This window comes from Prescottella agglutinans (genome assembly GCF_004011865.1).
In the GTDB taxonomy this organism is placed as follows: Bacteria; Actinomycetota; Actinomycetes; order Mycobacteriales; family Mycobacteriaceae; genus Prescottella; species Prescottella agglutinans.
The window spans coordinates 1-227,120 of the sequence record NZ_RKLP01000003.1 but is presented as its reverse complement, the minus strand read 5'-3'; the positions used below and the strand labels follow the sequence as shown (position 1 = coordinate 227,120).

Annotated in this window: 225 protein-coding genes, 2 pseudogenes and 1 riboswitch (1 of these 228 running past the window's edge); of the genes and pseudogenes, 105 read left to right on the top strand and 122 right to left on the bottom strand. The window is 69.6% G+C overall.

Features of this window, described 5'->3' with window-relative positions; translation table 11 throughout:
- The 8 genes from EGT67_RS07930 to EGT67_RS07895 all read right to left on the bottom strand — a co-directional run.
- Positions 1-1,072 carry the 5' portion of a sensor histidine kinase gene (locus EGT67_RS07930; protein WP_127915521.1) on the bottom strand. The gene continues 134 nt to the left of window position 1, outside the view, so only the first 1,072 of its 1,206 coding nucleotides appear in the window; its start codon is at positions 1,070-1,072; its stop codon lies off the left edge, out of view.
- Between the two features lie 241 nt (positions 1,073-1,313).
- Entirely contained in the window at positions 1,314-2,069 is a 756-nt protein-coding gene (locus EGT67_RS07925; protein ID WP_206612323.1) for a phosphoglyceromutase, read from the bottom strand.
- A 58-nt stretch (positions 2,070-2,127) separates the two neighbouring features.
- A complete protein-coding gene (locus tag EGT67_RS07920; protein ID WP_127915519.1) occupies positions 2,128-2,412 on the bottom strand; it encodes a putative quinol monooxygenase in 285 nt (94 codons plus the stop codon).
- 197 nt (positions 2,413-2,609) lie between these two features.
- On the bottom strand, positions 2,610-2,939 hold the full coding sequence (locus EGT67_RS07915; RefSeq protein ID WP_127915518.1) for a transglycosylase family protein: 330 nt from the start codon (positions 2,937-2,939) through the stop codon (positions 2,610-2,612).
- A 411-nt stretch (positions 2,940-3,350) separates the two neighbouring features.
- A complete protein-coding gene (locus EGT67_RS07910) occupies positions 3,351-3,905 on the bottom strand; it encodes a type III secretion system chaperone family protein (RefSeq protein WP_127915517.1) in 555 nt (184 codons plus the stop codon).
- The gene (mshA, locus tag EGT67_RS07905; protein WP_127915516.1) at positions 3,902-5,242 is read right to left on the bottom strand and encodes a D-inositol-3-phosphate glycosyltransferase; all 1,341 of its coding nucleotides are present in this window, start codon (positions 5,240-5,242) and stop codon (positions 3,902-3,904) included. The genes EGT67_RS07910 and mshA overlap by 4 nt, the downstream gene beginning before the upstream one ends.
- Before the next feature lie 25 nt (positions 5,243-5,267).
- Positions 5,268-6,173, bottom strand: a complete 906-nt coding sequence (locus EGT67_RS07900; RefSeq protein WP_127915515.1) for an alpha/beta fold hydrolase — start codon at positions 6,171-6,173, stop codon at positions 5,268-5,270.
- A gap of 22 nt (positions 6,174-6,195) precedes the next feature.
- Complete coding sequence (locus EGT67_RS07895; protein ID WP_127915514.1) at positions 6,196-7,383, bottom strand: MFS transporter; 1,188 nt, start codon at positions 7,381-7,383, stop codon at positions 6,196-6,198.
- 119 nt (positions 7,384-7,502) lie between these two features.
- Here EGT67_RS07895 and EGT67_RS07890 point away from each other — a divergent pair, with 119 nt between their 5' ends.
- A complete protein-coding gene (locus EGT67_RS07890; protein WP_127915513.1) occupies positions 7,503-8,276 on the top strand; it encodes a PIG-L family deacetylase in 774 nt (257 codons plus the stop codon).
- Between the two features lie 47 nt (positions 8,277-8,323).
- Positions 8,324-9,343: a tocopherol cyclase family protein gene (locus EGT67_RS07885; RefSeq protein WP_127915512.1), complete on the top strand. Its 1,020-nt coding sequence runs from the start codon at positions 8,324-8,326 to the stop codon at positions 9,341-9,343.
- Between the two features lie 32 nt (positions 9,344-9,375).
- Here the strand turns inward: EGT67_RS07885 and EGT67_RS07880 are convergent, their stop codons facing one another.
- Positions 9,376-10,665 (bottom strand): ROK family protein, encoded by a 1,290-nt coding sequence (locus EGT67_RS07880; RefSeq protein ID WP_127915511.1) that lies wholly within the window; start codon positions 10,663-10,665, stop codon positions 9,376-9,378.
- A gap of 324 nt (positions 10,666-10,989) precedes the next feature.
- Between EGT67_RS07880 and EGT67_RS07875 the strand changes: the two genes are divergently transcribed.
- Both EGT67_RS07875 and EGT67_RS07870 read left to right on the top strand, forming a co-directional pair.
- The gene (locus tag EGT67_RS07875; protein WP_127915510.1) at positions 10,990-11,739 is read left to right on the top strand and encodes an SDR family NAD(P)-dependent oxidoreductase; all 750 of its coding nucleotides are present in this window, start codon (positions 10,990-10,992) and stop codon (positions 11,737-11,739) included.
- Between the two features lie 9 nt (positions 11,740-11,748).
- Positions 11,749-12,801: a DUF2804 domain-containing protein gene (locus EGT67_RS07870; RefSeq protein ID WP_127915509.1), complete on the top strand. Its 1,053-nt coding sequence runs from the start codon at positions 11,749-11,751 to the stop codon at positions 12,799-12,801.
- A gap of 10 nt (positions 12,802-12,811) precedes the next feature.
- Here EGT67_RS07870 and EGT67_RS25030 read toward each other — a convergent pair whose 3' ends face one another.
- From EGT67_RS25030 to EGT67_RS07835, 8 genes and pseudogenes are all read right to left on the bottom strand, one after another.
- The gene (locus tag EGT67_RS25030) at positions 12,812-12,976 is read right to left on the bottom strand and encodes a hypothetical protein (protein ID WP_164877500.1); all 165 of its coding nucleotides are present in this window, start codon (positions 12,974-12,976) and stop codon (positions 12,812-12,814) included.
- 12 nt (positions 12,977-12,988) lie between these two features.
- Positions 12,989-13,885 carry a WXG100-like domain-containing protein gene (locus EGT67_RS07865; RefSeq protein WP_127915508.1) on the bottom strand — a complete coding sequence of 299 codons (897 nt, stop codon included), beginning with the start codon at positions 13,883-13,885 and terminating at the stop codon, positions 12,989-12,991.
- Complete coding sequence (locus EGT67_RS07860; protein ID WP_241565936.1) at positions 13,885-14,199, bottom strand: WXG100 family type VII secretion target; 315 nt, start codon at positions 14,197-14,199, stop codon at positions 13,885-13,887. The genes EGT67_RS07865 and EGT67_RS07860 overlap by 1 nt, the downstream gene beginning before the upstream one ends.
- Complete coding sequence (locus tag EGT67_RS07855) at positions 14,192-14,722, bottom strand: YbaB/EbfC family nucleoid-associated protein (protein WP_127915507.1); 531 nt, start codon at positions 14,720-14,722, stop codon at positions 14,192-14,194. The genes EGT67_RS07860 and EGT67_RS07855 overlap by 8 nt, the downstream gene beginning before the upstream one ends.
- A 77-nt stretch (positions 14,723-14,799) precedes the next feature.
- Positions 14,800-15,591, bottom strand: a complete 792-nt coding sequence (locus EGT67_RS07850; protein ID WP_127915506.1) for an ESX secretion-associated protein EspG — start codon at positions 15,589-15,591, stop codon at positions 14,800-14,802.
- 173 nt (positions 15,592-15,764) lie between these two features.
- Positions 15,765-16,576 (bottom strand): annotated as a pseudogene (locus EGT67_RS07845) (alpha/beta fold hydrolase).
- A 101-nt stretch (positions 16,577-16,677) separates the two neighbouring features.
- Positions 16,678-17,865, bottom strand: coding sequence for a L,D-transpeptidase (locus EGT67_RS07840; protein ID WP_127915505.1), 1,188 nt, complete (start codon positions 17,863-17,865; stop codon positions 16,678-16,680).
- 83 nt (positions 17,866-17,948) lie between these two features.
- The gene (locus tag EGT67_RS07835) at positions 17,949-19,043 is read right to left on the bottom strand and encodes a UDP-N-acetylmuramate dehydrogenase (protein ID WP_127915504.1); all 1,095 of its coding nucleotides are present in this window, start codon (positions 19,041-19,043) and stop codon (positions 17,949-17,951) included.
- Between the two features lie 23 nt (positions 19,044-19,066).
- Between EGT67_RS07835 and EGT67_RS07830 the strand changes: the two genes are divergently transcribed.
- Genes EGT67_RS07830 through EGT67_RS07820 form a run of 3 tightly spaced genes read left to right on the top strand, consistent with a single transcriptional unit; the run spans position 19,067 to position 20,901 of the window.
- Positions 19,067-19,567, top strand: coding sequence for a DUF2505 domain-containing protein (locus EGT67_RS07830; RefSeq protein WP_127915503.1), 501 nt, complete (start codon positions 19,067-19,069; stop codon positions 19,565-19,567).
- A gap of 48 nt (positions 19,568-19,615) precedes the next feature.
- On the top strand, positions 19,616-20,116 hold the full coding sequence (locus EGT67_RS07825; RefSeq protein ID WP_127915502.1) for a DUF2505 domain-containing protein: 501 nt from the start codon (positions 19,616-19,618) through the stop codon (positions 20,114-20,116).
- Between the two features lie 5 nt (positions 20,117-20,121).
- Complete coding sequence (locus tag EGT67_RS07820; RefSeq protein ID WP_127915501.1) at positions 20,122-20,901, top strand: class I SAM-dependent methyltransferase; 780 nt, start codon at positions 20,122-20,124, stop codon at positions 20,899-20,901.
- Between the two features lie 8 nt (positions 20,902-20,909).
- Here EGT67_RS07820 and EGT67_RS07815 read toward each other — a convergent pair whose 3' ends face one another.
- Positions 20,910-21,521, bottom strand: coding sequence for a type IV toxin-antitoxin system AbiEi family antitoxin domain-containing protein (locus tag EGT67_RS07815; RefSeq protein ID WP_127915500.1), 612 nt, complete (start codon positions 21,519-21,521; stop codon positions 20,910-20,912).
- A 112-nt stretch (positions 21,522-21,633) separates the two neighbouring features.
- On the opposite strand from EGT67_RS07815, the gene EGT67_RS07810 reads away from it, so the two are divergent.
- Positions 21,634-22,404: an LmeA family phospholipid-binding protein gene (locus EGT67_RS07810; RefSeq protein ID WP_127915499.1), complete on the top strand. Its 771-nt coding sequence runs from the start codon at positions 21,634-21,636 to the stop codon at positions 22,402-22,404.
- 18 nt (positions 22,405-22,422) lie between these two features.
- Here EGT67_RS07810 and deoC read toward each other — a convergent pair whose 3' ends face one another.
- A complete protein-coding gene (gene deoC / locus EGT67_RS07805; RefSeq protein ID WP_127915498.1) occupies positions 22,423-23,103 on the bottom strand; it encodes a deoxyribose-phosphate aldolase in 681 nt (226 codons plus the stop codon).
- A 37-nt stretch (positions 23,104-23,140) separates the two neighbouring features.
- Between deoC and EGT67_RS07800 the strand changes: the two genes are divergently transcribed.
- Complete coding sequence (locus tag EGT67_RS07800) at positions 23,141-23,983, top strand: class I SAM-dependent methyltransferase (protein WP_127915497.1); 843 nt, start codon at positions 23,141-23,143, stop codon at positions 23,981-23,983.
- Between the two features lie 17 nt (positions 23,984-24,000).
- Positions 24,001-24,888: a formyltetrahydrofolate deformylase gene (purU, locus tag EGT67_RS07795; RefSeq protein WP_127915496.1), complete on the top strand. Its 888-nt coding sequence runs from the start codon at positions 24,001-24,003 to the stop codon at positions 24,886-24,888.
- An 18-nt stretch (positions 24,889-24,906) separates the two neighbouring features.
- Here purU and EGT67_RS07790 read toward each other — a convergent pair whose 3' ends face one another.
- The 3 genes from EGT67_RS07790 to EGT67_RS07780 form a co-directional block, all read right to left on the bottom strand.
- The gene (locus EGT67_RS07790; protein WP_127915495.1) at positions 24,907-25,944 is read right to left on the bottom strand and encodes an alpha/beta fold hydrolase; all 1,038 of its coding nucleotides are present in this window, start codon (positions 25,942-25,944) and stop codon (positions 24,907-24,909) included.
- Positions 25,945-25,955: 11 nt separating this feature from the next.
- The gene (locus tag EGT67_RS07785; RefSeq protein ID WP_127915494.1) at positions 25,956-26,717 is read right to left on the bottom strand and encodes a MerR family transcriptional regulator; all 762 of its coding nucleotides are present in this window, start codon (positions 26,715-26,717) and stop codon (positions 25,956-25,958) included.
- A gap of 89 nt (positions 26,718-26,806) precedes the next feature.
- Entirely contained in the window at positions 26,807-27,691 is an 885-nt protein-coding gene (locus EGT67_RS07780) for an AurF N-oxygenase family protein (RefSeq protein WP_241565947.1), read from the bottom strand.
- A gap of 315 nt (positions 27,692-28,006) precedes the next feature.
- Between EGT67_RS07780 and EGT67_RS07775 the strand changes: the two genes are divergently transcribed.
- On the top strand, positions 28,007-28,585 hold the full coding sequence (locus EGT67_RS07775) for a DUF7822 domain-containing protein (RefSeq protein ID WP_127915492.1): 579 nt from the start codon (positions 28,007-28,009) through the stop codon (positions 28,583-28,585).
- Between the two features lie 10 nt (positions 28,586-28,595).
- Here EGT67_RS07775 and EGT67_RS07770 read toward each other — a convergent pair whose 3' ends face one another.
- The 4 genes from EGT67_RS07770 to EGT67_RS07755 all read right to left on the bottom strand — a co-directional run bounded on the left by EGT67_RS07770 (position 28,596) and on the right by EGT67_RS07755 (position 31,625).
- Entirely contained in the window at positions 28,596-28,889 is a 294-nt protein-coding gene (locus EGT67_RS07770) for a DUF2516 family protein (RefSeq protein ID WP_127915491.1), read from the bottom strand.
- Between the two features lie 100 nt (positions 28,890-28,989).
- Positions 28,990-29,835 carry a heparin-binding hemagglutinin gene (locus EGT67_RS07765; protein WP_127915490.1) on the bottom strand — a complete coding sequence of 282 codons (846 nt, stop codon included), beginning with the start codon at positions 29,833-29,835 and terminating at the stop codon, positions 28,990-28,992.
- Positions 29,828-30,310, bottom strand: a complete 483-nt coding sequence (locus tag EGT67_RS07760; RefSeq protein WP_127915489.1) for a helix-turn-helix domain-containing protein — start codon at positions 30,308-30,310, stop codon at positions 29,828-29,830. The genes EGT67_RS07765 and EGT67_RS07760 overlap by 8 nt, the downstream gene beginning before the upstream one ends.
- A gap of 103 nt (positions 30,311-30,413) precedes the next feature.
- Complete coding sequence (locus EGT67_RS07755; RefSeq protein ID WP_164877506.1) at positions 30,414-31,625, bottom strand: DUF445 domain-containing protein; 1,212 nt, start codon at positions 31,623-31,625, stop codon at positions 30,414-30,416.
- Between the two features lie 235 nt (positions 31,626-31,860).
- Between EGT67_RS07755 and EGT67_RS07750 the strand changes: the two genes are divergently transcribed.
- The 4 genes from EGT67_RS07750 (at position 31,861) to EGT67_RS07735 (ending at position 35,364) form a co-directional block, all read left to right on the top strand.
- Positions 31,861-32,604 carry a TetR/AcrR family transcriptional regulator gene (locus tag EGT67_RS07750; RefSeq protein ID WP_127915487.1) on the top strand — a complete coding sequence of 248 codons (744 nt, stop codon included), beginning with the start codon at positions 31,861-31,863 and terminating at the stop codon, positions 32,602-32,604.
- A gap of 61 nt (positions 32,605-32,665) precedes the next feature.
- Positions 32,666-33,013, top strand: coding sequence for a DUF4873 domain-containing protein (locus EGT67_RS07745; RefSeq protein ID WP_127915486.1), 348 nt, complete (start codon positions 32,666-32,668; stop codon positions 33,011-33,013).
- Between the two features lie 74 nt (positions 33,014-33,087).
- Complete coding sequence (locus EGT67_RS07740) at positions 33,088-34,461, top strand: ABC1 kinase family protein (protein ID WP_127915485.1); 1,374 nt, start codon at positions 33,088-33,090, stop codon at positions 34,459-34,461.
- A 39-nt stretch (positions 34,462-34,500) separates the two neighbouring features.
- Positions 34,501-35,364, top strand: coding sequence for a polyphosphate kinase 2 family protein (locus tag EGT67_RS07735; protein WP_241565935.1), 864 nt, complete (start codon positions 34,501-34,503; stop codon positions 35,362-35,364).
- A gap of 25 nt (positions 35,365-35,389) precedes the next feature.
- Here the strand turns inward: EGT67_RS07735 and EGT67_RS07730 are convergent, their stop codons facing one another.
- Both EGT67_RS07730 and EGT67_RS07725 read right to left on the bottom strand, forming a co-directional pair.
- On the bottom strand, positions 35,390-35,611 hold the full coding sequence (locus tag EGT67_RS07730; RefSeq protein ID WP_127915484.1) for a hypothetical protein: 222 nt from the start codon (positions 35,609-35,611) through the stop codon (positions 35,390-35,392).
- A 160-nt stretch (positions 35,612-35,771) separates the two neighbouring features.
- Positions 35,772-36,812 carry an NAD(P)-dependent alcohol dehydrogenase gene (locus EGT67_RS07725; protein WP_127915483.1) on the bottom strand — a complete coding sequence of 347 codons (1,041 nt, stop codon included), beginning with the start codon at positions 36,810-36,812 and terminating at the stop codon, positions 35,772-35,774.
- A gap of 185 nt (positions 36,813-36,997) precedes the next feature.
- Here EGT67_RS07725 and EGT67_RS07720 point away from each other — a divergent pair, with 185 nt between their 5' ends.
- Positions 36,998-38,542 carry an endoglycoceramidase I gene (locus tag EGT67_RS07720; protein WP_127915482.1) on the top strand — a complete coding sequence of 515 codons (1,545 nt, stop codon included), beginning with the start codon at positions 36,998-37,000 and terminating at the stop codon, positions 38,540-38,542.
- Positions 38,543-38,608: 66 nt separating this feature from the next.
- Here EGT67_RS07720 and metE read toward each other — a convergent pair whose 3' ends face one another.
- The 5 genes from metE to EGT67_RS07695 all read right to left on the bottom strand — a co-directional run bounded on the left by metE (position 38,609) and on the right by EGT67_RS07695 (position 45,543).
- Entirely contained in the window at positions 38,609-40,897 is a 2,289-nt protein-coding gene (metE, locus tag EGT67_RS07715; RefSeq protein ID WP_127915481.1) for a 5-methyltetrahydropteroyltriglutamate--homocysteine S-methyltransferase, read from the bottom strand.
- 115 nt (positions 40,898-41,012) lie between these two features.
- On the bottom strand, positions 41,013-41,909 hold the full coding sequence (locus tag EGT67_RS07710) for a 3-hydroxybutyryl-CoA dehydrogenase (protein ID WP_127915480.1): 897 nt from the start codon (positions 41,907-41,909) through the stop codon (positions 41,013-41,015).
- Between the two features lie 90 nt (positions 41,910-41,999).
- Positions 42,000-43,289 (bottom strand): isocitrate lyase, encoded by a 1,290-nt coding sequence (aceA, locus tag EGT67_RS07705; RefSeq protein ID WP_127915479.1) that lies wholly within the window; start codon positions 43,287-43,289, stop codon positions 42,000-42,002.
- Between the two features lie 437 nt (positions 43,290-43,726).
- Positions 43,727-44,584, bottom strand: coding sequence for a hypothetical protein (locus EGT67_RS07700; protein WP_127915478.1), 858 nt, complete (start codon positions 44,582-44,584; stop codon positions 43,727-43,729).
- 320 nt (positions 44,585-44,904) lie between these two features.
- Positions 44,905-45,543, bottom strand: coding sequence for a vWA domain-containing protein (locus EGT67_RS07695; protein WP_206612311.1), 639 nt, complete (start codon positions 45,541-45,543; stop codon positions 44,905-44,907).
- Between the two features lie 164 nt (positions 45,544-45,707).
- On the opposite strand from EGT67_RS07695, the gene ramB reads away from it, so the two are divergent.
- The 7 genes from ramB (at position 45,708) to uca (ending at position 55,738) form a co-directional block, all read left to right on the top strand.
- Complete coding sequence (ramB, locus tag EGT67_RS07690) at positions 45,708-47,117, top strand: acetate metabolism transcriptional regulator RamB (protein ID WP_127915477.1); 1,410 nt, start codon at positions 45,708-45,710, stop codon at positions 47,115-47,117.
- Between the two features lie 208 nt (positions 47,118-47,325).
- Positions 47,326-48,594, top strand: coding sequence for an urea ABC transporter substrate-binding protein (urtA, locus tag EGT67_RS07685; RefSeq protein WP_127915476.1), 1,269 nt, complete (start codon positions 47,326-47,328; stop codon positions 48,592-48,594).
- 36 nt (positions 48,595-48,630) lie between these two features.
- A complete protein-coding gene (gene urtB, locus EGT67_RS07680; RefSeq protein ID WP_127915475.1) occupies positions 48,631-49,515 on the top strand; it encodes an urea ABC transporter permease subunit UrtB in 885 nt (294 codons plus the stop codon).
- On the top strand, positions 49,512-50,603 hold the full coding sequence (urtC, locus tag EGT67_RS07675; RefSeq protein WP_127915474.1) for an urea ABC transporter permease subunit UrtC: 1,092 nt from the start codon (positions 49,512-49,514) through the stop codon (positions 50,601-50,603). The genes urtB and urtC overlap by 4 nt, the downstream gene beginning before the upstream one ends.
- Positions 50,600-51,403 (top strand): urea ABC transporter ATP-binding protein UrtD, encoded by an 804-nt coding sequence (gene urtD, locus EGT67_RS07670; protein ID WP_127915473.1) that lies wholly within the window; start codon positions 50,600-50,602, stop codon positions 51,401-51,403. Before urtC ends, urtD begins: the two co-directional genes overlap by 4 nt.
- Positions 51,404-51,405: 2 nt before the next feature.
- The gene (gene urtE, locus EGT67_RS07665; protein WP_127915472.1) at positions 51,406-52,098 is read left to right on the top strand and encodes an urea ABC transporter ATP-binding subunit UrtE; all 693 of its coding nucleotides are present in this window, start codon (positions 51,406-51,408) and stop codon (positions 52,096-52,098) included.
- A gap of 40 nt (positions 52,099-52,138) precedes the next feature.
- A complete protein-coding gene (gene uca / locus EGT67_RS07660) occupies positions 52,139-55,738 on the top strand; it encodes an urea carboxylase (protein WP_127915471.1) in 3,600 nt (1,199 codons plus the stop codon).
- Here the strand turns inward: uca and EGT67_RS07655 are convergent.
- Positions 55,728-57,374: a class I adenylate-forming enzyme family protein gene (locus EGT67_RS07655; RefSeq protein WP_241565934.1), complete on the bottom strand. Its 1,647-nt coding sequence runs from the start codon at positions 57,372-57,374 to the stop codon at positions 55,728-55,730. The genes uca and EGT67_RS07655 overlap by 11 nt on opposite strands.
- A 132-nt stretch (positions 57,375-57,506) precedes the next feature.
- On the bottom strand, positions 57,507-58,250 hold the full coding sequence (locus tag EGT67_RS07650) for a TetR/AcrR family transcriptional regulator (RefSeq protein WP_127915470.1): 744 nt from the start codon (positions 58,248-58,250) through the stop codon (positions 57,507-57,509).
- A 186-nt stretch (positions 58,251-58,436) separates the two neighbouring features.
- Here EGT67_RS07650 and EGT67_RS07645 point away from each other — a divergent pair, with 186 nt between their 5' ends.
- The 4 genes from EGT67_RS07645 (at position 58,437) to EGT67_RS07630 (ending at position 62,176) form a co-directional block, all read left to right on the top strand.
- Positions 58,437-59,006, top strand: a complete 570-nt coding sequence (locus EGT67_RS07645) for a carboxymuconolactone decarboxylase family protein (RefSeq protein ID WP_127915706.1) — start codon at positions 58,437-58,439, stop codon at positions 59,004-59,006.
- 27 nt (positions 59,007-59,033) lie between these two features.
- On the top strand, positions 59,034-59,735 hold the full coding sequence (locus tag EGT67_RS07640; RefSeq protein ID WP_127915469.1) for a GTP pyrophosphokinase: 702 nt from the start codon (positions 59,034-59,036) through the stop codon (positions 59,733-59,735).
- 240 nt (positions 59,736-59,975) lie between these two features.
- Positions 59,976-60,239, top strand: a complete 264-nt coding sequence (locus EGT67_RS07635) for a DUF1876 domain-containing protein (RefSeq protein ID WP_127915468.1) — start codon at positions 59,976-59,978, stop codon at positions 60,237-60,239.
- 329 nt (positions 60,240-60,568) lie between these two features.
- Positions 60,569-62,176, top strand: coding sequence for an MFS transporter (locus EGT67_RS07630; RefSeq protein WP_127915467.1), 1,608 nt, complete (start codon positions 60,569-60,571; stop codon positions 62,174-62,176).
- 79 nt (positions 62,177-62,255) lie between these two features.
- On the opposite strand, the gene EGT67_RS07625 is transcribed toward EGT67_RS07630, so the two are convergent.
- On the bottom strand, positions 62,256-63,113 hold the full coding sequence (locus tag EGT67_RS07625; protein WP_127915466.1) for an SDR family oxidoreductase: 858 nt from the start codon (positions 63,111-63,113) through the stop codon (positions 62,256-62,258).
- Between the two features lie 118 nt (positions 63,114-63,231).
- Between EGT67_RS07625 and EGT67_RS07620 the strand changes: the two genes are divergently transcribed.
- Both EGT67_RS07620 and EGT67_RS07615 read left to right on the top strand, forming a co-directional pair.
- Positions 63,232-63,621, top strand: a complete 390-nt coding sequence (locus tag EGT67_RS07620; RefSeq protein ID WP_127915465.1) for a winged helix-turn-helix transcriptional regulator — start codon at positions 63,232-63,234, stop codon at positions 63,619-63,621.
- Positions 63,622-63,642: 21 nt separating this feature from the next.
- Positions 63,643-64,527 carry an alpha/beta hydrolase fold domain-containing protein gene (locus EGT67_RS07615; protein WP_127915464.1) on the top strand — a complete coding sequence of 295 codons (885 nt, stop codon included), beginning with the start codon at positions 63,643-63,645 and terminating at the stop codon, positions 64,525-64,527.
- Positions 64,528-64,546: 19 nt separating this feature from the next.
- On the opposite strand, the gene lpdA is transcribed toward EGT67_RS07615, so the two are convergent.
- From lpdA to EGT67_RS07605, 3 genes are all read right to left on the bottom strand, one after another.
- Positions 64,547-65,947 carry a dihydrolipoyl dehydrogenase gene (gene lpdA, locus EGT67_RS07610; RefSeq protein ID WP_127915463.1) on the bottom strand — a complete coding sequence of 467 codons (1,401 nt, stop codon included), beginning with the start codon at positions 65,945-65,947 and terminating at the stop codon, positions 64,547-64,549.
- 151 nt (positions 65,948-66,098) lie between these two features.
- Positions 66,099-66,251 (bottom strand): hypothetical protein, encoded by a 153-nt coding sequence (locus tag EGT67_RS25025; RefSeq protein WP_164877498.1) that lies wholly within the window; start codon positions 66,249-66,251, stop codon positions 66,099-66,101.
- Positions 66,252-66,553: 302 nt separating this feature from the next.
- Complete coding sequence (locus EGT67_RS07605) at positions 66,554-66,808, bottom strand: hypothetical protein (protein ID WP_127915462.1); 255 nt, start codon at positions 66,806-66,808, stop codon at positions 66,554-66,556.
- A 229-nt stretch (positions 66,809-67,037) separates the two neighbouring features.
- Here EGT67_RS07605 and EGT67_RS07600 point away from each other — a divergent pair, with 229 nt between their 5' ends.
- Positions 67,038-69,095, top strand: coding sequence for a prolyl oligopeptidase family serine peptidase (locus EGT67_RS07600; RefSeq protein ID WP_127915461.1), 2,058 nt, complete (start codon positions 67,038-67,040; stop codon positions 69,093-69,095).
- A 65-nt stretch (positions 69,096-69,160) separates the two neighbouring features.
- Positions 69,161-70,210, top strand: a complete 1,050-nt coding sequence (locus tag EGT67_RS07595) for an alpha/beta hydrolase (RefSeq protein ID WP_127915460.1) — start codon at positions 69,161-69,163, stop codon at positions 70,208-70,210.
- A gap of 92 nt (positions 70,211-70,302) precedes the next feature.
- Here EGT67_RS07595 and EGT67_RS25450 read toward each other — a convergent pair whose 3' ends face one another.
- On the bottom strand, positions 70,303-70,425 hold the full coding sequence (locus EGT67_RS25450) for a hypothetical protein (RefSeq protein ID WP_277750145.1): 123 nt from the start codon (positions 70,423-70,425) through the stop codon (positions 70,303-70,305).
- Between the two features lie 127 nt (positions 70,426-70,552).
- Positions 70,553-71,386: an alpha/beta hydrolase family protein gene (locus EGT67_RS07590; RefSeq protein ID WP_127915705.1), complete on the bottom strand. Its 834-nt coding sequence runs from the start codon at positions 71,384-71,386 to the stop codon at positions 70,553-70,555.
- 84 nt (positions 71,387-71,470) lie between these two features.
- On the opposite strand from EGT67_RS07590, the gene EGT67_RS07585 reads away from it, so the two are divergent.
- Both EGT67_RS07585 and EGT67_RS07580 read left to right on the top strand, forming a co-directional pair.
- A complete protein-coding gene (locus EGT67_RS07585) occupies positions 71,471-72,421 on the top strand; it encodes a TIGR03621 family F420-dependent LLM class oxidoreductase (protein WP_127915459.1) in 951 nt (316 codons plus the stop codon).
- Between the two features lie 79 nt (positions 72,422-72,500).
- Positions 72,501-72,701 carry a PspC domain-containing protein gene (locus EGT67_RS07580; protein WP_127915458.1) on the top strand — a complete coding sequence of 67 codons (201 nt, stop codon included), beginning with the start codon at positions 72,501-72,503 and terminating at the stop codon, positions 72,699-72,701.
- An 85-nt stretch (positions 72,702-72,786) separates the two neighbouring features.
- Here EGT67_RS07580 and groL read toward each other — a convergent pair whose 3' ends face one another.
- The 3 genes from groL to EGT67_RS07565 form a co-directional block, all read right to left on the bottom strand.
- Positions 72,787-74,412 carry a chaperonin GroEL gene (gene groL, locus EGT67_RS07575; RefSeq protein ID WP_114718616.1) on the bottom strand — a complete coding sequence of 542 codons (1,626 nt, stop codon included), beginning with the start codon at positions 74,410-74,412 and terminating at the stop codon, positions 72,787-72,789.
- 259 nt (positions 74,413-74,671) lie between these two features.
- Positions 74,672-75,193 (bottom strand): DUF6764 family protein, encoded by a 522-nt coding sequence (locus tag EGT67_RS07570; RefSeq protein WP_127915457.1) that lies wholly within the window; start codon positions 75,191-75,193, stop codon positions 74,672-74,674.
- Positions 75,194-75,303: 110 nt separating this feature from the next.
- Positions 75,304-76,083 (bottom strand): HAD-IIA family hydrolase, encoded by a 780-nt coding sequence (locus EGT67_RS07565; RefSeq protein WP_127915456.1) that lies wholly within the window; start codon positions 76,081-76,083, stop codon positions 75,304-75,306.
- Positions 76,084-76,289: 206 nt separating this feature from the next.
- Between EGT67_RS07565 and EGT67_RS07560 the strand changes: the two genes are divergently transcribed.
- From EGT67_RS07560 to EGT67_RS07550, 3 genes are all read left to right on the top strand, one after another.
- On the top strand, positions 76,290-76,757 hold the full coding sequence (locus EGT67_RS07560) for an SRPBCC family protein (protein WP_127915455.1): 468 nt from the start codon (positions 76,290-76,292) through the stop codon (positions 76,755-76,757).
- Positions 76,758-76,851: 94 nt separating this feature from the next.
- Complete coding sequence (locus EGT67_RS07555) at positions 76,852-77,565, top strand: phosphatidylserine decarboxylase (protein WP_127915454.1); 714 nt, start codon at positions 76,852-76,854, stop codon at positions 77,563-77,565.
- Between the two features lie 47 nt (positions 77,566-77,612).
- Positions 77,613-78,404: a CDP-alcohol phosphatidyltransferase family protein gene (locus EGT67_RS07550; protein WP_127915453.1), complete on the top strand. Its 792-nt coding sequence runs from the start codon at positions 77,613-77,615 to the stop codon at positions 78,402-78,404.
- A gap of 117 nt (positions 78,405-78,521) precedes the next feature.
- Here the strand turns inward: EGT67_RS07550 and EGT67_RS07545 are convergent, their stop codons facing one another.
- Positions 78,522-79,406: an endonuclease domain-containing protein gene (locus EGT67_RS07545; protein WP_127915452.1), complete on the bottom strand. Its 885-nt coding sequence runs from the start codon at positions 79,404-79,406 to the stop codon at positions 78,522-78,524.
- 227 nt (positions 79,407-79,633) lie between these two features.
- On the opposite strand from EGT67_RS07545, the gene EGT67_RS07540 reads away from it, so the two are divergent.
- The 3 genes from EGT67_RS07540 (at position 79,634) to EGT67_RS07530 (ending at position 84,546) form a co-directional block, all read left to right on the top strand.
- Entirely contained in the window at positions 79,634-81,805 is a 2,172-nt protein-coding gene (locus tag EGT67_RS07540; RefSeq protein ID WP_127915451.1) for an AAA family ATPase, read from the top strand.
- 21 nt (positions 81,806-81,826) lie between these two features.
- Positions 81,827-83,140, top strand: coding sequence for a hypothetical protein (locus EGT67_RS07535; protein ID WP_127915450.1), 1,314 nt, complete (start codon positions 81,827-81,829; stop codon positions 83,138-83,140).
- Positions 83,141-83,217: 77 nt separating this feature from the next.
- A complete protein-coding gene (locus EGT67_RS07530) occupies positions 83,218-84,546 on the top strand; it encodes a hypothetical protein (protein ID WP_127915449.1) in 1,329 nt (442 codons plus the stop codon).
- A 58-nt stretch (positions 84,547-84,604) separates the two neighbouring features.
- Here EGT67_RS07530 and EGT67_RS07525 read toward each other — a convergent pair whose 3' ends face one another.
- Positions 84,605-85,027, bottom strand: a complete 423-nt coding sequence (locus EGT67_RS07525) for an NUDIX hydrolase (protein ID WP_127915448.1) — start codon at positions 85,025-85,027, stop codon at positions 84,605-84,607.
- Positions 85,028-85,224: 197 nt separating this feature from the next.
- Between EGT67_RS07525 and EGT67_RS07520 the strand changes: the two genes are divergently transcribed.
- From EGT67_RS07520 to mnhG, 6 genes are read left to right on the top strand one after another with little or no spacing between them, the layout of a single operon-like run.
- Positions 85,225-88,062 (top strand): Na+/H+ antiporter subunit A, encoded by a 2,838-nt coding sequence (locus EGT67_RS07520; protein WP_127915447.1) that lies wholly within the window; start codon positions 85,225-85,227, stop codon positions 88,060-88,062.
- On the top strand, positions 88,059-88,613 hold the full coding sequence (locus EGT67_RS07515) for a Na(+)/H(+) antiporter subunit C (protein WP_127915446.1): 555 nt from the start codon (positions 88,059-88,061) through the stop codon (positions 88,611-88,613). Before EGT67_RS07520 ends, EGT67_RS07515 begins: the two co-directional genes overlap by 4 nt.
- On the top strand, positions 88,610-90,211 hold the full coding sequence (locus EGT67_RS07510) for a Na+/H+ antiporter subunit D (RefSeq protein ID WP_127915445.1): 1,602 nt from the start codon (positions 88,610-88,612) through the stop codon (positions 90,209-90,211). The genes EGT67_RS07515 and EGT67_RS07510 overlap by 4 nt, the downstream gene beginning before the upstream one ends.
- Positions 90,208-90,780, top strand: coding sequence for a Na+/H+ antiporter subunit E (locus EGT67_RS07505; protein ID WP_127915444.1), 573 nt, complete (start codon positions 90,208-90,210; stop codon positions 90,778-90,780). The genes EGT67_RS07510 and EGT67_RS07505 overlap by 4 nt, the downstream gene beginning before the upstream one ends.
- Positions 90,777-91,037, top strand: coding sequence for a monovalent cation/H+ antiporter complex subunit F (locus tag EGT67_RS07500; RefSeq protein WP_114718602.1), 261 nt, complete (start codon positions 90,777-90,779; stop codon positions 91,035-91,037). The genes EGT67_RS07505 and EGT67_RS07500 overlap by 4 nt, the downstream gene beginning before the upstream one ends.
- A complete protein-coding gene (gene mnhG / locus EGT67_RS07495; protein ID WP_127915443.1) occupies positions 91,034-91,375 on the top strand; it encodes a monovalent cation/H(+) antiporter subunit G in 342 nt (113 codons plus the stop codon). Before EGT67_RS07500 ends, mnhG begins: the two co-directional genes overlap by 4 nt.
- 27 nt (positions 91,376-91,402) lie before the next feature.
- Here mnhG and EGT67_RS07490 read toward each other — a convergent pair whose 3' ends face one another.
- The 5 genes from EGT67_RS07490 to EGT67_RS07470 form a co-directional block, all read right to left on the bottom strand.
- A complete protein-coding gene (locus EGT67_RS07490; protein WP_127915442.1) occupies positions 91,403-92,731 on the bottom strand; it encodes a phosphatase PAP2 family protein in 1,329 nt (442 codons plus the stop codon).
- 24 nt (positions 92,732-92,755) lie between these two features.
- A complete protein-coding gene (locus tag EGT67_RS07485) occupies positions 92,756-93,874 on the bottom strand; it encodes a glutamate--cysteine ligase (protein WP_127915441.1) in 1,119 nt (372 codons plus the stop codon).
- A gap of 107 nt (positions 93,875-93,981) precedes the next feature.
- Positions 93,982-94,689: a superoxide dismutase[Cu-Zn] gene (gene sodC / locus EGT67_RS07480; protein WP_127915440.1), complete on the bottom strand. Its 708-nt coding sequence runs from the start codon at positions 94,687-94,689 to the stop codon at positions 93,982-93,984.
- 62 nt (positions 94,690-94,751) lie between these two features.
- Entirely contained in the window at positions 94,752-95,321 is a 570-nt protein-coding gene (locus EGT67_RS07475; RefSeq protein WP_127915439.1) for a LytR C-terminal domain-containing protein, read from the bottom strand.
- Between the two features lie 86 nt (positions 95,322-95,407).
- Positions 95,408-95,734: a DUF3263 domain-containing protein gene (locus EGT67_RS07470; protein ID WP_127915438.1), complete on the bottom strand. Its 327-nt coding sequence runs from the start codon at positions 95,732-95,734 to the stop codon at positions 95,408-95,410.
- A gap of 236 nt (positions 95,735-95,970) precedes the next feature.
- Here EGT67_RS07470 and EGT67_RS07465 point away from each other — a divergent pair, with 236 nt between their 5' ends.
- The 3 genes from EGT67_RS07465 to EGT67_RS07455 are packed head-to-tail and all read left to right on the top strand — an operon-like array spanning position 95,971 to position 97,648.
- Complete coding sequence (locus tag EGT67_RS07465; RefSeq protein ID WP_127915437.1) at positions 95,971-96,576, top strand: peptide deformylase; 606 nt, start codon at positions 95,971-95,973, stop codon at positions 96,574-96,576.
- Positions 96,577-96,587: 11 nt separating this feature from the next.
- A complete protein-coding gene (locus tag EGT67_RS07460) occupies positions 96,588-96,833 on the top strand; it encodes a putative acetyltransferase (RefSeq protein ID WP_127915436.1) in 246 nt (81 codons plus the stop codon).
- A gap of 14 nt (positions 96,834-96,847) precedes the next feature.
- Complete coding sequence (locus EGT67_RS07455; protein ID WP_127915435.1) at positions 96,848-97,648, top strand: exodeoxyribonuclease III; 801 nt, start codon at positions 96,848-96,850, stop codon at positions 97,646-97,648.
- Positions 97,649-97,664: 16 nt separating this feature from the next.
- Here the strand turns inward: EGT67_RS07455 and EGT67_RS07450 are convergent, their stop codons facing one another.
- The 3 genes from EGT67_RS07450 to EGT67_RS07440 form a co-directional block, all read right to left on the bottom strand.
- Positions 97,665-98,009 (bottom strand): GNAT family N-acetyltransferase, encoded by a 345-nt coding sequence (locus EGT67_RS07450; RefSeq protein ID WP_127915434.1) that lies wholly within the window; start codon positions 98,007-98,009, stop codon positions 97,665-97,667.
- 91 nt (positions 98,010-98,100) lie between these two features.
- The gene (locus EGT67_RS07445; RefSeq protein ID WP_127915433.1) at positions 98,101-98,460 is read right to left on the bottom strand and encodes a GNAT family N-acetyltransferase; all 360 of its coding nucleotides are present in this window, start codon (positions 98,458-98,460) and stop codon (positions 98,101-98,103) included.
- 333 nt (positions 98,461-98,793) lie between these two features.
- The gene (locus EGT67_RS07440; protein WP_127915432.1) at positions 98,794-99,312 is read right to left on the bottom strand and encodes a GNAT family N-acetyltransferase; all 519 of its coding nucleotides are present in this window, start codon (positions 99,310-99,312) and stop codon (positions 98,794-98,796) included.
- Between the two features lie 68 nt (positions 99,313-99,380).
- Between EGT67_RS07440 and thiD the strand changes: the two genes are divergently transcribed.
- On the top strand, positions 99,381-100,232 hold the full coding sequence (gene thiD / locus EGT67_RS07435) for a bifunctional hydroxymethylpyrimidine kinase/phosphomethylpyrimidine kinase (protein ID WP_127915431.1): 852 nt from the start codon (positions 99,381-99,383) through the stop codon (positions 100,230-100,232).
- 9 nt (positions 100,233-100,241) lie between these two features.
- Here the strand turns inward: thiD and EGT67_RS07430 are convergent, their stop codons facing one another.
- The 6 genes from EGT67_RS07430 to EGT67_RS07405 form a co-directional block, all read right to left on the bottom strand.
- Positions 100,242-100,427 carry a hypothetical protein gene (locus tag EGT67_RS07430; RefSeq protein ID WP_127915430.1) on the bottom strand — a complete coding sequence of 62 codons (186 nt, stop codon included), beginning with the start codon at positions 100,425-100,427 and terminating at the stop codon, positions 100,242-100,244.
- A gap of 73 nt (positions 100,428-100,500) precedes the next feature.
- Positions 100,501-101,358, bottom strand: a complete 858-nt coding sequence (locus EGT67_RS07425; protein ID WP_127915429.1) for an adenylate/guanylate cyclase domain-containing protein — start codon at positions 101,356-101,358, stop codon at positions 100,501-100,503.
- Between the two features lie 52 nt (positions 101,359-101,410).
- On the bottom strand, positions 101,411-102,868 hold the full coding sequence (locus EGT67_RS07420) for a M20/M25/M40 family metallo-hydrolase (protein ID WP_127915428.1): 1,458 nt from the start codon (positions 102,866-102,868) through the stop codon (positions 101,411-101,413).
- A 103-nt stretch (positions 102,869-102,971) separates the two neighbouring features.
- Positions 102,972-103,724: an ABC transporter permease gene (locus tag EGT67_RS07415; RefSeq protein ID WP_127915427.1), complete on the bottom strand. Its 753-nt coding sequence runs from the start codon at positions 103,722-103,724 to the stop codon at positions 102,972-102,974.
- Positions 103,721-104,677, bottom strand: a complete 957-nt coding sequence (locus tag EGT67_RS07410; protein WP_127915426.1) for an ABC transporter ATP-binding protein — start codon at positions 104,675-104,677, stop codon at positions 103,721-103,723. Before EGT67_RS07410 ends, EGT67_RS07415 begins: the two co-directional genes overlap by 4 nt.
- Before the next feature lie 110 nt (positions 104,678-104,787).
- Positions 104,788-105,321: a pentapeptide repeat-containing protein gene (locus tag EGT67_RS07405; RefSeq protein WP_127915704.1), complete on the bottom strand. Its 534-nt coding sequence runs from the start codon at positions 105,319-105,321 to the stop codon at positions 104,788-104,790.
- Between the two features lie 207 nt (positions 105,322-105,528).
- On the opposite strand from EGT67_RS07405, the gene EGT67_RS07400 reads away from it, so the two are divergent.
- Positions 105,529-105,984, top strand: a complete 456-nt coding sequence (locus EGT67_RS07400; RefSeq protein ID WP_127915425.1) for a hypothetical protein — start codon at positions 105,529-105,531, stop codon at positions 105,982-105,984.
- Positions 105,985-105,999: 15 nt separating this feature from the next.
- On the opposite strand, the gene thiG is transcribed toward EGT67_RS07400, so the two are convergent.
- From thiG to thiO, 3 genes are all read right to left on the bottom strand, one after another.
- Entirely contained in the window at positions 106,000-106,749 is a 750-nt protein-coding gene (gene thiG / locus EGT67_RS07395) for a thiazole synthase (protein WP_013417095.1), read from the bottom strand.
- 1 nt (position 106,750) lies between these two features.
- On the bottom strand, positions 106,751-106,960 hold the full coding sequence (thiS, locus tag EGT67_RS07390; protein WP_127915423.1) for a sulfur carrier protein ThiS: 210 nt from the start codon (positions 106,958-106,960) through the stop codon (positions 106,751-106,753).
- 11 nt (positions 106,961-106,971) lie between these two features.
- Positions 106,972-108,039 (bottom strand): glycine oxidase ThiO, encoded by a 1,068-nt coding sequence (gene thiO, locus EGT67_RS07385; protein ID WP_127915422.1) that lies wholly within the window; start codon positions 108,037-108,039, stop codon positions 106,972-106,974.
- A riboswitch (TPP riboswitch) is annotated at positions 108,039-108,150 on the bottom strand. It overlaps the preceding gene by 1 nt.
- Positions 108,151-108,176: 26 nt before the next feature.
- On the opposite strand from thiO, the gene thiE reads away from it, so the two are divergent.
- The gene (gene thiE, locus EGT67_RS07380; RefSeq protein WP_127915421.1) at positions 108,177-108,869 is read left to right on the top strand and encodes a thiamine phosphate synthase; all 693 of its coding nucleotides are present in this window, start codon (positions 108,177-108,179) and stop codon (positions 108,867-108,869) included.
- 9 nt (positions 108,870-108,878) lie between these two features.
- Here the strand turns inward: thiE and EGT67_RS07375 are convergent, their stop codons facing one another.
- Both EGT67_RS07375 and EGT67_RS07370 read right to left on the bottom strand, forming a co-directional pair.
- Positions 108,879-109,295, bottom strand: coding sequence for a hypothetical protein (locus EGT67_RS07375; RefSeq protein WP_127915420.1), 417 nt, complete (start codon positions 109,293-109,295; stop codon positions 108,879-108,881).
- Positions 109,296-109,321: 26 nt separating this feature from the next.
- Positions 109,322-110,503, bottom strand: a complete 1,182-nt coding sequence (locus EGT67_RS07370; RefSeq protein ID WP_241565932.1) for a glycosyltransferase 87 family protein — start codon at positions 110,501-110,503, stop codon at positions 109,322-109,324.
- 301 nt (positions 110,504-110,804) lie between these two features.
- On the opposite strand from EGT67_RS07370, the gene EGT67_RS07365 reads away from it, so the two are divergent.
- Together EGT67_RS07365 and EGT67_RS07360 are read left to right on the top strand one after the other, a co-directional pair.
- Positions 110,805-111,218 carry a phage holin family protein gene (locus EGT67_RS07365; protein ID WP_127915419.1) on the top strand — a complete coding sequence of 138 codons (414 nt, stop codon included), beginning with the start codon at positions 110,805-110,807 and terminating at the stop codon, positions 111,216-111,218.
- A gap of 133 nt (positions 111,219-111,351) precedes the next feature.
- Positions 111,352-111,762, top strand: coding sequence for a pyridoxamine 5'-phosphate oxidase family protein (locus EGT67_RS07360; protein WP_127915418.1), 411 nt, complete (start codon positions 111,352-111,354; stop codon positions 111,760-111,762).
- A 40-nt stretch (positions 111,763-111,802) separates the two neighbouring features.
- Here EGT67_RS07360 and EGT67_RS07355 read toward each other — a convergent pair whose 3' ends face one another.
- Positions 111,803-112,642, bottom strand: a complete 840-nt coding sequence (locus tag EGT67_RS07355) for an NUDIX hydrolase (protein WP_127915417.1) — start codon at positions 112,640-112,642, stop codon at positions 111,803-111,805.
- A 155-nt stretch (positions 112,643-112,797) separates the two neighbouring features.
- On the opposite strand from EGT67_RS07355, the gene EGT67_RS07350 reads away from it, so the two are divergent.
- From EGT67_RS07350 to EGT67_RS07340, 3 genes are read left to right on the top strand one after another with little or no spacing between them, the layout of a single operon-like run.
- Positions 112,798-114,153, top strand: a complete 1,356-nt coding sequence (locus EGT67_RS07350; protein WP_241565931.1) for a hypothetical protein — start codon at positions 112,798-112,800, stop codon at positions 114,151-114,153.
- An 11-nt stretch (positions 114,154-114,164) separates the two neighbouring features.
- Positions 114,165-115,130, top strand: a complete 966-nt coding sequence (locus tag EGT67_RS07345; RefSeq protein ID WP_127915701.1) for a glutamate ABC transporter substrate-binding protein — start codon at positions 114,165-114,167, stop codon at positions 115,128-115,130.
- A gap of 23 nt (positions 115,131-115,153) precedes the next feature.
- The gene (locus EGT67_RS07340; RefSeq protein WP_127915416.1) at positions 115,154-117,394 is read left to right on the top strand and encodes a serine/threonine-protein kinase; all 2,241 of its coding nucleotides are present in this window, start codon (positions 115,154-115,156) and stop codon (positions 117,392-117,394) included.
- On the opposite strand, the gene EGT67_RS07335 is transcribed toward EGT67_RS07340, so the two are convergent.
- The 4 genes from EGT67_RS07335 to pta all read right to left on the bottom strand — a co-directional run bounded on the left by EGT67_RS07335 (position 117,327) and on the right by pta (position 122,741).
- Positions 117,327-117,620: a hypothetical protein gene (locus tag EGT67_RS07335; protein ID WP_127915415.1), complete on the bottom strand. Its 294-nt coding sequence runs from the start codon at positions 117,618-117,620 to the stop codon at positions 117,327-117,329. The two genes, EGT67_RS07340 and EGT67_RS07335, sit on opposite strands and share 68 nt — an antisense overlap.
- A 1-nt stretch (position 117,621) precedes the next feature.
- Positions 117,622-119,373, bottom strand: coding sequence for an aa3-type cytochrome oxidase subunit I (gene ctaD / locus EGT67_RS07330; protein ID WP_127915414.1), 1,752 nt, complete (start codon positions 119,371-119,373; stop codon positions 117,622-117,624).
- An 84-nt stretch (positions 119,374-119,457) separates the two neighbouring features.
- Positions 119,458-120,648, bottom strand: a complete 1,191-nt coding sequence (locus EGT67_RS07325; RefSeq protein ID WP_127915413.1) for an acetate/propionate family kinase — start codon at positions 120,646-120,648, stop codon at positions 119,458-119,460.
- Entirely contained in the window at positions 120,645-122,741 is a 2,097-nt protein-coding gene (gene pta, locus EGT67_RS07320; protein ID WP_127915412.1) for a phosphate acetyltransferase, read from the bottom strand. Before pta ends, EGT67_RS07325 begins: the two co-directional genes overlap by 4 nt.
- Before the next feature lie 39 nt (positions 122,742-122,780).
- On the opposite strand from pta, the gene EGT67_RS07315 reads away from it, so the two are divergent.
- Positions 122,781-123,290 (top strand): nitroreductase/quinone reductase family protein, encoded by a 510-nt coding sequence (locus EGT67_RS07315; RefSeq protein ID WP_127915411.1) that lies wholly within the window; start codon positions 122,781-122,783, stop codon positions 123,288-123,290.
- A gap of 27 nt (positions 123,291-123,317) precedes the next feature.
- On the opposite strand, the gene EGT67_RS07310 is transcribed toward EGT67_RS07315, so the two are convergent.
- The 4 genes from EGT67_RS07310 to EGT67_RS07295 form a co-directional block, all read right to left on the bottom strand.
- A complete protein-coding gene (locus EGT67_RS07310; RefSeq protein ID WP_127915410.1) occupies positions 123,318-123,920 on the bottom strand; it encodes a suppressor of fused domain protein in 603 nt (200 codons plus the stop codon).
- 38 nt (positions 123,921-123,958) lie between these two features.
- Positions 123,959-124,972, bottom strand: coding sequence for a glucose-6-phosphate dehydrogenase (coenzyme-F420) (gene fgd / locus EGT67_RS07305; RefSeq protein WP_127915409.1), 1,014 nt, complete (start codon positions 124,970-124,972; stop codon positions 123,959-123,961).
- A gap of 75 nt (positions 124,973-125,047) precedes the next feature.
- Positions 125,048-125,548, bottom strand: a complete 501-nt coding sequence (locus EGT67_RS07300; protein WP_127915408.1) for an RDD family protein — start codon at positions 125,546-125,548, stop codon at positions 125,048-125,050.
- A complete protein-coding gene (locus EGT67_RS07295) occupies positions 125,545-126,273 on the bottom strand; it encodes a hypothetical protein (RefSeq protein WP_127915407.1) in 729 nt (242 codons plus the stop codon). Before EGT67_RS07295 ends, EGT67_RS07300 begins: the two co-directional genes overlap by 4 nt.
- Positions 126,274-126,424: 151 nt before the next feature.
- Here EGT67_RS07295 and EGT67_RS07290 point away from each other — a divergent pair, with 151 nt between their 5' ends.
- On the top strand, positions 126,425-127,423 hold the full coding sequence (locus EGT67_RS07290; RefSeq protein WP_127915406.1) for an alpha/beta hydrolase: 999 nt from the start codon (positions 126,425-126,427) through the stop codon (positions 127,421-127,423).
- 64 nt (positions 127,424-127,487) lie between these two features.
- The gene (locus tag EGT67_RS07285; RefSeq protein ID WP_127915700.1) at positions 127,488-128,246 is read left to right on the top strand and encodes an HAD-IIA family hydrolase; all 759 of its coding nucleotides are present in this window, start codon (positions 127,488-127,490) and stop codon (positions 128,244-128,246) included.
- 9 nt (positions 128,247-128,255) lie between these two features.
- Here the strand turns inward: EGT67_RS07285 and EGT67_RS07280 are convergent, their stop codons facing one another.
- Entirely contained in the window at positions 128,256-129,398 is a 1,143-nt protein-coding gene (locus EGT67_RS07280) for a serine hydrolase domain-containing protein (RefSeq protein ID WP_241565930.1), read from the bottom strand.
- Between the two features lie 259 nt (positions 129,399-129,657).
- Between EGT67_RS07280 and EGT67_RS07275 the strand changes: the two genes are divergently transcribed.
- From EGT67_RS07275 to EGT67_RS07265, 3 genes are all read left to right on the top strand, one after another.
- Positions 129,658-131,103 (top strand): MFS transporter, encoded by a 1,446-nt coding sequence (locus tag EGT67_RS07275; RefSeq protein ID WP_127915405.1) that lies wholly within the window; start codon positions 129,658-129,660, stop codon positions 131,101-131,103.
- A 77-nt stretch (positions 131,104-131,180) separates the two neighbouring features.
- Positions 131,181-134,597 carry an ATP-binding protein gene (locus EGT67_RS07270; protein ID WP_127915404.1) on the top strand — a complete coding sequence of 1,139 codons (3,417 nt, stop codon included), beginning with the start codon at positions 131,181-131,183 and terminating at the stop codon, positions 134,595-134,597.
- A 149-nt stretch (positions 134,598-134,746) separates the two neighbouring features.
- Entirely contained in the window at positions 134,747-136,132 is a 1,386-nt protein-coding gene (locus tag EGT67_RS07265) for an FAD-binding oxidoreductase (RefSeq protein ID WP_127915403.1), read from the top strand.
- 34 nt (positions 136,133-136,166) lie between these two features.
- Here the strand turns inward: EGT67_RS07265 and EGT67_RS07260 are convergent, their stop codons facing one another.
- From EGT67_RS07260 to EGT67_RS07245, 4 genes are all read right to left on the bottom strand, one after another.
- Positions 136,167-137,528, bottom strand: a complete 1,362-nt coding sequence (locus EGT67_RS07260) for a bifunctional adenosylcobinamide kinase/adenosylcobinamide-phosphate guanylyltransferase (RefSeq protein WP_206612321.1) — start codon at positions 137,526-137,528, stop codon at positions 136,167-136,169.
- Between the two features lie 22 nt (positions 137,529-137,550).
- Entirely contained in the window at positions 137,551-138,774 is a 1,224-nt protein-coding gene (locus tag EGT67_RS07255) for an O-succinylhomoserine sulfhydrylase (protein WP_127915401.1), read from the bottom strand.
- The gene (locus tag EGT67_RS07250; protein ID WP_127915400.1) at positions 138,771-139,202 is read right to left on the bottom strand and encodes a rhodanese-like domain-containing protein; all 432 of its coding nucleotides are present in this window, start codon (positions 139,200-139,202) and stop codon (positions 138,771-138,773) included. The genes EGT67_RS07255 and EGT67_RS07250 overlap by 4 nt, the downstream gene beginning before the upstream one ends.
- 98 nt (positions 139,203-139,300) lie before the next feature.
- Positions 139,301-139,723 (bottom strand): Rv0361 family membrane protein, encoded by a 423-nt coding sequence (locus EGT67_RS07245; protein WP_127915399.1) that lies wholly within the window; start codon positions 139,721-139,723, stop codon positions 139,301-139,303.
- Positions 139,724-140,035: 312 nt separating this feature from the next.
- On the opposite strand from EGT67_RS07245, the gene EGT67_RS07240 reads away from it, so the two are divergent.
- Both EGT67_RS07240 and EGT67_RS07235 read left to right on the top strand, forming a co-directional pair.
- Positions 140,036-141,400 carry an FAD-dependent oxidoreductase gene (locus EGT67_RS07240; protein ID WP_127915398.1) on the top strand — a complete coding sequence of 455 codons (1,365 nt, stop codon included), beginning with the start codon at positions 140,036-140,038 and terminating at the stop codon, positions 141,398-141,400.
- A gap of 88 nt (positions 141,401-141,488) precedes the next feature.
- A complete protein-coding gene (locus tag EGT67_RS07235; protein WP_127915397.1) occupies positions 141,489-142,232 on the top strand; it encodes an amidohydrolase family protein in 744 nt (247 codons plus the stop codon).
- Positions 142,233-142,236: 4 nt separating this feature from the next.
- Here EGT67_RS07235 and EGT67_RS07230 read toward each other — a convergent pair whose 3' ends face one another.
- Positions 142,237-142,719 (bottom strand): DUF456 domain-containing protein, encoded by a 483-nt coding sequence (locus EGT67_RS07230; RefSeq protein ID WP_127915396.1) that lies wholly within the window; start codon positions 142,717-142,719, stop codon positions 142,237-142,239.
- Between the two features lies 1 nt (position 142,720).
- The gene (gene purT, locus EGT67_RS07225) at positions 142,721-143,935 is read right to left on the bottom strand and encodes a formate-dependent phosphoribosylglycinamide formyltransferase (protein WP_127915395.1); all 1,215 of its coding nucleotides are present in this window, start codon (positions 143,933-143,935) and stop codon (positions 142,721-142,723) included.
- 40 nt (positions 143,936-143,975) lie between these two features.
- On the opposite strand from purT, the gene EGT67_RS07220 reads away from it, so the two are divergent.
- Complete coding sequence (locus tag EGT67_RS07220; protein WP_127915394.1) at positions 143,976-144,401, top strand: hypothetical protein; 426 nt, start codon at positions 143,976-143,978, stop codon at positions 144,399-144,401.
- On the opposite strand, the gene EGT67_RS07215 is transcribed toward EGT67_RS07220, so the two are convergent.
- Positions 144,398-145,114, bottom strand: a complete 717-nt coding sequence (locus tag EGT67_RS07215) for an alpha/beta fold hydrolase (RefSeq protein ID WP_127915393.1) — start codon at positions 145,112-145,114, stop codon at positions 144,398-144,400. The genes EGT67_RS07220 and EGT67_RS07215 overlap by 4 nt on opposite strands.
- A gap of 3 nt (positions 145,115-145,117) precedes the next feature.
- Complete coding sequence (locus tag EGT67_RS07210; RefSeq protein ID WP_127915392.1) at positions 145,118-145,498, bottom strand: VOC family protein; 381 nt, start codon at positions 145,496-145,498, stop codon at positions 145,118-145,120.
- A gap of 126 nt (positions 145,499-145,624) precedes the next feature.
- On the opposite strand from EGT67_RS07210, the gene EGT67_RS07205 reads away from it, so the two are divergent.
- Entirely contained in the window at positions 145,625-146,725 is a 1,101-nt protein-coding gene (locus tag EGT67_RS07205; protein WP_127915391.1) for a CaiB/BaiF CoA transferase family protein, read from the top strand.
- Positions 146,726-146,776: 51 nt separating this feature from the next.
- On the opposite strand, the gene yczR is transcribed toward EGT67_RS07205, so the two are convergent.
- On the bottom strand, positions 146,777-148,249 hold the full coding sequence (yczR, locus tag EGT67_RS07200) for a MocR-like transcription factor YczR (RefSeq protein ID WP_127915390.1): 1,473 nt from the start codon (positions 148,247-148,249) through the stop codon (positions 146,777-146,779).
- A gap of 63 nt (positions 148,250-148,312) precedes the next feature.
- Here yczR and EGT67_RS07195 point away from each other — a divergent pair, with 63 nt between their 5' ends.
- The 6 genes from EGT67_RS07195 (at position 148,313) to EGT67_RS07170 (ending at position 154,722) form a co-directional block, all read left to right on the top strand.
- On the top strand, positions 148,313-148,534 hold the full coding sequence (locus EGT67_RS07195) for a hypothetical protein (RefSeq protein WP_127915389.1): 222 nt from the start codon (positions 148,313-148,315) through the stop codon (positions 148,532-148,534).
- 366 nt (positions 148,535-148,900) lie between these two features.
- Entirely contained in the window at positions 148,901-150,316 is a 1,416-nt protein-coding gene (locus EGT67_RS07190) for an Ig-like domain-containing protein (protein WP_127915388.1), read from the top strand.
- A gap of 41 nt (positions 150,317-150,357) precedes the next feature.
- Positions 150,358-151,527, top strand: coding sequence for an Ig-like domain-containing protein (locus tag EGT67_RS07185; RefSeq protein WP_127915387.1), 1,170 nt, complete (start codon positions 150,358-150,360; stop codon positions 151,525-151,527).
- 78 nt (positions 151,528-151,605) lie between these two features.
- A complete protein-coding gene (locus tag EGT67_RS07180; RefSeq protein WP_127915386.1) occupies positions 151,606-152,871 on the top strand; it encodes a helix-turn-helix transcriptional regulator in 1,266 nt (421 codons plus the stop codon).
- 133 nt (positions 152,872-153,004) lie between these two features.
- Complete coding sequence (locus EGT67_RS07175; protein WP_127915385.1) at positions 153,005-154,093, top strand: S-(hydroxymethyl)mycothiol dehydrogenase; 1,089 nt, start codon at positions 153,005-153,007, stop codon at positions 154,091-154,093.
- Positions 154,090-154,722, top strand: coding sequence for an MBL fold metallo-hydrolase (locus EGT67_RS07170; RefSeq protein WP_127915384.1), 633 nt, complete (start codon positions 154,090-154,092; stop codon positions 154,720-154,722). Before EGT67_RS07175 ends, EGT67_RS07170 begins: the two co-directional genes overlap by 4 nt.
- A gap of 70 nt (positions 154,723-154,792) precedes the next feature.
- Here the strand turns inward: EGT67_RS07170 and EGT67_RS07165 are convergent, their stop codons facing one another.
- Complete coding sequence (locus EGT67_RS07165; RefSeq protein WP_127915383.1) at positions 154,793-155,404, bottom strand: CG0192-related protein; 612 nt, start codon at positions 155,402-155,404, stop codon at positions 154,793-154,795.
- Positions 155,405-155,584: 180 nt separating this feature from the next.
- Here EGT67_RS07165 and glnT point away from each other — a divergent pair, with 180 nt between their 5' ends.
- The 6 genes from glnT to EGT67_RS07135 all read left to right on the top strand — a co-directional run bounded on the left by glnT (position 155,585) and on the right by EGT67_RS07135 (position 162,487).
- On the top strand, positions 155,585-156,958 hold the full coding sequence (glnT, locus tag EGT67_RS07160) for a type III glutamate--ammonia ligase (protein WP_127915382.1): 1,374 nt from the start codon (positions 155,585-155,587) through the stop codon (positions 156,956-156,958).
- Positions 156,959-156,987: 29 nt separating this feature from the next.
- Positions 156,988-157,884 carry a class II glutamine amidotransferase domain-containing protein gene (locus tag EGT67_RS07155; RefSeq protein WP_127915381.1) on the top strand — a complete coding sequence of 299 codons (897 nt, stop codon included), beginning with the start codon at positions 156,988-156,990 and terminating at the stop codon, positions 157,882-157,884.
- Entirely contained in the window at positions 157,872-158,570 is a 699-nt protein-coding gene (locus tag EGT67_RS07150; RefSeq protein ID WP_127915380.1) for a GltB/FmdC/FwdC-like GXGXG domain-containing protein, read from the top strand. The genes EGT67_RS07155 and EGT67_RS07150 overlap by 13 nt, the downstream gene beginning before the upstream one ends.
- A gap of 22 nt (positions 158,571-158,592) precedes the next feature.
- The gene (locus EGT67_RS07145; protein ID WP_127915379.1) at positions 158,593-159,918 is read left to right on the top strand and encodes an FMN-binding glutamate synthase family protein; all 1,326 of its coding nucleotides are present in this window, start codon (positions 158,593-158,595) and stop codon (positions 159,916-159,918) included.
- Positions 159,919-159,967: 49 nt separating this feature from the next.
- The gene (locus EGT67_RS07140) at positions 159,968-160,615 is read left to right on the top strand and encodes a helix-turn-helix domain-containing protein (protein ID WP_127915378.1); all 648 of its coding nucleotides are present in this window, start codon (positions 159,968-159,970) and stop codon (positions 160,613-160,615) included.
- A gap of 306 nt (positions 160,616-160,921) precedes the next feature.
- The gene (locus EGT67_RS07135) at positions 160,922-162,487 is read left to right on the top strand and encodes a TROVE domain-containing protein (protein ID WP_127915377.1); all 1,566 of its coding nucleotides are present in this window, start codon (positions 160,922-160,924) and stop codon (positions 162,485-162,487) included.
- A 97-nt stretch (positions 162,488-162,584) separates the two neighbouring features.
- Here EGT67_RS07135 and EGT67_RS07130 read toward each other — a convergent pair whose 3' ends face one another.
- Entirely contained in the window at positions 162,585-163,949 is a 1,365-nt protein-coding gene (locus EGT67_RS07130; protein ID WP_127915376.1) for an ammonium transporter, read from the bottom strand.
- 193 nt (positions 163,950-164,142) lie between these two features.
- Between EGT67_RS07130 and EGT67_RS07125 the strand changes: the two genes are divergently transcribed.
- The gene (locus tag EGT67_RS07125) at positions 164,143-165,345 is read left to right on the top strand and encodes an NAD(P)/FAD-dependent oxidoreductase (RefSeq protein WP_127915375.1); all 1,203 of its coding nucleotides are present in this window, start codon (positions 164,143-164,145) and stop codon (positions 165,343-165,345) included.
- Positions 165,346-165,420: 75 nt separating this feature from the next.
- Here EGT67_RS07125 and EGT67_RS07120 read toward each other — a convergent pair whose 3' ends face one another.
- A complete protein-coding gene (locus tag EGT67_RS07120) occupies positions 165,421-166,710 on the bottom strand; it encodes an adenylosuccinate synthase (protein ID WP_127915374.1) in 1,290 nt (429 codons plus the stop codon).
- Between the two features lie 299 nt (positions 166,711-167,009).
- Between EGT67_RS07120 and EGT67_RS07115 the strand changes: the two genes are divergently transcribed.
- Positions 167,010-167,684 (top strand): hypothetical protein, encoded by a 675-nt coding sequence (locus EGT67_RS07115; protein WP_127915373.1) that lies wholly within the window; start codon positions 167,010-167,012, stop codon positions 167,682-167,684.
- Between the two features lie 26 nt (positions 167,685-167,710).
- On the top strand, positions 167,711-168,514 hold the full coding sequence (locus EGT67_RS07110) for a site-2 protease family protein (protein ID WP_127915372.1): 804 nt from the start codon (positions 167,711-167,713) through the stop codon (positions 168,512-168,514).
- A 67-nt stretch (positions 168,515-168,581) separates the two neighbouring features.
- Here the strand turns inward: EGT67_RS07110 and EGT67_RS07105 are convergent, their stop codons facing one another.
- The 4 genes from EGT67_RS07105 to EGT67_RS07090 all read right to left on the bottom strand — a co-directional run bounded on the left by EGT67_RS07105 (position 168,582) and on the right by EGT67_RS07090 (position 172,082).
- Complete coding sequence (locus tag EGT67_RS07105; RefSeq protein WP_127915371.1) at positions 168,582-168,887, bottom strand: chorismate mutase; 306 nt, start codon at positions 168,885-168,887, stop codon at positions 168,582-168,584.
- A 93-nt stretch (positions 168,888-168,980) separates the two neighbouring features.
- On the bottom strand, positions 168,981-169,895 hold the full coding sequence (locus EGT67_RS07100) for an aminotransferase class IV (protein ID WP_127915370.1): 915 nt from the start codon (positions 169,893-169,895) through the stop codon (positions 168,981-168,983).
- Positions 169,888-171,015, bottom strand: coding sequence for a VanZ family protein (locus EGT67_RS07095; protein WP_164877496.1), 1,128 nt, complete (start codon positions 171,013-171,015; stop codon positions 169,888-169,890). The genes EGT67_RS07100 and EGT67_RS07095 overlap by 8 nt, the downstream gene beginning before the upstream one ends.
- A gap of 68 nt (positions 171,016-171,083) precedes the next feature.
- Positions 171,084-172,082, bottom strand: coding sequence for a helix-turn-helix transcriptional regulator (locus tag EGT67_RS07090; RefSeq protein WP_127915368.1), 999 nt, complete (start codon positions 172,080-172,082; stop codon positions 171,084-171,086).
- A gap of 62 nt (positions 172,083-172,144) precedes the next feature.
- On the opposite strand from EGT67_RS07090, the gene EGT67_RS07085 reads away from it, so the two are divergent.
- Both EGT67_RS07085 and EGT67_RS07080 read left to right on the top strand, forming a co-directional pair.
- Positions 172,145-172,609 (top strand): pyridoxamine 5'-phosphate oxidase family protein, encoded by a 465-nt coding sequence (locus tag EGT67_RS07085; protein WP_127915367.1) that lies wholly within the window; start codon positions 172,145-172,147, stop codon positions 172,607-172,609.
- Positions 172,606-173,529, top strand: a complete 924-nt coding sequence (locus tag EGT67_RS07080; RefSeq protein ID WP_127915366.1) for an SDR family oxidoreductase — start codon at positions 172,606-172,608, stop codon at positions 173,527-173,529. Before EGT67_RS07085 ends, EGT67_RS07080 begins: the two co-directional genes overlap by 4 nt.
- 20 nt (positions 173,530-173,549) lie before the next feature.
- On the opposite strand, the gene EGT67_RS07075 is transcribed toward EGT67_RS07080, so the two are convergent.
- From EGT67_RS07075 to EGT67_RS07065, 3 genes are read right to left on the bottom strand one after another with little or no spacing between them, the layout of a single operon-like run.
- Positions 173,550-174,476: a cation diffusion facilitator family transporter gene (locus tag EGT67_RS07075; RefSeq protein ID WP_127915365.1), complete on the bottom strand. Its 927-nt coding sequence runs from the start codon at positions 174,474-174,476 to the stop codon at positions 173,550-173,552.
- 59 nt (positions 174,477-174,535) lie between these two features.
- Entirely contained in the window at positions 174,536-175,630 is a 1,095-nt protein-coding gene (locus EGT67_RS07070) for an FUSC family protein (protein WP_206612320.1), read from the bottom strand.
- 37 nt (positions 175,631-175,667) lie between these two features.
- On the bottom strand, positions 175,668-176,084 hold the full coding sequence (locus tag EGT67_RS07065) for a DUF3151 domain-containing protein (protein ID WP_022597808.1): 417 nt from the start codon (positions 176,082-176,084) through the stop codon (positions 175,668-175,670).
- A 92-nt stretch (positions 176,085-176,176) separates the two neighbouring features.
- On the opposite strand from EGT67_RS07065, the gene EGT67_RS07060 reads away from it, so the two are divergent.
- Positions 176,177-176,713, top strand: coding sequence for an Rv0361 family membrane protein (locus EGT67_RS07060; RefSeq protein ID WP_127915364.1), 537 nt, complete (start codon positions 176,177-176,179; stop codon positions 176,711-176,713).
- 106 nt (positions 176,714-176,819) lie between these two features.
- Here the strand turns inward: EGT67_RS07060 and fbaA are convergent, their stop codons facing one another.
- Complete coding sequence (gene fbaA / locus EGT67_RS07055) at positions 176,820-177,857, bottom strand: class II fructose-bisphosphate aldolase (RefSeq protein WP_127915363.1); 1,038 nt, start codon at positions 177,855-177,857, stop codon at positions 176,820-176,822.
- A gap of 166 nt (positions 177,858-178,023) precedes the next feature.
- Here fbaA and EGT67_RS07050 point away from each other — a divergent pair, with 166 nt between their 5' ends.
- Both EGT67_RS07050 and EGT67_RS07045 read left to right on the top strand, forming a co-directional pair.
- Positions 178,024-178,761, top strand: a complete 738-nt coding sequence (locus EGT67_RS07050; RefSeq protein ID WP_241565929.1) for a VTT domain-containing protein — start codon at positions 178,024-178,026, stop codon at positions 178,759-178,761.
- A 2-nt stretch (positions 178,762-178,763) separates the two neighbouring features.
- A complete protein-coding gene (locus EGT67_RS07045) occupies positions 178,764-179,426 on the top strand; it encodes a DedA family protein (RefSeq protein ID WP_127915696.1) in 663 nt (220 codons plus the stop codon).
- A gap of 7 nt (positions 179,427-179,433) precedes the next feature.
- Here the strand turns inward: EGT67_RS07045 and EGT67_RS07040 are convergent, their stop codons facing one another.
- From EGT67_RS07040 to EGT67_RS07020, 5 genes are all read right to left on the bottom strand, one after another.
- Entirely contained in the window at positions 179,434-180,555 is a 1,122-nt protein-coding gene (locus EGT67_RS07040) for a glycoside hydrolase family 76 protein (protein ID WP_127915362.1), read from the bottom strand.
- A 34-nt stretch (positions 180,556-180,589) separates the two neighbouring features.
- Positions 180,590-181,297, bottom strand: coding sequence for a TrmH family RNA methyltransferase (locus EGT67_RS07035; RefSeq protein WP_127915695.1), 708 nt, complete (start codon positions 181,295-181,297; stop codon positions 180,590-180,592).
- Between the two features lie 65 nt (positions 181,298-181,362).
- Positions 181,363-182,202 carry an SDR family oxidoreductase gene (locus EGT67_RS07030; RefSeq protein ID WP_127915361.1) on the bottom strand — a complete coding sequence of 280 codons (840 nt, stop codon included), beginning with the start codon at positions 182,200-182,202 and terminating at the stop codon, positions 181,363-181,365.
- 97 nt (positions 182,203-182,299) lie between these two features.
- On the bottom strand, positions 182,300-183,457 hold the full coding sequence (locus EGT67_RS07025) for a hypothetical protein (RefSeq protein WP_127915360.1): 1,158 nt from the start codon (positions 183,455-183,457) through the stop codon (positions 182,300-182,302).
- Positions 183,457-184,386 (bottom strand): metal-dependent hydrolase, encoded by a 930-nt coding sequence (locus tag EGT67_RS07020; protein ID WP_127915359.1) that lies wholly within the window; start codon positions 184,384-184,386, stop codon positions 183,457-183,459. Before EGT67_RS07020 ends, EGT67_RS07025 begins: the two co-directional genes overlap by 1 nt.
- A gap of 157 nt (positions 184,387-184,543) precedes the next feature.
- Between EGT67_RS07020 and EGT67_RS07015 the strand changes: the two genes are divergently transcribed.
- Positions 184,544-185,179, top strand: coding sequence for a TetR/AcrR family transcriptional regulator (locus EGT67_RS07015; RefSeq protein WP_127915358.1), 636 nt, complete (start codon positions 184,544-184,546; stop codon positions 185,177-185,179).
- Positions 185,180-185,206: 27 nt separating this feature from the next.
- A complete protein-coding gene (locus tag EGT67_RS07010) occupies positions 185,207-185,653 on the top strand; it encodes a hypothetical protein (RefSeq protein ID WP_127915357.1) in 447 nt (148 codons plus the stop codon).
- On the opposite strand, the gene EGT67_RS07005 is transcribed toward EGT67_RS07010, so the two are convergent.
- Complete coding sequence (locus EGT67_RS07005; RefSeq protein WP_127915356.1) at positions 185,650-186,384, bottom strand: lysoplasmalogenase family protein; 735 nt, start codon at positions 186,382-186,384, stop codon at positions 185,650-185,652. The genes EGT67_RS07010 and EGT67_RS07005 overlap by 4 nt on opposite strands.
- A gap of 189 nt (positions 186,385-186,573) precedes the next feature.
- On the opposite strand from EGT67_RS07005, the gene EGT67_RS07000 reads away from it, so the two are divergent.
- Both EGT67_RS07000 and EGT67_RS06995 read left to right on the top strand, forming a co-directional pair.
- Positions 186,574-187,020, top strand: a complete 447-nt coding sequence (locus EGT67_RS07000) for a MarR family winged helix-turn-helix transcriptional regulator (protein ID WP_127915355.1) — start codon at positions 186,574-186,576, stop codon at positions 187,018-187,020.
- Between the two features lie 28 nt (positions 187,021-187,048).
- Positions 187,049-188,293 carry an MFS transporter gene (locus tag EGT67_RS06995; RefSeq protein WP_127915354.1) on the top strand — a complete coding sequence of 415 codons (1,245 nt, stop codon included), beginning with the start codon at positions 187,049-187,051 and terminating at the stop codon, positions 188,291-188,293.
- Between the two features lie 87 nt (positions 188,294-188,380).
- Here EGT67_RS06995 and EGT67_RS06990 read toward each other — a convergent pair whose 3' ends face one another.
- The 4 genes from EGT67_RS06990 to galT form a co-directional block, all read right to left on the bottom strand.
- Positions 188,381-188,935, bottom strand: a complete 555-nt coding sequence (locus EGT67_RS06990) for a nuclear transport factor 2 family protein (RefSeq protein WP_127915353.1) — start codon at positions 188,933-188,935, stop codon at positions 188,381-188,383.
- Positions 188,936-189,052: 117 nt separating this feature from the next.
- Positions 189,053-190,180, bottom strand: coding sequence for a helix-turn-helix domain-containing protein (locus EGT67_RS06985; RefSeq protein WP_127915694.1), 1,128 nt, complete (start codon positions 190,178-190,180; stop codon positions 189,053-189,055).
- A 120-nt stretch (positions 190,181-190,300) separates the two neighbouring features.
- Positions 190,301-191,479, bottom strand: a complete 1,179-nt coding sequence (gene galK, locus EGT67_RS06980; RefSeq protein WP_241565928.1) for a galactokinase — start codon at positions 191,477-191,479, stop codon at positions 190,301-190,303.
- On the bottom strand, positions 191,476-192,591 hold the full coding sequence (galT, locus tag EGT67_RS06975) for a galactose-1-phosphate uridylyltransferase (protein WP_206612309.1): 1,116 nt from the start codon (positions 192,589-192,591) through the stop codon (positions 191,476-191,478). Before galT ends, galK begins: the two co-directional genes overlap by 4 nt.
- Positions 192,592-192,743: 152 nt before the next feature.
- Between galT and EGT67_RS06970 the strand changes: the two genes are divergently transcribed.
- Complete coding sequence (locus EGT67_RS06970) at positions 192,744-193,253, top strand: hypothetical protein (protein ID WP_127915352.1); 510 nt, start codon at positions 192,744-192,746, stop codon at positions 193,251-193,253.
- Positions 193,254-193,338: 85 nt separating this feature from the next.
- On the opposite strand, the gene pyrE is transcribed toward EGT67_RS06970, so the two are convergent.
- The 9 genes from pyrE to EGT67_RS06925 form a co-directional block, all read right to left on the bottom strand.
- Positions 193,339-193,872, bottom strand: coding sequence for an orotate phosphoribosyltransferase (gene pyrE, locus EGT67_RS06965; RefSeq protein WP_127915351.1), 534 nt, complete (start codon positions 193,870-193,872; stop codon positions 193,339-193,341).
- A gap of 92 nt (positions 193,873-193,964) precedes the next feature.
- A complete protein-coding gene (locus EGT67_RS06960; protein WP_241565927.1) occupies positions 193,965-194,498 on the bottom strand; it encodes a LemA family protein in 534 nt (177 codons plus the stop codon).
- A 133-nt stretch (positions 194,499-194,631) separates the two neighbouring features.
- A complete protein-coding gene (locus EGT67_RS06955) occupies positions 194,632-195,327 on the bottom strand; it encodes a type III secretion system chaperone family protein (RefSeq protein WP_127915690.1) in 696 nt (231 codons plus the stop codon).
- 62 nt (positions 195,328-195,389) lie between these two features.
- On the bottom strand, positions 195,390-196,247 hold the full coding sequence (locus EGT67_RS06950; RefSeq protein ID WP_127915350.1) for a DUF5666 domain-containing protein: 858 nt from the start codon (positions 196,245-196,247) through the stop codon (positions 195,390-195,392).
- 144 nt (positions 196,248-196,391) lie between these two features.
- On the bottom strand, positions 196,392-196,976 hold the full coding sequence (locus tag EGT67_RS06945) for an acyl-CoA-like ligand-binding transcription factor (protein ID WP_127915349.1): 585 nt from the start codon (positions 196,974-196,976) through the stop codon (positions 196,392-196,394).
- On the bottom strand, positions 196,960-198,552 hold the full coding sequence (locus tag EGT67_RS06940) for a DHA2 family efflux MFS transporter permease subunit (protein WP_127915348.1): 1,593 nt from the start codon (positions 198,550-198,552) through the stop codon (positions 196,960-196,962). The genes EGT67_RS06945 and EGT67_RS06940 overlap by 17 nt, the downstream gene beginning before the upstream one ends.
- 154 nt (positions 198,553-198,706) lie before the next feature.
- Positions 198,707-199,117 carry an SgcJ/EcaC family oxidoreductase gene (locus tag EGT67_RS06935; RefSeq protein ID WP_127915347.1) on the bottom strand — a complete coding sequence of 137 codons (411 nt, stop codon included), beginning with the start codon at positions 199,115-199,117 and terminating at the stop codon, positions 198,707-198,709.
- 121 nt (positions 199,118-199,238) lie between these two features.
- The gene (locus EGT67_RS06930; protein WP_277750144.1) at positions 199,239-200,207 is read right to left on the bottom strand and encodes an RNA polymerase subunit sigma-70; all 969 of its coding nucleotides are present in this window, start codon (positions 200,205-200,207) and stop codon (positions 199,239-199,241) included.
- Between the two features lie 145 nt (positions 200,208-200,352).
- On the bottom strand, positions 200,353-200,742 hold the full coding sequence (locus tag EGT67_RS06925; protein WP_127915345.1) for an RNA-binding S4 domain-containing protein: 390 nt from the start codon (positions 200,740-200,742) through the stop codon (positions 200,353-200,355).
- Positions 200,743-201,006: 264 nt separating this feature from the next.
- On the opposite strand from EGT67_RS06925, the gene EGT67_RS06920 reads away from it, so the two are divergent.
- The gene (locus EGT67_RS06920; protein ID WP_127915344.1) at positions 201,007-202,629 is read left to right on the top strand and encodes a flavin-containing monooxygenase; all 1,623 of its coding nucleotides are present in this window, start codon (positions 201,007-201,009) and stop codon (positions 202,627-202,629) included.
- 57 nt (positions 202,630-202,686) lie between these two features.
- Here EGT67_RS06920 and EGT67_RS06915 read toward each other — a convergent pair whose 3' ends face one another.
- Both EGT67_RS06915 and clpB read right to left on the bottom strand, forming a co-directional pair.
- Positions 202,687-203,529 (bottom strand): HpcH/HpaI aldolase family protein, encoded by an 843-nt coding sequence (locus tag EGT67_RS06915; RefSeq protein WP_127915343.1) that lies wholly within the window; start codon positions 203,527-203,529, stop codon positions 202,687-202,689.
- Positions 203,530-203,662: 133 nt separating this feature from the next.
- Positions 203,663-206,215, bottom strand: coding sequence for an ATP-dependent chaperone ClpB (gene clpB, locus EGT67_RS06910; RefSeq protein WP_127915342.1), 2,553 nt, complete (start codon positions 206,213-206,215; stop codon positions 203,663-203,665).
- 246 nt (positions 206,216-206,461) lie between these two features.
- Here clpB and EGT67_RS06905 point away from each other — a divergent pair, with 246 nt between their 5' ends.
- From EGT67_RS06905 to EGT67_RS06880, 6 genes are all read left to right on the top strand, one after another.
- Entirely contained in the window at positions 206,462-207,625 is a 1,164-nt protein-coding gene (locus tag EGT67_RS06905; protein ID WP_127915341.1) for an FAD-binding oxidoreductase, read from the top strand.
- Positions 207,626-207,900: 275 nt separating this feature from the next.
- Positions 207,901-209,118 carry an ABC transporter substrate-binding protein gene (locus EGT67_RS06900; RefSeq protein WP_127915340.1) on the top strand — a complete coding sequence of 406 codons (1,218 nt, stop codon included), beginning with the start codon at positions 207,901-207,903 and terminating at the stop codon, positions 209,116-209,118.
- Positions 209,115-209,636 (top strand): nuclear transport factor 2 family protein, encoded by a 522-nt coding sequence (locus tag EGT67_RS06895; RefSeq protein ID WP_241565926.1) that lies wholly within the window; start codon positions 209,115-209,117, stop codon positions 209,634-209,636. The genes EGT67_RS06900 and EGT67_RS06895 overlap by 4 nt, the downstream gene beginning before the upstream one ends.
- 64 nt (positions 209,637-209,700) lie before the next feature.
- A complete protein-coding gene (locus EGT67_RS06890; RefSeq protein WP_127915339.1) occupies positions 209,701-210,555 on the top strand; it encodes an NmrA/HSCARG family protein in 855 nt (284 codons plus the stop codon).
- 35 nt (positions 210,556-210,590) lie between these two features.
- Positions 210,591-211,358, top strand: coding sequence for an FAD-binding oxidoreductase (locus EGT67_RS06885; RefSeq protein WP_127915338.1), 768 nt, complete (start codon positions 210,591-210,593; stop codon positions 211,356-211,358).
- Between the two features lie 125 nt (positions 211,359-211,483).
- Positions 211,484-214,888, top strand: a complete 3,405-nt coding sequence (locus tag EGT67_RS06880) for a serine/threonine-protein kinase (protein ID WP_127915337.1) — start codon at positions 211,484-211,486, stop codon at positions 214,886-214,888.
- Positions 214,889-214,897: 9 nt separating this feature from the next.
- On the opposite strand, the gene EGT67_RS06875 is transcribed toward EGT67_RS06880, so the two are convergent.
- From EGT67_RS06875 to EGT67_RS06860, 4 genes are all read right to left on the bottom strand, one after another.
- Positions 214,898-216,475: an AMP-binding protein gene (locus EGT67_RS06875; RefSeq protein WP_127915336.1), complete on the bottom strand. Its 1,578-nt coding sequence runs from the start codon at positions 216,473-216,475 to the stop codon at positions 214,898-214,900.
- A 263-nt stretch (positions 216,476-216,738) separates the two neighbouring features.
- Positions 216,739-217,563, bottom strand: a complete 825-nt coding sequence (locus EGT67_RS06870; RefSeq protein ID WP_127915335.1) for an SDR family NAD(P)-dependent oxidoreductase — start codon at positions 217,561-217,563, stop codon at positions 216,739-216,741.
- Between the two features lie 8 nt (positions 217,564-217,571).
- Positions 217,572-218,405 (bottom strand): mycofactocin-coupled SDR family oxidoreductase, encoded by an 834-nt coding sequence (locus EGT67_RS06865; RefSeq protein WP_127915334.1) that lies wholly within the window; start codon positions 218,403-218,405, stop codon positions 217,572-217,574.
- A complete protein-coding gene (locus EGT67_RS06860) occupies positions 218,405-219,214 on the bottom strand; it encodes a mycofactocin-coupled SDR family oxidoreductase (RefSeq protein WP_127915333.1) in 810 nt (269 codons plus the stop codon). Before EGT67_RS06860 ends, EGT67_RS06865 begins: the two co-directional genes overlap by 1 nt.
- Positions 219,215-219,470: 256 nt before the next feature.
- On the opposite strand from EGT67_RS06860, the gene EGT67_RS06855 reads away from it, so the two are divergent.
- The 5 genes from EGT67_RS06855 to EGT67_RS06835 all read left to right on the top strand — a co-directional run bounded on the left by EGT67_RS06855 (position 219,471) and on the right by EGT67_RS06835 (position 224,778).
- Complete coding sequence (locus EGT67_RS06855; protein WP_127915332.1) at positions 219,471-220,637, top strand: 3-ketosteroid-9-alpha-monooxygenase, oxygenase component; 1,167 nt, start codon at positions 219,471-219,473, stop codon at positions 220,635-220,637.
- 41 nt (positions 220,638-220,678) lie between these two features.
- A complete protein-coding gene (locus tag EGT67_RS06850) occupies positions 220,679-221,860 on the top strand; it encodes an acyl-CoA dehydrogenase family protein (protein ID WP_127915331.1) in 1,182 nt (393 codons plus the stop codon).
- Between the two features lie 43 nt (positions 221,861-221,903).
- Entirely contained in the window at positions 221,904-222,836 is a 933-nt protein-coding gene (bphC, locus tag EGT67_RS06845; RefSeq protein WP_127915330.1) for a biphenyl-2,3-diol 1,2-dioxygenase, read from the top strand.
- Between the two features lie 198 nt (positions 222,837-223,034).
- Positions 223,035-223,826: an IclR family transcriptional regulator gene (locus EGT67_RS06840; protein WP_127915329.1), complete on the top strand. Its 792-nt coding sequence runs from the start codon at positions 223,035-223,037 to the stop codon at positions 223,824-223,826.
- Between the two features lie 16 nt (positions 223,827-223,842).
- Entirely contained in the window at positions 223,843-224,778 is a 936-nt protein-coding gene (locus EGT67_RS06835) for an alpha/beta hydrolase (RefSeq protein ID WP_241565925.1), read from the top strand.
- A 28-nt stretch (positions 224,779-224,806) separates the two neighbouring features.
- On the opposite strand, the gene EGT67_RS06830 is transcribed toward EGT67_RS06835, so the two are convergent.
- Positions 224,807-225,511, bottom strand: coding sequence for a PadR family transcriptional regulator (locus EGT67_RS06830; RefSeq protein WP_127915328.1), 705 nt, complete (start codon positions 225,509-225,511; stop codon positions 224,807-224,809).
- Positions 225,512-225,661: 150 nt separating this feature from the next.
- On the opposite strand from EGT67_RS06830, the gene EGT67_RS06825 reads away from it, so the two are divergent.
- Entirely contained in the window at positions 225,662-225,913 is a 252-nt protein-coding gene (locus EGT67_RS06825; RefSeq protein WP_127915327.1) for a hypothetical protein, read from the top strand.
- Positions 225,914-225,944: 31 nt separating this feature from the next.
- Here EGT67_RS06825 and EGT67_RS06820 read toward each other — a convergent pair whose 3' ends face one another.
- Complete coding sequence (locus tag EGT67_RS06820) at positions 225,945-226,664, bottom strand: IclR family transcriptional regulator (RefSeq protein ID WP_127915326.1); 720 nt, start codon at positions 226,662-226,664, stop codon at positions 225,945-225,947.
- Between the two features lie 300 nt (positions 226,665-226,964).
- Between EGT67_RS06820 and EGT67_RS25260 the strand changes: the two are divergent.
- Positions 226,965-227,120, top strand: a pseudogene (locus tag EGT67_RS25260) (3-ketosteroid-9-alpha-hydroxylase); the annotation flags it as partial.

Genomic DNA, 227,120 nt, shown 5'->3' with positions numbered 1-227,120 from the left:
GGTCGATGGATCCGTTGTGGTTGGCGGCGACGTGCTTGACGATGGCCAACCCCAGGCCGGTGCCGCCGGTGGCCCGCGAGCGGGCCTTGTCGACCCGGAAGAAGCGCTCGAACACGCGCTCCTGGTCCTCCTTGGCGATGCCGATGCCTCGGTCGGTGACCGCGATGGCGATGTTGTCGCCGCGGACCGTCCGACTCACCGACACCGCGGTTCCCTTGGGCGAGTAAGCGATCGCGTTCTCGACGAGGTTCGACAAGGCGGTCACCAGCAGCGTGCGGTCGCCCATCACCTGCAGCCCGCTCGGGGCGTCCGCGTGGACGGTGATCTCGGCGGCCTCGGCGGCCACCGTGGACCGGCGCAGCGCCTCGGCGACGACGTCGTCGACCTCGACCACGTCGAGGTCGGGCAGCTTTTCGGCGCCCTGCAGCCGCGACAGCGCGATCAGTTCGGTGACCATGTTGCCCAGGCGGGCGGATTCGCTGAGCACGCGCTGACCGAAGTAGCGCACCGAATCGGGGTCGTCGGCGGACTCGAGCAGCGCCTCCGCGAGCAGACCCATCGCCCCTACCGGCGTCTTGAGTTCGTGGCTCACGTTGGCGACGAAGTCGCGGCGGGTGGCCTCCATCCGGACCTGCTCGGAGTCGTCGTCGGCGAACACCACGACGAACCGGCGGTCCTCCTGGCTCAGCAGTCGCACGATGCCGCGCACCGCCATCTTGTCGCGTCCGCGCTGCGACGTGCGCCGGGTGAGGTCCACCTCGACCTGCTCCCCGGTCTCGAACACCTCGGTGGCCGCGACCCACGCCCGGTCGTCGATCATGCGGTTGCGCACCACGCCCAACTCCTCGGCGCGCGGATTGACCAGGACGACGTCGTTGAATTTGTCGACGACGGCGATGCCGCTGTCCGAGGTGCGCACGATCAGGTCGAGGACTTGGGACAGGGTCAGCCCGGCCTGGGACTGCTGGCGTCGGGCCCGGCTGGCGGCCAGTCGGGGGACGAGCACCGCACCGACGATGCAGCCGGCGACAGCGGTCGCGACGGCCAGCAACACGGCCTGAACAACAGTCACACGTGAATCGTACGTTCGACGAACCCCGGCCCGAAGCCGGGTGTGACCGTTTTCCCGCACGTCACAGGCCCGAGAGCTGGAGTTTTCCGCTCGTTTACCGTCCGTTTCCCGACCCCGCGTTTCGCGCACTCACCGCGCCCGAGACGCAGAAAACCCCGCGTTTCGCGCACTTGACGCGGGCCCGCAAGGGCCGTCGTCGCGACAAGTGCGCGAAACGCGGGGCAGAGATCGAGCGCGAAACCTACTTGGCGCCCTGGTTCGCGACGGCGGCGGCACCGGCCGCGGCGGCCGCCGGGTCGAGGTAGGTACCACCGGGGTTCAGCGGCTTGAGGTTCTCGTCCAGGTCGTAACGCAGCGGGATGCCCGTCGGGATGTTCAGGCCCGCGATGTCCTCGTCGGAGATGCCGTCGAGGTGCTTGACCAGCGCGCGCAACGAGTTGCCGTGCGCGGTGACCAGGACGGTCTTGCCGGCCTTCAGGTCGGCCGCGATGGTCTCCTCCCAGTACGGGATGAGCCGCTTGACGACGTCGAGCAGGCACTCGGTCAGCGGGACGTCACCGATGTTCGCGTAGCGCGCGTCCTGGTCCTGGCTGTACTCACTGCCGGCCTCGATGGGCGGCGGCGGGGTGTCGTAGCTGCGACGCCACAGCATGAACTGGTCCTCGCCGAACTCGGCCTTGGTCTGGGCCTTGTTCTTGCCCTGCAGCGCACCGTAGTGACGCTCGTTGAGGCGCCAGTCCCGGACGACCGGGATCCAGTGCCGATCGCACGCGTCGAGCGCGAGGTTCGCGGTGCTGATCGCCCGCCGCAGCAGCGACGTGTAGAGCACGTCCGGGAGCAGGTTGTGCTCGGCGAGCAGTTCACCGGCACGCTTGCCCTCGGCCATGCCCTTGTCGGTCAGGTGCACGTCCACCCAGCCGGTGAACAGATTCAGCGCGTTCCATTCGCTCTCGCCGTGGCGGAGCAGCACAAGTGTTCCGGTACTCATGCCCCCAATCCTGGCATGGCCGACTCGGGCGTCTGCGACAGCCATCGGTGCGCACCCTGCGACTTCGTCACGACAGGCCGACGGTGTGATGCGAGTCCCACTGTTCGATCACCGGGCCGAACTCGTCCAGGAAGGCCCGGACGTGGACCGTGCTGCCGTGATCGTCGAGCGACTGACGAGTGTCCCAGTGCTCGAAGCAGTGGAACAGCCCCGGGTCGTCGAGGTCCCGATAGAACTCGTAGGTGATGCAGCCCGGCTCGGCGAGCGTCGGCTCCACCAGGCCGAGCATCGCGCGGGCCGCGCGCTCGGCGTGCTCGGGCCGGACCCTCACCCGGATGAATGCGGTGTGCATGTCGAGGCGTCCTCTCGTGAACGGACCGGACCGACCGGTCGCCACACCGTACGAAGCACGAGACGGGTGGCGGCAGGGCGTCTCCCACCGATCGGGAGACCCCCGGAGACGACTGAAGGGACCCGCCGTGCGCTCGGAAGCGCTCGAGGGGTCCCTTCAGCTGTCGACGGGGGCTCAGCCCAGCCCGGCCGTCAGGCTCAGAGGTACTGGCCGCACACCGGCCACGCGCCGCGGCCCTGACCGGCCAGCACGTTCTCGGCGACGCGGATCTGCTCCGCGCGGGAGTTCTGGTGGGCCATGCCGGAGCCGCCGTAGGCCTGCCAGGTGCTGGCGGTGAACTGCAGGCCGCCGTAGAAGCCGTTGCCGGTGTTGGCGGCCCAGTTGCCGCTGCTCTCGCACTGCGCGACGGCGTCCCAGTTGCCGGACGCGGCGTTGGCGGTGCCGGCGCTCATCGCGAGCGGCGCGGCGACGAGGGCGGCGGTGGCGGCGACGGTACCGATGGTGCGCTTGACGTTGAACTTTGCCATGTGGGGGGTGGATCCTCTCCGTGTCGGCGACGAGGCGGCCGGCGGACGACGCGAATGTCGATCCGGGCTCTGATGGGCCTCGCCTCTGCCCCTCAAAGGTCTTGCGGTTCCGATCCCGCGGGGCAGATCAGCGGTGGCGGGTCGGTGTCTTTCCGGTCTTGCTCCCGAGGTCTTGCGTCTCGGGCTGGTTACAACCGTAGGAGCCCATCACGGAAAGGTCACGGGTCGATTTTCTGAGACGGCCGTACGCGAAAATGGCCATGAGCAGGTAAAAGTCGCTGTTCAGAGGCGATGAATCGCGGGAAGGTGCCCGCGTCGTTGCATATCCGTTATGTGACCCGGATCACACGATTGGAGTGAACGGCCTCACTAAATCTCGGCCGGATAACGGCGGAACGAGGCCGCGCGACGTCAGCGAGACCCGGTGGGAGGCTCCCACGTCGGGGCGCCGGAACCCTCGTCGGGCCCCTCGACGAGGTGCTTGAACGGCTCCAGATTCGTCAGCGACTCGCCCCGGGAGACGCGCCACGCCCACTCCCGCTTGATGGCGGTCGCGAAACCGAGCTCGAGCAGCACGTTGAAGTCGCCGTCCGCCGCCTCGAGGACCTGCCCCAGGACGCGGTCCAGTTCGTCACCGGTCACCGCGTGCGCGGAGATGCGCCCGACCAGGTAGATGTCACCGATCTTGTCGATCGTGTAGTGCACGCCGTACAGCCTGCGGTTGCGGCGCAACAGGTACTTGTAGACGCCCTCGAAGTTCTCGTCGGGCTTGCGGCACACGAACGCCTCGACCCGGACGCCGTGGTTGCCGACCGTGAGCAGCGTCGAGGTCTTGAGCTTGTATTCACCCGGCAGCTCGACGACGAACTGGTTCTCGCCCCGGCGGCTGTACTCGAGTTCGCGCTCCTTCAGCGCCGCATCGATGACGTCCGCGATGCCGTGCGGGGTCGGATCCGGTTCGCTCATGCGCGCACTCCACTCGTCCGGCGCAGCTTCCACAGCCCACGCGACCTGCGCGGCGAGAACTCGCCGCCCTCCCCCGACATCCGCTGGTACCGCGCGGTCGCGGCCCGGTAGCTGGCGAGCAGCGCGTCCGCGGTGTGCTCCCAGGAGAAGTTCTCGGCGTGGCGGGTCGCCCGGGCGCCCAGCTCGTCGAGCCGATCCGGCGCGGTCACCAGCGACTGCAGCGCCGACGCCCAGTCGTCGATGCGATGCCCCTGCACCAGCAGACCGGTCCGCCCGTCGCTGACGGCCACGCCCAGCCCGCCGACGTCGGCGGCGATCACCGGCGTCCCGCACGCCTGCGCCTCGATCGCGACCAGGCCGAAGGATTCGGAGTAGCTGGGCACCGCGACGAGGTCGGAGGCCCGGTACACGTCGGCCAGCCGGTCCGGCGGCTGCGGCGGCAGGAACGTCACGCTGGCGCGGACGCCGAGCGTGTCGGCGAGTTCGATCAACGAGTCGGGGCGTTCGAGGCCCGTGCCGGACGGTCCGCCGACGACCAGCACGCGCAGCGGCAGCCCGGGTTCGCGCGCGATGACCTCGGCGGCTGCCCGCAGCAGGACGTCGGGGGCCTTGAGCGGCTGGATCCGGCCGACGAACGTCACGATCGTCTCGGACGGGTCCAGGCCGAGTGCGGCCCGGGCCTCGCGCCGGTCACCGGGCCGGTACCGGCCGAGGTCCGCACCCGGCGCCACGACGTCGATCTTGCTCGGCGAGGCGCCGTAGATCGAGGTCAGCTGCGCGGCCTCGTCGGTGGTGTTGGCGGTGAGTCGGTCGGCCTCCGCGACCACCTGCTGCTCACCGATCTGCCGTGCCGCCGGCTCCGGGGTGTCGCCGTCGGCGAGGGACGCGTTCTTCACGGCCGCGAGCGTGTGTGCGGTGTGGACGAGGGGCACACCCCACCGATCCCGGGCAAGCCAGCCGACCTGACCCGACAGCCAGTAGTGCGAGTGCACGAGGTCGTAGTAGCCGGGCTCGTGCCGGACCTCCTCGCGCAGCACCCCCGCCGCGAACGCGCACAGCTGCGTCGGCAACTCGTGCTTATCGAGGCCCTCGTACGGGCCCGCGGCGATGTTGCGGACGCGGACACCCGGCGCGGCCTCCTGGACCACCGGGGTCGCCGACGACGTCGCGCGGGTGAAGATGTCGACCTCCACGCCCCGACGCGCGAGTTGGATCGCCGTCTGCAGCACGTACACGTTCATTCCGCCCGCGTCGCCGGTGCCAGGCTGTGCCAGCGGCGACGTGTGTACGGAGAGAACGGCGACCCGTCGGGGCCCCGCGCTGTGCTTGGGTGTCACGCGTCCATACTGCCCTGTCGCTCGGTCAGGGGGTAACGGAGGCCGACACGCTGCCGCCGACCGGGACCTCACCGCCGACCGCGTCGGCAACCCCGCCCGCACACGCCTTCACGAAGCCACGCACCTCGCCGACGAACCGCTGCGGGTCCTCGACGAACGGCCCGTGCCCGCAGCCCGCCCAGTACGACGCGGTCGCGCTTGGAATGAGGGCGGCGGCGTGCTCACCTGCGGAGACGTCGACGACGGCGTCGGCGGTGCCGTGCAGCACCAGAGCCGGGACGTCGAGGGTGCGCAGCAGGTCGTCGTGGCTCGCGGCCCGGGCGAACAGTGCCCCCCGCACCCGCGGCGGCGTCGACAGGCTGGCCCCGAACAGTGCCTGTGACCACGCGCCCTTGCCGGGTGCGTCGTCGATCGGGCCGGTGAGCGCGGTCCCGAAGCTTCCGAGCGCCGCGATCGCGGTGGCGGGGTCCTCGGCCATCGCGGCGGGGATCGCGGCCCTCATCGCCGAGCCCACCTTGCCGCCGGCCTCGCCGCGGCCGATGCTCGTGATGGCGCCGACGAACACGACGCCGTCGACCGCCGCCGTGCCGTGCGCGGCGAGGTAGTCACAGATCACCAGGCCGCCGTACGACCAGCCAAGCAGCACCGCCCCGGAGGTGACGCCCTCGGCCGTCAGGACCGCATCGACGTCGGCCGCCCAGTTCGCCGGGTCGTCGTAGCCGGACGCCGGGACGTCCGAGTAGCCGTGCCCGCGCAGGTCGACGGCGATCACCCGGTGGTCCTCCGCCAAGTCGGCGAGCACCTCCTCGCCCCAGCAGCGCGACGACTGCGCCCAGCCGTGGATCAGCACGAGCGGGCGCGCGCCCGCGCTCCCCGACGTTCGATAGACGAGTGTGGTGCCGTCGGCACTGATGGTTTCGCGAATCGCCATGCGGCCACCCTAGGTCGCGCCGTCACTCGGCGCGGCGCGCGCGGTACGCGACGTACGCGCCGCCCGCGACGACGAACGCGACGACACCCGCGCACACCGCCACGGCGAATCCCGCACGGGTACCGAAGTGGTCGATCGTTTGACCCGCAACCGCCGACCCCACGGCGACGCCGACGCCGAGGCCGGTGACGGTCCAGGTGATGCCCTCGGTCAGCTTGACGTGCGGGACCACGGACTCGACGAGCGTGGTCGCGACGATCATCGTCGGCGCGACGGTGACGCCGGCGAGCGCGAGGGCCCCGGTGAGGGTGAGGATCGAACTCGCCGCCAGCAGCGGCCACAGCAGGAGCGCGACCGCAGCGGTCGCGAACACCAACTGGCGGCGCAGCGCCGCCCCGGGACGCAGCGCGCCGAACACCACGCCCGCGACGGCCGACGCGCCGGCGAACAGCGCGAGCGCGATCGTCGCGGCGGCGGGGGTGCCGCGGTCGGTGGCGAACGCGATGCTCGTGACGTCGACGGCCCCGAAGATCGTGCCCATCCCGAGCATCACCGCGACCAGCGCCCACATCGCCGGGATCCGGACAACGGATCCGCCGGTGTGCTCGGTCCGATCGAGCACGGCGGGTTCGGTGCCGCGCTGCGCGACCAGCGCGAGGGTGCCGACCACCAGCAGGATCAGCGCCAGCAGCGGACCGGCCTCCGGGAACACCGACACCGACAGGCCGACCGAGATCACGGGTCCGGCGATGAAGCAGACCTCGTCGAGTACGGACTCGAATGCGAACGCCGTGCGCAACTGCGGCTGCCCGCGGTACAGCGCCGTCCAGCGGGCGCGGACCATCGCCCCGATCGTCGGCATGCACCCGGCCGGGATCGCGAGCAGGAACAGCACGAAATCGGGTGCACCGAGTCGTACGCACAGCAGCAGCGCGGCCAGGGCGCACGCGCTCACCGTGGACGCTGCCGGCAGGACCTTGTGCTGTCCGTAGCGGTCGACGGCCCGCGAGACCAGCGGGGTGATGGCGGCGTAAGCGAGCGCGAACACCGCCGACAACGCGCCGGCCAGCCCGTAGTCGCCCCGCAACTGCGACAGCATCGTCACGATGCCGATGCCGACCATCGCGATCGGAAGGCGCGCGACGAAGCCCGCCGCGGAGAACGCCGCGGCGCCGCGGGCGGAGAAGATCTCCCGGTAGGTACCGATCATCGCCGGTCGGCTCCTCACGCGTCCTCGAAGGGGCGCGGATGCCGTCCTCCTGTGCCCGGATGTGCGAACAGTTTCGCACCCTTGCCTCCGGTCGGCCCCGCCGTGTAAGCATTCAGCGCATGAGCGTTCTGGTTTGCTTCCACGCACATCCCGACGACGAGGTGTTCGTGACGGGCGGGGTGATGCGTCAGGCCGCCGACGCCGGCCACCGGGTCGTCGTGGTCACCGCGACGGACGGCGCGCTCGGCGAGGTGCCGGACGGCGTGCTCGCCGACGGCGAGACCCTCGCGCAGCGCCGTCGGCGGGAACTCGAGGCGTCGACGAGCGCGCTGGGCGCGCACCGCGTGGTGATGCTGCACTACGCCGATTCGGGGATGGCCGGGACGCCGGAGAACGCGAATCCGGACGCGTTCTGCAACGCCGACGTCGAGGCCGCCGCGGCGCGGCTCGCGGCGGTCCTGCGCGAGGAGTCGGCCGACGTGCTGACCATCTACGACCCCAACGGCGGGTACGGGCACCCCGATCACGTCCAGGTCCACCACGTCGGGGTGCGTGCGGCGGAACTGGCCGGCACCCCGCACGTGTACGAGGCCGCGCTCAGCCGCGACCACATCCGACGCCTGATGCAGTCCAACCCCGACTGGTCGGAGGACGCCGCGCCGCCGGACCTCGACTCGATCGGGCTGTCGGACGCGGAGATCACCACGGTGGTCGACGTAAGTGCCGCGATCCCCGCCAAGCGGGCCGCGATGTTCGCGCACGAGACGCAGATCGGCGATTTCGGCCCGTTCCTGCAGATGCCCGAGGAGATGTTGCAGGCCGCGTTCGGGCTGGAATGGTTCCGCCGCCGCGGCGCCCCGGACGGACTGACCGAGAGCGCGCTCCCCCTGTAACCGCCAACTGCGTGCGGATTCGCCGGGCCCGGGCTTAGCATCGCGACATGCCCGGCCTCCTCGCCCGCTACCGGCGGACCGGCGCCGACGTGCCGTTCGGCGATCCGCTCGCCGCGCACGGCGTCGCAATGGAGGGCTACTTCTGGCGGTTCACGCAGCGCGACACGGGCCGCGTGCTGATCGCGCTCGCGGGCATCAATCGCGCCGACGACGGCTGCTGGGCCACGCTCGGGCTGGCCGCGCATCCCGGCGGATTCCTGCGCACCACAGCGCATCCGGTGGCGGGCGCCGCCGCCGACCGGCTCGGCGCGTTCGCGGGCGACGCCTTCCGCGGCACCGCGGACCGCCTGCGCGTCGATCTCGGTCCGGGTGCCCGGTTGGACGTGCGGATCACCGATCCGGTGCCGTGGCCGCGCCGCCGCCTGGGCGGTTCGGGCCTGTTCCACCTGGTGCCCGCGCTGAGCCAGTACTGGCACACGTGGCTGCCGGGCGGGCGCGCCCGGGGGTGGGCCGACGTGGACGGCGAGCGGTGGGATCTCGACGGAGCCCAGGTGTACGGCGAGAAGAACTGGGGCAAGGCCGGTTTCCCGGACTCGTGGTGGTGGGGTCAGGCGCACGGCTTCGACGACCCCCGAGTGTGCGTGGCGTTCGCCGGCGGTGATGTCACGGCGGGACCGCTGCGGACCGAGGTCACCTCGGTGGTGGTGGCGCTGCCGGACGGCACCGTGCTGCGCCTGGCCAACCCGATCACCGCCCCGATCCACGCGCAGGTGGGCGACGGGGCCTGGCTGCTCGGGGGCGGCAGCCGACGGTGGTCCGTCGAGATCGAGGGGCACGCCCCGCTGTCCGGCGCGTGCGTCCTGCCGGTGCCGCTGCCGGCGCAGCGCCGGAACGTCCCCGGCGCGTTGCACCACCTCGCCGGGAGGCTGCGCGTCACGGTGCGCCGCAAGGGCCGCTGCGTGTTTTCCGGTGAATCCCGCCTCGCCGGGCTCGAGTGGGGCGGGATCCCGCGGGCACACGACGAACTCCGACGGCGGGAAGCCCGCGGAGGGGGCGGGCAGAACTGACTGCCCGCCCCGACCGCCCCGCCTGGGGGCGGTCACACCCGCACGGTCGCCTTCCGCATGGCCACCAAAGGATTCGAGTACAGCGAGCTGAGCGAGACGACTGCCGCCGCGTGCTCCTGGACCCGGTTGCCGAACCCCGTGATGCGCACGTCCGAACTGCCGGCCCGGGACGCCTTCGACAACGCCTGCCCCACCTGCGGAACGGCCTCGGGGAAGTCGGTGAACGCCTGCCCACCGAGCGTCACCCGGTCGGGGTTGAACAGGTCGCGCAGCATCGCCACGGCACGCCCCAGGATCCGCGCCCGCTCGGCGAGGATGTCCTGCGCCGCAGCCGATCCCGCACGCGCCTCCCGGTACAGCGCGCCGATCGGGGGAAGGGCGTCCCCGGCCGGCAGCACCCCGGCCCGCTGCGCCGCACGCAGCACGCCCCGATCGCTCACCGCGGCCTCGAGGCATCCGGTGGCACCGCAATCGCAGGGCACCGTCGAATCGGTGGGCAGGTGCGCGACGGATCCCGGACCGGCCGCCGGTGTGTGCACCTTCCCGTCGAGTGTCAGTGCGAGCCCGACGGTTTCACGCGCGTAGAAGTACAGGCCGCTGCCCCGAGCCTCCGCGTTCTCGGCGCGCTGCGGGGTGAGCAGCAGTTCGGAGGCGGCCATCGCCTCGACGTGCGCCGCCACCGACACCGGCAGCCCGAATCCGGCGCCGACGACGTCACCGACACGGGCCCCGTCCCACCCGAGACGCGCGTGGTCGACCACCCCGGTATCGGGGTCGACGCGTCCGCCGAGCGCGACGCCCACCCACAGGGGACGCCGCCGGTGCCAGCGGGCCGCGAACCCGCGCGCACTGGCGGTGATCGTCGCGAGCGCGGCCTCCGACGCGCCCCGCGGGGTCGGGATCTCCACCGCACCGAGGACCCGTCCACGCAGGTCGGACGCGATCACGCTGGTGACGATCGCTCCGATGTGGATGCCGACGGTCAGGTGCTGCTCGTGATCGACCTCGAACGGGATGCGCGGACGGCCGATCGCCCCGGACACGGCGAGGTCGGGACGTTCGCGCAGCAACCCGGCGGCCAGCATCGCCGACACGTGGCGGTTGACGGTCGCGATGCTCGCGCCGGATGCCCGGGTGGCATCGTCGCGGTAGATGGGCCCGCTCGCCGCTGCCGCCCGGAACACCGCGGCGGCCGGGCCGTCGGCGATGCCCAGGGTGGGCGGGACGATGCGGGGTCGAGCGGCGGGACGCGTGGGTCTCGCGGTGGAGGTACGGGCGGTCACGGATCTCGTTCGGGGTGCGTGGGGTGCTGTGGTGAGCATGCGATGGTCCTTGCCTCGTCCCACTCGGGGACGGCTGTCGACGCGGTCGGGGACGCGCTGCCGACGGGCGATCAGCTCCGGCGCGACGACCGGGCGATCAGGGTGAAACGGGGTGTGAGCAGCGCAGAATCAGCGGCGAGAGATACGGCAGGGACAACAGAGTTCCCGCGGGTGCGGCAGCCGGGAGCCCAACGCGGCGGTCACATAGGTGACCCGCGGAGCGGAGGTGGCGCCGGACGACATGTCGATCAAGCTAGCATCCGCGCGCCTCGTCGACCCAGCCCGCGCCCCGTCGAGTGGCCGTGTCGGCACTACGATCGGGCCATGAGCCTGTCACCGGACACCCGTGTCGCCGTCGTCACCGGAGCCAGCTCCGGCATCGGGGAAGCCACCGCCCGCACCCTCGCCGCACAGGGATTCCACGTCGTCCTCGGCGCCCGCCGGCTCGACCGCCTCGAGGAGATCGCCGCGGAGATCGGGGGCACGGCGCTCGAGCTGGACGTGACGGACGAGGATTCGGTGGACGCGTTCTGCGCGGTCCTCCCCCGCGTCGACGTGCTCGTCAACAACGCCGGCGGCGCCAAGGGCCTCGCCCCGGTCCTCGAGGCCGACCTCGACGACTGGCGCTGGATGTGGGAGACCAACGTCCTGGGCACCCTGCGGATGACGAAGGCGCTGCTGCCCAAGCTCATCGAGTCCGGCGACGGCCTGATCGTCACGGTCACGTCGGTCGCGGCGTTCACGGCGTACGACAACGGGTCGGGGTACACCTCCGCGAAGCACGCCCAGGCGGTGCTGCACCGCACGCTGCGCGGCGAACTGCTCGGCAAGCCGGTCCGGCTCACCGAGATCGCCCCCGGCGCGGTGGAAACCGAGTTCTCGCTGGTGCGTTTCGAGGGCGACGAGGAGCGGGCCGCCAAGGTCTACGAGGGCATCACTCCCCTCGTCGCACAGGACATCGCCGAGATCGTCGGATTCGTCGCGTCCCGCCCGCCGCACGTGAACCTGGACCAGATCATCGTCAAGCCGCGCGATCAGGCCGATTCCGGACGTTTCCACCGAACCACCGGCTAGCCTCGCGGCATGCAGCATCGATTGCCGCCCGGCGAACTGCTCGACGCGCGCGGCCGCCTCGCGGAGGCCGGTTGGGCGACCGCCGAGGTCCGGCGCTACGACCGCGCGGCGATCGCGGCGCCGTCGTGGCGGGTGAAGGAGTGGGACTACTACTGCGTCCTCACCCCGGACCGCGGGCTGGCGCTGACCGTCGCGGACAACGGCTACATGGGTCTGCTGGGCGTGTCGTGGCTCGACTTCGGTGCGCGCCGCGAGGTCACCGAGAACGTGATGCTGCCGTTCCCGATGGGCCGGATGGGCCTGCCTTCGAGCGCGGATCGCGGCGACGTCGTCGTCGACCACAAGCAGATGCGGATCGCGTTCCGCCACGTCGCCGGCGGCCGTGTCCTGACGGTCGATCACCCGGGGTTCGACGGCGGCCGGGGGCTGCGCGGCGAACTGCACCTCACGCAGCCGGCGACTGCGCCCTCGGGTCGCTGCGCAGGCTCCGCCCCTGACCGCATGGTGATCGCAACGCCGTTCCCGAAGGCGCCCAAGGCGTTCTACTACAACCAGAAGATCAACTGTCTCCCGGCGGGCGGCGAGATCACCGTCGGGACAGACACCTTCGTGTTCGAACCGGAGTCGGCGTTCGGGGTGTTCGACTGGGGTCGTGGCGTGTGGACGTACGACAACGTCTGGTACTGGGGATCGGCGTCGGGCGTCGTCGGCGGTCGGCCGTTCGGCTTCAACATCGGGTACGGGTTCGGGGACACCGCCGCGGCGAGCGAGAACATGGTGTTCGTCGACGGCGTCGCGCACAAGCTCGATCGGGTGACGTTCCAGCTTCCCGAGGGCACCTACGACGGGGCTCCGTGGAAGTTCGGGAGCAACGACGGCCGGTTCGAGATGGTGTTCGAGCCGATCATCGATCGTGCTGCCGCAGTCGATTTCAAGGTCCTGCGGTCCATTCAGCACCAGGTGTTCGGCCGGTTCACCGGGCACGTGGTCCTCGACGACGGCAACCGGGTCGCGGTCACCGACCTCCTCGGGTTCGCCGAGGAGGTCCGCAACCGCTGGTGACCGGGCGGGTTCACCACTCCCGGAAGGTCGGGGCGGGCGCGGGATCGCCGGGCGCCGCCGAGCCGCCTTCCAGTTTCCCCGCGTGCTCCTTGTTCGCCCGACGCACCCGGTACGCCGAGTGCCCCACGAGCGCGACGAACAGCGGCACGCAGGTGAGCAGGACAGCCTGAATCATGCGCAGTCACTCCTAGTTCATGTTGAGCGAACTCGACGGCGGGGCGCTCGGCTCCGGCCGCCGGACGCTGTCGCGCATGCCGTCGACGGCCTCGGTGGCCGCCCCCTTCAGCACGCCCTCCAGCGTCACCTCCTCGCCCTTGGCGGCGTCGCCGGCCGCCGTGCCGATTCCGCCGACGCCGAGGTCGACGGCCAGCCCGGCCGCGGCCCTGCGTCCGGCGTTCTCGATGCCGTCGACGACCAGTCCGCCGGCCCCGCCCTTACCGATCAGCCCACCGACGACGCCCTCGGCCGCGGCGCCGAGGGCCTCCTTCCCCAGCGCGCCGAGGTCGAGACCGGCCCGATTCCCCTCCGCGATCTGCAGCAGCTGGACACCGCCCGCGAGCGCGACCTCCTTGACGACGCCGACGACGACCTCCTCGGCGACACTCCGCAGCAGTTTCATCAGGATCTGCCGGATCGCGAACTGTGTGGCCAACTCGGCGGCCGGGATGGCGGCGGCACTGGTACCGAACGTCGCCACCGCCGTCGCCGCGAGCGCCGCGATCTCCGCGGCGAGAGCGACGAGCGAGCCGATGATCATCAGCTTCGCCTGCTCCACCTCGGCGGCCGTCGCTTCGCAGGCGTCGGCGAGCTGTCGGCACACCTCGGCGAGCTGTTCGACGGCACCGTCTCTGCCACCGACCGCCTGCCAGTGCGTGTCCATCGCGTCGTTCACCGCGCCGACCACCCCTGCGAGGGCCAGTTCCATCGCGGCGCTCCCCTGGGCGCCGATCCCCTCGACGTCGACCGCGGTGACCGCCCACGCATCCGACAGCCGGCGCAGCGATGTCTCGTCGGCCTCGGGCCAGTCCTGTCCCACCACGACGGACGCGACCGTCCGCAGCGGACCCGGTATCTCGATGCCCATCAGCGGCCGCCGCCGAGGGTCCGGGAGAATCCACGGTCCGTCGCCTCGAAAGCGGTTGCGGTATCGCGCAATCCGCCGGCGATTCCGGCGAGGGCGTCGGTGAGGTTCCGCAGTGCGGCCAGGGCCCCGTCGGCGCCGGGAACGTATCCGGACGCGAACGTGGTTCCGGTCGAGTCGGATCCCCAACTCGCGCCCTCGGCATCGAGAACCGTCGCCAGCTGCCGCTGCCGGTCGACGAGGTCGTCGACCGTACGGTCGAACAGCGGTGCCGCCGAACGAACCTGATCCACGTCGATCCGCATCGCATCAGTCACGGTGCGCCTCCCGCATGATCGGCGCCCGCCAGTCGTGCATGTCGTCGCCGTCGGGATCGGACACCTGCGAAGACGTTGTGGACGAGGTGAATTCGGTTGCGACGGTCGGCACGAGGTGCCGCATCGCGGGAGCACCCGGAACGAGGTCGGGCAGGTCCGGGATGCTCGCGGTGAGCGCCGCGACCGGGGCCATGAGGTCCGCGACCTGCGCCCGCACGTCAGCGGTCGCGGCACGCGCGGCCGCGCTGAACGACTCGGCGAGCCGGTCCGGGGTGGTGCGGGTGAAGGCGGTCGGCTCCACCCGTGCCGCCAGGACGGCTCCCGCCGCGTCGACCGTCACCCGTACCAGACCGTCCGGCGATTCGGCCTCCGCCGTGGTGCGCGCGACGGCCCCCTGCGCCGCCGCGAGCGCCTCGGTCTGCGCCTGGAGCCCCTCGAGCATCGTGTCCACCTGCGCGCGCAGTGCGGAGTTGCTGTGCCGGAGTTGCCGGCGCGCTTCCTCCCGAATGCCGTTGTCCGTCATCGATCCCCTCCCGTTCGTCCCCTTCGCTGGAGTAGACGCGACCGGGAGGCGATCGGTTCCATCGAATCGGGTGCCGGTCAGTACGCGCTCTCGCGTGCCCGGACCCCGGCGACGAGCCGCGCGATCTCGGCCGCCAGATGGGTCCCGGGTGCGGGCGTCACCACGACGTCGGTCGTCTCGCGCAGGCAGTAGCGGCCGTCGCCGTCGAAGTCGAGCCAGTGCAGTCCGAGGCCGTCGGTGGTGGGCCGGCTGTCGTAGGCGACGCCGGCGAACGCGGTGATCTCGCCGACCCCGGTGCGCGGCCGGCGCAGCAGGGCCCGGGCCTCGTCCCGGAGGCGGGTGGAACCGGCGGACACGAGGAGCGGACCGGTCCCGGGCTCCAGATCGCTGCGACGGAACCGGATCGCGGGCCGCGATCCGGCGGGCACCACGGGGAGCGCGGCCGCGATCGCGTTCGGTATCTGCGCCGGATCCACGCCGTGTACGAGCACGTCACCGCCGCTGTCGGCGTCGGGTCCGGACAACTGGATCGCGAGCGTCCCGCTGCCTCCGCGGATTCCGGCGTGCATGCGGATCCTGCTGCCGTTCGCACCGCCGGTCAGCCCGAACACCTCGATCCGGATGTCGGGCCCGGCGAGGACCGCGAGGTGGCGGTCGAGCAATTCGGTCATCCGAGCTGACCACGACGCGGCCGCCGCCTGCCGCTGCCGGTCCAGGTCGTCCTCGGTGTCCGCGACCGGGCGGAAGCTCATCGGGTACGGGAGGCGGTCACGCCCGAGCCGAGTCCACAGCACCTGGAACTCGAGGCCGGTGAACCGCCAACTGGCGCCGCTCACCGCCCGCTCACCGGCGGTACCCCGTCGAAGCACACTTCATCCCCCATCACTCCTCCCCCGAGTGCACGACATCGGCCACTGAGAATAGACGCGCCGAACCGGCGAACGGTTCCACCCCAGTCCCCGCGATCCGTCGGCCTGAGCGCCCATTCCTTCGTATTCGACGCGGGATTCCGTGGCCGCGGACGAAGACTGGGCGCGCAGGCTCACAACTCGGACGCGGCCCGTTCGATCACATCCGACACCTGTCCCGGCCGCGACACCAGGACGGCGTGCGACGCGCCGGGGATCTCGGTGATCTGCGCGCCCGCCCGCTGCGCCATGAAGCGCTCCGCCGCCGGCGGGATCACGTGGTCCTGGTCGGGGATCACCGCCCACGTCGGCAGGTTCCGCCACGACGGGTCCTGCGTCGGCTCGAGGTTGGCGACCACCGCGATCGAGCGCTGGTGCGCGAGCATGTCGGCGGCCGTCGCATCCGGGACGTCCTGGCAGAACGTGCCGTGGAAGTAGGCCGAATCGATGTAGCCGTCGAGGTTCTTGCCGACCGGATTGGTCGGGTCGTCGACCACCTTCACCTGCAGCACCGGCGGCAGCAACTGGCTGCCGGGGAACCTGATCGGGTCGAGCGCCGCCTGCGCAGGCTCCCCCTGATCGGGCGCGAACGCGGCGACGTGACCATGCCGACCACGTTGGGTGAGTGCGTGTTGGTGATGACGACACCGCCGTAGGAGTGCCCGACCAGCAGCACCGGGCCCGGGATGTCGGCGAGGGCCTTCTCGATCGCGGCCGAGTCGTAGCCGGGCCCGCGCAGCGGGTTCGACGGCACCACCACGTCGTAGCCGCGGCCGCGCAGTTCGGCGGCGACCGGATCCCAACTGGTGGTGTCGGCGAACGCGCCGTGCACCAGCACGACCGTCGGCATCGGTTGCGCGGCGGCCGGGGACACCCCCACCGAGAACACCGCTGCGAGTGCGAGCACGCACATCGCCGTCAACGTCCGAATCCTGCGCATTCCCATGACGGGCTCCTCGCGTCGGAAGTCCTCGGATCCTCCCACGCAGGCCGGACGCGTCAGTTCCGTTCGGCGCCGACGAGACTCAGCTGTGCTTCAGTCGAGACTCACACGAGCGCCGACATCGACGTCCACGTCGGCCAGTCGATTGCCCAGTCGTAGACGTCCCCGTCGGCGGCCGACAGGTCGATGCGGGTGCCGGTGACCTCCACCGGGTCACCGTAGATCGCGGTGCCGAAGTACTCCTCGGCGTCCGACAGCGACAGGTTGATGCACCCGTTCGTCACGTTCGACGCGCCCTGCACGCCGACGGTCAGGGGGTTGGCGTGGATGAACTCGCCGTTGTTGGAGATGCGGACCGCCCACCGCTCGCGCACGTTCTCGTAGTACGGCGGGTTCGACATCAGGAAGTCCTCGTGCTTCTCGGACACGATGTGGACGCCGCTGCGGGTGACGTTGCGGTTCTCGTTGCCCTCGCCGTAGCTGACCGGGATGTCCATGATCGTGGCGCCGTCGCGGACCACCTGCATCCGGTGGCTCGGGGCGTCGGCCTTGACGATCTGGCTGCGTCCGATCGTGAAGTTCAGCGACACGTCACTCGCGCCGTAGGCGCCGTCGCCGAAGTCGACACCGTACAGCTTGGCCGCGACGTCCACGGTCGTGCCGGGCGCCCAGTAGTTCTGGGGCCGCCAGTGCGCGCGGGCGCCGTTGTCGTCGGGCAGCCACGCCCATGCGCCCGGCGTGGGCGGATTCGTCGTGACCGTCAGGGCCTTCTCGACGGCGGCCTTGTCGGCGATCGGTCCGTCGAACTGCAGGATGATCGGGGCCGCGATGCCGACGACCTGGCCGTCGGCGATGCTGGTGCGCACCGACGTCGTGGTGTCGGGGTCGACGGTGGTGAACGTGCCGGCGATCGGGACGGGCTTGCCGTCGGCGCCGACGGCACTGCCCGACCACGTGTACTTCGTGTCGTAGCCGAGCGGTTCGGTGACGGTGAACGACGTCCGGTCCGGGCTCAGCGCGCCCTGGACCGTCTTGCCGGCGGGGTTGGCCAGCGCGACGTTCTCGAGTGTGCCCTGGCTCACTCGCACCGAGATCGGTTCGACCGGGTTGACGTGCTCGGCACCGGGACCCGGTGTCTGCACCACCTGCGCGACGGGTTCCGCGGCGACGGCCTTGCCGTCACCTGCTCCTCCGGTCGCGATGGTGCAGCCCGCCAGCAGGGACATCCCCAGCAGCGCGGCCACCACCACGAGTAGCCGCGTCCGATTTACCCGAATCCCCTGTTCACGCACGAAAACCACGGTACTCGCAGTGCGACAGTGGCTTTCGTCACACAGCGACGATCCGGGAACGATCAGGGAACGATCGGACCCGCTCAGATCGTGCAGCCGACGGTGACGGGCTCCGGTTCGAGCCGCACCCCGAACACCGCCTCGACGCCGTCGCGGACGGTGCGGGCCAGTTCGACGAGGTCGCCCGTACTCGCCCGACCGCGGTTGGTGAGCGCGAGAGTGTGCTTGGTGGACAAGCGGACCCGGGACTCGTCCCCCGGGTAGCCCTTGCCGAATCCGGCACGCTCGATGAGCCAGCCGGCCGACAGCTTGGTGCCGGTCTCCCCGGGGAACTGCGGGATCCGCACGTCCGCACCGACCTTCGCCCGGATCGCCTCGAGAATCGTGGGCAGGCTCACGTCCGGGACCACCGGATTGGTGAAGAACGACCCCGCGCTCCACGTGTCGTGGTCGTCGGCGTCGAGCACCATGCCCTTGCCGCGGCGCAGGCCGAGGACCACGTCGCGCACCTCCCCGGTGGGCCGTCGCTCCCCTTCTTCGGCGCCGAGGGCGGACGCCAGTTCCCGGTATGCGAGCGGTGCGCTCGAGCCGTCGGGCCGGACGGTCATCTCGACGGCCAGGACCAGTGCGTCGTCGCGGTGCTTGAGGATGCTGGTGCGGTACCCGAGCCCGAGCTCGGACGGCTCCACCCAGCGCACCTCGCCGGTGGTGCGGTCGAGCAGCTGCACCCGACGCAGCAGCGAACCCACCTCGACGCCGTATGCGCCGACGTTCTGCACCGGCGTCGCGCCAGTCGAGCCGGGGATCCCGGACAGGCACTCGAGGCCGCCGAGGCCGGCCGCGACGGTCTTGGCGACGACGTCGTCCCACACGGCACCGGCCTGGGCCAGCACGGTGTCCTCACCGAGCTCGACGCCGGCGTCGGCCACCCGGACGACCACGCCGTCGAAGCCGTCGTCGGAGATCACCAGGTTGGATCCGCCGCCGAGGATCAGCGTCGGCACGCGGGCGTCATCGAGAGCACGGACGACGTCGACGAGGGTCCGGGTGGACGGGCATTCGGCCAGTACCGCGGCGGGGCCGCCGAGCCGCAGGGTCGTCAGGGTCGCCAGCGGCACCTGCTCGGACAACTGCGCACCGGCCTGCTCGAGGCGCCCCCGGATGAGTGGATCCAACACGTGCAAACGGTAGCGTGCCGTCCATGGCCCGACACATCGAGCATTCCGCGCAATACCCCCATCCGGTCGCGACGCTGCACGCCGCGCTCACCGACGAGCGCTACTGGCACGCCCGCCTGCAGGAGGTCGGCGGACCGGGCGCGAAGCTCGACGAGGTGACGCTCGGCGACGGCACGGTCGCCGTCGCGATGACGCAGTCCGTCCCCGCCGAGCACCTGCCGGCGATGGTCACCAAGGTCCGCCCGGGTGACCTGATCATCAAGCGCACCGAATCGTGGGGTCCGCTACACGGCGACCGCGCCGAGGGCACCTTCTCGGCGGAGGTCGAGGGCGCCCCCGGGCAGCTTCGCGGCACCATGACGCTGACCGCCGACGGCGACGGATCGCTGCTGGTCATGGAGGGTGAGGTGGAGGTCAAGCTGCCGCTCATCGGCGGCAAGGTCGAGTCCGTCATCGCCGGGCAGGTCCTCGAACTGCTCGACGCCGAGGAGGACTTCACGGGCCAGTGGACGGCGTCGAAGTAGTCGGCACTTTCGCCAACGGGCGGGCCACCGACCGGTAATCTGCCGGTCATGGCCCGTCGCATCGACTATTCCGCCAGGTTCGACCACCCTGCCGAGAAGGTGTACGCCGCGCTCAGCGACCGGGACTACTGGGAGGCGCGGATGGAGGAGATGCGCAAGTACTCCGAGAACCACGTCGAGACCCTCACTGTCACCGACGACGGCATCGACCTGGTGCTGCACCACGTGCTGCCGCGCAAGGACCTGCCGGAGATCGCGCAGACCGTGCTGAAGAAGGATCTGATCATCACCCGCAGGGAGAAGTACACGCCGTTCGGGGAGCCGGTGACCGGCACCTACGAGGCGTCGATCCCCGCCGGGCCGGGCAGCCTCACCGGGACGATCGAGTTGTTCACCACCGACACCGGGTGCACGCTGCGCACGTCGTCGGAGGCGAAGGTGTTCCTCCCGTTCGTCGGCGGCAAGCTCGAACAGCTGATGCTGGTGAACCTGGTCGACCTGTTCCGGACCGAGGCCGAGGTCACCGCCGCCTGGCTCGCGCAGCAGTAACCGGCGTGCGTGAGGGCAAACCCGACGGCGTCATCACCCGCGGAACCACGGGTATCAATCGGCTGCGCCGCAGCGACCGCTGGCTCGTCCACAGCCCGGTCGTGGCGCGCACGCTGCGCGATGCCCCCGACCCGCTGATCGTCGACCTCGGCTACGGCGCGATGCCGGTCACGACGTACGAGCTGGCCGCCCGCCTCCGCACGGTCCGCCCCGACGTCCGCGTCGTCGGGCTCGAGATCGACCCGGACCGGGTGGTCGAGGGCCGTGACGGTGTCAGCTTCGCGCGCGGCGGGTTCGAGCTCGCCGGCCTGCGCCCCACCCTGATCCGCGCGTTCAACGTCCTGCGGCAGTACCCGGAGGACGCCGTCGACCACGCGTGGGGTCGGCTGCGCGACGGGCTCGCGCCGGGCGGCCTGATCGTCGACGGCACGTGCGACGAACTGGGCCGACGGTGCGCGTGGGTGCTGCTCGATCGCCGCGGACCGCGGTCCCTGACCCTCGCGTGGGACCCGTTCGGCGTGGACCGGCCCAGCGACATCGCCGAACGTCTACCCAAGGCCCTCATCCACCGGAACGTGCCGGGCGAGCGGATCCACGATCTGCTGGTGACCGCCGACCGGGCGTGGGCGACCTCCGCGGGACTGGCCCCGTTCGGTCCGCGGATCCGCTGGCGGGAGGCGCTGCGCCAGCTGGCCGAGCAGGGTGTGCCCGTCGCGCCGCAGCGGCGTCGGATCCGCGATTGCGTGCTGACGGTGCCGTGGAGTTACGTCGAGCCCGGGCGTTAGTCGGGCAGCTACCGGCACGACCCCAGCGCGTGCTCGATGCGCTCGGCCACCTGCTGCGGCCGACCCTCGCACTGGGCGCGCAGCGCCTCGGGGTCGATACGGCCGATCGCGACGCCGTCGCTGACGACCTCGTCGAACAGGTCCTGCGCGATGCCGCCGGACGCGAGGTCCACCGCGGTGCACAGCGGGGTGGTGATGCCGAAGGTTCCGGCCAGTTCGTAGTCCTGGGCGCGGATCTCCCGACGGTGCAGTGCGAGCCGACGGGTGGGCGCGGGGGCGCACTCCGCCGTCGACAGGTGCACGAAACTCGGGTGCAGGTGGCCGAGACCGTGTAGTTCGGCCGCGCTCTGGTGGGACACCACCGCGGCCCCCTCAAACCACGCGCACCACTTGGCGTACTCCTCGAGGTCGCTGCGAGGGAACGCGGCGAGGCGGAACAGATCCCGTTCGATCCGCAACCAGGACCCCTCGGCCAGGCGGCCGCCGATATCCTCGGCAGTGCAACCAAGACGCAGCGCCTGCCCGGTCGTGAAATACCCCGCTTGCCGGAGCGCAAGACGGCGCAGATCCTCTCCCGCCTCCGGAGTCGGTTCGCGCCGCGGATCTGTCCAGCCCGCCATGCAGTCACCCTAGCCCCGCACTGTGCCGCGGATCACACTTTTGGCGCCGAGGTATCCATACCGAGTCCTCATTCACAGAAACCGCTCAGAGTATTGCTGGACAATTCCTGTCATGTCGGCCTCAGTGAACGCACCCCAGAAGCCCACGGCCCCAAAGCCCAAACGGCGCAAGGCACTCGTGATCTCCCTGATCGTGGTCGCGGCACTCGTCGTCGCGGCGATCGGCGGCGAGCTGTTCGTCCGCCAGCGCGCGACCAGCTGCATGGAGTCGCAGTTCCAGAGCCAACTCGGGTCCCAGGTGGACGTCGGCCTCAGCTGGAAGCCGGTCCTGCTGCAGATGACGGGCAAGAGCATTCCCTACGTGACCATCGACAGCGCCGGTGCATCGTTCGGCCCGGCGCAGGGCATGCAGGTCCACGCCCGCGCCAACGATATCGAGGTGAAGGACTCCCCCGACAGCAGCGGCACGATCGGCAGCTCGACGGCCGACGTCACGTGGAAGACCGACGGCATCCTCGCGACCATTCAGTCGCAGACGCTGGGCAACATGGTCACCTCCGTGACCCCCGACCCCGCCGCGGGGACGCTGAAGTTCGCCGTCGGCCCCGCGGGCCTCGCCGATCTGACGGTCCGCCCGACCGTGCAGGACGGGCAGGTCAAGGTCGAGACCGTCGGCGCCGAGATCCTCGGCCTGGGGCTGCCGACCGCACTGGTCGACGGCATCGTGCAGACCCTCACCGACAGCCTGCAGCAGTACCCGCTGGGCATGGCGCCCACGTCGCTGACCGTGACCGACGACGCGATCGAGATGCACCTCGAGGGCGGTCAGTACGTGATGCCGCCGCAGGATCCGAACGCGCAGTCCGGCTGCAGCCTCCTGTAGCCGGAGGCGTCGGAACCGTCAGGACTGGTCCGGGAGCCCGTCGAGGACGGCGCGCGTGCGGGACAGTCCCAGCCGGGTGGCGCCGGCGGCGATCATCGCCAGCGCGTCGTCCGCGGTCCGGATGCCGCCGCTGGCCTTGACGCCGAGGCGCCCGCCCACGGTCTCCGCCATCAATCGCACGGCGTGCACGCTCGCGCCGCCCGCCGGATGGAAGCCGGTGGAGGTCTTGACGAAGTTCGCCCCGGCCCGTGCCGCGGCCCGGCACGTCTCGACGATCGCCTCGTCGCTCAGCGCGGCCGACTCGATGATCACCTTGAGCACTGGCCCCGGGCCGATCGCCTCGCGAACGGTCAGCACGTCGGCGAGCACCGCGTTGTACTCGCCGGCGACCGCGGCGCCGATGTCGATCACCATGTCGACCTCGGCGGCGCCCTGGTCGACCGCGAGCCGCGCCTCGGCGCCCTTGACCAGCGAATGATGCTTGCCCGACGGGAAGCCCACCACGGTCGCGAGCACCGGCCCGTGCGGGTCGTCGATCCGCAGCGGCAGCATCGACGGCGACACGCACACCGCGTACACCCCCAGCTCCCGGGCCTCGGCGACGAGGGTGCGGGCGTCGGCGTCCGAGGCGGCCGGATCGAGCAGCGTGTGGTCGATCATGGCGGCGACGTGGGAACGACTGAGCGCGATGTCGGACATGCCTCGAAGCTTGGCACAGCTCGCTAGCATCGGTCGCATGGCCGACCGGAGCGCCGAGGAGATCGCCGCGACCTTCGACGCGGCAGCCGCCGACTTCGACCGGGTGTCCGCCGACGTGTGGGGCCCGACCGGGCAGTGCCTGGTGTTCCAGGCGGGGCTGCGGCCCGGGGACGCCGTCCTCGACGTCGGCAGCGGGACCGGGGCGTCGGCCCTGCCCGCGGCGGCCGCGGTCGGCCCGACCGGTCTGGTGCACGCGATCGACCTGTCCGACGCGATGCTCGAGCGCGGCCGGGTGAAGGCGTCGGACCGGGCGCTGCTCAACATCGAGTTCGTGTGCGCCGACGCCACCACGTGGGAGGCGCCGAGCACCGTGCCCGACGCCGGCTACGACGCGCTGATCAGCTCGTACGCGGTGTTCTTCCTGCCGGAGATGGACGACGCGTTCGCGCGCCTGCTGACGTTGGTCCGCCCCGGGGGCACCGTCGGGGTGACGGCCTGGCAGCAGACGGCGCTGCGCGAGTACGCGACGACGTACCTCGACGCCCTCGGCCCGTACCTGGCCGAACCGCTGCCGGACCGGACCCACGAGATGGAACCGGCGCAGCGCATCGACACCCCCGACAAGCTGCGCGCGTGGCTCGTCGCGGCCGGTACCGAGGCGGTGGAGGTGCGTGAGCTGCCGATCCTGATCCCGGCGACGGAGGAGTTCTGCTGGAACTTCGTGCTGGGCAGCGGTTTGCGCGCGACCCTGTCGGACCTGGCACCGGACGTCGTCGCGCGGGTCCGGGCCGACTTCATGGGCCTGATCACCGATCGCGGGCTGCACACCGTCGACGCGACGACGCTCGTCGGCACGGCGAGGGTCGTCGGATTTCCGTGACCTGAGAGACTGGGGCCATGAGTTCCGCTGCCTCGACCGACGACCGTCGTTACGTTCTGTCTCTGGGTTGCCCCGACCGCACCGGCATCGTGGCCCGTATTTCCGCGTTCCTCGCCGAGATCGGCGGGTGGATCGTCGAGGCCGCGTACCACGCCGACGCGGACACCGGCTGGTTCTTCACCCGGCAGGCGGTGCGGGCGTCGTCGATCAGCCTGAGCCTCGAGGAGATGCGGGAGCGGTTCGCGGCCGTCGCCGCGGAGCTGGGCCCCGAGACCGAGTGGACGCTCACCGACACCGGCGAGCGCAAGCGGGTCGTGCTGCTCGTCAGCAAGGAAGGCCACTGCCTGCACGACATCCTCGGCCGCGTCGCCGCCGGTGAACTGCAGTGCGAGATCGCCGCCGTCATCGGCAACCACCCGGACCTCGAGCGGGTCACCAAGCGGCACGGCGTCGACTTCCACTACGTCTCGTTCCCGAAGGATCCGGCCGAGCGGGGCCCCGCGTTCGAGCAGGTCCGCAAGCTCGTCGACGCGCACGACCCGCACGCGGTGGTGCTGGCCCGCTTCATGCAGGTCCTGCCGCCCGAGCTGTGCGAGCACTGGGCCGGACGCGCGATCAACATCCACCACAGCTTCCTGCCGTCGTTCGTCGGCGCCCGCCCCTACCACCAGGCGTTCACGCGCGGTGTGAAGCTGATCGGCGCCACCTGCCACTACGTGACCGCGGAACTCGACGCCGGCCCGATCATCGAGCAGGACGTCATCCGGGTCGACCACACCGATCAGGTCGCGGACATGGTCCGGCAGGGCCGGGACATCGAGAAGCTGGTGCTGGCGCGCGGTCTGCGGTGGCACCTGGAGGACCGCGTCCAGGTGCACGGCCGCAAGACCGTCGTCTTCAGCTGAGCCCGGCGCCGCGGCCCGTCAGTTCAGGCCGCGCAGCCGTTCGACCTCGGCGTTGAAGTCGGCGACGGCCTCCACCGACGTCATGTGGCCGATGCCCTTGAGCACGATCAATCGCTCCAGGTTGTCGGCGTCGTCGAGGACCTGCGCGACGCGTCTGGCGTGCGACGGCGGGGTGAGCCGGTCCGCGGTGCCCACCAGCACCGTGGTCGGCACCGTCAGGTTCTTCAGTCCGTCCCTGATGTCGAGGGTGCTCAGCGCCGCGCCCCATCCCCCGCGGGTCCGGGGGTGGCACTCGCTCACGATGCGGCCGCAGAACGCGACCTCGGCGGGCGTCGAACCGGGCGCCAGCGCGATGTACTTGATCGCCCGGGTGGCCATCGGGGACGCGGGCATCGGCATCGCCGAGCCGAGGATCGCCCGGCCCACCGGCACCGGGACCCGCGGAAAGCGCGGCGGTAGTGGGATGACGGTCGTCTCGGCGACCAGGCTGTCGGTGCCGGTGCTGGCCAGCAACACCGAGTGGGCGTAGCGGTCGACCTGCTCGGGGTACTTGCCCGCCCACGCGACGATGCTCATGCCGCCCATGCTGTGCCCGACGATCTCGGCCTTACGTCCGTCGCGCACGGTCGCGGTGATGACGGCGGCCAGGTCGTCGGCCAGGACCTCGGGGCTCAGCGGGGTGGACCCGATCCCGCTGCGGCCGTGTCCGCGCTGGTCGTAGGTGATGACGCGGTACTTCTCGGCGAGCGCGTTGACCTGCGGATTCCAGAAGTCGGCCGAGCACGTCCAGCCGTGGCTGAGCACGATCGCGTCGGCGTCGGGCGGACCGTAGGCCCGCACGTGGAGCTCGGTGCCGTCGGCCGAGACGACCGGGACGATCTCCGGCTCGAGCCCGGGGGTCGCGAACACCGCCGACGCCTCTGCCTGGTCGTCACGCGCCGCCGCGGTCCTCGGCGCCGACCGGCCGCGCGCGACGACCACCGCCGCTGCCGTCGCACCGGCGACACCGATCAACGTCCACAGCCCCTTCCGGGACTTCCGTTCACTCACTGCCACTCCCCTGTTCGCTAGCCGGCGCGCGTCGAGTCAGCCTCGGGCGCAACCTGTTCGAGCTGACTCGCGGCCTTCGCGAGCGCCTTCGAGATCTGTTCCTCCATCGCCTCCGAGAACAGGGCGTGCACCGCGTCGTGCGCGAGCGGACGCACCTGGTTCACCAGGGCCGCGACCTCGGACACCTTCGCCTCGTCGAGCTCGAGCGTCCCGCCCTCGGGGGCGAGGTAGCGGTCGGAGACGAGTTCGACGAATCGGGCGGCGACGTCGCCGAGATCGCGGCGCACCGCCTCGGTCTGCTCGAGGATGTCGGACAACGGCACGCCCGCGTCGACGAGCACCTGCGCGGCCTCCATCAGCCGCGGGTTGGCCACCGAGTAGTCCTTGCCGGCCTTCGCGAGGACCCCGAGCTGCGTGCCGAGGGCGATGTTGGCCTCGGTGGTCTGGTCGCCGAACATGCGGCGCAGCTCCGACATGGTCAGCTTCGCGGCGCGGCGGTACTTCTTCCACCTTCCGCCCGGATCGTCGGTCTCGAGGACGTCGCGCACCTGCAGGCCGTACTGGGCGGCGGTGAGCAGTTCGCTGATCGTGGCGAAGGTGTAACCGCGGTCGAGCATCCGGCCGATCAGGTTGAGCCGCGCGAGATGGGACTCGTTGTACCAACCGGCCCGACCCTCCCGGCGCGGCGGGGGCAGCAGGCCCCGATCCTGGTAGACCCGCACATTCCGCACACTGACGCCGGCCTCGCGCGCGAGGTCGTCGATGCGGTACTCCGTCATGTTCCGCCTTCCCCACTGGAACCGCGACGACGTCGGCGGTTCCGGCGCGGTCGACGGCGTGGGAAATTCTATCGCGGTGAGGGTCGGCACTAGATGATGTGCGCGCGGCGCAGCAGGAGCTTCGACGGTCCGCCGACGAGTCCGCACTCGTCGAGGAACTCGATCGTCTTGCGGGAGGCCTCGCGGATCATCGCGTGATAGTGCCCGTTGGTCTTCGCGGCCCGCTTGGCCTCCTCGACGTCCAGTCCGGCGGCCGCGTAGACCTGCTCGTTCACCAGGCACGTGACGATGAAGTACGCGGACGAGCCGAGGATCAGCCGCTGGTAGGCGAGCTTGCGCCGCGACAGGTTCCACACGCGGCGCACCGTCTCCTCGCGGGCGAACTTGATGTGACGCGCTTCCTCGAGGACATGGATCTTGCTGACGGTCCGGGTGATCGGCTGGACGCGCTCGTCCTTCATGAAGTCACGCTGCATCATGTCGAGGATCTCCTCGGCGAACAGCGTGCCCCCGTACGCGAGGGAGCCGGACGCGGTGGCCTTGAACAGGCGTGCGGCGTTCCGGATCCACTTCTTGGGCCGATACGACGGGATCCCGAACCGCTGCGCCGAGCGCGCGAACATCGTCGAGTGCCGGCACTCGTCGGCGATCTCGTTGAGCGCGAACTGCACGTGCGGGGTGGACGGGTCGTGCGAATAGATGTCGCGCAGCAGCATCTGCATGAGGATCATCTCGAACCAGATGCCGGTGCCGGCGACGCTCGCGGCCTCGTGCTTGGTGAGGGTGATCCGCTGCTCCTCGGTCATCCGATCCCACAACTCGGTGCCGTACAGGCTGCACCACTCGGGGGTCATGCCGTACAGGCCCGCGGGGATCGGGGCCTCCCAGTCGACCTCGACGAGCGGGTCGTACGACTTGCGGGCCGCCGAGGCGAGCAGCCGGGCCGCGGTGTCCTGCCGGTCCCCCACGCGCATATGTCGACCCGTCGGGAGTCCGATGGACTCGCCGGACTTCCCGCGATGCGCGTTCGGATGGGTGATCGACATCGTCAACTCCTGCTCGGCCGGGCGCTCGGGCGAGTCGCGTCCACGCAGGTCACGGCCCGGAAATCGGAGGCAGCTCGGGCCCGTTTCAGGCCCGAATCGACGATAACACTGTCACAATGACCGTTGTCAAGGTTTATCTGTAACTTCGCGTCACGCCACGCGGACGATCGGCAGCCGGGTCGGTCCGGTGGCAGTCTCTTCTCACGACTGGGCCGACCCGCGCGCCCTCGACAGGAGACATTCGTGGCCAACCGCAGCTACCTCTACACGACGTCCTTCGCACCGGACGGAGATGCGCCGCGCACCCCCGCCGACCGCGTCTCGGGGATCTCGGAGTGGCCGTACGCGATTCCACTGGTCTTCCGCATCCTGGTGTCGGCGGACCCGCGGCCCTGCCGATCGCTCATCTGGACCGACCACCCGGACCCGATCGCGATCAGCGCCCGGTGCGCCCCGGGCATCGACCGGCTCGGGCGGTTCCTGGCGCGGATCGATCACCCGAGCCTCGGCTCGTCGGCCGACGACGCCATGACCTTCCTCCGCGAACACACGGAACCCGACGGCTGGTTCGTCCTCGAGTGCGGCGAGATCTTCGACATGGACGACGAACCGCTCGGCGACCAGAACACGCGCACGATCGGGGAGCTCGCCGATATCGACACCGAGATCGAGGCGACACTGGCCGGCCTCGCACCCACGAAGCCGAACTTCTGGCAGAGGATCTTCGGGCCCGCACCGGAGAGCGTCGAGGCGCCCATCCGCGAACTCGGACTGGGTTACTGGTCCGACACCCTCTACTTCGACCTCGGCGACAGGCGGTAGCTGCCGGCAGCTACCAACGCGGGCCGCGCTGGATGTCGTCGACGCGCGGGCGGACGTCGACGAGGTAGACACACACGGCCACCACCGCGATGAGCCCGAGCATGTGGACCGGCCCGAACAGGAAGATCACCAGCAGGGACGCGACCAGGATGCCGAGCCAGATCGGTTTGGTCAGCTTGTCCACGGCGGTGAACGCATCCTTGCGCTGACGCACCGCATGGAAGACCGCGAACACTGCCGCAGCGAGTGCGAGCATCTGCAGCGCGAACAGGATCAGCCCGGTGATGCCGTGAACGTTGAACACGCCTCCATCCTACGAACCCGACCGGCACACGCGCAGGCCCCCGCGCAACGGATTGCGCGGGGGCCGATCCCCGATGGTGGTGCGTGCGATCAGTTCCCGATCAGTTGGTGGCCTTCTTCGCCGGGGCCTTCTTGGCGGCGGGCGCCTTCTTGGCCGCCGCAGCCGTGGTGGTCTTCGCCGGTGCAGCCTTCTTGGCCGGGGCCTTCTTGGCGGCCGGCTTCGGGGCCGGAGCAGCCTTGGGGGCGGCGGCCTCGACACGCTCGGCGGCGGCGGCGGACGTCGACTCGGCGCGCTCACCCGCGGCCTCGACACGGCCGGCGACGGAATCGCCGGTCTCGGACAGCCGCTCGGCGACGTTGTCGCTCGTCTCCGAGAGCACCACGGCGGCCTCGTCGGCGACGTCGCTGATACGGCCGGCGGCGCGCCCGGCGAGCTTCGCGGCCTGCTCGCCAACGGCGCGGGTCTGACGTGCGACGGTGCCGAGCGCCTCCTCGGTCAGCTCGACGGCGTCGCCGAAGGCGGCCTCGGCGCGCTCGATCTGCTCCTCGACGGCGGGCTGCCGGCGGATGCGCTCGACAGCCTCCTCGCCGCGCTCGGCGAGCGCGACGTACAGGTCGGACGCAACCTTGAGGTACGCCTCGGCGACCTTGCGCAGCTCCTCGGAGGTGAACCGCTCGCGCAGCTCGGCGAGCTCCTCGGGAAGCTCGGACGGCAGTGCGGCGAGGCGCTCGCGCAGCTGCTCGACGCCCTCGGACACCTCGCCCGGCAGGTTGGCCCAGCGCTCGCGGGCCTCGTCGAGGCGGCCGGACATGTCGGTGTTCGTGTTCTCGGCGCGCGCCCGCACCTGGGACACGACGTCGGCGACGGCCTGGACGACCAGGTCGCCGGTGCCGACGGCGGCGTAGAACGGCGTCTTCACGTTCTCGATGAATTTCGGATCAGTCATTCTCGGATCTCCTGTCGAGTGGATCTGCGATCTCGTGCTCTTCTTCGTCCGAGCCAGCCATACCCCCCGGGGCCTGAACGGCGGTTTCGGACTGTTGCGGGTCGTTCTCCCGACAGAACGACTCGTAGATCTCGAGCAGCACCTGCTTCTGGCGTTCGGTGATGGCACCGTCGGCCAGCAGGGCATCCCGGACCGGGCTGTGCGGGCGCTTCTCGAGGATCCCGGCCTGCATGTACAGAACCTCGGACGAGACCCGGAGCCCCTTCGCGATCTGCGCGAGGACGTCGGCGGACGGCTTGCGCAGCCCGCGCTCGATCTGGCTCAGGTAGGGATTGCTGACGCCGGCGAGTTGGGCGAGCTGGCGCAATGAGACCTGCGCGGCTTCCCGCTGCGAGCGAATGAAACTGCCGATGTCCTGAGCGGCGCCGGCGACAACGCGTGCCGCACCACTCATGTCGTCGGGCTCGTCGACCATCAGTACTCCCTGTTCCGTATGCAAATCCCACGGTAGAACAGGGTGCTAACTATTGCAAGCACTCTTGTTAGCACGTGACCGGGGGCACCCCGGACCCGACCGGTCAGGCGAACAGCAGCTCCGAGATCGTGTAGATCGCCAGGCCCGCGAGGGCACCGACGACGGTGCCGTTGATGCGGATGAACTGCAGATCCCGGCCCACCTGGAGCTCGATCTTGCGACTCGCCTCCTCGGCGTCCCACCGCTGCACCGTCTCGGTGATGACCGCGGTGATCTCGTCGGTGTAGTTCTCGGCCACGTAGCGCGTTCCGGACAGCAGCCAGCCGTCGACCTTGGCGCGCATCTCGTCGTCGTCGCGCAGGCGCTCGCCGAACGCGACGACGTTCTCGGCGACCTTGCGGCGCAGCGTGCTGTTCGGGTCGTCGACGGATTCCATGATGAGCCGCTTGGCCACCCGCCACGTCGCGGCGGCGAGGCCGGTGATCTCCTCGCGCCCCATGATCTCGGCCTTGATCGACTCGGCCTTCGCGATGGTCGCGGGATCGTTCTGCAGGTCGTCGGCGAAGTCGATCAGGAAGCGGTTGGCGGCGAGGCGCACCTCGTGCTCGGGGTTCGACCGCACCTTCCACGTGAACTCGACGAGTTCGCGATAGATCTTCTCGCCGAGCATCGCGTCGACGAACTTGGGCGACCACGACGGCGAGTCCCGGCTGATGATCCGGTCGATCGTGTCCTGGCTGTTCAGCGCCCATTGGTGCGCACGCTCCGCGAGCAGGTCCAGCAGCGGCAGCTGACGGTTCTCGCGCAGCAGTTCGGCGAGCACCTTGCCGATCGGCGGACCCCAGTCGGGTTCGGCGATCCGCCGGACGATGGTGTTGTCGATGATGGCGGTGATGTCGTCGTCCTTGAGCACCTCGACCACGCCGCGCAGCACCGTCGCGGTCTCCGCGGCCACCCGCTGCGCATGGGCGGGTTCGGCCATCCACGTCCCGACGCGCAGCGGAATCTGCGCGTTCTCGACCTTCGCCGAGACGACGTCGGGGGCGAGGAAGTTGTCGCCGACGAAGCTGCTCAGGCTCTCGCCGAGCTGATCCTTCTTGCGCTTGATGATCGCGGTGTGCGGGATCTTCAGCCCGAGCGGGTGCCGGAACAACGCGGTCACCGCGAACCAGTCGGCCAACGCGCCGACCATGCCGGCCTCCGACGCCGCACGCACGTACCCGACCCACGCGCCGGCGCCGCGGCTCTCCTGCCACCGGCAGAACAGGTAGACGACGGTCGCGAAGACCAGGAACCCGGTCGCGACCGCCTTCATCCGCCGCAGTTCGCGGCGCTTGGTGGCGTCGTCGAAGACACCGGCGAACGCCGAGGGCCCCTCGGACGCCGGAGGCCGTGGCCGGGCCCGGCGCGCGGGCTGCACGGGTGACTGTTCGGACTGCACTGGCTGCACACCCGTCATTGTGCCGAAATCCGTGGTCGGACCGCGGAGATAGACATCACCCCAGCCCCGCGCGCCGATTAAGCTGATCTTCTGGATCAACCCCGAACGGATGTGGCGAACCCCAGTGCCGAAGCAAAGCGCAGATCTGCAGCAGACAACCGAAGAGACGACCGCCAAGAGCGAGAAGCCCGACGGCCGCAAGCGTCGCTGGCGCGAACACAAGATCGCCCGCCGCGAGGAGTTGGTCGACGGCACGATCGCCGCCATCCGCGCCCGGGGCCGCGACATCGGGATGGACGACATCGCGTCGGAGATCGGCGTCTCCAAGACGGTGCTGTACCGGTACTTCACCGACAAGAACGACCTCACGAGCGCGACGATGATGCGCTACGTCGAGACGATCCTGGCTCCGCGCATGTACGAGGCGATTGGCGAAGACCTCGACGAGTACGACCTCACCCGCGTCGCGATCTCCGCGTACGTCGAGACCGTCGCGGCGGATCCCGAGGTGTACCTGTACGTGATGGCGAACAGTTCGGGGCCCAACCGCGACGTGGTCGCCGACTCCGAGCGCATGATCGCCGAACTGCTGGCGACGGTCCTCGGCGAGCGGCTGCGCAGCATGGACATGGACTCCGGCGGCTCGGTGCCGTGGGCGTACGGCGTCGTCGGGGCGGTGCAGTTGGCGACGCACTGGTGGATCTCGAACCAGTCGATGTCGACGGACGACCTCATCGACTACCTCGTGATGATGACGTGGGGCGGCATCTCCGGCATCGCGGCGTCCAACGGTTCGCCATCGCGGTTCAAGTCGGTGCCGCATCCGCTGCGCGAGCAGGCTCCGGAGGACTAGTCCCGAACCGGCACCGCCGTCCACATCTTGTGTAACTTCCGGTAACAAGTATTCTGGCGGTGTGACCGACTTCACCGACGAGCACGACGAACCGACCGGCTACCGGGGGCCCGCCCACGTCACCGTCGGGCAGCACCCCGCGGTGATCGTCGACGTGGAACTGTCCGGCAACTTCGAGCCGATCAGCGGCCGGTTCGTGTGGCGCGGACGGGTCCGGGAGCTCACGCACGCCCTCGGCGGCGGCGTCGACGTCTCCGCGGGCACCGAACTGGCCGTCGCCACCCCGGACGGGTCCGGCGTGGCCCGGGTCAGCGGCACCGACCTGTGGGGCAGTCACATGGTCGACGGGGTAACGCGTCCCCCGTTCCCGATGCGCGACGATCTGGAGAACACCGACGGGCTGCTCTAGTGTGACCCGCGGCATGCAGCCGCAGCCCGACTCACGCCGTAGTCCGTCGTCACCGCCCGCCCCGGAGGTCTTCGTTGGCCGACAACGTCCCCACGTCCCGCCTCGTGCGCGGCTCCAAGCTCGGGCAGGTCGCCGCGGGCCGCGCCATCCGGGACGCCGGCACCCGGATGTCGATGATCGGCCGTTCGGAACAGGTCCGTGCCCGGCTGGCGGAGAAGTCCGCGATCGCCGCGGCCGACCAACTGGTCACCGTCCTGGGCGGCATGAAGGGCGTGGCGATGAAGCTGGGCCAGATGCTGTCGATCCTCGACCTCGACCTGGTCCCCGAGGATCATCGGGAAGAGTTCCAGCGCAAGCTCGCCGCGCTGCGCGACCAGGCCCCGACCGTGCCCTTCGACACGATGCGCGGCGTGATCGAGGCCGACTACGGGCGCCCGCTCGCCGAGGTGTTCGCGGACTTCGACGCCGAGGCCGTCGCGGCCGCGTCGATCGGTCAGGTGTACCGGGCCCGGTTGCACGACGGTCGTGACGTCGCGGTCAAGGTGCAGTATCCGGGGATCGATGCCGCGATCCGGGCCGACTTGAAGAACCTGACGATGTTCCTGAAGATCTGGAAGTCGACGGTTCCCACACTGTCCACCCCCGCACTGCTGAACGAACTGCGGCTGAACTTCGAGGGCGAACTCGAGTACGAGCGCGAGGCCCGCACCCAGCACGAGATCGCGCAACTGTATGCCGGCCACCCGTTCATCGCCGTTCCCGACAGCATCCCCGAGCTCAGCACCCGTCGGGTACTGGTGAGTGAGTTCTTCGGCGGCACCGGGTTCGCCGGGATCCGCGCGCTCCCCCAGGAGGAGCGAAACCGCGTCGGCGAGATCATCTTCCGCTTCTACATCGGGTCGCTGTACCGGTACCACGAGTTCTGCGGGGATCCGCATCCCGGCAACGTGCTGCTGGGCGCCGACGGCCGGGTCGGATTCGTCGACTTCGGCCTGTTCAACCGGATGGACGCCAAGCACGTCGAGTTCGAGAAGCTGTGCCTGCGCGCGGCGACCGAGGAACGCCGCGACGACCTCTACGCACTCATGGTGCGGCGCGGCGTCATCGCCCCCGACTCCGACGTGACCCCCGACGAGTGCCTCCAGTACGTGTACGCCGCCGCCGAGTGGAATCTCGTGGACGAGCGAATCGCGATCACCCCCGAGATGGCGAGCACCGGGTTCCTGCTCGCCATCGACCCGCGGGCGTCGGACTTCTCGGGCATGAAGGGGCAGAACCTCCCGCCCGAGCATCTGTTCTCTCGCCGGGCCGACTTCCTCACCTTCGGCGTCCTGGGCCAGCTCGACGCGAGCGCCAACTGGCACCGCATCGGCCGGGAGTGGGTGTACGGCGAGCCGCCCGCGACCGAACTCGGTGTCGCAGAGGAACACTGGCGACTCGGCCGCTGAATCCTTCCCCGCCCGCGGGCCGTGTGGCACAGTCGGTGCATGGCAGCGGACGGGCACGACAAACTGTGGAAGATGCCGACGGTCGAGGCGCTGCGGGCCGGGCCGCACACCAAGGTCTCGAAGATCGACCCCAAGGCGACGCCCGGCTTCGTCGGCAACAAGGCCGACGGGGAGCGCCTGCTCGAGGAGCGCGGCGCGGTGCTGTCCGCGCTGCAGGAGAAGCTCTACGCAAACGGCCGCTCGGGCGACAAGCGTTCGGTGCTGCTGATCCTGCAGGGCATGGACACCGCCGGTAAGGGCGGCATGGTCCGGCACGTCATCGGGCACGTCGATCCGCAGGGCGTCGACCACGCGGCGTTCGGGGTGCCGACGCCCGAGGAGAAGCGGCACCACTACCTGTGGCGCATCAACAAGGCGCTACCCCGCGGCGGGCAACTCGGTGTCTTCGACCGGTCGCACTACGAGGACGTCCTGGTGGTGCGGGTGCACAACCTGGTGCCGCCGGACGTGTGGAACGGCCGCTACGAGGAGATCAACCAGTTCGAGCGCGAGCTGGTCAACAACGGGACGACCATCGTGAAGGTCGCGATGTTCGTCTCGCTCGACGAGCAGAAGCAGCGGTTGGCGGAGCGACTCGAGCGCCGCGACAAGTTCTGGAAGTACAACCCCGGCGACGTCTCGGAGCGGGCCCTGTGGCCGCAGTACCAGGAGGCGTATCAGGCCATGCTGGACAAGACGTCCACCACGCACGCGCCGTGGTACGTCGTGCCGTGCGATCGCAAGTGGTACAGCCGAATCGCGGTGACGGAGCTGTTGATCGACGCGCTCGAGCAACTCGACCTGGACTGGCCACCGGCCGAGTTCGACATCGAGGTCGAGAAGGAGCGCCTGGCCCGGTCCTGACCTCGACGCCCGGACGGCATCGGCGTCAGAGCATGTGCGGCGTGCTGTGATGCATCTTGTGATCGTGGTGGGTGACGCCCCCGAAGATCGCGGCGGACGACGCGAACGCCGTCAGGGACGCGAGTCCGGCGATCACCGCCCAGCCCGCGAATCCACCGCCGGCGGCCACCAGGAACAACCCCAGCGTGGCGATGCCGACCAGCGCCAACCCGTAACCGGCCCATCCGGCGAAGTCGTTGACGGTCATCTGCGACTCCCTCCTCGAATGCGACGTAGAGGTCCGTGACACGCACGCTACGCCCCACTGACGCGGTGCGCGAGTAACCGACCGGTCGACGCTGCTCCCGACCTGACCCGCCGCCCGCGCGATCGCGTCCGCGGGAGGTCAGTTCGGGGAGCGGGCAGCGTCAGAAGGTGGCGGCGTCGATCACGAAGCGGTAGCGCACGTCGCTGGCGACGACGCGGTCGTAGGCCTCGTTGATCCGGTCGGCGGAGATCAGTTCGATCTCGGCCCCGATCCCGTGCTCGGCACAGAAGTCCAGCATCTCCTGGGTCTGCGGGATCCCGCCGACGAGCGATCCGGCGAGGCTGCGACGGTTCTTGAGCAGCGAGAATCCGCGCACGCTGATCGGGTTCTCGGGCAGGCCGAGTTCCACCAGGGTGCCGTTCACGGCCAGCATCGACAGGTACCGGTCCATGTCGAGGTTGACGGAGACGGTGTTGAGGATCAGGTCGAACTGCCCGCGCAGCGCCTTGAACGTCTCCTTCTCGGCGGTGGCGTAGTAGTGGTCGGCGCCGAAGCGCAGGCCGTCGTCCTTCTTGCTCAGCGACTGGCTCAGCACGGTCACCTCGGCACCCATCGCGTGCGCGATCTTGACGCCGACGTGACCCAGGCCGCCCATCCCGACGATGGCGACCTTCTTGCCGGGGCCGGCGCCCCAGTGCGCGAGCGGCGAGTACAGGGTGATGCCGGCGCACAGCAGCGGTGCCGCGACGTCGAGCGCCAGACCGTCCGGGATGGACAGCACGAAGTCCTCGTCCACGACGATGTGCGTGGAATAGCCACCGGCCGTGCGCTTTCCGTCACGCCCGACGGTGTTGTAGGTGTCGACGACGCCGTTCTCGCAGTACTGCTCCTCGCCGGCCTCGCAACTCGGGCAGGTGCGGCACGAGTCGACGAAGCAGCCGACACCCACCCGGTCCCCTACCGAGTAGCGGGAGACCTCGGCCCCGACCTCGGCGACGATTCCGGCGATCTCGTGGCCGGGCACCACCGGGTACGAGGTGCCACCCCACTCGTTGCGGGCGGTGTGGATGTCGGAGTGACAGATACCCGCGTACTTGATCTCGATGAGCACGTCGCGGGGGCCGACGGCGCGGCGTTCGATGGTGGTCTTCTCGAGGGGACCGTCGGCGGAGTTCGCCGCGTAGGCGGAAGCGGTAAGCATCCCCCATGCCTACCCGGTACTCGGGAACACACGCAACGGACCCCCTGCGACCTGCACGGACGAATCGGACCGTTCCATCCGAAATCGCCCGCACGCTCGATTCGTCCGCCTAGCATCTCCGCAACTGAACACATGTCCACATCTCCATCCGGAAGTTGCTCACACGACGTGAACCGAGGGATCGAATGTGCAAATACCGTGTTGCGTTCGTCGCGGCGATAGCCGCGTTCTCCGTCGCCGCCCTGCCCGCCGCAGCGGCGACGCCACCGCCCGCCCCGATCACCGCCCTGCACGCCGACGGCACCGCACTGATCGACGGCTACGGGCGCACCGTGCTGCTGCACGGCGTCAACAACGTCGACAAGGATGCGCCGTACTTGCCGGCGGGTGAGACCCTGACGCCGCAGGACATCGACATCCTCGTCCGACACGGCTTCAACACCGTCCGCCTCGGGACGTCGTTCGACGCGCTGATGCCCCAGCGTGGACAGCTCGACGAGGCATACCTCGACCGGATCACCGGGGTCGTCGACGCGCTGACCGCCCGCGGCATCCATGTCCTGCTCGACAACCACCAGGACGGCCTCTCGAAACCGTGGGGCGGCAACGGCTTCCCCACGTGGTCCATCGAGTCCCGGCCCCAGGAGTGGGAGCCGAACCCGAGCTTCCCGCTCTTCTATCTGATGCCGAGCATGAACGCCGGCTGGGACGAGGTGTGGAACAACACGCACGGCGCACTCGACTACCTCGGCACCGCCCTCGGCGCACTGGCGGCGCGAGTCGAGGGCAAGCCGGGCGTGATGGGTATCGAGCTCCTGAACGAGCCGTGGCCGGGGTCGCGCTTCCTGTCCTGCTTCCCGAACGGGTGCCCGGACTTCGACCGCACGTACCATGCCGCGATGCAGAAGCTGACGGACGCCGTCCGCGCGCAGAACCCCACGATGCCGGTGTACTGGGAGCCCAACGTCACGTGGAACCAGATGATGCCGTCGAATCTGTTCAACCCGCCTCGGACACCAGCTGTCGCCGGTCCCGACACGGTCTTCGCCCCGCACGACTACTGCATCCCCAGCCAGCTCGCGATCTACCTCGGGTTGCCACAGGAACTGCGCACACTGTGCGGCCCGCAGCAGGACCTGACGTGGTCCAACATCGACGCGATCACCGAGCGCGCGAACATCCCGACGGTGGTCACCGAGTTCGGCGACGGCGATCCGACGGTGCTGAAGAACACGCTCGCCCGAGCGGACGAACGCTTCATCGGCTGGCAGTACTGGCATTTCGGTGCCGGGAACGCCACCGACCCGTTCCTCGGCGACGTGGGACGGCAGCTCGTGCGCACGTATCCACAGGCCACGGCCGGTGAACCCGGGCGGATGCTGTTCGACGCCGACAACGGGGACTTCGCGTACCGCTACACCCCGCGGGCCTCGACGAAGCCGACCGAGATCTTCGTCTCGGATCTGCACTACCCGGACGGCTACGAGGTGCAGGTCGACGGCGGCCAGGTCACCTCGGCCGCGGGCGCGCGGATCGTCACCGTCGTCGCCGACGGCAGCGGCCCGGTCACCGTCAAGATCAACCGTCCGGGCTCGCCGGGCGCCGAGGTGCCGGACGGGCCGATCACCACCGGATCGTCCGGCAGCTCCGAAGGTTCCGGCGGATCGAGCAGTTCCGGCAGCACCGGATCGCTCGGCAGCAGCGGGTCGCTCGGCAGCAGCGGGTCCTAGAACACAGCTCACCGGGATCGGATCCGCAGACGATCCGATCCCGGTGAGCTGCAAGGGTCGACGTGCCTACCCCTGCGCGGCACGCCGCCGTAGTCGCCGGGCCGCCGCGACGAGGTTGCGCAGCGACGGCTCGAGCTGCCAGTAGTGGCGGGTCTTGAGCCCGCCGTCGGGGTTCGCCCACAGCCGGTCGAGGTCCACCGACTCGGCGGCCTCGGTGAGCAGGGCGTCGAGTTCGTCGATGTCGGGGATCCGCGCCGAACGGCTTTCGTACACACCGGGTCCGACGCCGTGCGTGAGCGCCTTCTCCTTGATCGCCTCGAGCACCCAGCCGATCGAGCGGGTCGCGACGATCGCCGTGACGTCGGCGTCGAGTCGCTCGATCGCTTCGACGACCGACCGCTGGCCCGAGTAGGTGAGGTGGGTGTGGATCTGCGTCGCCGGCTTGGCGCCACCCGTCGCGAGCCGGAACGCGTCGACCGCCCAGTCGAGATACTCCTTGCGCCCGGTCTCCCGGAGCGGCAACAGTTCCCGGATGGCCGGCTCGTCGACCTGGATGATCGCGATGCCCGCCGCCTCGAGATCGGCGATCTCGTCGCGGATGGCGAGCGCCAACTGGTCGGCGGTCTCGTGCAGCGGCTGATCCTGACGCACGAACGAGCGCGCCAGCATCGTCACCGGACCGGTGAGCATGCCCTTGACCGGCTTGTCGGTGAGCGACTGCGCGTACGAGATCCACTCGACCGTCATCGGCTTCGGGCGGCGGATGTCGCCGTACAGCACCGGCGGACGGGTACAGCGCGAGCCGTACGCCTGCACCCAGCCGTTGTGGGTGAACGCGTAGCCCTCGAGCAGTTCCGCGAAGTACTGCACCATGTCGTTGCGCTCGTGCTCGCCGTGGACGAACACGTCCAGGCCGATGTCCTCCTGCAACGCGATCGTCTTCGCGATCTCGTCCTGGATCCGCTTGTAGTACTCGTCCCAGTCGAGGCGCCCCTCGCCCAGTTCGTAACGGGCCTGGCGGATCTCGTTCGTCTGAGGGAACGATCCCAGCGTCGTCGCGGGCACGGGCGGCAGGTTCAGTCGCGCCTGCTGCGCGATCCGGCGCTCCTCGTACGGGGCGCGGACGCGGTCCTCGGGCGTGATCGCGTTGACCCGGGAACGGACGTCGTGCTTCTGCTTGAAGTGCACCGACGTCGGCTTCTTGCGCCACCGCTCCGATGGCCCCTCGGTGAGGGCCTTCGCGAGCGAGACCACCTCGCCCACCTTCTGCTTCGCGAACGCGAGACGGTCGGCGACGTCGCCGGGCATGTCGTACTCCATGAGCACGTCGTACGGGACGTGCAGCAGCGAGCACGACGTCGAGACGACCAGATCCGGGGTGACGTCCTTGATCTGGTTGAGGTAGGTGAGCGTGTTGAACCGGTCCACCCGCCACACGTTGCGGCCGTCGACGATGCCCGCGTAGATCCGCTTGCGCCGGATGCCGGGCACCTTCGCCAGTTCCTCGGCGGTGATGCGGCCGTTGACCAGGTCCAGGCCGAGCGCCTCGACGGGGGTAGCGGCGAGGATCGGCAACGCCTCCCCCAGCGACCCGTACGGTCCGGTGACGAGGATGCGCGGCCGCAGCGGCGCGTGCGCGAGATCCTCGTACGCGCGGCCGAGGGCCGCGAGTTCCTGCGGGGCGCGGTCCTCGGTGAAGCACGGCTCGTCCAGCTGGACGCACGTCGCGCCGGCCTTCGCGAGCTGCGCGAACAACTTCTCGTACTCGGGCAGCAGCCGGTCGAGCAGGTCGAGCGTCGCGAAGCCCTCCTCGGTGGATCCGGGCGCGATCTTCGACAGCAGCAGCAGCGAGACCGGGCCGAGGACCACCGGACGCAGTTCGATGCCCATCGCCTTCGCGCGTTCGAACTCGTCGAGCAGTGTCTCCGAATGCAGTTCGAACGTCGAGGTCTCGGACAGCTCGGGCTGACGGTAGTAGTAGTTGGTGCCGAAGAAGCGCACCAGCTCGAGCGGCGGGAAGTCGGGCCGGCCGCGAGCCATCGTGAAGTAGAAGTCGAGCGGGTCGAGTTCGCTCTCGAGCGGGGTGAAGCGCTCGGGGACCGCGCCGAACAGCAGCGCGTTGTCGAGCACGTGGTCGTAGTACGAGAACGTGTTGCCGGGAACCTGGGTCAACCCGGTGGCGGCCAACTCGCTCCAGGTCTGCTCCTGCAGTTCCCGTGCGACGGAGACGAGTTCGGCCTTGCTGCCGGTGCCGTGCCAGTAGGCCTCGAGCGCCCTCTTGAGTTCACGACGGGACCCGATGCGGGGGTATCCGAGGACGCTGGATCCGTACCCGGCGGTGTTTGCGGCGGACATGCGGATCGACCTTTCCCTTCAAGCGCCTCGCGCCCGTGCGCCTTGTCCGCTGCCGAGGGTGCGGAGAAGGCACACGGGCGCCGAGAAGCTGGCTGGTGTTGCCGTAAAGTGCTGTCTAGCTTGCCTTCTTGGTGACACGGCCATTGTCGGCGTATTCGTAGAAGCCGGCACCCGACTTCTTGCCGACGAGCCCTGCCTCGACCATCCGCAGCAGCAGTGGCGGGGCCGAGTACAGCGGCTCCTTGAACTCCTCGTACATCGAGTCGGCGATCGACTTGACGGTGTCAAGTCCCACCAGATCGGTCAGCGCGAGCGGACCCATCGGGTGCGCACATCCGAGCACCATCGCCTTGTCGACGTCTTCCTTGGTGGCGAAGCCGGACTCCACCATGCGGATCGCGGAGAGCAGGTACGGAACGAGCAGCGCGTTGACGACGAAACCGGACCGGTCCGCCGACCGCACGACCTGCTTGCCCAGCAGTTCACTCGCGAAGGCCTCCGCTCGCGCGGACACCGCGGGGCTGGTCTTGAGCGTGGTGACCAGCTCGACGAGCGGGAGGACGGGCACCGGGTTGAAGAAGTGCATGCCGATCACGCGCTCCGGCGCCTTGGTCGCGATGCCCAGCTTCATGATCGGGATCGAGGAGGTGTTCGAGGCGAGCACCGCGTCCGGATCCGTCACGATCGAATCGAGTTCGGTGAAGATCTCGCTCTTGATCTTCTCGTCCTCGACGACGGCCTCCACTACGAGCTGCCGGTCGGCGAAGTCACCGAGGTCGGAGGTGAAGCGCAGCCGCCAGGCGGCCTGCTCCCGCTCGCGTTCGGTGATCTTGCCACTGCTCACTCCGCGATCGAGCGAGCGCAGGATGCGTGAACGCCCTGCCGCCGCGAGTTCGCGGGTCTGCTCGAACACCAGCACGTCGACGTGTGCACGGGCGCACACCTCGGCGATTCCGGAACCCATGATGCCGGCGCCGATCACGCCGACGCGCTGAATCTTTTCGCTGGTCACGTCAGCTCCTTTTCGGAAGTGGAGGTCGGATCCCCGGGAGGGATCAGCGTGGAGGACACCCCGCCGATCCCTCCCGAGGCATCGAGAGGCCTAGTGGAACTGGCCCTCTTCGGTGGAGCCCTTCAGGGCAGCCGTGGAGGTGTTGGGGTCGACGGTGGTGGCGATGCTGTCGAAGTAGCCGGCGCCGACCTCACGCTGGTGCTTGATGGCGGTGAAGCCACGCTCGGCAGCAGCCTTGAACTCGCGCTCCTGCAGGTCGACGAAGGCGGTCATGCCCTCGCGGGCGTAGCCGTGCGCCAGGTCGAACATGCCGTAGTTGAGCGAGTGGAAGCCGGCCAGCGTGATGAACTGGAACTTGAAGCCCATCGCGCCGAGCTCCTTCTGGAACTTCGCGATGGTCGAGTCGTCCAGGTGCGCCTTCCAGTTGAAGGACGGCGAGCAGTTGTACGCCAGCAGCTGGTCCGGGAACTCGCTGCGAACGGACTCGGCGAACTTCTTGGCGACCTCGAGATCCGGAACACCGGTCTCCATCCAGATGAGGTCGGCGTAGGGGGCGTAAGCCTTGGCGCGAGCGATGCAGGGCTCGATGCCGTTCTTGACGCCGTAGAAGCCCTCGGCGGTGCGGGTGCCGTCGAGGAACTCGCGGTCACGCTCGTCGACGTCGGACGTCAGCAGCGTGGCGGCCTCGGCGTCGGTACGGGCGATGACGACCGTGGGGACGTCGGCGACGTCGGCGGCCAGACGCGCGGAGGTCAGGGTGCGGATGTGCTGCTGGGTGGGGATGAGCACCTTGCCACCGAGGTGGCCGCACTTCTTCTCCGACGCGAGCTGGTCCTCCCAGTGCGAACCGGCGACACCGGCCGCGATCATGGCCTTCTGCAGCTCGTAGACGTTGAGCGCGCCACCGAAGCCGGCCTCACCGTCGGCGACGATCGGAGCGAGCCAGTTGTCGACCGAGGTGTCACCCTCGACCTTGGCGATCTCGTCGGCGCGGAGCAGCGCGTTGTTGATGCGACGCACGACCTGCGGAACCGAGTTGGCCGGGTAGAGGCTCTGGTCCGGGTAGGTGTGGCCGGAGAGGTTCGCGTCACCCGCGACCTGCCAGCCGGAGAGGTAGATGGCCTTCAGGCCCGCGCGGACCTGCTGGACGGCCTGGTTGCCGGTGAGCGCACCGAGCGAGTTGATGTAGTCCTCGTTGTTGACGAGATCCCAGAGGATCTCCGAACCGCGACGAGCGAGCGTGGCCTCCTCGACCACGGTGCCCTGGAGCTTGACGACCTGCTCCGCGGTGTAGTTGCGGGTGACGCCCTTCCAGCGGGGGTTGGTGTCCCAATCCTTCTGGATCTCTTCTGCGGTCCGCGGGGTGCCAGTGGTCGACATCGAAAGCTCCACTTCTTCTCTGCTGCTTTGACCGGTACGGATGTACTGCTTCACATCGTTGCCAGGCCGTTCGGATGTACAACCCGACAATGGCACAGCCGAAAACCGTCGTCTACCTGTTGCTAATGCCAACCTTCGCTAGGTTTTCATTTCAATCTGCAAAGCTTGCTAATTTTTGCACAGCCAAGCAGTTGCTTGGGTTACCGATCAGTAGCAACAAAAGTTACCCGCAAGTAGGCCTCTACCTCGGCGTTCGCGTCGGAACCGGACACGGCCGCAGAACGTGAAATGGGACACGTGACGAACGACTCGACCGACCGGGCCCTCACACGCCCGCGCCGGCCCTGTGAGGGCAATCACACGAATCGGACACCGTTCCATACAACGGAACGAACGCAAACGCGGGTTACAGACACCCGCGGGGGCCGATGGGAGCGTTACGCGCCCTGCTGCCGGCCGACGATCGCTACTCGCGCGAAGCCGTACCGCGCGTCGATCGAGTCGGCCGACGACAGGTCGTACGCGTGCGATCCGAACTCCGCGCAGTCGACCACGGCCGAACCGGTGACGATCGGCGACAGCCGCGTGACGTCCCACTGGGTGTGGACGAAGTCCCCGGAACCCCCGCCGCTCGCGACACCGACCGGCGCGACGAGGTCCGTCCGCCACGACTGGCAGGCGAGCCAGTCCGGCGTCAGCTGCACCTGCTCGGACGCGCTTTCGGACAGCTCGACCCGCCCGACGAGTCCCTGGCCCACCCCGTCGACCGGGGGGATCGAGAACCCCATGCCGCCGACGCCGTTCACCAGGCTCAGCTCCGCCTGGGGTAGCTCCGGCAGCGCGAAGGGGTTGCGGTCCTCGTCCACGATCGGGGCACCCACCAGTAGCTCGGACGTGAAGGCGCTCTCGTCCTGCTCTCCGGGCAACAGGCACGAGCAGGACAGTCCGGCGAACAGCCGGCCCTGCGGCACACCGACCTCGTCGGAGTCCGCGGACAGCGGCTCGACGATCCAGACCGCGATACTCGGCCGTTCCGGCACCTCGAACGCTTCCGGCAGCAGCGCACGGCTGAACGTCCGGCTGATGTCGGTCGTGAGAATCAGCCAGCGCGCGGTCACGGAGATCGCGTCGAGGTCCTTGGGCTCGTCGACGAGGGTGCCACCGGCGATGGGCAACCCGACGCCCGCTGTCGCTACTGCGGACTGCTCGCCCGCGTGCTCGGGCGTAGGAGCGGACGGGACGGGCATCGGAGACTGCAGCCCGCTGCGCGGGCGACGCTTCGAGGTGAAGATCATCGTGACCTCTGACGAACCTGGTCGAGTGCCGGCCGATGTCACCGGGACGAGGGGCCGACCGCTGGGAGAGGGACGGACCACGCCCTGTTCAGGGGGGCGAGCATGGCCCGGGAACGTCCGCCCGCCGGCGAGCGCCCACGTCATTTCGCTCGGAACGCGCGGGCCCTCGCTGCGCGCCCCAAACTGCCTCGCAATCAATGCTTTACACAGACGAGCATCGACCGTTGCCCAGCTTTTGCCACCACCACCGAGATGTCAAGACTTGTCACGAAAACGTCATGATCGGTCTGGTCGCCGCTCGGTGTTCCGCCGCGCCGCGATCACTCTCTCGTCACCGCGCGCTGCGCATCGGTGAAGCCGTGGACGGACGTTCCCGCGGCCGCTCGACGCTTCCTGCTCACATAGTCGGAGGTCACCGAGTACGCGGCCTCCACGTACTCGCCCTTTGCGTCGTAGGTGATGGACTTGTCGGCCGCGAACCCCATGTGCCGACCGACGGAGACAGCGTCCATGTTGGCGCCGAGGAACACGTAGTCCCATCCGTAGACCTGTTCCTGGCGGGCGATCGTGTCCTTCACCGCCGCGAGCGTCCACTCGGTGCTCGCGTTCTCGTGACCGTCGGTGACGACGACGACGATCACGTGCCCGGGCCGCTCCGACTCCGGTCGCGCCGCCAACTCCTCCCCGATCTCCGTGGTGAACCGACCGATGCCGTCGAGCAGGGCGGTGCTGCCCCGCGGACGCAGTTCGAGCGGCGGCACCTCCGCGATCGGCAGGGTCGTGTAGACGCGCTCGTACTCGCGGTCGAACTGCGCGAGCGTGACTTCCGCGGTGCCGGGCTGCGCGCGCTGCTCGGCGATGAACGCGTCGAAACCGCCCTCGGTGTCCGACTTGATCGAGTGCATCGAGCCCGAACGGTCCAGCAGAACGGCGATGAGCGTGAGATCCGGATTGGTCATGCAAACTCCAACTCGATTGTGAAGGACGTTCTGCACGAACGCCGCCGACCGGTGGCCGACGTCGAAGTATGCGGAAAGGTACCGACAAGTTCGGATGTACCGTTTCGCGTCGAGTGCTAACGCAATCCTTTGCACGGTTAGCAACACGCTCGTACCCTGACTTCATGTCCAAGACCTTCGTCGGCGCCCGGCTACGACAGCTGCGGACGGAGCGCGGCCTGAGCCAGGCGGCACTGGCCAAGACGCTCGAGATCTCCGCGAGCTACCTCAACCAGATCGAGCACGACGTGCGCCCGCTGACGGTGCCGGTGCTGCTGCGGATCAGCGAGGTGTTCGGGGTCGACACGACGTTCTTCTCGTCGCAGGACGACACCAGGCTGATCGCCGAACTGCGCGAGGTCGCGCTCGACAAGGACATGGGCATCGACGCGGACGCGCAGGAGATCGCGGAGATGGTGTCGTCGCATCCGGGCCTGGCGAAGGCGATGGTCAACATGCACCGCCGCTACCGCAACACCTCCGCACAGCTGGCCGCGGCCACCGAGGACCGGTACAGCGACGGCAGCGGCAGCGGGTCGATCACGATGCCGCACGAGGAGGTTCGCGACTACTTCTACCAGCGGCAGAACTACATCCACGATCTGGACACCGCGGCCGAGGAGCTCACCGCCCGGCTGCGGTTCCACCGCGGCGACATCGCCGAAGGGATCGCACGGCGACTCGAGAACCTGCACGACGTCCAGATCGTGCGCCGCATCGACCTGGGCGAGAACGTGCTGCACCGGTACGACCCCGAGACCCGGGTACTGGAGATCTCGCCCGCACTGTCCGGCGGGCAGCAGGTGTTCAAGTTCGCCACCGAACTCGCCTACCTCGAGTGCGGCGACCTGCTGCGCAAGCTCGTCGACGAGGGCAACTTCACCTCCGACGAGGCCCGCTCGCTGGCGATGCTCGGCCTGGCCAACTACTTCGCGGCGGCGACGGTGCTGCCCTACGGTCAGTTCCACGAGATCGCGGAGGACTTCCGCTACGACATCGAGCGTCTCTCGGCGTTCTATGCGATCAGCTACGAGACGATCTGCCACCGACTCTCGACGCTGCAGCGTCCGAAGCAGCGCGGCGTGCCGTGGTCGTTCGTCCGCGTGGACCGCGCCGGCAACATGTCGAAGCGCCAGTCCGCCACCGGTTTCCACTTCTCGTCCAGCGGCGGCACGTGCCCGCTGTGGAACGTGTACGAGACGTTCGCGTACCCGGGCAAGATCATGACGCAGATCGCGCAGATGCCCGACGGCCGGAACTACCTGTGGGTCGCACGAACCGTGGAGCGCCGCGCGCAACGGTACGGACAGCCGGGCAAGACGTTCGCGATCGGCCTCGGTTGCGAACTGCGGCACGCGCCACGCGTCGTCTACGCCGACGGCCTGGATCTCGGCGGCAGCACCGCCACCCCGATCGGCGCCGGCTGTCGCGTGTGCGAGCGGATGAACTGCCCGCAGCGCGCGTTCCCGCCCCTGGGCAAGGATCTCGACATCAACGAGCACCGCAGTTCGGTGTCGCCCTACACGATTCGCTGATCCACCAGCACCTTTCCCGCTGATCGAGCCTCGTCCGTTGAGGTGATGTGAGCTCCCGTTCACGTGTGCGTAACGCGCGACACGAACTCGTGATCCACAGACATTCCGGCGCAACAACTTCCGCCTACTGTCTCGGATCACGGATACAGCGTCGTATACGTACCTCTCCGCAGCTCAGCGTCATTCCTCTCGACGGAAAGGCTCGTCCATGCCCACGTTCTCGAAGCGTGCCCTCACCGCCCCGGCCGCACTCGCGGCACTCGGCCTGGTCCTCACCGCCTGCGGCAGCAAGGCGTCGGACACCTCGGCTTCCGGTACGACGTCCGCGGCCTCGTGCGTCGACACGTCCGGCGACACCGTCAAGGTCGGCTCGCTCAACTCGCTGTCCGGCACGATGGCGATCAGCGAGGTCACCGTCCGCGATTCGATCGCGCTGGCGGTCGAGGAGATCAACGACGCCGGCGGCGTGCTCGGCAAGAAGATCCAGGTCGTCGCCGAGGACGGCGCCTCCGAGCCGACCGTCTTCGCGGAGAAGGCCGAAAAGCTCATCAGCAGCGACTGTGTCGCAGCAGTTTTCGGCGGATGGACGTCGTCGAGCCGCAAGGCGATGCTGCCGGTGTTCGAGGACAACAATGCGCTGCTGTACTACCCCGTCCAGTACGAGGGCCTCGAGGACTCCCCCAACATCTTCTACACCGGCGCCACGACGAACCAGCAGATCGTGCCCGCGCTGGACTATCTGAAGGAGAAGGGCGTCAAGTCGCTCTACCTGGTGGGCAGCGACTACGTCTTCCCGCAGACCGCCAACCGCATCATCAAGGCGTACGCGGCCGCGAACGGTATCGAGATCAAGGGCGAGGACTACACGCCGCTCGGGTCCACCGACTTCTCCACGATCGTCAACAAGGTCCGCGCCGCCGACGCCGACGCCGTGTTCAACACCCTCAACGGCGACTCCAACGTCGCCTTCTTCCGCGAGTACTCCAACGTGGGACTGAAAGCCACCGACATGCCGGTGATCTCGGTGTCGATCGCCGAGGAGGAGGTGGGCGGCATCGGCGCACAGAACATCGCCGGCCAACTCACCGCGTGGAACTACTACCAGACCGTCGACAGCCCCGAGAACAAGAAGTTCGTCGACGCGTACAAGGCGAAGTACGGCGCGAACAAGCCGACGTCCGACCCGATGGAGGCCGCGTACACGTCGGTGTACCTGTGGAAGAACACCGTGGAGAAGGCGAACTCGTTCGCGGTGACCGACATCCAGGCCGCGGCCGACGGCGTCACCTTCCAGGCCCCCGAGGGCCTGGTGACCATCGACGGCGACAACCACCACATCACCAAGACCGCCCGGATCGGCGAGATCCGCGACGACGGACTGATCTACACCGTGTGGGAGTCCGACGGCCCGATCCAGCCCGACCCGTACCTCGAGAACTACGACTGGGCGAAGGGCCTCGCCGGTTCCGGTAGCTAGCCGTTCGAGCACTACGACGAGGGAGGGCGGGCACCGATGGATGTCGTTGTCGGGCAATTGTTCACCGGTTTGAGTATCGGGTCGATCCTGTTGTTGGCGGCACTGGGCCTGTCGCTGACGTTCGGGCAGATGGGTGTGATCAACATGGCCCACGGCGAGTTCATCATGGCCGGCTCGTACACCGCGTACGTGGTGCAGCAGGTGGTGTCGAGTACGGGTGCGTCGCTGCTGATCTCACTGGTGGCGGGTTTTGTGGTGGGCGGCCTGATGGGCGTCCTGCTCGAGGCCACCCTGATCCGACGGATGTACCACCGGCCACTGGACACGCTGCTGGTGACGTTCGGGGTGGGCCTGGTGCTCCAGCAGTTGGCCCGCGACATCTTCGGTGCCCCCGCCGTCAACGTCGTCGCGCCGTCGTGGCTGTCCGGCGGCGTCGAGATCCTCGGCGCCGTCGTGCCGAAGACCCGCATCTTCATCCTGGTACTGGCGATCGTCGCGGTCGCGGTCCTGTCCTTCGCCCTGGCGAGGACGTCGACGGGCCGCCGCATCCGGGCCGTCGTGCAGAACCGCGATCTCGCCGAGACCAGCGGAATCTCCTCGCGTCGAACCGATGTGACGACCTTCTTCATCGGCTCGGGCCTGGCCGGCGTGGCCGGTGTGGCACTGACGCTGATCGGGTCCACGAGCCCGACCGTCGGGCAGTCCTACCTGATCGACGCGTTCCTCGTGGTCGTCATCGGCGGCCTGGGCCGACTCTCGGGTGCGGTGGTCGCGGCCTTCGCGCTCGGAATCCTCAACTCGTTCATCGAGTACTCGACCACCGCGTCGATCGCGAAGGTGATCGTGTTCGTGCTCATCGTCATCTTCCTCCAGGTCCGCCCGCAGGGACTGTTCGTCGCCAAGACAAGGAGCCTGGTATGACCGTGCTCAGTCGCTACCGGGCGTGGGCGGGATTCGCCGTCGCCTCAGTCGTCCTTCTCGGAGTCGCACCGGCCCTGTTGTCGGACTTCCGACTCAATCTCCTGGCGAAGTTCCTGTGCTTCGCAATCGTCGCGGTCGGCATCGGATTGGCGTGGGGCCGTGGCGGAATGCTCACGCTGGGCCAGGGCGTGTTCTTCGGTCTCGGCGCCTACATCATGGCGATGCACCTCAAGATCGCCGACGCGGAACTCCGCGGCGACGCGGTGCCGGACTTCATGCAGATCGCCGGGATCCGCGAACTCCCCGCCTACTGGACACCGTGCGCGAACCCCGTCACGACCATCGTCGCGATCCTCGTCGTCCCCGCGCTGGTCGCGTTCCTGCTGGGACTCGGCGTGTTCAAGCGCCGGGTCAAGGGCGCCTACTTCGCGATCCTGTCGCAGGCGCTCGCGGCGGCGTTCGCGATCCTGCTGGTCGGCCAGCAGTCGATCGGTGGATCCAACGGCCTCAACCGGTTCCGCACGTTCTTCGGGTTCAACCTCGCCGACCCGGCGAACAAGCGGATGCTCTTCTTCATCGCCGCCGCGGTGCTGCTGCTGGTGGTCGCGGCGACCCGGCAGTTGATGAACTCCCGCTACGGCGAACTGCTGGTCGCGGTGCGCGACCAGGAGGAGCGTGTCCGGTTCCTCGGCTACGATCCCGCCACCGTCAAGGTCGTCGCGTACTCGGTGGCCGCCTTCTTCGCGGGTATCGCGGGCGCCCTCTTCGTACCGATCGTCGGCATCATCTCCCCCGCCGACGTCGGCATCGTCCCCTCCATCGCGTTCCTCATCGGTGTCGCGATCGGCGGTCGCACGACGCTGCTCGGACCGGTGCTCGGGGCCATCGGCGTGGCGTGGGCGCAGACGACGCTGTCGGAGAACTTCCCGTCGGCGTGGACGTACGCACAGGGCCTGCTGTTCATCGTCGTGATCGGGTTCTTCCCCGCCGGCATCGCCGGTGTCGCGAAACTGCTCCGCCGCCGCACCCTCGTCACCCCGCCCGATCCCGACCCGGAACCCGCCCGAGAGATGGAGGTGGCGCGATGAACGGTGTCCACGTGCAACCGGCCCTCGGCGGCAACGCCGGCATGTCGAGCGAGTACCTCGAGATCCGCGACCTGCGCGTCACGTTCGACGGCTTCACTGCAGTCGACGGCGTCGATCTCACACTGTTCCAAGGTGATCTGCGGTTCCTCATCGGCCCCAACGGTGCCGGCAAGACCACACTCGTCGACGCCGTCACCGGCCTGGTCCCCGCGACCGGGTCGGTCACGAAGTCCGGCACGGAGTTGCTGGGGCAGAAGGTTCACAAGATCGCCCGGATGGGCGTGGGCCGCACGTTCCAGACGGCGTCGGTGTTCGAGGAACTGTCGGTGCTGCAGAACCTCGACATCGCGGCAGGTGCGGGCCGGTCCCCGCTCACGCTGCTGCGGCGGCGCAGGACCGTGCTACCGCAGATCGAGGAGGCGCTCGAGACGATCGGGCTCGCACACCTGCGGGACCGGCCCGCCGGGATCCTGGCGCACGGCCAGAAGCAGTGGCTCGAGATCGGCATGCTGCTGGTCCAGGACGCCGACGTGTTGTTGCTCGACGAACCGGTGGCCGGGATGAGCCACGACGAGCGCGAGGAGACCGGAAATCTGTTGCGCCGCATCGGCTCCGAACGCACCGTCGTCGTCGTCGAACACGACATGGACTTCATGCGGGCGTTCGCGACGTCGGTGACGGTCCTGGCCCGCGGAAAGGTGATCGCCGACGGCAGCGTCGAAGAGATCCAGGCCGACCCGACGGTGCAACAGGTGTACCTGGGCACGGCCGCCGCCGCAGACGTACTCGAGGAGAACTGACCATGCTGGAACTCGTCGACATCCACACCGGGTACGGCCGCACCGAGATCATCCACGGCGTCGGCCTGTCCGTGCCCGCCGACGGTGTCGCCGCCGTCATGGGGCACAACGGCGCCGGCAAGACGACGCTGCTGCGTGCCGCCGTCGGGCTGGCGAAGACGACGTCGGGCAGCGTCCTGCTCGACGGGGAGGACGTCACCCGACTGCGTCCCAGCGCACGCGTGGCCCGGGGGCTCGCGTACGTACCACAGGGTCAACAGTCCTTCGGACAGCTCACGTGCCGCGAGAATCTGCAGGTGGTCGCCGACGGCCGCCGCCGCGGCAAGGCCCTGATCGACGAGCAACTCGCCCTGTTCCCGGCCCTCGGGTCACTGCTCGACCGCCGCGCGGGTCTGCTGTCCGGCGGCCAGCGCCAACAACTCGCGATTGCACGGGCGCTCATCACCGAGCCACGGGTGCTCGTGCTCGACGAACCGACGGAGGGGATCCAACCGTCCGTTGTGGCCGAGATCGAGTCCGCGATCGTGGAACTCACCCGACGCGGCGACCTCGGGGTGCTGCTGGTGGAGCAGCACATCGGCTTCGCGCTCCAGGCCGCCGAGCGCTACTACATCCTCGAATCCGGCCGCATCACGTCCTCGGGTTCCGGTGGCGCCGACGCCGAGTCCGTCGTGCGCACCGCCCTCACCATCTGACCGGCCGTCCGACACACCCTCCCATCGAAGGAGACCCTCCGTGTCCACCGCTTTCGACACTGCTTTCGACACCCTCCTCGTCGCCAATCGCGGCGAGATCGCCTGCCGCATCATGCGGTCGGCCCGCGCGCTCGGCCTCAAGACGGTCGCGGTGTACTCCGACGCGGACGCGTCGGCCATGCACGTCGAGATGGCCGACGCCGCCGTCCGGCTCGGCCCCGCGCCGGCGGCCGAGTCGTACCTGTGCACCGAGAAGGTCATCGAGGCCGCCCTCGGGACCGGGGCGGGCGCGATCCACCCGGGATACGGATTCCTCTCCGAGAACGCCGAATTCGCGGCCGCGGCCGAGCACGCGGGGATCGCCTTCGTCGGCCCCACCGCGGCGCAGCTGCGGGTGTTCGGCAACAAGCACACCGCACGCGAGGCCGCGCGGGCGGTGGGCGTGCCCCTGGTCGCCGGCAGCGGCCTGCTGGCATCGGTGGAGGAGGCGTTGGGCGAGGCCGAGCGGATCGGCTACCCGGTGATGCTCAAGGCGGTCGGCGGGGGCGGCGGCATCGGCATGCAGGCGTGCTTCACGCCGGCCGCGCTGCGCTCCGCGTACCGGACGGTGCAACGTCTGGCGGCCGCGAACTTCTCCTCGTCCGGGGTGTTCCTGGAGCGCTTCGTCGCCCGGGCCCGCCACATCGAGGTGCAGGTGTTCGGCGACGGGACCGGCCGCACCGTCAGCCTCGGGACGCGCGACTGCTCGCTGCAGCGTCGCAACCAGAAGGTGGTCGAGGAGGCGCCGGCGACCGGCCTCTCCGACGCGGTCGTCGAGCAGTTGCTCGCCGCCTCGCGGAGTCTGGCGTCGTCGGTGGACTACCGGTCGGCGGGCACCGTCGAGTTCGTGTACGACGTGGACCGCGGCGAGGCGTCGTTCCTCGAGATGAACACTCGTCTGCAGGTGGAGCACCCGGTGACCGAGGAGGTGACCGGTGTCGATCTGGTGGCGTGGATGCTGCGACTGGCGGGCGGGGACGCGTCGATGCTCGACGGCCTGCCCGACTCGGGCCCCGCGGTCACCGGGCACGCCGTCGAGGCGCGCGTGTACGCCGAGGACCCGGGCCGCGACTACCGGCCGAGCGCCGGCACCCTCACCGCCGTGCAGTTCCCGCCGGATGCCCGGGTGGAGACCTGGGTGGACACCGGCACCGAGGTGAGCGCGCACTACGATCCGATGCTCGCGAAGATCGTCACCCGCGGCGCGACCCGGGACGAGGCGCTGGCGAGTCTGGGCGGGGCCCTGGCCGACACCCACCTCTACGGTGTGCAGACCAATCTTCCTCAGCTGCGGCACATCTGCGCACAGCCACTCGCCGAGCACACGACGTCGTCGCTCGCCGACATCCCGGCCACCGGGCCGCGGATCGACGTACTGCGGGCCGGCACCATGACGACGGTGCAGGACCTGCCGGGCCGGATCGGGCTGTGGGAGGTCGGCATTCCCCCGTCCGGGCCGATGGACGACCTGTCGTTCCGGCTCGCCAACACCGCGGTCGGCAATCCCGTCGGCGCGCCCGGACTCGAGTGCACACTGCAGGGTCCGCGGCTGGAGTTCTCGACGCCCACGGTGGTGTGCGTGACCGGTGCCGACGTCCCGGTCACCGTCGACGGTCTCGCCGTTCCGATGTGGGAGCCGATCGAGGTGGCCGCGGGCGGCGTCCTCGACATCGGCTCCCCCGTCGACGCCGGACTGCGCACCTGTCTCGCGGTGCGCGGCGGCCTGGACGTGCCCCTGTTCCACGGCAGCGCTTCGACGTTCACGCTCGGCGGGTTCGGCGGCGTGACCGGCAAGGCCGTCGCGACCGGCGACGTGCTCGGAATACTGCCGGAGACCGAGGCGCAGGGCGATCCCGCGCCCGTCCCCGCCGACGCCCGCCCCGAATTCACCCACACATGGCATCTCGCGGTCGCGGAGGGCCCGCAACCGGCGCCGTCGTACTTCACCGACGCCGACATGACGCAGTTCTACGACACCACCTGGACCACGGCGAGCCACGCCAACCGCACCGGCATCCGCCTCGACGGCCCCAAGCCGACGTGGTCGCGGCCCGACGGTGGCGAAGCCGGACTGCACCCGTCGAACCTGCACGACAACCCGTACAGCGTGGGGGCGCTGAACGTCTCGGGCGACACCCCGATCCTGCTGGGTCCCGACGGCCCGAGTCTGGGCGGGTTCGCCTGCCCGCTCACGGTGGTGAGCGGGCACCGCTGGAAGATGGGCCAGATCCGCCCGGGCGACGCGGTCCGGTTCGTTCCCGTGCCGGACACCGACGCCGACACGCTGCGCCGATCCGACGTCGACCGCGCGAAGGACGTTCCGGCGGTGCGGGTGTCGCGCGGTGACGGCGGCATGCTCGGCAGCGTCGACGCCGGCGGCGACCGGCCGGCGGTGGCGTACCTGCGCGGGGGCGACGACAACATCCTCGTCGAGTACGGGCCGATGGCGCTCGACCTGGGCCTGCGGATGCGGGTGCACGCGCTGTCGGAGGCGCTCGCACAGCTGAAGGTGTCCGGCCTGGTGGACGTGACCCCCGGCGTGCGGTCGCTGCACCTGCACTTCGACCCGGACGTCCTGCCGCAGCGGCGCCTGCTCGGGCTGCTGCAGGAACTCGAGGAGGATCTGCCCGCGACGCACGACCTCGTCGTCCCGAGCCGGACCATCCGCCTGCCGCTGTCGTTCGACGACCCGTCGATCTCCGACGCCCTGGACCGGTATCGCAGCGGCGTGCGCGACACCGCGCCGTGGCTGCCGTCGAACACCGAGTTCATCCGCCGCATCAACGGACTGGGCAGCGTCGACGACGTCCGCGACACCGTGTTCGAGGCCGAGTACCTCGTCCTGGGCCTGGGCGACGTGTATCTCGGTGCTCCGCTGGCGGTTCCGCTCGATCCACGACACCGACTGGTCACCACGAAGTACAACCCGGCGCGCACGTGGACGCCGTCGGACGCGGTGGGCATCGGCGGCAAGTACCTGTGCGTGTACGGAATGGAGTCGCCCGGGGGTTACCAGTTGGTCGGACGCACCGTGCCGATCTGGTCGGGCTACCGACAGCGGCCACCGTTCGAGGCGGGCAAGCCGTGGCTGTTCCGGTTCTTCGACCGGATCGTGTGGGAGCCGGTGACTCCCGAACAACTCGAGGAGGCGCGGGCGGAGTCCCGTGCGGGCCGACTCGGCGTCGACGTCAGCGAGGGCACATTCGCGCTCGCCGACCACCTGCGGTTCCTCGCCGCGAACGCCGCCTCGATCGCGGCGTTCGAGGAACGGCAGACCGCAGCGTTCGAGGCCGAGAAGCAGGCGTGGCACGCGGCCGGCGAGTTCGACCGGACCGAGACCGCGCCCACCCTCGACGTCGAACCCGCGACCCTGGACGTCCCCCCGGGCGCGGTGGTGATCGAGGCGCCCATGGTCGGCAACGTGTGGCGCGTGGAACTCGAACCCGGACAGCGGGTCTCGGCCGGTGATCCCGCGGTGATCCTGGAGGCGATGAAGCTGGAGATGCCGGTCCCCTGCCCCGGGTCGGGGACCGTGCTGCAGGTCCTCGCGGAGCCGGGCGCCAAGGTGGCGCCAGGAACCCCGCTGGCCGTCATCGGCTGAGGCGAACCTCGGCGAGCACCCGGACCGACCCCTTGGCGACCTTCCCACCGGGCGCCAGGGGGAGTTCGTCGACGGTGAGGACGTGTTCCGGGATGTACTCGCGGGTGACGCCCTGCTCGGCGAGCCAAGCCGACAGTTCGGGCGCGGTGAGTTCCGCACCGTCCGCGGTGACGACGACGGCGCACACCTTCTCGCCGAACAGTTCGTCGCGGACGCCGACGACCGCGACCAGCGCGACCGCCGGGTGGGCGCGCACGAACTCCTCGACCTCGACGGCCGAGATGTTCTTGCCACCGCGAATGATGATGTCCGCCTTGCGTCCCACGACACGGACCCGGCCGGCGGCGTCGATCTCGACGATGTCGCCCAGCAACATCCAGCCGTCGTCGGTGCACAGTTCGGCGTTCGCGGCCTCGTCGTCCCAGTAGCCGTGGCACATGAGCGGGCCGTTCACACCGGGCTGACCGCGCCGCTCGTCGCCGACCACCTCGGCGCCGGTGTCGTCGAACACGCGCACACGCATGTTCTCGAGAAGGTGACCGCACGTGCGCAACCGGGTGTCGGGGTCGTCGTCGACGGTGGTGACGCTCACCGCGCCGGTCTCGTTGGACCCGTAGAACTGCAGCACCGCGGCGCCGGTGCGTCCCTCGAACTCGAGGGCCTCCGAGTACGGCACGGCCTCGCCCCCGGTGAACATCGCGCGCAGGGCGGTCAGGTCGGCGGTGCGGGCACGGTCGGACCGCAGCAGCATCTTGAACTGGGTACTGACGCAGTGCAGTACCGTCACCCGCTCGCGCTCGAGCAGGTCGATCATGGTGTCGGTGCTGAACCGGTCGAGCACCACGGTGGGTGCGCCGAGGAACGCGGGCAGGAAGTGCGCGGTCCACAGCCCGAAGCCGAACGGGGCCGGCACCGCGCCGAGGAAGACGTCGTCACCGGTGATGCGTCCGGCGCGGACGGCCACCGACGAGAACGCGATCCACCGGTACTCGGTCTGGGTCACCAGCTTGGGCAGGCCGGTGGTGCCCGACGTGGAATTGAGCATGGACACGTCGCCGATGCCGAAACGTGGACTGGTGGCGTCGAACCGGCGCTCGGTGACGGGTACCGACCGTCCACCCGCGTCCTCGACGGTCACCGATCCACGGTCGTCGACGTAGAGCACGTACGTGGGGCCGTCGTCGCGTGCGCGCAGTTCCGCGACCAGGGCGGCGGTGTCCTCCCCGCGCAGACTCCGCGTGGTGATCAGCGTGCGGGCGCCGGCGCGGCTCATCAGGTGCGCCACTTCCCGCCCACCCGACCGGGATCCGATACCGACGGCGATGCGGCCCGTCCGGTACGCGGCACACAGCGCGGCGTGGAAGATCATCGTGTCCGGCAGGTACAGCGCGACGGCGTCGGGTTCGCTCTCACCCAGCGCGGCCAGCGCGGAGGCGATCCGGTCGGCGGCCGCGTCGTACTCGGCCCACGAGACCCGCGCGTCCGGGGTGACGAACGCCGTCCGGTCGGGCACGGTGAGTGCCCAGTGCCGCACCATCTCGCTGACGCTCAGGTCGGTGAACTTCTCGGGTGCGGTGGCGAAGTCGCCCACCGCGATGTCGAGCGCCCCCGCCGCGGCGCTGCCTCCGATCCCCACAACCGACTCCTGTCTCGCACCGTCCGCCCGTGGCGAACCAAGCAATTGCTTGATTGACCATGTCCTCGCCGGAGTATGCCCCCGGTCACACCTCGAGTCAACGCGGATGCCGGGCGACGGCGGCCACGGCGATCAGCCGTCGCGCGCCTCGCGGAGCGCCCGCAGTTCACGGATCGCCTCCTTGAGTTCGCAGACGTCACGACGCAGCTCGGCGATCTCCGAAACGTCCCCGGCGTCCCCGCTCCCGTCGGTCGGTACCGGTGCGGGCGACGACGCCACCGGGGTCGGTGCCGACCTCACCCGCCCGCCGGTCGCACCGTCGAGGAACACGGCGATCAGGTCGTGACGCAGGCGATCCGCGTCAGCGGCGAGCGTCGCGCGGTTGAAGCGCACGGTGGACCACACCGACTCGCGGAGCATGCGGTGGAACTGCCGGGGATCGAGGTCACCGCGGAACTCGCCCGATGCGACCCCGCCGTCGATCGCGTCGGCCCAGTAGTCGTTGGCGCGGCGCACCGCCTTCTCTATCCGCCCGTCCCCGAACCGAGCCCCGAGCGCGCTCTCGTTCAGATAGATCTCGGTCGCGAAGGGATGGTCGACGGCCGTGTCGATCGAGACCGCGACCATCCGGTCGAGGCGCTGGCGGCCGGATTCCCCCGGAACCAGCGCTGCCTCGTAGCGCTCGTTGAGGTCGTCGACGTAGGCGATCACAATCTCGAAGACGATGGCGTCCTTGGATCCGAAGTAGTGATAGAGGCTGCCGGACAGGATGCCGACCTCGTCGGCGATGTCCCGCACGGTGGTCCCTGCGACACCCTTTTCGCTGAACAACTTCGCGGCGTGGAACAGAATTTCTTCTCGCCGGGTCGATACCACCTGGGGACTCCCCTGCTCGTGCCTGCCGTAAACCGATCCAACGATTGTTCACTGCCGGTCGCAGCTACACGGACTCCCGCTTTCCCCGACAGATCCGACGGGCGATGTTAGCGTCCCTCCTACCGCTCGGTAGCCGAGGGTGGCGCAGTCTCGATGACCGGAACGAACGGATGGGTGGAGTCCGAGTTGACCGCACACGACGAGAAGACCGGAAACGGAACCGAGGCGCGGGTCACGCCGGGACGGTTGAAGGAGCTCGGACCGGTCAACTGGGCCGCGTGGCGGGTGCTGTCGCTCGGCTCCCGCACCAGGGACGCGCAGCTGTTCAGCACCCTGGGACGAACCGGCGGACTGTTCCGCGGCTGGCTCCACTACTCGGGTGTGCTGATGCTGCTGCCCGGCACCAAACTGTCCCGATTCGAGATCGAACTGGTCGTCCTGCGCGTCGCGCACCTGCGCGAGTGCCGGTACGAGATGGAGCACCACGTCCGGCTCGGGCGCCGGGCCGGCGTGACGGCGCAGATCCTCGACCGTGTGCTGACCGGTCCCGATCATCCCGACTGGAGCCCCCGGCACCGGGCCATGATGGCGGCGACGGACCAGTTGGTCAGGACCGACGACATCGACGATGTGACGTGGTCGACACTCGCCGCGCACCTCGACGACCGTCGCCTGGTCGAGTTCTGTCTGCTGGTCACGCAGTACGACGGTCTGGCCACCACGATCGGGACCCTGAGAATCCGGTCCGACTTCTGATCAGGAAGCGGTGGCACACTGGAGGCCGTGGACCCTGAGCAACTTCGAACCGATTTCTCCCGTTTCATGATGTCGTACCGGTTCGGAATCACTCAGCTGCTGACGAAGGTGAACATCCTCAAGGACGAGTTCACGCACATCAACCTCTACAGCCCGATCGAGCACGTGGCCTCCCGACTGAAGTCGCCGGAGAGCATCCTCCGCAAGGCGCACCGCATCGGCTGTCCCCTCACCCTCGACGACGTCAGCGAGCAGATCCTCGACATCGCCGGGGTGCGGATCACGTGCAGCTTCATCTCCGATACCTACCGCATCGCCGAGATGATCACGAGCCAGCCGGACATCGAGGTCCGCGAGGTCGAGGACTACATCGCGAACCCGAAACCGAACGGCTACAAGAGCCTGCACCTGATCGTCGAGGTGCCCGTATACCTCAGCGACCGCGTGCAGCGGGTGCCGATCGAACTCCAGATCCGCACCATCGCAATGGATTTCTGGGCCAGCCTCGAGCACAAGATCTACTACAAGTTCAATCGGGAGGTGCCGGACGAACTGCTGGCCGAGCTCACCGAGGCCGCGGAGACCGCGCACCGACTGGACGTGAAGATGGAGCGACTCAACGACGAGTTCGCCAAGATCAAGGCGCGGCCGGGCGTGGCCGACGACGCACCCGAGGTGACACTCCCCCCGCAACTGCTCGACGCGTTGAGGATGCGGCTGCCGGAGTAGAGCGCGTCCGAACGCCAGGCAAGAATGCAATCGTTTGCGCGACAGCGCTGTCCGGATGCCTCCGAGCACGGGCACCGCAGTCGGCCGATCGTCGAGACGGTTGACCGACCGCGGCCGGATGGGCGTCGTGGAGGCGTGGGGCCGCATGGCCCTACCGCATCGGATCCGGAGGCGGTTGACTTAGTCGTGTACGCCTCGGCGAGGGTACTTCGCCGGGAACGGACGGAGAGGAGCTCGGGCATGGACACGAAGCAGTGGAACGTGGACATCACCATCGACGAGCACGAGAGCCGCACTCGCTCGACGGCACGCCTGCACACCAAGGAAACGACGATGGTCGGGGTCGGACTGGCCCGACGCAACCCCCTGGACCGGAACGTTCCGGGGATCGGTGACGAGCTTGCGACGGCGCGCGCCCTGGCAGACCTGACGCATCAGCTGATCGAAGCAACGGTGGGCGACATCGAGGGCGTCACCCACACACCCGCGCATCTGAGCGAGTAGGCGCCGACGGCTCGCGGTCCGGAGATCGCGTTCCGGCGGATCGATCGAATACCGATGTTGATCAACGGTATTCGATGCACAACACAGAAGTATCGACGACAGGACGGCAGATTCCGTAGCGAAATTCGCTTCCACACCCGAGAGTGACCGACGATCGCGGCCGCAGTTCTGCTTGCTCACACTCCACCGCTGATGACAAGCCCCGGCTCACCCGGTGTGACGATCCCGACGATCCGTACGGAGTCGATTGCCGCTCGGCCCAGCTCGCCGGTAGCGTCTGCGTGTTCGGCCGTGACAGTCGTCCGCGCCCCCGATTCCGTAGGAACTGCATGTCCTCTGACGTCCAGGTGACCGCGCGTCCCGACGCCCCCGCAAACGACAACCCCAATCACGATCGGCGCTGGCTCGTCCTGTGCATCGTCGCGTTGGCTCAGCTGACCGTCGTCCTCGACGGCACCATCGTGAGCATCGCGCTGCCCGACGCCCAGAAGGAACTGGGCATCAGCAACCTGGACCGGCAGTGGGTGGTGACCGCCTACGCGCTGGCGTTCGGCGCGCTGCTGCTGCTGGGCGGCCGCATCGCCGACTTCTGGGGCCGCAAGCGCTCGTTCATGGTCGGCATGGCCGGCTTCGCGGTCGCGTCGGCGGTCGGCGGTTTCGCGCAGACCGGGATGCAGTTGTTCGCCGCGCGCGCCGGGCAGGGTGTGTTCGCGGCCCTGCTCGCCCCGGCCGCGCTCGCGATCCTGACGACCACGTTCGTCGGCGAGAAGGAACGCGCCAAGGCCTTCGCGGTGTTCGGCGCGATCTCCGGCGGCGGCGCCGCGATCGGCCTGCTCCTCGGCGGCGTGCTGACGCAGTACGTCGACTGGCGGTGGTGCCTGCTGGTGAACGTCCCCGTCGCGCTGTTCGCGATCGCGGTGACGCTCCCGATCGTCAAGGAGACCAAGGCCCACGGCGACACCAGCTACGACCTGCCCGGCACCGTCCTGGTCGCCATCGGTCTCGGCTCGCTGGTGTACGGGTTCACCAAGGCCGAACACGGCTGGCTCGAGACCCAGACGCTGCTGTTCATCGGCATCGGCCTCGTCGCCCTCGTCGCGTTCGTGCTCGTGGAGAAGAGGTCCACGAATCCGCTTCTGCCACTCAGCGTTCCGTGGCACCGCGACCGCGGCGCGGCATTCATCGGGTCGGCGCTGGTGGGTTCGGCGCTGCTCGGCGGCACCCTGTACCTGACGTTCTACCTGCAGATCGTCATGGGACTGAGCCCGGTGATGTCGGGTGTCGGCTCGCTGCCGATGGCGTGCTTCATCGTGCTGGCGTCGACCATCGCGGCGCAGCTCACCACCCGCATCGGACCCAAGCCGCTGATGGTCGTCGGCCCGATCCTCGCGGCCGCCGGCCTGTTCCTGCTCACCCAGATCGATGTCGACACCTCCTACTGGACGCACGTGTTCCCCGGCCTGGCGATCTTCGGCTTCGGTCTGGGTCTGCTGATGGTGCCGATGCAGAACCTGGCGCTGCTCGGCGTCCCCAACCACGACGCCGGCGCCGCCAGCGCGCTGGCGAACGCGACGCTGCAGGTCGGCGGCGCGCTGGGCACGGCCTTGTTCACCACGGTGTACGCGTCGGCCAAGGACTCGTTCCAGGCCGACAACCCGGCGCCCACTCCCCCGCCCGGCTTCCCGGCGGAGGCGATCCCCACCGACCTCGCCGACGCGACGCCGCTCACCCCGGAACAGATCGCGGCGATGCCGGCGCCCGCGCAGGACTTCGTCGGCAAGGTCATGGACTGGGTGTTCGGCACCGAGGTGTCCGGCTACGCGCACGCGTTCGGCTGGGCGGGCGCGCTCATCCTCGTGATCAGCCCGCTGGTGATGGTCCTGGTCCGCGCCAAGAAGGGCGATCTGCCGACCGAGGGCGCCGTCGGCATGCACTGATCACCCCTCGGGGAAGCTGAAGGGTCCCTTCGTGCGCTGCCGGCGTGTGAAGGGACCCTTCAGCCGTTCGTGGGAGGAGTCAGAGCGCGGCGCGCAGGACGGTCTCGAGCGGGGTGGACGGGCGTCCGATGAGCCGCTGCAGATCGCCGCTGGTGACGTCGAGGACGCCGGTCGCGACACCGGCGTCGGCGTCCGCGAGAACCGCAGCCACCGGGGCGGGCAGCCCGACGGACTCGAGCACACCCTGGTACTCCTCGACCGGGAGGTTCCGGTACTCGACCGGCTTTCCGGTGACGTCCGAGATCGCCTGGGCCAGCTCGGGATACGACACGTGCTCGTCGCCGCCGAGTTCGTACACCTTGCCGGCCTGGTCCTCGCCGGAGGTGAGGACGGCAGCCGCGGCCTCGGCGTAGTCGGCCCGGGCTGCACCCGCGACGCGGCCGTCACCGGCGCTGCCGACCAGGACACCGCGCGCGGCGGTGCCGGCGAGATCGTTGGTGTAGTTCTCCCAGTACCAGCCGTTGCGGAGCAGTGCGTGGTCGATGCCCGACTCGGCGAGCAGACGCTCGGTGACCTGATGCTCCTGCGCGAGCTGGAGGGTGTTGTTCGGCGCGTCCGGGATGGACGTGTAGGCGACGAAGTCGACGCCGGCCGTCTTCGCAGCCTCGATGATGTTGGTGTGCTGCGGCACCCGCGCGCCCACCTCGCTGCCCGAGATCAGCAGCAACTTGTCGACCCCGGCGAGCGCGTTTTCGAGCGCGGCCCGGTCGGCGTAGTCGGCGGCGCGAACCTGGACCCCACGCGCCGCGAGGTCGGCGGCCTTCTCCGGATTACGGACAACGGCGACGACGTCGGATGCGGGGACACCGCGACGCAGCAGGGCGTCGACGGCGAGGCGACCGAGGTGTCCGGTGGCGCCGGTGACGGCGATGGTCATGGGAACTCCCGAGGTTGAACCTTCAATGCTTCGTTCGCCCTCCATGATGCACTTATTTTTCGTAAGTGCAACCATTTGAGTCAGCACTGATGGTTCCGCAGGTAGTAACCTCGAGTACGTGAGCAGCCCGGACCATCACTTCGACGACCCGACCCTCGAGGCCGACGTCTTCGCCCGCGACTGTCATTCGCGAGGTGCGCTGCTCAACGTCACCGGACGCTGGGGCACGCTCGCGCTGGCGGCACTCGCCGAGGGGCCGTACCGGTTCGGGGCGCTGCGCCGACGGGTGGACGGAGTGAGCGAACGCATGCTGGCGCAGACGCTGCAGCAACTCGAGCGCGACGGTCTGGTGCACCGCGAGGTCCGCGAGACCATCCCGCCGAACGTCGAGTACAGCCTCACCCCGCTCGGCGAGGAGATCGCCGAACGCCTCACCGGCCTGATCGATCTGCTCGAATCGCACATGCCGGACATCACGGAGGCCCAGACTCGGTACGACGCACGCTGACCGAGACGACGGGGGTGGCCGATGCCGAGCCTGACCAGTAGGGCCATGCCGCTGGCGATCGCGCTGCTGGGCCGACGCCGACCGAGCGCCGACGACATCCGCCGGGAGATCGCGGCGCTGCAGGCGAAACCGAAGCCGTTCGCACCGCCGGCGTCATTGGGCCGAACCCTCGACATCGTCGCTACCACCTCGGCGGCGGGCTGGCCGGTGTTCACGGTGACCCCGCGCGGGGCGACGCCGTCGGCGCGCGTGCTGTACCTGCACGGCGGCGCCTACATCCGGGAGATCACCCGGCATCACTGGAAGCTGGTGGGACAGTTGGCATCCGCCGGCGCTGCAGTGACGGTGCCGATCTATCCGGTGGCGCCGCGCGGGACGGCGGCACACGTGGTGGCGGCGTCGGCGGATCTGGCGGAACTGTTGGCCAAGCACGACGAACCGCTGGTGATCGCCGGCGACTCGGCGGGCGGCGGCCTCGCGCTGGCGGTGACCCTCGCCCTACGCGACCGCGGCGCCGACGCGCCCGCGCACACCGCGCTCATCTCGCCGTGGCTGGACGCGACCGGGTCGCACCCGGAGATCCTCGAGATCGCCCCACGTGACCCGTGGCTGCACCCGAGCGGACTCACGGTGGCCGCGGACGCGTACCGCGGGGAGTTGGATCGGGAGCACCCGTGGGTGAGCCCGCTGAACGGCGACCCGACCGGACTCGGCCCGATCACCCTGTTCACCGGCACCCGCGACATCCTCAACGTCGACGCCCACCGCTTCCGGCCGCTGGCGACCGCCGCCGGGGTGCGGCTCGACTTCCACGAGGAACGGGAGATGATCCACGTCTACCCGCTGCTCCCGATCCCGGAAGGCAAGAAAGCCCGCACAATCCTGTGCGGGCTTCTCGCGAACTAGCTCTTCCGGCAGCGGACCGTCAGAAGTTGATCATGTGGCCGGCGAGGCCGTGGATGGCCTCCTGCAGCGCCTCGCTCAGCGTCGGGTGCGTGTGGACGTTGCGCGCCAGCTCGTTGACCGTGAGGTCCCACTTCTGGGCCAGAGTCAGCTCGGGCAGCAGCTCGGAGACGTCGGGGCCGATGAGGTGGCCGCCGAGCAGCTCGCCGTACTTCTTGTCGGCGATCAGCTTGACGAAGCCGTTCGGGTCGTTGAGGCCGTGGGCCTTGCCGTTCGCGGTGAACGGGAAGGTGGCGACCTTGACGTCGTAGCCCTCGGCCTTGGCCTGCGCCTCGGTGAGTCCGAAGCTCGCGACCTGCGGCTGGCAGAACGTGGCGCGCGGCATCATCCGGTAGTCGCCCAGCTCCATGGTCTCGGCGCCACCGATGGTCTCGGCGGCGACGACGCCCTGAGCCTCGGCGACGTGCGCGAGCTGCAGCTTGGCGGTGACGTCACCGATGGCGTAGATGCCGGGGACGTTGGTGCGCATGCGCTCGTCGATCGCGATGGCGCCACGGTCGAGTTCAACGCCGGTGTTCTCCAGGCCGTAGCCCTGCACGCGCGGCGCGAAGCCGACGGACTGGAGGACCTTGTCGACGGTGACCGTCTCGATCTCGCCGGACTTGTTGTCCTTGATGGTGACGGTGACGTCGGAGCCGTTGTCGACGATCGACTGGACCGCGGCACCGGTCTTGATCTTGACGCCGAGCTTCTTGTAGTGCTTGGCGATCTCCTTGGAGACGTCCTCGTCCTCGTTCGGGAGAGCACGGTCCAGGAACTCGACGATGGTGACGTCGACGCCGTAGTTGGAGAGGACGTAGCCGAACTCCATGCCGATGGCGCCGGCACCGACGATGACGATCGAGCCCGGCAGGTCGCGGGTGAGGATCTGCTCCTCGTAGGTGACGACGTTCTGGCTGAGCGAGGTGCCCGGCAGCAGCTTGGTCACCGAACCGGTGGCGATGATGACGTTGTCGAAGGTCACCGTCTCGGTGGCGCCCGAGCTGAGGGCGACCGAGATGGTCTTGGCGTCGACGAACGTGCCGCGGCCGTCGTACTCGTCGATCTTGTTCTTCTTCATCAGGAAGTGCACGCCCTTGACGCGGCCGTCCGCGACCTTGCGGCTGCGGTCGAACGCTGCGCCGAAGTCGAAGGACACGTCTCCCGACATGCCGAACGCCTTCGCTTCCTTGTGGAAGATGTGCGCGAGTTCGGCATTGCGGAGAAGCGCCTTGGAGGGGATGCAGCCCACGTTCAGGCAGACACCGCCCCAGTACTTCTCTTCGATGATGGCGGTCTTGAGGCCCAGCTGTGCCGCGCGGATAGCAGCGACGTACCCACCGGGACCGGCTCCGAGGACAACGACGTCATAGTGTGAGGTCACGAGCGCCTAGCCTAGTCCCGCCGCGATTTCGTGTTCCGGGTTGGTCCCTACTCGAAAGTAAGGTCTAGGCGCCGTCGCGGCGTACTGCGGCGCCCCCTGCACACACCTGCGACCCCAGCCGCGATGCGACTGGGGTCGTAGGTGCGAATGCTCAGCTGAACGAGATGGTGCTCCCGAGGTCCCCGATGGTGCTTCCGCCGAAGACAGAGCCGCGGCTGAGGCTGAGGACGATGTCGAGCAGGCTCGACATGGAACCCGTTGCGGCCCCGGCCATTGAACCGAGGTCGATGGCGTCCAGATTCATAGCAATCGCCTTTCTTTAGCTCTCGCCGAACTTCAGGGTCAGGAGATGTCGGTGACCGAACCGAAGTTCACGACGTTGCCGATGTAGAGGGTGATGAGCGAGATGATCTGATCGAGGTTCACTGCGCTTCCCTACTTTCGTGGTGGTTGTGTGACAGCTAGGGTGACGAACTAGCTGATGTCGGTGACCGAACCGAGGTTCACGACGTTGCCGATGAAGCCAACCAGGGCGGCGATGATGGCATCGAGGTTCATTGTGTTTCCTTACTTTCGTGGTGGTTGTGGGAAAGCTAGTGCGACGAACTAGCTGATGTCGGTGACCGAACCGAGGTTCACGACGTTGCCGATGAAGCCAACCAGGGCGGCGATGATGGCGTCGAGGTTCATTTTCTCTGCCTTTCGAGGGAGATTGAGTGGTGCCTTGTGATTGCTGCGTGATTTCTCGCGCAGCGTGGTCTGGAGTGTGGCCGACCGGGGGACCCCGCTACCCCGGATTCGTCTACTCCCTGTACATCCCAGCCATTTGACGTTCGTTGCGGTGTGACCGTGGTGTGCCACCCCGCTGCCTCCTGGCCGGGAAGCCGGTCGGGTTTATTCGACCGTGATCGAAAGGTAGTCCAGATCACATCGACTTGTCTGCGGTTTCGTTACCAAATCTGGGCGGCTGTCCAGGATGCCGTGAAATTCACCCCGACCCTCACCCTCGAGCGCCCCCCTGGAACCAGCGCAGCGATCGACCGCCGTACGGGCACCGGCGACCTCCACCACGACCGACCACAATGAAGCCATGACGCACACCTCTCCCTCCTCCACGCCGGCCGACGACCCGAACCTGTGGCTCGAGGACGTCACCGGCGACGACGCGCTCACGTGGGTCCGCGAGCACAACGACAAGACGGTCGCGGAGTTCGCCGGAACCACCGAGTTCGAACAGCTCGAGTCGACCATCCGCTCGATCCTCGACACCGACGCGCGCATCCCCTACTCGCGGCGGCGCGGGAAGTACCTCTACAACTTCTGGCGTGACGCCCAGCACGTCCGCGGCCTGTGGCGCCGTACCACGATGGACGAATACCGAAGCGACACAACGGAATGGGAGATCCTCGTCGACGTCGACGAGCTCGCCGAGCGGGAGGGTGAGAACTGGGTGTGGTCCGGCGCGCAGGTGCTGCGTCCCGCGCAGGACCTCGCACTCATCAGCCTCTCCCGCGGCGGAGCGGACGCCGTCGTGGTCCGGGAGTTCGACCTCGAGTCCCTCACGTTCAAGGACTCCGGCGACGGCTTCCGGGTCGAGGAGGCCAAGACCGACATCGGGTGGATCGACTCCGAAAGCGTCTACATCGGAACCGATTTCGGCGACGATACCCTCACCGACTCGGGCTACCCGCGCCTGGCGAAGCGGTGGCGTCGCGGCACCCGACTGGCCGAGGCGGTCACCGTGTTCGAGGGACAGCGGACCGACGTCGCGATCTCCGCGTGGCACGACAACACCCCGGGCTTCGAGCGCAGCTTCGTCGAGCGCGCCGTCGACTTCTACACCTCGCAGCGCTTCGAACTCCGCGGCGACGACAGCCTCGTCCGCATCGACACCCCCGAGGACGCGCGGATCTCCGTCTACCGGGAGTGGCTGCTGGTCCGCCCCCGCTCACCGTGGACGGTCGGCGACACCACCTACCCGGCCGGAGCGCTGCTGGCCGCCCGGTACGACGACTACCTCGCGGGCTCGCGCGAGCTCACCACGCTGTTCGAGCCCGACGAGCACACGTCGCTCGAGCAGTACTCGTGGACGCGGAACCACCTGTTGATGGTGACGCTCTCCGACGTCCAGTCCCACGTGTACGTCGTCACCCCCGGCGAGAACGGCTGGGAGACCCGCCCGCTCGAGGGGCTTCCCGAGCTGACGTCCACCGAGATCATCGACACCGATCCGCGCGAGAGCGACGACTTCTTCCTCAACTCCAGCGGCTACCTCACCCCCGCCACGCTGTTCTCCGGCACGGTCGGGGGCCCGCTCGAGGCGCTCAAGTCCGCGCCGGCGTTCTTCGACACGACCGGCCTTGCGGTCGCGCAGCACTTCGCCGAGTCCGCCGACGGCACCCGCGTCCCGTACTTCGTGGTGCGCCGCAAGGGCGCGCCGGCCGGCCCGACGCTGCTGTACGGCTACGGCGGGTTCGAGAACTCCCTCACCCCCGGCTACAGCGGCATCAACGGCACCGCATGGCTGCAGCGCGGCGGCACCTACGTGGTGGCGAACATCCGCGGCGGCGGCGAGTACGGGCCGCAGTGGCACACCCAGGCCGTGCGCGACGGCCGGCACAAGGTGCACGAGGACTTCGCCGCCGTGGCCCGCGACCTCGTCGAGCGCGGCATCACCACGCGACAGCAGTTGGGCGCGCAGGGCGGCAGCAACGGCGGCCTGCTGATGGGCATCATGCTCACCAAGTACCCGGACCTGTTCGGCGCCATCGTGTGCCAGGTACCGCTGCTCGACATGAAGCGCTACCACCTGCTGCTCGCGGGGGCGTCGTGGATGGCCGAGTACGGCGACCCGGACAACCCCGACGACTGGGCGTTCATCTCGGAGTACTCGCCGTACCAGAATGTTCGCGCCACAGCTGATCTGGATGTGCAGTACCCGCCGATCCTCATCGCCACCTCCACCCGCGACGACCGGGTCCATCCCGGGCACGCCCGCAAGATGACGGCTCGCCTCGAACACGAGGGCCACGCCGTCCACTATTACGAGAACATCGAGGGCGGCCACGGCGGTGCGGCGGACAACGCGCAGGCCGCGTTCAAGTCGGCGCTCACCTACACGTTCCTGTGGGACCAGCTGGCCAGGTGACGTCCGGCGGCCACCTTCCTGGGCTACCATGCGCCGGAATCGAACGACCGGAAGTGAGCTGTCAGATGAGATCCGATGCGACCGCACGCCGTTCACTGCGCAGCCTGGGAATCGGTGCCCTCGCCACCGTCACCGCGGTCGGCGCGCTACTGAGCGTCGCGCCGACCGCGGCGGCCGGGGGCATCCCGAATTCGGCGCAGGGTGCCGCAGCAGTCGCCGCCGACCGGTCCGACGGCGCCTACATCACCCGCGTCGAGAACATCACCGACCGGTGGCTGCGGGTGTTCGTCTACTCCCCCGCGATGGGATCGGTGCAGGAGGTGCAGGTACTGCTCCCCCGCGACACCTCGGCGCCCCGTCCCACGCTCTACATGCTCGACGGCCGCTCCGCATCGCCGGGCATGAGCAACTGGACCACCCAGGGCGGCGCCGTCGAGTTCTTCGAGGACAAGCCGGTCAACGTCGTCATGACCACCGGCGGCCGCGCGAGTTACTTCACCGACTGGAACCGGCCCGACCCGACGCTCGGCAACTACAAGTGGGAGACGTTCCTGACCGAGGAACTACCCCCGTTGATCGACGATCGGTTCGACGGCAACGGAATCCAGTCCATCGCCGGGCTGTCGATGGGCGCCCAGTCGGCGATGATGCTCGCGATGCGCTCACCCGGGCTGTATCGCGGCGTGGCAGCGTACAGCGGGTGCTACCAGACCACCGGCGAGCTGGGCCAGGCGCAGATGAACGTGGTGGTGTCGAGCTACGGCGGCGACATCGAGAACATGTGGGGACCGTTCACCGATCCCCAGTGGGCCGAGCACGACGTCCTCCTGGGCGCCGAGCGTTTGCGTGGCACCACGATGTACATCTCGACGGCCACCGGGCTGCCGGGACCCAACGAGAACATGGGCAACCCCGACCTGATTCCGCTCGTGACACAGGGCGGTCCGATCGAGGCCGTCACCAACTACTGCACCCACCAGCTCGACGACCGGCTGCGGTCACTCGGGATTCCGGCGACCTTCGTCTACAACCCGGTGGGCGTCCACACGTGGACGTACTGGCGCGAGGAACTGCCCAAGTCGTGGCCGACGCTCGCCGCGTCCCTCGGCATCTGACGGGAGCCCAGACCAGAGCCGGACATCGAAAAAGGGGCGGCGACAGTGCAGATGCACCGTCGCCGCCCCTTCGAATGCTACGAGGCGACGCCTCAGCTGAGCGAGCTGAGCGAGCCGGAGTCGGAGGCGCCGGAGCTGGCGGTGCCCAGCGTGTTGAGCGCGTTGACGAGGGACGAAAGAGCGCTGAGGACGGTGAGGATCTCGGAGGAACCCATGGAATACTCCCTGTATTCGGTGTGGTGGAGCGCCCCGAAGCGAAAGCGCCTGCGGCCAATATAACGGTGCGGACACAACCTTGCACCGGATTCGTGATCGATAGCGGGATGAAAGCCAGGGTGAATGTCAGGAGTGGTCGCGGATCCAGTCGGCGATCCGCTCGACCGTGCTGTCGGGTGTCCGAATCCAGCCGTTGTGCCCCAAAACCTCCGGTTGGTGCCACATCGTCACGTCGGAACCGGACAACTTGCCTAAAAGGTTGCTCGCGGCGCTGCGGGGCGCGAGGTCGTCGCCCTCGATCGAGATCGACAGGACCGGAAGCTTCAACCGCCCGATGCGCTCCTCGTAATCGATGTCGGCCCCCGTCGGCTCGATACGCCCGCTTCGGGCGAAACGTGACCAGTCCGAGATCAGCACCCTCGACTGGCGGCCGAAACCGCCCACGTCCAGACGATCCCCGGGCCAGAACCCGGCCACGCTCGCCGTGATCGACATCGCCGTCGAACCCAGCAGCACGCCCGGTGACCGCGGTCCGGGAAACCCCCGGTAGTAGGGCGAACCGGACGCCACCAGGACGAGCCCACCGAGCCGACCCCGGATCCGCGCCGCGTACATCACCCCCAGCTGACCGCCCATGCTGTGCCCCAACAGGAACGGGGTGCTCGCGTCGAACCGCTCGCGCACCACCTCGAACATCGCCGGCAGGTCGACCGACACCAACTCCTGGTAACCGAACGTGCTCGACGCACTCGGCCGGGGACGACTGTCCCCCTGCCCCCGCAACTCGCAGGTGGCCGCACAGAAGCCCTGCTCCACAATCGAATTGGCGAACCTGTCGTAGAACGCGGCGGGAATCCCGAGCCCCGGGACGATGACCACCACCGGCGCGCCCTCCGGTCCGGGGAACAGCCGCACCGGCGTCGTCGTCCCGTCGGGCATCTGGATCGGCACGGTCTCCACCACGACTTCGAGCCTATGCCCACGCGGTCCGCACGGCTCGGCATTCGGCACCCGGACTGCCCTGGAACGAGGCATCCTGACGTCATGACCGGGTTTCGGTTTTCGCACAACATCTTCGGCATCACCGGGTCGGGCGTCTTCGCGGAGACCTGCCGCCGCGCCGAACAGGGCGGCTACGATGCGGTGTACGCCGCCGATCATCTCGGCACCGCCTCCCCGTTCCCGCTGCTCGTCGCGGCGGCCGCCGCCACCGAGCGGTTGCGGGTGGGGACGCTGGTGCTCAACGTCGGGTTCTGGAATCCGGCCCTGCTCGCGCGGGAGATCGCCACCACCGACGTCCTCACCGAAGGCCGGCTCGAGATCGGCCTCGGTGCCGGTCACATGAAGTGGGAGTTCGATGCAGCCGGTATCGACTGGGAACCGTTCGGGGCCCGGGTGGACCGACTTGCCGCCACGGTCGACGAACTCCGGAGACAGTTCCGCGCCGACGGCTACGAACAGCAGGCCGCGCTGCGGGAGAACTTCGGCGTGCCGGTGCTGCGGCCGGTGCAGCGCGCCGGATTCGACGGCTCCGGTCCCCCGCTCCTGATCGGCGGCACCGGCGAACGCGTCCTGCGACTCGCCGCCCGGGTCGCCGACATCGTCGGGGTCGCCGGGGCCGTCCAGATTCCCGGCCGACCGCCCGGCACCATGCGACTCGCGACCGCCGCCGAAACCGACGAACGCGTCCGATTCACCCGCGCCCAGGCCGGAGCCCGTGCCGCGGATGCGGAATGGCAGGCCCTCGTCCAGGCCGTCATCGAGACCGACGACCGCCGGTCGGCCGCCGGCGAACTCGCCGCGAGTCTCGGCGGGGTCATGACCGAGCGCGACCTCCTCGACACCCCCTTCGTCCTCGTCGGCACGGTCGACGAGATGGCCCGGCAGATCCTCACGAACCGCGAGCGCTACGGCTTCACGCACTACACCGTGCACCAACCGCACGCCGAGGCATTCGCGCCGGTCATCGCCCGGGTCCGGGCGCTCGAGGGGTGACCCCGAGGCCGAAGATCAGGGTGCAGATCCGGGGGAATCCCGATGGTTTCCCGCGCCGCCGGGAACCAGAATCGAAGTCATGACCTACAGCGACTCGCCCCGACCCTTCGTCCGTTCCCGCAACCAGCGCATGCTCTCCGGGGTGTGCGGCGGCGTCGCCGAGTACTTCGGCATCGACGTCAACCTCGTCCGGGTGGCCGCCGTGATCGGCGCGTTCGTCTCGTTCGGCACCGTCGCGCTGATCTACCTCGCGGCGTGGATGCTCATGCCGAGCGAGTGATCCGCAAACGCGAGAAGCCCGGGACACCTCCAAGGTGTCCCGGGCTTCTTCGTCTTACCTGAGCTCAGGCTTTCCGATCGTCAGATCAGAAGTCCATGCCGCCCATGCCACCGGTCGGGTCGCCCATCGGAGCAGCGGCCTTCTCCGGCTTGTCGGCGACGACAGCCTCGGTGGTCAGGAACAGGGCCGCGATGGACGCAGCGTTCTGCAGCGCCGAGCGGGTGACCTTGACCGGGTCGTTGATGCCCGCAGCGAGCAGGTCCTCGTACTCACCGGTGGCGGCGTTCAGGCCGCTGCCGGCGGGCAGGTTGCGAACCTTCTCCGCGACGACGCCGGGCTCGAGGCCGGCGTTGAACGCGATCTGCTTGAGCGGAGCCTCGAGGGCAACCTTGACGATGTTGGCACCGGTGGCCTCGTCGCCCTCCAGCTTCAGGTCGTCCAGGACCGGAGCCGACTGCAGCAGAGCCACGCCACCACCGGCGACGATGCCCTCCTCGACCGCAGCCTTGGCGTTGCGGACGGCGTCCTCGATGCGGTGCTTGCGCTCCTTGAGCTCGACCTCGGTCGCAGCGCCGGCCTTGATGACGGCGACGCCACCGGCCAGCTTGGCCAGGCGCTCCTGCAGCTTCTCGCGGTCGTAGTCCGAATCCGACGCCTCGATCTCGGCGCGGATCTGGTTGACGCGACCGGCGATGGCGTCGGCGTCGCCGGCACCCTCGACGATGGTGGTCTCGTCCTTGGTGACGACGACCTTGCGGGCGCGGCCCAGCAGCTCGATGCCGGCGGTCTCCAGGGACAGGCCGACCTCTTCGCTGACGACCTCGCCGCCGGTGAGAATGGCGATGTCGGCGAGCTGCGCCTTGCGGCGGTCACCGAAGCCCGGAGCCTTGACGGCGACGGACTTGAAGGTGCCACGGATCTTGTTGACGACCAGGGTCGACAGGGCCTCGCCCTCGACGTCCTCGGCGATGATCAGCAGCGGCTTGCCGGCCTGGATGACCTTCTCCAGCAGCGGCAGCAGGTCCTTGACCGTCGAGATCTTGGAGCTGACCAGCAGGATGTACGGATCCTCGAGGACCGCTTCCTGACGCTCGGCGTCGGTCGCGAAGTACAGCGAGATGTAGCCCTTGTCGAAGCGCATACCCTCGGTGAGCTCGAGCTGCAGGCCGAAGGAGTTGGACTCCTCGACGGTGATGACGCCTTCCTTGCCGACCTTGTCCATGGCCTCGGCGATCAGCTCACCGATGGTGGAGTCGCCCGCCGAGATACCGGCGGTGGCAGCGATCTGCTCCTTGGTCTCGACCTCCTTGGCGGTGTCGAGCAGCTTGGCGGTCACGGCCTCGACGGCCTTCTCGATGCCGCGCTTCAGACCCAGCGGGTTGGCGCCGGCAGCGACGTTGCGCAGGCCCTCACGGACGAGCGCCTGAGCCAGGACCGTAGCCGTCGTGGTGCCGTCACCAGCGACGTCGTCGGTCTTCTTGGCGACCTCCTTGACCAGCTCGGCGCCGATCTTCTCGTAGGGGTCCTCGAGCTCGATCTCCTTGGCGATGGAAACACCGTCGTTGGTGATCGTGGGGGCGCCCCACTTCTTCTCCAGCACGACGTTGCGACCCTTGGGTCCCAGCGTCACCTTGACGGCGTCAGCGAGGCTGTTCAGGCCACGCTCGAGGCCGCGACGTGCCTCTTCGTCGAACGCGATGATCTTGGCCATTGCGAAGTGATCCTCCGGATTGGGGGTGACACACGGAGGCGATCGCTCGTCGGACCGCCCCATTTACGCTTCCGGCCAGGCTCGGTGCCCGCGACGGACGACCAGGGGTGTCTAGGTACCCGGTCTCACCGTCCCGACCTGGCACTCACGTGTCGCGAGTGCCAAGTGCATTTTTAGCACTCGAGGGGGGTGAGTGCAACGCCGTGCCGGGGGTCTCCGCCCACGGCGAACACCCCCGGCACGCGTCCTCGCTCGGTTCCTAGCCGAGGCAGGTCTGACCGGTCTTCAGATTCCACGCGAAAGACAGCGGACCCATGCAGTGGACGCCGCCCTGCTCGGCCGTCGCGCCCGAGCCCCAGCCGGCGATCGCGAACGTCGCGGAACCGTCGTCCGCCCACGAGTGCGCGATGCCGCCACCGATCGCCAGCGCGAGCGACTGACCGTTACCGCGCGCCGCGCTCAGCGCCGTGCCGAAGCCCGTCGCGAGGCTGTTCGACGACCCGGAGCCCTGCGCGACCGAAACGGCCGTGCCGCTGTCCGTCGCGGCCGAACGCGACACACCCTGCTCGAAGGCCTGCGCACCACAGCTCGCGTACCCCGAGATCTGGATGTCGTTGGGCGCGGTCGGCGACACGCACACCACCGGCGCGGCCGACGCCGCGCCCGCACCGAACAACGAAACACCTGCTGCCACACCGATTCCCGCTGCCGCGACGATCGCAGTTCGTGTCATCCTCCGGCCGAGGCTCGAGGCGGCACGCAGGCGGGAAAAGGTCGACATTCAGACTCCTTCGAGACAAAGGGGAGAAGTAGGGAGAAGCGCCCGCGAGACTACCCGTTCGAGGCGCCCGAAAGAGGCATTTCGATAGGGATCCGAAGTAGCTCGGCGCGTCACCCTCGATCGGCCAACAAAGCGGGCAGATCGGCCACCGAATCGACCACGTGATCGGGCCGATCCACCGCGAGATCGAGGATCGGCTGGCGGAACTTCCCGGTCCGCACCAGCACCCCCGTCATGCCCACCCGCTGCGCCGGCAGGACATCGCCGCGGAAGTCGTCGCCGACCATCACGGTCGCCGCCGGATCGACACCCATCAGCTCGGCCGCCGTGAGGAATCCGGCGAGCGACGGTTTGCCCACCGACACGATCCGCGAACCGGACGCGTCCTCGAGACCCGGCAGATACGCGCCCGTGTCCAGTCGCAGGCCGTCGGACTCCGACCACATCAGCGCCCGGTGCATCGCGACCGCCGGCACCCCCGCGACCATCAGGTCCAGCACCCGACTGAGCGCGTCGTGCGTGAACTCCGGACCCGCACCCCCGATGACGATCACCTCGGGGTCGACGTCGTCGAACTCGATGCCCTCCATGTCGGCGCGGACGTCGCCGTGATTGAGCAGCATCACCCGGGCGCCCGGATACGTCGAACGCAGGTACTCGGTGGTGAGTCGCACCGCGGTGACGATCTCCTCCGGACCGATGTCGAACCCCGCGGCCTCCAGTGCCGACGCGATCGCCCCGCACGTCCGGGATGTCGTGTTGGTCAGGAACGCCCGCACACCCCCGCGCCGGCGCATCTCGTCGAGCGCCTCCACGGCCCCGGGGACCGGCCGCCACGACGTGACCAGCACCCCGTCGATGTCGAACAACACACCCTCGACCCGGGTCATGGATTCGAGGGTATCCGCCGTCACGCACCGCTGCCGGGCTATCCGACCGAAAGCGCCGGCGCCCGCGGCGGAGTCGTCGATCCCCGGGGCGTGCGCCGCCCGCGCACCGAATCGTGACCTGCCGCACACGGACCGGGAGCGCGGGCCTACGATGACCCGGTACGCGTGACCTCCTGTACCACCTAATTCGAACCGGAGAGCCGACCGTGACCAACACCCTCGAAGCCAGCATCGAGATCGCCGCCACCCCGCAGGACGTCTGGACGATCGTGTCCGATCTGAAGCGGATGGGCGAGTGGAGCCCGCAGTGCCGCAAGATGCGTGTCTCCGGTGAGGTCCGCGAAGGCACCAAGACCTTCAACATCAACCGCAAGGGCCTGCTCGTGTGGCCCACCACGTCGAAGGTCATCCGATTCGAACCGAACAAGGCGATCGCGTTCCGCATCAACGAGAACCGCTCCATCTGGTCGTACACGCTCGAGCCCACCGAGACGGGCACCCGCGTCGTCGAACGCCGCGAAGCCCCCACCGGAACCAGCCAGCTGTCGCAGTTCCTGATCAAGACCGTCCTCGGCGGCGCCGACGCATTCGAGACCGAGATGGTCGCCGGCATGAACGCCACCCTCGCGCGCATCAAGCAGGAGGCCGAGGCGCTCGCCGTCGACCCCCGCTAGCACATCGCGGACCCGACGGTTCTCGGCAGTCACGTAACCTGTGATAGCTCGAGCGGCGAACACCGCCGCCCCATTCGACCGGTAAGAGGAGCTCGTGGCACGTCGACCGACCCCCCCTGGTACCCCCCAGCCCACCGGCGTCGGCCACGTCATCGGCCTCGTCAAGGCTGCCGTCCCGCCGCTGCACCCCGCAGGCCTGCCGTTCGTGCTGGCCCCGTTGGCGGTCGCGGCAGTGGGACGCAACCGCAAGTGGGTGCGCCGGGCCGGGCTCGCGTCCGCAGCCGCCTGCGCGACGTTCTTCCGGCACCCGCACCGGGTGCCGCCGAACCGCGCCGGCGTCGTGGTGGCGCCCGCCGACGGTGAGGTCGCGCTCGTCGACACCGCCGTCCCGCCCGCCGAACTCGGCATGGGCGACCAGCCGCTGCCCCGCGTGAGCATCTTCCTGTCCGTGCTCGACGTCCACGTCCAGCGCGTCCCGGTCGGCGGTTTGGTCAGGAAGGTCGTCCACCAGCCCGGACAGTTCCTGTCCGCCGACCTCGCCGACGCCAGCGAGGTCAACGAGCGCAACAGCATGCTGATCGAGACCGCCGACGGCCGCGAGGTGGCCGTCGTGCAGATCGCCGGCCTGCTCGCGCGCCGCATCGTGTGCGAGGCCGAGCAGGGCGACAAGCTCACCATCGGCGACACCTACGGACTCATCCGCTTCGGTTCCCGGGTCGACACGTACTTCCCGGCCGGCACCACGCTGCTCGTCGAGCGCGGCCAGCGCACCATCGGTGCCGAGACCGTCCTCGCGCAGCTGTCGTGAGGCCGCCCCGCCCCAGCCGGCAGCACGCGGTCCGATTACTGCCGAGCATGATCACGATCCTCGCGCTGTGCGGCGGCCTGTCCGCCGTCAAGTTCGCACTCGACGGCGAACTCGGCACCGCACTCGCGATGATCGGCGCGGCCGCCGTCCTCGACGCGCTCGACGGCCGCCTCGCCCGCATGCTCGACGCCACCAGCAAGATGGGCGCCGAACTCGACTCGCTCGCCGACGCCATCTCGTTCGGCGTCGCGCCCGCCCTCGTGCTGTACGTGACGCTGCTCGACGGCAACAGCTTCGGCTGGATCATCGCGCTGCTGTACGCGGTGAGCATCGTGCTGCGGCTCGCACGGTTCAACACGCTGCTCGAGGACGACACCGTCCCCGCGTACGCGAAGGACTTCTTCGTCGGCGTGCCCGCACCGGCCGGGGCACTGATCGCGCTCACCCCGATCGCCGCCTACGTCCAGTGGGGCGACGGCTGGTGGTCGTCGCTGGCCGTGGTCACCGCGTGGACCCTGCTGTCGGCGACACTCATCGTCAGCCGCGTCCCCACCCTCGCGATGAAGACCGTGTCGGTGCCGCCGCGGATGGCCGCGGGGCTGCTCGCGCTCGTGGCCCTGGCCGCCGCCGCGCTCGTCACCTACCCGTACGTGCTGCTGATCGTCCTGGTGTTCGCGTACCTCGCACACATCCCCTTCGCCATCCGGTCGAAGCGGTGGGTCGCGGCCCGCCCCGAGACCTGGGACATCAAGCCCGCCGAGCGCCGCGCCATCCGCCGCTCCCCCAACGGCCACCGCCGCTCCTCCGCGGCACGGCTGGGCCTGCGCCGCCCGCGCTGACCCCGCTCCCGCGTTTCGCGCACTTGTCGCGGTTTCCCGGGCCCATCCCCGCGTTTTGCGCACTTACCGCGGGGACGGGGTCCGGGTTCCCGCGTTTTGCGCACTTATCGCGACGGATCAGCGGTGGCGGGGTGCGCTCCGTGCGCGCAGCACGGCGCCGTGGATCTCGTCGATCACCGCGTCCGGGTTCGCCATCATGTCCTTGGTGACGAAATGGATCTGCCAACCGGCCTTCCGGAGCGCGTTCTGACGAACCCGGTCCCGCGCCAGCGCCGACCGCTCCCCGTGCCACTGACCGTCGTACTCGACGGCCAGCCGCTCCACCTCGAACCCGAAATCGACCCGGGCAACGAACTGGCCGTCCGCGTAGATGCACAGTTGCGGCTCCGGATACAGGCCCGCGAGATGCAGTCGCACCCGGAGTTCGGATTCCGGCGGCGACTCGGCGCGCGGATCGACGAGCGCGAGCGCCTCCCGTGCCCGCACGATCCCGTGGTCGTGCCGCCCCTCGAGGTACGCGGCCATGCGGGCTGGGGTCGTCAGATCGGCGCGGAGGATTCGGTCGGCATCGGCGACGGCGCGGATGAGCGGACGCGTCGAGAGCACGTCGAACGTCATTCGCTCGGGGCGAGCGATCGCGATCTGCTCCCACGGCTGATAGTCGCCGGCGTCGATCGCCACACGCCGAACGTTCAACCCGGGCCGCCGGTTTACCCGGCAGTTCGGTAGCGCGATCACGTCCACCGGGTCCGACGCCGATGCCAGGTCGACACCGCGCACCGCCGCCGCCGACCGGCCGGTGAGCACCAGCGCGCCCTCCCCGGTGAGGGCGGCGGCTCGACAACGCAGTTCGTGGCTGACGCGCACACCGGTCGGGCAGTAGACGCCGCGGAACAAGCGGCGCACCCGCGGCCCCCGCAGGTCCGCCGCGGTGAGAGCGCCGTCGCGCACCGCGTCGCGCCCGACGAACACGTCGGGTAACTCCGGTCTCTTCCTTCTCATGACCGGTCACGGTGCCCGACCGTGGCGATCGATCGGCCGTCCGGCCACCGAGTTATCCACAGCCGCAGAGGTTCTCCACAGCCCCCGACCGTCGCGTTTTGCGCACTTGTCGCGCCGGGGCCGCCCGAATCTCCACGGCAAGTGCGCAAAACGCGGGGTGGCGGGAGGTGTGTGCGCAAGAAGTGCGCAAAACGCGGGTGGGGACGCCGATCACTAGGCTGGCGGGCGTGACCTCTCCGGAACTGACGCTCACGGTCCGACTCAACACGTCCGCCGCGGACGCCCGCCGCGGGGTGGTGCGCCTGCACCCCGAGGCGCTCGCGGCACTCGGACTCCGGGAGTGGGATGCGATCGCGTTGATCGGTGCGCGCCGCACCGCCGCGGTCGCGGGTATCGCACCGGTCGGCACGCCCACCGGGACCGCACTGCTCGACGACGTCACCCTCTCGAACGCCGGTCTGCGCGAGAACGCGACCGTGGTGGTCACGCCCGTCACCGTGTACGGCGCCCGCGCGGTCACGGTGAGCGGTTCGGCGATGGCGCAGCAGTCGATCTCGGACACGACGCTGCGACAGGCACTGCTCGGCAAGGTGCTCACCGTGGGCGACGCGGTGTCCCTCCTGCCCCGGGACCTGGGCCCCGGCACCAGCACGGCGTCGGCGACGCAGGCGCTGTCGCGGACCTTCGGGGTCACGTGGACGTCCGAACTGCTGACGGTGACCGGCGTCGACCCGGGCGGTCCGGTGAGCGTGCAGCCGAACTCCGCGGTGAGCTGGGGATCCGGTGTGGCGCAAGCCGGCCCCGCCCCGACCGCGGCGACGCCGACGATCACCGAGCCCCGCACGTCCGACGTGGTCCCGGTGGAGGATCTCGTCGGCGCGCAGGCGCAGGCCGGGAAGCTCTCGGAATGGCTCACCCTCGCCCTCGACGAACCGGAGCTGCTGGAGAAACTCGGCGCCTCACCGCATCTCGGCGTGCTGATCACCGGGCCCGCCGGCGTCGGCAAGTCGATGCTGGCCCGATCGGTTCTCGCGCGACGTCGGGTCGTCGAGCTGGACGGCCCGAGTGTCGGCGCCTCCGAGGCGCAGTCGCGGCTCGAACGGGTCACCGCCGCGGTGGACGCCGTCCGCTCCGGCGGGGTCCTGCTCGTCACCGACATCGATGCGCTGCTGCCCGCCGTCCGCGAACCCGTCGCGACGCTCATCCTCGACCAGTTGCGCCGCGCGGTCGACACCCCGGCGGTGGCGTTCGTCGCCACCACCGCTCACCCCGAGGGCCTCGACGACCGCCTGCGCGGCCAGGACCTGTGCGACCGGGAACTGTCGCTGTCGCTGCCCGACGGCGCGGGACGCCGTCAGCTGCTCGAACTGCTGCTCCGCAAGGTCCCCACCGGGGACCTCGACGTCACCGAGATCGCCTCGCGGACGCCCGGATTCGTCGTCGCCGACCTGGCGGCGCTGTGCCGCGAGGCCGCCTTGCGCGCCGCATCGCGGGCGAGCAGCGCCAAGTCGGATCCACAGCTCACCCAGGAGGACCTGCTCGGTGCCCTCGACGTGATCCGACCGCTGTCACGTTCGGGCACCGAGGAACTCGCGATCGGCAGCGTCACCCTCGACGACGTCGGCGACATGGTCGAGACCAAGCAGGCCCTCACCGAGGCGGTGCTGTGGCCGCTGCAGCACCCGGATTCGTTCGCCCGTCTGGGTGTCGACCCGCCGCGCGGCGTCCTGCTGTACGGGCCGCCCGGCTGCGGCAAGACGTACCTCGTCCGCGCCCTGGCCAGTACGGGGCAGCTCAGTGTGCACGCCGTCAAGGGTGCCGAGCTGATGGACAAGTGGGTGGGCGCGTCCGAGAAGGCGGTGCGCGAACTGTTCCAGCGGGCACGCGACTCGGCGCCGTCGCTGATCTTCCTCGACGAGGTCGACGCGCTCGCTCCGCGCCGCGGGCAGAGTTCCGACTCCGGCGTCTCCGATCGGGTCGTGGCCGCACTGCTCACCGAACTCGACGGTGTCGAACCCCTGCGCGACGTCGTCGTGCTCGGGGCCACCAACCGCCCCGACCTGATCGATCCCGCACTGCTTCGGCCCGGACGACTCGAGCGCCTGGTGTTCGTGCCCCCACCGGACGCGGACGCCCGCAAGGAGATCCTGCGCACGTCGGGCAGGTCGGTGCCGCTCGCCGACGACGTCGACCTCGATGCCCTGGCGCAGGATCTCGAGGGCTACTCGGCGGCCGACTGCTCGGCCCTGCTGCGGGAGGCCGCGCTCGCGGCGATGCGCCGCAGCGTCGACGCCGCCGACGTGACGGCGGAGGACGTCGCCGCGGCGCGGGAGAAGGTGCGTCCGTCACTGGACCCCGACCAGGTGGCTCATCTGAAGGAGTACGCCGAGAACAGGTGATCGGCGGGTAGCGTCGGGGCGGTGACCCCGACCGTCCGTGGTTCGGTGTACGCCGCGGCCGCCTGGTTCGCGGCCACGCTGGCCACGTTCGTGCTCGCCAACCCGCCCGAGTGGCGCGGGACGATCAACGTGACCGGCCGCCAACTGGAGTGGTGGTTGGACGCCCTGCCCACCGGATCGGTGATCGGCGCGGCCCTCGCGGTACCGGTGTGCGTGGCGCTGCGACGCGCACATTCGCTGCGGCCGGCATGGGCCGCGGCCGTCGTCGCGGCGAGCATGCTGATCGCGGCCCGGATCGCGCTCCCGGGGGTGAGCGGACTGGCCGAGGTGACCACCCTGCACTACGCCAAGTGCCTGTCCGCCGGATTACTGCTCGGCGCGGCCGTCGCCGCAGTGTGGTTCCGCCCCTTCGCGCGATTCGTCCTCGTCACCGCGGTCGGCTCGACCTTCGTCGTCGCGCACACCGCGCACGCCACTGAGACACCCAGCGTGTCGACGCTGGGTCCGCCGTTCTGGTGGTTACTGATCCCGGCGCTGGTCCTCGCCGCGGTATGCGCGGTGATCGACACTGCGCACGTCACGACCGCCACGCCCGACCGGATCATGGTCCAGACGATCGCGGCCGCCGTCACCCTCGCCATCGCCCACCGAACGCTCGGCGCGTGGATCGACGGACAGACCGCCGACTCCGAGCTGCTGGTGTGGATCTTCATCGGTGTCTGCCTCGCGCTGGTGACGGCCCTCACCGAATTCTGGGCCCGACGCATCGACAGCCCGTTCCCGCTCGCGGCGACCGCGGTGGCGGCGGCCGCGGCACTCGTCACACCGCAGATAGCTCGACAGTTCACGCTCGCGCCGTGGCTGATGGTCGCGGTCGGCGTCGCGGCGGTGGCCGTCGGGTTGGCGGTCGCGGTGCGACGCCCGTCGCCCCCGCTCGGCTTCGCGGTCCTCGCGCTGATCCCGCTCTCCACCGCGATCGACCCGAACCTCGGCGACGGCCGCGTCTGGCTCCTGGCACGACTTGCGGTTCTCGGACTCGGCATCGGCCTCGCCCTCGGCTCGACCCTGCCCGACGACGGCGCCCTCGCATCGCTCGGCCTCGCCGTGCCCCTGCTGTCGCTGGTGTTCACGTACGTCGCACAGTCCGACGGCGCGATCGCGATCTACAGCGGCACGCACGAACGGCCCCCGCACACCGAGGGCGGTCTGTTCGGAGCCGTCGAGCCCTACGCGCCCGTCAGCCACCTCGCCGGGGTCGCGCTCCTGATCGTCGTGCTCTACTGCGCCGTCGCGATCCGCAGGCTGCGCGACCACCCCGTCTCCCGAGCGGACTGACGCTCCGCCCCCCGGACCCGGTGCCACACCCGAAGGCGTGCGCCGAAAGTCGCTGAGCTGCAGGTAACGTCGGGCCGATGATCCCGAACGCCCGCCTGCCCCTGTCGGCCGTCGCCACCGCGTTCGCGGGAGTGCTGGGGACGTTCGTGCTCATCAGTCGCCCCCAGTGGGGACCGCTGTTCAGTGCGTCCGAGCGCCAGTTGGACGACTGGAACGCCGCCCTGCCGACCGGGGTCGCCGTCGGCTGCGTCGTCGCGGTACTCGCGTACGGGGCGCTCCAGCGTGCCGGTTCGGCTCGGCCCGCGTGGATCGCGGTGGTCGCGGCGACGACCGTCCTGATCGCGGCGCGCCTGACGGTGTCGGGCGTGAGCGACCTCGATCAGCTGACGGTGCTGTACTACTCCAAGTGTGTGGCCGGCGGTGTGCTGCTGGGTGCCGTCGTGGCGGCGGCGTGGTCGCGGGCCGTCCCCCGGCTCGCCCTCACGATCGCGGTCGCCGCGACGTTCGTCGTCGCCCACACCGCGCACTCCGACTGGACACCGAGCACGTCGATGCTCGGCGAGCCGTTCTGGTGGGTGCTGGTTCCCACGGTCGTCCTCGCGGCCGCGTGCGCGGTGCTCGACACCGACACGCCCGCACGCGCCCACGCCGGGACGGTGCGCGAGACGATCGCGGCAGTGGCGACGCTCGCCGTCGGGCACCGACTGCTCGGCGCCTGGATCGACGGCCAGACCGGGTCACGGTTCCGGCTGTGGATCGTCGTCGGGCTGTGCCTCGTGCTGGTCGTCGTGCTCACCGAGTTCTGGGCGCGGCGCCTCGACTCGCCGTTCCTGCTCGCCGCCACCGCCGTCGCGGCGACCTCACCGATCGTCACGACGCTCCTCGCCGACAACCTCCGGCTGCAACCGTGGCTGCCGGTCGCCGTCGGGGTCACGGCGGTGACCGCCGGCGTCGCGATCGCGCTGCGCCGATCGTCCCCGCTGATCGGCCTCTCCCTGCTCGCGGTGATTCCGCTGTGGACCGCCGTCGACCCGACGCCGACGGACAGCCGGGCATGGTTCGTCGTCGAACTCGCGATCCTCGGTGTCGGGATCGGACTCGCGCTCGGCTCGACGCTGCCCGACAGCGGAGCGGTCGCCGCGCTGGGACTGGTCGTCCCGCTGCTGTCGCTGGTGTTCGTCACGGTGGTCGGTGTCACGACGACGGTCGAGATGTTCACCGCTTACACACCCCTGACGTCGGCGCGCGGCGACACCGACACGGTCGAGATCATGCTGGCCGACCTGTCGACACCGGCCGTCACCTTCGACCGCGGCGCGGGCGTCGCACTGCTCCTGGTGGTGATCTTCTGTGCGCTCGCGATCGGGGGGCTGCGCGCCCAGCCGTCCGTCCCGCGCGCGGAATGACCTCCCGCGCGCGCGATGTAGCGCGCGGGTGACGAATCTGCGCGCGTCGGGCACAGAGTCAGTCCACGAGGTCCAACTCTCGCAACCGTGCGAAGACGAGCCGCGACCCGGGCGCGGTCTCGGGCATGGCGGCGTACTCGGCCTCGGTGAAGTAGCGGATCTCGGCGACCTCGCTGGTGGCCTGGGGCTCGTCGGTGAGGTCGGCGAGGAAACAGGTCATGTGCAGGAGGGTCCCGGGCCGGTGCCCGAAGGCGGGCGCCTCGAACACCCCCAACCGGACGACGGTCCCGTCCACGATCCCCGCGTCGAGTTCCTCGCGGACTTCCCGATGCAGGGCCTGTTCGGGCGTCTCACCTGGGTCGATCTTGCCGCCGGCCATGTAGAAGGCGGTCTTGCCGGCCGAGCGCGCCTGCAGCATCCGACGGTCGCGGATGTGGGCGAGGGCGGCGGTCCGGATCACGGTGGGATTGTGGTCTGACACCCGTCGCAACGTACTCCCGTCGCAACCCACCCGCCGGCAGCGGCCCTTTTGTCCGTTTCATACCGATTGAGGTGTCAACTCGAGCACTTTGTAGGATGGACTTCGCAGTCCACTTTGCTCGCTAGCGAACGGTCTGCCCGACTCTCGGTTCACGCCGATTCGTCACCCCGCCGCCCAACAACCCGACGGAGTGCCATTTGCTTGTCATATTGATCGCCCACGCGATAGCCGCCGTTCTGGCTCCGCTCGTCGTGCGATCAATAGGACGCAACGCGTTCTTCCCGCTCGCGCTGGTACCACTCGCGAGCCTCGGCTGGGTCATCGCGAACTGGGGCACCGAACAGTCCCTGCACATCCAGTGGGCGCCCGGACTGTCGATGGACATCGACATGCGCTTCGATTCGCTGGCCGCGATCATGTCGGTGCTGGTCCTGGGCGTCGGCGCACTGATCCTCGTCTACTGCGCGCGCTACTTCACCGACGACGAACCCCGCCTCGGAATCTTCGCCGCCGAGATGGTCGCCTTCGCCGGCGCGATGTTCGGCCTCGTGACCAGCGACAACATGCTGATCCTCTACACGTTCTGGGAACTGACGACGGTGCTGTCGTTCCTGCTCGTGGGCCACTACGCCGAACGCGCCACCAGCCGCCGCGCCGCCACCCAGGCACTGCTGGTGACCACCGCGGGCGGCCTCGCGATGCTGGTCGGCATCATCATGCTCGGCCAGCAGGTGGGCAGCTACAACCTGTCCGACGTGGTCGCGAACCCCGCGAGCGGCTGGCTCGCAAGCGTCGCGATCGTGCTCGTGCTGATCGGCGCGCTGTCGAAGTCGGCGATCGTCCCGCTGCACTTCTGGCTGCCCGGCGCGATGGCCGCGCCCACCCCGGTGAGCGGCTACCTGCACGCCGCGGCGATGGTCAAGGCCGGCATCTACCTGGTCGCCCGGATGGCTCCCGGCTACGCCGATTCGCCGCCCTGGCGAGTCACGATCATCGTGCTCGGGCTGGCGTCGATGCTGCTCGCCGGCTGGCGTGCGCTCCGGTCGTTCGACCTCAAACTCGTGCTCGCATTCGGCACCGTCAGCCAGCTCGGGTTCCTCATGGTGCTCGTGGGCGTCGGCTCCCGCGACGCCGCCCTGGCCGGGATGACGATGGTCGTCGCGCACGCAATGTTCAAGGCCGCGCTGTTCATGGTGGTCGGCGTCATCGACCACACCACCGGGACCCGCGACATCCGCAAACTCGCCCGCCTCGGACCGAGCGCACCGTGGCTGGCGACGATCGCGGCGCTCGCGGCCGCGTCGATGGCCGGGCTGCCGCCGTTCCTCGGTTTCGTCGGCAAGGAGGCCGCGCTCGAGTCGATCCTGCAGGCCGACGTGCTCGAACCGTGGGCCCGGACCACGGTCGTCGTCGCGATCGCCGCGGGCTCGATCCTCACCGTCGCCTACAGCATCCGCTTCGTGTGGGGCGCCTTCGGCCGCAAGCGGCAGCGCCAGCCGAGCCCCGCGGTGGCGAACATGCACGCCCCGAGCGCACTGTTCCTGGCACCGCCCGCGTTGCTCGCCGTCGCCGGGTTGGTGGCGGGCCCCCTGTCCCCGCAGCTCGAGAAGCTGCTGACGCCGTACTCGACGACGCTGCCCGCGGGCCCACACCCCGACTACCACCTGGCGCTGTGGCACGGCATCAACACGCCGCTGCTGCTCACCGGCGCAATCGTCGCGCTCGGCACGGTGCTGTTCGTCGCGCACCGCTGGGCGGTCCAGCGGCTGCGGTTCCAGCATCCGCCGCTCGGCAACGCCGACCGCGTGTACGACGCGACGCTGCGCGGCATGGACACCCTGTCGATACGGCTCACCGGTTCCACGCAGCGCGGTTCGCTGCCGCTGACGCAGTCGACGATCCTGGCGACGCTGGTGTTGCTGCCGATCATCCTGCTGGCGCTGCACACCGACGTGTGGGCGGAGATCCGGTTGTGGGAGTCCCCGCTGCAGCTCACCGTCGGGCTGATGATGATGGCGGCCGCGCTGGCCGCGACGGTGCTGCGCAACCGTCTCGCCGCGGTCATCCTCGTCGGGCTCAGCGGTTACGGCTGCGGCGTCATCTTCGCGCTGCACGGCGCGCCCGACCTGGCGCTCACCCAGTTCCTCGTCGAGACGCTGACGCTGGTGATCTTCGTGCTGGTGCTGCGGAAGCTGCCCGCCGAGATCGACGAGCGTCAGGCCATCGGCTTCAAGCTGCCGCGGGCCCTGCTCGCGATCGGCGTCGGCGCCGCCGTCACCACGCTCGCCGCCTACGCGATGAACGCCCGCAACTCGGCGCCGATCCACCTGCAGTTGCCCGAGGCGGCGTACGCGCTCGGCAACGGCCGCAACGTGGTCAACGTGCTGCTCGTCGACATCCGCGCCTGGGACACCCTCGGCGAGATCTCGGTGCTGCTGGTCGCGGCGACCGGCGTCGCGAGCCTCGTCTTCCGGCACCGCCGGTTCGGCACCGCCCCGCGGGTCGCCGACGCGCCGGCCGTCGTGCTCGACGCGGCGTCGTCGAGCACCGAGACGACGTGGCTGCGCGGCGGCGACCTCATCGACCCGCGGCACCGGTCGCTGGTGCTCGAGGTGACCACACGGCTGATCTTCCCGACGATGATGGTGCTGTCGGTGTACTTCTTCTTCTCCGGCCACAACGCGCCCGGCGGCGGTTTCGCGGGCGGTCTGACCGCCGGTCTGGCACTGGTGCTGCGGTACCTCGCGGGCGGCCGCTACGAACTCGGCGAGACGGTGCCCATCGACGCCGGCAAGATCCTCGGCCTCGGTCTCGCACTCTCCGCGGGCACCGCGCTGACGTCGCTGTTCCTCGGCGCGCCGCCGCTGTCGTCGGCGGTGTTCGAGGTGACCCTGCCACTGCTCGGCCACATCAAACTCGTCACCGCGCTGTTCTTCGATCTGGGGGTGTACCTGATCGTGGTGGGTCTCGTGCTCGACGTGCTCCGCAGTCTCGGGGCCCGACTCGACGCACAGGAGGAGGTGAACGCCCGATGACCGCCGATCTCGCCACCCTGATCCTCATCGGTGTCCTCACCGCCGCCGGGGTGTACCTGCTGATCGAACGCAGCATCACCCGCATGCTGCTGGGCCTGCTGCTCGTCGGCAACGCCGTCAACCTGCTGATCCTCACGGTCGGCGGGAGGTCGGGCAATCCCCCGATCGTGGGCCGCGAATCCGTGCACGAGGAGATGGCCGACCCGCTGGCGCAGGCGATGATCCTGACCGCGATCGTGATCACGATGGGCATCGCGGCGTTCGTGCTGGCCCTTGCCTACCGATCGTTCAAGATCACCACGGCGGACCGGGTCGAGGACGACGCCGAGGACACCAAGGTCTCCAAGCGGCGCACCCCGGCCGAGGCCCCGGACCGCGACCGCTCCGACGACCCGCTCACCGGCGCCCCGTCCAAGGGCGGCGACGCCTTCGACTCCAAGGGCAATCCGATCCCGGTCGACCAACTCGAGGATCCCGAGGACTACACCGCCTACGAGTCCCTGCACGAGGACGACGAACTGGAACCAGAGACCCCGGGAGGTAAGCGATGACGCTCTCCCCGGACCTCATCGGCACGCTCGCCCCGCTGCCGGTTCTGATCCCCATGATCGCGGCCGCCGTCACGCTGATCCTCGGCCGGCGCCCCACCGCGCAGCGCTGGATCACCCTGGCCGCACTGACCGCGGTCACCGGAATCTCGGCGATGCTGCTGTACCTCGCGGACCGGCACGGCACCACCGCGATCCAGGTGGGCGGCTGGGACACCCCGATCGGCATCACACTCGTCGTCGACCGACTGTCGGCGCTGATGCTGCTGGTGTCGTCGATCGTGCTGCTCGCCGTCATGGTCTATTCGATCGGCCAGGGCATCCGCGACGGCCACGAACACCAGCCGGTGTCGATCTTCCTGCCGACGTATCTGGCGCTCACCGCCGGCGTGTGCAACGCGTTCCTCGCCGGCGACCTGTTCAACCTGTACGTCGGCTTCGAGGTGCTGCTCGCCGCGAGCTTCGTGCTGCTGACGTTGGGCGCGAGCGCGGACCGGGTCCGCGCCGGCGTCTCGTACGTCATGGTGTCGATGGTGTCGTCGCTGATCTTCCTGTGCGGTATCGCGTTCGCGTACGCCGCCACCGGCACGCTCAACCTCGCCCAGATGGCGCTGCGGTTCGACGACATTCCGGTCGGCACCCGCATGGCGATCTTCGGTGTGCTGCTGGTGGCGTTCGGCATCAAGGCCGCCGTGTTCCCGTTGTCGACGTGGCTGCCCGACTCGTACCCCACCGCCCCGGCCCCGGTCACCGCGGTGTTCGCGGGCCTGCTCACCAAGGTCGGTGTGTACGCGATCATCCGTGCGCACACGCTGCTGTTCCCGCAGGGCGAGCTCGACAACGTCCTGATGGTGTGCGGCCTGCTGACGATGATCGTCGGCATCCTCGGCGCGATCGCGCAGAGCGACATCAAACGTCTGCTGTCGTTCACGCTGGTCAGCCACATCGGCTACATGATCTTCGGCGTGGCGTTGTCGACGCAGTCCGGCCTGTCCGGCGCGGTGTACTACGTGGCGCACCACATCATCGTGCAGACGACGCTGTTCCTGGTGGTGGGCCTGATCGAGCGGCAGGCCGGGTCGTCGTCGCTGCGCCGCCTCGGCGGTCTCGCGGCGGCCAGCCCGCTGCTCGCGATCGTGTTCCTGGTGCCGGCGCTCAACCTCGGCGGCATCCCGCCGTTCTCCGGCTTCATCGGCAAGATCGCGCTGCTGCAGGCCGGCGTCGCGCACCCGAGCGCGCTGTCGTGGATCCTCGTCGCCGGCGGCACTGTGACGAGTCTGCTGACCCTGTACGTCGTGGCCCGCGTGTGGACCAAGGCGTTCTGGCGGGCCCGCGCCGACGCCCCCGAGGGCGACCTCGCGGACGTGAGCCCCTCCGCGCTGATCGACGAGTCCGAGGAGGACATCGCGTTCGTCGACCGCGAGGACGTCGGAAGGATGCCGGTGCTCATGCTGCTGCCGACGATCGGGCTCGTGGGCGTCGGCCTGGCGCTGACGATCTTCGCGGGCCCGATGATCGGGATCAGTGACCGCGCCGCCCAGGACCTGCAGAATCGGGATGTCTACATCACCGCCGTGCTCGGCGAGGGAGGTGGCCGATGACCCGCGAACGCGTACTGCGCGTCGGCGTCCTCGCGTGGCTGACGCTGGTGTGGATCCTGCTGTGGGGCACGTTCAGCTTCGCGAACCTGGCGGGCGGCCTGGTGGTCGGCCTGCTGATCATGTGGCTGCTGCCGCTGCCGCGGGTTCCGGTCGAGGGCCGGGTGCACCTGCTGTCGATGATCAAGCTGGTCGGGATGATCATCTTCTACGCGGCGCAATCGAGTGTCCAGGTCGCGTGGCTGGCGGTCCGTCCGGGTCCGCCGCCGGTCACCGGGGTGCTGCGCTGCAAGCTCGGCATCAAGTCCGACCTGGTGCTGACACTGTGCATCGACGTGCTCAACCTGATCCCCGGCACGATGGTACTGGAGGTCGACCAGGCCCGACGCGCGGTGTACGTACACGTCCTCGACGTCGGCACGACCAAGGCCGTGGACCAGTTCTACCGTTCGGTGCGGCAGCTCGAGCGGCTGTTCATCGCATCGTTCGAGCGTGATTCGGAATGGCAGCCGGCGCCGTGGCATCTGCGCGACTACGAGTACCACGAAGAGGGCAGGGAGGACCGAGCATGACGGCCGTGATGATCATCGCCGGAGTGATGCTGGTGGTGGCGGCGCTGCTCACCACCTACCGGCTGCTGGCCGGGCCCGGCAGTCTCGACCGACTGGTCGCGATGGACACCCTCATCGCGACCGCGATCTGCGGGCTGTCGGTGTGGGCCGCCTACAGCGGCGACACCACGATCGTGCCCGCCATCGTCGCGCTCGCCCTGGTCGGCTTCGTCGGCTCGGTGAGCGTGGCCCGATTCCGGGTGAGTGACGACTCGTGAACACTTTCCTCGACGTCCTCGCCGCGATCTGCATCCTCACCGGATCGTTCCTGGCGCTCACCGCGGCGATCGGCATCGTCCGCTTTCCCGACACCCTTTCCCGCATGCACGCCGCCACCAAGCCGCAGGTCGTCGGCCTGGTGCTGGTGCTGGTCGGTGCGGTGATCCGGCTGCACGGCAACGTCGACATCTGGATGCTCGTGCTCATCGGGCTGTTCACGCTGCTGACCGCGCCCGTCATCGCGCACAGTGTCGGCCGCGTCGCCTACCGCGAGCAGCGCGGACGCGACGGGCTGCTCATGGATCAGCACGACGACACCCCTGGCACGTTCCGCTAGCGTCTCCCCACCCCGCGTTTTGCGCACTTATCGCGCCGACGCGGCGTCCTCCGGGAGCGACAAGTGCGCAAATCGCGGGGAGACGGGGCGGTAGAAGGTGCGCCAGTACGCGAAGGCGAACAGCGCCGGGAGGCCGAGGAGCAGCGGGGTCGACACGATCGGGTACTCGGCGATCTGCACGGCGAGATAGCGGTAGCTCAGCAGTAGCGCGGCCAGCAGGACCGCGCCGCCGGCGACGAGCCGGATCCGGAACGAGCCCCAGCCGCGCTCCGGGGCGCGCAGGGCCGACTCGAGCGTCAGCGTCAGCACGACACCCGCGACCAGGTCGACACCGTAGTGGTAACCGAAGCCGAGGGTCGCGGTCAGCGTGCACACGAACCAGAACGTGCCGCCCCAGCGCAGCCACCACGGTCCCTGCCGCGAGTGGATGAACAGCGCCAGCGACCACGCGGTGTGCAGGCTGGGCATGCAGTTGCGGGGGGTGGCGTCGTCGAACGGCATGGCCGACGGCGTCAGGTCGAACGGCACGACGCTCGGCCAGAAGTCGCCGACCTGGAAGCCGTTGCCGTCGGCGCCGAACGCGAAGATCGGCCCGACCACCGGGAACAGGATGTAGAAGACCGGGCCGATCAGACCGATCAGCAGGAAGGTGCGCACCAGGTGGTGCGACGGCCAGCCCTTGCGCAGCTGGTACAGCGCCACGACGATCGCGGCGACGGGCAGCTCGATGTACACCCAGTGCAGGACGCCGTAGCCGACGGAGCCGAGTGCGTCGACGACGTTCCCCATCACCCACGAGGGGTTGCCGAGGGCGTGGTCGGCGAGCTGGACGTACTGGTCGAGGACCATCGGCCGGGCGATGACGGTGATCTGCAGCCACACGTCGCCGAACTTGGTGGCGACGATCAGCAGCGCGCCGAGCCCGACGCCCATGAGCGCGTTGCGCCGCTGCTCGCCTTGCCATTTCACCCCGGCGTACACGCCGATCGAGGTCAGCACGATCACGGCGCCGTTGCCGACGGTCAGCGGTCCACCGGCGAGGTAGCGGATCGCGGCGATGACGACGTCGATCCCGGCCGCGCTCGACAGCGCGATGACCCGCTGCCGGTTGGTGAGCCCCACCATCGCGAGGGCGAGCCCGGCCCACGGCACGGACGCCGACTTGGGGGTGCCGACGAAGTCGTCGAGCAGGCTCTCGAGCGGCCCCTGGAAGCCGCGCGAGGACGCGAAGATCTGCAGCCCGGTGAGGACCAGTACGACGGCGGCGACGGCGCCGCCGAGCAGGACATTTCGGGTTCGATCGGTGAGCCGCACCGGCTCCGTACGCTCGCCACCGTCCACCAACACGCCGTCCATAGTAAACGGCGAGTGAATGTGACCTTAAGTGTCGAGTTCGTCGACGAGCGAGCTGACGACGGCGCGCACGTCACCACCGGTGGCGGCGGCAACCTTGCGCTGGCGTTGGTAGGACGCCCCGCGACGGGGGATGTCGGCGACGCGGGCGAGTTCGTCGGCGCAACCGAGCCGCGCGGCGGTGGGGGTGAGCTTGTCGAGCAGGTCGTAGAGGTCGTCGGTGACGAGACGTTCGCTGTTGTCGGCGCCGAGGATGACCTCGGCGTCGAGCCCGTATCGCGCTGCCCGCCACTTGTTCTCCTGCACGTGCCACGGCGGCATGGACGGCAGCGTCTCCCCCGCCTCGAGACGGGTGTCGAGGTCGACGACGAGACAGTGGACGAGCGCGACGAGGGCGCTGAGTTCGCTGCGGGTGGAGATGCCGTCGCACACGCGGACCTCGATGGTGCCCCAGCGGGGCGCGGGGCGGATGTCCCAGTGCAGGCCGCCGAGACTCTCGATGACACCGGTGGTGAGCTGGTCGTGGACGTAGCCCTCGAACTGGGTCCAGTTCTCGAACTGGAACGGCAGGCCCGCGGTGGGTAGCTGCTGGAACATCAGCGCACGGTTGCTCGCGTAGCCGGTGTCGACGCCGGCCCACATCGGGGACGAAGCCGAAAGCGCAAGCAGATGAGGATATTTCAACAGAAGCGAGTTGAGGATCGGGAACACCTTCTCCTTGGCGGAGATCCCGACGTGCACGTGCACACCCCAGATGAGCATCTGCCGCCCCCACCACTGGGTGCGTTCGATCAACTCGTCGTAGTGCGGGGTCCGGGTGAGCAACTGGGTGGACCACTGCGCGAACGGGTGGGTGCCGGCACACATGAGGTCGACGCCGAGCGGATCGGCGGCCCGACGTACCAGCGACATCGTCTCCGACAGGTCGTCGATGGCCTCGCCGACGTTGTCGCAGATGCCGGTGACGAACTCGACGGTGTTGCGCAGCAACTCCTTGGTGACCCGGGGTTCGTCGGCCAGTTCACCGACCGCGTCGAACACGGCGGCGGCAGTGTTGGAGAGATCGCGGGTGGTCCTGTCGACCAGCGCGATCTCCCATTCCACCCCGAGGGTCGGACGCGGTGAACCGGCGAACGGGACTCCCACGATTTCGATCCAACCACAGCGTCCGAGCGCGCGCAGGACGCCCGACATACGCGAAACGGCGGGGCCGCGATGGCCCCGCCGTTTCGGTCCGGCTGTGTGCCGAGTCGTCAGCCCTTGATGACGCCGCAGGCGACGCGGCCGCCGGCGTCGCCGGTGGCCAGCGTCTGCTGGTCCGGCACGGGCGCGTTGTCGGGCAGCGTGTAGCGGGTGGGGATGTTGGCGAAGTTGTCGGCGTCCGCGTGGATCATCAGCGCGGTGCCCTTGCCGCCGTTCTTCAGGTCGTCGAGCGTGAAGGCGCTCGTCGTGGTGACGAGGTACGCCTTGCCGTCCTCGCGCACCTCGAGGGAGGTGAGGTCGCCGCTGGCCGGGTGCCCGGTGTGGCCCTCGACCTGGTAGTGGCCGCCGGCGGAGAGGAAGTTGCCGGGCTCGCCGCCGGTGGGGGCGACGGAGTTGGGCTCGCACTTGCCGACGGAGTGGATGTGCAGGCCGTGGAAGCCGGGCTTCAGACCCTGCGCGTCGACGGTGATCTGGACGTAGCCGCCGGACTCGGCGAGGGTCGCCGTCCCGACCTGGGCGCCCTTCGCGTCCTTGAGCTGCACCGAAACGGATGCCGCGGTGGTCGTGGTGACGTGCTCGGAGCCGCTTTCGCCGTGCTCACCCGCGGGGGCCGGGGCACCGGTCCACACCGGCGGGGTGGTGCCGGGCTGGTCGGTGGGCTCCTCGTTGTTCGAGCAGGCGGTGAGGCCCAGCGCGGCGATCGCGACCAACGGGGTCACGACGCGCCAGGACTTGCGACGGGAGAATTGCGAGGCCATCGAACCGCTCCTTCGAGGTGGTTGAAATCTGCCGATGATCATAACGAGCAGGTCCGGCGGACTCACTCCGAGGTGACGATCACGATCACTCCCGGCGAGGCACTGGCGATGCCGGTGAAGCGCGGCTCGGCGGGGACGCCGAGCTCCGCGGCGATGGCCTGCGCGGCCTGCTTCTCGGCGGCGGTGTTGCCGTAGTAGACGGTGGTGGTGAGGATCATCCCGTAGCTGTAGTTGCCGGTCTCGGAGACGTTCCAGCCGTTGGACGTCAGCTCGTTCGCGGTCTGCGCGGCGAGACCGGACACGTTGCTGTTGTTGAACACCCGCACCGGCACCGTCTTGTCGACCGGGCCGGACGCCACGGCCGCGGAGGTGGTGGTCGGCGTGGCGGTCGGGGTGGTGGTCGTGACGGCGGGAGCCGCAGTGGTGGTCCGTGCGGCCTGCGCGGCGGCGGACGTCGTGGTAGCCGTGCTCGTCGACGCGGCGGTGGTGTCCGCGACGGGCGCCGATTCGCTGGAATCCGAGCCGCCCAGGGAGGCCGCGCCCAGTCCGGCGAAGAGGATCGCGAGGGCGATCAGCACCATCGCGATCGCACGCAACGGGGGGCCAGACGACTCGGGGTTCGGGGTGGTCACGGCTTACGACCTTAATCGGCGCGTCGAACGCTTTCGGTAACGAGGTGACGACGGCCGGGGGTTTGGTGACGGCTGGAGGAGGCTGACTAGGTGGGGATGTCGAAGCCGAGCCGACGCGCGGCGCGGGCCTTCTGCCGGCTGGCCCGCAGGCGCCGCAGGCGCTTGACCAGCATCGGGTCGGCGGCCAGGGCCTCGGGGCGGTCGACGAGTGCGTTCAGCACCTGGTAGTAGCGAGTGGCCGACATGGAGAAGAGTTCCTTGATGGCCTCTTCCTTCGCGCCGGCGTACTTCCACCACTGACGCTCGAAGGAGAGGATGTCGTGCTCGCGGCGGGTGAGTCCGTCCTGGCCTACCTCGTTCGCCGACGCGCCGTCGCTGTGTTCGGATTGGTTCCGCGCTGCTGCGCCGTCCATCTCACTCCTCGACTGCTCGATGATTTCTCGATCCCGCTCGACCTCAGCGAAACCTCCGCGCCCCGTGGACCCGACAGGATCAGGTCGAGCAGTGTGCCCGGACACTGAGACATCGCTCGGGACCGAGCACGAATTACACCGATGTTCTTCCTGGTCATTGAATCACGATCGAGGCGTTCGGTACCGGCTTCCGGCGGGGCGCGCCGCGAATATCACGCCCATTATCCTTGGTGACCATGGCAATTCTTCCGATCCGGATCGTCGGCGACCCCGTCCTGCACGAGCCGACCAAGCAGGTGACCGAGTCACCGGCCGAACTCGCCGATCTGATCCGCGACATGTACGAGACGATGGACGCCGCCAACGGTGTCGGTCTGGCAGCGAACCAGGTGGGTGTCGCGAAGCGACTGTTCGTCTACGACTGCCCCGACGTCGACGAGAAGGGCAAGTCGGTCCGCCGCCGCGGCTGCGTGGTCAACCCGGTGCTCGAGACGTCCGAGATCCCGGAGACCATGCCGGACGAGGACGACGACGTCGAGGGCTGCCTGTCGGTGCCCGGCGAGCAGTTCCCGACGGGCCGCGCCGACTGGGCGAAGGTCACCGGCACGGACGAGGACGGCAACCCGGTCGAGATCGAGGGCCGCGGGTTCTTCGCGCGCATGCTGCAGCACGAGACCGGGCACCTCGACGGCTTCCTCTACGTGGACGTCCTGATCGGCCGCAACGCGCGCGCCGCGAAGAAGACGATCAAGCGGTCGGGCTGGGGCGTGCCGGGGCTGAGCTGGACGCCGGGCACCGTCGACGACCCGTTCGGGCACGACGAGGACGACGACGAAGACTGAGTAGAGGACCGATGTCGGGTATCGAGCCGACGATCGGCGGCCGGGTGGTGGTGCGGTATCGCCTGCCACCCGGTGGCTCCCACCCGCTGACCGACGTGATCGGCACGCTCGAGCAGCTCGAGCCGACGGTGGTGGTCCGCACCTCCGACGACCGGGTCGTCGAGGTGCAGCGGGCCGACGTCGTCCGCCTCAAGGCGCTGGGGCCGAAGCCGGTGCGCCGGGCCGGGACCGGGTCCGGCGACTGTCCGAGCAGCTGACTACCCTCACGGGTGTGCGAATCGCGACGTGGAATGTGAACTCGGTCCGTGCCCGAACGGACCGGATCCTGGACTGGCTGGCCCGCACCGACACCGATGTGTTGGCGATGCAGGAAACCAAGTGCAAGGACGAGCAGTTCCCGTACGAGCGGTTCACCGAGGCCGGCTACGAGGTGGCGCACGTCGGCCTGAGCCAGTGGAACGGCGTCGCGATCGCGTCGCGCATCGGGCTCGACGACGTGCAGATCGGGTTCGCCGATCAGCCCGGGTTCGACAAGGACCCCGCGGCGGAGGCCGCGCAGGAGGCCCGCGCCATCGGCGCGACGGTCGGCGGGGTGCGGGTGTGGAGCCTGTACGTGCCCAACGGCCGGGAGCTGACCGACCCGCACTACGTCTACAAGCTGGAGTGGCTCGCCAAGCTGCGCGCCGACGCCGAGGGCTGGCTGGCCGGGAACCCGGACGCGCAGATCGCGCTGGTGGGCGACTGGAATGTCGCGCCCACCGACGAGGACGTGTGGGATCCGGCCTTCTTCGAGGGCAAGACGCACACGTCGCAGCCGGAGCGGGACGCGTTCGACGCGTTCGCCGAGGCCGGTTTCGCGGACGTGGTGCGCCCGCACGCGCCCGGCCCGGGCGTCTACACGTACTGGGACTACACGCAGCTGCGGTTCCCGAAGAAGCAGGGCATGCGCATCGACTACGTGCTGGGCTCGCCCGCGTTCGCCGCGCGGGTGACGGCCGCGCACATCGACCGGGACGAGCGCAAGGGCAAGGGCGCGAGCGATCACGCCCCGGTGGTCGTCGACCTGGACTGAGCGGGATCGCGCAGGCCTAGCCGTCCAGGAGATCGAGATACTCGGCGTGGGTGCCGAGGTACCGCTTGACGTAGGTGCAGACCGGGCGGATCCGCGTGCCCTCGCGGTGAGCGCGGTCGAGTACCTCGCGCACCAGCACGGCCGCCCACCCGCGTCCACCACGGTCCTCCCTGACGACCGTGTGCAGCAGTGTCAGCACGTCGCCCGACGCACCGGTGGCGTCGCGCCGATAGCCGAGAATGCCGACCAGTTCGCCGCGAACCCACAGTTCGTAGCGCTCGTGGGGTGGGCTGTCGACGACCCGGACGGGCGCGTCGACCGAGCCTGAGGTTCCCGGGGATGCGGAGTTCACGTTTCCCATGAAACCGGGCGAACCGCCGACACGGGGCCCGATTCGTGGCGGGTGACGCGGTTCGATGCCGATCCTTGACCGCGGCGTGGCCGCGGGTCGATCAGTTGAGCGAGATCGCGTCGACCGCCTCGATCGGGGCCATGAGATCGAGATACTCCGGGTGCGCCTCGACGAACCGTTGGACGTAGGTGCACACGGGTCGCACCTTCCAGCCGTAGTCGCGGGCCTGATCGAGCGCGCGACGCACCATCACCGCAGCGAGACCGCGGTGCCCGAAGTCCTCGACGACGACGGTGTGCATGAACGAGACGACGGGAGTGAACTTCTGCGCCCCGGGCTTTCTGGCCGGCGAGGTGTCGTAGTAGCCGACGATGCCGACCAGATCTCCGTTGAGCCGCAATTCGAAGCGGTTCTGGTCGGTGTTGTCGGTTACGTCGGCACTGGGCGAATCGGCGAACACGACACCTCCTCGGGACGCTCTCATTACATCAATGTGATCCACGCCACTATTAGTACAGGCGTCCAGCGCGACCTGTCAGGCATTTGACCGAATGCCCTGCATTTCGACTTCGCCACGAGCGAACGCGACGACGACCCGGGCGGCGACGGCGAGGCGCCGTGCCCCCCGATACGCGACTGCCCCACAATCGTTCCGCCGCAGACCGATTCGACATCGACTGCCGAGAGTTCGCACTGCCGAGCCCCTTTCGGACCGCCGAGACCTCAGGCGAAGAAAACCGGTCACCCGGTTACCCGACGTTCCCGAGGGCATCGGGAAGGCGTCGCGTCGAGTTCAGACCCCGAACGGCTCGGCGTAGCGCACGGTGCCCGCCGGAACCGGGGAATCGTCCAGCGCCATCACCATCAACGACTCGTCGGGCACATCGAACGAGACACGGACGCCGTGCGTGCAGGCGCGGGTGAAGCCGAATCGCGGGTAGTAGTCCGGGTGACCCAGCACGATCACACTCGACTCCCCCTGCGCGCGAGCCGCATCCAGCACCGCCCGCGTCACGGCCGCGCCCAGTCCCCGGTTCTGGTACTCGGGCAGCACCGATACCGGAGCCAACGCGAGCGACGCGACGCCGTCGACGTGACAGCGGGTGCACAGCGCGTGCGCGGCCACGGTGTCGTCGCCCAGGACCGCCACCCACGACAGTCCGTCGATCCACGCCGGATCGGCGCGCAGACTGTCCACCAGGTCCGCCTCGTCCGGCCCCGGGAACGCCGCGAGCACGACGGCCCGCACCGCCTCGGCGTCGTCGGGCCGTTCGGTCCGCAGGCGGTATTCGGGGGCGGCGGCGGAGTTCATGCGTCGAGCACACCACGACCGCGAGCGTGGCGGCAATCGAGTTTCCACGCCTGGGTAGGCTCGAGGCCGTGGACTACCTGCCCCTGACGCCGACCGGCCAGACCCCGATCCGCGCCCTCACCATCGCCGGCACCGATTCCGGCGGCGGCGCGGGCATCCAGGCCGATTCGCGCACCATGGCGATGTGCGGGGTGCACGCATGCGTCGCGGTCGCCGCGGTGACCGTACAGAACTCGGTGGGCGTCAGCGGATTCCACGAGATCCCGCCGGAGACGGTGGCCGCTCAGGTGCGCTGCGTGGTCGAGGACATCGGTGTGTCCGCGGCCAAGACCGGCATGCTCGCATCCACCGCGATCATCGAGGCCGTCGCCGAGGTGTGCACCGAGGTCGGGATCGGTCGCGACCAGGCGGTGCCACTCGTGGTGGATCCGGTGTGCGCGTCGATGCACGGCGATCCACTGCTGCACGCCGAGGCGCTCGACGCGGTCCGCAACACCCTGATCCCCATCGCGTCGCTGGTGACGCCGAACCTCGACGAGGTGCGGCTGATCACCGGCATCGAGGTGGTCGACGACGCCAGCGCCCGCCGCGCCGCCGAGGCCCTGCACGCGCTGGGCGCGCAGTGGTCGCTGGTCAAGGGCGGGCACCTGCGCTCGTCCACGTCCAGCACCGACCTGCTGTTCGACGGCGACATGTTCCACGAGTTCACCAGCCCGCGGATCGAGACCGGCAACGATCACGGGGGCGGCGACACCCTCGCCGCGGCGGTCGCGTGCGCGCTCGCCAACGGCTACGCGATGCCCGACGCGGTCGCGTTCGGCAAGGAATGGGTCACCCGGTGCCTCGAGGCGTCGTACGACCTGGGTGCGGGGCACGGGCCGGTGTCGCCACTGTGGCGGCTGGATCCGAAGAACGCGTAGGACGCCTGATCAGCGCGAGTAGTCGCGGAGCGTGAAGACGAAACCGACGGCCACCACCGGCACCGCCAGGATGTAGACGGCGATGCGAAACCAGGTGGGCCCGTAGTAGCTCACCGCGATCGCCGCCGCCAGCGCCGCGATGATCATCAGCACCCCGTAGAAGGGTGTGCGTTGTGGATGCTCGGACTCCGCCACGTCCTCAGTGTGCGCGTCGCGCGTCTGGCGCGGCAACCGTTCCCCGAAGTGGTCCGGTTCGTCCGTTCGGCAGTCAGTGAGAAGCGGGTATCGGCCGCAGCAGGTAGATGCGTAGGTCCTCGGGCACTCCGCGCTGCGGCGCTGCCAGCAGCCCGCGCCGGTACCGTTTCGCGAGCAGGCCCAGTTCGGCGAGCCGTTCGGTGCCGATCGCGTCGTGCGTGTTGCCGGACATGACGACGTGACCGTTCCCGCCGAGTTCCATCATCCGGGCGGCGACGTTGACGTCCACACCGAACCAGTCCGCCCCGACGGGCTGCGGCGCCCCGGTGTGCAGGCCGACACGCATGCGCGGCCGGTAGCCGTCGTGCTCGACGGTCGCGAGCGCGGCGCGCGCCGCGAACACCGCTTCCACCGCCTTGTCCGGGTGGTCGAACACCACCATCAGCCCGTCGCCCAGCCGTTTGACCACCTGCCCGCCCCGCTCGATCATCGGTGGTTCGATCGTCGCCGCGACCGCCCGCAGGAGGCCCAGGGTCGGGCCGTCGCCCACCTGCAGCGACCAGCTCGAGAACCCCACCAGATCGGTGAACACGATCGTGACTTCGCCGTTTGCGGGGCTCCCCCACGTCTTCTCGAGCACCGCCTGCAGCACCTGCAGCGCCGCCATGCTCACTTCGCGGGACGCACCCGAACCGGTGTCGATCATCCGCGCGGCCGCCCGCGCCCCACCCGGACCGGTCGTCGACAGCGGATCACCGAACGAAGGATCCCCCGGCAGCGACCGGCGGATGCGCCGGACGGCGTCCACGAGTTGCGGCTGCCGGTCCGCGTCACGCATCCACTTCGCGACCCTGGCGGGCCCGCTCTCGGCACCGGAACACGCCTGAGGCAGTTCCGGGGTGGTGTCGTCGCCCTGCGAGTCGTCACTCACCCCGGCAAGAATAATCGCGGGTGCGGCATCTCGCAGAAGTGCCGGGTGTCGTCTACTTCCCGGTTTCGGCGCGGGCCGCGGAGCGCTCGTCACCCGCCCCCGGCACGCCGTTGGGCCCCTCGATCGACTGCGCGTAATGCCCGATTCCGTACCCCACGGCCTCGGCGTTCACGGCCAGCGCCGCGCGGTCCACGTTCGCCAGCGTGTCCTGAGCGGTGTGGTAGTTCGGGTCGAATCCGGCGCCGGGATCCCCACCCCACTTGTCGGCCTGAACTGCGGTTTTTGCTTCCTCCGCGCCGGTGAACAATCCGCCCGAGGGAATGCCGGTCGCGATGAACGGTCCGTAGTCCGAACGTCCGTCGAAGTCCGTGCCCTCCGGCGAGATGCCCAGTTGCAGCAGGATCGCGCCGAACGTGCGCTCGATACCCGCCGAACCCTCCGGCCCCGGCCCCTCGCCCGTCCGGTCCGAATCGTCCCCGTCGTAGACGAAGTAGCCGGCGTTGTGCGAGCCGACCATGTCGAAGTTCAGGTACATCGCGATGTCGGCGCGGGCCGTGTCGTCGAGGCCGTCCACGTACGCCTGGGAACCGTTCAGCCCCTCCTCCTCGGCGCCCCAGAACGCGAACCGCACCGCGTTGGTGGCGTTCGGCGTCGCGCCGAGTCGCCGGGCCGCCTCGAGCAGCGTCGCCACGCCCGAGCCGTCGTCGTTGACGCCCGGCCCCTCCGGCACCGAGTCGAGGTGCGCGCCGACCATCACCACGTCGTCCGACGCGCCGGTCCGCGTCTGGGCAATCACGTTGCGGGACTTGGCCGATTCGACGGTCGTGTCGAGCGCGAGCGTGACGTCGCCACCCTGGCGCAGCGCAGCGCCGTCCGCCTTGCCGACGCCGCCGGTGGGGATCCGGGCGTCGTCCTTGCTGCCCAACGTGCCGCCGGTCAGGGGCCCGTCCACGTTGTTGGCGACCAGCATCGCCGCGGCGCCGCGCTCGGCAGCCACCTGCTGCTTCTGCGCGAACGGGCAGGCACCGCGATCGACCAGCACCACCGCGCCGGTCACGTCCAGGCCGGCGTAGTCGGTGTCGTCGCAGCCCGGAGTGTCGTCCGACGGCACCGGCACCAGCGGGGCGGTCAGTCCACCCGCCGGGGTGGACGGCGAGTACGTCAGCGCCTGCACCGGCACCTGGCGCCCCGACACCTGCAGTGTCTGCGTCGTCGCGTGGAAGATGTCGACGGCGAACTCCGGTGTGTCGACATCGAATCCGGCCTGCTCGAGCTGGTCGACGACGTAGTCGACGCTCGCGTCGTAGCCGGGGGTGCCTGCCGCGCGGTTACCGCCGTTGTCGTCCGCGATGCGCTGAAGTTGCTCGAGGTCGCCGATCACCGCGTCGGTGTCGATCGCCGCGGCCAGGCCGGGGCCGTCCACCGGCGGGCCGAGGTCGTCGGGATCACCGCATCCCGACAACAGCAGCGCGCCGGCGATCACGGTGACGAATCCCACCGTCGTGCGCATGTGCCGAAGCGTAGCCGATCACGGCACCGGTGGCCGGGGCACCGAAAACGCCGAGGGCCCCGCACCGTCGGAACGGTGCGGGGCCCTCACTGGCGGAAGCGACTCAGGCGTCGCGCTTGTTCACCGCGAACAGGGCGGCGCCGAACACGATCGCGACGAACGCCGCGAAGTAGAGCAGCGAACCCCACGGACCCCAGCGGAAGTCGAACGTCGCACCCGACCCGAGGAAGTGGGCGATGTTGTTGAAGGGGCCGAACTCCCCGATGTACTTGCCCACCTTGGGGATCATCGTCGCGAAGCTCTCGATCACCAGCGGCCACAGCAGCAGCAGCGAGATCGCACCCGCCGACTGGCGGATCAGCGTGCCGACACCGACCGCGAGGACTGCCAGGAGTGCGTAGTAGATCGGGATACCGAAGAGTTCACGAGCATTGCTGTCCGCGCCGAGGTCCAGCGTCACGCCGGCCGTCGCCTGCGCCACGAAGTACGACGCCAGCGCGATGACCAGTCCGAGGACGCCGGCGATGATCGCCAGCAGGAGGGCCTTGCCCGCGATCACCTGGGTGCGGTTCGGGATCGCCTGGAACGTGGTGCGGATGACGCCGAATCGGTACTCGGTGGTCACGGCGAGTGCCGCCATGATCATCACCAGCATCGACCCGAACTGGACGGCCCCGAGCTGGGTGTACGCCGCGGTGAACTCGCCCAGCGATTCGGCATCCGACTCCACGAGGGACTTGTAGGCGATGCCCATGACCGCCGCGAGGCCGACACTGGCGACCACAGCGATGAGGCTGCACCACATCGGCGACTTGGTGGACGTGAGCTTGATGCGCTCTGCATTCAACACGCTCATCCGAGCGCACCTCCCATGTTCTGCCCGGCTGCTCCGGCGATCTGAGCGTGGTACTGCACGTCGTCGCCGGTGAGCTTCATGAACGCGTCCTCGAGCGAGCCGCGCTGAGACGACAACTCGTGCAGCACGATTCCGTTGGCCCCGGCGAGCGCGCCGATGTCGTCGGTCTTGACTCCGGACACGACCAGCGCCGACTGATGGTCGACGCCCGCGTCGTCGCGGACCGCGAAGCCCTGCGCCGTGAGCACGCCGCGCAGGGCGTCGAGCTGTGGGCTGCGCACCCGCACCGACGATTCCGACGCACGGTCGACGAAGTCCTTGACGCTCGTGTCGGCGATCAACCGACCGCGGCCGATCACGATGAGATGCTCTGCGGTCAGCGACATCTCCGACAGGAGGTGGCTCGAGACCAGGACCGTGCGGCCCTCCGCGGCCAGGCTCTGCATGAACTTGCGGATCCACACGATGCCCTCGGGGTCGAGACCGTTGACCGGCTCGTCGAAGAGCAGCACCTTGGGATCGCCCAGCAGCGCGCCCGCCAGGCCCAGCCGCTGCGACATGCCCAGCGAGAAGCCGCCGGCCTTCTTGCCCGCGACCTCCGTCAGGCCGACGAGGCGCAGGACCTCGTCGACGCGCGACATCGGCAGCGAGTTGGCCGCCGCCATCCACTGCAGGTGCGCCTTGGCCGAACGGTTCGGGTGCACCCACTTGGCGTCGAGCAGCGCGCCGACGGTGCGCAGCGGCTGCTTGAGCTGGTGGTACGGCACGCCCTCGATCAGTGCGGTGCCCGACGTCGGCTTGTCGAGGCCGAGGATCATCCGCATGGTCGTCGACTTGCCGGCACCGTTCGGGCCGAGGAAGCCGGTGACGATTCCGGGCTTCACGGCGAACGTGAGATCGTCCACCGCTCTCGTCGACCCGTAGGTCTTCGTCAGTCCCCTCACTTCAATCATGAGGACCACTCTGCCCGAAACGCCCCTACCTGCGCATCGGTCTCCGGTCTACACCCGAGTCATACCCTGGGATGACGTCCACCCCGAGACCGTGTCGGGGATCACCCCGGTCAGGCCCGGACGGCGCCGTCCGGCATCCGCACGTCGGTCAGGTCCGCACCGCTCACGTCGGCCGTCGAGAGCAATGCACCCGTCAGATCGGCGTGCGCGAGGTACGCGCCCGCCAACCGAGCCCCGGTCAGGTCGGCGTCCTCGAGATGCGCACCCGTCATGTACGCACCCGACAGGTCGGCCCCGGCCAGGTTCGCGTGGGCCAGGTACGTCGATGTCAGGAACGACAGCGTGAGCACCGCCCCGGTCAGCTTCGCGTTCGTCAGGTACGCCTTGCTGAAGTCCGCGTCCGCGGCCACCGCCCCGGAGAGGTTGGCTCCGGTCATGTCGGCGCCGCCGAACTCGGCAGCTGTCAGGTCCGCACCCGAGAGGTCGGCGCCGACCAGGTTGGCACCGGTGAGATTGGCCCCGGCGAGGTCCGCTCCCGACAAGTCCAGACCGTGAAGGTCTGGCGCATCGGGCAATTCATCGCGTCGGGCGTTCCACGCCACGACATCCGAGCGGAGGAGTCGGAGGAGATCTGCGTTCAGCATCGTCGACATGGCACGTCCTATCGCAGCAGCGAAACCGACCTGGCCTCACCCAGCCTAGGGCGCAACGCCCCGACCTCCGGGATTTTCGATCATTCCGTTATCGGCGTGGCGCGGACGGACCTCCCGTAACGCTCCGCACCGGCCGACACGACAGAGGGGACGACTCCGCCGAACCACGGGAGAGCCGGCCCCCTAGGAGGAGGACTCGTGAGAAGAATCGTCACCGCGGCCGCTGTCGCGGTCGCACTCGGCGCCGTCGCCGCGCCCGTCGCCGGTGCCGAGGAAGTTGGCCCGCAACCGATCCCGCCGAGCTCGATCACGAGCGGATCCGCGTCGATCGCCGCGCCGGGGCTGCGTGCCGCGTTCGACCGGGGCGCGACGATCGTGGAGGCGGTGCGCGACTACGCCCACTACGACACCACCCGCGGCGTGGTGTACCGCGTGGTGCACGACCCGGAACAGCTGTCCTCGCCGACGGTGAAGTTCGTCGTCGTGGGCGCCCTGCCCGCGGACGAGTTCATCGGCGTCACCTACCCGCCGCAGTCCTTCGCCCAGATCTACCGGATGCCGAAATCCCACTACGAGGGCAACGCCCCACTCGGCGGGCATTTCGTCACCGCACCACCGGTCCTCGGAGTCGGCCTCGCGTTCGCGACCCCCTAGCCGTCGCGGCCGGCATCACATTGGCGACGACGCCTGCGCCCAGAACCGCTTCGGGATCCGGCCGGCGTGCCGCGCCTCGTAGCCGGCGGTGACCGCGCCACGCATCGCCGACGCCATGAGCGCCGGATCCTTGGCGCGGGTGACCGCCGTCGCGAGCAGCACCGCGTCGCAGCCCAGTTCCATCGCGAGCGTCGCATCGCTGGCGGTGCCGATACCGGCATCGAGGATGACGGGGACGTTCGCAGCGTCGACGATCATCTCGATGTTGTGCGGGTTCGAGATGCCCAGGCCGGTACCGATCGGCGAACCCAGCGGCATCACCGCGGCGCAGCCGACGTCCTCGAGCCGCTTGGCGAGCACCGGGTCGTCCGTGGTGTACGGCAGGACGGTGAAGCCGTCGTCCACCAACTGCTCTGCGGCGCTGACCAATTCGATAGCGTCAGGCAGGAGGGTGCGCTCGTCGGCGATCACTTCGAGCTTCACCCAGTCGGTTTCGAGCGCCTCGCGCGCGAGCTGCGCGGTGAGCACCGCCTCGGCGGCACCGCGGCAGCCGGCGGTGTTCGGCAGCGGCGCGATGTCGAGGCGGCGCAGCAGGTCCAGCACGCCCGTGCCGCCCGCGGCGTCGACCCGGCGCATCGCGACGGTGGTCAGTTCGGTGCCCGACGCGACCAGAGCCTCCTCGAGCACGGCGAGGTTCGCGGCGCCGCCGGTGCCCATGATCAGGCGCGAGCCGAAGGTGCGGTCGGCGATCGTCAGCTTGCCCATCTCAGCCACCCTGCACCGCCGTGAGGATCTCGATCTCCCAGCCGCGGCCCACCGACTCGGTCCAGCGGCCGCGCGGGAACACCGCGCCGTCCACCGCGACGGCGATGCCACGCTGCGGCAGATCCAGCCGCTCGAGCAGCTCCGTCACCGTCAGCGGCCCGTCGAATTCGCGGTCCTCACCGTTGACGGTGATCCCGATCAACTCACTCATCCAAACCTCACTCATGCCTTCGCGAATGAAAATCGTTCGGCGGTGGCACTTTCCGCCTCCGCCAGGGGATTGCCGTCCAGGATCGCGACCGTCGCGTCCGCGGTGACCGGGGTCATCAGGATGCCGTTGCGACCGTGTCCGGTCGCGAGCACCACGCGGTCCGAGACGCGTCCGATGATCGGCAGGTTGTCCGGACTCATCGGGCGCAGACCGGCTTTCGCCTCGTACAGCTCGTACTCGCCGATCGCGGGCATCAACGCCTCGGCGTCGGCGATGAGGTCGCGCACCCCGGCCACGGTGACCTGGGTGTCGTGTCCCGACTCGTACTGCGTGGCGCCGACGACGATCCCGTCGGCGCGCGGCACCAGATACGACGGCCGACCGTGCACGCTACCGCGGATGGTGCGCAGCGGCGCGGGCGTCACACCCGGCCGGGCCCGCAGCCGCAGGATCTCGCCCTTCACCGGGCGCACCGGCAGGTCCGGCCACAGCTGCGCCGAGTTCGAACCCGCCGCCAGCACCACCTGATCGGTGGTGAGCTCGGCCAGGTCGGTCACGGCGCGTTCGATCAGCTCGACGCCGGCCGCCACCGCCGCGGTCCGCAGCGCCCGCACCAGCAGCCGGTTGTCGACGGCCGGCTCGGTGGGCGCCTGCAGCGCGAGCCGGATGCCGCGGCCCAGCGACGGCTCGAGCTCGCGGATCTGCGCCCGGTTCAGGATGCGCAGCTCGTGCCCCTGCTCGGCCACCCAGTCGGCGATCGTGTGCAGGTCGGCGGCGTCGGCGGCATCGAGCGCGACGGTCAGCGAGTCGTCGGAGGTGAAGAGTTTCAGATCCGCGATGCGCTCGAGTTCGGCGCCGAAGTCCGGCCACCGCTGCAACGAAGCGGCCCCGAGCGCGAGCGCCTTCTCCTCGCCGGGCCAGCCCTCCGACAGCGGCGCCAGCATGCCGCCGGCGACCCACGACGCACCGCTACCGGGTGCCGGGTCGTACAGCTTGACCGCCCAGCCGCGCTGCGCTGCGCGCCACGCGACGGACAGACCGATGACACCGCCTCCGACGACGGAAACCGATCGGGTCAACTTTTCTCCACCTCACTCCCTGCGCCGGCATGATCCGGGTCAGGTATGACGGTCGGGGCCGGCAGGCCCCCTCTCAGCCCCGCGTTCCTCGGGACTCCCGTGTTGATTAGTCCGCACTAGAGACTACCGTTCCAAGTGTGCACGCCTCCCAATCCGTCAAGCACCTCACACCGCGCGAACGCCTCGCCGATGCGCGCCTCTACCTCTGCACCGACGCCCGCCGCGACAAGGGCGATCTGGCTCACTTCGTGGAGGCCGCACTCGCCGGCGGCGTCGACATCGTCCAGCTCCGCGACAAGGGCTCGGCCGGCGAGCGGGAGTTCGGACCGCTCGAGGTCAAGGAGGAACTGGCCGCGCTGGCGGTGCTGGGCGCGGCGGCCCGACGCCACGGCGCGCTGCTCGCCGTCAACGACCGCGCCGACCTCGCGCTCGCCGCGGGCGCGGACGTCCTGCACCTGGGCCAGAACGACCTGCCCGTGCACTACGCCCGCCGGATCGTCGGCCCCGACGTGGTGATCGGCCGCTCCACGAACAACCGTGCGCAGGCGAGCCTCGCGGCGATCGAGGAGGACGTCGACTACTTCTGCACCGGACCGGTGTGGGCCACGCCCACCAAGCCGGGCCGGACGGCGTCCGGGATCGAACTGGTGCGCAGCACCGCCGAGGCCGCCCCGGCGCGCCCGTGGTTCGCGATCGGCGGTATCGACCAGGAGCGGCTGCCGCAGATCCTCGAGGCCGGCGCCAGCCGCGTCGTCGTCGTGCGCGCGATCACCGCGGCCGACGACCCGGAGGCCGCCGCGCGGGCGCTGTCCGACGCCCTGCGCGGCTGACCCTGCGCATCAGCAGTTGCCGGAGACACCCGCCTGCACGGACCGCTCGATCATGTCGCGGCTGTCCGCAGGCATGTCCTCCCACGTCGCGGTCGCCGGGTCCAGCAGCGGCTGGCCCGCCACCTCGGCCTGCGCGTTGTAGGCGCCCACCCAGGCGCCGGAGCTCGTCTTCAGCAGCCCCAGGAACTCCTCGCCCTTGGCGGCCCGGTCGAACGGCTGCCCGGCGGCCTGGGCGGCCTGCTCGGACGAGTCGATGAAGACAGCGACCTGGCCGCACATCTCCTTGACGGCGGCGTCGACGAGGTCGGCGGCGACGGTGGTGGTCTCGTCGGCGGACGATGCGGCGGAGTCCGCATTGCTGTCGCTGCAGCCGGTGAGGACGAGCAGGGCGACGGGGGCGGCGGCGATCAGGGTTCGAATTTTCATGCCGGAATGGTGACAGGGCGCCCCGGTCACGCTGCCACTGGGTGCTGACCAGCCGGTTCGGGAGTGCGGAACGCGACCACACCGGCTCCGACGAGGATCGCCGCGTACAGCAACAGGTAGATGTTCATGAGGACGTCGGCGACGGCCCACTGCGGCGGGAACAGGAACAGCCCGACCACCACGACGTGCTCGTCCCACCGGTACGGCCACGCTCCGGCCCCGAGGTAGATCACCGCCGCCGCGAGCCACCACCAACCGTTCGTCAGTGCCCGGTGCACGATGTAGACGATCAGCGGCACGAACCACACCCAATGGTGACTCCACGAGAACGGCGACACCGCCGCGGCGCTCAGGCCCGCCACCGTCACCGCGAGCAGGCTCTCTCCCACCCGGTGCAGTCGCACCACGATCCACATGCTCACCGCCACGACGAGCGCCGCCAGCACCAGCCAGAGGACGACCGGCGTCGCATGACCCGTGAGGTGCGCGACGACCCCGCGGATCGACTGGTTCGACGGGTGCTGGTCCTCCGCGATACGCGTGGACTCGAAGAACGTCCGGGTCCAGTACTGCCACGAATCGTCCGGCAGCACCAGCCAACTCACACCGACCGTGGCCACGGTCGTCCCGACCGCCACGGCGGCCGCCCGCCACTGGCGAAGCACCAGGTAGTAGAGCACGAAGTAGGCGGGGGTGAGCTTGATGCCGGCCGCGATCCCGACGCCGATGCCCCTGATCCGGCTCCGTTCGTCACGGGAGACGTCCCACAGCACCAGCGCCATCAGCACCAGGTTGATCTGCCCGTAGAACAGCGTCGTGCGGACGGGCTCGAGAAACGTGCACGCCACCGCCACGAGCGTCGAGACCCCGACGAGCCGGGGCGAGATCCGGTAACCGAGCATCCGCCAGCACAGCGCGACGATCCCGACCAGCAATGCCAGGTTGGCCGCCATCCAGATGTACTTGTCGTACCCGAGGGGCAGCAGACCGAACGGCACGAACACCAGCGTCGAGAACGGCGTGTACGTGTACAGCAGGCCGTGGATGACGGGTTCGGTGTAGAGCGGCAGATCCTCCATGACGCGACGCGCGCCGTCGCGGTAGACGTCGAGGTCGGCGCCCCCGGCGAGCAGTCCGATCTCCGGCATCCACGGACGCACCGTGGTGAGAACGAGGATGGCCGACGTCAGTGCCCACAGCCCGAGCACGACGAGGTGCCCTGTCCGGCGGGGTATTTCACGTTCCCGGGCCGTCCTGCTCCACAACACCAGTCGTCCCCCTTGTCGATCGTCCCCGACGGAGATCTACTACGAAGCCTAAGCAACGATGTCGGTCCCCACCGATAACGGGCTACTTCGAACCCAACTCCCCTGCCCGGAAGTTCGCAAACGCACCCGGCGTCGTTACGCGCCGACCGACGCCCCGAGAGGTAAGCTCACCGAAATCGACCACCCGGTTCGCGGGATGTACCGACGCGGGCTTGCACGGTGTACGCGGAAGGGCCGGAACATGATTCGCTTTCTGATACGATGCGCGATCTTCCTGGGATCGGCCGCGCTCGGGATCCTCGCCGCGGTGTGGCTGATCCCCGAGGTGTCGGTCAGCGCGACCGGATTCATCACCGCCGTGATCCTGTTCGCAATCGCCCAGAGCGTGCTGGCGCCGTTCATCACCCGGCTCGCCGAGCGGAACGCACCGGCATTCCTGGGCGGCATCGGACTGGTGTCCACCTTCGTCGCCCTCCTGATCGCCTCCGCGTTCGGCGGGCTGTCGATCTCCGGATGGCGCACGTGGATCCTCGCGACGATCGTGGTGTGGCTCGTCACCGCGCTCGCGACCGTGCTGTTGCCGCTCGTCGTGCTCCGCAACCGGCGCGAGGACAACAACTCCGAGAAGAAGTCGGCGAAGAAGTCCGACGCCTGACCCGGCCGCCGGCGCAACCCGTTGCTGCGCAGCAGTTCTCACATGCAACGCAGCTCACATCCCGATTCCCTGGCACTCGGTTGTGGGAGGGAGCAGAGTCGGAGGTGAAGACTCGCCGACGATCGGAGCAGACATGCCGGACCGGACCACCCCCGTCACCGCGCTCACCGAGCAGGAGGCACTGGACCTGCTGGCCACCGAGCGGCTCGGACGGCTCATCCTCGTCGCCGGCGACCAGCCCGACGTCTATCCCGTCAACTATGCGGTGAACGACGGCAAGCTCTACTTTCGCAGCGCCGAGGGCGACAAGCTCACCGAGCTCGCGCTCAAACCGATGGTCACCTTCCAGGTGGACCACGCCGACGCCACGTCCGCGTGGAGCATCCTGATCCGCGGCATCGCGCGCACCCTCGTCCGGTTCGACGAGATCAACGCGGCCGAGGAACTCGACCTGCGGTCGTGGGTACCGACCGAGAAGTTCAACTTCGTGGAGATCCGGCCCACCGAGATCACCGGTCGCCGCTTCCTCCTCGAACGCGGCTGACCTCCGGCCCGCTCCGGCCGGCGCTCAGTCCGACCGGCGTTCAGTCCAACCAGCCCAGCACCGTCGACGGCGACAGCGTCAGCACCGACTCGGGCAGCCGGCCGCGCAATCCGCGGTCGGCAGTCACGACCGCGGTGAGGGCGCGGTCGGCGGCGGCCAGCCGGGCGACCTCGTCGTCGCCGCTGCCGGAGGCGGTGTGCACCGCGACCCGCGCGTCGACCTGCCCTGCGGCGCGGGCCCGGCCCTCGAGGACCGCCTCGATGCGCGGCAGCCAGCCGAAACTGCAGTCCGGCAGTTCGATGGTCCGCGGCAGCACCTGGGCGAGCCGGTCCAGCAGTTCGGTCGTCGCGCCGGCACGGTCGCGCCACCATCCGTCGGGCCGCGAACCGAGCACGTTCGCGGTGTCGAGCAGCAGCCGCACCTCGGTGGCCCGCAGCGTCGGCCACGCGAGCGCGAATCCCGGGTGCAGCGGCATGCGCTCCACCTCGGACTCGGGTACCCAGCGCAGTTCGGTGCTCTCCCCGTTCGGGACCAGCGCCAGCGGCTTCTCCGCGTCGGCGACGACCGTCGTGTAGGTCCAGCCGCCGGCGACGGTGGCCGTGACCCGCTCGGTACGCACGTGCACGGACCCGGCGTCGATTCCGGTCTCCTCCTGCGCCTCGCGGACCGCGGCGTGGATCGTCGTCTCGTGGCTGTCGCGCGCGCCACCGGGCAGCGCCCACGTGCCACCCTGATGACTCCACGCTGCCCGATGCTGCAGCAGGACCGCCGCCGAGCCGTCCGCCAGCGGGGCGCGCAGCAATAGACCCGCCGCGCCGTGCCGGCCCCAATGCCGAACCCCGTCGGGGGTCGTCGCCCAACCGTCTCCGTCACCGCGCATGGAGTGCCTCTCACCTGCCCTGTCCGCCGAGCCGCTCGCCTGTCCCCACAGTATTCCCCGCGACATCACGAATCGGAGGAACAACCTGCCGGTGCGGCTTATGCTCGGCAGTGCGGAGGCCGCGAACGATAAGGACGGCGAACCGAGGACATGCCGTGGCAGTGCCGGAAACGAAGACGGCGGGGGACGCGACGACGACCGCGCCGAAGCAGACCAGTGGGATGGCAGCGACGACGTTCGGCGTCGCTCGTGCTCGGCAGATCGCCCCGCGCGACCTGCTGCGATCGACTCCTGCGCGGCTGCTCGCGGTGGGCGTCGCGCTGCTCCTCGGCACGCTGGCCGCGGGACTGATCACCTCCACGGTCGCGAGCGAACGGAAGCAGGAGATCGACGTCCTGCTGTCCACGACCGAACCGCTCGCCCGGTCCGCACAGAACCTGTATTCGTCGCTGTCCGTCGCCGACGCCTCCGCGGCGACGGCGTTCCTGTCCGGCGGTGTGGAACCGAGCGAGGACCGGGACCGCTACTCGCAGGCCATCGGGACCGCGGCCGCGGAACTGGTCGCGACGTCCGACGGGCTGCCCGGCGACGACGCGGGCCGGCGCCTCATCACGTCGATCGCGACGCAATTGCCGGTGTACACGGGGCTGGTGGAGACGGCCCGCGCCAACAACCGCAGCGGCAATCCGGTCGGGTCCGCGTACCTCGCCGAGGCGTCCTCGCTGATGCAGACGAATCTGTTGCCGCTCGCGCAGGCCCTGCACACCGAACGTTCCGCCGCGGCGCTCGCCCCGCAGTCCGAGTTCGCCCGGCCGCCGTGGTTCGCGATCGGGCTGCTCGTGGCGCTGCTGGTCGCGCTCGTCGCGACGCAGGTGGTGATGTCCAGGAGGACCCGGCGCACACTCAACGCCGGGCTGCTGTTCACGACCGCCGCGATGACCGCGTTGCTCGCGTGGATGCTCGTCGCCGGAATCGTGTCCGCGACGGAGGCGCACCGCGCGGTGCGGCAGGGCTCGGCGCCGCTGTCGACGTTCGCGTCGGCACGCATCCTCGCGCAGCAGGCCCGCACCCAGGAGATCCTGCAGCTGGTCCGTCGTGACGAGAAGGAGCAGCACGCGCAGGTCTTCGTCGACGACACCGACCAGCTGCGGATGCTGCTCGACAACTACTCGGCCACCGTCGGCGCGGACGACGCACACGAGGCCTCCCAGGCCCTGGACGTCTGGACTGCGTCGCACCAACGGATGACCGACGCCCTCGAGGTGGGCGACTGGACATCGGCGGCCATGACGGCGGTGGGCTCCGAGCCCGATTCCAGTGCGACGCAGTTCGACGTCGTCGACAAGGCGCTGTCCGACGGCGCGGACAGCGCCCGCGCCGAACTGCGCGGCGACATCTCCGACTCGTCCAGGGTCCTGTCGGCGCTCGGCCCCGGCGCGGTGGTGATCACGATCGTGGCGGCAGTCGGCATCCCTCTGGGCCTGTGGCCCAGGCTGCGGGAGTACCAGTGATCGGATGCCGACTGCTCGCGACGGCCGCCGTGGCTGTCGGGGCCGTCGGCGCGGCCGTGTCGGGCTGTACGGAGCCGCCGGAGCCGTACACGCTCCCGCCGAGCGAGACGTACAGCGTCGCCCCCCTGCCGGAGGGCGCGTCGGTCGTGACGTCGGCTCCCCTGCCCCCGCCCGAGGAGTGCGGTGATCCCACCGCCAGTCTGCGGCCGTTCCCGGCGGGTGAGGTGCCGACGGGACCGTCACTCGACGCGATCCGGGCTCGCGGCCGGCTCATCGTCGGGCTGGACACGGGAAGCAACCTGATGAGTTTCCGGAACCCGGCGACCGGCGGTATCGAGGGGTTCGACGTCGACATCGCCCGGGAGATCGCCCGCGACCTGCTCGGCAGTCCCGACAAGGTGGAGTACCGGGTCCTTGCGGCGGCGGAACGCGAACAGGCGTTGCAGGACGCGAAGGTGGACATCGTCGCCCACACCATGAGCATCACGTGCGGACGGCGCCGGCACGTGGACTTCTCCACCGAGTACTACGAGGCGCACCAGCGGATCCTGGTCATGGCGGGCTCCCCGATCAACGGCGTCGAGGACCTCGACGGGAAGCGGGTGTGCATGACGAAGGGAACGCGCTCCCTCGAGCGCATCCGGGACCTGGCCCCCGGCGCCACGGTGATTTCGGTGCCCACCTGGTCGGACTGCCTGGTGATGCTGCAGCAGCGCCAGGTCGAAGCCGTCAGCGCCGACGACACCCTGCTCGCGGGAATGACGACGCAGGACCCCTACCTGAGGATCGTCGGGCCGAGCCTGGGACCCGAACCGTACGGAATCGGGATCGCCAAGGGCGACGACGATCTGGTGCGGTTCGTGAACGGCACCCTCGAACGGATCCGCGCGGACGGCACGTGGGAGAGGATCTACGAGCGATGGCTCTCCGAACTCGGACCCTCTCCCGGGCCGCCACCGGCGACGTACCGGGACTGACGTGAGGAAGGAACGGAGGATGCATGACAGGAAAGGACGCCGAAGAACACGACACGGCTGACGTCGCGCGCACGCGTGCCGCGACACCGGACGACGACCCGATGGCGACCGCGGCGCAGGAGGTAGTGCCCACCACCGGGCGCCGCACCCGCACCCAGCGCATCCGCACCCGGCGGGTGCTCGGCGGCGGACTGGTCGAGGTGCCGCCGGTTCCGGTGCGCGAACCCCAGTCGGTCATCCTCACCGATCCCCGAGTGCCCGAACGCAAACGGTTCTGCTGGAAGTGCAACAGGCCGGTCGGCCGGTCGACCGAGGACGGCCCCGGCGCCACGTCCGGGATCTGCCCGCACTGCGGGGCCCGATTCGAGTTCTCCCCGCTGCTGTCCCCCGGCGCGGTGATCGCCGGCCAGTACGAGGTCCAGGGCTGCATCGCGCACGGGGGGCTGGGCTGGATCTACCTGGCGATCGACCGCAACGTCGACAACCGGTGGGTGGTCCTCAAGGGTCTGCTGCAACTCGGCGACGCGGAGGCGCGCGCGGTGGCCGCCGCGGAACGTCAGTTCCTCGCCGAGGTGAGACACCCGAGCATCGTCGAGATCTACAACTTCGTCGAGTACCAGAAGGAAGGCTCACCTCCCGCCGGCTATCTGGTGATGGAGTACGTGGGCGGAAACTCGCTGCGTGACATCCTCGCCGCGTGCAAGCGCCCCGAGCGCCTGCCCGTCGAACAGGCCATCGCCTACATTCTCGAGATCCTGCCCGCGCTGGAGTATCTGCACTCGATGGGTCTGGCCTACAACGACCTCAAACCCGACAACATCATGGTCACCGACGTGCAACTGAAGCTGATCGACCTGGGTGCCGTGGCCCCGCTCGAGAGCTACGGCTACCTGTACGGCACCCCCGGCTTCCAGGCGCCCGAGATCACCGAGACCGGGCCGACCGTCGCGTCCGACATCTACACCGTCGGAAGAACTCTCGCGGTGCTGACCCTGGACCTGCCGACGACGAACGGACACTACGCCGATGGGCTGCCGACGCCGGCGCAGGCGCCGCTGCTCGCCCGGTACGACTCCTACCGCCGACTGCTGCTGCGGGCCACCGCCTCCGACCCGGACCGGCGGTTCCGGTCCGCGTCGGAGATGGCGGGTCAGCTCACCGGCGTGCTGCGCGAGATCGTCTCGCGTCAGTCCGACGAGGAGCATCCGATCCTGTCGACGGTCTTCACCCGCCAGCGCGCGATGTTCGGGGCCGACGAGTTCGTCGAGCAGACCGACGTCTTCGCCGATGGTGTCGAACGCGACCGGACCCTGAACGCGCAGAAGGTGGCCCACGCCCTCGCCGTGCCTCTGGTCGATCCCGACGATCCCGGGGCGGCCCTGGTGAACTCGGCCGCGCAGAGCGATCCCCGACTGACGCTCGACATCCTGGACCGAGCCCGCGAGAGCAGCGACCAGGACACCCCGGAATCGCTGGAACTACACCTCGCCGAGGTCCGGGCGCACCTCGATCTCGGAGACGCGGACGGTGCGCGTCGACTGCTGCGCGCGTTGGCGACGACCCATCCGAACGACTGGCGAATCGAGTGGTACCGGGGCATGGCCGCACTGGTCGTGAACGAATTGGCGTCCGCCTACATGTCGTTCGACAACGTCCACACGGCGCTGCCGGGTGAGATCTCGCCGCAACTGGCGATGGCCGCCGCCGCCGAACTGCTCCTCGAGCACAGCACGGAACCCGGCATCGACCGGTGGCGGCTGCCGGCGCTCGAGTTCTACCGGGCGGTGTGGCGGATGGACCGGAACATCGTGAGCGCCGCGTTCGGGCTGGCCCGACGACTCGCGGCCGACGGCGACGTCCACGGCGCCGTCGGCGCACTGGACCAGGTCCCGGTCGGTTCCCGCAGCTACGCCGCCGCCCGGATGACGGCGGTCCTCACGTACCTGTCGGTCCGGCCGATCGGCGACATCAGCGAGCAGACGCTGCGCGAGTGCGCCCGGCGGGTGGAAGCACTGCCCCGCACCGAGATCCGCGGCCCACAGATGCGGACGGTGGTTCTCGGCACGGCACTGCAGTGGCTCCTCGCCGGGCACACCCCCGAAACCGCACGCGAGCCGCTGCTCGGTGTCCCCTTCACCGAGCGCGGCCTGCGTGCGGGAACGGAGTCCGCACTACGAGCGATGGCGCGCGGCGCGCCTACCGCGACCCACCGCTACACGCTCGTGGACCTCGCGAACGCGGTGCGCCCTCGTAGCCTGTTCTGAGACCCGCGCCGCGACGGCCGTCACCGCCGGACTCCTGGATCCGCGCCCCGAGCCACGCGAGCGCCGCGAGGATCAGCACGACCGCCACCGGGATCGGCAGCACCGACGGCGTCGCGAGCGTCAGCGCCACGGTGAGCAGCGGCGCCAGCATCCGTCCCGGCTCGGGGCGGACGTCCACGCGCGGGGCGTGGGCCATCCAGTCGCGGTACCGCGTGCCGTCGTCCATCTCAGACCTTCGTTTCCTGGGGCAGCTCCGCGGCGTTGCCCTTGGGGGCACCGGTGAGTCCGACGTGCGCCTCCTCGCGCATGCGTTCGACCATGTGCGGGTAGTGCAGCTCGAATGCCGGTCGCTCCGAACGGATCCGGGGCAGCTCGGTGAAGTTGTGGCGCGGCGGCGGGCAGCTGGTGGCCCACTCGAGCGAGTTGCCGTAGCCCCACGGGTCGTCGACGGTGACGACCTGCCCGTAGCGGTAGCTCTTGAAGACGTTCCACAGGAACGGCAGCGTGGAGGCGCCCAGGATGAACGAGCCGACCGTGGAGATCGTGTTCAGCGTGGTGAAACCGTCGGTGGGCAGGTAGTCGGCGTAGCGGCGCGGCATGCCCGAGGCGCCGAGCCAGTGCTGGACCAGGAAGGTGGTGTGGAAACCGATCAGCGTGGTCCAGAAGTGCCACTTCGCGAGACGCTCGTCCATCATGCGGCCGGTCATCTTCGGGAACCAGAAGTAGATGCCCGCGTAGGTGGCGAACACGATGGTGCCGAAGAGCACGTAGTGGAAGTGCGCCACCACGAAATAGGTGTCGGTGACGTGGAAGTCGAGCGGCGGGCTCGCGAGCAGGACGCCCGACAGGCCACCGAAGAGGAAGGTCACGAGGAAGCCGACCGAGAACAGCATCGGCGACTCGAACGTGAGCTGGCCCTTCCACATCGTGCCGATCCAGTTGAAGAACTTCACGCCGGTCGGAACCGCGATGAGGAACGTCATGAACGAGAAGAACGGCAGCAGCACCGCACCCGTGGCGTACATGTGGTGCGCCCACACGGCGATCGACAGGGCCGCGATGCCCATGGTGGCGTACACCAGGCCGCTGTAACCGAAGATCGGCTTACGCGAGAAGACCGGGAAGATCTCCGAGACGATGCCGAAGAACGGCAGCGCGATCACGTACACCTCGGGGTGTCCGAAGAACCAGAACAGGTGCTGCCACAGCATGACTCCGCCGGTGGCCGGGTCGAACAGGTGGGCACCGAGGTTCCGGTCCACCCACAGACCGATCAGGGCGGCGGCGAGCAGCGGGAACACCAGCAGGATCAGCAGCGACGTGATGAGGATGTTCCACACGAAGATCGGCATCCGGAACATGGTCATTCCGGGGGCACGCAGGCACACGATGGTGGTGATGAAGTTGACCGCACCGAGGATCGTGCCGACACCGCCGAGCGCCAGGCCCATGATCCACAGGTCCGCACCCAGGCCCGGGGAGTGCACGCCGTTCGACAACGGCACGTAGGCCGTCCAGCCGAAGTCGGCGGCACCACCGGGGGTGATGAAGCCGGCCGTCGCGATCAGTCCACCGAACAGGTAGAACCAGTAGCTCAGCGCGTTGAGCCGCGGGAAGCTCACGTCCGGCGCGCCGATCTGCAGCGGGACGATGTAGTTGGCGAAGCCGAACACGACCGGGGTCGCGTACAGCAGCAGCATGATCGTGCCGTGCATCGTGAACAGCTGGTTGAACTGCTCGTTCGACAGGAACTGCAGGCCCGGGATCGCCAACTCGCTCCGCATCAGCAGCGCCATCAGGCCGCCGACGAGGAAGAACGCGAACGCCGTGACCAGGTACATGATCCCGAGCACCTTGGGATCGGTGGTCGTGATCATCTTGTAGATGAACGACCCCTTCGGCGCGCGGCCCGCGGGCGCGGGTCGCGACGGCGTCAGCGTTCGTGGTGGAGCAAGATCGATCTCGGGGTTGGCAACCATACCCGGAATAGTCGGACTTCCGAGGGTTCCGCGGCGAGGGCCTAAGGTCCCGATCCCCTGCGCCGAGTGACACCTCTTTCCGGATCAGACCAGAGCGATCGCCTTCCGTGCTATGGCGAGCTCCTCGTTGGTGGGTATCACCAGGACCTCCACCGCGGAAACGTCGGCGCTGATCCGCCGCTCACCGGTCTCCGGTGACGCGTTGCGCTCGTCGTCCACCACGATACCGAGACGACCGAGTCCGGCGAGGGCATCGCGGCGCACATCGACATCGTGCTCGCCGACCCCGCCGGTGAAGGTGATCACGTCGACGCCGCCCAGCTCCACGAGGTAGGCCCCGATGTACCGGCGCAGCCGATGCACGTAGACGTCGTACGCGAGCTTGGCCGCGGGGTCCCCGTCGGCGACCATCTGCCGCAGGGCCCGGAAGTCGTTCTCGCCGCACAGCCCCTTCAACCCGGAGTGCCGGTTGAGGAGGTCGTCGAGTTCGTCGCCCTTCATGCCGGCGTTCCGGTTCAGGTGCAGGATCACGCCCGGATCCAGGTCGCCGCTGCGGGTGCCCATCACCAAGCCCTCGAGCGGCGTCATCCCCATCGACGTGTCGACGGCGCGCCCGCCGCGGATCGCCGCGGCCGACGCCCCGTTCCCGAGGTGCAGGACGATCTGGTTCAACTCGCCGTAGTCGCGGTCCAGGAACGCCGCGGCCCGCCCGCTGACGTACTCGTGCGACGTTCCGTGGAAACCGTACCGGCGCACACCGTTCGCGCGTGCCACCTCCGCGTCGATCGCGTAGGTCGCGGCCGCCTCCGACAGCGTGTGGAAGTAGGCCGTGTCGAACACCGCGACATGCGGGACCTCGGGCAGCAGTCGGCGCGCCACCTCGATCCCGACGACGTTCGGCGGATTGTGCAGCGGGGCCAGCGGCGACAGGCGCCGCAACTCGGCGACGACGTCGTCGTCGACGACCGTCGGCTCCCGGAACACCGGCCCGCCGTGCACGACGCGGTGACCCACCGCCACGACCCCCCACTCGCTCAGGGAACGTCCGGCCTCGGCGATGACGTCCTCCGCCGCGTGCAGGCCCGCCGTGTGGTCGGGGATGACGAGTTCGCGCTCGACGACACCGCCGGGGTGGTGGTAGACGATGCGGCCCGACGACTCCCCGATCCGTTCGACGAGCCCCGACCCGACGGCGTCACCCACTCTCGGGTGGACCAGCTGGAACTTGATCGATGACGATCCCGAATTGATCACCAGCACAACCGGTTCGGTCACTTCTGCACCACCTTCACGGGAACGTCCTGAGCCTGGATCGCGGTGATCGCGACGGTGTTGACGATGTCCTGCACGAGAGCGCCGCGGGACAGGTCGTTGACCGGTTTGTTCAACCCCTGCAGCACCGGACCGACCGCGACCGCGCCGGCACTGCGCTGCACCGCCTTGTACGTGTTGTTGCCGGTGTTGAGGTCCGGGAACACGAACACCGTCGCCCGCCCCGCCACCTGCGAGTCCGGGAGCTTCGTGTGCGCGACCGTGGGCTCGACGGCCGCGTCGTACTGGATCGGACCCTCCACCAACAGGTCCGGGCGCCGCTCGTGCACCAGTGAGGTCGCGGTGCGGACCTTGTCGACGCCGATGCCCGTGCCGGAGTCACCCGTCGAGTAGGAGAGCATCGCGATCCGCGGGTCGATCCCGAACCGCGCCGCGGTCTCGGCCGACGAGATCGCGATGTCGGCGAGCTGCTCGGCCGTCGGATCCGGCACGACCGCGCAGTCCCCGTAGGCCAGCACCCGGTCCGCGAGGCACATCAGGAAGACGCTCGACACGGTCGACACACCCGGCTGCGTCTTGATGATCTCGAGCGACGGCCGGATCGTGTGCGCCGTGGTGTGCGCCGCGCCGGACACCATGCCGTCCGCGATCCCCTTGTACACCATCATCGTTCCGAAGTACGAGATGTCGGCCACGATCTCGCGGGCCCGCTCGATCGTCATGCCCCGATGGGCTCGCAGGCGCGCGTACTCGGCTGCGAACTCCGAGAGGTAGTCCGATCGCTTCGGGTCAAGGACCGTCGCCGACGACAGGTCCACACCGAGTTCGGCGGCGCGGGCCCGGACCCTCGTCTCGTCGCCGAGGATCGTCAGGTCGACCACCCGACGACGCAGCAGCCGTCCCGCCGCGCGCAGGATCCGGTCGTCCTCGCCCTCCGGCAACACGATCCGCTTGCGCTCGGCCCGAGCCCGATCGAGCAACTGGTACTCGAACATCTGTGGCGTCACCACCGACGGCAACTCCACCTGCAGCCGTTCGATGAGAGTGGGCGCGTGCACCCGCCGCTCCATCAGGGCCAGCGCGGTGTCGATCTTGCGCAGCGAGCCCACCGAGACGCGTCCGCGGGTCTGAGCCGCGATGTTGGCGGTGTCGAAGGAATCGAAGTGCGTGGCCAGCATCGGCAGCCTCGGGCTCAACCCTGTTATCAGACGCGCCACCGAGCGGTGCGGTTCGATCCCGCCACTCATGACGATGCCCGACAGCGACGGGAAGCCTTGCGCATCATGCGCATTGACGAGGGCGAGCAGAACGTCGGATCGATCTCCCGGCACGATCACGAGCGATCCCTCGGTGATCCGTTCGAGGATGTGCTCGGCGGTCATCGCGCCGACCATCACGTCCAGCGCCTCGCGCTGCAGCAACGCCGTGTCACCGCAGTACAGTTCGCCGTCGACCGCGGCCAGCAACTCGGCGACCGTGGGTGCGATCAGCAGTGGGATCTCCGGCAGGCTCCACACCGGCACCCCGGCGGCTTCGGGCGCGGCAGCGTACTCCTCCAGCCGATCCGGATCGCAGCGGTTCACCACGATCGCGACCAGATGTGCGTGCTGCGCGGCGAGTTCCGCGGTGCACAGGTTCGCCAGCTGGGCCACCTCGTGCGGGCTGCGGTGGGCACCGCGCAACGTCAGCAGCACCGGCGCCTCGAGGTTGGCCGCGATGCGCGCGTTGTAGCCCAGTTCGCTGGGGCTGGCGACGTCGGTGTAGTCGCTGCCCACGATCACGACGGCGTCGCACTCCTCGGCCACCTGGTGGTACCGGGACACGATCTCGCTGAGCGCCCCGTCCGGGTCCGCGTGCACCTGCTCGTACGTCACGCCCATGCACTGGTCGTAGGTCAGGTCGGCGGTGGTGTGGTCGATCAGCAGTTCCAGGATGTGGTCGGTCTCGTCGGTCGACCGCGCGATCGGGCGGAACACCCCCACCCGGGCGGTCGACGCACACAGCATCTGCAGCACCCCCAGGGCCACCGTGGACTTGCCGGTGTCGCCCTCGGGTGAGGCGATGTAGACGCTCGACACGGTGCCCGGATCAGCCATGAGCGACAGCCTAGTGACGATCGCGCATAATCGGCGTCCATGAGCGAATCGTCATTTCCGGACGTCCGCTGGGGTTCGGAGAACAGCATCCTGCGCCGACCCGGCATCGCGTTCGCGTCGACCAAGCTGGGGTCGTGGACCATCCGCAGGCTCGCGGGTGTGGACCGGCGGCTTCTCGAACGCAGCAAGGGCCGGTTCACCGTCCTGGGTCCGATCGGGGCACCGACCGTCCTGTTGAACACCGTCGGCCGCAAGTCGGGGCAGCGTCGCACCAGCCCGTTGCTGTACATCCGCGACGACGACCGGCTGGTGGTCGTGGGCAGCAACTTCGGGCAGAACCACCACCCCGCGTGGACGTCGAACCTGCTGGCACAGCCCGAGGCGAGCGTGACGATGGCCGGACGCGACATCCCGGTGCTCGCCACGCAGGTGACCGGCGAGGAGAAGGAGCGCCTGTACAAGCAGTTCGTCGAACTGGCCGGCGCCTACGCCGTCTACCAGGGGCGCACCGACCGCGACATCCGGGTGTTCACCCTCGCCCGGCGCTGACCGGCGTCGGCCCGGTTCGGCGGCAGGTCAGACCACCGAGGGGCGGTCGATGTCGGACACGTCGGCGCCCGCCGATTCGAGGCGCGTGAACAGTTCGTCGGTGCCGTGCTTCGAAGCGAACTGCAGTTCGGCGTCGGTGATCGGCACCGCCTGCAGCCACGTGGTCACGTCCTCGTCGCGGTCGACGAGGATCTCGAGGGTGGCCCAGATGAACGGGACGACGAGCAGCACGTGCCGGGTGGAACGGCCCGGGTCCGCGGCGTGAACGGCATTGGGAACGATCGTGTTCGGGGTGACGTGCAGGGATCCCGACGCGATCTGGAACGCGCACTGCGCGAGGACGTCGGAGAGCGGCCGGTAGCCGGCGCGTCCCACGGTGATCAGTTCGGTGCGAATCGGACGGCCGTCGTCGGTGGTGACGTTCGTCGGGAACCGCGACATGTCGAGGGTCGCGTAGGACGCGTAGCCCGGACCGGGGCATCCGTCACCGACCGCGATCGACACCTCGTGCGGGTCCTCGCCGTCTCCGTCGGCGTCGACCGCCGCCCGGAACCGCAACACCTGCGGCGGCACGCCGAATACGTCACCGATTCGGCGTGCCGCGGCCCGGACTTCCTCGCTGGCTTCCATGGGAATCAGCCTAGTTGCAGGTCCGGGGCGAACCGGCGTCAGGCCAACGCGCGCAGGCGCGGTGCGAGGTCGCGCTCGAAGAGGTCGAGGAACCGCTTCTGGTCGTGACCCGGCGCGTGGAACACCAGGTGGTTCAGGCCCGCGTCGAGGTACGGCTTGATCAGCGCAACCGCCTCGTCCGGATCGGACGAGACGATCCACCGCTTGGCGACCTGCTCGATCGGCAACGCGTCCGCCGCGGCCTCCATCTCGATCGGATCCTCGATGCTGTGCTTCTGCTCGGGCGTCAGCGACAACGGCGCCCAGAACCGGGTGTTCTCGAGCGCGGCCGCGGGATCGGTGTCGTACGAGATCTTGATCTCGATCATCCGGTCGATGTCGGCGAAGTTCCGGGCCGCCTTCTCGGCCCCCTCCTTCACCGCCGGGATCAGCTTCTCGGTGTAGAGATCCATGCCCTTGCCGGACGTGCAGATGAAGCCGTCACCGGCACGGCCCGCGTAGCGCGCGACCACCGGACCCCCGGCCGCGACGTAGACGGGGATGCCGCCCTCGGGGACGTCGTAGATCGAGGCGCCCTTGGTGCTGTAGTACTCGCCCTCGAAGTCGACGCGGTCGCCGGTCCACAGGTCGCGCATGAGCTGCACCGACTCGCGCAGGCGGGCGAAACGCTCCTTGAACTCGGGCCATTCGCCCTTGAAGCCGGTCGCGATCTCGTTGAGCGCCTCACCGGTTCCGACACCGAGCATGACGCGTCCCGGGTACAGGCAGCCCATCGTCGCGAACGCCTGCGCCACCACCGCCGGGTTGTAGCGGAACGTCGGAGTCATCACCGACGTGCCCAGCTGCAGACGCTGGGTGCGCTCACCGACCGCCGTCATCCATGCGATCGAGAACGGCGCGTGACCGCCGTTGTGCCGCCAGGGCTGGAAGTGATCGCTCACGGTGACGCTGTCGAGGCCGTGTTCCTCGGCCATCACGCCGAGCTCCACCAGGTCGCGCGGCCCGAACTGCTCCGCGGAGGCCTTCAAACCCAACTTCAGTCCCTGTACCACCGGTTCTCCGATCGTCTACCCGATTCGATTTGGCTTCGAGTATGCCCCGCGTCACTCTCGGGCTGTAGCCCCGTCTCATCGGTCGTGGTCGGTGGGGTGCGCGAGGTCGTGTTCGACGAGATCCGGGGCGGGCGTCCAGTCGTAGACGACTGACGTTCGCAACAGGATGTCCTGGAGGGATCTGCGACGCGGGTCGACGGCGGCCCAGAACAGCCCGAATCCGAAGAGCACGCACAGCACCGCACGGACCGCGCACCGCGGCAGCCGGACCAGTCGGCCGTTACGACTGACCAGGCGCAGACCCATCGCGACCGCGCCGACCGAGCGTCCACTGGTTGCCCAGCACGCCGTCAGGTAAAGCACCGAGAGCCCGAGGAAGGTGGTGATCGACAACAGAAGCTGTGTGTGCGGGAAACGAAACTCCTGCGGCGAGAACAACAACCGAGCGAAGATGAGCGCCGCGTAGATCATGCCCATCAGGAAGAGCACGACACCGATGTCGATGAGGGCCGCCAGCCCGCGGGTGACGATGCCGGCGGGGCGGTGGGCCGGACCCGACTGCCGGACCGCGGTCACGAGTCACCGACTTCGCGACCGAACAGGCGCCCCACGAATCCCGCGACGGCGTCGTCGGCTGCCATGCCCTGTGTCCGCGCGCCGCGCACCGCCTCGGTCGACATCGAACTGGTCGATTCCCGGATGATCCGCGGCAGGTCGACGCCGTCGATGACCTCGTTGGACAGCCCGACCAGGTCGATCCGCTCGATCACCGCGTCCACGTCCACCTTCGCGGCGATCGCGTCGACGTCGACCCTGTCGACGATCCGCCCGATGTCCACCCGATCGACGATCCGCTCGACATCCACCCGACCGGCGACGTCGTCCACGTCCACGCGATCCAGGATCGGCGCGATGTCCACCCGGGCCGCAATGTCGTTCACGTCGACGCGGTCGACGATGTGCCCGATGTCCACCCGGTCGACGATCCGCTCGACGTCGATGCCCTCGGCGATCTCGTCGAGGTCGACGTGCTCGCGCACCACCGTCGTGATGTCCACCTCGGCCAGCGCGGCCGCCACCACCCGGCGAACCACCGCCCGCAGCACGCGGTCGGTGACGGCGTCCGCCGCCCTCAGCGCCTCGGCGCCTCGCGCGTCGAGCGCTGCGACGCCGGCCCCGACAACGGGCAACCGCGACGCGACCTCCAGCGTCGCGGTCGCTGCGAGTCGCGCGCCGTCACCGAGCAGCGCGACGAATCCGGTCACCACGCGTACCGGATCCGAGGTTCGAGTGCCATCCATACAGACATCCAAGACTCAACGGGCAGGATTGTCGACACGCGGGGCCGACGCGTCCGCGATCCGCTCCCCCCGCCGGACGCCGCGCGGATATGCTGTGCTGAGCTTCATTCAGCCGGAAAGCAATTCAGGCCAATTCGGCCGGAGGTGCGCGATGAGAAGCTCCGGAACGACGGTCGGCGCAGCGGCACGCCGGATCCTTCTTTCACTCGTCCTCGTCGGGATGACGGTGGCCTCGATGGTCGGTACTGCGCTCACCGCGCACGCCGCACCGTCGAGCGTCGCGGGCATCGTCCAGGTGAGCGACCGCATAACCCGGATATCGGTGTACTCGCCGTCGATGGACCGCGTGGTCACGAGCGACGTCATCCACCCCGCCGGCGGGGGCCCCGCACCCACGTTCTACCTGCTCACCGGCATCGGCGGCGGCGAGGACGGCATCTCGTGGTTCAACAACACGAAGGTCGCGCAGTTCTTCGCCGACAAGCACGTCAACGTGGTGCTGCCGGTGGGCGGCCGGTACTCGATGTACACCGACTGGGTCGCCGACGATCCCGTGCTGGGCCGCAACAAGTGGCAGACGTTCCTCACCCGCGAACTGCCGCCCGTGATCGACCGTCAGTTCGGCACCACCGGCGTCAACGCGATCGGCGGGGTGTCGATGGGGGCCGGGCCGGTGCTCGACCTCGCGATCCAGGCACCCGACGTCTACCGCGCCGTCGGCTCGTACAGTGGCTGCGCCCAGACCAGCGATCCGAACGGGCAGGCGATGGTCCGATCGATGGTCGAACTGCGCGGCGGGGGCAACGCGGCCAACATGTGGGGTCCCAGTGGTGGCCCCCTGTGGATCCAGCACGACCCCGTCGTGCAGGCGGAACGACTGCGCGGCAAGGCTTTGTACCTGTCCGCCGCGTCCGGCGTGCCCGGACCGATCGACGACCACAACCCGCTGCTGACCATCCCGCAGGCGATCGGCGGCGGAGTGGTGGAGGCGATCACCCAGGGTTGCACCGCGGTCATGGACGCGCGACTGCGCTCGCTCGGGATCCCCGCGACGGTCGTCTACCGCAATCAGGGCAGTCATTCGTGGGGCCTGTTCGAGGCCGAGATGCAGGATTCGTGGGCGGTGATCGGGCCGGCGATCGGCGGGTGATCGGCGGGTGACGGATACTGGGGTCGTGAGCACCGACGAGCGGAACCCCGGCTGGACCTACCTCATGGACATGGACGGGGTGCTGGTCCACGAGGAACACATCATTCCCGGCGCCGACCACTTCCTCGCGGAACTGCAGGAGGCCGGTACCCCCTTCATCGTGCTGACCAACAACTCCATCCGCACCCCGCGGGACCTGCGCGCCCGACTGCTGCGCAGCGGTCTCGACATCCCCGAGCAGTCGATCTGGACGTCGGCGCTCGCGACCGCGACCTTCCTGAGGAATCAGCGCCCGGGCGGAAGTGCTTACGTGGTGGGCGAATCCGGCCTCACCACGGCGCTGCACGAGATCGGCTACGTCCTCACCGACAACGACCCGGACTACGTCGTGCTCGGCGAGACCCGCACCTACTCGTTCGAGGCGATCACCACCGCGATCCGCCTGGTGGAGCGGGGTGCCCGGTTCATCGCCACCAACCCGGACGCGACGGGCCCGTCCCGTGAGGGCTCGCTGCCGGCGACGGGTTCGGTGGCCGCGCTCATCACCCGCGCCACCGGCCGCGAACCGTACTACGTGGGCAAACCGAACCCGCTGATGATGCGGTCGGCGCTGCGCGCGATCGGGGCGCACTCGGAGAACACGCTGATGATCGGCGACCGGATGGACACCGACGTCGTGTCGGGACTCGAGGCCGGCCTGCAGACCATCCTGGTGCTCAGCGGCATCTCCACCCGCGAGACCGTCGAGACGTTCCCCTACCGGCCGACGCTGGTGCTGGAATCGGTCGCCGACCTGGTGGGGCGGACCGCGGACCCGTTCTGAATCGGCCGCTCACCCGATCGCGGCGTACGCGGCCTCGATCAGGCGGCAGGCGCGGCGGTCACCGGCGAAGTAGTCGCGCTTGAGGTTCGGGACGAACGCGAAGGCCAACCCGTGCGCGAGGTCACCCAACCCCACGGCCCCGCCCGCGCCCGGATGCCCGAACGCGGTCGCGCGGGCCACCTCGGGCAGCTCGAAACTCTGTGCGGGAAGCATGAATCCGAGGCCGTACGCGCTGTCGGTCAGCAGCACCCGGTCCCGTCCGCGCGCCCGCTCGTCCAGCGCGTTCTGCAGGGTCGCGCCGCACAGCGTCACCCCGTGCACCAGGTCCCGGTAGAACCCCGCCAGCGCGCGGGCGGTCGTGACCATGCCCGCGGCCGGCCAGCCGCCGCCGAGCAGCGTCGGATCGTTGTACGACGCAGCCGGATTGGTGGTCGCCCGGAACAGCAACGAACCTGCCTGCGCATACGCGGCGCCGATCCGGGTCTGGGTCGCGATGTCGGTCAGCGGCGACGCCGGTTCCCCTCGCCGCGGGACCGTGATCCGCGCCGCCCGCGCGATCGTCCCGGGGGGCGCCCCGATCCACAGGTCCGAGCCGAACTCCTGGCGCGCGAACTGCCCCACCGTCATCCCGGTGTGCCGCCGCACCAGTTCGCCGACCAGCCAACCGAACGTGAGCGCGTGGTAGCCGTGCGCCGTTCCGGGCTCCCACTCCGGGGCCTGACCGGCGAGACGCTCCGCCATCGCGACCGGATCGGCCGCCTGCGCCACCGACACCGGGCCGTCGAACGCCGGGAGCCCTGCCTGGTGGGTGAGCACATGCTCGACGGTGATGTCGGCCTTGCCGTTCCGGGCGAACTCCGGCCACCACCGGGCGACGGGGTCGTCGAGCGTGACGTACCCGCGTTCGGCGAGCAGCAACGCGGACGCCGCCGTCACCGCCTTGGTGCACGAGAACACCACGCACGGGGTGTCCCACGCCCACTCGCGCCCGGTCTTCCGGTCGGCGACCCCGCCCCACAGGTCCACGACGGGCCGGCCGTCCGCGAACACCGCGACCGCCGCGCCCAGGTTCTGCCCGTCCGCGAAGCTCTCCTCGAACACCTCACGGACACCCTCGAACGCCGAATCACATTGACCCTGTACAGATGCCATGAACACCTCGAATCGGGCGTACCCCACTGAAGTCCCGGTTGTCAGGCTAGGACGCACCCCGCGTGCGGTGCGTCGATTCTCCCGATCGAGCCCAGAATGCGTGTTGTGTGGCGGCATCGGGCCGACGAAAGTTGCACGTCGGCCGCTCGGGCCGGACGCCTCCAAGGGTTTCACCCGGTGTGGGCCAAGCGCGCGGGCACACGGTGGGGACGGCGCGAGAACCCTCGTGCCGCTCCCTCCGACACACCGAGGACACCCGATGCCGGTCGAGACAGTTCCGAAGAGCGTCGCAACGCGACGCGCAACCCTGATCGTGGTCTGCGTGACCACGGCGATGTTGATGCTCGACATCGCCGTGGTCAACACCGCCCTTCCCTCCATCGCGGTCGATCTCGACACCGGCGTGAGCGGGCTGCAGTGGGTCGTCGACGCCTACACGCTGGCGCTGGCGACCGTGGTCCTCAGCGCCGGATCGTGGGCTGACCGGCGTGGACGTCGCTACGTGTTCGAAGTCGGCATCGCGGCGTTCACCGCCGCCTCGCTGATCTGCACGGTGGCGCCGGACATCTGGGTGCTCGACCTTGCACGCACGGTGCAGGGGGTCGGCGCTGCCGTCATGTTCGCCTGCTCGCTCGCACTCCTCGCCGACGTGTTCGAGAAGGGGCCCGCGCGCACCACGGCGCTGGCCGCGTACGGCGCCACGATCGGCGGGGCGTTCGCGATCGGTCCGCTGGTCGGCGGCCTGCTGACCGAGCTGGTGAACTGGCGGGCCATCTTCCTGATCAACGTCCCGATCGGACTGCTCACTCTCGCCGTCACCGTCAGATGGGTGCCGGAATCGCGGGACCCGAACCCTCGCGGTGCCGACGTGATCGGACAGATCCTCGTCTGTATCGGCTTGGGCGCACTCGTCTTCGGGCTGTTGCGCGGCAACGAGGTCGGATGGACCTCGCCGGCGACGGTTGTCGCCCTCGTCGTCGGTGCCGTCGCGCTCATCGGATTCGTCGGATACGAGCTGCGGGCGCGTGAACCGATGCTGCCGCCGAAGCTGCTGACGAACCGGGCGTTCGCGGGCGCACAGGTCGCGGCCTTCGCGATCTCGGCATCGTTGTTCGCAGTGTTCGTCTACACCACTATCTACCTGCAGAACATCCTGCACTTGTCGCCGGTCGAGGCGGGGTTGGTGTACCTGCCCGCGACGGTCGCCATGTTCGTCGTCGCGGGCGCCACCGCGAAACTCGACGGCCGGATCCCGGTGTCGGTCACGCTGACCGCTTCGCTGATCTTGGTGGCTTCGGGTTTGGTGATGATGACCGTCGTCGACGTGTCCAGCTCGAAGTACGCGATCCTGCCCGGGTTCGCCGTCGCCCTGGTGGGCGCGGGAGTGTTCAATCCGGTGATGAGCGGGCTGGTGCTCGGGGAGAGCACCGCCGACCACTTCGGGTTGGCCGCCGGGATCAACGACGCATTCCGCCAGACCGGGATCGCGGTGGGCGTGGCCGGTCTCGGAGCCCTCCTTCCCGCGCAGTCGATGCTGCCGGGCGGATCGCCGGAGGACTTCGTCTCGGGCCTCCACGCCGCGCTGATGGTCGCCGCACTCGTCGCGGCGCTGGGAGCGCTGGTCTGCGCGGCCACTCTGCCCGCGCGACGTTCCGCGCGTCGGAGCGCCGACGGTGCCGGTGAGGTCGTTTCGGTGGTGCGATGATCGTTTCGCCGTACGTCGACACCTCTCGGTCCCTACACTCGTGCAGTCCGGAGTCGTCGTGTACGAGGAGTCCACAGATGATCTATCGGCTGCTCGGACCGCTGGAGGTGGCCCACACCGACTCCGGTGACGAGATCCTCGATCTGGGGCCGCGCAAGCAACGCGCGGTCCTGGCCGTCCTGCTGCTCGGTCGCGGGCGGGTGGTGTCCACCGCCCGCCTCGTCGACGCCCTCTGGGGGGACGATGCGCCCGCGAGCGCCATGGCGAGCATCCAGGCGTACATCTCGAACCTGCGCCGGGTGCTCCGCGTCGAGACCGGAGCCACCTCGCCGATCGTGCGGCAACCGCCGGGTTATGTCCTCGACGTCTCGACGGACGAGGTCGATCTGGTGAGTTTCCTCGACGACGCCGAGGACGCTCGGCGTCTCGCGGAGGACGGGGCGTGGGAACCGGCTCTGAAGACCGCCGACCGGGCGCTCGCAGCAGTCCGGGGGCCGTTGCTCGAGGACCTGGCCGACGAGCCGTGGGTTCAGGTGGAGGCCGCGGGCTTCGACGAGGTACGGACAGAATGCAGGGAGACCCGGATCACTGCGCTGCTCGCGCTGGGGCGGATCCCGCCCGCCCTCGTGGAGGCGGCCCAGTTGTGCAGCGAATTCCCGTACCGGGACCGAACCTGCTGGCTCCGGATGCTCGCCCTGCACCGGGCCGGCCGGTCGTCGGAGGCGTTGGGGTGGTTCCGGTCGCACGTCGATCGGCTCGACGCCGAGCTGGGCCTCGCGCCCGGGACCGAGTTGCGCGCACTCCAGAGCGCGATCCTGCGCCACGATCCGGGTCTCGCGGCCTGGCCGCGCACACCGGGATGGACCGGGGCGGAACAGGTTCCGCTGCCCGTGTCTCAGTCCTCGAGCGCCGACGCACCCGGGGCGGGCGACGCGGTCGGCGAGGAGGGAACAGTCCGCGTGTTCGTCGGGCGTCGAGGCGAAACCCTCGTGATCGAGCGGATGCTCGACGACGTACTCGCCGGGTCCACGCGGTGGCTGGCACTCACCGGCCCGGCCGGGATCGGGAAGACCCGGTTGGCCGAGGAGTGCGCCGCGCGGACGGTGGCCGTCGGGGGGACGGCGGTGTGGGCGCGGTGCCCGGAGGACGACGGCGCACCGGCCTGGTGGCCGATCCGCCGACTGGTGCGTGAGCTCGGCGGCGACGCGGACGCGGTGCTGATTCCGCCGACCGGCGTCGACCCGGACGAGGCGCGGTTCGCCGTGTACGAACGGGTGCTGGAGGTGATCGAGGCCGCGGTCGCGGGCAAGCCCGCGCTGACCGTCGTCGTCGACGACATACAGTGGGCCGACCCGACTTCGCTGCGGTGCCTGTCGTATCTGGTGGGTGCGCTCCTCCACCGTCCGGTGTGTTTCGTGTTGACGTTGCGTGACACCGGAATCGGAACGGTCGGCGCTCTCGTCGATGCGGTGCTGCGCGGGGAAGGCAACCGGCACGTCGCGGTGCCGCCGTTGGGACCGGCCGAGGTCGAGGAGCTGGCCAGCCACGTCGCCGGTGAGCGGATCGGTCCGGCCCAGGTCCAGGTCCTGACCGACCGGACCGGGGGCAACCCGCTGTTCGTCTCGGAGTACGCGCGACTGCCGCGCGACGAGCGACTCGGCGACGAGATACCGATGGTCGTGCGGTCGGTGCTGGGCAGACGACTCGCGGCCGTGGAACCGGCGGTGTTGCAGGTGCTTCGAGTGGCGGCCGTGCTCGGCGACGCCATCGAGGTCGATCTCCTGGCCGCGGCGTCCCGCCTCGACCTGGACGCGCTCGCCGACCACCTCGACGAGGCGGCGGACGAACGCATCATCGTGACTGCGCCCGGAGCACGGGGATACGTCTTCGCGCACGGACTGCTGCGGAACGAGGTCCTCGAGGCAATGCCCGCGTTGCGACGTCAGCGCATCCACGCACGGGTCGCCGAGATCCTGGCGGACTCCTCCGATGCGGATCGCGCCAGTCGGCGTGCCCAACATCTCTGCGCCGCACTGCCACTGGTGGATGCGCGCGCGGTGCTCGACGCGTGCACCGTCGCGGCCCGGGAGGCGACGGAACGATGGAGTTCGGAGACCGCCGCGCACTGGTGGGAGACCGCCGTCCAGATATTCGACCAGCTGCCCGCGCCGGAACGGTCGCCCGACGATCGTGACGATCTGCTGGTGGCCCGGGTGGAGGCACTGGCCCGCGCCGGTCGCGGGCAGACCGTCCTCGACGTCGTCGGTGCCGGTCTGCTCGAGGCGGTGCGCGAAGGGCGCACCTCGGGCGCGGGGCGACTGGCGGCCGCACTCCTGCGCGCCGCGGGAGGGTGGCCGTGGGTGTCGTACGGCCGGGATCCGGGGCCGCTCCTCGAACGCCTCGACGCACTGGGCCCGTTCGTCGAGGCGGATCCCGTCGCGCACTCCCGGATCCTGTCCGCGCTCGCGGTGGGCAACTGCTACCACCCGGATTCCACAGTGCCCGAAGGTATGAGCCGGCGCGCGCTCGAACTGGCTCGGGCCCAGGGTGATCCGGATGTGATCGCCGATGCGCTACTGGGCCGGATCCTCCTGTTCTCCGGAGTGGCGCGGCATGGTCGGGAATCGGTCGAACTGCTGACCGAGCTGCTGGAACTGCCGCACCAGCAGTCGCGGGTCGACGACGTCATCGTGCACACGGTCGCGAGCATGACGCAGATGAATCTCGCGAACGTCGATGCCGCCGCCGCACACGTGCGGCAGGGAATCATCGGCTGCGACCTGTTGCGCCTGCCCGTGGTTCGAGTCCAGCTCAGGTGGATGGAAGGCACGCTCGCGGAGTGGCGTGGAGACCTCGAACAAGCTGCGCGACAGTACGACACGGCGCGGCAGATCCATCTGCAAACCGAGCTGTACACCGCAGGGAGCGCCGACCTCGCTCAGAACACCCTGAAATGGGAGCAGGGTGAGCTGGCCGGTACGACACCCGGCTTCGTCGAGCCGAGGGCATGGAGTATCGCGATCGCGGCGGCACGGGGCGATCGGCGGGCCGCGGTCGAAGGCATCGCGCGCTGGACGTCGGACCCGGGGCCGGACGTGTGGACCACGCTGGGACACCAGACGCTGCTCGCCCATATCGTCGCCGATCTGTCCCTGGTCGAGTACGCCGACCTGTTCCTCGAACGTCTCGCGCCCTTCACGGACCGGATCGCGACCGTGGGGCAAGTGGGGGTCGTCGGTACGGTCGCCGAGGCGTCCGCACGCCTGCACGCCGTGCTGGGGCAGACCGATCAGGCGTCGGCCCGAATGGAGGAGGCGGAGCAGATCGCACACCGCACGTCGGGTGCGCCCACGCTGCTGCGGTGCAGACTGCTTCGCGCGCAACTCGAACCCGACTCGTCCGGGCGTGCCGGCGAACTGTCCGCCGTCGCCGAGGAATCGGCACGCCGCGGGATGCACGGGTTGGCGGCACAGGCACGGTCGCTGCTCGCGTGAGCCCGAGCCGGAGCCCCGACGTCATCGACGGGTCCCTCGCGCTTGGCGAAAACTTGGAGCCACGGTCTCGCGGCGCACAAGAACCACCCAAGTGGGTCCGGACATTCTTTCTTTCACGCCCCGAGAGTGGACGACGAAAGGAAGCTTCCATGGACCTCCAGACCCCGGTGAGCGACGAGACGATCGCGTCACTCCGTGCATGTCTGACCGGATCGATCGCCCTTCCCGGCGAACCGGGATACGAACTGACGACGCCGTGGAACCTGGCCGTCCCGGTCACCCCCCGTGCGGTCGTCGCGGCCGCGAATGCGGACGATGTCGCGGCCGCGGTCCGCTTCGCCGGGCAGCACGGACTCCGGGTTGCCGTGCAGCGCACCGGGCACGGCGCGGTTGCCGTGAGCGGGGACGTCCTGTTGGTGCACACCGGGCGACTGAACGAGTGCGTCGTCGACCCCGACACCCGCACCGCGCACATCGGGGCCGGCGCGATCTGGCAGGACGTCCTCGACGCGGCGGCGCCCCACGGCTTGGCGCCGCTGACGGGCTCCTCCGCCACGGTCGGCGTGGCAGGCTTCCTCACCGGCGCGGGCATCGGCCCGCTGGTGCGAACCTACGGGCTGTCCTCCGACCACGTACGGGCGTTCGACGTCGTCACCGGTGGCGGTGAGCAGTTGCACGTCACACCGGACGAGCATGCCGAGCTGTTCTGGGGCCTGCGCGGCGGCAAGGCGACACTGGGGATCGTCACGGCGGTGGAGATCGACCTGCTGCCGCTCTCCCGGATCTACGGTGGCGCTCTCTACTTCGACGGTGCCGATGCTGCGGTGGTCGCGCATGCCTGGCTCGACTGGTGCCGCGACCTGCCCGAGCACAGCTCGACGTCGATCGCGTTCCTGCAGCTCCCTCCGCTGCCGCAGATCCCGCCCCCGCTCGCGGGCCGGCTCACGGTCGCCGTCCGATTCGCCAGTGTCGCAGACGAGCCCGAGGCCGAGGCCGAACTCGCGCGCCTGCGCGCGGTGGCGACGCCGCTGATCGACGCCGTGGGCCCGATGCCGTACGCGGCGCTGTCCGCGATCCACGCCGATCCGGTCGACCCGATGCCGACCCACGAGCTCAGTGCCCTCACCCATCCGTTGTCACACGACGCCGTCGACGCCCTGCTCGCGGTCGCCGGACCGGGTTCCGGATCGCCGCAGACGGTGATCGAACTCCGACTGCTCGGTGGTGCGCTGGCCCGCGAACCCCGCCATCGCAGCGCCTTCTGCCACCGAGACGCCTCGTTCGCGCTGATGGTCGTGGGTGTCCTCGCTCCGCCCCTCGCCGAGGCGGTCGTCGAGCACGCGCGCGTCGTCGAACAGTCCGTGGCCACGTGGGTCACCGGAGGCACGCTGCCCAATTTCGCCGCGAGCGCCGACCCGGAACGGATCGCCCGGTCCTACGACGAGGACACCTGGCACTGGCTCGGCGCGCTGGCGAACGACCTCGACCCACGCGGAGTCCTGCACGTCGGTCAGGTCGTGCGCCCCCCGTCGTGAGGACGGTGCGACCCTCTGGGGACACGTTCCCATATCAGGCGTCCAGGCCCGCCCGCAGCCGCGTCGGCACTCCCGCGACCACCAGCACGACGGACTCGGACTCGGCCGCCACGGCGGAATTCACCCGGCCGAGCAGGTCACGGAAGCGTCGGCCCGCGGCCGTCGGCGGCACCACCCCGCTGCCCACCTCGTTGCTCACCGCCACGATCCGCACGCGCGCCGCCCGCCACGCCGCCAGCAGATCCGCGACGTCGGCGTCCACCGCGCCCCAGTCGCCGCCGGTCCACACGCCGTGGTGGTCGAGGCGCCCGGTCAGCCAGGTGCCGAGGCAGTCGAGCAGCACCGGTGCCCGCGCGGCGGCCAGTGCCGCCGCGACGTCGGTGGTCTCCACGGTCGTCCACCCCGACGGGCGCCGGGCGCGGTGCAGCGCGACACGCTCGGCCCACTCCCGGTCCCCCTCCTGCACCCCGCCCGTCGCGAGATAGGTGACGCGCGGTTCGGCGGCGAGCACCGCCTCGGCGTACGTCGACTTGCCGGCGCGGGCGCCGCCGAGGACGAGCGTGCGCGACGACGTCCGCGCGCGCGGCGCCGACTGCCCGATCCGGACCACCGCGCCGTCGTCGACGATCCGTGCGCCCCACGGCGCCAGGCGTTCCGACAGTTCCGGCGTCGGCGGGTTGTGGTGGCTCAGGTGTACCGCGACGACGTCGGTGGAATCGGTGACGGCGCCGACGGCGCGCAGCGCGGCGAGCGTCCGCGGGAAGCTCGTCAGATCGTGGTGTCCGGCACCGAGATCGGTGCGGGTACCGAAGGTCTGCTCGAGGAACACCGCGTCGTAGCGGGCGTCCTGGACGGCGTCGAGGGTGGACGCCGGCAGCGGACCGGTGTCGGTCGCCCACAGTAGGCGGTCCCCGTCGGACGCGGCGATGTCGTAGAGGACGCTGTCGCCGTCACGGAAGACCCGATGCGCGGCCTCGAGCACCCGGATCTCGTAGCCGCCGAGGGCAATTCGATCACCGGGGACGACCGGGACGAACCGAACCGGATCGTCCGGCCCCACCCAGTCGCGGCACAGGTCGAGCGCCTCGGCCGGGCCGACGACGTCGAGCGGCTGATCGCGCCGCACCCACGATCGGAACAGCAGCGCCGCCGGACCCACGTGGTCGGGGTGGGCGTGGGTGAACAGGATGTGCCGGACGGCGTCGAGGGGCCGCCCGGCGCGGACCGCCGCCCGTGGGATCTCCGGGCCGCAGTCCAGCAGCAGCACGTCGTCCACCAGCGCGGCCGTCTGCCCGCGGATCTCCCCGCGCGCGGCGGCGGTGCGGCACGACGCGCACACGCAGAAGGGGTTGGGCCATCCGTCGGCACTGCCGGTGCCCAGCAGTGCTACCTCGATGGTCCAACCCCTCCCGTGCGTGTCAGCGCAGCGCCTGCGCCAGATCCTCGAGCAGGTCCTCCGGATCCTCCAGGCCCACCGACAGGCGCACGACGCCGTCGGACAGACCGATCGCGGCACGCCCCTCCGGGCCCATCGCGCGGTGCGTGGTGGTGGCCGGGTGGGTGATGAGCGACTTGGAGTCGCCGAGGTTGTTCGAGATGTCGATGACGCGCAGCTTGTTCAGCAGTTCGAAGGCGCGCTTCTTGCCCTCACCCTCGGCCGAGTCCAGCTCGAACGTCACGACCGTGCCGCCGCCGCTCATCTGCGACTTGGCCAGCTCGTACTGCGGGTGCGACTCCAGGAACGGGTACTTGACCCAGCGGACCGACGCCTCGGCCTCGAGGAACCGCGCGATGCGCAGCGCGCTGTCCACCGAGTGGCCCACCCGCAGTGGCATCGTCTCGAGACCCTTGAGCAGCGTGTGCGCGTTGAACGGGCTCAGCGCCGGACCGGTGTGCCGGATCAGCTGCTGCACCGGGCCGTCGATGTAGTCCTTCGGGCCCAGGATCGCGCCGCCGAGGACGCGGCCCTGACCGTCGATGTGCTTGGTGCCCGAGTACACGATCACGTCGGCGCCCAGGTCGAGGCTGCGCTGCAGCAACGGGGTGGCGAAGACGTTGTCGAGGACCACCTTCGCGCCGGCCGCGTGCGCCATCTCCGACACCCTGCGGACGTCGACGAGGGTCTGCATCGGGTTCGACGGCGTCTCGAAGAACACCGCGGTGGTCGGCACCGACAGCGCCTGCTCCCACTGTTCGAGGTCCTCGCCGTCGACGAAGACGGTCTCGACGCCCCAGCGCGGCAGGATCTCGTTGCACACCACGAAGCACGAACCGAACAGGCTGCGGGCGGCGACCAGGCGGTCGCCCTTGCCGAGCAGCGCGCCGAGCGCGGTGAACACCGCGGACATGCCGGACGCGGTCGCGTAGCAGCCCTCGGCGCCGTCGAGCAGCCGCAGCCGCTCCTCGAACATCTTCACCGTGGGGTTGCCGTACCGGGAGTAGACGAAGTGGTCGACCTCACCGGTGAACGCCTGCTCGGCGGCCTCGGCGGACTCGTACACGAAGCCCGAGTTGAGATAGATCGCCTCGGACGTCTCTTCGAAGCCGGAGCGCAGCGTGCCGCCGCGGACACCGAGGGTGGCCGGGCGCACCGAGTCGGGCAGCGTCTTGCGGAAGGACCCGCCCTGCGGGATGGCGCTCACGACTGCGTCCAGGGCAGGCCGAGGGCGCGCCAGCCGCTGGTGCCGCGGCGCCCGTCCGCTCCGAGTCCGCCCTCGAACCCGTCGAGCACGTTGTAGGCGGGGCCGATTCCGGCCGCGGTGGCGGCCTCGGCGGCACCGATCGAGCGCTGGCCGGAACGACACAGGAAGATGACCGGGCGCGAGGACTCCGCGTCGGCGCCGCCGACGATCCCGGCCTCGACGAGCTGGTCGACGAAGGACTCGTTGCGCGCACCCGTGGGGTAGCTCACCCATTCGATGAGCACGGTCCGGCGGTCGATCGACGACGTGTCGGGCACGCCGACGTATCGCCACTCCGCGTCGGTCCGCACATCCACGAGCACGGCGTCCGGATGTTCGCGCAGCAGCTCCCAGGCTTGCTGCGGCGTAATGTCTCCTGCGTAGCTCACCGCCCCAGCTTTCCACAGAGGCCGGAGGGACGTAGCACGTGGATGGCCCGAAACGCGAGAACCGCTCGAGCCGGGCGCGTCAGTGGCGTCGGTTGGCGTCAGTTGCAGACGAGCCAGCGACCGTCGCCCTGGACGAACTGCCACGACGACGACGTCGCACCCTTGCCGTCGTTGGCGTTGATGCGCACATCCGCAGTGGCGTCGCTACCGTTGACCCGAGCGTTCGACACCTCCTCGACCGTCACCTCGCCCTCACGGCCGGCGAGCGGCGAGCGCTCGTCGACGAAGGCGTCGCACACCATCCGGTCGACGCCCTCGGGGTCGTCGTTGTTGGCCGCGCGGACGAAGTCGGTGGCCGACGCGTTCAGCCGGTCGGCCTCGGTCCGGTTCTCGTCGGCCGGCGAGATCAGCGCCGAGACGATAATTCCGATCATCACGATCGCGACTATTGACACGGCGAGGAGAAACGGCTTCATCGTCGCGCGGGAGGGGTCCTCGGCGGGTTCGTGCTGGTCGGTCATACCTGCGATTTTCTCCTGTACGCCCGGGTCACCCTCGCGCGGGTCCCGAACAGTCGAAGGCACAAACATCGTTTGTGACCCCCCAAACGGGAGCGTGGTACCCGGAGGCAGCTCACACCTCGACCATGGGGTGCCGCCGCGTCGCGGGTTCTAGCATGAAGGCGGGGGACGGTTCCCGCCAGGGAATCCGCCACCCGCGACAGCCGGGCGACGACTCGGTGTTAGGTAGGGCTCACTTCGACCCGGAGCCGCACGTACGCTGTCACCCGAACACATGCCCGTCCGTCCAATCGAAAAGGTAGTTCGCCTCAGATGACTGACCAGACTCGTCCACTGCGCGTGGCCATCGTCGGCGCCGGCCCGGCCGGCATCTACGCCGCCGATGCGCTCATGAAGTCCGACACCGAGGTGAGCATCGACCTGTTCGAGCGGATGCCGGCCCCGTTCGGCCTCATCCGATACGGCGTCGCACCGGACCACCCGCGAATCAAGGGCATCATCACCGCGCTGCACAAGGTCCTCGACAAGGACGCCGTCCGCCTGCTCGGCAACATCGACTACGGCACCGACATCACCCTCGAGGACCTGCGCCGCTTCTACGACGCGGTCATCTTCTCGACCGGCGCCAACGCGGACCGCGCGCTGAGCATCCCGGGCATCGACCTGGACGGCTCCTACGGTGCCGCGGACTTCGTCTCCTGGTACGACGGCCACCCGGACGTGCCGCGCACGTGGCCGCTCGAGGCGGAGAAGGTGGCCGTGCTGGGCGTCGGCAACGTCGCGCTCGACATCGCCCGCGTGCTCGCCAAGACCGGCGACGAACTGCTGCCCACCGAGATCCCCGCGAACGTGTACGAGGGCCTGAAGAACAACAAGGCAGTCGAGGTCCACGTGTTCGGCCGCCGCGGTCCCGCCCAGGCCAAGTTCACGCCGCTCGAGCTGCGCGAGCTGGACCACTCCCCGACCATCGAGGTCATCGTCGACCCCGAGGACATCGACTACGACGAGGGCTCCGAGGTCGCGCGCCGCAGCTCCAAGCAGGTCGACATGGTCGCCAACACGCTGCAGGACTGGGCGATCCGCGACCAGGGCGACCGCCCCCACAAGCTGTTCCTGCACTTCTTCGAGTCCCCGCACGAGGTGCTCGGCGAGGACGGCAAGGTCGTCGGCCTGCGCACCGAGCGCACCGAACTGGACGGCACCGGCAACGTCCGCGGCACCGGCAAGTTCAACGACTGGGACGTCCAGGCCGTCTACCGCGCCGTCGGCTACCTGTCGCAGAACATCCCGTCGATCCCGTTCGACGACCAGGCCGGCACCGTCCCCAACGAGGCGGGGCGCGTCATCGGCGAGGACGGCAAGCACATCGACGGCACGTACGTCACCGGCTGGATCAAGCGCGGCCCGGTCGGCCTGATCGGCCACACCAAGGGCGACGCCAACGAGACCATCGCCTGCCTGCTCGAGGACGCCCCCGACTTCGCGGGCGCGGCCGAGCCGGGCGAGGACGCGGTCATCGAGTTCCTCGAGAACAAGGGCATCCCCTACACCACGTGGCAGGGCTGGTACCGCCTCGACGCGCACGAGCGTTCGCTCGGCGAGCCCGAGGGCCGCGAGCGCATCAAGGTCGTCGAGCGCGAGGACATGCTGCGCGCCAGCGAGCCGCACAAGGCCTGATTCTTCGGGCTCACAGCCGACGGGTCCCGTCGTACGCTGACAGCGTATGACGGGACCCGTCGGCTTTTCGCGGGGCATGATGAGACACGTGTTTGACGCGCACGTGCACATCATCGACCCGCGGTTCCCCCTGGTGGAGAACAACGGCTACCTGCCCGATCCGTTCACGATCGCCGATTACCGTGACCGCATGGCGGGGTTCGGGGTGGACGGCGGGGCCGTGGTGACCGCGTCGTACCAGGGCACCCTCGGCCGACCGCAACTGCTGGCCGCGCTGCGCGAACTCGGCGAGGGCTGGGTCGGCGTCACCCACCTCGATCCCGACGCCACCGACGAGGACATCCTCGAACTCGACCGGGCCGGGGTGCGCGGGGTGCGGTTCAATCTGCGCCGCAGCGCCACGGACGTGCGGATCCTGACGACGCAGGCGCTCCGCGCCCACGAACTCGTGGGCTGGCACGCCGAGTTCTACGTGGACGCGACGCTGCTGCTGTCGCTCGAACCGGTGTTCGCGAAACTGCCGGCCGTCAGCATCGACCATCTCGGGATGTCGACGCGCGGGCTGCGCTACCTGCTGAACCTCGTCGACCGCGGCGCCAAGGTGAAGGCCACCGGCTTCGGGCGCACGTCCATCGCCGACGTCGGCAGCGCCCTCCGGCAGATCCACGCCGTCAACCCGAAGGCGCTCATGTTCGGCACCGATCTGCCCGGCACCCGGGCCCGCCGCGCGTTCGAGGCCGCCGACGTCGAGATCATCGCCGACGCCGTCGGCGACGACCTCGAGGCGGTCCTCGGCGGCAACGCGCGCGAGTGGTACCGCTGCCCGGCCTGACTCGTCAGAGCGCCAGCACCGCGGCCAGCCACAGCCCGACGGCGAGCAGGGCCCCGAACAGTTCGACGAGGATGGACAGCCCGACGGCCTTGGTGGCGTGCACGGTCGAGGCCCACGCGTCGCGGTGGGTGCGGTGCCGGGCGGCCTCGGCGACGTAGGTGCCGAGCAGGAACCCGAGCAGCAGTCCGACGACCGGGACGATGAAGAACCCGACGATCCCCACCAGGCCGCCGAAAACCACCGATCGGTTCGGGACACCGGCGTCGCGCATCCGCCGGCCCGGCCACGCGTACTTGACGACGCCCGACGCGACGAGCAGCAGCGCGGCCACCGCGAAGGCGGCCCATCCGGCGGCCGTGGCGTCGAGGATCGCCCACACCAGCAGGGCGCCGAGGATCAGCAGCGTGCCGGGCAGGATCGGCACCACGATGCCGACCAACCCGACCAGCATCACCAGGCCGAGCAGAACCTCGACGCCGGCGCTCACGTCACTCCGGGACGACGACGCGCACCCGCGAGGCCGCCTCGCGGGCCCGTGCGCGGGCCGTCTCGACGTCCGGCCCGGTGGACACCGCGACACCCATGCGACGACGGGTGAACGCCTCGGGCTTGCCGAACAGGCGCAGATCGGTCTCCGGCACCGACAGGGCGTCGGCGACACCCTCGAACGCGACCCCGACAGACTCGACGCCGCCGTAGATCACGGCGGACGCGCCGGGTGCGGCGAGCGTGGTGTCGACGGGCAGGCCGAGGATCGCGCGGGCGTGGAGTTCGAACTCCGAGAACCGCTGCGAGCGCAGCGTCACCAGGCCGGTGTCGTGCGGGCGCGGGCTGACCTCGGAGAAGTAGACGTCGTCGCCCTTGACGAACAGTTCGACGCCGAAGATGCCACGGCCGCCGAGCGCGGTGGTGACCTTCTCGGCGACCTCGCGCGCCGCGGCCAGCGCGGCCGGGCTCATGGCCTGCGGCTGCCACGACTCGATGTAGTCGCCGGAGTCCTGCAGGTGCCCGATCGGCTCGCAGAAATGGGTGCCGTCGACGGCGCGGACGGTGAGCTGGGTGATCTCGTAGTCGAAGTCGACGAAGCCCTCGACGATCACGCGACCCTTGTTCACCCGGCCACCGGAAAGTGCGTAGTCCCAAGACTTGTCGAGGTCGTCGGCGCTGCGGGCCACGGACTGCCCCTTGCCGGACGACGACATCACCGGCTTGATCACGCACGGGAACCCGATCCGCTCGGCGGCGGCGCGCACCTCGTCGAGGGAATCGGCGAACGCGTACGGCGACGTCGGCAGGCCCAACTCCTCCGCCGCGAGACGGCGGATGCCCTCGCGGTTCATCGTCAGCTGCGTCGCGCGCGCGGTGGGGATGACGACGGCGAGCCCGCGCTCCTCGACCTCGGCCAGCGCCTCGGTGGCGATCGCCTCGATCTCGGGGACGACGAAGTGTGGCCGCTCGTCCTCGATCAGGCGCAGCAACTGCTCGCGGTCGCCCATGTCGATGGTGTGCGCGCGGTGCGCCACCTGGTGCCCGGGGGCGTCGGCGTAGCGATCGACCGCGACCACCTCGACGCCGAGGCGCTGCAGCGCGATGATCACCTCCTTGCCCAGTTCGCCGGAGCCCAGCAGCATCACGCGGGTGGCGCTCGGGCTCAGGGGGGTGCCGATCCGGGCAGGGACGTCTGCGGAAGTCTCGGGGCGCATGGTCGGACTATATGCGGTCGCCGATGGGCATACTGTCGCGATGACCCTGGGGCTCGACACTCGCCTGACCCTGTTCGCCGCCGGACTGATCTTCCTGCTCGCCCTGGTGCTGGGGGCGTGGAAGTACCACGGCATGCGCACGTCCCCGGATCACCTGGCGCACCCCTACGTGGACATCGCGCACCGCTCGGCGCTCATGTACTCGTTTGCGACGCTTCTCGTTTCGGTGTTCGTCGAGCTGAGCGACTGGCCGACGGCCGTGAACGCGACGTGTGCGGGCATCCTGGTGTTCTTCTTCGTGGCGGCCATCGGCAGCTACATCGTGCACGGCGCCCGGCGCGACACCACCAACCAGTTCGAGCGTCCGGACGCCGCACTGCGTGTGTCGATGATCGCACTCGTCGTCGGCGAGATCGGGGCGTTCGCGGTGCTGCTCGCGGGTTTCGCCGCCGGGCAACTGTTCTAGCGGGGCGCCTCGGCGCGGGCCAGGAAGTCGAGCACGACAGCGTTGAAGGCGGCGGGCCGCTCCTCGGCGCACGCGTGCCCCGCGTCGGGAACGATCGCGAGTTCCGCGCCCGGGATCGAGTGGGCGATGAGTTCGGTGTGCCGACGCGGGATCGGGTCGCGCTCCCCCACGACCACGAGTGTCGGGACCGTGATCGCGGCCAGACCGTCGGCCGGGATGTGTGGGTGCAGGACCATGAGCCCCAGCAGTTCCCGCTTGCGCGCGAGCGTCGGGGACAGCCAGGCGACCGGACCCGCGACCAGCCAGGCGAGGGTCGCGGGTACCCGGAACTTCCAACCCAGCCCGTGCGGATCGAGGTTGGCGCCGTTGACGATCAGCGAGCGCACCCGATCCGGTCGGCGCAACGCCAGCGTCAGCGCGGTGTTGCCGCCGTCGCTGTACCCGAGGACGTGCGCGCTGCCGACACCGAGCGCGTCGAGCACGACGCACACGTCGTCGGCGAAGCGGTCGAAGTCGAGCGGGCCGTCGCCACGCGTCGACTCGCCGTGCGCGCGGGTGTCGAGCGCGATCACCCGGTAGCGCTGCGCGAATCCCGGTGCCTGCGCGGCGAAGTAGCCGAGGTTCTCGCTGTTTCCGTGCAGCAGGACCAGCGGTTCGCCCTCGCCGGACACCTCGTAGTGCAGGCTCGCCCCGCCCGTTTCGACGAATCCCATGGCTCAGTTCGGCGGCTGGTGCAGCGACAGCACGTTGCCGTGCGGGTCGTGGAACCACGCGACGCGGGTGCCGTCGGGCGCCGTCCACGCGGCGTACTCGTCCTGGTCCATGCCCTGGTAGCGCAGGAACTCGACGCCCTTGCCGCGCAGGTCGTCGACCGTGGCCGACAGGTCCTTCGTGCGCCAGCCCAGCACCGTGTAGCCGGTGTCGACCTTCGACTGGACCAGCGTGATCCGCAGTTCGGTACCACCCCCGCCGTCGACGACGAGCGCGAACGGGGTCCGCTCGGTGACCGCCAGGCCGAGGGTGTCGACGTAGAACATCGACGACACGTCCAGATCGGTACTGGCCAGGAACGCGACGAGTTCTCCGGGGAACGCCATGCAGTCCACTGTGCCCCTCGATCACCACCGCAGACAAGTGGATGTACAGCCGTGACCCCGACCACACGGACACTCCGGGAGGGGTTACCGTCACAGGAACGGAGCTCGACCATCCAGGAGGAATACGTGACTGCTGCAAGTGCCGAACGGAAGGGTCCGCTCGCGGGCATCCGTGTCGTCGAGTTCGCCGGGATCGGGCCGGGCCCGCACGCCGCGACGCTGCTCGCCGACCTGGGCGCGGACGTCGTCCGGGTCCAGCGGGCGGGGCAGATCCCGCCGGAGGGCAAGGTCGGCGACCAGACCGCGCGCAACCGCCGGATCGTCGAGGCCGACCTGAAGAACCCCGACGACGTCGAGAAGATCCTCGACCTGCTCGGCCGCGCCGACATCCTCATCGAGGGCTTCCGCCCGGGCGTCATGGAGCGCATGGGCCTGGGGCCCGACGTCACCCTCGAGCGCTGTCCGCGCCTGGTGTACGGCCGCATGACCGGGTGGGGCCAGGAGGGTCCGCTCGCGCAGTCCGCCGGCCACGACATCAACTACATCTCACTGACGGGCGTGCTGCACGCGATCGGCCGCAAGGGCGAGCGCCCGGTGCCCCCGCTGAACATGGTCGGCGACTTCGGCGGCGGGTCGATGTTCCTGCTGTTCGGTCTGCTCGCGGCGCTCGTCGAGCGGCAGTCGTCGGGCCGGGGTCAGGTGGTCGACGCCGCGATGATCGACGGCACGCTCGCGCTGTCGCACATCATCTGGAACTTCCGCCGCAGCGGCATGTGGTCGGACGAGCGCGGCGTCAACATGCTCGACGGCGGCGCCCCCTACTACGACACGTACGAGACCGCCGACGGCAAGTACATGGCGGTGGGCCCGATCGAGCCCCAGTTCTACGCCGAACTGCTGAAGGGCCTCGAGCTCGACCCCGCCGAGCTGCCCGGCCAGCACGACGCGGCCCGCTGGCCCGAGCTGCGCCAGATCCTCACCGACCGGTTCCTGAGCAAGACCCGGGACGAGTGGACCAAGATCTTCGACGGCACCGATGCGTGCGCCACGCCGGTCCTGACCTTCGCCGAGGCGCCGCAGGACCCGCACATCGCGGCCCGCGGCGGCATCATCGAGCTCGAAGGCGTCCCGCAGCACGCCCCGGCGCCGCGCTTCTCGCGCACGCCCACCGCGACGCCCGAGCCGCCCGCGCACACCGCGACGGACGTCGACACGCTCTGGCGCTGAGCATCTTCCACGACGGGCCGGACACCACTCGGTGTCCGGCCCGTCGCCGTGTCAGACCACGAGGGCGGGTTCGGCCGGCTCCACGGTGACTCCGAGGGCCTCGTAGGCCGCGGCGACACCGGCCACCGCTCGCCGCAGCTCGTCCGCGGGCCGCGCGTACGGCAGCCGCACGTACCGCTCGAACGCGCCCTCGACCCCGAACCGGGGACCGGCCGCGAGCACGACGCCGTGGCTGGGGGCGGTCGCCGCCAGCGCCGTCGACACCGGTGCCGGCATCTTCAGCCACAGCGACATGCCGCCGGTCCCGACGGTGGGCACCCAGTCCGGCAACCGCGCGGACAACTCGTCGAGCATCACGGCCCGCTGGGCGCGCAGCAGTTCGCGTCGTTCCTCGACCGGGGCGTCGCCGACCCCGAGCAGGTGCACGGCCGCGAGCTGGTCCATCACGGGTGTTCCCAGATCGAGCGCGGACCGGGAGCCCACCAGCCGGGTGATCAGATCCGTGTCGGCCCGGATCCAGCCGACCCGCAGGCCGCCCCAGTGCGACTTGGACACCGACCCGATGGTCACGACATCCGAATCCGCCCCGCCGCGGGTGTGGATCGCGACGGGGGCCGGCGGCGGCGCGTCGAGCCACACGTCGACCATCGTCTCGTCGACGACGAGCGTCATCCGGGTGTCGCGTGCGATCCGAGCCAGTTCGGCACGTCCGGCGTCGTCGAGACACAGCCCGGTCGGGTTGTGGAAGTCGGGAATCAGGTAGGCCATCCGGGCTGCCGTCTGCCGTGCGGCACTGCGGATTCCGCCCAGGTCCCAGGCGCGGGACGCGCCGCCCTCGGGACGCACCGGCACCGGTACCGGGCGCCCGCCGACGCGCCGGATCGCCTCGAGGGCGTTCGGGTAGGTGGGATGGTCGACGAGCACCCGGTCCCCGGGCGCGGTGAGCACCCCGAGCAGCAGGCGCAGTGCGTGCTGCGCACCCGACGTCACCATGATCTGCGCCGCCGACGTCGCGAGCCCGCGTGCCCGGTACCGCTCGGCGATCGCCTCCCGCAACATCGCGATGCCGTGCGGTTCCATGCCGTGGGTGTCGAGGAACGGCGGAAGGGACTGCAGCGCAGCACCGTACGCATCCTGTACCTCGGCCACCGGAGCGACCATCGCGGCGTAGCTCAGGTCGACGACGTCGCCGGCTGCGGATGCCCTGCGCGGAACAGGGGCGTGTCCGCGCCCGCGCGACGCCGCGGGAACGGTGACCGTGCTGCGCGACCCCTGCCGGCTGGACAGGTAGCCCTCCTCCCGCAGCACCGAGTACGCGGTAGTGACGGTGGTCCGGCTGACGTTCAGTTCGGCCGCGAGTTCCCGCTCACCGGGCAGCGCCGCCCCGAGCGGAAGCCGCCCGTCGTGGACGAGCAGGCGGATTCCGTCCGCCAGCGCCCGGTACGCGGGGCGGCGGCCGGTGTCGTCTCGCCACCCGCCGAGGTCGCGCGACACCGCCCGTGCTCCGACAGCATGCATCATCATGCGGTCCAGTATTCGGAATCTGGCCATTTATCTCAAGGCCACTTGCTCGCCAGACTGGCCGTCATGAGTACTTTGATCACCCTCGCCTGCATGTCCGCGCTGGCCGCGTTCGTGTACCACTACCTACCCAGGGATCGGCCACGGAAGCGGTTTCGACTCGAACAGTTCCGTCCTGCAGCACCTTTGGCGGGAATTCTGGACGCGGACGAGGATCGGGGCGGCGGAGCCGACACTCCCACGAACCCCGCTTCCGTCGACCGGTCCAGTATCGACGCACTGGACTGATAGCCGGCCCGGAAGGGTCGCGCGGCGGGGAGGGGCGCGGGCCGTCGTGCCGCACCGCGCCGCCGCGCCGCGACACACCAATCCGGTCGTTCTCCCCGGAATTGAAACCGGTTCCCGCGGCACTACCGCCATTCCGACGAATTCGGAACCGATTCCCGGGGAATTTACCGATTCGAGACGCCCTCCTCGAGTGACGCACGCGCACAGCAGATTTCGAACAGAAACAGTCCGGACGGTCGTCCAACTTTGCGCTTGATCGATCAAGCGTCAATTTCGCTTATGCCCGGTTCCGAAGGAGTGTTAGGTGAAACACGTTCCACTCCGAATTGGCGACGAATCACATTCCGAAATCCAGGAGTCCCCTCAATGACGAACCGATGGCGTCGGATCGCACTCACCACCGCGGCCGCCACTGCCGGCAGCATGCTGTTCTTCACCGGTACCGCCACCGCGGAGCCGGCCCCGGGCAGCCCGAACAGCTCGCCGGTCCTCCTCGCAGACGAACCCGCACCGGCGGAGTTCACCACCCGCGTCGAACTGACGATGCCCACCCAGATCAAGACCGGCATCCAGATCGACCTCAAGTCCCAGACTTTCGGCATCGACGCGAACAAGGGCGTCAACGGCGGCATGGTCCAGTTCCTCGTCGACGGCGCCCCCGTCGGAGCGCAGATCAAGGCCGGCAGCACCGGCCTGGCCACGCTCAAGCACACGTTCACGACCGCCGGCCCGCACACCGTCACGGTGCAGTACCTCGGCGGCGGCACCATCAGCGGAGTCACCGAACCGGCCGCCGCGAGCCAGACCGAGGGCAGCATCTCGGTCGTCGACCACGACGTCGCCACCGTCGTCGAGGTCCTCCCCGGCGACGCGGTCGTCGAGACCGGCGTCCAGACCACCCTCAAGGCCAAGGTGTCCCTGGAGGCCGGTGGCGTCCTCCCGATCCGCACCAACGGCAAGGTCAACTTCTACGACAACGGGGAACTGCTCGGCACCGCCACCTCGATCCTGACCGACGGCACCGCCAGCATCAAGGCAACCTTCCTGCGCGCCGGCACCCGGACGATCACGGCCGAGTTCTCGGGGAACACCGGCTTCGCCCCGTCCACCTCCGCGGTCACGCCGCTCGAGGTCCAGCACAAGGACCTCGCCACCGGCATCACGCTGCTCGCTCCCAACAACGGCAAGGCAGGACAGCCCGTCACGCTCAGCGCCACCGTCACGGCACAGCTGCCGGCCGCCGGTACGGTCCAGTTCCTCTCCGGCGCGGCCCCGCTGGGCGAGCCGGCACCGGTCGTCGACGGCATTGCCTCGATCGCGCACATCTTCCCCGAGGCGGGTGATCACACCATCACTGCGGTGTTCACCGGGGCCGGGTTCGTCTCCTCGACGTCCGCACCGGCACCGCTGAGCATTTCGGCCGCACAGCCCGGCGACACCACCACCACGGTGGCCGCACCCGCAGCCACGATCCCCGGTGTGCCCGTGACGCTCACAGCGACCGTCGCCCCGGCGCCCTACGGCGGCACCGTCCAGTTCTACGTCGGAGAAACCCCTGTCGGCGACCCCGTACCTGTGGTCAACGGCTTCGCCGCGATCGGCCACTCCTTCGCGAAGGCCGGGACGTTCCAGGTGACCGCGCGCTACAGCGGCCACATCGCCGCCAACCAGTCCACGTCGGCACCGGTGACGGTGAACGTCGTCGGCGCCGGTGGCGACGGCGGCAACGGCTCGCTGCAGCTGCCGTCGTTCGGATCGCTCGAACTGCCCTTCGGATCCTGACCGGACCGCCCCCACGAACTTCGAACACCAAGGAAGGCACCATGACTGACAGGTCCGTCAGGCGCTATCTGACGCCCGTGTGCGCCACCGCCATCGCGGCCGGCGTCGTACTGTCGGGGGCTCCTGCCTCGGCAGCGACCACCACGACACCGTTCGCCGCGCAGTGCCGAGCGGCGGCGCTCCTCACCGTCGACAAGGCCGCCCAGCACGCGTTCACCGTCGACGCCCCCGGGCGGGTCGAGCCGGGTGAGACGTTCACCTACCGCGTCCAGCCGGCGCCGTCGGCATACCCGGACAAGGACACCGGTGCCACCACCACCAACGTGTCCCGCATGAAGCTCGACTACCAGCTGCCGGAGAACGCCCAGTTCGTCGACGCCAAGGTGGTCCAGGGCAGCGGCATCGGCATCTCCGGGACCCCCGCGAACGTGCTGCTGGTCAACGAGAACGGCGACCCCGATCCGGACGGCACCATTCTTCGCCTGTCCGGTGACAACGAGGTCATCGGCAACAGCCCGAAGGCCGACAAGAAGAGTGTCGCCGGCATCGTCGCCGAGAAGACGAAGGCCTACCTGGACGGCACACCCAGCGCCGACGGCTCGACCTGGTTCCAGCTGCCCGCGATCGACGTGACGCTGACCGCGGGTGCAGGCGGCGAGATCACGCCGAAGCTGCGCACGTCCGGCGGCGCCGCGAATCTGGGGAACGAGGGCAACTACAACACCTTCCTCGCCCTGGCCGTGTTCGGCGGCAACCAGTGGGCCCCCACGCGGTGCGTGCCCAAGGACGCCAAGGAGGATTCGGCGCCGCTCAACCGTGGCGGCGGACCGCTCGCCACCATCGCGGTCGGCGAACAGACCGGCAACGTGACCGCGACCGAGGTCACCGCACCGGAGACCGCGAAGGCCGGCGAACAGGTGAGCCTTTCGGCGACGGTCGCTCCGGCGCCGAACGGCGGCAACGTCGCCTTCCTGGTCGACAACATCGTGGTCGGCGAGGCACCCGTCGTCGACGGCACCGCGACCTTCACGTACGCGTTCGACCGCGGCGGCGAGCACAAGGTCGCCGCACGGTACATCGGCAACGGCACGTTCCGACCGTCGCTGTCGGCGGACGCGACGGTGACCGTCGAGGGCGGCGGATCCGGCAGCGCGATCGGCTCGGTGGAGCTGCCGTCGCTCGGGTCGCTGCAGCTGCCCTTCGGGTCCTGACCGACCCTGCCGGCGGTAACGGCGGGTGGGCCGATGGTGGCCCACCCGCCGTTTCGCTGTACCGATATCGTGAACCTCGTGAGCGAGGCGGGACCCGAGGTACTACTGGACGGACTGCGCGACGTCCTCGTCGGGCGACTGTCCGACATCGGCCGCCGCTTCTCGGCGCTGCTCGCCGACGCCGTCCCGCACACGGCGCTGGTGATCTTCACGCGCGAGTGCACCGGACGTCCCCGCAAGGTCGCGGGCGACCCGGAGATCGTCGACCGGGTGACGATCTCCGAATTGGACTCTCTCCGAGCCGATCTCGATCACGGCGAGATCTTCAGTGGGCCCGCCACGGTCGCCGGCCGCACGCGCGACGTGTACGCGATCCTCGACCGCACCGACACGCTGCTGGTGATCGTCCCGGCGGGCGCACTGTCGCGCACGCTCGCGATCGAGCCCGTCCGGTCGATGTTCGGGATCGTCGCCACCGGCATCCAGCTGCAGGTCCAGGGCGCGAGCCCGGCCTACCTGGCGGAGTCCCGGGCCGCGTCGGCCGAGCGGGCACGCACCATCGCCGAACTCACCGAGGTCCACGCCACGACCCTGGAGACCATGCTGGCGACCCTGCGCTCCGGCGATCTCGACGACGCCCGCGCCCGTTCGGCCGCCCGCGAGACGGCGTCGGCCGCGCTGATCGGACTGCGCACGGGCGTCGACATCCACCGGGAGTTCGCCGAGGAATCCGTGGTCACCGCGTTCGCGCGACTGCGCGGTGAGCTCCGCGGGCTGCTCCGGCACCGCGATCTCGAACTGGACCTGGTGGAGCCCGCCGTCGACGGACGCGCCGTGCCCGGCGAGGTCGCGCACGGGGCACGCGCGGTGGTGCGGGGCGCCGTCCTCGCGCTGTCCGCGCAGGCCGATCTCGCGCGGATCCGCGTCGCGTGGACGTGCTCGGAGTCCGAACTGATGGTGGACATCCGGGACGACGGACGCGGGCTGTCCGACGTCGCCGACCTCGAACGCCAACTGCGGCCGCGGGTCGAGACCCTCGACGGCACGCTGACGATGGAGTCGACGTCAGGCTGGGGTTCGCGCGTCGTCGCGACGCTCCCCCTCCACACGCCGGCCTCGGCACCACCGGCACATCACGCGCTCACCGACCTCGCTCCGCGCGAGCTCGAGGTGCTCGGGCACCTGGTCGCAGGCCGGCGCAACCGGGCGATCGCCGAACGACTCGGGGTCAGCGAGAGCACCGTGAAGTTCCACGTCGCGGGGGTGCTGCGCAAGCTGGACGTCGCAACTCGCGCGGAGGCCGCGGCGCTGGGCAGCGAGGCCGGAATCCGCCCGACTCCCTGACCGTTCGACCAGGTGCACCTCGTCGGTCGACCAGTCCCCGGACGGGCCGGCGGTGACTAGCCTCGTAGTCGGATGCGCACCCCACCATGTGTGCGCCCGCGCGTTCACGTCGACCGAATGGAGTGGAGAAACCATGCCGCAGCAGGTACGGGGCGTCATCGCCCGCTCGAAGGACGCCCCCGTCGAACTGGTCACCATCAACATCCCCGATCCCGGGCCGGGCGAGGCCGTCGTCGCGATCGCGGCCTGCGGCGTCTGCCACACCGACCTGACCTACCGGGACGGCGGCATCAACGACGAGTTCCCCTTCCTCCTGGGCCACGAGGCGGCGGGCATCGTCGAGGCCGTCGGCGAGGGCGTCGACACCGTCGAGGTCGGCGACTTCGTGGTCCTCAACTGGCGTGCGGTGTGCGGAAAGTGTCGCGCCTGCAAGCGCGGTCGCCCGCAGTACTGTTTCGACACGCACAACGCGAAGCAGAAGATGACCCTCGAGGACGGCACCGAACTGACCCCGGCCCTGGGCATCGGCGCGTTCGCCGACAAGACCCTGGTCGCCGCCGGACAGTGCACCAAGGTCGACCCCACCGCCGATCCGGCCGTCGTCGGCCTGCTCGGCTGCGGCGTCATGGCCGGCATGGGTGCCGCCATGAACACCGGCAACGTCGGCCGCGGCGACTCCGTCGCCGTCATCGGCTGCGGTGGCGTCGGCGACGCCGCCATCATGGGCTCGCGCCTGGCCGGCGCCAACAAGATCATCGCGATCGACCGGGACCCCAAGAAGCTCGAGTGGGCCGTCGAACTGGGCGCCACCCACACCATCGACGCGTCGAAGGTCGACGACGTCGTCGAGGCGATCCAGGAACTCACCGACGGTTTCGGCACCGATGTCGTGGTCGACGCGGTGGGCCGCCCCGAGACCTGGAAGCAGGCGTTCTACGCCCGCGACCTCGCCGGGACCGTCGTCCTCGTCGGCGTCCCCACCCCGGACATGACGCTCGAGATGCCGCTGGTCGACTTCTTCTCGCGCGGCGGCTCGCTCAAGTCGTCGTGGTACGGCGACTGCCTGCCCGAGCGCGACTTCCCGATGCTCGTCGACCTGTACCAGCAGGGCCGTCTGCCGCTGGAGAAGTTCGTGACCGAGCGGATCAAGCTCGAGGACGTCGAGCAGGCGTTCGAGACCATGCACCGCGGCGAGGTGCTGCGCTCAGTGGTGGTGCTGTGAGCGGCGCGTTGAGGGTCGACCGGGTCGTCACGTCGGGCACGTTCGAACTCGACGGCGGCACCTGGGACGTCGACAACAACATCTGGCTGGTCGGTGACGACGACGAGGTGCTGGTGATCGACGCCGCACACACCGCGCAGCCGATCATCGACGCCGTCGGCGGCCGCAAGGTGGTCGGCATCGTGTGCACGCACGGGCACAACGACCACGTCACCGTCGCGCCGGAACTGTCCGAGAAGCTGGACGCCCCGATCTACCTGAATCCGGCCGACGACGTGCTGTGGGAGATGACCCACCCGGGCGTCCGCCACCTGGCGCTCGAGGACGGCCAGCGGATCTCGGTGGCGGGCACCGACATCCAGGCCATCCACACCCCGGGCCACTCCCCCGGCTCGACGTGCCTGTACCTGCCCGAGGCCGGTGAGCTGTTCTCCGGCGACACCCTGTTCTCCGGTGGACCGGGCGCCACCGGGCGCTCGTTCTCGGACTTCCCGACCATCATCGGGTCGATCCGCGACAAGCTGTTCGCGCTGCCGGCCGAGACCCGCGTGCACACCGGGCACGGCAACGGCACCACCCTCGGCACCGAGTCGCCGCACCTCGAGGAATGGATCGCGCGGGGTAACTGACACCCCTTGCCGAAGCCGAATGTCACATACGTTCAGTTGGACCGAACGTATGTGACATTCGGCTGCCCGGTCAGCGCATCGACGCGAAAACTCCTCGGCCGCCATCCCATTCACCTTGCAGGACCGGTCCGTCCGGCTCGACGTCGACCGGGCGGTGGTGCACCACGACGGTGACGCCACCCGCGCTGATCACGGTGTCGGTGCCGTCCGCCCTGATGCTGACCCCGGCGACGGTGGGAGTCTCGGCTCCGGTCACACCGCTGCCCGATGCGTAGGCGGTGTTGTCGATCAGCCGCGGCTCGGCCCCGTCGACGTGGACGTACTGCTCGGCCTCACGGCCGCCCCCGAAGATCGCCGCGAGCAACTGCTGCACGTAGACGGGGTCGGTCGTCGCGTCGTAGACGTAGCGGTGCCCGAGAACCGAATGCTCCATCTCGCCGGCCAGCCGCGCGCCGGCGAGCGGCGTCGACCGGTAGGTCAGGGGCACCTGGTAGGTCGTGCCGTCGGCGTCGCGCATCAGGTGCGTCTCGATGCCGACCTCGCCGGCGGGATCGTCGAACCGGTACGCCCCGACCGGCGTCAGCGTGGGCGACCCGCCTCGGTAGTAGGGCGCCGCCGGCATCCAGGTGGCGATCAGTTCCGGCTTGGACGGCGACAGTTCTGCGGCATACAGGATGGCCATGCGGCCGATCGTAGCCGCCACCCCCGGCTGAACGTTCCCTTCCAGCGCACGGAGGGACCCCGTCAGCCGTCACGGCATCCTCACCGGTCCGTAACGCGACCGTCACGCGCCCAGTGTTTCCTAGTGATCGACATCGATTCATGTGATGAAACATTCGTCGTCGAATCCCGAGGAGTCCACATGGCGCTCGACCCCGCCGATCTGACCGTGATGCGCCTGCCCGACACCGCAATGCCGGACGACCCCGACCAGTCCGACCTCGCCGCGCTGGCCCGCGCCACCGACACCCGCTTCATCCTCGCGGTGTTCACCAACCTGGCCGGGAAGCCGTGCGCCAAGCTGGTCCCGGTCGAAGCGGCCGACGAACTCCAGCACGACGGCGTCGGATTCGCCGGCTACGCCGCCGGGGCGATGGGTCAGCAACCACGGGACCCCGATCTGGTCGCGGTCCCCGACCTCACGTCCTTCACCCCCGTCCCGTTCGTGCGCCCAGGCCTCGCGCTGGTCCACTGCGACCCGCACGTGCAGGGCACGCCGTGGCCGTTCGCGCCCCGCGTGATCCTGAAGAAGGTGCTCGCGCAGGCCGCCGACCTCGGACTCGAGGTCAACGTCGGCACCGAGATCGAGTACTTCCTCGTGGACCGCGACGAGCGCGGCGGCCTGCGCACCGCCGACATCCTCGACACCTCCCGTCGCCCCTGCTACGACGCCCGCGACGTCACCCGCATGTACGAGCACCTCACCGCGATCTCGGCGGCGATGAACCGACTGGGCTGGGGCAACTACGCCAACGACCACGAGGACGGCAACGGCCAGTTCGAACAGAACTTCCAGTACGCCGACGCCCTCACCACCGCCGACCGCGTCGTCACGCTGCGCTACCTCATCTCGGTGCTCGCCGAACAGCGCGGCATGACCGCGACGTTCATGCCCAAGCCGTTCGCCGACCGGACCGGCAGCGGCATGCACATGCACCTGTCGCTGTGGCGCGGCGGTTCCCCGGTGTTCCCCGACCGCGCCGACCCGCGCGGCCTGGGCCTCTCGCCCACCGCGTACGCGTTCATCGGCGGCATCCTCGAGCACGCCGGCGGGCTGCAGGGCGTGCTCGCCCCGACGGTCAACTCCTACAAGCGAACCGGGGCGATCTCGACGAGCAGCGGCGCGACGTGGTCGCCGCGGCGGCCCACCTACGGCGGCAACGACCGCACCCACTACCTGCGGGTGCCGGACGCCAACCGCGTCGAACTGCGCGGCGGCGACGGCTCCGCCAACCCGTACCTGGCGTCGGCCGTCACGATCGCGGCCGGACTGGACGGCATCCGCCGCGGCACCGACCCCGGCGAGCCCGGCGGCGGCATCTGCCCGGACGACCTGCCGATGACCCTGTTGCACGCGATGGACGCGCTCGCGCGGGACGCCGTCGTCACCGGCGCCCTCGACGCCGCCGGACCGGGCGTCGCCGACTACTTCACCGCCCTCAAGCGCGACGAGTTCTTCGAATGGCACAACACGGTCACGCCGTGGGAGGTGGACAGCTACCTCACCGCCTTCTGACCACCACCGGAAACAAAGGGAGACAACACATGTGCGGAATCGTCGGGCTCCATCTGCGGGAGCCCTCGCTGTATCCGCGGCTCGGTGAACTGCTCACCGGGATGCTCGGCCAGATGGTCGACCGCGGACCGGACTCGGCGGGCATGGCCGTCTACGGGGACCCGACCTGGTCGCCGGCCGGACATGCGACGGTGTCGCTGCTGGGTGCCGGCGTCGCGGCGGAATCCCTGGCCGCCCGGGTCGGCGGCGCGCTGAGTGTCGCCGTCACGGGCATCGAGGTCGGCACCAACACGCTGCTGCACGCGCCGGTTCCGGCGTCGGCGCTCGCCGACGCCGCGCTCGGAGAGGCACCGGGCGCCGTCCTGATCGGGTTCGGCGACGACGTCACGGTCCTCAAGGGCATGGGCGATCCGGTGGACCTCGCGCACCGGTTCGGGCTGCCCGCAGCGTCGGGCCGGCAGGGCGTCGCGCACACCCGCATGGCCACCGAATCCGCGGTCACCGCAGCGGGTTCGCACCCGTTCGCAGTCGGCCCGGACCAGTGCCTGGTGCACAACGGGTCGTTTTCCAACCACCTGAGCGTCAAGCGTGAACTCGAGGCGGAGGGCGTCGCGTTCGACAGCGAGAACGACACCGAGGTGGGCGCGCGCTTCGTCGCGAGACAGCTCGCCGAGGGGGTCGACCTGGAGAAGGCGCTGCGCCTGCTCGGCGAGCGGTTCGACGGCTTCTACACGCTGCTCGTGTCCACGCGGGACTCGTTCGCGGTGGTGCGCGACCCGATCGCCTGCAAGCCCGCGATCATCGCCGAGCACGCCGACTATGTCGCGATGGCGTCCGAGTACCGCGCGCTGGCCGGCCTGCCCGGCATCGAGGGCGCCCGCATCTTCGAACCCGAACCGGAAGAGGTTTACGTATGGCACCGCTGACCACCACCCGGACCACCACGTACGACGTCTCGGACGTCGGCACCCGCGCCCTCAACGCCGCCCTGCAGGCCACCGCGGCCCCGGCGTCGGTCAGCGTCGTCGAACCGGCCGGTGCGCACGCCCTCGCGTGCGGCCTGGACGCACCGATCGACGTGCGGATCGAGGGCCACGTCGGCTACTACGCGGCCGGCATGAACCAGCACGCGAGCGTGACGATCGTCGGCAACGCCGGCGTCGGCGTCGCCGAGAACATGATGTCGGGGACCGTCCGCGTCACCGGCGACGCGTCGCAGTCGGCGGGGGCCACCGCGCACGGCGGACTGCTGGTGATCGAGGGCAACGCGGCAGCCCGCTGCGGCATCTCGATGAAGGGCGTCGACATCGTCGTCGGCGGCAGCATCGGCCACATGAGCGCGTTCATGGGGCAGGCCGGGCGCCTCGTCGTGCTCGGCGACGCCGGTGAGGCGCTCGGTGATTCGCTGTACGAGGCACGGATCTACGTGCGGGGCACCGTCGCCTCGCTGGGCGCCGACTGCATCAAGAAGGAGATGCGCGACGAGCACCTCACCGAGCTGCGGGCACTGCTGGACGCCGCCGGATTCGACACCGACCCCACCGAGTTCACCCGCTACGGCTCGGCCCGCACGCTCTACAACTTCCACGTCGACAACGCCTCGTCCTACTGACGCGCCGCTTCCAGGAGGCCCCATGACCACGCACACCCCCGGTCTGCGCGAATCCGCGACGTTCGACCGCGACGTCATCCACGAGATCCAGCGCGCCGCCGAGACCGGCATCTACGACATCCGCGGCTGGGGCGCCAAGCGCAGACTCCCGCACTTCGACGACCTGCTGTTCCTGGGCGCGTCGATGTCCCGCTACCCGCTCGAGGGCTACCGCGAACGCTGCGACACCGACGTCGTGCTCGGCGACCGGCACGCGAAGTACCCACTGCACCTGGACATCCCGATCACCATCGCGGGCATGAGCTTCGGCGCGCTGTCCGGCCGCGCGAAGGAGGCCCTCGGCCGCGGCGCCGGCGAGGTCGGCACCTCCACCACCACCGGCGACGGCGGCATGACGCCGGAGGAGCGCGGCCAGTCCAAGCACCTCGTCTACCAGTACCTGCCGTCGCGGTACGGCATGAACCCCGACGACCTGCGCAAGGCCGACGCCATCGAGATCGTGCTGGGCCAGGGCGCCAAGCCGGGCGGGGGCGGAATGCTGCTGGGCCAGAAGATCACCGACCGCGTCGCCGGGATGCGCACGCTGCCCGTCGGCGTCGACCAGCGCAGCGCGTGCCGCCATCCCGACTGGACCGGCCCGGACGACCTCGCCATCAAGATCATCGAACTGCGCGAGATCACCGGGTGGGAGAAGCCGATCTACGTCAAGGTGGGCGCCACCCGCACGTACTACGACGTGAAGCTCGCCGTGAAGGCCGGCGCCGACGTCGTCGTCGTCGACGGCATGCAGGGCGGCACCGCCGCGACGCAGGACGTGTTCATCGAGCACGTCGGGATCCCCACGCTCGCCGCGATCCCGCAGGCCGTGCAGGCGCTGCAGGAGATGGGCGCGCACCGCACGCCCGGCGGAGTCCAGCTGATCGTGTCGGGCGGCATCCGCTCGGGCGCCGACGTCGCGAAGGCCATGGCCCTCGGCGCGGACGCCGTCGCGATCGGCACCGCCGCGCTGATCGCGTTGGGCGACAATCACCCCCGCTTCCAGGAGCAGTACGAGGCGCTCGGGTCGTCGGCCGGCTTCTACGACGACTTCCAAGCCGGCCTCGACCCCGCCGGCATCACGACGCAGGACCCGGAACTGCAGAAGAACTTCGATCCCGTCGAGGGCGGACGCCGCCTCGCGAACTACCTGCGGGTGCTGACGATGGAGGCGCAGACCCTCGCGCGCGCGTGCGGCAAGTCGCACCTGCGCAACCTCGAACCGCAGGACCTCGTCGCCCTGACGATCGAGGCGTCGGCGATGGCCCGGGTCCCACTCGCCGGCACCGACTGGATCCCCGGTCGGCTCTGACACCCCGCGCCCCGTCCACTGAGGGTGGACGGGGCGCTACTGTGAGGCGATGAGCCCGTCCCAGCGCCCCGTGCACCACGACACCGCGCAACGCGAGGTGCCGGCCGACACCCCCACCGGCGTCGACCTCGAGCGCGTCATCGCCGCCCAGGTCCGCAAGCTGCGCCTGGCGAGCGGGCTGTCGGTCGGCGACATGGCCGCCAGGGTCGGCATCTCCAAGGCGATGCTGTCCAAGATCGAGAACGCGCAGACGTCGTGCAGCCTGTCGACGCTCGCGCGCCTCGCGGCCGGACTGGACGTTCCCGTCACGTCACTGTTCCGCGGCGCCGACACCACCCGGGACGCGGTCTTCGTCGAGTCCGGTCACGGCGCGGTGATCGTCGGCCGGGGCACCCGCGTCGGACATCACTACGAACTGCTCGGGGCCCTGCGCGGGCAACACAAACGCCTCGAACCGGTGCTCGTCACGCTCACCAACGCGAGCGAGGTCTTCCCGCTGTTCCAACATCCCGGGACCGAACTGATCTACATGCTCGAGGGCGAGATGGTCTACGGCCACGGCGAGAGCGAGTACCGACTGCGCCCCGGAGACTCCCTGCTGCTCGACGGCGAGGGCCTGCACGGACCGAACGAATTGGTGCAGTTGCCGATCCGATTCCTCGCGGTCACCGCCTACCCGGACAACCACCAGGACTGATCCCGGGTATTCGGGACAATCTGCTCGATTCCGCTGAGGATTGACCGGGGCCTCCTCTAGATTGGGCGTGCACTTCCGGTGCGGTACAGACGGGTCCTTCGCCTGCGCGAACATCCGCCTGGTCAGTGAACTCGGAAGGCATTTCTCAGCGCAGCGCCGATGCGCGGATGGCAGCTACTTCGGACGGCGAGGCGGCGGGTTCGATTCCGTCCCGTACTCCCCTCGTGGTGGGGCGTGTCCCGACGGTGGAGCCGTCGGATCCCGGCGCCGCGGTGCGGAACTCGCCTTCCTGTCGAGGGGGACGAGATGAGCAGGTTCGACGCCACGACCACCCGGCCGTCGGAAACCGGGCGGACGCACACCGAGATGACGCCCGACGGGCGCACCCACGACGGCGGATCCTGGCGCTCAACCGATCCCAGGACCGAGTTGTACCTGCTGACCGTGACGAACCTGGTCAGGGAGGACACCTTCCCCGAAGCCGGCGCGACTCACGACGACCGGTACCGCCAACTCGTCCGACAACTCTCCGTGAGCGATCCGGAGTGGGTCGCCGGGTTCCTGCGCTGGCTGCGGTCCGACGCGCACATGCGCTCGGCAGCGCTCGTCGGGGCCGCCGAGTTCACCCGTGCGCGACTCGACGCCGGCGAGCACGGGTACAGTCGCCAGGTCGTCGGCAGCGTCCTGCAACGGGCGGACGAACCGGGCGAGATGCTCGCCTACTGGCGCGCCACGTTCGGGCGCAAACTCCCACAACCGATCAAGCGCGGTGTCGCGGACGCGGTCGCGAAGCTGTACACCGAACGGGCACTGCTCAAGTACGACACCCCCTCCCACGGCTATCGGTTCGGTGACGTCCTCGACCTGGTGCACCCCGCGCCGCGGTCCGACCAGCAGGCCGACCTGTTCACGCACGCGCTCGACCGTCGGCACGGGCGGGACCGGGAGATTCCCCCGACTCTCGAGACGGTGCAGGCGCGTGCCGACCTCATGGCGGTCCCGGTGCCGGACCGTCCACTCCTGCTCACCGCCCCCGCAGTTGCCCCACGATTCGGTCCGGCGGCGATGACGTGGGAGGCGGTGGCGGGCTGGCTGCAGACCCCGCTGGACCGAAGGACGTGGGAAGCCCTCATCCCCCGGATGGGGTACATCGGCCTGCTGAGCAACCTGCGCAACTTCGACGAGGCCGGGGTCTCGGACGACGTGGCGTCGAACGTGGCCGAGCGACTGCAGGATCCGGAGCAGGTGGCCCGATCGCGCCAGCTTCCGCTGCGCCTCCTGTCCGCCTGCAACTCGGTGCGGTCCGTGCGCTGGTCCGCGGCCCTCGAACGGGCACTCGAGTTGTCGCTCGACCGGGTCCCGCGACTGTCCGGACGAACCCTGGTCCTTCTCGACACCGCCGGGCGGGACCGGAGTGCGCACCGGCGGGACGCGGCCACGGTGTTCGGTCTGGCGCTGGCGCGGCGCGCCGAGCGGGCCGACGTCGTCTCGTTCGGCACCGCCGGCGGCGTGTTCCCGATGCACCCCGGGGAATCCCTGATCGGTACGGTCCACCGCTGGGCCGCGGCCGGACACTTGCGCGGCGATGGCACGGACACGGCGCCGGCGACCGCGGAGTTCTTCGACGGCCACGATCGTGTGGTGGTCCTGACCGATGCGCAGGCCGCCGACGGCGCTCCGCGCGATCCCGGCAGCGTTCTCCCCGAGCACATTCCGGTTTACACGTTCAATTCGACGGGGTGCCGGACAGACCGTACCGCCGACGGCCCGAACCGGTTCGCGTTCGGGGAGCCGACCGACGCCTGCTTCGGCATGCTGCCGATCATCGAGTCCGGCCGAGCCGGGACATGGCCGTGGGTCGGCAGGTACTGACCGACACCGCTGCGCGGACGACCGGCGCCGGGTCCCGTGGCCGGTGCGTCTGCACCGGCCACGGGACCCGGCATCAGGGCCGCGATCTCGGTCGCACCTACAGGCGCTGCTCGGCGCTCGTCGCACGGCTCGCGAGCGCTTCGGCCGCGTCGGCCACCGCGGCCGGATCGACCGGGCCCGAACCGGTCACCGTCACCGACACCGTCTCCGTCACGTACGCGGTCTCGCCGTGCTCGGTGACGTCGAGGCCCTCGTGCTCGTCCTCCGGCCGGACCCGCAGCCCCAGGGTGACCTGGATGACCTTCGCGATGACCCAGGTCACCGCGAACGAGTAGGCGAGCACCGCAACGACCGCCAGCGCCTGCTTGCCCAGGAGCCCGAGGCCGCCGCCGTAGAACAGGCCCGCGACACCGTTGGGGGCGTCCTCGGTCGCGAGCAGGCCGATCAGCAGGGTGCCCAGGATGCCGCCGACGAGGTGGATCCCGACGACGTCGAGGGCGTCGTCGAAGCCGAGGCGGAACTTGAGCGACACCGCGACGCAGCACACCGCGCCCGCCAGGCCACCGATGACCAGGGCGCCGATCGGCGACACCGCACCACAGGCGGGCGTGATCGCGACCAGCGCCGCGATCAGACCGGACGCGGCACCGAGCGACGTCGGCCGGCCCTCCCGCACCCGCTCCACCAGCAGCCAGCCGCAGATCCCGGCGCACGCCGCGGCGACGGTGTTGAGCACCACGACGGACGCCGCATTGTCGGCGGCGAGTGCCGAGCCGCCGTTGAAGCCGAACCAGCCGAAGAGCAGGAGGCCGGCGCCGAGCAGGGTCAGTGGAAGATTGTGCGGCCGTGGCATGTTCGGGAACGCGTGCCGCTTGCCGAGCACCAGCACCATCGCCAGCGCCGCGATGCCGGCGTTGATGTGGACCGCGGTGCCACCCGCGAAGTCGATGGCCCCCAGCTTGTTGGCGATCCAGCCGCCGATCACGCTGCCGTCGTCGGAGTCGAACGCGAACACCCAGTGCGCCACCGGGAAGTACACGAGCGTGACCCACAGGCCGGCGAACAGCATCCAGGAACCGAACTTGATGCGGTCGGCGAGTGCGCCCGAGATGAGCGCGACGGTGATGGCCGCGAACAGCATCTGGAAGCCCGCGACGAGCGCCGGCGGCAGGCCGGGTTCGGCGGACGGCTCGAGCAACTGCCCGAGTCCGACGAACTCGAGCGGGTCACCGAGGATACCCAAGTCGCCCAACGAGTTACCCAGAACCGCCGAGTACCCGAAGAGCACCCACAACACACCCACGACGGCGAACGATCCGAACGTCATCATCATCATGTTCAGCGAGTTGCGGATGCTGACCATCCCGCCGTAGAACAGCGCGAGGCCGGGGATCATCAACGCAACAGCGGTGAATGCCGCCAGCAACCATGCGGTGTCGGCGGCCGCGAGAGCCTGCTCCATATCTGCCCACCCTTGTGTCGGCCCGTCTTACACGGGGAATCGAGGTCACCCGAGAGTGAACGCCAGCTGTAAGGCCCGCGAGTAGCTGCGGTGAACAGTGCGTAACGGGGTCCGCACAGCGTCCGTCGGTTGCACTTGTTTCACTTCATGCAACACTGTCTCTCATCAAGAAACCCGGGATTGGAGGTCGGAGATGACAGGACACACGACGGAGCGCGCACGAATCGTGATCGTCGGCGGCGGACTCGAGGGACTGGCGATCGCCTGGCAACTCGCCGAACGCGGCGAGACCGACGTGCTCGTGCTGGAGCGGGACACGCTGTGCTCGGGCATGACCGGCAAGTCCAGCGGAATCATCCGCTGCCACTACGGGGTTCGCTCCCTTGCAGCGATGGCGCGGTACGGCGTCGAGGTCTTCGCGGGCGCCAGGGAGATCTTCGGCACCGACATCGGATTCCGGCAGACCGGCTACATCGTCGGCGTCGGCGAGGGCAACGTCGCACCACTGCACGCCAACGTCGAGATGCACCGCGAACTGGGCGTCCCGGTCGAGTCGATCGACGCGGACACCGTCCGGTCGCTGTGGCCCGGCATCCACCTGGACGACTTCGCCGGCTTCGCGTACGAACCGCTCGGCGGACACGGAGACGCGTACATGACCGGGATGGCGTACGGCGCGCGTGCTCGCGGACTGGGGGTCCGGATCCGACAGTCCACCAAGGTCGTTCGCCTCGTCTCCGACGACTTCGGGTCCGTCCGCGGCGTGCTGTGCGACGACGGCACCGAGATCCTCTGCGACACCGTCGTACTCGCGACGGGCGCGTGGAGTCCGACACTCGCCGCGACCGCGGGGGTCCACCTGCCGATCCGCGCACAGCGGGAGCAACTGGTACTGGTGGACCAGGGCGAGCCCACGCCCGACGTCCCGACGTTCTCGGATCTGGTGAACCTGCAGTACATTCGGCGCGAGCCCAACGGCCACCTGCTGGTCGGCAACAGCGACCACTCGGCACCCGAATTCGCCGATCCGGATGCATATCTCAACCGCGCGACCGACGACTTCGTGGAGACCGCCATCGGCAAGCTCGAGCGGATCCTGCCGGACACGCCCGACGCGCGTCTTGCGTCGTCGTACGCGGGTTGCTACGACATCACGCCCGACTACAACCCGATCATCGGCCCCTCACCCGCCGACGGCCTGTTCCTCGCAGTGGGTTTCAGCGGACACGGGTTCAAGATCTCACCGGCCGTGGGCCGACTCGCCGCCGACCTGCTGCTCGACGGCATCAGCGGCGACCCCGCCGTCGACGGCGCCGACTTCCGCTACAGCCGATTCGAGGAGGGCAAGCCGCTGACGAGCCTGCACCCGTACGCCGGGGCCGGCGAGATGCGCTGACCCCCCGAAACGCCGAATGTCACATGCGTTCAGTCGGACTGGACGCATGTGACATTCGGTCACACGGCGGGTGGGTCAGGCCAGGATGTCGCGGCGGACGATGGTCTCGTCACGGCCCGGGCCGACGCCGATGCAGGACATGAACGCGCCCGACAGTTCCTCGAGCCGCAGCACGTAGTTCTGCGCGTTGACCGGCAACTCCTCGAAGGTGCGGCACTGCGAGATGTCCTCCGACCAGCCCGGCATCTCCTCGTAGATCGGCTTGGCGTGGTGGATGTCGGTCTGCGTCATCGGCATCTCCTCGACGCGCACCCCGTCGACGTCGTACGCGACGCAGATCGGGATGGTGTCCAGGCTCGACAGCACGTCGAGCTTGGTGAGGAAGTAGTCGGTGATGCCGTTGACCCGGGTCGCGTAGCGGGCGATGACGGCGTCGAACCAGCCGGTGCGGCGGGCACGGCCGGTGGTGACACCCACCTCGCCGCCCTTGACGGCCAGGTACTCGCCGAACTCGTCGAACAGCTCGGTCGGGAACGGGCCCGAGCCGACGCGGGTGGTGTAGGCCTTGAGGATGCCCAGCACCGTCTTGATCTTGGTGGGGCCGATGCCGGAACCGACCGCGGCGCCACCGGACGTCGGGTTGGACGACGTCACGTATGGGTACGTGCCGTGGTCGACATCGAGCAGCGTGCCCTGGGAACCCTCGAGCAGCACGGTCTCGCCGCGCTCGAGCGCCAGGTTGAGCTCGAGGCGGGTGTCGGAGATGCGGTGCTTGAACCCGGCGGCCTGCGTGAGGACCTCGTCGACGACCTGGTGCGGGTCGAGGGCCTTGCGGTTGTAGATCTTGACCAGGACCTGGTTCTTGAACTCCAGGGCGGCCTCGACCTTCTGGGTGAGGATCTTCTCGTCCAGGACGTCGGCCACGCGGACGCCGACGCGCGCGATCTTGTCCTGGTAGCAGGGGCCGATGCCGCGGCCCGTGGTGCCGATCTTCTTGGCACCCAGGAAGCGTTCGGTGACCTTGTCGATGGCCACGTGGTACGGCATGATCAGGTGCGCATCGGCCGAGATCAGCAGGCCTGTCGTGTCGACGTCCCGCTCCTCCAGACCGGCCAGCTCGTCGAGCAGCACGCCCGGGTCGACCACGACACCGTTGCCGATCACGTTCTTGACGCCGGGGGTGAGGATGCCCGACGGGATCAGGTGCAGCGCGAACTTGTCGCCGTTCGGCAGGACCACCGTGTGTCCGGCATTGTTGCCGCCCTGGTACCGAACGACCCACTGCAGGCTTCCGCCCAGTAGATCGGTAGCTTTGCCCTTACCCTCGTCGCCCCACTGGGCACCGATGAGGACGATTGCCGGCATTTCCCTGTCTCCTACGGTCGACGTGCAGTCGTATCCGACTGCATGGTCCTGCCGTGGTGTAGGCAGTGGCCGGAGGCACAGTCTAGCCGAGACCGACCGTCGTCCAGCCCCCCAGCCCTCCGAACCCACCCGAAACCGACAACGGACCGGTCGACCGTTTGCGACGCCGACCCGGATTCGGGTAGACATCGGAATGCCCTTGCGTGCGGCGACACCCATGTCGCCGCTGCCGTGGCGTGGCGTAGCGACGAGCGTGATCGTCGGAGATCAGCAGCGTCGGAGATCCAGCAAGGAGTGTCATGACCCCGATAGTGCTCAAGTGCGGCGATGCACCGTTGCCGCTGGCGCTGCGGTCTCTCGATCTCTTCAACGTCCCCACGCTCCCGGAGAAGGCCGACTTCGACGAGGCCTTCGCCAAGCTCGAGACCCTGGAGAAGCCTCGCCTGGTGGTCGTCGGCGACGACGCCGCCCTCGCGGCCGCGCTGACCAGGCTGATGCGCACCGAGCGCCTGCACATCGAACTCGCGTACGTCCCCGAGGAGCGGACCGACGCCACCCACGCGTACGGGCTGCGGACCGGTTCCAAGGCCGCCGCGATCGCCGTCTCCGGCGCCGCCCGGCCGATGCCGCTGATCCGGGACGACGCCGGCATCGCCCTCGTCGGCGAGGCACGCATCTACGGATCCGAACACGCGGGCGAGCTGACCGGCGAGGCGTACGTCGACAACGACCGCCTGTTCTCCGGCACCGTGCCCGGCATGCGGATCGTGCCGATTCCCGAGCTTCCGGGTCTGCGCGCCACCGTCGACAAGCGCCGCTGGTTCGGTGGCCACCGATGGCTCACCGGCCGCGCGGTCCAACTCGGTTCGCCGTCGGCCGTGCTGACCCGCGACGGCGTCCGCACGCCGCGTGCGGTCAAGCGCTCCACCTTCTACCGACACGACCAGGACTGGCTGCTCGTCTACGGGGCCTGAACCCGGTTCGCCTGGATACTGGACTCATGTATCCCGACTCGCCCACCCGGGCCTCGGCCGTCCGGCCGAGCCCCGTGTTCCTCGGCATCGTCGCGATCGCCGTGTTCGGCGGGGTGCTGGCGTGGCGGGCCACCGGCGTGGCCACGTCGGGCCGGATCGGGGTGTTCCTGCTCGTGGTCGCGGGCTGGGTCGTCACCCTCTGTCTGCACGAGTTCGCGCACGCATGGGTCGCGTGGCGCAACGGCGACCACGACGTCGTCATCCGCGGCTACCTGACGCTCGATCCGCGCAAGTACACCCAGCCGCTGCTCTCGATCGGGTTGCCCGTGCTGTTCCTCGCGCTCGGTGGCATCGGACTGCCGGGCGGGGCCGTGTACCTGCGGACCTGGGCGATGCCGCCGCGGGTGCAGACACGCGTCGCCCTCGCCGGACCGGCCGTCAACGCGGTCTCGGCCGTGATCCTGCTCGTGGTGATCCGACTGTTCGGGCCCGACGGCGCGGCCGGCCCGTCCGTTGCCGCCGGGGACCACCAGGTGTTCTGGTACGGCCTGAGCTTCCTGGCGTTCCTGCAGGTGATGGCCACGATCCTGAATCTGTTGCCGGTGCCCGGGCTCGACGGCTACGGCGCGCTGGAGCCGCATCTGAAGGCGAGCACCCGCGCGTCGCTCGACAAGATCAAGCCCTACGGGTTGCTGCTGCTGATCGCGCTGCTCTTCGTGCCACAGATCAACGCCGCGTTCTTCGACGCGATCTACTGGATCTTCGGGCTCTCCGGTGTCCCCGACGTCTACGCGGCGTTCGGCAACTACCTGATGCAGTTCTGGCGCTGACCGAGCGCGGAGAACGTGACCGCGCCGACCCCGACCGGTGCCGTGTTCTACAGCCGGGGTCGACCGGTCACATGGTATGACCCAAACGCCCCCGCCCGAGCCTGAGCAGCAACAATGCGAGCGTGTGCCCCTCGGGCCCCAGGTCGTCGAAACGCGACAGCACCCTCATTTCTCGGGTGTGCACCAAACGGGTGCCGCCGCCGAGCATGCGCACCTCGCCGATCAGGCGGGAGAGCTCGGTACGCCGCTGGATCGCCGCGAGGATCTGTCCATCCAGGCGGTCGATCTCACCACGGAGTTGCTCGATGTCGACGTCCGGATGACGGTCGGTCTCGTGTCCCGTCGACATGCTCGTTACCTGTGCGCTGGCCATGTCATCAACGCTAGGTACGCGACTACCCGGGGGCGTAGGTAGTTCACTACCCGTTCTCGAGCCGGATGCGGCCCGCACCCGGTCGCCCCGCCGTCAGCCCAGCTCGGTGACCCATCCGTGCAGTTCGTCGGCACGCAGCGCCGACGCGTGCCGCTTGCGGAGAAGCTCGCACACCGGGCCCTGCGTCCCGTCCCCCACCACCCGGCCGTCGACCTCCGTCACCGGCGCCACGCCCGCCGACGTGCCGGTGACGAACACTTCGTCGGCGATGTACAGCTCGGTGAGGTCGACGGTCCGCTCGACGACCGGGATGCCTTCCTCCCCCGCCAGGGTGAGCAGTGTGCGCCGATTGATGCCGTCGAGGATGTCGCACGACGCGTCGGGGGTGATCAGGGTGCCGCCGCGCACCAGGAAGAGGTTCGCGGCGCTCAACTCGCACACGTGGCCGGCGCCGTCGAGGAAGATCGCGTCGTCGTAGCCGGCGTCGATGGCGTCCTGCTTGGCCAGCACCGAGTTGACGTACGCGCCGTTGACCTTGGCCCGCGACGGGATCGCGAAGTCGGGGATGCGGCGCCAGGTGCTGGTCTTGAGCCGCATTCCGTCCTGCGGGACGATCGGGACCGCGTCGTAGACGAACATCGACACCGCGGTGCGGAGGCCGCGGACCCGGGTCCCGGGGATCGACTCGTCGACGTGCACGGTGGCACGCACGAAGACGTCCGACACGGGGGCGTTCGCGGCCACGAGTTCGGTTGCGGCCGAAACGAACCGCTCGAAGCTCCATTCGTCGGCGAAGCGATCGATGCCGATGATCTTGCACGACTCGACGAGCCGGCGGTAGTGATCCGCCAGCCGGAACGCCGTGCGCGCGGCGCCGTCGACGTGGACCGGGAACACCGTGTACACGCTCAGGCCGTACAGGACGGCGGACGTCGCGACGCCGAGCGTCGCCTCCTGCGCGGGGACGACGCGGTCGCGGTAGTACACGTGGGGATGCGGATCAGCCATGGCGCGATCGTAGAGAAGCGTCCTCGAACGGGACAGCGGATTTCTCCGCGGCCGGCGCCGCGTCCCCCGAAGCCCCTCTCGCGTCGACGATCCCGGACCCGGTCAGCACGCCGGACAGTCCGCGGTGCCGGGTGAACAGCACCGAGGCGAAGGCCGCGCACAGCCACAGGGCCGCGAGCGGCGCGGCGCCCAGCACGATCGCCGCCGCACACACCCCGGGAACGGCGAGCGCGCGACCCACCCGCCGCGCGGCCCCCGGCGGGTTCGACCACTGCGGCTGCAGCCACACCGCCCGCTGCCCGAACGACGCTCCCGAGCCGACCAGCGCGGGCACGACGACGACCGCGCCGGCGACGAAGACGGCGGTAAGGTTGCCGGCCACGAAGCCGTCCGGCCCCGTGTCCGCAACTTCGAGCACGACGTTCAGCACCACCACCGTCGACGCGAACACGCACCCCACGGCGCAGATGTCGACGATCATGCCGATCCAGCGACGCCACGCCGTCACCGGACGCGGGACACCGCGCCCCGCCGCCAACCGCTCGCGGCTGGGCACCAGTCGCACGCCCACCCCGGCCACCACGACCCCGAGCACCGCACCGGCCGTGTTGAGCAGCAGGTCGTCCACGTCGGCGATCCGATACGCACACGGGAAGATCCCCCAGACTGCCGTGTACTGCGTGGCCTCGATCGCCAGCGACGCCACCCCCGCGGCCACCACGGTGGCGGTGCGCGACCACTCGAACAGCAGTCGTCCGAGGACACCGAACGGCACGAACAGCACCACGTTGAGCACCACCTGCATCACCGCGGTGCTGGTGAGAGTCTCGACCAGGCTCATGCCCGCGGTGTCGCGGCGGATGTCCGAGACGAACGTCAACGGCCGCAGGACCGGATCGGTCGCCGCGAATGCCTCGCACCAAGCCGGCGTGAGATCCGGCAGCGGGAACATCGTGAACGCGACGACAGCGGCGCCGTACGTGACCGCGGCACCGACGAGCGCCATCCGCGGCGCCGACACCCGGCCGAACCGCCGGTAGTGCCACACCACCAGCGGCAGCGAGATCGCCGACGACACCGCCAGCCCGACGAGCAACGAATACGAGACCTGTTCAAGCACGGTACGAGTCCACCACCGCGGGTACGTGCACCACATCCGTTCGGCGGGCGATGTTCCGCCGTCCGGCGTCATACCTCGGGATGACCTGCACCCCCACTCCCGTCAGGGTGCAGTCCGTTCAGCGACGCGGTCCGCAGCGCCGCCTCCCCCAGCGCCACCCGCAGCGACACGGGTTCCAGGACCTCGATACCCGGCCCCAGCGCGAAGAACTGGTCGAGCGCCACCTCCTCGGCCTCGAGCATCAGATCGACCGTCACCCAACCCCGTTCGTCGGGCTCGGACGGTGTCACCTTCGCGGCCTCCTCCCCCACCACCGACGGCAGTCGCCGCCACGCGTACGACGAAAGCCGCACCCGGCACGGGAAGCGCAGCAGCGCGCGATCGAACTCCGCCTGCGATTCGGCCCACCAGGAGGCCAGGTCGAACGATCCCGGACGCCGCGCCGCCTCGTCCAGGACGTGCGCGGCGTCGATCCGCGACACCCGGTACGACAGCGTCCGGTCCCGATGCCGCGCAACGAGATACCAGACACCGGCCTTCGCGACCAGGCCGAGCGGGTCGAGCGTGCGCGACGTCCCCCGCGCGCCCTTCCGATAGCGGATCCGCAGCCGTCGCCCCTCGAGCACCGCCGCCGCGATCGACGCCAACTCGCCCGTGTCCGACGGCTTCGCGAACCAGCCCGGTGCATCGATGTGCAGGCGCTCGCGCCACAGCAGCGCACCGGTCCGCAGTGGAAGCGGCAGCGCGCCCAGCAGTTTCGACTCCGCGCGGGCCGTGACGTCGGCCAGGCCCAGGTCGTCGGCAAGTCCCGGGATGCCGAGCAGCATGAGCGCCGACGTCTCCGCACCGGTCATCCCGCTGAGCTTGGACTGCCAGCCGTCGAGCAGACGGATGCCGCCGCCCGGACCGCTCTCGGTCCAGACCGGCACGCCCGCCGCCTGCAGCGCGGCGACGTCCCGGTAGATGGTCCGCACCGAGACGCCCAACTGGTCGGCCAGGCGCGCGGCGGTGGTGCCGGGACCGCCCTGCAGGCGCAGCATCAGGTCGAGGAGTCGGCTCGAGCGCATCCCCGGAGCCTACGGAAAATCACTGACACGAGATGTCAGGGATGCGGCCGCACACTGATGTCATGGCAACCTGGCAAGAGTTCACCGAAGCGGCGCCGGCACTGGCCGAGGCCGTCCGCGCGCGGCTCACCGCGCACAAACACCACGTCCTGGCGACGCTGCGCGCCGACGGCTCGCCGCGCGTGAGCGGCACCGAGGTCGAGACCTTCCGCGGTCTGCTGGTACTCGGGTCGATGCCCGGCGCGCGGAAGGCCCGGGATCTGCAGCGGGATCCGCGGTACTCGCTGCACTCGAATCCGGGCCACCACACGATGGAGGGCGGCGACGCCAAGGTCTCCGGCCGCGCCCGCGAACTGGCCGGCGCCGAGAAGCAGGCGATCCTCGACTCCTACCCGGAGAATCCCGGCGGCGACGCGCACATCTTCGAACTCGGCGTCGACGAGGTGGTGCTGACCACGGTGTCGGAGGATCGCCTGCACGTCGACCTCTGGCGCCCTGGTGCCGACGTCACACGGATCAGCCGATGAGCGCGCCGGACCTGACCGGGAAGGTCGCCCTGGTCGCTGGGGCGACGCGCGGTGCCGGCCGGGCCATCGCCGTCGAGTTGGCCCGCGCGGGAGCCACCGTCTACGCGACCGGTCGCAGCAGTCGGATGGACGGGCGATCGGAGATCGGCCGGCCCGAGACCATCGAGGAGACCGGCGAACTGATCGCGGCCGTCGGCGGCGACGGTGTCGCGCTGCGCGTCGACCACCTCGAACCGGACCAGGTGCGCGCCCTCGTCGAGCGCATCGATGCCGAGCACGGCCGCCTCGACATCCTGGTCAACGACATCTTCGGCGGCGACCGCTACGCCCAGTTCGGCACCACGGTGTGGGAGCACGACCTCGACGGGGGCCTGCGGATGCTGCGGATGGGGATCGACACCCACGCGATCACCAGCCACTTCGCACTGCCCCTGCTGATCCGCCGCCCCGGCGGGCTGGTGGTCGAGATGACCGACGGCACCGCCGAGTACAACGTCGCCTACCGGCACCAGGTCGGGTTCTACTACGACCTGGTCAAGGCGGCGGTGCAGCGGATGACCACCGCGCAGGCGTACGAACTGGCCCCGCACGGGTGCGCCGCCGTCGCCGTGACCCCGGGGTGGCTGCGCTCGGAGAACATGCTCGAGGCCTTCGGCGTCACCGAGGACAACTGGCGCGACGCCCTCGAACAGGTACCGCACTTCGCGATCTCGGAGTCCCCGACGTTCGTGGGCCGGGCGGTAGCCGCGCTGGCCGCGGCGCCCGAGGCGGGCGGGTACAGCGGCCAGGTCGTCTCCAGCGGACAACTGGCGCAGCGCTACGGCTTCACCGACGTGGACGGCTCCCGGCCCGACTGCTGGCGGTACCTCGTCGAAGTGCAGGACCCCGACCTGCCCGCGAACACCGACGGCTACCGCTGAGCGGTCGTCGGCGCGCCGGTTCACCAGGTGAGGTCCTCCTGGCACCGCGACCCCTCCACGCCGGACTCGACCTGAACGGTGGCGTGGCTGAGGCCGTGCGCGTCCAGCACGGTCTTGGCCGCCGCCAGCACCCGCTGCGAATCGGAATCGGTGGTGAGGTGCACCGTCGCGACGTCCATGCCGGTGGTCAGCGTCCACACGTGCAGATCGTGGACGTCCGACACCCCGGGCACCGCGCGCAGATCGGCGCGGACGGCGTCGACGTCGACGTTGGCCGGTGAGGCCTGCGTGAGGATCCGCAGCGCCGCCCCGGCCAGCTTGAGCGCCCGGGGCACCACCCACAGCGAGATCAGCACACCGACGACGATGTCCGCGTAGGTCCAGTCGAACAGCACCAGCGCGGCACCGGCGATCAGGACACCGACGCTGCCGACCGCGTCGGCGAGCACCTCGAGGTACGCACCGCGCACGGCGAGGGAGTCCTTGGCGTCGCCGCGCAGCATCAGCATGACGACGACGTTCGCCCCCAGGCCGGCGGCGGCGGTCAGCATCAGCGGGACGCCGGGGATCTCGGGGGCGTCACCGATGCGGCCGATGGCCTCGTACATGACGAACGCGGCGACGCCGAGCAGCAGGACCGCGTTGGCCATCGCGGTCAGGACCTCCGCGCGGTGCCAGCCGAAGGTGCGGGCGGCGGCCTTGGATCCCTGCTTCGCGAGCAGCAGCGCCACGAGCCCCATCGACATGCCGACGACGTCGGTGAGCATGTGCCCGGCGTCCGCGAGCAGCGCGAGAGAACCGATCGCGAGTCCGACGACCACTTCCAGAACCAGGAACGCGACGAGGATCCCGAGCGCGATCACCATCTTGCGGATGCGCGTCGGCGTCGGCCCCGCCCCGTTCGTGGCTGCGGTGTTGCCGTGGCTGTGCCCGTGACCGGCTCCCATGATCACCCTCCTCGTGAGTCGGGCCAATCATATGCACACATTCGCATATATGAAAGATGTCAGAGGTCGGGCCGATAGGCGGGCCTGGGCACCGTCGGGGGCAGCGTCGCGATCGCCGATATCCGGCCGAGCCCCGCGACCTGCAACAAGTCCACGATCAGGGAGCGGATCTGCGCGAACACCACCGTCGCGGAGATGCCCGCGTTCTCGACCAGTTCGGGCTTCATCCCGGACGAGACCGTCCGCAGCACCCGGGCCGCCTCGGCCTGGTCCGGCTGCTCCCCCGGTTCGGCGAGGATCATCCGCCGCAGCACGTCCAGCGCGTGCGAGAGCTTCTCGATCTCGTCGACCAGACGCGGGTCGAGGATCTCGTCGTCGCGCACCAGCGAGAGCGACCGGCGCGACAGCACGCGAATGTTGCGCATCGCGTTGTCGATCGGGTCGGCCGTCGCCGTGAGCCGGGCCAACCGGGCGCGACTACCCCAGTACAGGGGGGAGATCCGGCTGATCTCCTTGCCGCCGGACAGGTTGCTGCGCAGGGAATCGATCGCCGACTGCGTCGCGCGCGCCTTGCGCAGCGCCTTCTCGATCGGCTTGGGGTCGTTCTCGATCAGACCGTCGGCCACGAGTTGCAGCACCTCGGCCGCGGTCGCGAGGATGCCCGCGGCGTCGCGCCGGGCCCGGCGCACCGGATGGGTGGGAACGATCGCGACGACGGCGACACCGACGAGGCCACCGACGAGCGCGTCGACCATCCGCTCGACCCCGGCCACGTCACCGGGTGGCAGCAGCGTCGCCACCAGCACCGCGGACGTCCCCGCCTGCATCGAGAAGATCGGGCCCGAACCGATCAGGACGGCCGTGCCCATCGCCAACGTGACGACCAGCGTGATCTGCCAGGCGCCGGTGCCGATGACCGAGATCAACAGATCACCGACACCGATGCCGACCGTCACGCCGCAGACCAACTCCACCGAGCGGCGCAGGCGGGCGCCCAGCGACAGTCCGAGCGAGACCACCGCCGCGATGGGCGCGAAGAACGGGCGGGTGTGACCGACGATCGAGGTCGCGACGAACCACGCGATGCCGGCCGCCAGGCCGCACTGCAGAACCGGCAGCGCCGAGACCTTCAGGCGGCGGATCCCCGCCGCGATCCGGTCCCGGCCCGCTGCCGGTCGTGGAACGAAGCGGCTAGCCGAGACCAAGTGCTTCGGCGGCCCGAGGGTCGCTGTCCTCGAGCAGGTCCAGGCAGCGCGCGTACTCGTCGTTCTCGCCGATCGCCTGGGCGGCCTTGGCGAGCACGGCGACGCAGCGCAGGAAACCGCGGTTCGGCTCGTGGCTGTACGGGACGGCGCCGAAGCCCTTCCACCCGTTGCGGCGCAACTGGTCGAGACCGCGGTGGTAGCCGGTGCGGGCGTAGGCGTACGCCGTGATGGTCTGCCCCTGCTCGAGTGCCGCCTCCGCCAGGTACGCCCACGCGATGGACGCCGTGGGATGCTCGGCGGCGACCTTCGCCGGGTCCTCGTGGTTCAGCAGTGCCGACTCCGCATCCTCGTCTCCGGGAAGCAGAGTGGGCTGCGGGCCGAGAAGATCACCGAAAGACGTCATGACGTCCAGGTTACGTCCACCGTGCCCGCCGTCGCGCAGGGGCCGATAGGCTGCGCACCAGTTGATCCCGCTCCCGCACCGAGAGGCGTCACGTGCCCGACATCGACGACAGCCAGCCCCACCCCGCGCCGACCGGCGCCGGTCCGCAGCGCATCGCACCGGCCGTCCCCGCCCCCGCATCCGGTGGTCGGCGCGGCGGCAAGCGTGGCTGGGTGGTCGCGTCGACCATCGCGGTGGTCGGTGTCCTCGCGGCGCTCGGTGTGGCCGGATTCGTCATCGCCCGGGGCGGCGCGGAGAACGCCACCGAGTCGCAGGTACGCGACACCGTCGACACGTTCGTGTCGGCCCTGGAGTCGGGCGACCTGGCGACACTGCAGTCGTCGACGTGCGGAACCCTCGCCGACTTCTACCGCGACATCCCGCCCGCCGAGTTCGCCGACGTGCACCGCGACGCCGTGACCAACGGCGGCGTCCCCGTCGTCACGAACATCGACTCGATCCAGGTCGACGGGGACTCGGCGATCGTCCAGGTCACCGCGCACACGCAGGCGAACCCGTCGGACGTCTCGCCGCGCACGTTCGACCTGTCGCGCATCGACGGCGACTGGAAGGTGTGCAGCCCCGACTAGCCCCCGAAACGCGTTTTGCGCACTTACCGCCGTCCCCCGACCGGGAGAAGCAGCGGCAAGTGCGCAAAACGTGGATGAGGGCGAGGGAGACCCTCGGCGGCCTCGACTAGCCGGCGGAGACCGAGCGGCCCGCGGACTTGAGGTCGTTGCAGGCCTCGATGACGCGAGCGGTCATGCCGGCCTCGGCCTTCTTGAGGTAGCTGCGCGGGTCGTAGACCTTCTTGTTGCCGACCTCGCCGTCGACCTTCAGGACGCCGTCGTAGTTGGTGAAGAAGTGGCCGGCGATCGGACGCGAGAACGCGTACTGCGTGTCGGTGTCGACGTTCATCTTGACGACGCCGTAGCGCAGCGAGTCCTCGATCTCCGACTTCAGCGAGCCCGAGCCGCCGTGGAAGACGAAGTCGAACGGCTTGGAGCCCTCCGCCAGACCCAGCTTGGCGATGGCCGCGGCCTGGCCCTCGGCCAGCACCTCGGGCTTGAGGACGACGTTGCCCGGCTTGTAGACGCCGTGGACGTTGCCGAACGTCGCGGCCAGCAGGTACTTGCCGTTCTCGCCGACACCGAGCGCGTCGACGGTCTTCTCGAAGTCCTCGCGCGACGTGTACAGCTTGTCGTTGATCTCGGCCTCGACGCCGTCCTCTTCACCGCCGACGACGCCGATCTCGACCTCGAGGATGATGTTGGCGGCCTTCGACAGCTTCAGCAGTTCCTGCGCGATGGCGAGGTTCTCGTCGATCGGCACGGCCGAGCCGTCCCACATGTGCGACTGGAACAGCGGGTTCTGGCCGGCGTTCACGCGCTCCTGCGAGATCGCGAGCAGCGGGCGGACGAAGGTGTCCAGCTTGTCCTTGGGGCAGTGGTCGGTGTGCAGCGCGATCGTGACGTCGTACTTGGCGGCGACGACGTGCGCGAACTCCGCGAGCGCGACCGCACCGGTCACCATGTCCTTGACGCCCAGGCCCGAACCGAACTCCGCGCCACCGGTCGAGAACTGGATGATGCCGTCGCTGCCGGCGTCCGCGAAGCCCTTGATGGCCGCGTTGATGGTCTCGGACGAGGTGCAGTTGATGGCGGGGAAGGCGAAGGAGTGCTCCTTGGCCCGACCGAGCATCTCGGCGTAGACCTCGGGAGTTGCGATAGGCACGGCGGCTGTCCTCCATGTGACGGGTTCGGGGGCGCGGCCGACTGTGACGGCGCGCCGGTTGTCTATGCAGTATGGCAACCCGGACGCGCCACCGCCTCCCCTGGTATCGGCTCGCCGCGCTCCGCGGCTCAGCAACCTCTCAGCGGCCGCCGGTACTCTGGTGCGCGTGAATGTGCTGGCAGCCTCGGAGTCCGTGACCGCAAATCTGGCATTGCTGCCGGGATTCCTCGATCCGGTCAATCTCTTGAACTCGTTCGGCGCGTGGATGCTGATCGGCCTCCTCGTAGTCGTCTTCATCGAATCGGGCCTGCTGTTCCCGCTCCTGCCGGGCGATTCGCTGCTGTTCACCGCCGGTTTGATCGCCGCGTCCAAGTCCGCTGAGGTCGAGCCGTTCGCCCCGCTCTGGGTGCTGATGGTGACCATCCCGATCGCCGCCGTCCTCGGCGACCAGGTGGGATACCTCATCGGCACGAAGGGCGGGGCGGCCCTGTTCAAGTCCGACGACGCCAAGCTGTTCAAGAAGAGCTACATCGACGAATCACAGGCGTTCTTCGCGAAGCACGGCCCCATCACGATCTTCCTGGCCCGCTTCGTTCCGATCGTGCGCACGTACGCGCCGCTGGTCGCGGGCGCGTCGAAGATGAAGTACTCCGTCTTCATCACCTACAACGTCATCGGCGGCATCGTGTGGGGCGCCGGCGTGACCCTGCTCGGCTATTTCCTCGGCCAGATCCAGTTCATCGCCGACAACATCGACCTGATCTTCATCCTCATCGTCCTGGTGTCGGTGATCCCGATCGTCGTCGAGGTCGGCAAGCGGTACCTCGCCTCGCGTAAGTCGGGCGGGACCCCGGTCGCCGACAACGCCGAACGCGTCACCACACCGAACGATCCGACCGCTTGACGATGACCCTCGCGGCCGGAACCTTCGGCCCGCTCGAGTCCGCCGGTCCCGCGCTCGTGTGGCTGGTCGTGCTCGCCTTCGTCTTCCTCGAGTGCGCGTTCATCGTCGGACTGTTCCTGCCGGGCGACTCGATGCTCGTCACCGCGGGGATCGTGATGGCGACCCACGAGTCCGGTGCCGGACACACGTGGGCGCTGTCCGCGGGCGCGATCGGGGCGGCCGTCGCCGGCAACCAGGTCGGTTACGCGATCGGTAAGCGCAGCGGCCACCACCTCGTCGCGCGCCGCAACGGCAAGTACGTCAACACGAAGAACCTCCACAAGGTCAACGTGCTGCTCGATCGGCACGGATTCTGGGCGGTCCTGGTGGCGCGCTGGATTCCGTGGGTCCGCACGCTGTGCCCGATGGTCGCCGGTGCCGCCGACATGGACCACCGCCGGTTCACGATCGCGAGCACCATCGGGGCCGTCGGGTGGGCCCCCGTCCTGCTGCTCGTCGGCTTCTACTGCGGCTCGCTGCTCGAGCGGGTGCCGTGGCTGATGCCCGTCGTGCTGGGGGTGATGGTGGCGGCGCTGGTGGTCGGTACCGCGCTGGGCCTGCGCAGCTATCGCCGCGAGATGTCGAAGCCGGCGCAGGACGTCCTCGTCGACGAGATCGCCCACTGACCGCCGGTCACCGACGTTTCGGGTAGCCCGCCGCCGACACCAGGTAGGCCGACTCCATCAGCAGCCAGCCGCTGAGCTGGACCGACAGGTCCCGCTCGGCGATCTCGGACGGACGCACCGACCCGCCCGAGACGGTCGCGATCTCCCCGCCCAGTCCGGGCAGCTGCGCGGGCAGGCTCCAGTCCCGCCCGAACAGCGGAAGCTCCTCCACCTGCAGCCGGTTCTCCCACGCCGCTTCGGCCGAACCGAGCACCAGTTGCGCCGCGATCCGCCGCGCCCGCACGTCCTCCGGGGCGTCGCCGGGCAGCATCAACGCGACGAGCGCGAGGTGTCGGGCGAGCAGGCCGTTGAACAATCCCCCGTCGCCGCCGCCACCGCCGCGGATGACGCCGCCCTTCGCGAGCCGCTCGTCGACGGCGTCGACGAGACGATGCACCCGCAGGCGGTGCCGATCCTCACCCATCCGGACCGCGAGTTCCGTCTCGAGCGCGAGCACGACGCCCTGGCAGTACGAATAGATGTTGCGCTCGATGGTCCCGTCCCGCCGGATGCCGTCGAAGATCAGGCCGGTCTCCGGGTCACGGAGGGTGTCGTCGATCCAATCCGCCATGGCCTGTGCGCGCCACAACCGCCCGATCCGTGCCAGCACGACGCCCGCCGGACCGTTCGCCGGGGTGTTGTAGAAGTCGGAGTGCTTGCGCCACGGGATGCCGCCGCCGGCGTCCGGCGACCACGCGTCGAACAGTTGGGCCTCGAGGGCCGCGAGGGCCTTCCGGTTCCCGATCAGCTGCATCCGCTGGGCCCGCTCGAGCGCCATCCCGAGCCACGCCATGTCGTCGTAGTAGTTGTTGGTCCAGCCCGAGATGTTGCGGAACCGGTGGCCGCGAATGAGTTTCACGAGCCGGCGGCGACGTTTCGCGGTGGGATTGCGTTCCGCGGCGTCCACGGTGCAGTTGATGAGATTCGCCTGCCACCAGTAGTGCCAGTTGACGAACACCCGTTCCCGCCGCACCGCGGGCCAGGCGACAACTGCCAGGGCAGTGCCGGGCGTCCCCCAGACGCGACGAATGTGCCGAGTGATCACCGCGTTCTCGGCGGCATCCGCTCGGGCAGACCATTCGCGCTGCATGCCTACCGATCTTGCCTGGGTGCCGAGTCTTCCGCTACCAGGCGCGGCCGAGATCGGCGTGTTGCCGCACCCAGGCGTGCATCGCGATGCCCGCCGCGACACCGGCGTTGATGCTGCGGGTGGACCCGAACTGGGCGATCGACACCGTCATCGACGCGACCGCGTGCCCCTGCTCGGTGACGCCGGGCCCCTCCTGCCCGAACAGCAGGAGGCAGTCGCGCGGCAGCTCCACCGTCTCGATCGGGACCGATCCCGGCGTGTTGTCGACGGCGACGACCGTCAGCGCGTTGTCGCGCGCGAACGCCGCGAGCTCGTCGAGATCGGCGTGGTGGACCAGGTGCTGGTAGCGGTCGGTGACCATGGCGCCGCGGCGGTTCCAGCGACGACGACCCACGATGTGCACCGCGGCCGCCGCGAAGGCGTTCGCGGTCCGCACGACCGTGCCGATGTTGGAGTCGTGGCCGAAGTTCTCGATCGCGACGTGCAGCGGGTGCCGTCGGCCGTCGATGTCGGCGACGATCGCCTCCCGCGTCCAGTAGCGGTACGCGTCGACGACGTTGCGACGGTCCCCCTCCGCCAGCAGCTGCGGGTCGTAGCGGGGGTCGTCGGGCGGCGGCGTGCCGTGTTCGTCGACCCACGGTCCGACGCCGTACGGGTGCTCGCCCCATTCGGTGGGGCCGGGGGCGTCGACGGCGTCCGCGTGGGCCACGTCGGCCGCGTCGTCCCGGGTCGGCGCATGCATCTTCGGGTCGATCACAGCGTCGACCCCCGCATCGGTCCCGGAGCCACAGCCCATTCCTCCACACTTCACACGGCGACAGGTCGACGCTGAACTCTAGTCGCCTCCCCGGACCGCGTTCTCCCGCCGCGGCTGAGCAGCCGGTTCGTGGCCCTGGCGAGCCACGCCGGGGTGACGCCCGCCGCCGCGAGCACCCGGGCCTGCACGCCCACGGCGAAGTGCACCTTCGGGATGCGGCCCCGGTGCCCGGTCGCGGCGACGATCGCGTCCGCCACGTCCTGCGCGGTGAGCCGGACGCCGAGCGAGCGGGTGCTGCCCGTCGACATCCCCCGGACCATCCCGGTGCGCACGAACAGCGGCCACATGTCGATCACCCGGATGTCGTGCGCGCTCCACTCGAGGTCGAGCGCCTCGGTGAGTCCGCGCACCGCGAACTTGGTGGCGCCGTACGTGGCGAGTTCGGGCTGACCGTAGATCGCCGACGCCGATCCCAGGTTCACCACCTGCGCCCCCGGCGTCCGCTTCAGATAGGGGAACGCGGCGAGCAACCCGTTGATCGTGCCGCCCACGTTGATGTCGAGCATCCGCCGGTGGGCGTCGACCGGGATGTCCTCGAAGGGGCCCGACGACAGCACCCCGGCGTTGTTGACCAGGACGTCGAGACGGCCGTCGGTGGTGAACTCCGCCAGCCGCGCGCGCCAGCCGTCGAGGTCGGTGACGTCGAGCAGGCCCGTCCGCGCCCGCCCGCCGCGGGCGACGATCTCCTCGCGCAGCGACGCGAGGCCTTCGTCGTCCACGTCGTAGGCACCGACGACACAGCCGCGGGCGGCGAAGGCCAGCGCGGTTGCCCGGCCGATCCCCGCGGCCGCACCGGTGATGAACACAGTGGATCCGGGTGTCAGCGCCATGCCGGTCAGGCTAGGCCCCGGTCGCTCCCGCCGGGGGCATTCGAGGCGAACGGCGGTGCCGGCCCGGGCACGGGGCCGGCACCGCACGGTCCCGGCGTCAGGCCGGGTTCGTCACCGCGTGCTCCCCGGCGACCGGGTCGGGTCCGTCCGCCGGGGCCCGTGGCACCGTGAAGGTGGCGGCCACCGACAGGATCGCGACCGCGAAGCACGCGATCGTGTACCAGAGGTTGCCGATGGGATCGCCGTTGTCGGTGACCCCGTCGACGGCGGCGAAGAAGGCGGGCAGCGCGCTCACCCACAGCACACCCATCACCACGAGGTACACGACGCTGTAGACGCGGACGAAGTCGTCGGAGTAGGCCGGGACGTCGGACGTCCCCGCACGCAGCCGGGACCACTGTTTGACCAGGAGCGGAATCGCGACCACCGTGACGGCGACGAGTTCCGCCGCGTAGAGGAAGCCGCGGGCCGTGTCGCTGCCCATGCCGAAGACCGTCGCCGGGAGCGGCAGCACGAACACGCCGACCGACGCCACGAGCCCGACCACGACGGTGCGCCAGACCAATCCGAGCCCGGAGAAGTGGCGACCCCCGTCCACGTGGCGCCCGACGAAGAACTGGACGCACAGCGCCAGCGACATCGGCCACAGCGCGGCGAACACCACCACGCTCGGCAGCGGCACCGAGTCGAAGAACGGCAGGTTAACCTTGTTGTCGAGCGTCCACTCCCACCACCGCAACTGCGGCCCGAGCTGATCGAAGATCTCGTAGAACGCGTGGTGGACGAAGCCGACGCACACCGCGCCGAGGAACACCCCGTAGCGCCGGAACACGCCGAGCATCCGGACGATCTCGAACGCCAGCGTCGCCATCAGCGGATAGATCGCGATGATGTACAGCGGCAGTCTGCCCCACAGGAATTCGACCGTGAACACGTTGTGCGCGAACATCGTGCCCAGATACTCCTCGGTGCCGAACGTGGCCGGGAAGTAGATGGGCGGTTCGATCACGAACAGGAACGCGGTGGCGCCGAACCACAGCACGAGGTTGGTGGGGTCGCCGTGCCGGCGCAGCCGCAGGATCGCGTACACGAGGGCGAGCACCGAGCCGAGCACGATGGTGAGCTCGAGGACCGGCAGGGTCCAGTTCTCCAGCGCCGTCGGGCTACGCAGTTCGAAGAATCCGCCGGCCTCCTCGCACGAGAATCCGAGCCGGGTGGCGAGGTCCTCGAAGGTGGGTGGGCACAGGTCCGACATCAGTTCACCCCCGACGACACCGGCTCGGCCGTGTACCAGCGGGTGCAGTCGTAGCCGGCGTCGTAGCGGGCGAACCAGTCACCGGCGAGGACCGGCAGCTTCTCGTGGGTCGGGTTGTGTCCGGGCATCTGGCTGCGGACGGCGCCGCGCAGCGCGGTGAGCTGCTCGCCGATCGGGAGACCGTCGAAGGCACGCGGCATCGGCCCCTTGGTCAGGTACGGGGCGAACGCGGTGAGCACCCGCTGCTTGGCCCGGTGCCGGGCGAACATCGACAGCGAGTCGACCTTCCGCTCGGACAGCGGGACGTGCTGGTTGAAGCCGGCGCACGCGATCCGGATCGACTTCAGCACGTGCGCGAAGACCGACGGCGCCATCCGCATCCGGTACAGCTCGTTGCCGACGACGGCGTTGTAGATGACCAGCGCGGAGCTGCGGTGCTCGACCTCCTCGACGAAGTGCCAGAGGAACAGGGAGGCGACCCGGTCGTCGCCGGGCGCGAACAGCGTCGCCTCGTTGTCGAGCATGAGCTTGAAGACCGGGGTGAACGTGGCCTCGAGGTCGGCGGTGTACGCGAGCCGGTAGTCGATCGAGGTGCGCTCGGTCAGCAGGTCGAACTCGCCGATCACCGCGTCGAGCGTGTTCTGCAGGCCCGGGTAGCTGCGGATCAGCCCGTTCACGTGCTGGCGGTGCGCGGTCGAGTGGTGACCCTCCTGCCGCATGAACGCGACCGCCTCCTCCGCGACCTCGGGGTCGGTGATGAGGGGCTTGGCCTGCAGGATCAGCTTCACGATCATCTTCTCGAAGCCGATGGCCAGGAACGACACCGCGTTCGACATGCTCGACCAGGCCGGGTTGTCGGGGTTCCACAGGAACGGGACGTCCCCGTCGTCGAACCCGAAGTCCATCTTCCGGGGCTTGAGATCCGTCATGCGCACTACCTCGTTCGTCGTCGGTGCGGGCCCGTCCGCGCAGGCCGGGGCCACGATCGCGGCAATCATACGATCGACATTTCGTTTGTATGATTGCTTTCGGCGAAATCGCCGCCACCTGCGCGGGAACCGGTCGCGCTGCTGGTACGGTCCGCCCGTGGCACGCAGACGGGGATGGGGCGGCAAGCCGCCGGTCGACGACGAAGAGGCCGCGCGGCGGATCGTCGCCGCCGCGGTCGAGACGATCGCCCGCACCGGATCGGCGGTCAGCATCGCGGACGTCGCGGAATCCCTGGGAGTGATCCGGCAGACGGTGTACCGCTACTTCCCCAGCGCCGACGCGCTCATGCGGGCGTCCGCGATCGCGTCGGTCGGCGCGTTCCTCGACCGCCTGACCCGACACGTGCAGGGCCTCGACGACCCCGCGGACGCCCTGGTCGAGGGCGTCGTCTACACGCTCGACGACGTCCGCCGCACCCCGCACCTGGGCATCATGCTGGGTACGCCGTCGCACACCGACGGGATCACGTCGGAGGAGGCGCAGGCCTTCGGCATGACCATGATCCGACGTTTCGACGTCGACTGGGAGCGGCACGGCTACGACGACGCGGCGCTGAGCGAACTCGTCGAGCACCTGCTGCGGACGATGCAGTCGTTCTTCGTCTCCCCCGGCAGCCCGCAGCGCACCGACGACGAACTACGCCGCTACCTGCGACGATGGCTCGCGCCGGCGATCGTCGCGCAGCCCGGATACTCCGCGGCCACGTCGGCCGCGACGCCCCTGGACGACTAGGCTGGGTGGCGTCACGAGAAGAAGGCCATGAACCACCCATGCATCGTTCGCACCGTCTGCTTCATCACCGTCAGCTACGTCATCGTCCTGTCGATCTGGCTCGGATGGCTCATCGAACACACCCCCGAGGGCACGATCCCGTACCAGATCGGCGGACTGCTCGCGGCCTACGGATCCGCACTCGGACTGGGCATGATGTGGGCCGACCGCCCCACCCACGCCGAACGCAAACTCGCCAAGCACGGCATCGAGGGGTGGGCGAAGATCCGTCGCGCCCAGCCGATCCGGCGCACGGTCGACAACGGCGAACTCACCGAACTCGACCTCGCGCTCACGGTGCCGGGGTCGGAGTCGTACTCCGGCCGGGTCCTGTACGAGGTGCTACCGGAGAATCGGTCGCGGTTCGTCGCCGGTGAGACCATCTCCATCCGCGTCGACCCGCACAACCGCGACCGAATCCTGATCTACCCCTAGCCGTTCCGCGCCTTCCCGCCGCCGAGGGCGATCATGCCCTCGACCAGCAGCAACTGCGCGGCGGCATACGACGCCAGGATGGCCCCCTCCGCCACGGCACGCGACTTCTCGCCACGCAGGAACAGCTTGCGCACCACGATCGTCCCGTCGGACCCGGAGAACAGCAGCCCGCCGAGGCCGAGCCAGCTGCGCCGGTCGCGACGGTTCGGCATCGGCAGTCCGGCGACGTCGGCCGCCCCCGGTGCGAGCGCGGGGTCGGCCGCGAGCGTCGCGGTGGTGCCGAGCAGCGCGCCGTATCCGGTCAGCGTCTTCGCGACCGTCGGCGCCTTGGCGTTCAGCAGGCCCGACGCCCCCGCCCACGCACCCAGGCGCGGCAGGGCGGCCGCGAGGCGGGGCCGCGCACCGCGGCGGACGAGGAGCGACGAGTACGTCACCTGCATGACGCCGAACGAGGTCGCGCCACGCTTCAGCCGGCTGTCGATGTCGGGGTCGATCATGAACACGTCACCGACGGTCGCGGCCGCGAGGCCGGCGACGAGCAGCGTGGTGTCCGCGGTGTCGAGGTCGTCGCGGCGGCGGAGCACCCGGGTCGCGAGCGCCGGCGCGATGAGCGGCTTCGCGACCTGCTGGACCCGCTCACGTCCGGTGACCGCACCGTAGATCGTCGCCGCCGTCGCACCGACGAACACCGCGTGCTCGAGTCCCCACTTCTTGCCGCTCGCGAATGCCATGCCCACTCCCTCGTGTCCGATTCGGCCCGGCCGCGTTGCCGGTGTCCGATTCGGCACGACCGTACCGCCGCCGCCCTCCCCTCCCCGCGTTTTGCGCACTTGGCGCGTCCGGAACCGACCGTTTCGTCGCGACAAGTGCGCAAAGCGGGGGTTTACATAGATAGTTAGCTTATGTAATTATTATCTTCCGTGAGTTCGACCGATCCCCAGTTCCGCGATCTGCTCGTCGACCTGGTGAGCAACGCCCACCGCTTCACTCGCCTCGCCTCGACGCTCGCCATCGACGACCGCCCCCGGTCGTGGATGCGGGCTCTGTCGCTGCTCGAGGAACAGGGTCCGCTTCGGATCAGTACGTTCGCCCGGCTCGACAGCTCGTCGCAGCCGTCGGCGACGGCACTGCTGAAGAAGCTGGGCCAGGAAGGCCTCGTCTCGCGGGAACAGGACCCCGACGACAGTCGCGCCGTCCTCGTCGGCATCACCGACACGGGCCGGGACTGGCTCGCCGAGGGCCGACGCAACCTCGCCGACGTCCTGACACCGCTCTTCACGCACCTCGCACCCGAGCAGATCGCTCTGCTCGCGGAGGGACTCGGCGAACTCCGGGCGATCATCCGGACCGCCGTCACCGACAACTGACCGACACGACACCTCCAGGGAGGGATACGTGAGCACCACGACCGCACCGGCCGCGAGCAAGCCGAGCATCCTGCAACAACCGAAAGCGGTGTGGGCCGTAGCCTTCGCCAGCGTCATCGCGTTCATGGGCATCGGACTCGTCGATCCGATCCTCAAGCCGATCGCCGAGCAGCTCGACGCCAGCCCGTCCCAGGTGTCGCTGCTGTTCACCAGCTACATGCTGGTCACAGGCGTGGCGATGCTGTTCACGGGCATGATCTCCAGCCGCATCGGCGCGAAGAAGACGCTGCTGTGGGGCCTGGCGATCATCGTGGTGTTCGCCGCAGCCGCCGGCGCGTCGGACACGATCGACCAGATCGTCGGCTTCCGCGCCGGCTGGGGCCTGGGCAACGCGCTGTTCATCGCGACCGCGCTGGCCGCGATCGTCGGCGCCGCCAGCGGTGGTGTCGCCCAGGCGATCATCCTGTACGAGGCGGCACTCGGCATCGGCATCGCCGTCGGCCCGCTCGTCGGCGGCGTGCTCGGCAACATCAGCTGGCGCGCACCGTTCTTCGGCGTCGCGACCCTCATGGCGATCGCGTTCATCCTCATCATGGTGATGCTGCCGAAGGCCCCGAAGCCGCAGCACCGCACGTCGCTGGCCGCCCCGTTCCAGGCGCTGCGCCACCGCGGTCTGCTGACCGTCGCGATCACGGCGCTGCTGTACAACTACGGCTTCTTCACGCTGCTCGCGTACACCCCGTTCCCGCTCGACATGGGCACGTACTCGATCGGTTTCATCTTCTTCGGCTGGGGCCTGATGCTGGCGATCGCCTCGGTGTTCCTCGCCCCGCGCCTGCAGCGCCGCTTCGGCACGCTGCCGATGATGATCGCGGCGCTGACGCTGTTCGCGCTCGACCTGGGCGCGATGGCGCTGTTCACCGAGTCCAAGCCCGTGCTCATCGTGTGCGTCGTCCTCGCGGGGCTGTTCCTCGGCGTCAACAACACGCTCATCACCGAGACGGTGATGATCTCGGCGCCGGTCGAGCGTTCGACGGCGTCGGCCGCCTACAGCTTCGTCCGGTTCGTCGGCGGTGCCGCCGCCCCGTACGTCGCGGGCAAGCTCGGCGAGCACAACGTCCACCTGCCGTTCTGGGTGGGCGCGGCGTGCACCGTCGCCGGCATCCTCGTGCTCGCCACGGGCCGCAAGATCCTCGCCCACGTCGACGAGCACGATCCGGAACCGCACAGCGTCGAGGAGGCCGTCGCCGTCACCGTCGGCGACGCGGACTGAGCCCCCACCCCCCTCGCGTTTTGCGCACTTGTCGTGGAATTCCCGGTGCCCCGGGCAGCGACAAGTGCGCAAAACGCGTTCGCGGGGTCAGGTGGCGGGGGTATGGACCAGGTCGATGTACTCCTGCGGCAGCTCGTCGAACGACAGCTTGGTGACGCTCGACGGCCCCGAGTGGTACGAGTCCTCGCCCTGGATGAGTCCGTCCTCGTCCACCGGCCACAGGATCAGCTGCCGGAACGCGACGAGGTAGTCGGCCGACTCGTCGTCGACCGGGATCCCGATCTGCGCGGCGTACGCACCCGGGTAGATCTGCTTCAGGAAGCCCTCGGTGACCAGGCAGTGGTCGTCGACGACGAGGCGGTCGAGTTCGTACTCGAGGATGTTGGTGCGCGTCGCGAGGAAGTCGATGTAGTACGCCTTCACCCCCTCGGTGCCCTTGGGTCCGACGTCCTGGCCGCCGTTCCAGAAGTGGTAGTCGGGGGTGGGACTGAGCGTGGCCATGAGGCGGTCGAGGTCCGGTGCGGCCTCCGCCTTCATGTGCTCGATCACCGCGCCGAGGACGACGCGGTGGCGGGCGTTGGTGGTGGTGGCGAGGCGCTGCTCGAGCGGTTCCCACGTGCGACGGGGATCGATGACGGCCATGTGCGAATTCCTTTCCGGTGAAACGAACTTCGCAACGATGGTGACCCAGGTCACGGCCGCTGGTCACCCGACGGGCGTCGGCCGATTCCGGCCGGGTCCCCGACGCGTGTCGGATCCTCAGTACCCGGGGCCGAACACCTCCGACGCCGCCAGGTCCGTCGACGACAACGCCATTCGACGGATCATCAGCACCAGCGTCGCCATGAACCGGTCCATCGAATCCTCCAGGTCCCAGCCCATCTCGGACTCGAGCCGCGCGAGCCGGGCGGCGACGGTGCTGTGGTGGACGTGCAGTTCGGCGGCGGTTCGCCGCAGCGAACCGAACACGCAGGACGCCTCGAGCGTGGCCACCTCCTGAGCCCCGGTCACCGATGCGGCGATCGCGTTGATCCGCGCGACGTCCCGATCGTGGAGGAGGCGTTCGAGTGGCAGCTCGGCGAGCAGTTCGAGCGAACTGAGCCGCCCGTACGTGACCGCGCGTCGCCCGTAGCCGGTCGACGACGCGAACCGCAGCGCCCGCCGTGCCTGCTTCCACGACGTGGGCGCCGCGTACACGCTCAGGCGCTCCCCGATGCCCACCCACGGGCCGCGATCGCCGCTCGGATTCGTCGGGCGCGGGTGTTCGGCCACGATCGCGGCATGCAGTTCGTCGGCGAGCGCGCGACCGTCCGCACCGTCCTGCAGGAGGACCGCCGTCAGGTTGCCGACCGCGACCGAGCGCACCAGCCGTCCCGAGCACGTTCGCGAGATCAGTTCGACCGCAGACGCGCTCGACGCCGACGACACCGCCAGCACCCGGACCTCGCGCGCCGGGTCCAGCCCCAGCAGGCCCACCGCGCGGACCCGGTCCTCGCGACGTTCCTTGTCCGAGAGCACCACCTCGAGCAGGGCGGGATCGCCCAGGCGCAACCCGTCCGTCGATCCCGACCGGGCGGCCGCGACCCGCAGCGTGTGGCGCAGTCGGTCCAGCAGCACCGAGTCGAGTGGACGTTCGGCGCCACACCGTTCGAGCCACACCTCCGGTTCCCGACGGACCGCGGCCGCCGGAGCGGCCTCGTCGAGCGGATCCCCCAGCGCGTCGTAGCGGATCACGGTGCCCGAGGCCCACCGGGCGCCGATCGGGCACTCCGCGAGCAGGGCCGCCGAGCGGACGACGGTGTCCGCGTTGGCCGCCGACTCACCGAGTTCGTCGAAGTACGAGATGATCCGCAGCACCGAGACCGAATCGGACCCCAGCTCGGACATCCGCAGTTGCGCGTGGCTCACGGTGAGCTCCGTTCGTCGTCGTGCCCCGAGGATGACGCAGCGCCGCCGGTAAGGGATCCCTCCCTCCCGATCGGCGGGACCCACCCCGCGTTTCGAGGGTCAGCGCAGTCTGCGGGCCGGGGCCGACGCCGCGACGACGGCGAACGCGGGTTCGGGCAGGCCCCGCTCGGCGGCCTGGCGGCGCGTGGTCTCGATCGCGTCGTCGACCCGGCCGGTCGGGACCAGCGCGATCGCGGAGCCGCCGAAGCCGCCGCCGGTCATCCGGGCGCCCAGCGCCCCGGCGATCATCGTGGCCTCGACGGCGTTGTCGAGTTCGGGGCACGAGACCTCGAAGTCGCGGCTGAGCGACATGTGCGACGCGTACAGCAGCCGGCCGAACTCGTCGAAGTCGCCGGACTCCAACGCCCGCACCGCCAACCGGACGCGGGCGATCTCGCTGATCACGTGCCAGGCACGGCGCCGCAGGACGTCGTCCTTCAGCGACCGCACCGCGTCCATGCCGTCGCGGCCGCGGTCGGCCAGTTCACGCAGCGAAGCGACGTCCAGCCGTCGCGCCGCCCGCTCCACCGAGGCCCGCCGCTTCGCGTACTGCCCGTCGACCAACCGGTGCGGGGCCCGGGTGTCGATCACCAACAGCGACAGGCCGTCCGAATCGAACGGCACGTCGGATGCCGCACCCGATGCCGAATCCAGCAGCAGCGCATGCCCTTCCGACGCCCGCAGCGACGCCGCCTGATCCATGCCGCCGGTGGGGGCCAACGCCACCTCGTTCTCGGCCCGCACGCACGCCGCGGCCAGCGCCGTGCGGTCCGCATCCGGGGCGAGCGCGAGCGCCAACGAGCACTCGAGCGCCGCCGAACTCGACAGCCCCGCGCCGATCGGCACCGCCGAGGCGAACGCCGCGTCGACGCCGCCGAAACCGTCGGCGAGCACACCGTTCTCACGCAGCGCCCAGATCACCCCGGCCGGGTACGACGCCCAGCCGGCCGGCCGACCAGGACCGATGTCGTCGAGGCACCCGTCCCACGGGTCGCCGTCGGTCGACCGCAGCCGGATCCGCCCGTCGGTGCGGGGCGACACGGCGACGACGGTGTTGTGCGGCAACGCGATCGGCAGGCACAACCCGCCCGCGTAGTCGACGTGCTCGCCGATGAGGTTGACCCGCCCGGGGGCCGCCCACACGCCGGCGGGGTCGGCGTCGAACTCGCGGCGGAAGACGTCGGCCGCGGTGTCCGCCTGTTCGGTGTCGGGCACGGGGCGGAACCACCGGACGGTCACGGCGCCACCTCCCGGAACCGGGCGGCGATCCGCTCGGGGGTGGTGTCACTGATCCACGCCCCCATCCCCGACTCGGAGCCCGCGAGGAACTTCATCCGGTGCGGCGAGCGCATGAGCGAGAACACTTGCAGGTACAGCCTTCCCAGTTCGCGTCCGGCGCCGACCGGGGCCTGGTGCCAGCCGGCGATGTACGGCAGCCGGTCGACGCCGTCGAAGAATCGGTCCAGCCGCCCCAGCACGTCCAGGTACAGGTGGGACAACTCGTCGAGTTCGGCGTCGTCGAGTTCGGTGAGGTCTGCGACGTCGCGGTGCGGGGCGACGTGCAATTCGACGGGCCAGCGGGCCGCCGCCGGCACGTACGCCGTCCAGTGCTCGCCCTCGACGACCACCCGAGTGCCGGCGCGTCGCTCGGCGTCGAGGACGTCGCGCAGGAGGGAGCGCCCGGTGCGGCTGCGATGCTGCTCGGCCTGCCGCAGCAGCGCGGTGGTGCGCGGCGGCAGCGTCGGGTAGGCGTAGATCTGGCCGTGCGGGTGCGAGAGCGTCACCCCGATCTCCTCGCCGCGGTTCTCGAAGCAGAACACCTGCGCGACGGACGGCAGCGCCGACAGCTCCCGCGTCCGGTCCCGGAGCGCCTCGAGCACCGTCCGCACCCGGGAGGGCGCCAGCTGCGCGAAGCTGCGGTCGTGGTCACTTGTGAAGCACACCACCTCGCACCGGCCGTCGGCGGCGCGCTGCGGCCAAAGATCCTCGCCGTCAACGAGTTCGGAAATCGCACCGTCGACCGAGCCGAGCGACGGGAAGCGGTTCTCGAACACCGCGACGTCGTAGTCGTCCGCGGGAATCTCGGTCGCGGGCCGCGACGGCTGGGTGGGGCACAGCGGGCATTCGTCGGCCGCGGGCAGGAAGGTGCGGTTCATCCGGTGCGCGGCCAGGGTCACCCACTCCCCCGTCAGGACGTCGTAGCGCATCGTCGACGCCGCCTCGACCGGCGCCAGGTCGCGGCCGTCGCGCAGTTCGCGCGTCGCGGCCCCGCCCGCAAACGGTTCGGTGTCGTCGAAGTAGAACAACTCGCGCCCGTCGGACAGGTGTGTCCGCGTCTTCCGGATCGGCATCGGAACACGATATGCGACGACCCCGATCCGTCGGGTACCACCCGGTTTGGTTCGGGCGGACGTTCTGTGTGAGCATGCTCGAGGCTGTTGCTCCGTCACCGGAATCGCGACGGCCGGGGGTACGAAACACATCGAAACAACGGGGGATTCACATGAAGCTTCGTAGCTTTGCCGTGCGCGCATTCGGCGCCGCGGCCGTCGCAACCGCGCTCGTCACGGGCGTTGCGGGCACCGCGAGCGCCGCGCCCGCGCCGGCACCGATCCTGCACACGTCGTTCAACGGCCCGACCCTGGCGGTGCTCGGGCAGAACGACTTCTGCAACGGTCTGATCGACACCGTCGTCGAGACCGATCCCGCGCGCCGGGGTCTCGCCACCGTCGCCTTCACGCCGCGCGTCCTGAACGGCATCGGCCCCGGCTGGGCCCAGAACCCGGCCTGCAAGGTGAAGGTCACCGTCGCATGGAACCTCGGGATCTACACCGGACAGCTCAAGGAGGTCGAGCTCCTCGCAGTCCAGGGCCAGACCGTCCGCACCGAGATCAATCCCGGTTCCGGGGTAGCGGCGCTGTCGATGACGGTCGGCCCGATCAGCCCCTGGTACAACGAAGTCCGCCCGCAGACCAGCTACGGGGGCGTCACTGGCTTCTTCATCGTCCCCTGATCGAACGTCTTGACAGCTGAAGGGACCGTTCATGCGCTGCGAGCGCATGAACGGTCCCTTCAGCGTGAAGCCGGGGCGACCCGGATCAGTCCAGGCCGAGGTCTCCGAGACCCAACAGCGAGCGGTACTCGAGCCCCTCGGCGGCGATGACGGCGTCGGCGCCGGTGGCGCGGTCGACGACGGTTGCGACACCGACGACGATGGCGCCCACGTCACGCAGGGCCTTGACGGCGGTGAGCGGCGAGTTGCCGGTGGTGGTGGTGTCCTCGACGACGAGGACACGCTTGCCGACGACGTCGGGGCCCTCGATCTGGCGCTGCATGCCGTGCGCCTTGGCGGCCTTGCGGACGACGAACGCGTCGATCGGGCGGCCCTCGGCGTGCATGACGGCCATCGCGACGGGGTCGGCGCCCATGGTGAGTCCGCCGACGGCGTCGAAGTCCCAGTCGGCGACCAGTTCGCGCAGCAGCTTGCCGATCAGCGGGCCGGCGCGGTGGTGCAGCGTCGCGCGGCGCAGGTCCACGTAGTAGTCGGCCTCCTTGCCCGAGGACAAGGTCACCTTTCCGTGCACCACCGCCAGCTCGCGCACCAGCGCCGCGAGCTCGTCGCGATCCGTCATCGGCCGCTCTCCCATCACCAAGTCAGACAACAATTCGTCATGTCGAGCCTAGCGAGGATGCCTGGTCGCGGCGCCGATGACCCCCACGGCCCTCACGCCGCGGCGTCGGCGACATCGTCGTCAGCGAGTGTGTCGGACGACGGCACCGCCAGGACGGTGGCCTCGAACAGCTGCGCGCTCCCGATGTCGAGTCGGTGCGCGACGACGGTCCCGGGAAACGTCCGGATCGCACGGTTCAGGCTCCGGGCCTGCTCGTTGTACACCCGGATGGCACCCGTCAGGCGCTGCTCGGTGACCTCGATTTCGTGCGCCGGGTGCACGAAAGCCCAGTCGTGCGCGAGCTGCGGATAGCGGCGGCCGCTCTCGAGCACCGCATGCAACGCCTCGGACAGCGCCTTCTCGGCACCGGCCTGTCGGCGCAGGTCGAGGTCCTCCTCGCGGACGCGCATGGCGAGGGATCGTGCGCCGGACACCGGCGCCACCAGGTCGCTTCCTACGGTCTCGGAGGCAGCCAGCACCAGAGCGGGCACGTACTCGTAGCGGCGGTCCAGTTCCACGTGGACGAGCGCGAGTGCGGAGTCGACACTCGACGCGAGGCGACGCAACCGCTGGATGCTCGACCTCATCCAAGCCGCACAGACCACACAGATCACAAAAACAACAAGAACAACACCCGACACAACAGCCACAGATTCGGAATCTACTGGGGTCGCGACGGTGCCGCTATTCGAGCGCGCGGCGGCGCTGGGCCACGGAGGCCTACCGGGCGGACTCCGGCTCGTCGAACCTGTCGTAGGGGCCCTGCGCGAGCGGGCGACCGGGATCGTGCGCGAGCGGCTCGAACGAGCCGGGATCGGTGGCGGGGGGCAGCACGCGCAGCATGCCGGACAGTCGGGACACCGTCTCGATCGCCGCGTCCCAGTCCCGGCCGGAGCTGCCGACCGGGAGCGAACCGAGGGTCCACTCCCCCTCGCTCCACAGCATCTGCAGCTGCGGCGGGACCGACTCGGTGAACGCGACCATGCGCTGGTCGCACACGCGTCGGGCGATCTCGAGATCGGTCGCGAACACCACGCGCGGGCCGATCGCGCCCAGCAGGTTCAGGTCGGCGTCGCGCGGCGGCGGCGTCGACTTCAGCCGCAGGTCGATGTCGACGTCCGACCCCACCTCACGGTGGACCGCGACGATGGTCGCGGTGTCCTCGAGGTCGAAGAGCACGAATTCCTCACCGCGACGGACGCCGCGCACCACGTCGACCGCAGCCAGGTAGTCCTGCTTGGCGAGGGCCGCCCGGTTCCACGTGGACGGCAGCTGCTCGTCCGAGGTGTTGAACGTGTATCCCTGCGCCTTCGCCCAGATCTGCCGGACGCGCCCCGTCTGGTCGCGCCGCGTGCGATCGACATAGAGCAGGGCGACAGCACCCGCGAGCGCTATCACTGCCAAACCGAACCACATAGCCGTCATCGAGGCTCAGCCTAGCCACTCTCGGGCCCGATCCGGGCATCCGGTGCCGCGCGTCAGTTACCGAAATCGGGGAGCGAGGTGCCGATGATCAGATTTGCCGTAACCGTCCCGTTCTCGAGTTTGTCGCCGTGGACCAGGACGGATTCGCCGGGCTTCAGGTCGGCGACGCTGCGCGCGGTCAACGAGATGAGCGAGGTGTCGGGCGTGGTGCGCACGGTGATCGTGGTGCCGCCGAGACCGTCGAGGGTCAGCGTTCCTCCGTCGTTGGCGGTGATGGTCCCCATCGCGGTCCCGGCCTTGCCGATCAGGTCCCCGACACCGCCGGGAATGCCCTCGAGCGGCGACGTCGTGTCCGGGGCCGTCTGGGACGGCGGCGTGCTCGCACGCGGCGGCACGGCCGGCGCCGCCGTGCGGGTGGACGGGGCCGTCGCCGTGGTGGCCTCGTCCGAACCACCGTTGTTCAACATGAAACCGACGATCAGGCCGAGCGCCAGCAGCAGGACACCAGCGGCGACGGCCGCCAGCAGACCCACCTTGCGCGCGGGCTTGTGCTCGGGCGTGTCCTCGATCGCCGGGGCCTCGCCGATCGGTGGTTGTCCGGGCGGCGGGGTGCCGGCCCCCCCGTAGTACGTCGGATAGGCCTGCGTCGGGTTGGGCGGGGTGGCCTGCGGGTCGAGCCGCGGGTCGTACGTCGGGAAGGCCTGTGTCGGGTTGGGCGGCGGCGAACCGTACGCCTGGTACGGGTCTGCCGTGTAGTACTGCTCGGTGGGCTGGTCCGCCGGTGCCACCGGGCCGATCTGCTGAGTCGGTCCGTCCGCGGGGCGGGCCCACTGGACGGTCTCGTCGGACGCCTGCTCGGCAGGGTCGTACGCGCGTTCCTGCGGGGTGCGCGGATCGTCGGGGTTCGTCATGGTGGGCGCCTGCTCTCTCCGTCGGGCGGTGCCGACAGTTTCAACTGCCGGCGGTGCCGACGGTTTCAACACAGTCTGGTCGGGGCAGTCCGGTCGGGCCGACAGTTCAGGGTAGTGCCGGATTCTGAGATCCGTCTGAAACCGTCAACCGAGCGGCATTCCACGCTCGAGGAAATCGATCGCCTCGACGAAGGTGGCGAGCTCCGGCGGATCCTCGCCGACGGCACCCAGCACCGCCCCCGCGAGGACACCGGCGAACACACGCACCTCGAAGTCGTCGGCCGGACGGCCGACGCGCGCACCGATCGCGTCGGCCAGGATGCCGAGCGACCGGGTGAGTTCCCCGAGCATCGCCGACCGTAGCTCCGGCACGGAGAACAGCAGCCGTTGCCGGGTGCGCTCGGCCTCGATCTCCGCAGGCGTCAGCGCCGACAGCACCTCCTGGAAGGCGCGTCGGCACGCGGTCAGCGGGGGCACGTCAGGCGGTTGCGCCGCGATCGCCGCGAGCATGGGCGCGTCCAGGTCGTCGATGAGGATCAGCTGTTCCTTGCTCGGGAAGTAGCGGAAGAACGTGCTCGGTGAGATCTCGGCCGCGGCCGCGATCTGGTCGACGGTGGTCTGCGCGTAGCCCTGCTCGGTGAACAGGCGCATCGCGTGTTCACGGATCAACTCCCGCGTCCGCCGCTTCTTGCGTTCCCGCAGGCCCATCGGCTCAGTCGACGTGCTCATGGCCACAGTGTTCCCCATCGTCGGTCGCGACATCGGTGTCCGCCGCCGACTCCGGATCGTCGGGCGGACGTCGCAGCGGGAGCACCACGAGCGCGACGACGCCGCCGACGATCGCGAGCGCCCCGCTGACCCACAGCGCCGAGACCATGCCGTGTACGAACGCGGACTGCACCTGTTCCTCGAGCGTGGGCAGGCCGAGTTGCCTCGCCACCGCGACCCCGCTGCTCACCGAGTCGGACACGGCGGACGCGGCGGGCTCCGGCAGCGGTGTGCTCGGCAGGTGCGCGTGATAGCCCGCGGCCAGCACGGTGCCCAGCACCGCAACACCGATGGTCCCACCGGCCTGCCGAAGTGCTTGCACCAGAGCCGATCCCGAACCCGACCGCTCCGGGGTGAGCGCACCGACCGCGGCGGCCATCGCGGTGGGCATCACCAGCCCCAGCCCCAGCCCGGCGATCACGAGCCACGTCGCCAGCAGGCCGTAGCCGGTCTCGGCGGTCATGGTGACACCGATCAGGCACGCACCGACGATCGCCGCGAATCCCAGTGCGATCAGCGCACCGGGACCGAGGACACGAGCGAGCAGGTCGGCCAGTCGCGTGCCCAGCACGAGGCCCGCGATCATCGGCAGCAGGCGCACACCGATCCCCAGCGCGTCCGCGCCGAGCACCGACCCCAGGTACAGCGGCAGCGCGAACAGCAGACCGAACATCACGAAGTTGACCAACGTCGACAGGCCCGCACCCGAGGCGTAGTCACGGTCGGACAGCAGCGCCAGGTCGATCAGCGGATGATCGGTTCGCTTCTCCCACAGCAGGAACACGGCGAGGACGACCACGCCGACGGCCAGCGTGACGAGCACGTGTGCCGCACCCCAGCCGTCGCTGCCGGCCGAGATGAATCCGTAGGTGAGCGCGAGCAGTCCGCCCGACGCCAGGACCGCACCCACCGTGTCGAATCGGCCGGGATCGCTGCTCCGCGACTCCGGAACGAGAATCGCGACGGCGACGAGCCCGACACACACGAGCGGCACGTTCACGAGAAACACCGAGCCCCACCAGAAGTGGCCGAGCAGCCAACCGCCCAGGATCGGGCCCAGCGGCAGCCCCAGCGCCGTCGCGGTCACCCAGATGGTCAGCGCCCGCTGCTGTTCGGCCTGCGACGGGAACAAGACCGGCAGTACCGCCATCGACATGGGCATGATCGCGGCGGCCGCGAGTCCGAGGAGTGCGCGGGCACCGATCAACTGTGCGCCGGTCTGTGAGTACGCGCAGGCGAGCGACGCGATCCCGAACAGCGCCATCGCCATCAGCAGCAGCCGGCGGCGTCCGATCCGGTCACCGAGGCTGCCGGCCGGCAACAGGGCGGCCGCCAGCACGAGGGTGTACGACGTCGAGAACCACTGCAGCGCAGAGGTCGTCGCATCGAGGTCGCGGGCGAGGGTGGGGAGCGCGACGGTCAGGACCATCACGTCGATGCCGATCGCGAAGACGGCGACGGACAGCGCGGCCAGCGCCCACCACCGCCGGGAGGTGGTCGCCACGGTCGCCGCGTCGGTACGGAGAGTAGAGATCATGAGAGAACCTCCGAATTGGTATCCCATGTCTTTTGACAGTGTCTTCCACTTTCCCGGAGGCGTCAACGGCCGGCAAGGTAACGATCCGGGAGCGCCGGCCTCGTCCCGTCGGACAGGACGAGGCCGGCGCTCGAGCCGAACCCGTGGGCGGGCGTCAGCTCGGCGGCAGCACCGGGCTGTTGTGATAGGCCGCGATCAGCCACCGGCCGTCCCGCTTCTCGAAGACCCAGGTCGCGTTGACCTTGCGTCGGTCGTCCGGCACCTCGGTCTCACCGGCGAACCGGATGGCGGATTCGCTGATGACGATCGCACCGTCCCGGCCGACGAAGCGGATGCCTAGCTGCTTGTTCACGGTCGAACTGCCCCTCAGCGGCCCCGCGAAACCGAGCGCCATGTTCCGACGGATCACGTCACGGCCGTCACGGAACGAGCCCGTCATGATGGCGGTCGCGTCCGGGGTGTAGTCGGCGACCATGCCGTCGGCGTCGCCCGCCGCCCACGCCTTGTAGGAATCGGACAGCACGGCCTGGATTGCGGCCACATCGTCCACACGATTGTTCGACATCGGATCCTCCCTCGTCATCGGCCCGCCCGGGGATTCCGGCGAGCTCGCGAATACATACCGGCCGAGGGGTCGAAACTCGTCGCGCCGGCGCCGAGGAGATTTCGGGGCGTGCCTCATCGCCTCATCGAGCCCGGCGGGCCGCCAGACCGAAAGCCGCGAATACGTCGGGCTCCTGGAACACCGAGTTCCGGCTGATGCCCTCGGCGGTGACGGTGAAGATCTGGAGGGTGTGCAGCTCGTATCCGTCGCCGACGCGTCGATAGGCGGCGAATCCTGGCTGACCGCCGTTGGCCGCAACCTCCTCGAGCAGCCAGTCCGTCCCGGCGTGCGCGAAGACCCACTCCATGAACAGGCCGTAGTTGCCGCGACCGGCGAACCAGTTGAGCATCGGCGGCATCTCCATGAGCACGTCCTCGGTGAGCAGCCGCTTGATGGCCTCGACGTCGGCGAGTTCGAACGCCTTCATGTAGCGCTGGACCCAGGCACGCTGCTCGGCGGCGGTCGGCTCGCCGACCCCTTCCTGCCGAACGCCGATCTCCTTCATCCGGGCGCGTGCCCGCCGCAGGGAACTGTTCACCGCCCCGACGGTGGCGCCGAGGACGCCCGCGGTCTCGGACGCCGAGAAGCCGAGCACGTCACGCAGGATCAGCGCACCGCGCTGACGCGCCGACAGGTGCTGGAGGGACGCGGCGAATGCCAGCCGCAGGCTGCTGCGATCGATCACCTCCCCGGCGGGATCGCCGGCATTCGTCGACGCGTCCGGAAACGGCTGGAGCCATTCGGCGTGCTCTCGCCGGACGAACGGATCGAGCGGATCCGACGCGGCCACGAGCCCCGACGGCAACGGGCGGCGGCCGCGAACCTCGAGGGCGGTCAGGCAGACGTTCGTCGCGATCCGGTAGAGCCAGGTGCGCGGCGAGCTACGGGTCTCGTCGTACTGTTCCCGCGCCCGCCACGCCCGCAGGTACGTGTCCTGGACCGAGTCCTCCGCGTCGTGCGCCGAGCCGAGCATCCGGTAGCAGTACGCCCGCAGTTCCGTCCGGAACGGCTCGATCAGACGATCGAAGCCTTCCACCTTCGTCACGTCCACGCCCCTCCTCCGGTCCTGTCGAGAGAACGTACTCGACGGGGGCGACACCCAGGACGATTCCGGCACCGAGGGCCGATCACCCGGGGCACACCTCGGAAAGAACTACACCGCAAAGGAACTCGACGACGCCGAGACCTACTGAGGCCTACTCCTGCGGCGCGCGGAACCTGTCCATCTCGCGCCGCTCACGCTTGGTCGGACGCCCCGCGCCGCGGTCGCGGCGCGGAACCGACGCCAGCAGTTCGGGTGACGGCGGTGGCGGGCTGTTGTCCTGGAGGCATTCGGCGGCCACCGGCGGACCCACACGCTTCGCGATGGGGCGGACCACGACGACGATCCGCTCGTGTCCGGAGATCCGCACCCGAATCTCGTCACCCGGCTTGACCTGCACCGACGCCTTCGCCGCGGCACCGTTCACCCGCACGTGACCGGACCGGCACGCCGTGGCGGACTGCGATCGGGTCTTGAACAGCCGCACGGCCCACATCCAGCTGTCGACACGGACGCTCGTCGGATCGGGGGTCGGAGTAGGCACGTCGCCAGGTTACCGACGCCTCCCGAGGCCCCGATTCGTCCCTCGTGGTGGGAGGCCGTCCCGTCCCGATGCGGGACCCATCGTCCCTGCAAGATGCCGGTTTCCGGGGGCGCCGAAAGTCCCTGATCCGCGGAAACGACCCGCTGGGCGGGACGGTCCGCTGTCACGTGGTTCACACCGCCATAGCGTGAATTCATCGCAAGAACCGTGAGGTCTGGTCCGATTCCGGGCCGGGGCAGCTCGCGCTCGTGGAAGGACATTTTCGTGAACGGACAGGATTCGGCACCCCAGACCGCCTCGTACGACGTCGTCGTGGTCGGCGCCGGGGTCGCCGGCGTCTACGCGGTGCACCGGTTCCGCCAGCAGGGCCTGACGGTCCGCGCGTTCGAGGCCGCCTCCGGCGTGGGCGGCGTCTGGTACTGGAACCGCTACCCCGGCGCCCGCTGCGACGTCGAGTCCGTCGACTACTCGTACTCCTTCTCCCCCGAGCTCGAGCAGGAATGGGACTGGAGCGAGAAGTACGCCACCCAGCCCGAGATCCTCGCCTACGTCAACCACGTCGCCGACCGCTTCGACCTGCGCCGCGACATCCAGTTCGACACCCGCGTCACGTCCGCGACGCTCGACGAGGACACCCTGCGGTGGACCGTGCGCACCGATCGCGGCGACGTCGTGACCGCCCGCTTCTTCGTCGTCGCCGCCGGCCCGCTGTCGAACGCGAACACCCCCGACTTCACCGGCCTCGACACCTTCACCGGCGACGTCTTCCACACCGCCCAGTGGCCGCACGAGGGCGTCGACTTCACCGGCAAGCGCGTCGGCGTGATCGGCACCGGCTCGTCCGGCATCCAGTCGATCCCCCACATCGCCGAGCAGGCCGACAAGCTGTTCGTCTTCCAGCGGTCCGCGAACTACAGCGTCCCTGCCGGCAACGCCCCGCTCGACGACGCCACCCGCGCCGAGCAGAAGGCCGGCTACGCCGAACGCCGCCGCCTGTCCTGGGAATCCGGCGGCGGCTCCCCGCACCGCGCCTACCCCAAGAACGCCCTCGAGGCATCCGAGGACGAGCGCCGCGCCGCCTACGAGGAACGCTGGAAGCTCGGCGGCGTCCTCTACTCCAAGACATTCCCCGATCAGCTCACCGACCAGGCCGCGAACGACACCGCCCGCGAGTTCTGGGAGGAGAAGGTCCGCGCCGTCATCGACGACCCCGCCGTCGCCGAACTGCTCATCCCCACCGACCACGCGATCGGCGCCAAGCGCATCGTCACCGACAGCGGCTACTACGAGACCTACAACCGCGACAACGTCGAACTGGTCAACCTCAAGGCCGCACCGATCGTCGACATGGACGAGACCGGCATCAACACCACCGACACCCACTACGACCTCGACGCGATCGTCCTCGCCACCGGATTCGACGCCATGACCGGCTCCCTCGACAAGCTCGACATCATCGGCCGCGGCGGACAGACCCTCAAGGACAAGTGGGCCGCCGGCCCCGAAACCTACCTCGGCCTCGGCATCGACGGCTTCCCCAACTTCTTCAACCTCACCGGACCCGGCAGCCCCTCGGTCCTGGCGAACATGGTGCTGCACTCCGAACTGCACGTCGACTGGGTCGCCGACGCCATCGCCTACCTCGACGACCGCGGCGCCGTCGCCATCGAGGGCACCCCGGAGGCCGTCAGCGACTGGGTCGCCGAATGCCGCACCCGCGCCGAGGCGTCGCTGCTGAACACCGCGAACTCCTGGTACCTCGGCGCGAACATCCCCGGCCGCCCCCGCGTGTTCATGCCGTTCCTCGGCGGCTTCGCCGGCTACCGCCAGATCATCGCCGAGGTCGCCGAGTCCGGCTACAAGGGCTTCGCGATTCTCGAATCCTGAACTGCGACAACCTGACGTCGGCCCGGTTCCGCTTCCGCGGTTCCGGGCCGGCGTCGTTCAGTACGCGGTGGCGGCAGGACCTGCGTCGCCTGCCGGACGGAACCGGCGCAGAAGGTCGTCGGCGGCACGGACCAGGAGCGAGGAGTCGACACCGACCCCGGCGAAACTGACGCCCTGGCGCAGCCATTCCTGCGTGGCCTCGACGTCGGTGAGCATGATGCCGGCCGGTTTCCCGGCCGCGCGGATCGCATCGACGGCGCGGCGGAGCGCCCGCGTCACCTCCGGGTGGTCCCGCTCGTCCCGGTGGCCGAGGTCGGCGGCCAGGTCGGCCGGCCCGAGCAGGATGCCGTCGACGCCGTCCAGCGCCGCGATGGCCTCGATGTTCTCGAGCGCCTTCCGGGTCTCGACCTGAAGGATGAGACACACGTTGTCGTCGGACATTTCGACGTAGTCCGTCAGCCGGCCCCAGCGGGACGAGCGACCGAGGGCACTGCCCATCCCGCGCACGCCACGCGGCGGATAGCGAACTGCCCGAACCAGGGCGGCCGCCTGCTCCGGGGTGTCGACCATCGGGATCATGAGGTTGCGGACCCCGATCTCGAGGTACTGCTTGATGAGCACCGTGTCGCCGTGCGGCAACCGCACGACCGGTTGCGACAGGTCCGCGATGTCGGCGCCCAGCACCGCCCCCGCGGCGGCGATGCCCTGCAGTTGCTCGAGCACCGAGCGCAGGTCGTTCGGCCCGTGCTCGGCGTCGATCAGCAGCCAGTCGTAGCCGCTCCCGGCCAACAGTTCGGCGGTGTAACCGTTCGCCAGCACCGACCACAATCCGATCTGTTGCTCACCGGACATCAGTCGCTGCTTGAAAAGGTTGGGGGGCGTCGTCCGGGTGCTGGACATCGAGTTCCTCGTTTCGGGCCGATGGGGCGGGCCAACTGAAAGGCAAGGGTACCGAAGGGCACCGTGGACGCAGCATGCCCCGCACCGGAAACCCGGTGCGGGGCATGGCGATACCGTTGTCAGCCGGGCGCGATCACCCGAGGACCAGGTGATCCCCGTCCTCGGAGACGGTCACCGGCACGGTGTCGCCGTCGCGGACGGTGCCCGCGAGCAGCAGCTTGGCCAGCTGGTCGCCGATCGCCTGCTGGATCAGGCGACGCAGCGGACGGGCGCCGTACAGCGGGTCGTAGCCGCGCACGGCGAGCCAGAACCGCGCCGAGTCCGACACCTCCAGCGTGAGCCGGCGGGCCGCCAGCCGGGTGGCCAGCTGGTCGAGCTGGATGTCGACGATCAACTCGAGCTGCTCCTCCGACAGTGGATCGAAGACGACGACGTCGTCGAGCCGGTTGATGAACTCCGGCTTGAACTTCGCACGCACCGCCGCCATCACCTGGTCGCGATCGCCGCCGGCCCCCAGGTTGGAGGTGAGGATCAGGATCGTGTTCCGGAAGTCGACGGTGCGGCCCTGGCCGTCGGTGAGCCGGCCGTCGTCGAGCACCTGCAGCAGGATGTCGAACACGTCCGGGTGCGCCTTCTCGACCTCGTCGAACAGCACGACGGTGTACGGCCGCCGCCGCACCGCCTCGGTGAGCTGTCCGCCCGACTCGTAGCCGACGTAGCCCGGAGGGGCACCGACGAGCCGCGCCACCGAGTGCTTCTCGCTGTACTCGGACATGTCGATCCGCACCATCGCGCGCTCGTCGTCGAACAGGAAGTCCGCCAACCCCTTCGCGAGCTCGGTCTTGCCGACGCCGGTGGGGCCGAGGAACAGGAACGAGCCGGTGGGCCGGTTGGGATCGGCGACGCCGGCCCGCGCGCGGCGCACCGCGTCCGAGACAGCCTGCACGGCTTCGGTCTGCCCGACGACGCGCTTGCCGAGTTCGGTCTCCATCCGCAGCAGCTTGGCGGTCTCGCCCTCCATCATGCGGCCGGCCGGGATGCCGGTCCACGCGGCGACGACGTCGGCGACGTCGTCGGGACCGACCTCCTCCTTGAGCATGACCGAGCCGTCCGAGGCGCCGTCCGACGCGGCCGCGGCGGCCTCGAGCTGCTTCTCCAGTTCGGGGATCCGGCCGTAGCGCAGCTCGGCGACCTTGCCGAGGTCGCCGTCGCGTTCGGCGCGCTCCTCCTCGCCGCGCAGCGCCTCGAGCTGCTCCTTGACCTCGCGCACCGAGTCGATGGCGTTCTTCTCGTTCTGCCACCGGGCGGTGAGCTGGCGCAGCTTCTCCCGGTCGTCGGCGAGTTCCTCGCGCAGCTTCTCGAGCCGATCCTTGGACGCGGCGTCGGTCTCCTTGGTCAGCGCCATCTCCTCGATCTCGAGGCGGCGCACGGTGCGCTCCACCTCGTCGATCTCGACGGGGCGCGAGTCGATCTCCATGCGCAGGCGCGACGCGGCCTCGTCGACGAGGTCGATCGCCTTGTCCGGCAGGAAGCGCGACGTGATGTAGCGGTCCGAGAGGGTCGCCGCCGCGACGAGGGCGGAGTCGGTGATGCGCACGCCGTGGTGCACCTCGTACCGTTCCTTGAGTCCGCGCAGGATGCCGACGGTGTCCTCGACGGAGGGCTCGCCGACCAGCACCTGCTGGAACCGGCGCTCGAGCGCGGCGTCCTTCTCGATGTACTTGCGGTACTCCTCGAGCGTGGTGGCGCCGACCAGCCGCAGCTCACCGCGGGCGAGCATCGGCTTGATCATGTTGCCGGCGTCCATCGCCGACTCACCGGTGGCACCGGCGCCGACGATGGTGTGCAGCTCGTCGATGAACGTGATGACCTGACCGGCCGAGTTCTTGATGTCGTCGAGTACGGCCTTGAGGCGTTCCTCGAACTCGCCGCGGTACTTCGCGCCGGCGACCATCGACCCGAGGTCGAGCGAGATCACGGTCTTGCCGCGCAGCGACTCCGGGACGTCGCCGGCGACGATGCGCTGCGCGAGCCCCTCGACGATCGCGGTCTTGCCGACGCCGGGCTCACCGATGAGCACCGGGTTGTTCTTGGTGCGCCGGCTCAACACCTGTACGACGCGGCGGATCTCGGTGTCGCGGCCGATCACCGGGTCGAGCTTGCCCTCGCGGGCCCGCGCGGTGAGGTCGGTCGAGTACTTCTCCAGCGCCTGGTAGCTGCCCTCCGGGTCGGGGCTGGTGACCCGCGCGCTGCCGCGGACCGCGGTGAACGCGTCGCGCAACGCGGTCGCGGTGGCGCCGTGCCCGACGAGGAGCTTGGCAATGTCGGAGTCGCCCGACGCGAGCCCCACCATGACGTGCTCGGTGGAGACGTACTCGTCGTCGAGTTCCGTGGCGAGGTGCTGCGCCGCGGTGATCGCGGCGATGGCCTCACGGCCGAGCTGCGGCTGGGTGGTGGCGCCGGTGGCGCGCGGCAACCGGTCGACGATGTCCTGCGCCTCGCGCCGCACCACGGTGGGGTCGACCCCGACGGCCTTGAGCAGCGGCGCGGCGATGCCGTCGGTCTGGTCCAGCAGGGCGACCAACAGGTGCGCCGGCCGGATGTCGGGGTTGCCCGCCGCGGACGCGGACTGCAGCGCAGCCGTCAGCGCGGCCTGGGTCTTGGTGGTGGGAGAAAACGAGTCCACTGGTCACCTTCCTTGCGACGAACGAACGTAAGCATTGTGCCGTGGCGGACGGATCCGCACGGCTGTCGTTCTCCTCAACGAACGAAACCTTGAGTCTGTTCCGCTCAACTTCCACTATCTCGAAGAGATTTACCCCACGCCCGGAGAGGCCACCGACCGTCCGGGTTCCTCGCCCGTGCACACTGGTGGTCCGGCTCCGGCGCGCGATCGCGGGCCCCGGGCCCCGAACACGCGAGGGAGGACGTCGTGAACACGGCCGAGATCAGGCTCATCCGCTCACATTTCGCTGCCGTCACCGCGTCGGACGCCCACCGCGACCGCTTCGCCCACACCTTCTACGCCCAGTTCTTCGCGCGGCTCCCCCAGTCCCGTTCGCTGTTCCCGCCCGGCATGGACAGCCAGCGCGCCAAGTTGGTCGCCGTGGTGGAGTACATCGTGCGCGGGCTCGACGACCTCGACCGGATGCTGCCGTTCCTCGCCCAACTCGGCCGCGACCACCGCAAGTACGGCGTCGAACGCGGCCACTACGCGGCCGCCGGGAACGCGTTGCTCGACGCGATCCACGACGCCGACAGCGACGGACCGTGGAGCCCCCAGGCCGACGCCGCGTGGCGGGAACTGGTCGCGCTCATCACCACCACGATGTCCGACGCCGCCGACGCCGACGACTACCCCGCGCTGTGGGAGGCCACGGTCGTCAGCCACGAGCGGGTGCTGCGCGATCTCGCGGTCATCCGCCTCGAGAGCGACTCGCCCATCCCGTACGCCGCGGGACAGTACGTGAGCGTGCAGATCCCGCAGCGTCCCCAGATGTGGCGGTACCTGTCTCCCGCGATCCCGACGAACCCGTTCGGCCAGCTCGAGTTCCATGTCCGGCGGGTCTCCGGCGGATGGGTCAGCCCGGCGATGGTCAACGAGACCGCCGTCGGCGACCGCTGGCAGATCAGCTCGCCGCTCGGCGGCCTGCACGTGGACCTCGACAGCGGACAGGACGTGCTGATGATCGCGGGCGGCACCGGCCTGGCGCCGCTGCGTGCCCAGGTGATGGACATGGCCCACCGCGGCATCAACCCGCGGGTCCACCTGTTCGTCGGCGGCGCGTACCCGTGCGACCTGTACGACATCGAGACCCTCTGGCACCTGTCGCTGAGCAACCCGTGGCTCACCATCGTCCCGATCACCACCGAGGACGAGAACCCCTGGTGGCACCCGTATCCCGAGCTCGAGCCGCCGCACGGCATGCACCAGCGGTTGCGTGGGCCGATCGGCACTGTGGTGAGCCGGTTCGGGACGTGGGCCGATCGCCAGGTGCAGATCTGCGGATCACCGTCGATGGTGAAGACCACCGCGTACGCGCTGCAACTGGCGGGCACGCCGGTCGAGTCGATCTCCTACGACCCGCTGCGCTGACGAAACCGACCGGTCAGCGGGAGCTCCCGTAGGAACCGCGCCGCCGCGGCCCTAGCGTCCTCGACTGGAGCGTCATCCTCGAGACCCGGACCGGCACCCCGACGGGGCGTCGGCCGATGGCGTGCGCCGAGAGTCCCGAAAGCCTTGATGCGCAACATGTTCAGAAATCCCACCGGACGAAGAACGGCCTTGACGTAATCCACGTCACACCCTTAGCGTCTGCGCAACCAAGCACCTGCTTGTGCTCCGTCGTGTCTCCGTTGGAGGGAACTGGCATGAAGATTCGGCACTCTGCGCTCGTGACGACGTTGGCTGTGTGTGCCCTCGCCGCCGCGGGCTGTTCCGGCTCGGCGTCCGGCGAGGACAGCGCGGACGGCGGCCCGTACCGCGTGCTCGTCACCGGGGCGATCAGCGGGCAGGGCTCGCTCGCCGCCAACGCCCAGACCTCGATCCTCGCGGCGAAAGCCGGCGCCGACGAGGTCAACCGGAACGGCGGAATCGGCGGGCGCCAAGTGGAACTCACCGTCGTCGACGACGGCGGTGACGCCACCAAGGCGGTCTCGAACCTGCGGGACGCGATCAACTCCGGCAAGAAGCCGGACCTGTACCTCAACTCGGGTCCGTCGACGGTCTCGGCCGCGACGCTCCCGATCCTGAAGCAGAACGACATCCTGTCGTTCAACGTCGGCCCCACCGACAACTCGTCCGACCCGGAGCAGTTCCCGCTGAACTTCGACCTGTCGCCGTCGCCGACCGAGTACGCGGTCTCCCTGTCTCGGTATGCGAAGAGCAAGGGCTACCAGCAGGTCGGCGTCATCCACGGCAGCAGCGCGTACGGCGAGGCGTTCGGCAAGGCGATGGACTCGGCCCTGTCGGCCGAGGGCGTCAGCAAGTCCGGCAGCGAGGAGTACGACGTGGCCGCGCTGGACATGACCGCCCAGTTGCAGGCGCTGAAGAACAAGGGCACGCAGGCGCTCGTCATCGACGCCTACGGTGCACCCCTGGGCTACCTGCTCGGCAGCCTCGAGCGCCTCGACTGGAACATCCCGCTGATCGGCAACACCTCGGTCTCGGGCACCGCGTTGATCGCGAAGCCGGCACCGGAGGGCGCCCTCGGCACCCGCGCCGCGTCCAACCTCGTCCTGCAGGTGTTCCCGAGCACCGTCTACGACCCCGCGGACACGGTGGTCAACACGATGGTGAACGCGATGGCCGCGCTGGGCTCGATCCCGTCGACGCTGATCCTGGCCGACAACTACGACCCGTTCGGCCTGGTCGCGGCCGCCGCGGACAAGGTGGGGTCGACGTCCGATCCGCAGAAGCTCGCCGAGGCTCTCGAGGATCAGCAGGTGCTGGACAACGCCGAGACGGCGTTCCTGCCCCGCTACCACTACTCGTCGGAGTCGCACGCCCCCAACCTCGCGGACGACGGGTACCGGTTCGTGCCACCGAGCAAACTGCTCAACGGCCAGTACGGCAATCCGGCCGCATGATGACCCGGACGGCGAAGGACTCGGCGCATCCGCCCCTTCACGCGCCCCCGGCAGCGCCCACCGGTTCGCTCGAGGACCGTCTCGCTGCGGTCGAGGACACCCTCGCGATCCTCCAGTTGGAGGGCGCCTACGCGCCGGCCTGGGATTCCGGTGACGCCGACGCGTGGGCGGGTCTGTTCACCGACGACGGCACCTTCGAACTGGCGGAGGTCGGAGGCGTGCCCGGCACCACGATCCACGGCCGGGACTCACTGCGAAGGTTCTGCGTCGAGTTCACCGCGCACACCTCCGGCATCCACCTGCTGAACACTCCGTCGATCGTGTCGGACGGTGACGAGGCGACAGCCCGCATCCACTTCGAGTTCCGGTCGGGTGCCGCCGGCGACGCCGAGACACGGCATGCGCACGTCGCCGGCCACTACACGGTCCGGTACCGGCGCACACCCGACGGATGGCGGATCGCGCACCGGAGGGAGGTGGCGGTGGGCCGGAGCCGTAGTTGGTTCTACTCGTACTGACCGCGCACCACCGGTACGCTCGCGACGAGGGCACCCCCGACCGGAGCCGACCGGAGGAGATCCGATGGCCGACCGTCCGATACTCGTTCTCGCCGCCACCGGCGGACAGGGACGCGCCGTCAGTATCGCGTTGCTCGGGCGGGGCGCGCCGCTGCGGGCGCTGGTGCGCAACCCGGCGTCCGCCGGCGCACGCACGCTCGCCGAGAAGGGCGCCGAGATCGTCACCGGTTCGCTGGACGACGAGGGGTCACTGGTGGCGGCGATGAGGGACGTCGCGGCAGTGTTCGCGATGACCACGCCGTTCGAGTCCGGTGTCGACGCGGAGATCGAACAGGGCCGCACGATCGTCGCGGCCGCCGGTCGGGCCCGGGTGCCGCATCTGGTGTTCAGTTCGGTGGCGGGCGCCGACCAGGACAGCGGGGTACCGCATTTCGAGAGCAAGGCCGTCATCGAGGCCGATCTGGCATCGAGCGGGCTGCACCACACGATTCTGGGACCCACGTACTTCTTCGACAACGCACTGGGCGGCGCCGACCGGATCCGCACCGACGGCGTGCTCGACCTGCCCCTGCCGCCGGACCGCGCTCTGCAACAACTAGATCGCGGGGATCTGGGCACGTTCGCGGCGCACGTCCTGCTCTCCCCCGAAAGCTTCGGTGGACGGCGCATCGAACTGGCAAGTGACGCACCCACTCCCGCGACCATGGCAACGGTACTCACGGAAGTGATCGGTTCTCCGGTCCGCCACGAGCAGGTTCCGCTGGGCTCGATCGCCGACCCCGACATGCATGCGATGTGGTGGTTCCTGAACGGCCCCGGCTATCAGGTCGACCTGGACCGCCTGCATTCCGAGTTCCCGGACGTCGGGTGGACGTCCTTCGCGGACTGGGCCGGTCGCGCCTTCGACCCGGTGCGGTGAGAGCGCCGGAATCGTTCACCGGTAACAATGGCGGCATGGAGCAGCAGACCTGGACCGCAACCGTCGTCGAACACCATCGCCTACGTAGGGATCTCGCGGTGGTGCGCTTGATCGGCGAGCCCGTCCCGTTCCGCGCCGGGCAGTACGTCGACGTCACTGTTCCCGGGCATCCGCGGCTGCCGCGCCGCCTGTCGCCCGCGCTGCCCCCGTCGCTCGACGGCAAGATGGAGTTCCACGTGCGATCGGTACCCGGCGGCTGGGTGAGCGGCAGCATCGTCACCGACACGGTGCCCGGCGACCAGTGGCGGATCTCGTCGCCGCGCGGGGCGCTCACGGTCGACGAGAACGGGCCGACCGTCGTGATGGTCGCCGGTGGAACGGGTCTGGCCCCGCTTCGCTCGATCATCCTCGATCTCACGCAGGTGGAGAATCCGCCGCAGGTGTACCTGTTCGTCGGCGGCCGGACGGTCCAGGATCTGTACGCGTCGGACATGCTGTGGATCCTCACGCAGCAGTTACCTTGGCTCACAACCGTTCCTGTCGTCGAGGACGTCACCGATCCGGGGGCGCCCGACGAGTGGTACGACCGGATCCGCGCCGAGATCGGGGACGACGCCCTCGCCGGGTTCGACGACGACTACCTGCTCGAGGGCACGCTCGGCGACGTCGTCGCCGCGCACGGCGCTTTCGTCGACCACCAGGTGCTGGTGTCCGGATCGCCCGGAATGGTGCGCAGCACCCGGGACCGACTGGTCGCCACCGGAACTCCGGCCGAGGCCATCCGGTTCGACCCGCTCGGATGAGGACCGGTTTCGGACGGTCCGGTCTGCGACTGCCGACCTAGTATTGGATGCGCGGCGGCATCGTGCCAGGCATGATGCCGCCGAGAACCGGACGCGAGTCCGCGGGACTTCCGAGGTGATTCGGCATGGGCGACGACCCGAGCCAGGCGACTGGGGATCCTCAGGCGACGCAGCGCCGCGGATCGGGCGTGATCGAGGCCGAACTCGCGATGGAGGGCTTCGAGGACGCCGTCGAGATCGGTCGCGGCGGCTACGGCGTCGTCTACCGGTGCACGGAGTCCTCGCTGGACCGGACGGTCGCGGTCAAGGTCGCCCGCACCGAAGTCGGGGGCGAGGCTCGCGAACGGTTCCTGCGTGAACAGCGCGCGCTGGGAAAACTGACGGGACACCCACACGTCGTCGAGGTGCTGCAGGTCGGCGTGACCACCACCGGGCGGCCGTACATCGTGATGCCCTTCCGACGCCTCGGTTCGCTCGACGCCGCGCTCCGGCGGGACGGCCCGTTCGAGTGGCCCGAGGCCCTCCGGCTGGCCGTCCAGCTGACCGACGCCCTCGACGCCGCGCATCGGCTCGGCATCCTGCACCGCGACATCAAACCCGCGAACATCCTGATCACCGACTACGGCGATCCGGAACTGAGCGACTTCGGGATCGCGCGCGTGCCCGGCGCGTTCGAATCCCGCGCCGGCGAGGTGGCCGGGACGCCGGACTTCACCGCTCCGGAGATCCTCGTCGGAGCCGCCCCCACCCCGGCCTCCGACGTCTACAGCATGGCGGGCACGATCTTCCACCTGTTGACCGGACATGCCGCCTTCCAGTTGCGTCGCGGGGAGAGGCCCGCCACCCAGTTGCGGCGTATCGCCACCGAGACGATTCCCGACCTGCGACCGGCCGGGGTGCCGGACGACCTGTGCGCGGTGCTCGAGCGGGCGATGAGCGTGGATTCGGCCGACCGGCCCGCCACCGCCGCGGACCTCGCGGACCTGCTCCGTGCCGTCCAGAACTCCCACGCGTTGACCACCGACGTGCCGACGCCGCGCCCGAGCGGGCCGGTTCGACGTTCGGGGCCGCCGGAGCCACCCACGCCGGTGACGAAGTTCCGGCCGCCGACCGCCGAACACACGTTCGTCGAGCGGGCGCGGCTGGTCCGGATGCTCGGCGGCTCGCGGCCACGCCTGTTGAGCGTGATCCACGCCCCGCCCGGATTCGGGAAGACCGTGCTCGCCGCGCAGTGGCGTGACGTCCTGGTCGAGGACGGCGTCTCGGTGGCCTGGTTGAGCATGGACTCCCAAGACGACAACGTCGCCTGGTTCCTCGGGCATCTCGTCGAGTCAGTGCGGCAGGTACGCCCCGAACTGACCGACGAACTCGGGCAGGCGGTCGAGGAATTCGGCGCCGAGGCCGAGCGGTTCGTGCTGACGTCGCTCATCAACCGGGTGCACGACAGCGACACCAGGCTGGTCGTCGTCATCGACGACTGGCATCTCGTCTCCGACGCCGCGACCGTCGCCGCGTTGAACTTCCTGCTCGACAATGCGTGTCACCATCTCGGGCTCCTCGTGACGACGCGGACCCGGTCGGGTCTGCCACTCGGATCGATGCGGGTGCGTGACGAACTGGTCGAGATCGACGAGTCCGACCTCCGCTTCGACACCGAGGAGTCGCGCCGGTTCCTGGCGGACCGGGCGGCGCTGGATCTGGACGCGGAGACGGTGCAGGCACTGCGGGACACCACGGACGGGTGGGCAGCCGCGTTGCAGTTGGCGTCGTTGTCGCTTCGGGGACGGGAGGACCCCGACGACGTCATCGCCCACCTGTCGGGCCGCAGCAGGGCCATCGGTGAGTACCTCGCCGACAACGTGGTCGGGGCGCTCGAGCCGCACCTGCTCGACTTCCTGTTGTGCACGTCCGTTCCGGAGCGGGTGTCGGGGCCCCTCGCGTCACGGCTGGCGGACGTGCCCGACGGGCAATCGCTCCTCGAGGAGGTCGAGGAGCGCGATCTGTTCCTGCGCGCCGAGGACGCCGACCGCTCGTGGTTCCGGTACCACCAACTGTTCGCCGACTACCTGCGGCGGCGTCTCGAACGCGATCCGGACCGTGTCGCCGAACTGCACCGCCGGGCGTCGGACTGGTTCGCGGAGCACGCGATGCTCCGGGAGGCGGTCGACCACGCCCTCGCCGCCGGGGACGAGGAGCAGGCGACCGACCTCGTCGAACACCACGGCATGGGTCTGGTCGAGCACTCCCTGATGCCGACGGTCCTCGGATTGGTCGACAAGCTCCCGCCGCAGATCGCGAGCCGCCGACCCCGGCTGCTGCTCACCCGGGCGTGGGCGCACGTGCTGCTGCATCACTCACCCCGATCGGTGAAACCGCTTCTGGAACAGACACGCTCACTGTCGGCGCGAGATCGCGACGAGACCTCGGCGGCCGATCTGCTCGCCGAGGCCGCGCTCGTCGACGGGGTGTGCGACCTGTTCTCCGATCACGTCGGTCGGCTTGCCGACTACGCGGACGCGTGCCTGAGCCGCCGGGACACACTGAGCCCGTTCGTCCTGGCCGGCGCCGTGAATCTCGCAGAGTTCGATGCCCTGTACCGCTTCGACTTCGACTCGGTCCGGCGCTGGCAGGCGCACCAGTCGGTGGAGTTCCCGATCTCCGAATCCGGTCCGTTCGTCTCGATCTACGGCCACTGTTTCGCAGGCATCGCGGCCGATGAGCAACTCGATCTCGAGGCGGCCGACGATCTGTACCGTCGGGCCGGACAACTCGCGCGGGAGCAAGGCGGACGGCGCTCGTACGCCGCGCGACTGGTGGGTGCGCTCTACGGCAATCGGGTCTACGAGCAGGGAGATCTCGACGAGGCCGATCGGTTGTTCGACGAATGCCACCTGCTCGGCGCGGAGGGCGGCGCGGTCGACTTCATGCTCGTCACCTACGCGACCGGCGCCCGCATCAAGGCCCTGCGCGGCGATCCCGGCGGGGCTGCCGCCCGCCTGTCGGAGGGTGCCGCGATCGCCCGCGCGCTCGGGCTTCCCCGACTCGCCGCACGGGTCGAGAACGAGCGGGCGCGGTGCGGGCTACCTCACGAGAAGGTCGAAACGACAGCAGATCTCCGTTGGCCCGAGGACGACGGAATCGCGATCGTCACCGCGGACTTCCTCGAGGACACGGCCATCCGGGACCTGTCGGCGCAGGCGACGCCCGATGCACGGGACGAGGCGGTACGACTGTCCCGGGCACGGGTGGACCGCATCGCCCGTCAGCACCGGCCGATGCAGCACCTGCGGGCCCAACTGCTGCACGCCGCCTGCCTGTACGACGCCGGGGATCGGCGGGTCGCGTTCGCCACGCTCGAGCCCCCGCTGCTGCGGTGCGCCGATCTCGGACTTCCCCGGACGGTGATCGACACCGCACCGTGCATGGCCGAACTGATCGACGCCTACCTGCAGGACGCCACCGCGGAACGCGTCGGCGCGCACGACGAGTTCCTGCGAACCGTCGTGCGCGCCGAAAGACTTCCCGGATGAGGCGCCCGGTCACACCGAGCGGGCGGCGCCCTCCCAGAACTGCGCGCGCAGCGCCTTCTTGTCGAGCTTGCCGAGCGGCGTGAGCGGCAGCGCCTCGACGAAGTCGACGGACTTCGGCGCGTGCACCGAACCCTTTGCGGCACGGACACGTTCGACGAGGTCGGCGGCCTCGACCGTCTGGCCGTCCCGCAGCACGACGCACGCCTTGACGGCCTCGCCCCACTTCTCGTCGGGCACACCGACGACCGCGACCGACGCCACCGCGGGGTGCCCGGAGATGACGTCCTCGATCTCACGCGGGAACACGTTGAAGCCGCCGGTGACGATCATGTCCTTCTTGCGGTCGACGATGTAGAGGAAGCCGTCCTTGTCGGCGCGGGCGATGTCGCCGGTGTGCAGCCAGCCGCCGCGCAGCGCCTCGGCCGTCTCCTGCGGCTTCTTCCAGTACTCCTTCATCACCAGCGGGCCGCGCACGCAGATCTCGCCGAGGTCGCCCTGGGCCACCTCGTTGAGGTCGTCGTCGAGCAGGCGCACGTCCAGCCACGGCACCGGACGCCCGCACGACGCGAGCCGCTCGACGTTCTCCGGGTCGTGTTCCTCCTTGCGCATGACGGTGATCGTCATGCCGCACTCGCTCTGGCCGAAGTACTGGAAGAAGATCGGGCCGAGCTTCGCGATGCCCTCCTGCAGCCGCGTCGGCGACATCGCGGCCGCACCGTAGAACAGCGTCTGCAGGCTCGACACGTCGCGGGTCTTCAGGTCCGGGTGGTCGAGCAGCATGTAGATCATGGTCGGCACCAGCATCGTCGAGGTGATCTTGTACTTCTCGATCGCCTCGAGGACGGCGCCGGGTTCGAACGCCGGCAGCACGACCAGCGAACCACCCCGCATGAGCGTCGGCACGAAGAACGCCATGCCCGCGTGCGAGAGAGGGGTGCAGGCGAGGAAGCGCATCTCGTCCGGGAACTGCCACTCCGCCATCTGGATCTGCGGCAGCGTCACACCGGAGCGGAACGTGTTGACGACGCCCTTCGGCTTGCCGGTGGTGCCGCCCGTGTAGACCATGCTCGACGGGTCGTCGCCGTCGACGTCCGCGGCCACCAAGCGCTGCGGGGAGAACTTCTTCGCCAGTTCGAGGATGTCCACGCCGACCTCGGACGGACCGAGCGAGAACAGGTTCTTCAGCGTCGGCACCGCGGCCTTCAGTTCGGCGGCCCGGCCCTCGAAGGCCGTGGGGTCGAAGATGAGGGTCTCGATCTCGGCGTCGCCGAGGATGTAGCTGTGGTCGTCGAGCGAGCCCATCGGCGCCAGTGCGGTGTTGCGGCAGCCGAGGATCATCTGTGAGCCGACGCTGATGAGAACCTCGGGGCGGTTCTTCGACAGCATCGCGACGGTGGATCCCTTGCCGACACCGAGCGACTCGAGGGCCTGCCCGAAACAGCTGATCTGGTCGCGCATCTGACCGCCGGTCAGCACGACGTCACCGAGGTAGAGCGCGGGCCGGTCCGCGTTGCGTTCGAGTGCGGTGATCAGCAGGTCCGCCAGGAAACGCGGGCGGTGGAGAAGGTCGTCGAGCGCGTCGGTCATGTGTGTTCCTTCTGCGTGCGCGGGACGCGAAGGCACGCTGTGCGCGCCCGTCGCGCCGGGTCGGCCAGTGTGGTCCGGGTCACCGACACGATAACCGGATTTCCGCAGAACTGGAACCTGTTACACCCACTCGCCCCGTCCCCGCCCCCGCCCTCGCGTTTTGCGCACTTGTCGCGAGTTTTCACGCCCTGGGGGCGCGACAAGTGCGCAAAACGCGAGGGAGCGGAGGAAGGATCACGGCGCCCCGGCTACCGGAGCGACGCTCAGTTCCGCCCGTCGAACAGCGCGTCCGGGCGCAGTTTCTCGCTCAGCACCCGGGCGCGTTTGGACGCGAGGCGCTCGAACGCGTCCGGGTGCGTGAGGATCCAGAAGTCGTCGCGCGCGATGCCCTCGAACAGCAGTTTCGCGGCCGTGTCCGGCGTCATGCCCTCCCGGATCTGGTCGCGCCAGAACCCGGCATCGTCGGTCGTCGCGTCGTGGACGGGAGCGTCCTCGAAGATGCGGGTCGCGACCTGCCCTGGGCTGAACACCGACACGGCGATCTGCGGGAACGCCTCCGCGCACTCGAGGTACAGGGACTCGGTGAGCGCCTGCACGCCGTGCTTGGACGCCGCGTACGCCGTCATCCGCGGCGTGATCGTGATGCCGCCCACCGAACACGTGTTGACGATGTGCGACGGGCGCGGGTCGGCGCCCATCCGCGGCACGAACGACCGGATGCCGTGGAAGACACCCAGCAGGTTCACGTCGATCACCCGCCGCCACTCGTCCGCGGGCACCTCCCACGTGAAACCGAGGGATTCGAGGCCGGCGTTGTTGAGCAGCACCGTCACCGCACCGAACTCGGCGTAGGCGGCGTCGGCGAGCGCATCGACCGCGTCGGCGTCCCGGACGTCGGTGGGCACGGCGAGCACCGAGCGGCCGTCGGCGCGCAGGTCGGCGGCGACGGCGGCGAGACGCTCGGCGGAGACGTCGGCGAGCACGACGTTCATGCCGAGTTCCGCCGCGCGGCGGGCCGCGCCCTCGCCGATGCCGCTGCCGGCGCCGGTCACGACGGCGGTGCCGCCGGTCAGATCCTCGAATCGCACGATGCCTCCTACTTCACGCAGTGGCCGGCATCGACCGGCAGTGTGACGCCGGTGATGTAACGGGATTCGTCGGACGCGAGGAACAGGCTCGCGTTGGCGATGTCCTCGGGTTCGATCATCGCGACGGGCAGCAGGTGCATCGACCGCGTTCCCGCCTCGAACTGCTCCTGGGTCGGCTCCTCGACGCCGGGGCAGAAGGTCCGCATCGTGGACTCGTTCTGGATCATCGTAGTCCGCGTGTTCGCGGGATGGATCGTGTTGACCCGCACGCTGTGCGGCGCAAGCTCGTTCGCCAGCGACTTCATCAGACCGACGACGCCGTGCTTGGCTGCGGTGTAGTGCCCGACGCTGACCAGCCCGCGCAGGCCCGCGATGGAGCTGATCAGGACGATCGAGCCGCCGCGGCCGCCGTCGACGATGTGCGGGATGCCGGCCTTGCAGGTGCGCCACACGCCGGTGAGGTTGACGTCGAGCATGGTCTGCCAGCGCTCGGCCCCCATCTCGACGGCGGGCCCCGACGAGCTGATGCCGGCGGTCGCGCAGATGACGTCCAAACGCCCGAGCGCCTCGACGCCGGCGTCGACCGCGGCCGTCAGCGCCTGCTGGTCACGGACGTCGGCCTCGAACGCGCAGATCTTGCGGCCGAGCGACTCCACCAGGCGCACGGTCTCCGCGAGATCCTCCGGTGACGCACCGGGCGTGGTCGAGTGTTCGACGGGCGCGCACACGTCGACGGCGATGATGTCGGCGCCCTCCTGCGCGAACCGCACCGCCTGCGCGCGGCCCATGCCCCGCGCGGCGCCGGTGATCAGCGCGACCTTGCCTTCGAGACGTCCGCTCATCACGCCACCTTCTGGGTCTGACCGGCGTCGATGACCATCTGCAGGCCTGTGACGTACCGGGATTCGTCCGATGCCAGGAACAGCACCGCATTGCTCACGTCGATCGACTCCACCCACGGCACCGGCAGCAGCATCCGCTGCGAGAGCACCTCGGCGACGTCGGCCTCGGTGGGGTTCTCGAGGTCCGGGCGGAGGCGGGCGAACGTCGCCGGGTTGATCGTCATGGGGGTCGCGACGGCACCGGGGTGGATCGTGTTGACGCGGATCGACCGCTTGCCCAGTTCGTTCGCGAGGGTCTTGGCGAGTCCGGTGATCGCGTGCTTGGCCGCCGAGTAGTGCGACGCCCCGGGCACGGCCTTGATCGCGGCCGTCGAACTGACGATGACGACCGATCCGCCCGCCGGATTCAGTTCGGCGACACCGGCCTTGACGGTGTGCCACGTACCGGTGATGTTGACGTCGATCGACCGGTTCCAGATGTCGTCGTCGATGGTCCACGACGGTCCGGGGTTGTCGCAGATGCCGGCGTTGGCGACGACGGTGTCGAGCGGCCCCAGTTCGCGGACCCCGGCCTGCACGGCCGCGGTGAGCGCGTCGAAGTCGCGGATGTCGGCGGTGCCGATCACCGCGCGGCGTCCCAGTTCCTCCACGAGGCGGGCGGTCTCGGCCAGGTCGGCCTCCGATCGCTCCCCGGGCAGGTCGATCGCCAGGATGTCCGCGCCCTCCTCCGCGAGGCGGACCGCGTGCGTGCGCCCCATGCCCTTGCCTGCGCCCGTGATGAGCACGACCTTGCCGGCCATTCGTGTCATGGTCAGTCCTTTCACCGTGGACGCGACGCTAGCCAGCCGCAATGCGGGGCCGGGAGTGATCTTCCCGCGTGGTGGGAGGTGCGTTCCGCCGCGAGGTGGCGGGCTCGCCCCCGTCCCTCGACCCGCGCCGAGCAGGCGCTATACCACAGCCTCGGGGGTGTTCCATCCAGCGGGAGAACCCCTTCCCGCGCGACACGCCGCCGAGTTCTATGAGGCGCATCACAGGACGGTGACCCCTCACTGCACGGAGGAACACATGGCATTCGACGCTGCCCCCACCAACGAGACCGAAGAAATCCGCGAGATCGTGGCCGCTGCGGCGCCCACCCGCTTCGCGCGCGGATGGCACTGCATCGGTCTCATCAGGGATTTCAAGGACGGCAAGCCGCACTCGATCGAGGCGTTCGGCACCAAGCTCGTCGTGTTCGCCGACAGCAAGGGCGAGCTGAACGTCCTCGACGCGTACTGCCGGCACATGGGCGGTGACCTGAGCCAGGGCGAGATCAAGGGCGACACCATCGCGTGTCCGTTCCACGACTGGCGCTGGAACGGCAAGGGCAAGTGCACCGACATCCCCTACGCCCGCCGCGTTCCCCCGGTCGCCAAGACCCGCGCGTGGACCACGCTCGAGCGCAACGGCCAGCTGTACGTCTGGAACGACCCGCAGGGCAACCCGCCGCCGGCCGACGTCACGATTCCCGAGATCGCCGGCTACGGCACGGACGAGTGGACCGATTGGAGCTGGAAGACCCTTCGTATCAAGGGTTCGCACTGCCGCGAGATCGTCGACAACGTCGTGGACATGGCGCACTTCTTCTACATCCACTACTCGTTCCCGCGGTACTTCAAGAACGTCTTCGAGGGCCACACCGCCACGCAGTACATGCACTCGACCGGCCGCGAGGACATCATCTCCGGTACCAACTACGACGACCCGAACGCCGAGCTGCGTTCGGAGGCCACGTACTTCGGCCCGTCGTACATGATCGACTGGCTCGAGTCGGACGCCAACGGCCAGACCATCGAGACGGTCCTCATCAACTGCCACTACCCGGTGAGCAACAACGAGTTCGTGCTGCAGTACGGCGCGATCGTCAAGAAGCTGCCGGGCCTGTCGGAGGAGGAGTCGACCGGCATGGCCGCGCAGTTCGCGGAGGGCGTCGAGATGGGCTTCGAGCAGGACGTCGAGATCTGGAAGAACAAGGCGCCCATCGACAACCCGCTGCTCTCCGAGGAGGACGGCCCGGTCTACCAGCTGCGCCGCTGGTACCAGCAGTTCTACGTCGATGTCGAGGACATCACGGAGGACATGACCAAGCGCTTCGAGTTCGAGATCGACACCACCCGGGCGGTCGCGAGCTGGGAGAAGGAAGTCGCCGAGAACATGGCCAAGCAGGCCCCGAACTCGCCGGCGAACTCCTAGTCCCTGGTTCGTAGAACCACACCCACCAGAAGGAAATCCAGATGAGTTACGAAGTCCTGTCCCGCATCGAGGCCGCCGCCGACGACATCTTCGTCGAGGGCGTCGAGGCCGAGCGGATCGGCAAGGTCGCCGACGCGACCGCCAAGCGCATGAAGGAAGCCGGCTCGATCCGCATGCTCCAGCCGAAGGAGCACGGCGGCCTCGAGGTCCACCCGCGCGAGTTCGCGGAGACCGTCATGCGCATGGCGTCGCTGAACCCGTCCGCCGGCTGGGTCCACGGCATCGTCGGCGTCCACCCGTGGCAGCTGGCGTTCGCCGATCCCAAGGTCCAGCAGGAGGTCTGGGGCGAGGACCAGGACACGTGGCTCGCGTCGCCGTACATGCCCGGTGGCATGTGCGTGCCGGTCGACGGCGGTTACAAGTTCTCCGGCAAGTGGTCCTTCTCCTCGGGAACGGACCACTGCGACTGGGCCTTCCTCGGCGCGATGGCGTGCAACCCGGACGGCAGCATGGAGATGCCGCCCCGCATGCTGCACGTGATCATCCCTCGCACCGACTACGAGATCATCGAGGACTCGTGGGATGTCGTGGGCCTGCGCGGCACCGGATCCAAGGACGTCGTCGTCAAGGACGCGTTCGTGCCGGACTATCGCGTCATGGACTGCGACGAGGTCATCGACGGCACCGCGGTCCGCAAGTACGGCCGCACCGAGACGCTGTACCTGATGCCGTGGTCCAACATGTTCCCGCTCGGCATCACGTCGGCCACGATCGGCATCTGCGAGGGCGTCCTGCACCACGCCAACGAGTACCAGCGTGAGCGGATCAACCCGCAGGGCACCGCGGTCAAGGACGACCCGTACACGATGTTCGCGGTCGGCGAGGCCACCGCGAAGCTGCAGTCGGCCCGGGATTCCCTCCTGGCCAACGTCGATCGCATGTGGGATCTGGTGGACGCCGGCAAGACCCCGACGTTCGAACAGCGCGCCCTCGGCCGCGAGACCCAGGTCAACGCGGCCTGGCAGGCCGTGCAGGCCATCGACGCCGTGTACGCCCGCTGTGGCGGCAACGCGTTGCGCATGGACAAGCCGATGCAGCGCTTCTGGCGTGACGCGCACGCCGGCCTGCACCACGCGATCCACGTCCCCGGCACCGTGTACCACGCCGCCACGCTCAGTGGCCTGGGTGTGGACCCGCAGGGTCCGCTCCGCGCGATGATCTGATCCACCGGATCCACACCACTCGAATCCACAACGGAGACAAAACATGACGAACCCCAATGTCGGCGGCTTCGGCACCGACATCCGCGCGCTGGGCTACGTGAAGGTCCAGACCAACGACATCGAGCGCTGGCGCACCTTCGCCTTCGACGTGCTCGGCTTCGCGCAGGGCACCGGCCCGGACCCCGACGCTCTCTACCTGCGCGTCGACGAGCGTGCAGCACGCATCGTCGTCGTCCCGGGAGAGACCGACGAGGTCGTCACCGTCGGCTGGGAGGTCCGTGACCACGCCGCCCTGGTCCGAGTCACCGAGGCTGTCGAGCGTGCCGGCATCGCCGTCAAGCCGCTCTCGCTCGAGGAGGCGGACGCCCGCCGCGTCGAGGAGGTCGTGACCTTCCAGGATCCGGCCGGCACCACGCTCGAGGTCTTCCACGGCGCGGTCCTCGACCACAGCCCCGTCGTCACCCCGTTCGGTGCCAAGTTCGTCACCGGCGCGCAGGGCCTGGGCCACGTGGTGCTGCCGACGATGGACCCGAACGGCACGTTCGACTTCTACACCGAGGTGCTCGGCTTCCTGCCGCGCGGCGCCTTCCGGATCCCGGCGCCGCCGGAGTTCGGACCGCTGCGGGTGCGCTTCCTGGGTGTCAACCAGCGCCACCACAGCCTCGCGCTGTGCCCGGCCCCGCACGGTGGGGCCCCCGGCCTGGTGCACATCATGGTCGAGGTCGACTCGCTCGACGCCGTCGGCCAGGCGCTCGACCGCGTCATGAAGGACGGCTTCTCGGTGTCCTCGACGCTGGGCCGCCACACCAACGACAAGATGGTGTCCTTCTACGTCCGTGCACCCGGCGGCTGGGACATCGAGTTCGGCACCGACGGTCACCTGGTGGACGAGACGTTCTACACGTCCGAGGAGATCACCGCCGACAGCTACTGGGGCCACGACTGGTCCGGCAGCGAGCCGCTCGCCGCGATGTAACACCCTCTCGCACAAACCCAGATCGCTCCCGCAAGGGGGAACCCCGTCCTACCTGGACTGTTGGGTTCCCCCTTTCGGTGTATCTCGATCTTGGTGACCTACTTCACAAAGCGTCGATCCTGTGTCATTATTTCTAATTGAAATACCCACGTCAGGTGGGTCTCACGGCGATGCTCGACAGAAGTGAGGGAGACATCGATGACAGCACCAGCGACTGCGGACTCCACCCCGACCGCGATTCTCGAACGGGTTTCACTGGTTCTCGACACCTTCGACGGCCCCGGTCGTCTCACCCTCGCCCAGGTCGTGAAGCGGACAGGGCTGCCGCGGTCGTCGGCGCATCGGATGCTCGAACGCCTCGTCGAGATGCGCTGGCTGCGCCGCGACGGACGCGACTACGAACTCGGCACCCGGCTGATGGAACTCGGCTCGCTCGCCGTGCACCAGAACCGGCTGCACAGCGCCGCCGCCCCGATCCTGCAGGAACTGCACCGCGTCACCGGGTACGTCGTGCACCTCGGCGTCCTGGACGGCACCGACGTGCTGTACCTCGACAAGATCGGTGGACGACTCGCGGCGGAGTTACCCACCCGCGTCGGCAGCCGCTACCCGGCCCGCAACTCGGCGATCGGCAAGGCGCTGCTCGCGTACACGCCGAACGGCACCGACAACCTCTCCGAGTTCACCCCCGAACTGCACAAGGTGCGTGAGATGGGCGTCGCGTACGAGGTCAGCCAGATCTCCGGCGGCATCGGCATCATCGCCGTCCCCATCGGCCCGGTCGGCGGCGTGACGGCCGCCCTGTCGATCTGCGGGCCGACGAGCCACCTCAAGTTCGATCACCGCCACGCCGCTCCGGTCCGGATGGCCGCCAACGCGATTCTGCAGTCGCTCACCGGACGCAGCAGCGGCGCCGCACCGATCGCACACCGCAACCGACTCCAGAGCCTGCCCACCGCGGCGCCGCGTGTGCGCCTGCAGTACGCCTGACACCCGAAGGAGTGCCGTGCAGATCGATCCCGAGGTCCAGTCGATGCTCGAGATCCTCGAGGCCGGGTTCCCGCGCGTCGAGGAGATGACCGGTCCCGAGGCCCGGGCCGCGATCCGGGCCCGACTCCAGCCCGTCGCGAACCCCGAACCGGTGGCGTCGGTCCGGAACCTCGAGATCGACGGCCCCGCGGGGCCGATCCCGATCCGGGTGTACGAGCCGGCCGCGGACTCCACCACCCCGCGACCCGTGGTGGTGTTCGCGCACGGCGGCGGATTCGTCTTCTGCGACCTGGACACTCACGACGGACTGTGTCGGGCGATGTCGAACGGCGTCGGCGCCGTCGTGGTGTCCGTCGACTACCGGCTTGCACCCGAGCATCCCGCCCCGGCCGCGCTCGAGGACGTCTACGCCGCGCTGGTGTGGGCCGACACGAACTGCACCGAACTGGGCGGCGACCGATCCCGCCTGGTCGTGGCCGGCGACAGCGCGGGCGGCAACCTCGCCGCCACCGTCGCGCTGGCCGCACGGGACCGGCGCGGCCCGGCGCTCGCCGCACAGGCACTGCTCTACCCCGTCGTCGACGACGACTTCGAAACCGATTCGTACCGAACCTATTCGGACGGTCACTACAACACGCGTGCCGCGATGCAGTGGTACTGGCGGCAGTACGCACCGGGCGGGGCCGACAGCCCGCTCATCTCCCCGAACCGCGCCGAGACCCTCGCGGGGCTACCTCCGGCCGTCGTCGTCACCGCGGGCCGCGACCCCCTCTGCTCGGAGGGCGACGCCTACGCCGCTCGGCTCACGTCGGACGGGGTGCCCACCACGCATCGCAGCTACGACGGGCTGTTCCACGGGTTCCTGACGATCGCGGCGCTCTCGATCACGCAGGTGGCGCGAAAGCAGTTGTGGGAGGACCTCTCCGAGGTCCTCGGAACCGGCGCTCGCTGATTCGGTCGCCTCGAGCGGGGTCAGGCGGTCAGTTCCGCCCGCGCCGCTCGAGGCCTTCGACGAAATCCTCGACATCACGCCAGGAACCGGCCACCTCGGGAATCGGGTTGCCCAGTTCGTCACGCTCCTGCACATGGGAGTACGTCTCGGCAGCTTCGTCGATGTCGTCGAGGATCTGGCGGGCCAGGTCCATCTCCGCCTGGAAGTAGCGCTCCGCCCAGATCAGGCTCATCTTCGAGAACGCCCAGGACGGTTCGCGCGTCGCATGGTCGCCGTGCAGTTTCGCCCGCTCCCTCATCGACTCCATGTTCTCGATGTGCGACTGGACGAGAGCCTTGAGCTGGTCGGGCTCGTTGAGGTGCCCCATCCACAGCCGCAGCATCAGCCCGTGCTTGAGGACCGGCTGTTCCACCGGTGCGTCGCGCGACCAGTTCCGCACCGCGCGCGTCCCACGGCCGGTGATCCGGTACACCCGTCGGCCACGCTCCCCCGGCTCGGACACCATCTCCGACTCGACCAGACCCGCCGCCTCGAGCTTCTTGAGTTCGGCGTAGATCTGGCTGATCGACGGGCTCCAGTAGAAGAAGCCGATGCTCCAGTCGGCCCACTTCTTGAGGTCGTACCCGGTGAGCCCCTCGCCGAGGGTCAACATGCCGAGAACCGCCCAACTGGTGGCGGGAAGCGACGGGTAGCCGTCGTCGGCTGCGTCGTTGACGGGCTCGGTTTCGGACATGGCCGAAGCCTAACAGCCCAGGTAGACGGGGGTTACAGCCCGGTAGCATACGTCCACTCACCGGGAGCGAACCTCCCGCTCCGTGGGAGGGTGGGCGCATGAGTGACCGGGAGTGACTACCGTCACCAGTGGAATCAGGGAGGTCCGAAGATGGAAAGCGTCCGCTGCAACAGCTGTGGCAACCGAGTCCTCGTCGAGAAGTACAGCGAGGCTCACACCAGCATCCAGTGGCTCGACGACGCCGACAACGCGTGCCCCGAGTTCGCCGAGGCGCGGACCAAGGACGGCCGCGCGTGGGTCCCCACCTGCCGCAAGCTGCAGGAGTCGATCGACGACCTGACCCTGTCCGGGCAGATCGGTCTGTCCCTGCGTAGCTACCCGGTGCCCGGCCGCCTGGAGTGAACCGCCGGGCGAGGGTGCCCTCCCGCCGGGATCACCCTCGCCCGCACACGCTTTCCTCGCGGACCACGCCGGTGAGGTCCAGCAACTGCCCGATCGCGACGGCCGCCAATCGCACCGGCGCGGCGTCCCGGTCGTCGAATCTCACGCGGCCCAGCGGACCGCTGATCGACAGCCCGACCTCGACCCCGTCCAGGGATCCGACCCGGACCCCGATGCAGCCCACCTTCGCCGAGCAGGTCCCGAACGCGACGCCGAGCGGCCCGCGGGCCGTTCGCCGCGCGGTCGTCAGGAGCGCCTTGCCGATCGTCGACGACCGCGCGGGGATCCGCGTTCCGACTCGGGTCGAGAGTTCGGGCACGGACCGGCCACCGATCTTCTCGATGTAGACGACGTCGGATCCGTCGAGCACCCCCAGATGCACGACATGCCCGGTCGCATGGTGCAGTTCGCGCAGGAGCGGATCCACCGCACGGTCCAGGCGGTTCCGGTACACAGCCAGTGCGCCGACCTCGACGAGCCGGTGTCCCAACTCGTACTCGGCGCCGATGCGACTCAGCCAGCCGATCCGCACCAGATGGTCGAGCATCCTGTGCGTGGTGCTCCTGGGGATGCCCGTGCGACGCGACAGTTCGGTCAGCGTCAGCCGGGCGCTGCCGCGAAAACTGTCGAGCAGCAACGAGATCCGGTCGAGCGTCGACGCCGGAAGGCCCTCGGGATCATTGCCTGCACGGTCTCCGACCGAACTTGTCATCCGTCCTCCAGCGATGCCTTCACGATGAGCGTGACCGCGCCGTCATCGAATTGGGTCAAGCGCCTTCAGCGCACCGCAGATCCACACACAGCACCAGACCTTCGACCCAGTGAGTGGGAGGCAAGTTCCTTCCGGACCCGAAGATCGTCAGGACGTCCGTCCACTGAATCGGTTGCGCAGTAACCCGATCGGGCGGATCCATGCCGCTTCCGGTGAGCGGAAGCGCGAATTGGAGTGCCCGCCTGCACGCTGGGATGGTCGTCCGTGATCGCGCTCACACACGGACGAAAAGGACACACAGTGACACGAGCTGTGAACAACGAGGAGAACGACGAGATCCGCGTGATCGAGACGGGTGCGCCCCCGGCCCGGTTCGCGCGTGGCTGGCACTGTCTCGGACTCGTCGCCGACTTCAAGGACGGCAAGCCGCACTCGGTCGAGGCGTTCGGTACCAAG

Coding starts and splice junctions, on each gene's coding strand:
- EGT67_RS07920 (WP_127915519.1), bottom strand. CDS start 2,412: ATGCACACCGCATTCATCCGGGTGAGGGTCCGGCCCGAGCACGCCGAG.
- EGT67_RS07915 (WP_127915518.1), bottom strand. CDS start 2,939: ATGGCAAAGTTCAACGTCAAGCGCACCATCGGTACCGTCGCCGCCACC.
- EGT67_RS07910 (WP_127915517.1), bottom strand. CDS start 3,905: ATGAGCGAACCGGATCCGACCCCGCACGGCATCGCGGACGTCATCGAT.
- EGT67_RS07900 (WP_127915515.1), bottom strand. CDS start 6,173: ATGGCGATTCGCGAAACCATCAGTGCCGACGGCACCACACTCGTCTAT.
- EGT67_RS07895 (WP_127915514.1), bottom strand. CDS start 7,383: ATGATCGGTACCTACCGGGAGATCTTCTCCGCCCGCGGCGCCGCGGCG.
- EGT67_RS07890 (WP_127915513.1), top strand. CDS start 7,503: ATGAGCGTTCTGGTTTGCTTCCACGCACATCCCGACGACGAGGTGTTC.
- EGT67_RS07885 (WP_127915512.1), top strand. CDS start 8,324: ATGCCCGGCCTCCTCGCCCGCTACCGGCGGACCGGCGCCGACGTGCCG.
- EGT67_RS07880 (WP_127915511.1), bottom strand. CDS start 10,665: ATGCTCACCACAGCACCCCACGCACCCCGAACGAGATCCGTGACCGCC.
- EGT67_RS07875 (WP_127915510.1), top strand. CDS start 10,990: ATGAGCCTGTCACCGGACACCCGTGTCGCCGTCGTCACCGGAGCCAGC.
- EGT67_RS07870 (WP_127915509.1), top strand. CDS start 11,749: ATGCAGCATCGATTGCCGCCCGGCGAACTGCTCGACGCGCGCGGCCGC.
- EGT67_RS25030 (WP_164877500.1), bottom strand. CDS start 12,976: ATGATTCAGGCTGTCCTGCTCACCTGCGTGCCGCTGTTCGTCGCGCTC.
- EGT67_RS07865 (WP_127915508.1), bottom strand. CDS start 13,885: ATGGGCATCGAGATACCGGGTCCGCTGCGGACGGTCGCGTCCGTCGTG.
- EGT67_RS07855 (WP_127915507.1), bottom strand. CDS start 14,722: ATGACGGACAACGGCATTCGGGAGGAAGCGCGCCGGCAACTCCGGCAC.
- EGT67_RS07830 (WP_127915503.1), top strand. CDS start 19,067: ATGGCCCGACACATCGAGCATTCCGCGCAATACCCCCATCCGGTCGCG.
- EGT67_RS07825 (WP_127915502.1), top strand. CDS start 19,616: ATGGCCCGTCGCATCGACTATTCCGCCAGGTTCGACCACCCTGCCGAG.
- EGT67_RS07815 (WP_127915500.1), bottom strand. CDS start 21,521: ATGGCGGGCTGGACAGATCCGCGGCGCGAACCGACTCCGGAGGCGGGA.
- EGT67_RS07810 (WP_127915499.1), top strand. CDS start 21,634: ATGTCGGCCTCAGTGAACGCACCCCAGAAGCCCACGGCCCCAAAGCCC.
- deoC (WP_127915498.1), bottom strand. CDS start 23,103: ATGTCCGACATCGCGCTCAGTCGTTCCCACGTCGCCGCCATGATCGAC.
- EGT67_RS07800 (WP_127915497.1), top strand. CDS start 23,141: ATGGCCGACCGGAGCGCCGAGGAGATCGCCGCGACCTTCGACGCGGCA.
- purU (WP_127915496.1), top strand. CDS start 24,001: ATGAGTTCCGCTGCCTCGACCGACGACCGTCGTTACGTTCTGTCTCTG.
- EGT67_RS07785 (WP_127915494.1), bottom strand. CDS start 26,717: ATGACGGAGTACCGCATCGACGACCTCGCGCGCGAGGCCGGCGTCAGT.
- EGT67_RS07780 (WP_241565947.1), bottom strand. CDS start 27,691: ATGCGCGTGGGGGACCGGCAGGACACCGCGGCCCGGCTGCTCGCCTCG.
- EGT67_RS07765 (WP_127915490.1), bottom strand. CDS start 29,835: ATGACTGATCCGAAATTCATCGAGAACGTGAAGACGCCGTTCTACGCC.
- EGT67_RS07760 (WP_127915489.1), bottom strand. CDS start 30,310: ATGGTCGACGAGCCCGACGACATGAGTGGTGCGGCACGCGTTGTCGCC.
- EGT67_RS07755 (WP_164877506.1), bottom strand. CDS start 31,625: ATGAAGGCGGTCGCGACCGGGTTCCTGGTCTTCGCGACCGTCGTCTAC.
- EGT67_RS07750 (WP_127915487.1), top strand. CDS start 31,861: ATGTGGCGAACCCCAGTGCCGAAGCAAAGCGCAGATCTGCAGCAGACA.
- EGT67_RS07735 (WP_241565935.1), top strand. CDS start 34,501: ATGGCAGCGGACGGGCACGACAAACTGTGGAAGATGCCGACGGTCGAG.
- EGT67_RS07730 (WP_127915484.1), bottom strand. CDS start 35,611: ATGACCGTCAACGACTTCGCCGGATGGGCCGGTTACGGGTTGGCGCTG.
- EGT67_RS07725 (WP_127915483.1), bottom strand. CDS start 36,812: ATGCTTACCGCTTCCGCCTACGCGGCGAACTCCGCCGACGGTCCCCTC.
- EGT67_RS07720 (WP_127915482.1), top strand. CDS start 36,998: ATGTGCAAATACCGTGTTGCGTTCGTCGCGGCGATAGCCGCGTTCTCC.
- metE (WP_127915481.1), bottom strand. CDS start 40,897: ATGTCCGCCGCAAACACCGCCGGGTACGGATCCAGCGTCCTCGGATAC.
- aceA (WP_127915479.1), bottom strand. CDS start 43,289: ATGTCGACCACTGGCACCCCGCGGACCGCAGAAGAGATCCAGAAGGAT.
- EGT67_RS07700 (WP_127915478.1), bottom strand. CDS start 44,584: ATGATCTTCACCTCGAAGCGTCGCCCGCGCAGCGGGCTGCAGTCTCCG.
- EGT67_RS07695 (WP_206612311.1), bottom strand. CDS start 45,543: ATGACCAATCCGGATCTCACGCTCATCGCCGTTCTGCTGGACCGTTCG.
- ramB (WP_127915477.1), top strand. CDS start 45,708: ATGTCCAAGACCTTCGTCGGCGCCCGGCTACGACAGCTGCGGACGGAG.
- urtA (WP_127915476.1), top strand. CDS start 47,326: ATGCCCACGTTCTCGAAGCGTGCCCTCACCGCCCCGGCCGCACTCGCG.
- urtB (WP_127915475.1), top strand. CDS start 48,631: ATGGATGTCGTTGTCGGGCAATTGTTCACCGGTTTGAGTATCGGGTCG.
- urtC (WP_127915474.1), top strand. CDS start 49,512: ATGACCGTGCTCAGTCGCTACCGGGCGTGGGCGGGATTCGCCGTCGCC.
- urtD (WP_127915473.1), top strand. CDS start 50,600: ATGAACGGTGTCCACGTGCAACCGGCCCTCGGCGGCAACGCCGGCATG.
- urtE (WP_127915472.1), top strand. CDS start 51,406: ATGCTGGAACTCGTCGACATCCACACCGGGTACGGCCGCACCGAGATC.
- EGT67_RS07635 (WP_127915468.1), top strand. CDS start 59,976: ATGGACACGAAGCAGTGGAACGTGGACATCACCATCGACGAGCACGAG.
- EGT67_RS07630 (WP_127915467.1), top strand. CDS start 60,569: ATGTCCTCTGACGTCCAGGTGACCGCGCGTCCCGACGCCCCCGCAAAC.
- EGT67_RS07625 (WP_127915466.1), bottom strand. CDS start 63,113: ATGACCATCGCCGTCACCGGCGCCACCGGACACCTCGGTCGCCTCGCC.
- EGT67_RS07615 (WP_127915464.1), top strand. CDS start 63,643: ATGCCGAGCCTGACCAGTAGGGCCATGCCGCTGGCGATCGCGCTGCTG.
- EGT67_RS25025 (WP_164877498.1), bottom strand. CDS start 66,251: ATGAATCTGGACGCCATCGACCTCGGTTCAATGGCCGGGGCCGCAACG.
- EGT67_RS07600 (WP_127915461.1), top strand. CDS start 67,038: ATGACGCACACCTCTCCCTCCTCCACGCCGGCCGACGACCCGAACCTG.
- EGT67_RS07595 (WP_127915460.1), top strand. CDS start 69,161: ATGAGATCCGATGCGACCGCACGCCGTTCACTGCGCAGCCTGGGAATC.
- EGT67_RS25450 (WP_277750145.1), bottom strand. CDS start 70,425: ATGGGTTCCTCCGAGATCCTCACCGTCCTCAGCGCTCTTTCGTCCCTC.
- EGT67_RS07585 (WP_127915459.1), top strand. CDS start 71,471: ATGACCGGGTTTCGGTTTTCGCACAACATCTTCGGCATCACCGGGTCG.
- EGT67_RS07580 (WP_127915458.1), top strand. CDS start 72,501: ATGACCTACAGCGACTCGCCCCGACCCTTCGTCCGTTCCCGCAACCAG.
- groL (WP_114718616.1), bottom strand. CDS start 74,412: ATGGCCAAGATCATCGCGTTCGACGAAGAGGCACGTCGCGGCCTCGAG.
- EGT67_RS07570 (WP_127915457.1), bottom strand. CDS start 75,193: ATGTCGACCTTTTCCCGCCTGCGTGCCGCCTCGAGCCTCGGCCGGAGG.
- EGT67_RS07565 (WP_127915456.1), bottom strand. CDS start 76,083: ATGACCCGGGTCGAGGGTGTGTTGTTCGACATCGACGGGGTGCTGGTC.
- EGT67_RS07550 (WP_127915453.1), top strand. CDS start 77,613: ATGATCACGATCCTCGCGCTGTGCGGCGGCCTGTCCGCCGTCAAGTTC.
- EGT67_RS07545 (WP_127915452.1), bottom strand. CDS start 79,406: ATGAGAAGGAAGAGACCGGAGTTACCCGACGTGTTCGTCGGGCGCGAC.
- EGT67_RS07530 (WP_127915449.1), top strand. CDS start 83,218: ATGATCCCGAACGCCCGCCTGCCCCTGTCGGCCGTCGCCACCGCGTTC.
- EGT67_RS07515 (WP_127915446.1), top strand. CDS start 88,059: ATGACCGCCGATCTCGCCACCCTGATCCTCATCGGTGTCCTCACCGCC.
- EGT67_RS07510 (WP_127915445.1), top strand. CDS start 88,610: ATGACGCTCTCCCCGGACCTCATCGGCACGCTCGCCCCGCTGCCGGTT.
- EGT67_RS07505 (WP_127915444.1), top strand. CDS start 90,208: ATGACCCGCGAACGCGTACTGCGCGTCGGCGTCCTCGCGTGGCTGACG.
- EGT67_RS07500 (WP_114718602.1), top strand. CDS start 90,777: ATGACGGCCGTGATGATCATCGCCGGAGTGATGCTGGTGGTGGCGGCG.
- EGT67_RS07490 (WP_127915442.1), bottom strand. CDS start 92,731: ATGGACGGCGTGTTGGTGGACGGTGGCGAGCGTACGGAGCCGGTGCGG.
- sodC (WP_127915440.1), bottom strand. CDS start 94,689: ATGGCCTCGCAATTCTCCCGTCGCAAGTCCTGGCGCGTCGTGACCCCG.
- EGT67_RS07470 (WP_127915438.1), bottom strand. CDS start 95,734: ATGGACGGCGCAGCAGCGCGGAACCAATCCGAACACAGCGACGGCGCG.
- EGT67_RS07465 (WP_127915437.1), top strand. CDS start 95,971: ATGGCAATTCTTCCGATCCGGATCGTCGGCGACCCCGTCCTGCACGAG.
- EGT67_RS07460 (WP_127915436.1), top strand. CDS start 96,588: ATGTCGGGTATCGAGCCGACGATCGGCGGCCGGGTGGTGGTGCGGTAT.
- EGT67_RS07450 (WP_127915434.1), bottom strand. CDS start 98,009: ATGGGAAACGTGAACTCCGCATCCCCGGGAACCTCAGGCTCGGTCGAC.
- EGT67_RS07440 (WP_127915432.1), bottom strand. CDS start 99,312: ATGAACTCCGCCGCCGCCCCCGAATACCGCCTGCGGACCGAACGGCCC.
- EGT67_RS07420 (WP_127915428.1), bottom strand. CDS start 102,868: ATGCGCACGACGGTGGGATTCGTCACCGTGATCGCCGGCGCGCTGCTG.
- EGT67_RS07415 (WP_127915427.1), bottom strand. CDS start 103,724: ATGAGCGTGTTGAATGCAGAGCGCATCAAGCTCACGTCCACCAAGTCG.
- EGT67_RS07410 (WP_127915426.1), bottom strand. CDS start 104,677: ATGATTGAAGTGAGGGGACTGACGAAGACCTACGGGTCGACGAGAGCG.
- EGT67_RS07405 (WP_127915704.1), bottom strand. CDS start 105,321: ATGCTGAACGCAGATCTCCTCCGACTCCTCCGCTCGGATGTCGTGGCG.
- thiG (WP_013417095.1), bottom strand. CDS start 106,749: ATGGGCAAGCTGACGATCGCCGACCGCACCTTCGGCTCGCGCCTGATC.
- thiS (WP_127915423.1), bottom strand. CDS start 106,960: ATGAGTGAGTTGATCGGGATCACCGTCAACGGTGAGGACCGCGAATTC.
- EGT67_RS07375 (WP_127915420.1), bottom strand. CDS start 109,295: ATGAAAATTCGAACCCTGATCGCCGCCGCCCCCGTCGCCCTGCTCGTC.
- EGT67_RS07365 (WP_127915419.1), top strand. CDS start 110,805: ATGATTCGCTTTCTGATACGATGCGCGATCTTCCTGGGATCGGCCGCG.
- EGT67_RS07360 (WP_127915418.1), top strand. CDS start 111,352: ATGCCGGACCGGACCACCCCCGTCACCGCGCTCACCGAGCAGGAGGCA.
- EGT67_RS07355 (WP_127915417.1), bottom strand. CDS start 112,642: ATGCGCGGTGACGGAGACGGTTGGGCGACGACCCCCGACGGGGTTCGG.
- EGT67_RS07340 (WP_127915416.1), top strand. CDS start 115,154: ATGACAGGAAAGGACGCCGAAGAACACGACACGGCTGACGTCGCGCGC.
- EGT67_RS07335 (WP_127915415.1), bottom strand. CDS start 117,620: ATGGACGACGGCACGCGGTACCGCGACTGGATGGCCCACGCCCCGCGC.
- ctaD (WP_127915414.1), bottom strand. CDS start 119,373: ATGGTTGCCAACCCCGAGATCGATCTTGCTCCACCACGAACGCTGACG.
- pta (WP_127915412.1), bottom strand. CDS start 122,741: ATGGCTGATCCGGGCACCGTGTCGAGCGTCTACATCGCCTCACCCGAG.
- EGT67_RS07315 (WP_127915411.1), top strand. CDS start 122,781: ATGAGCGAATCGTCATTTCCGGACGTCCGCTGGGGTTCGGAGAACAGC.
- EGT67_RS07310 (WP_127915410.1), bottom strand. CDS start 123,920: ATGGAAGCCAGCGAGGAAGTCCGGGCCGCGGCACGCCGAATCGGTGAC.
- EGT67_RS07295 (WP_127915407.1), bottom strand. CDS start 126,273: ATGGATGGCACTCGAACCTCGGATCCGGTACGCGTGGTGACCGGATTC.
- EGT67_RS07290 (WP_127915406.1), top strand. CDS start 126,425: ATGAGAAGCTCCGGAACGACGGTCGGCGCAGCGGCACGCCGGATCCTT.
- EGT67_RS07285 (WP_127915700.1), top strand. CDS start 127,488: ATGGACATGGACGGGGTGCTGGTCCACGAGGAACACATCATTCCCGGC.
- EGT67_RS07280 (WP_241565930.1), bottom strand. CDS start 129,398: ATGGCATCTGTACAGGGTCAATGTGATTCGGCGTTCGAGGGTGTCCGT.
- EGT67_RS07275 (WP_127915405.1), top strand. CDS start 129,658: ATGCCGGTCGAGACAGTTCCGAAGAGCGTCGCAACGCGACGCGCAACC.
- EGT67_RS07270 (WP_127915404.1), top strand. CDS start 131,181: ATGATCTATCGGCTGCTCGGACCGCTGGAGGTGGCCCACACCGACTCC.
- EGT67_RS07265 (WP_127915403.1), top strand. CDS start 134,747: ATGGACCTCCAGACCCCGGTGAGCGACGAGACGATCGCGTCACTCCGT.
- EGT67_RS07245 (WP_127915399.1), bottom strand. CDS start 139,723: ATGACCGACCAGCACGAACCCGCCGAGGACCCCTCCCGCGCGACGATG.
- EGT67_RS07240 (WP_127915398.1), top strand. CDS start 140,036: ATGACTGACCAGACTCGTCCACTGCGCGTGGCCATCGTCGGCGCCGGC.
- purT (WP_127915395.1), bottom strand. CDS start 143,935: ATGCGCCCCGAGACTTCCGCAGACGTCCCTGCCCGGATCGGCACCCCC.
- EGT67_RS07220 (WP_127915394.1), top strand. CDS start 143,976: ATGACCCTGGGGCTCGACACTCGCCTGACCCTGTTCGCCGCCGGACTG.
- EGT67_RS07215 (WP_127915393.1), bottom strand. CDS start 145,114: ATGGGATTCGTCGAAACGGGCGGGGCGAGCCTGCACTACGAGGTGTCC.
- EGT67_RS07210 (WP_127915392.1), bottom strand. CDS start 145,498: ATGGCGTTCCCCGGAGAACTCGTCGCGTTCCTGGCCAGTACCGATCTG.
- yczR (WP_127915390.1), bottom strand. CDS start 148,249: ATGATGATGCATGCTGTCGGAGCACGGGCGGTGTCGCGCGACCTCGGC.
- EGT67_RS07195 (WP_127915389.1), top strand. CDS start 148,313: ATGAGTACTTTGATCACCCTCGCCTGCATGTCCGCGCTGGCCGCGTTC.
- EGT67_RS07190 (WP_127915388.1), top strand. CDS start 148,901: ATGACGAACCGATGGCGTCGGATCGCACTCACCACCGCGGCCGCCACT.
- EGT67_RS07185 (WP_127915387.1), top strand. CDS start 150,358: ATGACTGACAGGTCCGTCAGGCGCTATCTGACGCCCGTGTGCGCCACC.
- EGT67_RS07175 (WP_127915385.1), top strand. CDS start 153,005: ATGCCGCAGCAGGTACGGGGCGTCATCGCCCGCTCGAAGGACGCCCCC.
- EGT67_RS07165 (WP_127915383.1), bottom strand. CDS start 155,404: ATGGCCATCCTGTATGCCGCAGAACTGTCGCCGTCCAAGCCGGAACTG.
- glnT (WP_127915382.1), top strand. CDS start 155,585: ATGGCGCTCGACCCCGCCGATCTGACCGTGATGCGCCTGCCCGACACC.
- EGT67_RS07155 (WP_127915381.1), top strand. CDS start 156,988: ATGTGCGGAATCGTCGGGCTCCATCTGCGGGAGCCCTCGCTGTATCCG.
- EGT67_RS07150 (WP_127915380.1), top strand. CDS start 157,872: ATGGCACCGCTGACCACCACCCGGACCACCACGTACGACGTCTCGGAC.
- EGT67_RS07145 (WP_127915379.1), top strand. CDS start 158,593: ATGACCACGCACACCCCCGGTCTGCGCGAATCCGCGACGTTCGACCGC.
- EGT67_RS07140 (WP_127915378.1), top strand. CDS start 159,968: ATGAGCCCGTCCCAGCGCCCCGTGCACCACGACACCGCGCAACGCGAG.
- EGT67_RS07135 (WP_127915377.1), top strand. CDS start 160,922: ATGAGCAGGTTCGACGCCACGACCACCCGGCCGTCGGAAACCGGGCGG.
- EGT67_RS07130 (WP_127915376.1), bottom strand. CDS start 163,949: ATGGAGCAGGCTCTCGCGGCCGCCGACACCGCATGGTTGCTGGCGGCA.
- EGT67_RS07125 (WP_127915375.1), top strand. CDS start 164,143: ATGACAGGACACACGACGGAGCGCGCACGAATCGTGATCGTCGGCGGC.
- EGT67_RS07120 (WP_127915374.1), bottom strand. CDS start 166,710: ATGCCGGCAATCGTCCTCATCGGTGCCCAGTGGGGCGACGAGGGTAAG.
- EGT67_RS07115 (WP_127915373.1), top strand. CDS start 167,010: ATGACCCCGATAGTGCTCAAGTGCGGCGATGCACCGTTGCCGCTGGCG.
- EGT67_RS07110 (WP_127915372.1), top strand. CDS start 167,711: ATGTATCCCGACTCGCCCACCCGGGCCTCGGCCGTCCGGCCGAGCCCC.
- EGT67_RS07105 (WP_127915371.1), bottom strand. CDS start 168,887: ATGGCCAGCGCACAGGTAACGAGCATGTCGACGGGACACGAGACCGAC.
- EGT67_RS07100 (WP_127915370.1), bottom strand. CDS start 169,895: ATGGCTGATCCGCATCCCCACGTGTACTACCGCGACCGCGTCGTCCCC.
- EGT67_RS07090 (WP_127915368.1), bottom strand. CDS start 172,082: ATGCGCTCGAGCCGACTCCTCGACCTGATGCTGCGCCTGCAGGGCGGT.
- EGT67_RS07085 (WP_127915367.1), top strand. CDS start 172,145: ATGGCAACCTGGCAAGAGTTCACCGAAGCGGCGCCGGCACTGGCCGAG.
- EGT67_RS07080 (WP_127915366.1), top strand. CDS start 172,606: ATGAGCGCGCCGGACCTGACCGGGAAGGTCGCCCTGGTCGCTGGGGCG.
- EGT67_RS07075 (WP_127915365.1), bottom strand. CDS start 174,476: ATGGGAGCCGGTCACGGGCACAGCCACGGCAACACCGCAGCCACGAAC.
- EGT67_RS07065 (WP_022597808.1), bottom strand. CDS start 176,084: ATGACGTCTTTCGGTGATCTTCTCGGCCCGCAGCCCACTCTGCTTCCC.
- EGT67_RS07045 (WP_127915696.1), top strand. CDS start 178,764: ATGACCCTCGCGGCCGGAACCTTCGGCCCGCTCGAGTCCGCCGGTCCC.
- EGT67_RS07040 (WP_127915362.1), bottom strand. CDS start 180,555: ATGCAGCGCGAATGGTCTGCCCGAGCGGATGCCGCCGAGAACGCGGTG.
- EGT67_RS07035 (WP_127915695.1), bottom strand. CDS start 181,297: ATGCATGCGCCGACCCGGGACGACGCGGCCGACGTGGCCCACGCGGAC.
- EGT67_RS07030 (WP_127915361.1), bottom strand. CDS start 182,202: ATGGCGCTGACACCCGGATCCACTGTGTTCATCACCGGTGCGGCCGCG.
- EGT67_RS07025 (WP_127915360.1), bottom strand. CDS start 183,457: ATGTCGGACCTGTGCCCACCCACCTTCGAGGACCTCGCCACCCGGCTC.
- EGT67_RS07020 (WP_127915359.1), bottom strand. CDS start 184,386: ATGACGGATCTCAAGCCCCGGAAGATGGACTTCGGGTTCGACGACGGG.
- EGT67_RS07010 (WP_127915357.1), top strand. CDS start 185,207: ATGAACCACCCATGCATCGTTCGCACCGTCTGCTTCATCACCGTCAGC.
- EGT67_RS07005 (WP_127915356.1), bottom strand. CDS start 186,384: ATGGCATTCGCGAGCGGCAAGAAGTGGGGACTCGAGCACGCGGTGTTC.
- EGT67_RS06990 (WP_127915353.1), bottom strand. CDS start 188,935: ATGGCCGTCATCGATCCCCGTCGCACGTGGGAACCGCTCGAGCAGCGC.
- EGT67_RS06985 (WP_127915694.1), bottom strand. CDS start 190,180: ATGTCCGAGCTGGGGTCCGATTCGGTCTCGGTGCTGCGGATCATCTCG.
- galT (WP_206612309.1), bottom strand. CDS start 192,591: ATGCCGATCCGGAAGACGCGGACACACCTGTCCGACGGGCGCGAGTTG.
- EGT67_RS06970 (WP_127915352.1), top strand. CDS start 192,744: ATGAAGCTTCGTAGCTTTGCCGTGCGCGCATTCGGCGCCGCGGCCGTC.
- pyrE (WP_127915351.1), bottom strand. CDS start 193,872: ATGACGGATCGCGACGAGCTCGCGGCGCTGGTGCGCGAGCTGGCGGTG.
- EGT67_RS06960 (WP_241565927.1), bottom strand. CDS start 194,498: ATGAGGTCGAGCATCCAGCGGTTGCGTCGCCTCGCGTCGAGTGTCGAC.
- EGT67_RS06955 (WP_127915690.1), bottom strand. CDS start 195,327: ATGTGGTTCGGTTTGGCAGTGATAGCGCTCGCGGGTGCTGTCGCCCTG.
- EGT67_RS06950 (WP_127915350.1), bottom strand. CDS start 196,247: ATGACGAACCCCGACGATCCGCGCACCCCGCAGGAACGCGCGTACGAC.
- EGT67_RS06945 (WP_127915349.1), bottom strand. CDS start 196,976: ATGAGCACGTCGACTGAGCCGATGGGCCTGCGGGAACGCAAGAAGCGG.
- EGT67_RS06940 (WP_127915348.1), bottom strand. CDS start 198,552: ATGATCTCTACTCTCCGTACCGACGCGGCGACCGTGGCGACCACCTCC.
- EGT67_RS06935 (WP_127915347.1), bottom strand. CDS start 199,117: ATGTCGAACAATCGTGTGGACGATGTGGCCGCAATCCAGGCCGTGCTG.
- EGT67_RS06915 (WP_127915343.1), bottom strand. CDS start 203,529: ATGTCCAGCACCCGGACGACGCCCCCCAACCTTTTCAAGCAGCGACTG.
- EGT67_RS06900 (WP_127915340.1), top strand. CDS start 207,901: ATGAAGATTCGGCACTCTGCGCTCGTGACGACGTTGGCTGTGTGTGCC.
- EGT67_RS06895 (WP_241565926.1), top strand. CDS start 209,115: ATGATGACCCGGACGGCGAAGGACTCGGCGCATCCGCCCCTTCACGCG.
- EGT67_RS06890 (WP_127915339.1), top strand. CDS start 209,701: ATGGCCGACCGTCCGATACTCGTTCTCGCCGCCACCGGCGGACAGGGA.
- EGT67_RS06885 (WP_127915338.1), top strand. CDS start 210,591: ATGGAGCAGCAGACCTGGACCGCAACCGTCGTCGAACACCATCGCCTA.
- EGT67_RS06880 (WP_127915337.1), top strand. CDS start 211,484: ATGGGCGACGACCCGAGCCAGGCGACTGGGGATCCTCAGGCGACGCAG.
- EGT67_RS06875 (WP_127915336.1), bottom strand. CDS start 216,475: ATGACCGACGCGCTCGACGACCTTCTCCACCGCCCGCGTTTCCTGGCG.
- EGT67_RS06865 (WP_127915334.1), bottom strand. CDS start 218,405: ATGAGCGGACGTCTCGAAGGCAAGGTCGCGCTGATCACCGGCGCCGCG.
- EGT67_RS06860 (WP_127915333.1), bottom strand. CDS start 219,214: ATGACACGAATGGCCGGCAAGGTCGTGCTCATCACGGGCGCAGGCAAG.
- EGT67_RS06855 (WP_127915332.1), top strand. CDS start 219,471: ATGGCATTCGACGCTGCCCCCACCAACGAGACCGAAGAAATCCGCGAG.
- EGT67_RS06850 (WP_127915331.1), top strand. CDS start 220,679: ATGAGTTACGAAGTCCTGTCCCGCATCGAGGCCGCCGCCGACGACATC.
- bphC (WP_127915330.1), top strand. CDS start 221,904: ATGACGAACCCCAATGTCGGCGGCTTCGGCACCGACATCCGCGCGCTG.
- EGT67_RS06840 (WP_127915329.1), top strand. CDS start 223,035: ATGACAGCACCAGCGACTGCGGACTCCACCCCGACCGCGATTCTCGAA.
- EGT67_RS06830 (WP_127915328.1), bottom strand. CDS start 225,511: ATGTCCGAAACCGAGCCCGTCAACGACGCAGCCGACGACGGCTACCCG.
- EGT67_RS06825 (WP_127915327.1), top strand. CDS start 225,662: ATGGAAAGCGTCCGCTGCAACAGCTGTGGCAACCGAGTCCTCGTCGAG.
- EGT67_RS06820 (WP_127915326.1), bottom strand. CDS start 226,664: ATGACAAGTTCGGTCGGAGACCGTGCAGGCAATGATCCCGAGGGCCTT.